At 58.4% G+C, this 230686-nt stretch carries 205 protein-coding genes, 4 tRNA genes, 4 pseudogenes and 1 riboswitch (1 of these 214 running past the window's edge); of the genes and pseudogenes, 112 read left to right on the forward strand and 101 right to left on the reverse strand.

Going from position 1 to position 230686, the window contains the following annotated elements; all coding sequences use genetic code 11:
• Both GLP43_RS05245 and GLP43_RS05250 read right to left on the reverse strand, forming a co-directional pair.
• Positions 1-284: the start of an inorganic phosphate transporter gene (locus GLP43_RS05245; protein ID WP_237278467.1), read on the reverse strand. It extends 1198 nt beyond the left edge of the window; the window shows 284 of its 1482 coding nt (coding positions 1-284); its start codon is at positions 282-284; its stop codon lies off the left edge, out of view.
• An 86-nt stretch (positions 285-370) separates the two neighbouring features.
• Positions 371-829 carry an NUDIX hydrolase gene (locus GLP43_RS05250; protein WP_237278468.1) on the reverse strand — a complete coding sequence of 153 codons (459 nt, stop codon included), beginning with the start codon at positions 827-829 and terminating at the stop codon, positions 371-373.
• A gap of 153 nt (positions 830-982) precedes the next feature.
• On the opposite strand from GLP43_RS05250, the gene gndA reads away from it, so the two are divergent.
• Positions 983-2410 carry an NADP-dependent phosphogluconate dehydrogenase gene (gene gndA, locus GLP43_RS05255; protein WP_237278469.1) on the forward strand — a complete coding sequence of 476 codons (1428 nt, stop codon included), beginning with the start codon at positions 983-985 and terminating at the stop codon, positions 2408-2410.
• A 9-nt stretch (positions 2411-2419) separates the two neighbouring features.
• Here the strand turns inward: gndA and truA are convergent, their stop codons facing one another.
• Positions 2420-3208 (reverse strand): tRNA pseudouridine(38-40) synthase TruA, encoded by a 789-nt coding sequence (gene truA, locus GLP43_RS05260; RefSeq protein WP_237278470.1) that lies wholly within the window; start codon positions 3206-3208, stop codon positions 2420-2422.
• Positions 3209-3300: 92 nt separating this feature from the next.
• Between truA and GLP43_RS05265 the strand changes: the two genes are divergently transcribed.
• The 5 genes from GLP43_RS05265 (at position 3301) to GLP43_RS05285 (ending at position 9770) form a co-directional block, all read left to right on the forward strand.
• Positions 3301-4713: a YcjX family protein gene (locus GLP43_RS05265; RefSeq protein WP_237278471.1), complete on the forward strand. Its 1413-nt coding sequence runs from the start codon at positions 3301-3303 to the stop codon at positions 4711-4713.
• The gene (locus GLP43_RS05270; RefSeq protein ID WP_237278472.1) at positions 4710-5165 is read left to right on the forward strand and encodes a GNAT family N-acetyltransferase; all 456 of its coding nucleotides are present in this window, start codon (positions 4710-4712) and stop codon (positions 5163-5165) included. Before GLP43_RS05265 ends, GLP43_RS05270 begins: the two co-directional genes overlap by 4 nt.
• A complete protein-coding gene (locus GLP43_RS05275) occupies positions 5165-6166 on the forward strand; it encodes a YcjF family protein (protein ID WP_237278473.1) in 1002 nt (333 codons plus the stop codon). The genes GLP43_RS05270 and GLP43_RS05275 overlap by 1 nt, the downstream gene beginning before the upstream one ends.
• Before the next feature lie 196 nt (positions 6167-6362).
• Positions 6363-9278 carry an isoleucine--tRNA ligase gene (ileS, locus tag GLP43_RS05280; RefSeq protein WP_237278474.1) on the forward strand — a complete coding sequence of 972 codons (2916 nt, stop codon included), beginning with the start codon at positions 6363-6365 and terminating at the stop codon, positions 9276-9278.
• A 33-nt stretch (positions 9279-9311) separates the two neighbouring features.
• Positions 9312-9770 carry a methylated-DNA--[protein]-cysteine S-methyltransferase gene (locus tag GLP43_RS05285; RefSeq protein WP_237278475.1) on the forward strand — a complete coding sequence of 153 codons (459 nt, stop codon included), beginning with the start codon at positions 9312-9314 and terminating at the stop codon, positions 9768-9770.
• 42 nt (positions 9771-9812) lie between these two features.
• Here the strand turns inward: GLP43_RS05285 and GLP43_RS05290 are convergent, their stop codons facing one another.
• Entirely contained in the window at positions 9813-10508 is a 696-nt protein-coding gene (locus tag GLP43_RS05290; RefSeq protein ID WP_237278476.1) for a CDP-alcohol phosphatidyltransferase family protein, read from the reverse strand.
• A 188-nt stretch (positions 10509-10696) separates the two neighbouring features.
• Here GLP43_RS05290 and rpmB point away from each other — a divergent pair, with 188 nt between their 5' ends.
• From rpmB to GLP43_RS05305, 3 genes are all read left to right on the forward strand, one after another.
• Positions 10697-10996, forward strand: a complete 300-nt coding sequence (rpmB, locus tag GLP43_RS05295) for a 50S ribosomal protein L28 (protein WP_005851725.1) — start codon at positions 10697-10699, stop codon at positions 10994-10996.
• A 99-nt stretch (positions 10997-11095) separates the two neighbouring features.
• Entirely contained in the window at positions 11096-11440 is a 345-nt protein-coding gene (locus tag GLP43_RS05300) for a hypothetical protein (RefSeq protein WP_237278477.1), read from the forward strand.
• A 46-nt stretch (positions 11441-11486) separates the two neighbouring features.
• Positions 11487-12026 (forward strand): copper chaperone PCu(A)C, encoded by a 540-nt coding sequence (locus GLP43_RS05305; RefSeq protein ID WP_237278478.1) that lies wholly within the window; start codon positions 11487-11489, stop codon positions 12024-12026.
• Between the two features lie 39 nt (positions 12027-12065).
• Here GLP43_RS05305 and GLP43_RS05310 read toward each other — a convergent pair whose 3' ends face one another.
• Positions 12066-12779, reverse strand: coding sequence for an NAD-dependent deacylase (locus tag GLP43_RS05310; RefSeq protein ID WP_237278479.1), 714 nt, complete (start codon positions 12777-12779; stop codon positions 12066-12068).
• 58 nt (positions 12780-12837) lie between these two features.
• A complete protein-coding gene (locus tag GLP43_RS05315) occupies positions 12838-13803 on the reverse strand; it encodes a LysR family transcriptional regulator (protein ID WP_237278480.1) in 966 nt (321 codons plus the stop codon).
• A gap of 180 nt (positions 13804-13983) precedes the next feature.
• Here GLP43_RS05315 and GLP43_RS05320 point away from each other — a divergent pair, with 180 nt between their 5' ends.
• The 6 genes from GLP43_RS05320 to GLP43_RS05345 all read left to right on the forward strand — a co-directional run bounded on the left by GLP43_RS05320 (position 13984) and on the right by GLP43_RS05345 (position 17182).
• Complete coding sequence (locus GLP43_RS05320; RefSeq protein ID WP_237278481.1) at positions 13984-14865, forward strand: carbon-nitrogen hydrolase family protein; 882 nt, start codon at positions 13984-13986, stop codon at positions 14863-14865.
• Positions 14866-14946: 81 nt separating this feature from the next.
• Positions 14947-15165: a translation initiation factor IF-1 gene (gene infA, locus GLP43_RS05325; RefSeq protein WP_005851736.1), complete on the forward strand. Its 219-nt coding sequence runs from the start codon at positions 14947-14949 to the stop codon at positions 15163-15165.
• Positions 15166-15219: 54 nt separating this feature from the next.
• Positions 15220-15798 (forward strand): Maf family protein, encoded by a 579-nt coding sequence (locus GLP43_RS05330; protein WP_074635797.1) that lies wholly within the window; start codon positions 15220-15222, stop codon positions 15796-15798.
• Entirely contained in the window at positions 15795-16817 is a 1023-nt protein-coding gene (locus GLP43_RS05335) for a ribonuclease E/G (protein WP_237278482.1), read from the forward strand. Before GLP43_RS05330 ends, GLP43_RS05335 begins: the two co-directional genes overlap by 4 nt.
• Entirely contained in the window at positions 16814-17005 is a 192-nt protein-coding gene (locus GLP43_RS05340) for a DNA gyrase inhibitor YacG (protein WP_237278483.1), read from the forward strand. Before GLP43_RS05335 ends, GLP43_RS05340 begins: the two co-directional genes overlap by 4 nt.
• A gap of 102 nt (positions 17006-17107) precedes the next feature.
• Positions 17108-17182: transfer RNA gene (locus GLP43_RS05345), tRNA-Phe, on the forward strand.
• Positions 17183-17220: 38 nt separating this feature from the next.
• Here the strand turns inward: GLP43_RS05345 and GLP43_RS05350 are convergent.
• The 10 genes from GLP43_RS05350 to GLP43_RS05395 all read right to left on the reverse strand — a co-directional run bounded on the left by GLP43_RS05350 (position 17221) and on the right by GLP43_RS05395 (position 25338).
• Entirely contained in the window at positions 17221-18240 is a 1020-nt protein-coding gene (locus tag GLP43_RS05350; protein WP_237278484.1) for a tyrosine-type recombinase/integrase, read from the reverse strand.
• Between the two features lie 83 nt (positions 18241-18323).
• A complete protein-coding gene (locus GLP43_RS05355) occupies positions 18324-18563 on the reverse strand; it encodes a hypothetical protein (protein ID WP_237278485.1) in 240 nt (79 codons plus the stop codon).
• 2 nt (positions 18564-18565) lie between these two features.
• Positions 18566-19060, reverse strand: coding sequence for a hypothetical protein (locus tag GLP43_RS05360; protein ID WP_237278486.1), 495 nt, complete (start codon positions 19058-19060; stop codon positions 18566-18568).
• Positions 19061-19656: 596 nt separating this feature from the next.
• Positions 19657-20709 (reverse strand): phage portal protein, encoded by a 1053-nt coding sequence (locus tag GLP43_RS05365; RefSeq protein ID WP_237278487.1) that lies wholly within the window; start codon positions 20707-20709, stop codon positions 19657-19659.
• Between the two features lie 2 nt (positions 20710-20711).
• Positions 20712-21254 (reverse strand): hypothetical protein, encoded by a 543-nt coding sequence (locus tag GLP43_RS05370; RefSeq protein WP_237278488.1) that lies wholly within the window; start codon positions 21252-21254, stop codon positions 20712-20714.
• Between the two features lie 2 nt (positions 21255-21256).
• Entirely contained in the window at positions 21257-21886 is a 630-nt protein-coding gene (locus GLP43_RS05375; protein ID WP_237278489.1) for an HK97 family phage prohead protease, read from the reverse strand.
• Positions 21886-23142 (reverse strand): phage major capsid protein, encoded by a 1257-nt coding sequence (locus GLP43_RS05380; protein WP_237278490.1) that lies wholly within the window; start codon positions 23140-23142, stop codon positions 21886-21888. Before GLP43_RS05380 ends, GLP43_RS05375 begins: the two co-directional genes overlap by 1 nt.
• Complete coding sequence (locus GLP43_RS05385) at positions 23127-23402, reverse strand: HNH endonuclease (protein ID WP_237278491.1); 276 nt, start codon at positions 23400-23402, stop codon at positions 23127-23129. Before GLP43_RS05385 ends, GLP43_RS05380 begins: the two co-directional genes overlap by 16 nt.
• Before the next feature lie 71 nt (positions 23403-23473).
• On the reverse strand, positions 23474-23827 hold the full coding sequence (locus GLP43_RS05390) for a hypothetical protein (protein WP_237278492.1): 354 nt from the start codon (positions 23825-23827) through the stop codon (positions 23474-23476).
• Positions 23824-25338 (reverse strand): terminase large subunit domain-containing protein, encoded by a 1515-nt coding sequence (locus GLP43_RS05395; RefSeq protein WP_237278493.1) that lies wholly within the window; start codon positions 25336-25338, stop codon positions 23824-23826. The genes GLP43_RS05390 and GLP43_RS05395 overlap by 4 nt, the downstream gene beginning before the upstream one ends.
• A 29-nt stretch (positions 25339-25367) precedes the next feature.
• On the opposite strand from GLP43_RS05395, the gene GLP43_RS05400 reads away from it, so the two are divergent.
• Positions 25368-25859 carry a hypothetical protein gene (locus tag GLP43_RS05400; RefSeq protein ID WP_237278494.1) on the forward strand — a complete coding sequence of 164 codons (492 nt, stop codon included), beginning with the start codon at positions 25368-25370 and terminating at the stop codon, positions 25857-25859.
• Positions 25860-26015: 156 nt separating this feature from the next.
• Positions 26016-26102, forward strand: a tRNA-Leu gene (locus tag GLP43_RS05405).
• A gap of 58 nt (positions 26103-26160) precedes the next feature.
• Here GLP43_RS05405 and GLP43_RS05410 read toward each other — a convergent pair.
• Positions 26161-27021, reverse strand: coding sequence for a helix-turn-helix domain-containing protein (locus GLP43_RS05410; RefSeq protein ID WP_237278495.1), 861 nt, complete (start codon positions 27019-27021; stop codon positions 26161-26163).
• A gap of 348 nt (positions 27022-27369) precedes the next feature.
• Between GLP43_RS05410 and GLP43_RS05415 the strand changes: the two genes are divergently transcribed.
• The 8 genes from GLP43_RS05415 (at position 27370) to urtE (ending at position 38080) form a co-directional block, all read left to right on the forward strand.
• Complete coding sequence (locus GLP43_RS05415) at positions 27370-28440, forward strand: malate/lactate/ureidoglycolate dehydrogenase (protein ID WP_237278496.1); 1071 nt, start codon at positions 27370-27372, stop codon at positions 28438-28440.
• A 165-nt stretch (positions 28441-28605) separates the two neighbouring features.
• Positions 28606-29742 (forward strand): TAXI family TRAP transporter solute-binding subunit, encoded by a 1137-nt coding sequence (locus GLP43_RS05420; protein ID WP_237278497.1) that lies wholly within the window; start codon positions 28606-28608, stop codon positions 29740-29742.
• Between the two features lie 94 nt (positions 29743-29836).
• On the forward strand, positions 29837-31831 hold the full coding sequence (locus GLP43_RS05425; protein ID WP_237278498.1) for a TRAP transporter permease: 1995 nt from the start codon (positions 29837-29839) through the stop codon (positions 31829-31831).
• A gap of 339 nt (positions 31832-32170) precedes the next feature.
• Positions 32171-33463: an urea ABC transporter substrate-binding protein gene (gene urtA / locus GLP43_RS05430; protein ID WP_237278499.1), complete on the forward strand. Its 1293-nt coding sequence runs from the start codon at positions 32171-32173 to the stop codon at positions 33461-33463.
• 75 nt (positions 33464-33538) lie between these two features.
• The gene (gene urtB, locus GLP43_RS05435; RefSeq protein ID WP_237278500.1) at positions 33539-35473 is read left to right on the forward strand and encodes an urea ABC transporter permease subunit UrtB; all 1935 of its coding nucleotides are present in this window, start codon (positions 33539-33541) and stop codon (positions 35471-35473) included.
• A 3-nt stretch (positions 35474-35476) separates the two neighbouring features.
• Complete coding sequence (gene urtC, locus GLP43_RS05440; RefSeq protein WP_237278501.1) at positions 35477-36643, forward strand: urea ABC transporter permease subunit UrtC; 1167 nt, start codon at positions 35477-35479, stop codon at positions 36641-36643.
• Positions 36640-37392, forward strand: coding sequence for an urea ABC transporter ATP-binding protein UrtD (urtD, locus tag GLP43_RS05445; protein WP_005851852.1), 753 nt, complete (start codon positions 36640-36642; stop codon positions 37390-37392). Before urtC ends, urtD begins: the two co-directional genes overlap by 4 nt.
• On the forward strand, positions 37385-38080 hold the full coding sequence (gene urtE / locus GLP43_RS05450) for an urea ABC transporter ATP-binding subunit UrtE (protein ID WP_237278502.1): 696 nt from the start codon (positions 37385-37387) through the stop codon (positions 38078-38080). The genes urtD and urtE overlap by 8 nt, the downstream gene beginning before the upstream one ends.
• Here the strand turns inward: urtE and GLP43_RS05455 are convergent.
• Entirely contained in the window at positions 38077-40473 is a 2397-nt protein-coding gene (locus GLP43_RS05455) for an ATP-binding protein (RefSeq protein WP_237278503.1), read from the reverse strand. The two genes, urtE and GLP43_RS05455, sit on opposite strands and share 4 nt — an antisense overlap.
• Positions 40474-40752: 279 nt before the next feature.
• Here GLP43_RS05455 and GLP43_RS05460 point away from each other — a divergent pair, with 279 nt between their 5' ends.
• From GLP43_RS05460 to GLP43_RS05470, 3 genes are all read left to right on the forward strand, one after another.
• Positions 40753-41724 (forward strand): mechanosensitive ion channel family protein, encoded by a 972-nt coding sequence (locus tag GLP43_RS05460; RefSeq protein WP_237278504.1) that lies wholly within the window; start codon positions 40753-40755, stop codon positions 41722-41724.
• Between the two features lie 24 nt (positions 41725-41748).
• The gene (locus tag GLP43_RS05465; RefSeq protein WP_237278505.1) at positions 41749-42264 is read left to right on the forward strand and encodes a DUF421 domain-containing protein; all 516 of its coding nucleotides are present in this window, start codon (positions 41749-41751) and stop codon (positions 42262-42264) included.
• 61 nt (positions 42265-42325) lie between these two features.
• On the forward strand, positions 42326-43420 hold the full coding sequence (locus tag GLP43_RS05470; RefSeq protein ID WP_237279920.1) for an alpha-hydroxy acid oxidase: 1095 nt from the start codon (positions 42326-42328) through the stop codon (positions 43418-43420).
• Here the strand turns inward: GLP43_RS05470 and GLP43_RS05475 are convergent.
• The 8 genes from GLP43_RS05475 to GLP43_RS05510 all read right to left on the reverse strand — a co-directional run bounded on the left by GLP43_RS05475 (position 43401) and on the right by GLP43_RS05510 (position 51574).
• Positions 43401-44216, reverse strand: a complete 816-nt coding sequence (locus GLP43_RS05475; protein WP_237278506.1) for an energy transducer TonB — start codon at positions 44214-44216, stop codon at positions 43401-43403. The two genes, GLP43_RS05470 and GLP43_RS05475, sit on opposite strands and share 20 nt — an antisense overlap.
• A complete protein-coding gene (exbD, locus tag GLP43_RS05480) occupies positions 44213-44704 on the reverse strand; it encodes a TonB system transport protein ExbD (protein ID WP_237278507.1) in 492 nt (163 codons plus the stop codon). Before exbD ends, GLP43_RS05475 begins: the two co-directional genes overlap by 4 nt.
• Positions 44705-44709: 5 nt before the next feature.
• Positions 44710-45573, reverse strand: a complete 864-nt coding sequence (gene exbB, locus GLP43_RS05485; RefSeq protein WP_237278508.1) for a tonB-system energizer ExbB — start codon at positions 45571-45573, stop codon at positions 44710-44712.
• Between the two features lies 1 nt (position 45574).
• The gene (locus GLP43_RS05490; protein WP_037943522.1) at positions 45575-46258 is read right to left on the reverse strand and encodes a Fe2+-dependent dioxygenase; all 684 of its coding nucleotides are present in this window, start codon (positions 46256-46258) and stop codon (positions 45575-45577) included.
• A gap of 64 nt (positions 46259-46322) precedes the next feature.
• The gene (locus GLP43_RS05495) at positions 46323-48749 is read right to left on the reverse strand and encodes a TonB-dependent receptor (protein WP_237278509.1); all 2427 of its coding nucleotides are present in this window, start codon (positions 48747-48749) and stop codon (positions 46323-46325) included.
• Between the two features lie 186 nt (positions 48750-48935).
• On the reverse strand, positions 48936-49412 hold the full coding sequence (locus tag GLP43_RS05500; protein ID WP_237278510.1) for a hypothetical protein: 477 nt from the start codon (positions 49410-49412) through the stop codon (positions 48936-48938).
• Positions 49409-49573: a hemin uptake protein HemP gene (gene hemP, locus GLP43_RS05505; RefSeq protein WP_009826214.1), complete on the reverse strand. Its 165-nt coding sequence runs from the start codon at positions 49571-49573 to the stop codon at positions 49409-49411. Before hemP ends, GLP43_RS05500 begins: the two co-directional genes overlap by 4 nt.
• A gap of 357 nt (positions 49574-49930) precedes the next feature.
• Entirely contained in the window at positions 49931-51574 is a 1644-nt protein-coding gene (locus GLP43_RS05510) for a BCCT family transporter (RefSeq protein ID WP_237278511.1), read from the reverse strand.
• A gap of 366 nt (positions 51575-51940) precedes the next feature.
• Here GLP43_RS05510 and GLP43_RS05515 point away from each other — a divergent pair, with 366 nt between their 5' ends.
• The 3 genes from GLP43_RS05515 (at position 51941) to GLP43_RS05525 (ending at position 54883) form a co-directional block, all read left to right on the forward strand.
• Positions 51941-52702: a hypothetical protein gene (locus GLP43_RS05515; protein ID WP_005851877.1), complete on the forward strand. Its 762-nt coding sequence runs from the start codon at positions 51941-51943 to the stop codon at positions 52700-52702.
• Positions 52703-52738: 36 nt separating this feature from the next.
• Positions 52739-52916, forward strand: a riboswitch (cobalamin riboswitch).
• Between the two features lie 50 nt (positions 52917-52966).
• Positions 52967-53647, forward strand: a complete 681-nt coding sequence (gene bluB / locus GLP43_RS05520; protein WP_237278512.1) for a 5,6-dimethylbenzimidazole synthase — start codon at positions 52967-52969, stop codon at positions 53645-53647.
• A gap of 237 nt (positions 53648-53884) precedes the next feature.
• On the forward strand, positions 53885-54883 hold the full coding sequence (locus GLP43_RS05525) for a hypothetical protein (protein ID WP_237278513.1): 999 nt from the start codon (positions 53885-53887) through the stop codon (positions 54881-54883).
• 188 nt (positions 54884-55071) lie between these two features.
• On the opposite strand, the gene GLP43_RS05530 is transcribed toward GLP43_RS05525, so the two are convergent.
• Positions 55072-55146, reverse strand: a tRNA-Thr gene (locus GLP43_RS05530).
• A gap of 84 nt (positions 55147-55230) precedes the next feature.
• Between GLP43_RS05530 and GLP43_RS05535 the strand changes: the two genes are divergently transcribed.
• From GLP43_RS05535 to GLP43_RS05560, 6 genes are all read left to right on the forward strand, one after another.
• Positions 55231-55431: a hypothetical protein gene (locus GLP43_RS05535; RefSeq protein ID WP_037943532.1), complete on the forward strand. Its 201-nt coding sequence runs from the start codon at positions 55231-55233 to the stop codon at positions 55429-55431.
• 3 nt (positions 55432-55434) lie between these two features.
• On the forward strand, positions 55435-56706 hold the full coding sequence (murA, locus tag GLP43_RS05540; protein WP_237278514.1) for a UDP-N-acetylglucosamine 1-carboxyvinyltransferase: 1272 nt from the start codon (positions 55435-55437) through the stop codon (positions 56704-56706).
• Positions 56703-57173 (forward strand): DUF2948 family protein, encoded by a 471-nt coding sequence (locus tag GLP43_RS05545; RefSeq protein ID WP_237278515.1) that lies wholly within the window; start codon positions 56703-56705, stop codon positions 57171-57173. The genes murA and GLP43_RS05545 overlap by 4 nt, the downstream gene beginning before the upstream one ends.
• An 81-nt stretch (positions 57174-57254) precedes the next feature.
• Positions 57255-58556 carry a histidinol dehydrogenase gene (gene hisD, locus GLP43_RS05550; protein ID WP_237278516.1) on the forward strand — a complete coding sequence of 434 codons (1302 nt, stop codon included), beginning with the start codon at positions 57255-57257 and terminating at the stop codon, positions 58554-58556.
• A 94-nt stretch (positions 58557-58650) separates the two neighbouring features.
• On the forward strand, positions 58651-59130 hold the full coding sequence (locus GLP43_RS05555; protein WP_009826222.1) for a UPF0262 family protein: 480 nt from the start codon (positions 58651-58653) through the stop codon (positions 59128-59130).
• Positions 59131-59595 carry an arsenate-mycothiol transferase ArsC gene (locus GLP43_RS05560; protein ID WP_237278517.1) on the forward strand — a complete coding sequence of 155 codons (465 nt, stop codon included), beginning with the start codon at positions 59131-59133 and terminating at the stop codon, positions 59593-59595.
• A 35-nt stretch (positions 59596-59630) separates the two neighbouring features.
• On the opposite strand, the gene GLP43_RS05565 is transcribed toward GLP43_RS05560, so the two are convergent.
• On the reverse strand, positions 59631-59990 hold the full coding sequence (locus GLP43_RS05565) for a hypothetical protein (protein WP_237278518.1): 360 nt from the start codon (positions 59988-59990) through the stop codon (positions 59631-59633).
• 156 nt (positions 59991-60146) lie between these two features.
• Positions 60147-61241 carry a porin gene (locus GLP43_RS05570; RefSeq protein ID WP_237278519.1) on the reverse strand — a complete coding sequence of 365 codons (1095 nt, stop codon included), beginning with the start codon at positions 61239-61241 and terminating at the stop codon, positions 60147-60149.
• A 355-nt stretch (positions 61242-61596) separates the two neighbouring features.
• Here GLP43_RS05570 and lepA point away from each other — a divergent pair, with 355 nt between their 5' ends.
• Positions 61597-63396, forward strand: coding sequence for a translation elongation factor 4 (lepA, locus tag GLP43_RS05575; RefSeq protein ID WP_237278520.1), 1800 nt, complete (start codon positions 61597-61599; stop codon positions 63394-63396).
• A gap of 59 nt (positions 63397-63455) precedes the next feature.
• On the opposite strand, the gene GLP43_RS05580 is transcribed toward lepA, so the two are convergent.
• The 6 genes from GLP43_RS05580 to GLP43_RS05605 form a co-directional block, all read right to left on the reverse strand.
• Entirely contained in the window at positions 63456-64205 is a 750-nt protein-coding gene (locus GLP43_RS05580) for a polysaccharide deacetylase family protein (RefSeq protein WP_237278521.1), read from the reverse strand.
• On the reverse strand, positions 64202-65341 hold the full coding sequence (locus GLP43_RS05585) for a glycosyltransferase family protein (protein WP_237278522.1): 1140 nt from the start codon (positions 65339-65341) through the stop codon (positions 64202-64204). The genes GLP43_RS05580 and GLP43_RS05585 overlap by 4 nt, the downstream gene beginning before the upstream one ends.
• On the reverse strand, positions 65338-65919 hold the full coding sequence (locus GLP43_RS05590; RefSeq protein WP_237278523.1) for a histidine phosphatase family protein: 582 nt from the start codon (positions 65917-65919) through the stop codon (positions 65338-65340). Before GLP43_RS05590 ends, GLP43_RS05585 begins: the two co-directional genes overlap by 4 nt.
• Entirely contained in the window at positions 65916-66926 is a 1011-nt protein-coding gene (locus GLP43_RS05595; protein WP_237278524.1) for a glycosyltransferase family 4 protein, read from the reverse strand. Before GLP43_RS05595 ends, GLP43_RS05590 begins: the two co-directional genes overlap by 4 nt.
• A 65-nt stretch (positions 66927-66991) precedes the next feature.
• Positions 66992-68239: a glycosyltransferase family 4 protein gene (locus tag GLP43_RS05600; protein WP_237278525.1), complete on the reverse strand. Its 1248-nt coding sequence runs from the start codon at positions 68237-68239 to the stop codon at positions 66992-66994.
• Positions 68236-69441: a glycosyltransferase family protein gene (locus tag GLP43_RS05605; protein WP_237278526.1), complete on the reverse strand. Its 1206-nt coding sequence runs from the start codon at positions 69439-69441 to the stop codon at positions 68236-68238. The genes GLP43_RS05600 and GLP43_RS05605 overlap by 4 nt, the downstream gene beginning before the upstream one ends.
• Before the next feature lie 411 nt (positions 69442-69852).
• Here GLP43_RS05605 and GLP43_RS05610 point away from each other — a divergent pair, with 411 nt between their 5' ends.
• Together GLP43_RS05610 and GLP43_RS05615 are read left to right on the forward strand one after the other, a co-directional pair.
• Positions 69853-72285, forward strand: coding sequence for a mechanosensitive ion channel family protein (locus GLP43_RS05610; RefSeq protein WP_237278527.1), 2433 nt, complete (start codon positions 69853-69855; stop codon positions 72283-72285).
• A gap of 79 nt (positions 72286-72364) precedes the next feature.
• The gene (locus GLP43_RS05615) at positions 72365-73135 is read left to right on the forward strand and encodes an MBL fold metallo-hydrolase (RefSeq protein ID WP_237278528.1); all 771 of its coding nucleotides are present in this window, start codon (positions 72365-72367) and stop codon (positions 73133-73135) included.
• A 73-nt stretch (positions 73136-73208) separates the two neighbouring features.
• Here GLP43_RS05615 and GLP43_RS05620 read toward each other — a convergent pair whose 3' ends face one another.
• The 4 genes from GLP43_RS05620 to GLP43_RS05635 are packed head-to-tail and all read right to left on the reverse strand — an operon-like array spanning position 73209 to position 79078.
• Positions 73209-74363, reverse strand: coding sequence for an ABC transporter permease (locus GLP43_RS05620; RefSeq protein WP_237278529.1), 1155 nt, complete (start codon positions 74361-74363; stop codon positions 73209-73211).
• Positions 74360-75388, reverse strand: coding sequence for an ABC transporter permease (locus tag GLP43_RS05625; RefSeq protein ID WP_005851921.1), 1029 nt, complete (start codon positions 75386-75388; stop codon positions 74360-74362). The genes GLP43_RS05620 and GLP43_RS05625 overlap by 4 nt, the downstream gene beginning before the upstream one ends.
• The gene (locus GLP43_RS05630) at positions 75385-77310 is read right to left on the reverse strand and encodes an ABC transporter substrate-binding protein (RefSeq protein ID WP_237278530.1); all 1926 of its coding nucleotides are present in this window, start codon (positions 77308-77310) and stop codon (positions 75385-75387) included. The genes GLP43_RS05625 and GLP43_RS05630 overlap by 4 nt, the downstream gene beginning before the upstream one ends.
• Positions 77303-79078: an ABC transporter ATP-binding protein gene (locus GLP43_RS05635; RefSeq protein WP_237278531.1), complete on the reverse strand. Its 1776-nt coding sequence runs from the start codon at positions 79076-79078 to the stop codon at positions 77303-77305. Before GLP43_RS05635 ends, GLP43_RS05630 begins: the two co-directional genes overlap by 8 nt.
• 160 nt (positions 79079-79238) lie before the next feature.
• Here GLP43_RS05635 and GLP43_RS05640 point away from each other — a divergent pair, with 160 nt between their 5' ends.
• The 11 genes from GLP43_RS05640 to GLP43_RS05690 all read left to right on the forward strand — a co-directional run bounded on the left by GLP43_RS05640 (position 79239) and on the right by GLP43_RS05690 (position 90891).
• On the forward strand, positions 79239-79733 hold the full coding sequence (locus GLP43_RS05640) for a class I SAM-dependent methyltransferase (RefSeq protein ID WP_237279921.1): 495 nt from the start codon (positions 79239-79241) through the stop codon (positions 79731-79733).
• Positions 79734-79898: 165 nt separating this feature from the next.
• On the forward strand, positions 79899-80954 hold the full coding sequence (locus GLP43_RS05645) for a C4-dicarboxylate TRAP transporter substrate-binding protein (RefSeq protein ID WP_037943567.1): 1056 nt from the start codon (positions 79899-79901) through the stop codon (positions 80952-80954).
• A 27-nt stretch (positions 80955-80981) separates the two neighbouring features.
• Complete coding sequence (locus tag GLP43_RS05650) at positions 80982-81515, forward strand: TRAP transporter small permease (RefSeq protein WP_005851926.1); 534 nt, start codon at positions 80982-80984, stop codon at positions 81513-81515.
• Complete coding sequence (locus tag GLP43_RS05655; RefSeq protein ID WP_237278532.1) at positions 81515-82855, forward strand: TRAP transporter large permease; 1341 nt, start codon at positions 81515-81517, stop codon at positions 82853-82855. Before GLP43_RS05650 ends, GLP43_RS05655 begins: the two co-directional genes overlap by 1 nt.
• Positions 82852-83628: an IclR family transcriptional regulator gene (locus tag GLP43_RS05660; protein WP_237278533.1), complete on the forward strand. Its 777-nt coding sequence runs from the start codon at positions 82852-82854 to the stop codon at positions 83626-83628. The genes GLP43_RS05655 and GLP43_RS05660 overlap by 4 nt, the downstream gene beginning before the upstream one ends.
• A 28-nt stretch (positions 83629-83656) precedes the next feature.
• Complete coding sequence (locus GLP43_RS05665; protein ID WP_237278534.1) at positions 83657-85753, forward strand: FAD-dependent oxidoreductase; 2097 nt, start codon at positions 83657-83659, stop codon at positions 85751-85753.
• A gap of 46 nt (positions 85754-85799) precedes the next feature.
• Positions 85800-87005 (forward strand): acyl-CoA dehydrogenase family protein, encoded by a 1206-nt coding sequence (locus tag GLP43_RS05670; protein WP_237278535.1) that lies wholly within the window; start codon positions 85800-85802, stop codon positions 87003-87005.
• Positions 87002-88135, forward strand: a complete 1134-nt coding sequence (locus tag GLP43_RS05675; RefSeq protein ID WP_237278536.1) for an acyl-CoA dehydrogenase family protein — start codon at positions 87002-87004, stop codon at positions 88133-88135. The genes GLP43_RS05670 and GLP43_RS05675 overlap by 4 nt, the downstream gene beginning before the upstream one ends.
• The gene (locus GLP43_RS05680) at positions 88116-88544 is read left to right on the forward strand and encodes a PaaI family thioesterase (RefSeq protein ID WP_237278537.1); all 429 of its coding nucleotides are present in this window, start codon (positions 88116-88118) and stop codon (positions 88542-88544) included. Before GLP43_RS05675 ends, GLP43_RS05680 begins: the two co-directional genes overlap by 20 nt.
• On the forward strand, positions 88541-89314 hold the full coding sequence (locus tag GLP43_RS05685; protein WP_237278538.1) for an oxepin-CoA hydrolase, alternative type: 774 nt from the start codon (positions 88541-88543) through the stop codon (positions 89312-89314). Before GLP43_RS05680 ends, GLP43_RS05685 begins: the two co-directional genes overlap by 4 nt.
• An 83-nt stretch (positions 89315-89397) precedes the next feature.
• On the forward strand, positions 89398-90891 hold the full coding sequence (locus GLP43_RS05690; protein ID WP_237278539.1) for a class I adenylate-forming enzyme family protein: 1494 nt from the start codon (positions 89398-89400) through the stop codon (positions 90889-90891).
• Between the two features lie 87 nt (positions 90892-90978).
• Here GLP43_RS05690 and rpe read toward each other — a convergent pair whose 3' ends face one another.
• Positions 90979-91668, reverse strand: coding sequence for a ribulose-phosphate 3-epimerase (gene rpe, locus GLP43_RS05695; protein WP_237278540.1), 690 nt, complete (start codon positions 91666-91668; stop codon positions 90979-90981).
• A gap of 241 nt (positions 91669-91909) precedes the next feature.
• Here rpe and GLP43_RS05700 point away from each other — a divergent pair, with 241 nt between their 5' ends.
• From GLP43_RS05700 to GLP43_RS05720, 5 genes are all read left to right on the forward strand, one after another.
• Positions 91910-92929: an ABC transporter substrate-binding protein gene (locus tag GLP43_RS05700; protein WP_237278541.1), complete on the forward strand. Its 1020-nt coding sequence runs from the start codon at positions 91910-91912 to the stop codon at positions 92927-92929.
• A 69-nt stretch (positions 92930-92998) separates the two neighbouring features.
• On the forward strand, positions 92999-93766 hold the full coding sequence (locus tag GLP43_RS05705; protein ID WP_237278542.1) for an ABC transporter ATP-binding protein: 768 nt from the start codon (positions 92999-93001) through the stop codon (positions 93764-93766).
• Complete coding sequence (locus GLP43_RS05710) at positions 93759-94565, forward strand: ABC transporter permease (protein WP_174226599.1); 807 nt, start codon at positions 93759-93761, stop codon at positions 94563-94565. Before GLP43_RS05705 ends, GLP43_RS05710 begins: the two co-directional genes overlap by 8 nt.
• Positions 94566-94633: 68 nt before the next feature.
• The gene (locus tag GLP43_RS05715) at positions 94634-94849 is read left to right on the forward strand and encodes a DUF2945 domain-containing protein (RefSeq protein ID WP_237278543.1); all 216 of its coding nucleotides are present in this window, start codon (positions 94634-94636) and stop codon (positions 94847-94849) included.
• 3 nt (positions 94850-94852) lie between these two features.
• Entirely contained in the window at positions 94853-95818 is a 966-nt protein-coding gene (locus tag GLP43_RS05720) for a DNA topoisomerase IB (RefSeq protein ID WP_237278544.1), read from the forward strand.
• A 7-nt stretch (positions 95819-95825) separates the two neighbouring features.
• Here GLP43_RS05720 and GLP43_RS05725 read toward each other — a convergent pair whose 3' ends face one another.
• Both GLP43_RS05725 and GLP43_RS05730 read right to left on the reverse strand, forming a co-directional pair.
• Positions 95826-96143, reverse strand: coding sequence for an ArsR/SmtB family transcription factor (locus tag GLP43_RS05725; protein ID WP_180829268.1), 318 nt, complete (start codon positions 96141-96143; stop codon positions 95826-95828).
• Between the two features lie 83 nt (positions 96144-96226).
• Positions 96227-96613 (reverse strand): hypothetical protein, encoded by a 387-nt coding sequence (locus GLP43_RS05730; protein WP_237278545.1) that lies wholly within the window; start codon positions 96611-96613, stop codon positions 96227-96229.
• A gap of 71 nt (positions 96614-96684) precedes the next feature.
• On the opposite strand from GLP43_RS05730, the gene GLP43_RS05735 reads away from it, so the two are divergent.
• The 14 genes from GLP43_RS05735 to GLP43_RS05800 all read left to right on the forward strand — a co-directional run bounded on the left by GLP43_RS05735 (position 96685) and on the right by GLP43_RS05800 (position 110959).
• Positions 96685-97425, forward strand: coding sequence for a cytochrome c biogenesis CcdA family protein (locus GLP43_RS05735; RefSeq protein ID WP_237278546.1), 741 nt, complete (start codon positions 96685-96687; stop codon positions 97423-97425).
• A gap of 17 nt (positions 97426-97442) precedes the next feature.
• Positions 97443-98015: a thioredoxin family protein gene (locus GLP43_RS05740; RefSeq protein ID WP_237278547.1), complete on the forward strand. Its 573-nt coding sequence runs from the start codon at positions 97443-97445 to the stop codon at positions 98013-98015.
• A 119-nt stretch (positions 98016-98134) separates the two neighbouring features.
• The gene (soxX, locus tag GLP43_RS05745; RefSeq protein WP_074635260.1) at positions 98135-98611 is read left to right on the forward strand and encodes a sulfur oxidation c-type cytochrome SoxX; all 477 of its coding nucleotides are present in this window, start codon (positions 98135-98137) and stop codon (positions 98609-98611) included.
• Between the two features lie 38 nt (positions 98612-98649).
• A complete protein-coding gene (gene soxY, locus GLP43_RS05750) occupies positions 98650-99069 on the forward strand; it encodes a thiosulfate oxidation carrier protein SoxY (RefSeq protein WP_237278548.1) in 420 nt (139 codons plus the stop codon).
• 18 nt (positions 99070-99087) lie between these two features.
• Positions 99088-99417, forward strand: a complete 330-nt coding sequence (gene soxZ, locus GLP43_RS05755; RefSeq protein ID WP_237278549.1) for a thiosulfate oxidation carrier complex protein SoxZ — start codon at positions 99088-99090, stop codon at positions 99415-99417.
• Between the two features lie 27 nt (positions 99418-99444).
• On the forward strand, positions 99445-100299 hold the full coding sequence (gene soxA, locus GLP43_RS05760) for a sulfur oxidation c-type cytochrome SoxA (RefSeq protein ID WP_237278550.1): 855 nt from the start codon (positions 99445-99447) through the stop codon (positions 100297-100299).
• Between the two features lie 95 nt (positions 100300-100394).
• A complete protein-coding gene (gene soxB / locus GLP43_RS05765) occupies positions 100395-102098 on the forward strand; it encodes a thiosulfohydrolase SoxB (RefSeq protein ID WP_237278551.1) in 1704 nt (567 codons plus the stop codon).
• 24 nt (positions 102099-102122) lie between these two features.
• Positions 102123-103385 (forward strand): sulfite dehydrogenase, encoded by a 1263-nt coding sequence (soxC, locus tag GLP43_RS05770; RefSeq protein ID WP_237278552.1) that lies wholly within the window; start codon positions 102123-102125, stop codon positions 103383-103385.
• Complete coding sequence (locus tag GLP43_RS05775) at positions 103369-104394, forward strand: c-type cytochrome (RefSeq protein ID WP_237278553.1); 1026 nt, start codon at positions 103369-103371, stop codon at positions 104392-104394. Before soxC ends, GLP43_RS05775 begins: the two co-directional genes overlap by 17 nt.
• 72 nt (positions 104395-104466) lie before the next feature.
• Positions 104467-104904 carry a DUF302 domain-containing protein gene (locus tag GLP43_RS05780; RefSeq protein ID WP_237278554.1) on the forward strand — a complete coding sequence of 146 codons (438 nt, stop codon included), beginning with the start codon at positions 104467-104469 and terminating at the stop codon, positions 104902-104904.
• Between the two features lie 182 nt (positions 104905-105086).
• Entirely contained in the window at positions 105087-105971 is an 885-nt protein-coding gene (locus GLP43_RS05785; protein ID WP_237279922.1) for an MBL fold metallo-hydrolase, read from the forward strand.
• 4 nt (positions 105972-105975) lie between these two features.
• Complete coding sequence (locus GLP43_RS05790; RefSeq protein ID WP_237278555.1) at positions 105976-107703, forward strand: SulP family inorganic anion transporter; 1728 nt, start codon at positions 105976-105978, stop codon at positions 107701-107703.
• Positions 107704-107804: 101 nt separating this feature from the next.
• Positions 107805-109373: a class I adenylate-forming enzyme family protein gene (locus GLP43_RS05795; protein ID WP_237278556.1), complete on the forward strand. Its 1569-nt coding sequence runs from the start codon at positions 107805-107807 to the stop codon at positions 109371-109373.
• A 14-nt stretch (positions 109374-109387) separates the two neighbouring features.
• Positions 109388-110959, forward strand: a complete 1572-nt coding sequence (locus tag GLP43_RS05800) for an acetolactate synthase large subunit (RefSeq protein ID WP_237278557.1) — start codon at positions 109388-109390, stop codon at positions 110957-110959.
• An 83-nt stretch (positions 110960-111042) separates the two neighbouring features.
• On the opposite strand, the gene GLP43_RS05805 is transcribed toward GLP43_RS05800, so the two are convergent.
• The 5 genes from GLP43_RS05805 to GLP43_RS05825 form a co-directional block, all read right to left on the reverse strand.
• Positions 111043-113502, reverse strand: a complete 2460-nt coding sequence (locus tag GLP43_RS05805; protein WP_237278558.1) for a mechanosensitive ion channel domain-containing protein — start codon at positions 113500-113502, stop codon at positions 111043-111045.
• A gap of 165 nt (positions 113503-113667) precedes the next feature.
• Positions 113668-114924 carry an OpgC family protein gene (locus tag GLP43_RS05810; RefSeq protein ID WP_237278559.1) on the reverse strand — a complete coding sequence of 419 codons (1257 nt, stop codon included), beginning with the start codon at positions 114922-114924 and terminating at the stop codon, positions 113668-113670.
• Positions 114899-116677 (reverse strand): glucans biosynthesis glucosyltransferase MdoH, encoded by a 1779-nt coding sequence (gene mdoH, locus GLP43_RS05815; protein ID WP_443069462.1) that lies wholly within the window; start codon positions 116675-116677, stop codon positions 114899-114901. Before mdoH ends, GLP43_RS05810 begins: the two co-directional genes overlap by 26 nt.
• Complete coding sequence (locus GLP43_RS05820; protein WP_237278561.1) at positions 116670-116834, reverse strand: hypothetical protein; 165 nt, start codon at positions 116832-116834, stop codon at positions 116670-116672. The genes mdoH and GLP43_RS05820 overlap by 8 nt, the downstream gene beginning before the upstream one ends.
• A complete protein-coding gene (locus tag GLP43_RS05825) occupies positions 116831-118393 on the reverse strand; it encodes a glucan biosynthesis protein (protein WP_237279923.1) in 1563 nt (520 codons plus the stop codon). Before GLP43_RS05825 ends, GLP43_RS05820 begins: the two co-directional genes overlap by 4 nt.
• A 361-nt stretch (positions 118394-118754) precedes the next feature.
• Between GLP43_RS05825 and nhaC the strand changes: the two genes are divergently transcribed.
• Complete coding sequence (gene nhaC / locus GLP43_RS05830; protein ID WP_237278562.1) at positions 118755-120248, forward strand: Na+/H+ antiporter NhaC; 1494 nt, start codon at positions 118755-118757, stop codon at positions 120246-120248.
• A 65-nt stretch (positions 120249-120313) separates the two neighbouring features.
• On the opposite strand, the gene GLP43_RS05835 is transcribed toward nhaC, so the two are convergent.
• From GLP43_RS05835 to doeA, 4 genes are all read right to left on the reverse strand, one after another.
• A complete protein-coding gene (locus GLP43_RS05835; RefSeq protein ID WP_237278563.1) occupies positions 120314-121921 on the reverse strand; it encodes a class I adenylate-forming enzyme family protein in 1608 nt (535 codons plus the stop codon).
• A gap of 138 nt (positions 121922-122059) precedes the next feature.
• Positions 122060-123433 carry an aspartate aminotransferase family protein gene (locus GLP43_RS05840; protein ID WP_237278564.1) on the reverse strand — a complete coding sequence of 458 codons (1374 nt, stop codon included), beginning with the start codon at positions 123431-123433 and terminating at the stop codon, positions 122060-122062.
• Between the two features lie 27 nt (positions 123434-123460).
• Complete coding sequence (gene doeB / locus GLP43_RS05845; RefSeq protein WP_237278565.1) at positions 123461-124453, reverse strand: N(2)-acetyl-L-2,4-diaminobutanoate deacetylase DoeB; 993 nt, start codon at positions 124451-124453, stop codon at positions 123461-123463.
• Positions 124454-124457: 4 nt separating this feature from the next.
• On the reverse strand, positions 124458-125633 hold the full coding sequence (gene doeA / locus GLP43_RS05850) for an ectoine hydrolase DoeA (protein WP_237278566.1): 1176 nt from the start codon (positions 125631-125633) through the stop codon (positions 124458-124460).
• A gap of 118 nt (positions 125634-125751) precedes the next feature.
• Between doeA and GLP43_RS05855 the strand changes: the two genes are divergently transcribed.
• Positions 125752-126207, forward strand: coding sequence for an Lrp/AsnC family transcriptional regulator (locus GLP43_RS05855; RefSeq protein WP_237278567.1), 456 nt, complete (start codon positions 125752-125754; stop codon positions 126205-126207).
• A 21-nt stretch (positions 126208-126228) separates the two neighbouring features.
• On the opposite strand, the gene GLP43_RS05860 is transcribed toward GLP43_RS05855, so the two are convergent.
• Entirely contained in the window at positions 126229-126669 is a 441-nt protein-coding gene (locus tag GLP43_RS05860) for a PACE efflux transporter (RefSeq protein ID WP_237278568.1), read from the reverse strand.
• Between the two features lie 232 nt (positions 126670-126901).
• On the opposite strand from GLP43_RS05860, the gene speB reads away from it, so the two are divergent.
• Complete coding sequence (gene speB / locus GLP43_RS05865) at positions 126902-127858, forward strand: agmatinase (protein ID WP_237278569.1); 957 nt, start codon at positions 126902-126904, stop codon at positions 127856-127858.
• Between the two features lie 75 nt (positions 127859-127933).
• Here the strand turns inward: speB and GLP43_RS05870 are convergent, their stop codons facing one another.
• The 4 genes from GLP43_RS05870 to GLP43_RS05885 are packed head-to-tail and all read right to left on the reverse strand — an operon-like array spanning position 127934 to position 132615.
• A complete protein-coding gene (locus GLP43_RS05870) occupies positions 127934-130144 on the reverse strand; it encodes a xanthine dehydrogenase family protein molybdopterin-binding subunit (RefSeq protein ID WP_237278570.1) in 2211 nt (736 codons plus the stop codon).
• Positions 130141-131115: an FAD binding domain-containing protein gene (locus GLP43_RS05875; protein ID WP_237278571.1), complete on the reverse strand. Its 975-nt coding sequence runs from the start codon at positions 131113-131115 to the stop codon at positions 130141-130143. Before GLP43_RS05875 ends, GLP43_RS05870 begins: the two co-directional genes overlap by 4 nt.
• The gene (locus GLP43_RS05880; RefSeq protein WP_237278572.1) at positions 131112-131618 is read right to left on the reverse strand and encodes a 2Fe-2S iron-sulfur cluster-binding protein; all 507 of its coding nucleotides are present in this window, start codon (positions 131616-131618) and stop codon (positions 131112-131114) included. Before GLP43_RS05880 ends, GLP43_RS05875 begins: the two co-directional genes overlap by 4 nt.
• A 55-nt stretch (positions 131619-131673) precedes the next feature.
• Entirely contained in the window at positions 131674-132615 is a 942-nt protein-coding gene (locus GLP43_RS05885; protein ID WP_237278573.1) for a LysR substrate-binding domain-containing protein, read from the reverse strand.
• A 117-nt stretch (positions 132616-132732) separates the two neighbouring features.
• On the opposite strand from GLP43_RS05885, the gene GLP43_RS05890 reads away from it, so the two are divergent.
• Both GLP43_RS05890 and GLP43_RS05895 read left to right on the forward strand, forming a co-directional pair.
• Positions 132733-133437 (forward strand): SDR family oxidoreductase, encoded by a 705-nt coding sequence (locus GLP43_RS05890; RefSeq protein WP_237278574.1) that lies wholly within the window; start codon positions 132733-132735, stop codon positions 133435-133437.
• Positions 133427-133675 (forward strand): DUF6552 family protein, encoded by a 249-nt coding sequence (locus tag GLP43_RS05895; protein WP_005852034.1) that lies wholly within the window; start codon positions 133427-133429, stop codon positions 133673-133675. The genes GLP43_RS05890 and GLP43_RS05895 overlap by 11 nt, the downstream gene beginning before the upstream one ends.
• 191 nt (positions 133676-133866) lie before the next feature.
• Here the strand turns inward: GLP43_RS05895 and GLP43_RS05900 are convergent, their stop codons facing one another.
• The 10 genes and pseudogenes from GLP43_RS05900 to GLP43_RS05945 all read right to left on the reverse strand — a co-directional run bounded on the left by GLP43_RS05900 (position 133867) and on the right by GLP43_RS05945 (position 148159).
• A complete protein-coding gene (locus GLP43_RS05900) occupies positions 133867-134751 on the reverse strand; it encodes a polysaccharide deacetylase family protein (protein WP_237278575.1) in 885 nt (294 codons plus the stop codon).
• Positions 134752-134754: 3 nt separating this feature from the next.
• A complete protein-coding gene (locus tag GLP43_RS05905) occupies positions 134755-135180 on the reverse strand; it encodes a nuclear transport factor 2 family protein (RefSeq protein ID WP_237278576.1) in 426 nt (141 codons plus the stop codon).
• Positions 135181-135196: 16 nt separating this feature from the next.
• Positions 135197-135802 (reverse strand): annotated as a pseudogene (locus GLP43_RS05910) (amidohydrolase family protein); the annotation flags it as partial.
• 82 nt (positions 135803-135884) lie between these two features.
• The gene (istB, locus tag GLP43_RS05915; RefSeq protein ID WP_237278124.1) at positions 135885-136676 is read right to left on the reverse strand and encodes an IS21-like element helper ATPase IstB; all 792 of its coding nucleotides are present in this window, start codon (positions 136674-136676) and stop codon (positions 135885-135887) included.
• Positions 136666-138195, reverse strand: a complete 1530-nt coding sequence (gene istA / locus GLP43_RS05920; protein ID WP_237278577.1) for an IS21 family transposase — start codon at positions 138193-138195, stop codon at positions 136666-136668. Before istA ends, istB begins: the two co-directional genes overlap by 11 nt.
• Positions 138196-139250: 1055 nt before the next feature.
• A complete protein-coding gene (locus GLP43_RS05925; RefSeq protein ID WP_237278578.1) occupies positions 139251-141110 on the reverse strand; it encodes a type IV secretory system conjugative DNA transfer family protein in 1860 nt (619 codons plus the stop codon).
• 31 nt (positions 141111-141141) lie between these two features.
• On the reverse strand, positions 141142-143064 hold the full coding sequence (locus tag GLP43_RS05930) for a hypothetical protein (RefSeq protein ID WP_237278579.1): 1923 nt from the start codon (positions 143062-143064) through the stop codon (positions 141142-141144).
• Between the two features lie 1578 nt (positions 143065-144642).
• A complete protein-coding gene (locus tag GLP43_RS05935; RefSeq protein WP_237278580.1) occupies positions 144643-145323 on the reverse strand; it encodes a DUF5655 domain-containing protein in 681 nt (226 codons plus the stop codon).
• A 786-nt stretch (positions 145324-146109) separates the two neighbouring features.
• Positions 146110-146997, reverse strand: a complete 888-nt coding sequence (locus GLP43_RS05940) for an alpha/beta fold hydrolase (protein ID WP_237278581.1) — start codon at positions 146995-146997, stop codon at positions 146110-146112.
• A gap of 178 nt (positions 146998-147175) precedes the next feature.
• On the reverse strand, positions 147176-148159 hold the full coding sequence (locus GLP43_RS05945) for an AraC family transcriptional regulator (RefSeq protein WP_237278582.1): 984 nt from the start codon (positions 148157-148159) through the stop codon (positions 147176-147178).
• Positions 148160-148565: 406 nt separating this feature from the next.
• On the opposite strand from GLP43_RS05945, the gene GLP43_RS05950 reads away from it, so the two are divergent.
• From GLP43_RS05950 to GLP43_RS05980, 7 genes are read left to right on the forward strand one after another with little or no spacing between them, the layout of a single operon-like run.
• Complete coding sequence (locus GLP43_RS05950) at positions 148566-149645, forward strand: transporter substrate-binding protein (protein WP_237278583.1); 1080 nt, start codon at positions 148566-148568, stop codon at positions 149643-149645.
• Complete coding sequence (locus tag GLP43_RS05955; RefSeq protein ID WP_093734507.1) at positions 149642-150241, forward strand: ANTAR domain-containing response regulator; 600 nt, start codon at positions 149642-149644, stop codon at positions 150239-150241. Before GLP43_RS05950 ends, GLP43_RS05955 begins: the two co-directional genes overlap by 4 nt.
• Positions 150228-151112, forward strand: coding sequence for an ABC transporter permease (locus GLP43_RS05960; RefSeq protein WP_093734506.1), 885 nt, complete (start codon positions 150228-150230; stop codon positions 151110-151112). Before GLP43_RS05955 ends, GLP43_RS05960 begins: the two co-directional genes overlap by 14 nt.
• Positions 151112-152032 carry an ABC transporter permease gene (locus GLP43_RS05965; protein ID WP_093734505.1) on the forward strand — a complete coding sequence of 307 codons (921 nt, stop codon included), beginning with the start codon at positions 151112-151114 and terminating at the stop codon, positions 152030-152032. The genes GLP43_RS05960 and GLP43_RS05965 overlap by 1 nt, the downstream gene beginning before the upstream one ends.
• Before the next feature lie 29 nt (positions 152033-152061).
• Positions 152062-153702 carry an ABC transporter substrate-binding protein gene (locus tag GLP43_RS05970; RefSeq protein ID WP_237278584.1) on the forward strand — a complete coding sequence of 547 codons (1641 nt, stop codon included), beginning with the start codon at positions 152062-152064 and terminating at the stop codon, positions 153700-153702.
• Positions 153692-154639: an acetamidase/formamidase family protein gene (locus GLP43_RS05975; RefSeq protein ID WP_237278585.1), complete on the forward strand. Its 948-nt coding sequence runs from the start codon at positions 153692-153694 to the stop codon at positions 154637-154639. The genes GLP43_RS05970 and GLP43_RS05975 overlap by 11 nt, the downstream gene beginning before the upstream one ends.
• Positions 154636-156414 (forward strand): ABC transporter ATP-binding protein, encoded by a 1779-nt coding sequence (locus GLP43_RS05980; protein WP_093734502.1) that lies wholly within the window; start codon positions 154636-154638, stop codon positions 156412-156414. Before GLP43_RS05975 ends, GLP43_RS05980 begins: the two co-directional genes overlap by 4 nt.
• Positions 156415-156705: 291 nt before the next feature.
• Here GLP43_RS05980 and GLP43_RS05985 read toward each other — a convergent pair whose 3' ends face one another.
• Together GLP43_RS05985 and GLP43_RS05990 are read right to left on the reverse strand one after the other, a co-directional pair.
• Entirely contained in the window at positions 156706-157128 is a 423-nt protein-coding gene (locus tag GLP43_RS05985; protein ID WP_237278586.1) for a hypothetical protein, read from the reverse strand.
• Positions 157129-157937: 809 nt separating this feature from the next.
• Positions 157938-159242: a hypothetical protein gene (locus tag GLP43_RS05990; protein WP_237278587.1), complete on the reverse strand. Its 1305-nt coding sequence runs from the start codon at positions 159240-159242 to the stop codon at positions 157938-157940.
• Positions 159243-159530: 288 nt separating this feature from the next.
• Between GLP43_RS05990 and GLP43_RS05995 the strand changes: the two genes are divergently transcribed.
• Positions 159531-160160 carry a hypothetical protein gene (locus tag GLP43_RS05995; protein ID WP_237278588.1) on the forward strand — a complete coding sequence of 210 codons (630 nt, stop codon included), beginning with the start codon at positions 159531-159533 and terminating at the stop codon, positions 160158-160160.
• Positions 160161-160433: 273 nt separating this feature from the next.
• Positions 160434-161348 carry a DUF3883 domain-containing protein gene (locus GLP43_RS06000; protein WP_237278589.1) on the forward strand — a complete coding sequence of 305 codons (915 nt, stop codon included), beginning with the start codon at positions 160434-160436 and terminating at the stop codon, positions 161346-161348.
• Between the two features lie 165 nt (positions 161349-161513).
• Here the strand turns inward: GLP43_RS06000 and GLP43_RS06005 are convergent, their stop codons facing one another.
• Entirely contained in the window at positions 161514-162377 is an 864-nt protein-coding gene (locus GLP43_RS06005; protein ID WP_237278590.1) for a LysR family transcriptional regulator, read from the reverse strand.
• Between the two features lie 124 nt (positions 162378-162501).
• On the opposite strand from GLP43_RS06005, the gene GLP43_RS06010 reads away from it, so the two are divergent.
• Both GLP43_RS06010 and GLP43_RS06015 read left to right on the forward strand, forming a co-directional pair.
• Positions 162502-163497: a hypothetical protein gene (locus tag GLP43_RS06010; protein WP_237278591.1), complete on the forward strand. Its 996-nt coding sequence runs from the start codon at positions 162502-162504 to the stop codon at positions 163495-163497.
• A gap of 378 nt (positions 163498-163875) precedes the next feature.
• Positions 163876-164280: a hypothetical protein gene (locus tag GLP43_RS06015; RefSeq protein WP_237278592.1), complete on the forward strand. Its 405-nt coding sequence runs from the start codon at positions 163876-163878 to the stop codon at positions 164278-164280.
• Between the two features lie 150 nt (positions 164281-164430).
• Here GLP43_RS06015 and GLP43_RS06020 read toward each other — a convergent pair whose 3' ends face one another.
• Entirely contained in the window at positions 164431-165276 is an 846-nt protein-coding gene (locus tag GLP43_RS06020) for an AraC family transcriptional regulator (RefSeq protein WP_237278593.1), read from the reverse strand.
• 226 nt (positions 165277-165502) lie between these two features.
• On the opposite strand from GLP43_RS06020, the gene GLP43_RS06025 reads away from it, so the two are divergent.
• Positions 165503-166138, forward strand: coding sequence for a tyrosine-type recombinase/integrase (locus GLP43_RS06025; RefSeq protein ID WP_443069475.1), 636 nt, complete (start codon positions 165503-165505; stop codon positions 166136-166138).
• Between the two features lie 486 nt (positions 166139-166624).
• On the opposite strand, the pseudogene GLP43_RS06030 reads toward GLP43_RS06025, so the two are convergent.
• Positions 166625-167482, reverse strand: a pseudogene (locus GLP43_RS06030) (LysR family transcriptional regulator).
• A gap of 157 nt (positions 167483-167639) precedes the next feature.
• Between GLP43_RS06030 and GLP43_RS06035 the strand changes: the two are divergent.
• The 3 genes from GLP43_RS06035 to GLP43_RS06045 all read left to right on the forward strand — a co-directional run bounded on the left by GLP43_RS06035 (position 167640) and on the right by GLP43_RS06045 (position 171176).
• The gene (locus GLP43_RS06035) at positions 167640-168416 is read left to right on the forward strand and encodes a CmcJ/NvfI family oxidoreductase (RefSeq protein ID WP_237278594.1); all 777 of its coding nucleotides are present in this window, start codon (positions 167640-167642) and stop codon (positions 168414-168416) included.
• 42 nt (positions 168417-168458) lie between these two features.
• Complete coding sequence (locus tag GLP43_RS06040) at positions 168459-169241, forward strand: SDR family NAD(P)-dependent oxidoreductase (protein ID WP_237278595.1); 783 nt, start codon at positions 168459-168461, stop codon at positions 169239-169241.
• Between the two features lie 66 nt (positions 169242-169307).
• Positions 169308-171176, forward strand: coding sequence for a sigma-54-dependent Fis family transcriptional regulator (locus GLP43_RS06045; RefSeq protein WP_237278596.1), 1869 nt, complete (start codon positions 169308-169310; stop codon positions 171174-171176).
• A gap of 210 nt (positions 171177-171386) precedes the next feature.
• Here the strand turns inward: GLP43_RS06045 and GLP43_RS06050 are convergent, their stop codons facing one another.
• From GLP43_RS06050 to GLP43_RS06075, 6 genes are all read right to left on the reverse strand, one after another.
• Entirely contained in the window at positions 171387-171689 is a 303-nt protein-coding gene (locus tag GLP43_RS06050) for a DUF1330 domain-containing protein (RefSeq protein WP_237278597.1), read from the reverse strand.
• A gap of 56 nt (positions 171690-171745) precedes the next feature.
• A complete protein-coding gene (locus GLP43_RS06055; protein ID WP_237278598.1) occupies positions 171746-172444 on the reverse strand; it encodes a lipoyl protein ligase domain-containing protein in 699 nt (232 codons plus the stop codon).
• Complete coding sequence (locus GLP43_RS06060) at positions 172441-173112, reverse strand: 2-oxo acid dehydrogenase subunit E2 (RefSeq protein WP_237278599.1); 672 nt, start codon at positions 173110-173112, stop codon at positions 172441-172443. The genes GLP43_RS06055 and GLP43_RS06060 overlap by 4 nt, the downstream gene beginning before the upstream one ends.
• Positions 173109-173342, reverse strand: a complete 234-nt coding sequence (locus GLP43_RS06065) for a biotin/lipoyl-containing protein (RefSeq protein ID WP_005851830.1) — start codon at positions 173340-173342, stop codon at positions 173109-173111. The genes GLP43_RS06060 and GLP43_RS06065 overlap by 4 nt, the downstream gene beginning before the upstream one ends.
• A 76-nt stretch (positions 173343-173418) precedes the next feature.
• Positions 173419-174438, reverse strand: a complete 1020-nt coding sequence (locus tag GLP43_RS06070) for an alpha-ketoacid dehydrogenase subunit beta (RefSeq protein ID WP_237278600.1) — start codon at positions 174436-174438, stop codon at positions 173419-173421.
• Between the two features lie 15 nt (positions 174439-174453).
• On the reverse strand, positions 174454-175443 hold the full coding sequence (locus GLP43_RS06075) for a thiamine pyrophosphate-dependent dehydrogenase E1 component subunit alpha (protein ID WP_237278601.1): 990 nt from the start codon (positions 175441-175443) through the stop codon (positions 174454-174456).
• Positions 175444-175831: 388 nt separating this feature from the next.
• Here GLP43_RS06075 and GLP43_RS06080 point away from each other — a divergent pair, with 388 nt between their 5' ends.
• The 7 genes from GLP43_RS06080 to GLP43_RS06110 all read left to right on the forward strand — a co-directional run bounded on the left by GLP43_RS06080 (position 175832) and on the right by GLP43_RS06110 (position 184845).
• Entirely contained in the window at positions 175832-176677 is an 846-nt protein-coding gene (locus tag GLP43_RS06080) for an enoyl-CoA hydratase/isomerase family protein (RefSeq protein ID WP_237278602.1), read from the forward strand.
• A gap of 192 nt (positions 176678-176869) precedes the next feature.
• Entirely contained in the window at positions 176870-177856 is a 987-nt protein-coding gene (locus tag GLP43_RS06085; protein ID WP_237278603.1) for a zinc-dependent alcohol dehydrogenase family protein, read from the forward strand.
• Positions 177857-178075: 219 nt separating this feature from the next.
• On the forward strand, positions 178076-178987 hold the full coding sequence (locus GLP43_RS06090; RefSeq protein WP_237278604.1) for a 2OG-Fe(II) oxygenase: 912 nt from the start codon (positions 178076-178078) through the stop codon (positions 178985-178987).
• 189 nt (positions 178988-179176) lie between these two features.
• A complete protein-coding gene (locus tag GLP43_RS06095) occupies positions 179177-180787 on the forward strand; it encodes an FAD-dependent oxidoreductase (protein WP_237278605.1) in 1611 nt (536 codons plus the stop codon).
• Between the two features lie 30 nt (positions 180788-180817).
• Positions 180818-181096: a GNAT family N-acetyltransferase gene (locus GLP43_RS06100; protein ID WP_237278606.1), complete on the forward strand. Its 279-nt coding sequence runs from the start codon at positions 180818-180820 to the stop codon at positions 181094-181096.
• Positions 181097-181638: 542 nt separating this feature from the next.
• Positions 181639-182253 (forward strand): hypothetical protein, encoded by a 615-nt coding sequence (locus GLP43_RS06105; RefSeq protein WP_237278607.1) that lies wholly within the window; start codon positions 181639-181641, stop codon positions 182251-182253.
• Between the two features lie 546 nt (positions 182254-182799).
• Positions 182800-184845 (forward strand): sensor histidine kinase, encoded by a 2046-nt coding sequence (locus GLP43_RS06110; RefSeq protein ID WP_237278608.1) that lies wholly within the window; start codon positions 182800-182802, stop codon positions 184843-184845.
• Between the two features lie 185 nt (positions 184846-185030).
• Here the strand turns inward: GLP43_RS06110 and GLP43_RS06115 are convergent, their stop codons facing one another.
• Complete coding sequence (locus GLP43_RS06115; protein WP_237278609.1) at positions 185031-187916, reverse strand: hybrid sensor histidine kinase/response regulator; 2886 nt, start codon at positions 187914-187916, stop codon at positions 185031-185033.
• Between the two features lie 595 nt (positions 187917-188511).
• On the opposite strand from GLP43_RS06115, the gene GLP43_RS06120 reads away from it, so the two are divergent.
• Positions 188512-189633, forward strand: a complete 1122-nt coding sequence (locus GLP43_RS06120; RefSeq protein WP_037965853.1) for a hypothetical protein — start codon at positions 188512-188514, stop codon at positions 189631-189633.
• A 414-nt stretch (positions 189634-190047) separates the two neighbouring features.
• On the opposite strand, the gene GLP43_RS06125 is transcribed toward GLP43_RS06120, so the two are convergent.
• Both GLP43_RS06125 and GLP43_RS06130 read right to left on the reverse strand, forming a co-directional pair.
• The gene (locus tag GLP43_RS06125; protein ID WP_237278610.1) at positions 190048-190608 is read right to left on the reverse strand and encodes a hypothetical protein; all 561 of its coding nucleotides are present in this window, start codon (positions 190606-190608) and stop codon (positions 190048-190050) included.
• Positions 190609-190994: 386 nt separating this feature from the next.
• Complete coding sequence (locus tag GLP43_RS06130; protein ID WP_237278611.1) at positions 190995-191408, reverse strand: c-type cytochrome; 414 nt, start codon at positions 191406-191408, stop codon at positions 190995-190997.
• Positions 191409-191789: 381 nt separating this feature from the next.
• On the opposite strand from GLP43_RS06130, the gene GLP43_RS06135 reads away from it, so the two are divergent.
• From GLP43_RS06135 to GLP43_RS06145, 3 genes and pseudogenes are all read left to right on the forward strand, one after another.
• Positions 191790-192176: a hypothetical protein gene (locus tag GLP43_RS06135; RefSeq protein WP_237278612.1), complete on the forward strand. Its 387-nt coding sequence runs from the start codon at positions 191790-191792 to the stop codon at positions 192174-192176.
• Between the two features lie 350 nt (positions 192177-192526).
• Positions 192527-193249, forward strand: coding sequence for a hypothetical protein (locus GLP43_RS06140; protein ID WP_237278613.1), 723 nt, complete (start codon positions 192527-192529; stop codon positions 193247-193249).
• Positions 193250-193366: 117 nt separating this feature from the next.
• Positions 193367-194493, forward strand: a pseudogene (locus GLP43_RS06145) (IS3 family transposase); the annotation flags it as partial.
• Positions 194494-194509: 16 nt separating this feature from the next.
• Here the strand turns inward: GLP43_RS06145 and GLP43_RS06150 are convergent.
• Positions 194510-195484, reverse strand: a complete 975-nt coding sequence (locus GLP43_RS06150) for a hypothetical protein (RefSeq protein WP_237278614.1) — start codon at positions 195482-195484, stop codon at positions 194510-194512.
• Positions 195485-196605: 1121 nt separating this feature from the next.
• Here GLP43_RS06150 and GLP43_RS06155 point away from each other — a divergent pair.
• Positions 196606-197760 (forward strand): C4-dicarboxylate TRAP transporter substrate-binding protein, encoded by a 1155-nt coding sequence (locus GLP43_RS06155; RefSeq protein WP_237278615.1) that lies wholly within the window; start codon positions 196606-196608, stop codon positions 197758-197760.
• Between the two features lie 261 nt (positions 197761-198021).
• On the opposite strand, the gene GLP43_RS06160 is transcribed toward GLP43_RS06155, so the two are convergent.
• Positions 198022-199290, reverse strand: coding sequence for a hypothetical protein (locus tag GLP43_RS06160; RefSeq protein ID WP_237278616.1), 1269 nt, complete (start codon positions 199288-199290; stop codon positions 198022-198024).
• A 296-nt stretch (positions 199291-199586) separates the two neighbouring features.
• Between GLP43_RS06160 and GLP43_RS06165 the strand changes: the two genes are divergently transcribed.
• Both GLP43_RS06165 and GLP43_RS06170 read left to right on the forward strand, forming a co-directional pair.
• Positions 199587-200021 carry a LexA family protein gene (locus tag GLP43_RS06165; protein ID WP_272903178.1) on the forward strand — a complete coding sequence of 145 codons (435 nt, stop codon included), beginning with the start codon at positions 199587-199589 and terminating at the stop codon, positions 200019-200021.
• Entirely contained in the window at positions 200018-201289 is a 1272-nt protein-coding gene (locus tag GLP43_RS06170) for a Y-family DNA polymerase (protein WP_237278617.1), read from the forward strand. Before GLP43_RS06165 ends, GLP43_RS06170 begins: the two co-directional genes overlap by 4 nt.
• A gap of 83 nt (positions 201290-201372) precedes the next feature.
• On the opposite strand, the gene GLP43_RS06175 is transcribed toward GLP43_RS06170, so the two are convergent.
• Together GLP43_RS06175 and GLP43_RS16365 are read right to left on the reverse strand one after the other, a co-directional pair.
• Positions 201373-201552, reverse strand: a complete 180-nt coding sequence (locus GLP43_RS06175; protein WP_237278618.1) for a hypothetical protein — start codon at positions 201550-201552, stop codon at positions 201373-201375.
• Positions 201549-202049: a GNAT family N-acetyltransferase gene (locus GLP43_RS16365; protein WP_443069463.1), complete on the reverse strand. Its 501-nt coding sequence runs from the start codon at positions 202047-202049 to the stop codon at positions 201549-201551. Before GLP43_RS16365 ends, GLP43_RS06175 begins: the two co-directional genes overlap by 4 nt.
• A gap of 557 nt (positions 202050-202606) precedes the next feature.
• On the opposite strand from GLP43_RS16365, the gene GLP43_RS06180 reads away from it, so the two are divergent.
• From GLP43_RS06180 to GLP43_RS06190, 3 genes are all read left to right on the forward strand, one after another.
• Positions 202607-203863 carry a plasmid recombination protein gene (locus tag GLP43_RS06180; RefSeq protein ID WP_237278619.1) on the forward strand — a complete coding sequence of 419 codons (1257 nt, stop codon included), beginning with the start codon at positions 202607-202609 and terminating at the stop codon, positions 203861-203863.
• Between the two features lie 346 nt (positions 203864-204209).
• Complete coding sequence (locus GLP43_RS06185; RefSeq protein WP_237278620.1) at positions 204210-205196, forward strand: ParB/RepB/Spo0J family partition protein; 987 nt, start codon at positions 204210-204212, stop codon at positions 205194-205196.
• Positions 205193-205834, forward strand: coding sequence for a ParA family protein (locus GLP43_RS06190; RefSeq protein ID WP_237278621.1), 642 nt, complete (start codon positions 205193-205195; stop codon positions 205832-205834). Before GLP43_RS06185 ends, GLP43_RS06190 begins: the two co-directional genes overlap by 4 nt.
• 298 nt (positions 205835-206132) lie before the next feature.
• On the opposite strand, the gene GLP43_RS06195 is transcribed toward GLP43_RS06190, so the two are convergent.
• From GLP43_RS06195 to GLP43_RS06225, 7 genes are all read right to left on the reverse strand, one after another.
• Positions 206133-206474, reverse strand: coding sequence for a zinc ribbon domain-containing protein YjdM (locus GLP43_RS06195; RefSeq protein WP_237278622.1), 342 nt, complete (start codon positions 206472-206474; stop codon positions 206133-206135).
• Positions 206475-206686: 212 nt separating this feature from the next.
• Complete coding sequence (locus tag GLP43_RS06200) at positions 206687-207247, reverse strand: hypothetical protein (RefSeq protein WP_237278623.1); 561 nt, start codon at positions 207245-207247, stop codon at positions 206687-206689.
• A 335-nt stretch (positions 207248-207582) separates the two neighbouring features.
• Complete coding sequence (locus tag GLP43_RS06205; protein WP_237278624.1) at positions 207583-208440, reverse strand: MBL fold metallo-hydrolase; 858 nt, start codon at positions 208438-208440, stop codon at positions 207583-207585.
• Between the two features lie 332 nt (positions 208441-208772).
• Entirely contained in the window at positions 208773-210953 is a 2181-nt protein-coding gene (locus GLP43_RS06210) for a site-specific integrase (protein ID WP_336885968.1), read from the reverse strand.
• A 56-nt stretch (positions 210954-211009) separates the two neighbouring features.
• A tRNA-Gln gene (locus GLP43_RS06215) sits at positions 211010-211084 on the reverse strand.
• A gap of 294 nt (positions 211085-211378) precedes the next feature.
• A complete protein-coding gene (locus GLP43_RS06220; protein ID WP_237278626.1) occupies positions 211379-212368 on the reverse strand; it encodes an NADPH:quinone reductase in 990 nt (329 codons plus the stop codon).
• 70 nt (positions 212369-212438) lie between these two features.
• Entirely contained in the window at positions 212439-212945 is a 507-nt protein-coding gene (locus GLP43_RS06225) for an SH3 domain-containing protein (protein ID WP_237278627.1), read from the reverse strand.
• Positions 212946-213071: 126 nt separating this feature from the next.
• Between GLP43_RS06225 and GLP43_RS06230 the strand changes: the two genes are divergently transcribed.
• The 5 genes and pseudogenes from GLP43_RS06230 to GLP43_RS06250 all read left to right on the forward strand — a co-directional run bounded on the left by GLP43_RS06230 (position 213072) and on the right by GLP43_RS06250 (position 221543).
• Positions 213072-214058: a 2-hydroxyacid dehydrogenase gene (locus GLP43_RS06230; RefSeq protein WP_037954222.1), complete on the forward strand. Its 987-nt coding sequence runs from the start codon at positions 213072-213074 to the stop codon at positions 214056-214058.
• Positions 214059-214139: 81 nt separating this feature from the next.
• Positions 214140-215951, forward strand: coding sequence for a gamma-glutamyltransferase (ggt, locus tag GLP43_RS06235; RefSeq protein ID WP_237278628.1), 1812 nt, complete (start codon positions 214140-214142; stop codon positions 215949-215951).
• A 30-nt stretch (positions 215952-215981) separates the two neighbouring features.
• The gene (locus GLP43_RS06240; protein WP_237278629.1) at positions 215982-217394 is read left to right on the forward strand and encodes an FAD-binding oxidoreductase; all 1413 of its coding nucleotides are present in this window, start codon (positions 215982-215984) and stop codon (positions 217392-217394) included.
• Positions 217395-217600: 206 nt separating this feature from the next.
• Complete coding sequence (locus GLP43_RS06245) at positions 217601-220093, forward strand: GcvT family protein (protein ID WP_237278630.1); 2493 nt, start codon at positions 217601-217603, stop codon at positions 220091-220093.
• 251 nt (positions 220094-220344) lie between these two features.
• Positions 220345-221543, forward strand: a pseudogene (locus tag GLP43_RS06250) (IS3 family transposase).
• Between the two features lie 23 nt (positions 221544-221566).
• Here the strand turns inward: GLP43_RS06250 and GLP43_RS06255 are convergent.
• The 10 genes from GLP43_RS06255 to GLP43_RS06300 form a co-directional block, all read right to left on the reverse strand.
• On the reverse strand, positions 221567-222166 hold the full coding sequence (locus tag GLP43_RS06255; RefSeq protein ID WP_237278631.1) for an HNH endonuclease: 600 nt from the start codon (positions 222164-222166) through the stop codon (positions 221567-221569).
• A gap of 90 nt (positions 222167-222256) precedes the next feature.
• The gene (locus GLP43_RS06260; protein WP_237278632.1) at positions 222257-223039 is read right to left on the reverse strand and encodes a glycoside hydrolase family 25 protein; all 783 of its coding nucleotides are present in this window, start codon (positions 223037-223039) and stop codon (positions 222257-222259) included.
• A gap of 4 nt (positions 223040-223043) precedes the next feature.
• On the reverse strand, positions 223044-223694 hold the full coding sequence (locus GLP43_RS06265; protein ID WP_237278633.1) for a DUF938 domain-containing protein: 651 nt from the start codon (positions 223692-223694) through the stop codon (positions 223044-223046).
• Positions 223691-224776 carry an NAD(P)/FAD-dependent oxidoreductase gene (locus tag GLP43_RS06270; protein ID WP_237278634.1) on the reverse strand — a complete coding sequence of 362 codons (1086 nt, stop codon included), beginning with the start codon at positions 224774-224776 and terminating at the stop codon, positions 223691-223693. The genes GLP43_RS06265 and GLP43_RS06270 overlap by 4 nt, the downstream gene beginning before the upstream one ends.
• Positions 224777-224880: 104 nt before the next feature.
• Positions 224881-225495 (reverse strand): glutathione S-transferase family protein, encoded by a 615-nt coding sequence (locus GLP43_RS06275; protein WP_237278635.1) that lies wholly within the window; start codon positions 225493-225495, stop codon positions 224881-224883.
• A gap of 90 nt (positions 225496-225585) precedes the next feature.
• On the reverse strand, positions 225586-226971 hold the full coding sequence (locus GLP43_RS06280) for a PepSY-associated TM helix domain-containing protein (RefSeq protein WP_237278636.1): 1386 nt from the start codon (positions 226969-226971) through the stop codon (positions 225586-225588).
• Between the two features lie 68 nt (positions 226972-227039).
• Positions 227040-227405 carry a hypothetical protein gene (locus tag GLP43_RS06285; RefSeq protein ID WP_237278637.1) on the reverse strand — a complete coding sequence of 122 codons (366 nt, stop codon included), beginning with the start codon at positions 227403-227405 and terminating at the stop codon, positions 227040-227042.
• 132 nt (positions 227406-227537) lie between these two features.
• Entirely contained in the window at positions 227538-228611 is a 1074-nt protein-coding gene (locus GLP43_RS06290) for a BMP family ABC transporter substrate-binding protein (protein WP_237278638.1), read from the reverse strand.
• 53 nt (positions 228612-228664) lie between these two features.
• Positions 228665-229585 (reverse strand): ABC transporter permease, encoded by a 921-nt coding sequence (locus tag GLP43_RS06295; protein WP_237278639.1) that lies wholly within the window; start codon positions 229583-229585, stop codon positions 228665-228667.
• Complete coding sequence (locus GLP43_RS06300) at positions 229585-230667, reverse strand: ABC transporter permease (protein ID WP_009826323.1); 1083 nt, start codon at positions 230665-230667, stop codon at positions 229585-229587. The genes GLP43_RS06295 and GLP43_RS06300 overlap by 1 nt, the downstream gene beginning before the upstream one ends.
• Positions 230668-230686 lie beyond the last annotated feature (19 nt).

Here is a 230686-nt window from a genome sequence, read left to right on the forward strand (position 1 = left end):
GCCTTGGCCCCGACAGCGGGGCCCATATTGTTGGCAACGTCATTGGCCCCGATGTTTACCGCCATATAGGCCCCGAAGGCCGCGGCGGCGATCACCACGTAGTTGGACGGCTGCGCGCCAAAGAACAGACCGGCGACCAGCGCGGCCAATACGATGAAGGCAAGGGCAATGCCAAATCCGACCATAGGCCGCGCCACATAGGTCGCGGCCTGTTCCACCCGCGAGATGCGGTTCAGGTCAGAATCCAGTGTTTTCCACTGTTGGCCTTTGGGTCCGTCGGTCATTGCTGCCTCATTTTCTAAAACCATGCGCTCGTGGCACAGTGAAAACGGTTTCGCAAGGCCGCACGGGGGGCTATCGGGCGTGGCGACTAGAGGTTCAGAAGGATTTCGCGCAAATCAGGCTCTGCCACCAGTTCGGCGGCTTCCTTTGGGGGCATCCAGCGGCGGGTGCGCATGTCGACCTCGGGGTATTCATCCTCGATGTGACGGACGCGGGTCAGGTATACCTGTGCGATGACGGGCGTGGTCATCCCTTCGGACAGGCCCTTGTCATAGTCATAGTACCCGATCGGCTCGCTTTCGATATCGGCCTTGGACACGCCTGCCTCTTCCCATGCTTCGCGCAGGGCGGCACCGGCACCGTCCAGCCCGTCAATCGGCCAGCCTTTTGGCACGATCCATCGGCCGGTGTCACGGCTGGTGATCATCAGGACTTCTTTACCTCCAGGAGTTTCACGGTAGCACAATGCGGCGACCTGAATACGTTTGGGGCGGCGCCAGATGGGGAGGATCATACCCTCCCACGCGCGTTTGAGTTCATGTATCATATTTAAAACGTTAACCTGTAACTTCGTTGTTCTTGCTTTTATCCGGTCATCGTAGCTGAAAAAGAGACGAGAAGCAATTTCACCCCCGCAAACCCTTGTGCAGCGGCGGTGTGCATCCCACTGTTTGATGGACCTAATAGGAGATTTAGCGCGATGGCCGCAGATTTAAAGACCGCAGATATTGGCGTTTATGGTCTGGGGACGATGGGCAGTGCGCTGGCGCTCAATCTGGCCGAGCAGGAGTTCCGTGTGGCGGTCAGCAACCGCGAAGCCGATTGGATCGCGCCCTTTCTGGAAGAGGCCGGACCGCTGGCGGGTCATCTGTCAGGCCACGCGACGCTTGAGGGTTTTGTCGACAGTATCGCGCAGCCGCGCAGCATCTTGTTCATGATCCCGTCGGGTGCTCCGATGGATGCGATGATCGACGCGGTGATGCCGCTGCTGGATGAGGGCGACACCATCATTGATGGCGGCAACGCCGATTTCCACGACACCCGACGCCGCGCCGCCGCCTTCGACGGTACGGGGCGGCATTTCGTCGGCATGGGCGTGTCGGGCGGCGAAGAGGGCGCGCGTCACGGCCCGTCGATGATGGTGGGCGGCACTGATCACAGCTGGACCCAGCTGCGCCCCATGCTCAGCGCGATTGCGGCCAAGTTTCAGGGCGCGCCTTGCGTAGATCATCTGGGGCCGGACGGGGCAGGGCATTTCGTCAAGACCGTGCATAACGGGATCGAATATGCCGACATGCAGATGATCGCCGAAGTCTACGGGCTGTTGCGCGACGCCGGCGGCCAAACGGCACCGCAGATCGGGGCGCTGTTTGAAAGTTGGCAGAAAGGGCAGCTGAGCTCGTACCTGATCGAGGTGTCTGCCGCCGCGCTGCAAACCGTGGATGCCGAGAGCGGGACGCCGATGGTGGATTTGATCCTTGATAAGGCGGGTCAGAAAGGCACGGGCCGCTGGACCCTGATCGAGGCGCTGAAGCTTGGCCAGTCGGCCAGCACGATCGAGGCGGCAGTCGGTGCCCGTGGCTGGTCCAGCGAGAAAGCCTTGCGGGTCGCGGCGGCGCCGCTCTTGCCGGATGCGGTGACCGGCGGCACGCTGCCAACCGAGGACGAGATGAAATCGGCCTTGCTGGCTGCGCGTATTCTGGGTCACGCGCAGGGGTTCCGCGTGTTATCTGCCGCCTCTGACGAATTTGGCTGGCAACTGGATATGGCCCGCATTGCAGAGATCTGGCGCGCGGGCTGTATCATCCGGTCAGCCTTGCTGGACGATCTGGCCGATGCGTTTCACGCAGGATTGCCCGAGGGGGCCTTGATCCTCGCCCCCGCCATCCGCGACATGCTGGGCGATCACCTTGCTGGCCTGCGCAAGACCGTCGCCGCCGGGGTGAGCCTGGGCGTGCCCATGCCCGCGCTGAGCGCGTCACTGGCGTGGTATGACAGCATCCGAACCGCACGCGGGTCCGCGAATTTGATCCAGGCGCAGCGCGACTTTTTCGGCGCGCATGGATTTGAACGCGGCGATATCGCGGGGGCGCACCACGGGACGTGGAACGCGATCCGGCGCGATTAGGGCGCTGGTTTAGCCGCGGTGTAGCGTCGACTGTGCGAAAGGGTCTGTCTCGTAGGTGACATGCGACAGATACAGACCGTGCGGCGGGGCGACGGGGCCGCAGGCTTGACGGTCCCGTGCAGCGAGCATCTGTTTCACATCATCGGCCGCAAATGATCCGGCCCCGACGCGTTCGAGCGTGCCCACGATGCTGCGCACCTGATTGTGTAGGAACGACCGCGCGCGCACGTCGAACTGTACCTCGATACCGCCGCCGACGGGATGCTCTGTCATATCCACGCGGTCCAGCGTTTTGACCGGAGTTTGCGCCTGACAGATGGTCGAGCGGAAGGTGGTGAAATCATGCTCGCCGATCAGATGGGTCGCGGCCTCGCGCATGCGGTCGATGTCCAGCGGCTTCTTGACCTGCCAGACCAGCCCCGCCTGATGTGTCGCCGGCGGGCGACGTACCAGCACACGAAACAGATACCGGCGTTCGAGCGCGGAAAAGCGAGCGTGAAAGTCATCATCCACCGCGACGCAATCGACGATCGCAATGGGCAGTGGTTTCAGATGATAGTTGATCGCCTCGGACAGGCGGAACGGGGTCCAGTCACGTTCCATATCGCAATGGGCGACCTGCGCCAGCGCGTGGACACCGGCGTCGGTGCGCCCTGCGGCGGCGATGTTGTGGGCGCGCGGTTCGATCTTGGCCAAAGCGTGCTCTATCGCGCCTTGGACCGACGCAAGGTCGATCTGGCGTTGCCAGCCGACAAAAGGGGCGCCGTGGTATTCGATTTTCAGGGCATAGCGTTGCATGGCGGGCGTTTACCCTGAGGGTGCCCATCTGGCAATCCCTGACCCGCGTGCCTATGTTAGAGCTTAACGACAGGTGAAGGCGGACACGGGCTTTGGTACTCTCAAGAATTGCCGATGGCATTTGGCGGCAGGTAGAAAATGTGCAGGACGGCGTGTCCGAGACATTTTTCGAGCCTGTGATCCGTCTGGGCGTGACCGGTTTGGCGCGCTCCGGCAAGACCGTCTTTATCACCTCGCTTGTGGCGAACCTGCTGGATCGCGGGCGGATGCCGGGGCTGCTTGCGGCTTCCGAAGGGCGGATCGAGGCGGCGTTCTTGCAGCCGCAGCCCGACGATACCGTGCCGCGGTTCGAATATGAAAATCACCTTGCCGCGCTGACCGGTCCTACGCCGCATTGGCCCGAGAGCACCCGCGCCATATCGGAGCTGCGCCTGTCCTTGCGCGTGCGGCCAAACGGCTTGCTTGCGGGGTTTCAGGGGCCGCGCACGGTGCATCTGGATATCGTGGATTACCCCGGCGAATGGCTGCTGGATCTGGCGCTGATGGATGTGGATTACGCCACGTGGTCGGCGCAGGTGCTGGCACGGATCGCCAACCGCGAAGAAGCTGCGGGCTACCGCGCGCTGGTGGACGGGACCGACCCCGAGGCGGCGTTGGACGAACCCGTGGCCCAAGCGCTGGCCGCCAGCTTTGCCGAGTATCTGCAAACGGCACGTGCGAATGGCTATTCCGACTGCACGCCGGGGCGGTTCCTGCTGCCCGGTGATCTGGCCGGATCGCCGGTGCTGACCTTTGCGCCCCTGCCGGGCGGCGAGGGGTCGCGCGGGTCGCTTTTGCGCGAGATGGCGCGGCGGTTCGAAGCGTATAAACGGCAGGTGGTCAAACCATTCTTTCGCGATCACTTTACCCGGATCGACCGGCAGGTCGTGCTGGTCGATGCGCTTGGCGCGATCAATCAGGGTCCCCGCGCGGTCGAGGACCTGCGCGCTGCCATGGGCGATATCCTTGGCAGCTTCAAACCCGGACGCAATGGATTTCTGACGCAGCTTTTGCGCGGCAAACGGGTCGAGAAAATCCTCTTTGCCGCGACCAAGGCCGACCATTTGCACCACAGCCAGCACGCCAGCCTCACCGCGATTATGGAGGCGTTGACCCGTGATGCCCGCGACCGCGCGCGCTTTGCGGGGGCTCAGACGTCCGCCATGTCGTTGGCGTCCTTGCGTGCCACCACCGAAGCCACGATGCAGCACAACGGCGAAACCCTAGAGGTCGTGCGCGGCAGCCTGCTGGATACCGGCAAAGAGGCCGCGTTCTATCCCGGTGAACTGCCCAAAGACCCGGCACATCTTCTAAGCCCGGCGCGGGCGGGGGCGGAAAAATGGCTGGATCAGGATTATCAGATCATGCGTTTCGCGCCTGCTCGGCTGAACCTGCACCCCGGTGACGGGCCGCCGCATATCCGTCTGGACCGCGCGGCGGAATTCCTGATCGGGGATCGTCTGTGACCGGTGACGATGTGACCATCGTACCCGCGCGGGTGCTTGATGCCGGTCGCCTGTCAGAGGTGATGGCCTGCGCCAATGCAGACCACGATTGGCTGCCTCAGGCCCACAGCCGCGCAGAAGAGATCGGCACCTTGGGCGACATGATCGACGTGGGCTGGGTGCAGGTGGCGCGGACCGAGGGGCATGTCGTGGGCTTTCTGGCACGGCGTGCGGCCGAGATTCACGGGCTGTATCTGCACCCCAAGGCCCAAGGCAAGGGCATCGCGCAGCGATTGCTGAACGGGGCCAAGGCACAAAGCGATCGGCTCGCGCTGTGGAGCTTCGAGGCGAACGTGCGGGCGTCGCGGTTCTACCGTGCCGCGGGCTTTATCGAGGTGGCGCGCAGCGACGGGGCAGGCAATGATTTCGGGCTGCCCGATGTGCGGTTTGAGTGGATAAAAGGGGCGGCGTGATGGCCAAGGGTCCGGTGCTATTTGATCTTGAAGAAGACACAACCGCGCGGCCTTCGGTATCGGATGCGCCACCGGTGCCCGATGTCGGTGCACCCGCGCCGCAAGGGCAGGCGATGCAGATCGCGGCACGGCTGGCCGCGCGCAAGCCGTCAAAGCTGGTGCGCCTGTTCTGGTGGCTGCTGACCACGCTGATCGGCGCGCTGGTGTCGATTGCCGCGTGGAACTTTATCATGGGGCTGCTGGCTAGCTATCCGCTTTTGGGCATGGTGATGACCGTGCTTATTGGTGCGGTGCTGCTGGTTCTGGTGCTGCTGTGTCTGCGTGAATTGGCGGCCTTTAGCCGTCTGGCGCGACTTGACGGGTTGCATCACGATGTGGGGCAGGCACTGGTGCAGAATGATCTGAAAGCCGCGCGGGCTGTGACGGACCGGCTAGTCGGACTGTATCAGGGGCGCGAGGATACCCGTTGGGGCCGCGACCGTCTGGCAGAGCTGCGCGGCGATCAGTTGGATGCGCAGACCCTGCTGGCCCTGACCGAGGCAGAGCTGTTGGGCCCGCTCGACATCGCCGCCAGCCGCGAGGTCGAGGCGGCGGCCCGTCAGGTCGCGACGGTGACGGCGCTGGTGCCCCTGGCGCTGGCCGATGTGGTCGCGGCGATGACCAGCAACCTGCGCATGATCCGACGCGTGGCCGAGGTTTACGGCGGGCGCTCGGGCTTCTTTGGCTCGTGGCGGCTGACGCGGGTGGTGCTGTCGCATCTGGTGGCGACAGGGGCCGTGGCTGTGGGCGACGATATGCTAGAGCCGATCCTTGGCGGAACGATGCTGGCAAAACTGTCGCGCCGCTTTGGAGAGGGGCTGGTGAACGGCGCGTTGACTGCCCGCGTTGGCGTCGCCGCGATGGAGGTTTGTCGCCCCATGCCGTTCTCGGAAACGCGCCGCCCCAAGGTGCGCAGCATCATCAAACGCGCGCTGTCGGGGCTGTTTTCCAAAGGCAGTTAGATGCCGGAGCGAGGGGGCTTGTCGGTCGATCTGCTGCGGCCTATAAGGCTGCACATGACCCGGAACTCCGCGATCATTATTCGAATTATTTTCCCGGCGCTCTGATTGACGAGACGCCGGGCAGAGGTGCTTGAGTTTTTCGCACCGCATCCGAACATTCACCATTCCGAAATACCGTTGCCAAAGGACGCCCGCCATGTGCGCCGACACCCCCGAGACGCTTGACTATAAATCCACGCTGAACCTGCCAAAAACCGATTTCCCGATGCGCGCGGGCCTGCCCAAACGCGAACCCGAATGGCTGGAGCGGTGGGAAAAGATCGGCGTCTATGACCGCCTGCGTGAAAAACAGGGGCGCAAGCCTTTTACGCTGCACGACGGCCCCCCCTATGCGAATGGCAACCTGCATATCGGCCACGCGCTGAACAAGACGATCAAGGATATGATCGTGCGGTCGCACCAGATGATGGGCTTCGACGCGCGCTATATCCCCGGTTGGGATTGCCACGGTCTGCCCATCGAATGGAAGATCGAGGAACAGTACCGCCAGAAAGGCCGCGACAAGGACGATGTGCCGATCAATGATTTCCGCGCCGAATGCCGCAAGTTCGCCGCCGGCTGGGTTGATGTGCAGCGCGAGGAATTCAAACGTCTGGGCATCACCGGCAACTGGGCCGATCCCTATCTGACGATGGATTTCCACGCGGAACGTGTGATCGCCGAAGAATTCATGAAGTTCCTGATGAACGGCACGCTCTATCAAGGCTCCAAACCCGTGATGTGGTCGCCGGTCGAAAAGACCGCGCTGGCCGAGGCCGAGGTGGAATACCACGACAAGGAAAGCTTTACGATCTGGGTGAAGTTCAAGGTTGTCGGCACGGATGACGCCACCCTTGACGGCGCTCACGTCGTGATCTGGACCACGACGCCCTGGACCATGCCGTCCAACAAGGCTGTCGTCTATGGCGAAGATATCTCTTACGGTCTGTACGAAGTCATCGGTCGCCCCGAGGAATCCTGGGTCAACATCGGCGACCGCTATCTGCTGTCGGACAGCATGGCGATGGATGTGTTCGGACGTGCACGTCTGGACGACACCATGGTGCGCCGTTTGCGGGATGTGACGCAGGACGAGCTGGCAAAGATCAAGTTGCAGCACCCGCTGGCGGGGGCCGACGGCAGCAATGGCGAATGGGACGATCTGCGCGACTTCCGCGCCGCCGATTTCGTGACCGACACCGAAGGCACGGGCTTTGTGCATTGCGCGCCGTCCCATGGTCTTGAAGAATATGAGCTCTACCGCGGTCTGGGGATGCTGGATCAGGTGATCACCTATAACGTGGTCGAAGACGGGTCCTTCCGCGCGGATCTGCCGTTCTTTGGCGGCAAGAAGATCCTCAAACCCAACGGCAAGGAAGGCGACGCCAACACCGCCGTGATCAACAAGCTGGTCGAGGTCGGCGGGCTGCTGGCGCGGGGCAAGATCAAGCACAGCTACCCGCATTCCTGGCGCTCCAAGGCTCCGGTCATTTACCGCAACACGCCGCAGTGGTTCGCCGCAATCGACCGGCCCGTTGGCGACGGGCAGGACACATTCGGCAAGACCATCCGTGAACGCGCCCTGACCGAGATCGACAACGTCAACTGGGTGCCCAAAAAGGGCCGCAACCGTCTGCACTCGATGATGGAGGCACGCCCCGACTGGGTGCTGTCACGTCAACGGGCCTGGGGCGTGCCGCTGACCTGCTTTACCAAGAATGGCGCGCTGCCAACGGATGAAGACTTCTTGCTGCGTAACCCCGAGGTCAACCAGCGCATTGTCGAGGCGTTCGAGGCTGACGGTGCGGATGTCTGGTACGAAGACGGCGCGAAAGAGCGGTTCCTTGGCGGCATCGTAAACCCCGACGACTATACCCAAGTGTTCGACATTCTGGACGTGTGGTTCGATTCCGGTTCGACCCACGCCTTCGTTCTGCGCGACCGCGAGGATGGCTCGGAAGACGGTATCGCGGATGTCTATATGGAAGGCACCGACCAACACCGCGGCTGGTTCCATTCGTCGCTGCTGCAATCCGTGGGCACCACAGGCCGCGCGCCTTACCGCAACGTGGTGACGCATGGGTTTACGCTGGATGAGAAGGGCATGAAGATGTCCAAATCCATCGGCAACACCATCGTGCCCGAAAAGATTGTCCAACAGTATGGCGCGGATATCCTGCGGCTTTGGGTGGCGCAGACCGATTATACCGCGGACCAGCGGATCGGGCCGGAAATCTTGAAAGGCACTGCCGACAGCTACCGCCGTTTGCGCAATACCATGCGCTATATGCTGGGGGCGTTGTCTGACTTTACCGATGCCGACCGGACCGACCCCGCGGAGATGCCAGAGCTTGAACGCTGGGTGCTGCACCGTGTGGCAGAGCTGGATCAGGTCGTGCGCGAAGGCTATGCGCGCTACGACTTCCAAGGCGTGTTCCAGGCGGTGTTCACCTTTGCCACGGTTGATCTGTCCGCGTTCTATTTCGACGTGCGTAAGGATGCGTTGTATTGCGACGGCGACACGCTGCGCCGCCGTGCTGCGCGCACGGTGCTGGATATCCTATTCCACCGTCTGACGACATGGCTGGCCCCCGTGCTGGTGTTCACCATGGAAGAAGTCTGGCTTGAGCGGTTCCCCGGCGACGAAAGCTCGGTCCACCTGACGGATATCCCTGAAACTCCCAAGGCGTGGCTGAATGCTGATCTGGCGGCGAAATGGGCCAAGGTGCGTGCCGCGCGGCGGGTTGTGACATCTGCGTTGGAAGTGCAGCGGGTGGAAAAGGTCATCGGGGCCTCGCTCGAGGCCGCACCTATGGTGTTTGTTGCCGATGACGCTCAGCGAGCGGCGCTTGAAAGCGTTGCGTTCGAGGATGTCTGTATCACGTCAGCCATCGCCATCACCGGCGATGACGCCCCGGCAGAGGCGTTCCGTATGCCAGAGACCGACGGCGTTGCCGTGGTGTTCGAGAAAGCTTCGGGCGAGAAATGCGCACGCTGCTGGAAGGTACTGCCGGATGTCGGCACCCACGATCACGCGGGTGTCTGTGCCCGGTGTGACGAGGCTGTGTCCTAAGATGACGCCGCGCCGCTTGATCCGGACACTCGGGTGAAGCGGCGCAGCATCCCCACGCGCTTTGGCACCTTGGTCGTGACCGAGGATGCGGGCGCGATTACCCACCTGCATTGGGGGCAGGATACCCTATACCAAGACAAAAGCGCGCTGCTGGATGAGGCAGAGGCACAGCTGCGTGCCTATGATGCAGGGTGGCTGACACAGTTCACGCTGCCACTGCGCATTGGCGGCAGTGCCACGTTGCAAGCGGTCTGCGCCGAGATGTCGGCGATCCCCTTTGGCGATACGGTGACCTACGGCAACATCGCGACCAAACTGGCGATCCCGGCGCAAGTGGTGGGGCAGGCCTGCGGGCAGAATCCTGTCCCCGTCATCGTGCCGTGCCACCGTGTGATGGGGGCCAAGGGGCTGACCGGATACTCGGGTGCTGGCGGGGTAGAGACCAAGGTCGCCCTGCTACGCCACGAAGGGGCGGCGGGGTTGCTGATCTAAATCAGGGGTTTCGTGCCGTTGCCTTGGCCCTGCGCGCCTCTATCAGGCTTCGCGGTCGTAAAGATACTGCTGCGCGACACCGGCAAACATCAGATAGAGGCTGGTGATGATCAGGCCCCAATGGGCCCAGCTTTGCGGGTGGAAATCGACCCACGCGGCCCAACCGGCAAAGAACGTCCAGCCTAGCGCCATCGGCAGGGTGACCATGCGCCAACGTTCAGTCCGGACAGGATGTACGAATTTTAGCGGGGCGAACATGGTAATGGCCAAGATCGTGACAAGCACCAGCGATACCCACCACGGCGGCGACAGGGCAAAGAGCACCAGCACCAGCATGTTCCAGCATCCGGGGAAGCCCCAGAAGGAGTTATCCTTGGTTTTCATGCGTGTGTCGCAGAAATACATGGCGCTTGCGAAAGTGACGATGATGATCATGACCCAACCGCTCCACCCGTCCATGAGGGCGGAATGGAACAGCGCAAAGGCCGGAATGAACACATAGGTGAGATAGTCGATGATCAGATCAAGCAGCACGCCGTCGAATTCGGGCGCATTGGTCTTTACGTCGTATTTACGCGCCAGCGGCCCGTCGATCCCGTCGACAAAGAAGGCGACAACCAGCCAGAGGAACATCATATCCCAGCGTTCGTCGGCGGCCGCAAGCATGGCCAGCATGGCGAAAATCGCACCCGTCGCAGTGAACAGATGGACAAGAAGGGCACGGGAATGAATATTCATATGCGACAGATGACAAATCTTTTCGACGGATGCAAAAGGAAAAGCGTGTGTTGCCGCGCAGGCTTGGGTTGACCCCGCTCGCGATTCCGCCTAAAGCCAGCAAACCAATTTCAGGGTTTGCCGTAGCGCGGCCCATATGGGTATTGCACCGGATCGCCGGAAATGCCCCGCAGCAAAAGGATAGACCCATGTCGCGCGTTTGCGAATTGACCGGAAAAGGCCCGATGACGGGCAACAACGTAAGCCACGCCAAGAACCGTACACGTCGTCGGTTCTTGCCAAACCTGAACGATGTCACCCTGCAGTCCGAAGCACTGGGCCGCGGTTTCAAGTTCCGCATCTCGGCAGCTGCTTTGCGCACTGTTGACCACCGCGGTGGCTTGGACAAGTTCATGGCGAAGGCAAAGGACACTGAACTGTCCGTCAACGCGTTGAAAGTTAAGAAAGCAATTGCAAAGTCCAGCGCCACAGCCGAAGCGCTGTCGTAAGACTTTCCAATCGTTACGATGTTGCAGCCCTGGCCCTTGGCCGGGGCTGCGTCGTTTTGGGCTGGTGCTTTTTCAAGCGCTTCGTCTAGGGTGCGGCCCATGACCCTGCGTTCCCTCTCAGCTTTGGTTCTGGCGTTGATGCTGGCCCTCACGGGTCAAAGCATGGCTGTCGCGCGTGGGGCCTCTGCGGCTACGGGGCAGATGGTGCTGTGCACCGGTTCGGGCCCTGTGGCGATTTATGTGGATGCGCAGGGCAAGCCGACCTCGGCCCCGCATATCTGCCCCGATTCGGCGCTTAACGTTGCAATGGCAAGCGCGGTGGCTTTGGCGGCCGCACCGATGCGGATTATGACCTTTGTCGCGCCGGCGGTGCATGTCCTGACAGCCGATGTGCCGCGACGTAAAACGCGCCACGACCCAAGGGCCCCGCCTGTCGCTGTCTGAGCCACACCCTTCACAGACATTTTGAATATGACGACAGGATATATCAATGACACCTGCTTTGCTGACCCGCGCTGTCTGCGCATTGTTTCTCTTTTCCGCCCCTCTCGCTGCCGAAGGCATCATGGTGGATGACGCCTACATCCGCAGCTCAACCGCGAAATCCACCTCCGGTGCGGCGTTTATGGTGGTGATGAACCACTCTGGCGCGGATGACCGTTTGATCGGGGCGTCCTCCGACGTGGCCGACAAGGTCGAGATGCATTCCCACACCTCTGACGACAATGGCGTCATGCGGATGGGCGAGATCGAAGGCGGCGTGGCCATTGCGGCGGATGACATGCATGCCTTCAAACGTGGCGGCGATCACCTGATGTTCATGGGGCTGAAAGGGCCGCTGGTGCAGGGCGCGATGGTACCCGTGACACTTGAGTTCGAAAAGGCCGGCATGGTCGAGATCGAGGTGATGGTCGATCAGGATCGCAAGCCGAACCATGGCGCGATGAAGCACGACAAGATGGATCATGGGGACATGAAGCATGACCACGGTGATATGGATCACACCGGTCACGAGATGCCGAAAGACTGAGCCTTTTCGCACCCATGAATGGTAGCGGCCCGATGTGTGTTAAAACGCGGGCCGCTGCTGGGGTGGGGTGCCCAAGAGTTCCTCCACCCAATCGGTGACCACACGCGTCGCCGGACCCGTGCGGTGTTCGGCAAACTGGTTTCCCACGGCAGAACGTTCGAGGTTCAGCTCTACCGTATGGGCCCCATTGCGCCGCGCCTCTGCCACGAAACCGGCGGCGGGGTAGACGTTGCCAGAGGTGCCGATGGCTGCAAAGATATCGGCCCCGGCCAGATGGTCAAAAATCTCGTCCATGTCATAAGGCATTTCGCCGAACCAAACGATGTCGGGCCGCGCGGCTGGGGCATTGCAGGCGGGGCAGGGATCACCGACAGCCATGACCATAGGTGCGGGCCAACGGTGGTCGCAGGCAGCGCAGAGCGCTGAATTCAGCGCGCCGTGCATATGGATCACCCGCGCGCCGCCCTGTTCGTGCAGATCATCGACATTCTGCGTCACAATCACCACCTGTCCGGCGTAATTTGCCTGCAGTCGGGCCAGCGCTTGATGCGCCGCGTTCGGTGATACCTCTGCCGCCTGTTTGCGGCGCCCGTTATAGAAATCGACAACCAGTTGCGGGTCGCGGGCAAAGCCTTCGGGGGTGGCGACGTCCTCGACCCGGTGCTGCGCCCAAAGCCCGTCTTCGGCGCGGAAGGTATCAATGCCGCTTTCCGCGGAAATGCCCGCGCCGGTCAGAATGACGATCTTGCTCATGTCAGCCCCTTTGTTTTGCGCCCCAAGTGAACCAGCCGCGCAGCTTTTGCGCAAGCGGTCAGCCCTCTAGCGCTTCGAAGCTGGACGCGAGCCAGGGCAGCTGCGCCACCGTCGGCGCGATCATGTGGGACCGAAGCAGTTGCCGCATCGTGTCGGCGATGTTCTGCGGCACCGGCCCCGTCCAGTCCGACCCTGCAAACAGCGAGATCTGCCGCGTTAATCCGGGCGTGGGAAGCGGGTGCACCGCAAGCTGCTGGTGAAACCGCTCTGCGCGGCAATAGCCGAAGGGCGTCGTGATGGCCCAACCGATGCCCCGTGCAACCATCGCCATCAGGGCGAGGTGGCTGCCGATTTCGAATTGCGAGGGCAGGGTGATATTGCTGCGCGTCAGGTGGTTGGTGATCTGGTCGGCGATCAACTGGTCTGCCGCATATTTAACGAAGGGCAGGGCGGATCGCCCCGTCATCAGCGCGGCACTGTCGCCGTCAAAGCTGGCGGGGGTGACGATCACAAAGGGATCGCGGGCCAGCGGAATCTCGATCAGCCCGCTTTTGGCATCCCCGCTGGTGGCGGCAATGGCGATATGAAGCGATTTGTCCTGCACCGACTGGATCAGCCCCTTGCTGCCGTCGGTCACCATGCGAAAGCGACAGCCCGCCATGCTGTCGGCCAGAAGGGTCGCCAGACGCGGGGTGACATCGTTGTCAAAGTCGTCGATCACGCCAAGGCTCAGGTCGCTGAGATTGGCAAGGTCCATGACCGTCAACTCGGATTGCGCCAGCCGGATATGGGCCAGCGCCGCGCCGCTGTGCCGCAGAAAGCTTTCGCCCGCCGCGGTCAGACGCATGGGGCGCGTGCTGTGGTCGATCAGGGCGGTGCCCATGGCGGCTTCGAGGTTGCTGATCTGCTGGCTCACGGCGGGTTGGCTTAGCCCGGTCAGCGCGGCGGCCTGCGCGACCGATCCACGGCTGGCCAAAGCCTCGAACACCTCTATGCCGCGCAGGGTGATGCCTTTTTTGATCATGGTGCTAGGTCCCTTCGTCCTTTCCAATTTTGTGAAGCATGCCTGATAAATTGGCAAGGTTGGTGGGAATCATGCCTCCATAGTTTCACAAAAGTGAAATGAGCCCTGGGGTGGGGTGGCGGTACTTGAAGCTTGGCTGCGAGAGGCGCACCATAAGGAAAATCACGCACCGGAGGCCTCATGAAAATCGCAACCGCCGCATACCCGCTGGATGTCCTGACCAGCTGGGCGCAATATGAAGACAAGCTTGCAGGCTGGGTCGCAACGGCGGCCGCCAGCGGGGCGGAGCTGTTGGTTTTTCCCGAATACGGCGCGATGGAGCTTGCTACGCTCGCTGGCCTTGACGTGGCGGGTAATCTCGAGGCGTCGCTGTTTGCGGTCTCTGACCGGTTGGCGGATGCGGATGCGGCGCATCAGAAACTGGCGGCGGAATATGGCGTGCATATAGTGGCCGCATCGGGGCCCGCGGTGACCTCTGCTGCCGCCCGACCGGTGAACCGCGCACGTCTGATCACCCCTTCAGGTCAAGTCGGGATACAGGACAAGCAGATTATGACCCGATTCGAACGCGAGGTTTGGGGCGTGGTCGGCGGGGAGCCTCTGCGCATCTTCGAGACAACATTGGGCAAGATCAGCATCCTCATCTGCTATGATAGCGAGTTTCCTCTGCTGGGCCGTGCTCTTGCTGATTGTGACATCATCGCCGTGCCGAGCGTGACCGAGGCGCTGGCAGGCTATTGGCGTGTCCGCATCGGATCGATGGCGCGGGCGCTGGAAAATCAATGCGTTACGGCCATGTCATCCTGCATCGGCCCTGCGGATTGGTCAGAGGCGCTTGGCGACTCGTACGGGGCGGGCGGCATCTTCTGCCCGCCGGATGTGGGCTTTCCATCCACCGGAGTTCTTGCCGCCGCCGAGATCAATGTGCCCGGCTGGACCTTTGCCGAGGTCGACATCGCCCAGATCAGCCGCGTGCGTGCAGACGGCGTGGTTTTGAACCGAAACCACTGGGAGGATCAGTTCGGGCGTGACGCAACGGCCATAAACGTGCCTTTGATGTGAATACCCCTTGAAAAAAGGGAAAATTGCGCCCATTTAAGCCTGCGTCCTGAAATTGCAGGACAAAGTGTTCAAGGAGAGACCATGGCCAAGGAAGACACGCTCGAATTCCCCGGTATCGTGAAAGAACTTCTGCCGAACGCGACGTTCCGGGTCGAGCTTGAAAACGGCCATGAGATCATCGCACATACGGCAGGCAAGATGCGCAAGAACCGCATCCGTGTTCTGGCTGGCGATAAGGTACAGGTGGAAATGACCCCCTATGATCTGAGCAAAGGCCGGATCAATTACCGCTTTAAATAATACGCTTTTCCGAGAATCACCCAGTGGTTTTCGGGCAGCGATCTAGGATCGCATATGAGTTTTATCCTCGGATCAGGAAGTCCGCGCCGCAAGGAATTGCTGGCGCAAATCGGCGTTGTGCCTGACGATATTCGCGCGCCCGATATCGACGAAACGCCCCATACCGCCGAGCTGCCGCGCCCCTATTGTGCGCGTATGGCCCGTGAAAAAGCCGCCGCCGTGCAGGCGGGGGCCGATGATATCGTGCTGTGTGCCGATACCACCGTCGCTGTGGGGCGGCGAATCCTAGGCAAACCCGCGGATGAAGCAGAGACGATCCGTTTCCTGCGCCTCATGTCGGGGCGTCGCCACAAGGTCATCACGGCCGTCGCGGTCAAGCGCGGCGACAAGCTGTGGCAGCGCGATGTGGTTAGCACCGTCCGCATGAAACGACTGTCGGACGCCGAAATCACGGCCTATCTGGCAACCGGTGACTGGCAGGGCAAAGCCGGCGGCTATGGTATTCAGGGGCCGGCAGGAGCCCTTATCCCGTGGATCAGCGGATCATTCACCGGCATCGTCGGCCTGCCATTGGCCGAAACAGCAAACCTGCTGCGTGCTGCAGGATATGTTTTCGCAGGAGAGACCTCATGAAGGGCCGTACGATCGTTCTGGACCATTTTGGCGACATCGAAGCCGCCGCGCTGATCGTGGACGGCAGGCTGGATGATCTTTTGATCGACAGTGACGGGCCGCGCCCTGGCACGATCTACCGCGCCATTGCGGACCGTCCGGTCAAAGGGCAGGGGGGGATGTTCCTCAAGACGCCTGATGGTTCTGCGTTCTTGCGCCAGATCAAGGGGTTGGCACCCGGACAGCCAATTCTCGTGCAGGTTTCGGGCTATGCCGAACCGGGCAAAGCCATTCCGGTGACGCAAAAGCTATTGTTCAAAAGCCGCTATGCCATCGTGACCCCCGGCGCGCCCGGCACCAATATCTCGCGCAGTATCCGCGACGAGGAAGAACGGGACCGGCTGCTCGAAATTGCGCATGAAGCGTCCGACGGGGCCGCACATGGCCTGATTCTCCGGTCCTCTTGCGCTGGCGCGGATGCCGATGACATCGCCGATGATATCGACGCGATGCTGGCGCTGGCGGACAAGGTATTGGACGACCCCTCCACCGACATGGAGGTCCTGTCCGAAGGCGATGGTCCGCATATTCTGGCCTGGCGCGACTGGGTCGAGCCCGCCGACGTCGTGACCGACCCCGGTGGTTTTGAAACCCATGGCGTGTTGGACACTGTCGACAGCCTCTCGCAGCCGCGCGTCGCGCTTGACGGTGGTGCCTTTCTGTTTGTGGAACCCACCCGTGCGTTGGTGGCCGTTGATGTGAACACCGGTGCGGATGTGTCCCTTGCTGCCGGGATCAAAGCGAATATGGCCTGTGCCCGCGCCTTGCCCCGCGCCCTGCGTCTGCGCGGGTTGGGCGGGCAGATCACGCTTGACCTTGCGCCCATGCCCAAAAAAGATCGCCGCCCGTTCGAGACCGCGTTGCGCCAGGCCTTCCGCGCCGACGACGTGGAAACGACGCTGGTCGGTTGGACCCCCCTGGGCCACTACGAACTGCAACGCAAACGCGCCCGTATGCCTTTGGTCGAGGTGCTAAAGTGACCTGCCCGATCTGCGACCGTGAAACCTCTCCCAAGTATCGCCCCTTCTGTTCCGGGCGCTGCGCTGACGTGGATCTGGCCAAGTGGATGAACGGCAGCTACGCGACCCCCAGCCGCGACCCCGAGGATATCGAAGCCGCAATCGAAGCCACCGAGGCCGCTTTGAACGCCCCCGACAAGCCGCATTAGAATTTTCCGAAAAAACCTTTGCCAAACATGGCGAAACCCTCTGGACACCCCCGCCGCAAACTCCTAGAACCCGCACACCCGACCACTACGGTGGTCTCCGGTGCCCGGGTAGCTCAGGGGTAGAGCAGTGGATTGAAAATCCTCGTGTCGGTGGTTCGATTCCGCCCCTGGGCACCATATCAACCCATTGAGGTTGTTAGACATTATCGCCTCCATTACTGTACGTCTCGGCTTGGGTTGACACTTTTTCGAAGTGGTTTGACATTTTCTGTGCGCTTTTTGTTCGCCTCGTCCAGCGCGTGCACTGTGTTCCTATTCTTGGCGGCGAGGTTCGCGGAGCGTGAATAGTGGCCTGCCATTGAAGTGGTGGCTTGGCCTAGCAGGTCCGCAATTTCTCGCTCGTCCTTACCTTCTTCTCGAAGGGTGGTAGCGACCGTATGGCGTAGACCCTTCATGGTGAGACCAGCCGCAATAGCCTCGTCCTTTTCCAGCTTCCGCTTGAGACGGTGAAATGCGCTGGATAGCCCGTCATAAGTCCAAGGCTTACCGTTAGAGCTTGCCAGCACCGTGATCGCCATATGCTTTGGTGCGTCATCCAAAGCGGCGCGAAGGCGTGTCCCAATAGGGACTGAGATTTCGCGTCCCGTCTTGCCACGAAAGCCGGTGATGATGTCGCCATCCACGGCGTCTCGGCGCAGCTTGACAGCATCCGATGGATCAAGTCCGGTATTTGCCATCAATGCCAGCGCCGCGCGTAGGGCGGGCGAAGCGGCTTCCAAGACTGCCCTTTCCTCGGCCACGGACCAAGGCCGGTTTGCATACCCTGCGTCACGTGGACGGCGCTTGGCGATAACGCCCTCGGCAGGGTTGTGGTCTATTAGACCGTGGGGCCGTGCAAACTTGAACACCTGCCGCAGAAAAGTCAGAACGTAGTTGCCCCGCCGCCATCCAAGTTTCGCTGCGGCCTTGTCGTGGATCCCCGAGATAAGGGGTGTTGTCAGCAGATGAATTGGCGTGTCTGCAATAGTGGCTAAATAGTCGCCACACAGGCGGTAATCACGCTTGGTTGCCGGGGCTAAGTTCGCGAAGTGATCCGTTTTGAAGTAGTGGGTGAGCAGCGCGCCAAGGGTGCCTGCTTTCGGTGCGAGGGTTCCTTGTGCGTTCGCAGCAGCGGTGATCTTGTCGCACGCGGCAAAAAACTCTGCGGAGCCAAACGGAGCTTTTTCAAGATCCACTTTGTTTCCAGTCGCGCGATGATAACAGCGCATCCGTCCGTGGCGGTCGCTGAATACCTTGAACCCCTTTACACGCACCCTTGTCATCCCAGCCTCGCCAGAATGTCGTCGTGAGTTTGCGCTCCGCTATCGTCCTTAACCGTGTCAATCCAGCGGTCCAGATCGCGCTTGTCGTAGAGGTCTGCACCTTCCCGCAACGCAACCGGCTGGACAGGGCAGAGCGCCTTGAAATGCTTAACTGCCAGCCCGCAATAAGCCGCCGCCTCAGAAATACGATACATGCGCTTTTCGACAACGCTGATATTGAGGCTGGTGGTAGTCATTCTTAGCCCTCTGCTCCGTCGAACAGCGGGCGAACAAGCGCCTCAATGTTGTCGAGGCTTATAACGACGCTACCGTAAAAGTCGGGATTACTCAGGAATTGACCAAGTTCGGAACCTCGGACCAACTCGTAGTCAAAATGCCCCGGCATATGCACCTTTGTGCACTCGTCATCGGTAGGTGTGGGCGAGCCGCGCGGAGTGCTCGGGATGATCCGGCCCACCATCCCGGTCGAAAGCACAAGAAATACTTCGTCATCTTTGAACCCATAAATGTGCTGCAAAGCGACCTTGGCATGTGCGGCGCTTACCCCAATCTCCAAGAGCCGATCAAAAGTAGCAATCTTGATTGCTTCGGTGATGTCCCATTGACGCCCTGATGGCCCAGCACTTGTTTCCATTTTTGGTGCAATTAGATCGCGCGCCACCCATTGATCGAGACGTGACTTGCTTATCGAGAGACCCTTGCAAAGTTCTCTGGTGCTGATTGTGTTGACCATCTGACCTATCCATCGTTTCGATGTAATCTGTTTTATTACTGACGTGTTGTCAATATATAAGTGCTGCCGTGCTTTGAGGACACCCGGCGGTGCATGGTGCGCTGCTTTGACTGAGAACAGCCCGCGCACCGGGGCCGATCCTACAGGCCTTGATCACGCGCATACGCGAAACAATCGAAGCAAAGCATCCTGCGACGTTGCGTAGGCTGGAAGGTCTTGCCGCACCGAGTGCAGGGGCGCTCAGGCCGATCAATCGCTGCGTCCCGTGCCCACTGCCCCGGCGCGTCTTCTTTGCTCACCAGCACGTGCGGGTTCGTGCCGTTCCAGAATGGCAACTTTTTGCGGAGCAAGGTCATGGAGCGCACAGGGCCTCATATGCTGCACGGGCAGCGCCTTTCACCGGGCCGCGCGAGTTACTTGGAAAGCGCACGCGCGGATGTGGTGTCCACCAGCCCCAGCCTTTGTCGGGCACATGGTAGAGGCGAAATTCCTCTAGACGGAAGCCGCGCGCTTCTACATCGAAGGTCGCCACGACTTTGGCCCCGCGCTTCATTGCCAAGGGCGTTAGTAAAATGCTGATTCCCGTGATCGCAAAGTCACTCATCGGCCCAGCCCACCAGCGCGGCGGCGGCTTGCGGGTCTACGCCCGCCGCTTTGGCTTCAGCCATTGCCTTGACGATTGCGGTCAGGGCGCGGGCACGGCCACCGGCGTCGTAGGCTTGCAGCGGTTGCATCACGTCCAGCGTCACCGGCTGGCCCAGCTTGGCGGTCGCTTCCTCACCGATCATGGCCGCGATGGGTTGCAGCACCCATTGAGCAAGGTGGCGCTGACCTTCACGGATGAGCGGCCCGGTCGCGGCGGGCGCGTTCATCGCGGGCAGGATACCAAACGCCATGTTAATCCCATCCCGTGCCCCGGCGAGGGTTTCGTGCGTCATGGCTTTGGACAGGTCCGGCGTCACGTCTTGCGGCTTCCAGTCTTGCGAGGGCGCAGGCCCGCCCGCCGCCGCAACCGCGACCGATTCCCTCACCAGCACCTTGCCGCGATTGCCCCGAAACCCACGCGCCATCGCCTCAAGGTCCGTTTGCGGGGCCTCGGGGAAGGGCACGATTGAGGTGCCCAGGGGGGCCAGTTCAAAGACCTCGGCCAGCGCCGATTCCAGCGCGTTCAAAAGACCCGCCGTCAGGCTTGCCCGCTTGAGCGGTGCGGTCCCGTAGTAGGGCGCGGCCACGTCGCAACCGATCCGCAGGTGCAGCACCTCAGCCGCCAAGGCGGTCAGACTGCGCCCGCCGCCCGCCTCTGAGACGCTGATACGGTATGCGGTGGGGAAACCGTCGCGGGTGCGCAAATCCCAATCCGAACACGCTACCAGTCCCTTGTCGCGGATGAGAAACACGGCTTCTCCCCGCAGGGCCAGCGACCGGGCGCAGAGGGCCAGAGCACGGCGGTCCAGAAGATCCGTGCCGGTCACGTCCGCAAGGCTCAGGCCACCCTCCCAAAGCGACACGGCCCCTTGTGCGGTCGCGGTCAGTTCGGCAATGCCCCGCTGCCCGCTCACATAGGCTTCCCTTGCGTCCATGATTTCAGCCGTGAAACCGGACCCGCTCGCCCGTGTCTCGATCTTGGCTTTGCGATTGAATGGCCACATGCTCAGGCCCTCCTTTTGTAAGGGCGCAACAGGTCAGCCGCCCCGCTCAGGTCCATTGCCCGGGCAATCCACTTCGGATCACGGCGGTATTCTTCGCTCATATCGCCACCCATGCTCATGCCATAGCTGGACGCGCCCGCACGGTCCGGCTCATCGGCAAGATATTCGGCAAGGCGGCGATAGGCCTCTGAGACAGGCGCAGGGACCGGACCCGCGCCAACCTGACCAGTGATCCGAAACGTCCCGTCAGAGGGTAGACACAGGCCCAGAGGCCCCGGCAACAGGTCAACGGCGGTCCATGCCGCATCCCACCAGCGTTCGGCAGAGTGGCTGACAAGCGGTGTCAGAGGCGGCAAGAATTGATCCCCGGCGCGGCCCTCAATTGTCCATGCCACAGCGCGGGCTGAGCAGCGGACGCCACTGCACGCCTCAATCCGCGACCAGAGCGCGGAGGGGTTCAACGCAGCCGCCGCCGATGATAGGCCAGACGGCACGTCCGGCCATGCCACTGGAATTGCCTCGGATTGTGCTAGTAAGTCGATCATGCTCAGACCCTCCACCGGCGAGCGGCTTGCACCATGCCGCCCAAATTTTCTGACGGCGGCGCATTCGGTGCCCATGAGCGGGATTCAATCTGTGCCTCGGAATAGGCGGGCCGCGTGACCGCACTCAATTCATAGAGCAGCGCCGCGTTCACCGTTCGGATGAGGGCATTGTGCGTCCCGTTCGCCGGATTGTGGCCTTCATCCTCCACCGTCTCAGCATCCTTAACCGCGCGTTCGGGCGGGATACGAAAACCCGGTGAAAGCCCCATGATAAGGCCAGCGGCCAATGCGGCCAGAAAGTCGCGGACCCATGACACCTCTTGCATCTCAAGCGTGATCGTCGCCACGAAACTCAGGGCTTCATCGCTATCGGTCAGGTCTAACGTGCCCGCACCGCGAGATGCCAGCGGGCGGTCATAGGAATGGCCGATGAGAAAATGAATGTCCTCTTGAGGCCGGTCCACCCGATAGGAAAACGCCCGTGGTGCGATGATTTCTTTGCGCGGTCGGCCCGTGCGCCCGCCATCCGATAGGACAGCGGGCACGCCATAGGGAAAGCGGCCATGAAGCGCCAACGCGCCGGTTGCCCGCTTGCGGACCTCAAGCCCGCCTTCATGCCCGCCCCAGAGCATTATTCCACGCCCGTCAGGATACGGGTTTGGACCGCGCGGCTCACCGTCACGTCCATCGTGGCCAGCGCGGTCAGGCGCAGCGCACCGGATTGCGCGTCACTGTAGGGGTCACGGATGAGGTCAATCGCCCCCCACGTTCCGACAAAGAACGGGGCCACCCCGCCCGCCGTGGTGGTCAGTACCGCCTTGGACGCGGCTGGCGAGCCGGTCGGCGCGTCCAGAGCATTGTGCGACATCATGACCTCGCCAAGCGCATCGCTCATCCGGTCCCATTCGGTAACGCCGGACCCTGCATCCCAGATCGCCGCGTCCATCGCGTCCCAGACTTCGGGTCGGATGAGGGCGCGCACATCGCCGGGGCCAGTCGCGGCGTTGCCGGTCAGAAAACCCACAACCTCAGAACGGATAGCGCCCCACGTCGCGGCGGCACCCACATCGACCTCCGAAATGCCCCAGGCGGACGCGCCTGCGAAAAGCCCGGTCGGCTCACCGGCGGACCCGCTGCCAAGGAACACGGCACGGTCGAGGGCTTCCTCAATCGCGCCATTCATGTCGCGGCGCACCGCCTGTTCCAAACCAGCGCCCGATTGTTTGAGCGTCTTGCGGGTCAGGCGCATCTGGACGCCAAGGTTGTGATCCGGCTTCAAGGGCCGGTCGAGGGTGGTATAGGCGGCGGGTCCGGGCACATTGCCGGTCTCGCCATTGGCCCAGCCAGCCGTGACAGCGGACGTGGTGACAGGATATTCCATCTCACCCACGCCCACGTTCACCATCTGCCCGCCCATGCGCGCGGCCACGGACCCCGCAAACAGCCGTTCGATGATAGGCGCGGTGCGCATCGGGTTCGGGGTGCCCGCCGCGACGGTTTCGCCCGCGCGGGTTTCCAAAGCGCCCCACGGGATAGGCACGCCACGATAGCCACCATGCGACCGCAGTTCGGACACGACCTCAGCCGTCCGGCCTTCAAGCGCGCGCCCCTCATCGAGGGCCAGCGCCACCTGACGCATCTCGAAACCGGCCATGACCTCAGCCCATTCCGTATCGGAGCGGGTTTCCAGTTCTGCGCCCGCGTCCCGGCGTTCTTCATCCTCAGCGATGAGCGCCGCGCGGTAGCGGGCCTCATTCGCGCGGTATTCCGTATCGAGGGTTTCCATCGACCGGGTTTCATCTTCGGAAGGGCTTTCCTTGCCCACCAGCACGGCGAGTTCCTGACGGATTTCGCTTTGGCGGCGCTGGATTTTCACGGAGTCCAACATTTTGCATCCTCGCTTTCGTTGGGGTTGTGCTGCATGTCGCGCAGCAATTCGCGCCACCGGGCGCGGTCGGGCGGAAGCGGCTTGTGGCCAACCTCCAAACGGGTTTTGCGGGCGTGACAGCGGGCGCAAAGCACCTGTAAATTGGCCAGCGCATAGGAAATGTCCGGGCGGTCGCGGACGGGTAAGATATGATCGACCTCAAGCCGCCGCCGCGCGCCACATCGGACGCATTGCCAGCCATCACGCTCAAGCGCCTGCATCCGCAGAGCCTTCCAACGCGGTCCCCGGCATACGCGGGCGCTGTGGCGCTTGTATTCATCCCGGCGGCGGCTCATTGGGCACGCCCCTGCACGGTCCAGAACCGCAAATCGCCGTCCGGGTCCACGCGTGACACGCGGATCACGTTCAGCACATCATCGCCAACCTGCACCCGGTCGCCGGGTGTGGGCGTGATCGTCAGGCCGTCCACCGCCACCAGCAGCTTCACATCATCGGCCTGCACAAAACCGCCACCCTGACCTTTCAACTCATCGTCAAAGGACGCGACAAAGCCGGTCGCGGCCTGTGGCGTCACTGGCCCCGGCGTGGACCCGCCACCGTCATCAGACACAGGCGCGCCTTGGCGCAGGAATGTGACCGCGCGGCCATGCCGTGCGATGAGGCGGCTTGCAGTTGCGGTTGTCATCCCCATGCCACACGCCCCCCGCGTCCCGTGGGCCTGCCCATGATCCGGGCACCCTCGGAAACCGCCAAAACCGTCGCAGCGGCGGCGTCGATCCGGCCCTTGGACCGGGCCTTGGCCAGCTTGAGGTTGTTTGCAGGGTCGCGCAGGGTGACCGCATCGGCGAAGGCGCTGCGCAATAGCAGCGATGGCGCAGCCTGCACCTTTCCATCGAAACAGGCACGGCGGAACCGCTCACAATCCTCGCCACCGTCTCGAAAGCCCTGACCGCGCCAGACAATCGGGGCACGGATTCCGGCCGCGTCGATTGCCTCGCCAAGTTCGGCTTGCTTGTATCGGTCAGCCGTGACCGCCGCGACCGGCTCACCGTCCACATGCGCCATGATTTCGGCCAGCCAAGGTGCGACGGGCACCGTCTGATCGCCCAGCGTGTTCAACTCCGCGCGGTCGCTCATTTGCACATAGCGGTCACCAACTCCGTCAGACTGGCCACGGTCCAGCAGCGTCGGCTTGGACGGAAAGGTGCCAAGGGCCTCAAGCCGCCCGGTGTCGGGCCAATAGAACGCTGCCGCACTCATCGAGGCACTGCCCCCAAGGTCGATCCCGATCACAACCTGGCCCCGCCGTTTGGGCAGGCTGGACACCTCGCAGGAAAGCCATTCATCGACCGTCAGCAACAGGTCGCGGGTTTCACCACTCACCCGTTCATTGCGGTTGTAGAGGCGATATGAGGTCAGTGTTGACCCGCCCCGCGCAATCGCGCGCTGCGCTTGCCCTTGCAGCCATTCGAGGCTGGACCCGATGCCATGAACCGCGCCGGGGTTCGCGGACTTGAGGCTTTCCAGATCGTCAGCAGGAAGCCCCGGCGGCGGGCGATGCTCTTGACGGTAAACGCCCTCTTGCTCTTGATCCAGCCACACAGAAAACGGGTGCGCATCATCCGGCGCGGACGTGGAAATGATGATCGCGCGCCCCCCGCGCTTGCCCATACCGGACAACAGCGCATGTTCAAGCGCATCGCCGTTTTCCCCGGCCCAATGGCCCCGCTCATCCATCAGCACCAGCGTTGGCGCAGACCCCAGAGCCGTCTTACCATCCGCTGCAATGGCCCGGATGAAATGCCCGCCACCGTCGCCCTCATATTCGATTTCAAGGCGCGGGCTGCGCCGGATCGTGAATTGCTTTTGCTCATCCTCTATCAGCGACAGGATGAAACCGGCCACGAAGTCGAAGGCAATCCGCGCTTGATCCCGCGTCCGGGCCGCGATGAGGATCTCCCGGCGGGGTTGCCGGTCCCAGACCCCCATGACCGCGCCAAGGGCGATACCCGCCGAAAGCGCAGACTTGCCATTGCCTCGCCCGATGGACAGCACCGCGACGTTAACGCTATCCGCCAGCGCGCCCTTCACAAATTGCCGCTGGTACGGAGCCAACTTCACAGGATCGCCAGCTTTCGGCCCCTCTGGTATTGCGAGGCTTTCAAGGAAGCGGATTGCCTTATTGCATGGTTTCATCAATGCTCCTCCGAAACTGAGGAAATGCAATGACTTGGATTGAGTTAGCCGAAAATTTCCAGACCGCGATAGTAGGGGTCATTGGTTTCTCGGGCGTGATAACCGCCCAGTTCGTGAATGCTCGTCTCATTCGTAAGCGAGAAGAAATAGCTTCTGCCGCTCGCCAAAAGGCAATAACAGCTTTAGTCCGGGCTGAGTTGACAATTATGAAAGAAGCGTTTCTTCGGCCTGATCCAAATGAGGAAAGAGAGGCGGGTAGCCTTTCCAGATTGACTAAAATGAAGCGCAAAGCAACGCCACAAATTATGGCTGAGCTAGGATATCTGGATCCGCTGCCCTTACAAAAAATTCTGTATGTTATGTCGGCAATCGACGCCGTATATGACAACCTCACGATTATTGCTGATAATGCAACAGAAACGCATATCGATGTGAAAAATGAGCGCTGGAATTTAGCGGCTGGCGCCATGAATAATCTCGGCGAAAGGATCGAAGACGCGCTCAAACTTTTGCCAAAATAGGATCCAAGCTCACTCAGCGCGAAGAGATAACTCCCCCCCGCGACCCCCGGCCCATTTAGAAAGGAGGGCATTGGAACCAATTTCTTGACGCCTGTTTGCATGCCTGCTAATGCTGAGGGCAGAATTAGAGAGCCACCAGACCTAACGGTCTTTTGTGGAAGGTTGGCAGAGTGGTCGATTGCACTCAGTTTAGACCTGAGCAGGCCTTTCGGGGTCTCGTGGGTTCGAATCCCACACCTTATTCGCGGCCCGCTCCCGACATCGGTGAGCGGGCCGCATTCGTTTGCCGCGATAGGACCATTCATACCGAAACCCCCACGGCTCGGCATTGGTCCGGTGTGACGGCGTTTGCGGCAATGAGTTCAAGTGCCAACGGGATAGGGCAGTGACGGGCAACTGAGGCGTGACCGTTGGCAATCGCCCGCGCATAGTTCGCTTTGATCGCATCCGCCGATGTACCGTTCCCCTGCGATGATCCAGCGGGCGCATGGTCCAACCAAGCCCGCGCCTTGAGCCAATTCGCAGAGTGCTTGAGATACATCGACCCGTTGCCCTTGTTCTCGGCAGCATAGGCTTTGGCCCCCGCGATAATCGCCGCAGGGTCAGCGCCATCCGCTACAGCTTTGGCAAAGGCCTGTTCGGTCCCGTCTCGGTCTTTCGGTCGGGGGTATGCCTTCCACAACTTATCGAAAGCCGGGTGTGTGTGCTGGGCGGCGTCAGCCGTACACACAGGTTCTTGGATGGTTAAAGGACGGTTTGGGTGCATGTCCTGCACGTCTTGAGGTGCATGTCCTGCATGTGTGGAGTGCACGTCCTGCACGGGTGCATCTCCTGCACCCGTTGTATCGGCGACCTTAGAGCGTTCGGGATTGGTTGGCTCAAGTGCCTTTATCGCGTGGAGGTTCAAGCGATATTCAATGGTGAAACCGTGCGCGCAGCGGCGGGTTCCTACCTCTGAGATAAGGCCCTGTTTGGCCAAATCATCAATGCTGACCTGCACTGTGCGCTTCCCCATTTCGAGGTCGCGGGCCATTGTCGCCTTGCTGGTCCACACGCCTGACCCATCATCGCTGGCACATGACGCCATGAACATGAGGATGCCCTTGCGGGTGGGTGATCCGACCTTTCGTTTCTGCACAAGGGCGCTAACGATATTGCTCATGCCACCACCCCGCGCACGCTGAGAAGTAGCAGCTCAGGGGGTTTGACAAACGGCGTGTAAGCCTTTGATCTTCCGAAGGGAGTTTGACAGTTTTCTGGCAGGTAAGGACCTGTTTCCAATGTCAAAGGGTCGGATTGAAAATCCTCGTGTCGGTGGTTCGATTCCGCCCCTGGGCACCATTAATACTCCCCCTTGAAAATTTTTCCGTCATACGCGGTCAACGCTAGCTCCTTCCGCTTCCGATGACCCTCCGGCTTGCACTTTAGGCTTCTTGGCGCGAGGCTGCGATCGTGGGCGTTCGCTTTGGGAGAGGCGGCGTGGACAGTATATTTGGGGGAGGACAGACCGATGGCGGTTGATGCGGGGCGGTTGACGGATTTTGCGACGGCTATTTTAGCGCATGCTGGGAAGGATGCAGGGCGGGCGGCGAAGGTTGCGGCGCGGTTGGTGGGGGCTAATCTGGCGGGGCATGACAGCCATGGGGTGGGGATGATACCCGCCTATGTGGACGGTATTCTTGCAGGGCAGTTGGACCCTGCGGCCGATATCGAGCTGGTGCAGGACAAGGGGCCGTTCCTCTTGGTCGATGGGCACCGTGGTTTTGGGCATATCGTGGCAGAGCAGGCGATGACGCTGGCGATTGACCGTGCGAAGGCCCACCATTTTGGGATGCTGTCCTTGCGCAACAGCTTCCACCTTGGGCGGTTGGGCGACTGGGGCATCATGGCGGCGGAAGCGGGGTTCATCTGCATCCTTTACGCGAATGTTCAGTCCGCGCGCCCCCTAGTGGCACCCTTCGGCGGCAGTGATGCGCGGTTTGTCACCAATCCTTACTGCACGGCGATACCGGCGACCGAAAAGCATCCGATGTTCGTGCTGGATATGGCGACCAGTACCATCGCCATGGGCAAGGCGCGTGTGGCTCAGCTTAGCGGCAAGCCCGCGCCCGAAGGGGCGTTGATTGATGCGCAGGGCAATGCCACGCGCGATCCGTCGGTGGTGTTTGACGGTGCTGGCGGGGCGTTGACGGCCTTCGGCCAGCATAAAGGGTTCGGGCTTGCCTTGCTGGGGGATATCTTGGGCGGATCGTTCAGCGGGGGCGGGGCCTATGCGCCCGAGCGCGAGGTGCCCGACCGGATCGTGAACAACATGATGGCGATCTTGATCGATCCGAATGTCTTTGGTCTTGCGCAAAGCTTTGGTGTGGATGTGGACAGCTATACAGATTGGGTGAAAGCATCCCCCGCAGCGCCCGGAACGGCGGGGGTGCAATTCCCCGGCGACCCCGAAAGGCGCAGCACGGCAGAACGATCGGCCAAGGGTATTCCGCTGGATGCAGGCACATTGACGCAACTGACGGCGGCGGCGCGAAAGGCGGGTGTTCCAGCGTCAGAACATCTCTGCTCTACCTCTGATTGACATCACTCTGCGCTGACGCGCCTCTCGCGGTCTTTTGTTGACTCAAGGAAAGGCGGGCTCTTATCCTCTTCCACAGGGCGGAACCACGTTTCACAAGAAAACGGGCCGCTAACCCTGCCGTAGACGCGAATGTTTAGCGCCGCAGGATTTTCTGGGAGGAAAGATATGAACGTATTGAAAACGACGGTCGTGGCATTTGGGTTCACGGCTTCTATGGCGGCTGCGCAGGATCTGGATCTGCCACGTCAGCTGAGCTGGACAGCCTATGACACAGGGTCGGCGGGCTATAATCAGGCCGTGGCAATCGGTGCTGCGTTGCAAGATGCCGCGGGGGTGAACTTGCGCGTGCTGCCGGGCAAGAACGACGTGTCGCGCACAGAGCCCTTGCGCCAGGGGCGGGTTGAATTCTCGGCCACAGGTGTGGGCGGTAGTTTTATGGCGCAGGAAGGTGTGTTTGATTTCGGCGCTGAAAACTGGGGGCCGCAGCCGATCCGCGTGCTGCTGGCGAACAACGGTGGCGCGATCAACCTTGCGGTCGGTGTCGCGGGCGATTTGGGAATCGAGACCTATGCCGACCTCAAGGGGAAGCGCGTGTCCTATATCGTTGGTGCCCCTGCGTTGAACGTGAACACCGAAGCCTATCTGGCCTATGGCGGCCTGACGTGGGACGATGTGGAGCGGGTTGATTTCGGCGGGTTCGGCGCGAGCTGGACCGGCCTGATTGAAGGGCAGGTCGATGCGGCTTTTGCGTCGACCAACTCGGGCAAGGCATATGAGGCCGAAGCGGGGCCGCGCGGGCTATTCTGGCCGCCGGTTGACCCCGATGACGCCGAGGGCTTTGCCCGCATGCAGGAAATTGCCCCTTTTTTCACGCTGAACAAAGCCAAGGTTGGGGCCACCATCGACGGGACCGACGGCTATCAGGGCGCGGGCTATGCCTATCCGGTGCTGACCTCGATCGCGGCCACGGACGAAGCGCTGGTCTATAATATGACCAAGGCAATGGTAGAGCTGTTCCCCAAGTATGATGGCAATTCCCCCGGCATCGGTGGCTGGGCGCTAGACAAGCAGAACATGGAATGGGTGGTGCCCTACCACGAAGGGGCGATCCGCTATTTCGAAGAGGTGGGCGCTTGGTCTGACACCTCGCAGGCGCATAACGACACACTTGTGAAACGCCAAGAAGCGCTGGCAGCGGCATGGGAAGCGACGAAAGCGTCCAACCCCTCTGACTGGGAAGCCGCCTGGTCCGATGCGCGCCGCAAGGCCTTGGCAGACGGCGGGTTCTCTGTCGTTTTCTAAACCTTTCGCAAGTTCGGTGCGGGCTGGTCATGGCACCGGCCCGTTCCTGCTGTGCCGCTAGCCGGCCCGTACCCCCTAATATGAAAGCGTTTTTATGACCGATCCCGATACATCGCGCGCCCCGCAGCCGAAGTTCGAGGAGGTGGCGATTGACGGTGCCACCCCGGCGGAGCGTATTTCGGGGTTGGCACGTTGGGTCGTGGTGATCACCACGCTGCTGTCGCTGGTGCTGGTGGTGAACCAGCTGTTCAACCTTCAGCTTTTCGGGATTGTGCTGATCGACGGGCGGTATCTGTATATCCTCGGGGGGATGTTCCTGGCGCTGACATTCCTGATCTTTCAGGCCCGCGGCGGCAAGGGGGGGGAGCCGACACTACTGGACTGGGTCCTGTTTGCCGCTTCGGTCGGGACCACGGGCTATCTGGCGCAGACCGCGCAGCAGAACCTTTCGCAGGGGTGGGAATATGCAGCACCTGAAACGGCGCAATATGTCTCGGTCATATTCTTCTTCCTGATCCTGGAGGCAACGCGGCGGGCAGGGGGGCTGGTGCTGTTCCTGATTGTCACGCTCTTTGCGTTCTATCCAACCTTCGCGGGCCACGTGCCTGACCCGTTTTCGGGCTTTCAAAGCACGTTCCTGCAAACGGTGCCTTACCATATCTATTCCGCCGAAAGCTCTTTCGGCATTCCAATGAAGGCGTTCGGCGGCGTTGTCATCGGCTTCATACTGTTCGGCGCGGTGCTGCAACGAACAGGCGGCGGGCAGTTTTTCAATGATCTAGCGCTTGGGCTCGTGGGCGGCTACCGCGGGGGCGCGGCGAAAGTCTCTATCTTTGCCAGCGGCTTTATGGGGTCGATGTCCGGCTCTGTCATTTCGAATGTCTTGACCACGGGGGCGGTGTCCATCCCCGCGATGCGCAAGACCGGGTTCTCGGCCAAGACCGCCGCCGCGACAGAGGCCTGCGCCTCGACTGGCGGGGTGTTGATGCCGCCGATCATGGGGGCGACGGCCTTTGTCATGGCGTCCTTTCTGTCACGCCCCTATGTCGAAATCGCACTGGCCGCCGCCATTCCGAGCATCTTGTTCTACTGGGGGCTTTTCGCGCAGATCGACGCCTATTCCGCGAAACGCGGGCTGCGCGGGTTGCCCAAGCCCGACCTTCCGCGCCTGCGGCAGGTGATGATCGAAGGCTGGCCCTATATCTTCGTTTTCGCGCTGTTGCTTTATATGATGATTGGGCTGCGCAAGGAATCCTCTGCCCCGTTCTATGCCACGGCGCTGCTTTTGGTGGTGAACCAGTTCCGCGCCAGCCATCGTCTGAATCTGAGCCGCCTTGGCAATATGATCGTCGGTGTCGGCATGGGGCTGTCAGAACTGACCGCGATCCTGCTGGGCGTCGGGCTGATCGTCGGGTCGTTCTCGGCCACGGGGCTTGCGGGCACATTGGTGAACGAGCTGGTGTTTCTTGCCGGCGACAGCACGTTGATCCTGTTGCTGATGGGGGCGATCACCGCCTTTATCTTCGGCATGGGGATGACGGTGACGGCCTGCTATATCTTCCTCGCGGTGGTGCTAGCCCCCGCGCTTGAGGCCGGCGGGCTGAACCAACTGGCAGTGCATCTGTTCATTCTCTACTGGGGCATGGTTAGCTATATCACACCTCCGGTAGCCCTTGGCGCTTTTGCGGCATCAACCATGGCCGGGTCCAACCCGATTGCCACGGGGTTCGACGCGATGCGCCTTGGCGGTGTCATCTATATCGCGCCCTTCTTCTTTGTGCTGAACCCTGCGTTGATTGGTCAGGCCCCCGCGTGGGAGGTCGTCGTAGCGCTGAGCTGTGCGATGATCGGGGTGACCCTTATCTCGGCGGCGTTGCAGGGGTACATCAGCCTTGTCGGCCCGATTGAAGGCCGTGGGGCGCTGCCGATGCGGGTGGCGCTGTTCTTTGGCGGCGTGCTGATCGCCATGCCGCAGAACGATCTGGCCGGTTTGGGCTACAGCCTGTCCTTTCTCATCGGGGTCGCCCTTTGTGCACTGCCGATGTTGCGGGCGTGGCAGGCGACCTCCGCCGCGCGCGTCACCCCCTAAGAAATCGGCAGTGGCGCGCGCTTGCCGCGCGTCCGGTCAGGAAGCTGTGTTCGTGACGGCTATATTTTGAGCGATCCCAATCCTCAGTGCTAAAAAATGAGGCGCAGCCAGTGGTCTGTCCCGCGATATGCCATTTTTTCTAGCGACTCCGCCACTGCCCTAGGCATCTTGGCCTTGTGCCGAAACAGGCAACACCGTCGCACGGCCAGCGATCCTGGCAGATGTAACAAGCCATGCGACGATCACAACAATATGCTGCGCCTCCTGTCTAACGTGCTTGGGGGCCCCGGAAAAGTGCGTTCTGACGCAAGGGGTAGCAGCGCCAACAGGGGATAGAAGATGACAACATTCACCAAACTCGCCGCCTGCGCGACCGCCGCATTGATGGGCTCCACCTCGCTGGTGATGGCGCAGGACTGTGCCGATCCGGTCAAGGTCGGCGTGCTGCACTCGCTGTCGGGGACCATGGCGATTTCCGAGACGACGTTGAAAGACACCATGCTGATGCTGATCGACGCGCAGAACGAAAAGGGTGGCGTATTGGGCTGCGAGATCGAGGCGGTCGTGGTTGACCCTGCCTCCGACTGGCCCTTGTTCGCAGAGAAGGCGCGCGAGCTGCTGACCGTAAACGAGGTCGACGTGATCTTTGGCAACTGGACCTCTGTGTCGCGCAAATCCGTGCTGCCCGTGATCGAAGAGCTGAACGGCCTGCTGTTCTACCCCGTGCAATACGAGGGCGAGGAATCATCCAAGAACGTGTTCTACACAGGCGCCGCGCCCAACCAGCAGGCGATCCCTGCGGTTGATTACTTCCTCGAAGAGCTGGGGGTCGAGAAATTCGCCCTGCTCGGGACCGACTATGTCTACCCGCGTACCACCAATAACATCCTGAAATCCTATCTGATGTCCAAGGGCATTGCCGAAGAAGACATCTTTGTGAACTACACCCCGTTTGGCCACTCTGACTGGGCCACGATCGTGGGCGATGTCGTGGCACTGGGCCAGGACGGCAAGCAGGTGGGCGTTGTGTCGACCATCAACGGTGACGCGAACATCGGTTTCTATAAAGAACTCGCCGCGGCGGATGTGTCGGCGGATGATATCCCCGTCGTTGCCTTCTCGGTGGGCGAGGAAGAGCTGTCGGGCCTCGATACATCGAACCTTGTCGGGCATCTGGCGGCGTGGAACTACTTTATGTCCGCAGACACCCCTGCAAACGCTGAATTCATCGAACAGTGGAAAGCGTCCATCGGCGACGACAAACGCGTGACCAATGACCCGATGGAGGCGCATTACATCGGCTTCAACATGTGGGTGAATGCGGTTGAACAGGCTGGCACCACCGATGTCGATGCCGTGCGCAGCGCGATGTACGGGCAGACCTTCCCGAACCTGACCGGCGGCACCGCCGAGATGCTGGTGAACCACCACCTGTCCAAACCCGTGCTGATCGGCGAGATCACGGCGGACGGTCAGTTCGACATCATCAGCCAGACCGATCCGGTGCCCGGCGATGCCTGGACAGACTTCCTGCCCGAAAGCGCTGTGCTGACTTCGGATTGGAGCGAGCTTGAATGCGGCATGTACAACACCGAAACGGAAACCTGCGTTCAGCTGACCTCTAACTACTGATCCTGAACGCCGGGGCGGGCAGGCTGACTGGCCGCCCCATCACCTTATTTTCCAGATTTACCACAAGGGTTCCCTATGTTCCGCCACCTGTTAATGCTCCTCTGTTGGGTGGGCATCGTGGGAACGGCACAGGCGCAAGATTTGCAGCCCGTGCTTCAAGCTCATGCCGATGAAATTGCCAAACCCTCGCGCAGCTCTGTCTCTGTCGCGCTGGATGATCTGGTTGCCTCCGGTGCGCCGCAGGTTAGTGCCTTTCTAGAGCAATGGCAGGACAAAGGGGTCTGGCAGCGCGACGCGGATGGGTTGTTCTTTTTCGGGACTGAGACAGGCGATGATCTGGCCTTGCGCGATATCGACAGCGATGCGGAAAGCACGGCACCTGCAAGCGGGTTTTCGCAGCTGAAACCTAATGGCGGGGTGCGCCGCCTAATCGGCACCGCGCTTGTGCAGTTCCAACTGACCGACCCTGATCTTGCACGCCGTCAAAGTGCCGTCGATTCCATCGCCCGCCGCCCAGAGGCGGACCAACTGGCCCCCCTGCGCGCCTCGATCGAGGCAGAGACAGACGCGGCGCTGAAGGCCCGCAAGATCCAGCTGGCCAACTTCCTCTCTGCCAGTTTTGGTGACACAGCCGCCGATCGTATCGCGGCGATCACGTCAATGGCCAGCGATACCTCGATCGAGGCGCGGGCGGTGATGAACCAGATTCTATCGACCAAGATGGCGACCCCGTCTGAAACACCCAGCGGCAACGTCGCGCGGGTGCTCACACCGGGGGAGGATATTTCACCCGATGCGGCCTATGCCCAGCTGGTCGCGGCTGATCTGGCCCCAGCGCTGGTGCCCCCCGCCGCGATCCGCGACGCTTTGGCGGCGAACGTTGTCAACGGGCGTGTGGGTGGCATCCCGACAGCGCGGCTGAATACCGATGCGGCGCGTGCGACCGCCTATGCCGCACTCGCCGCTGCGGGCACCGTGCCGCCGGTGGTGACTGCGCGGGACCAGCAAGATGCCATCGCGGGCATGACGTTCTACGAGGTGTATGACGAGCCCGACAGCGCCGTCACAGACGCCGCGCGGGCCGCGCTCGACAGTATCGAGACCCGTGTCGCCGCCGCGCAAACCGTTGACCTGACGTTGGACGCGCTGTCGCTCGCGTCGATCTATTTCCTTGCCGCTATCGGCCTTGCCATCACCTTCGGCGTCATGGGGGTCATCAACATGGCCCATGGCGAGTTTATCATGATGGGGGCCTATACCGGCTATGTCGTGCAACTGTTCGTACCCGATTACACGCTGTCGATCATCATCGCCCTGCCGCTGGCCTTTGCGGTAACATTCGCCGCCGGTGTCGTGATGGAGCGGTTGGTGATCCGGCATCTTTACCACCGTCCGCTGGAGACGCTGCTGGCGACTTTCGGCATCTCTATCGCGTTGCAGCAACTGGCCAAGAACATCTTTGGCACGCAGGCGCGCCCGCTGACGTCTCCGGCTTGGCTGGACGGGGCGTGGGTGATCTCGGATGTGATCCAGATCAGCTATATCCGCATTGCGATTTTCGTGCTGGCGCTGCTGTTTCTGGGTCTGATCCTGTTTGTGCTCAAACGCACGCGATTGGGACTAGAGGTGCGCGCCGTGACGCAGAACCCCGGTATGGCGGCCAGCATGGGGATCAACCCCGACCGGATCAACATGATGACCTTTGGCCTTGGGTCCGGCATCGCGGGTATCGCGGGGGTGGCGATCGGGCTTTATGCCAAGGTCACCTCCGAGATGGGGGCCGATTACATCGTGCAATCTTTCATGACCGTAGTCGTGGGCGGCGTTGGTAACGTCTGGGGCACGCTGGCCGGGGCCTCGCTTATCGGGTTCCTGCAAAAGGGGATCGAATGGTTCAACCCGTCCAATACCCTCGCGGCACAGACCTATATGGTGCTGTTCATCATCCTGTTCATTCAATTCCGTCCCAAGGGCATCGTTGCCCAAAAGGGCCGGGCAGCGGCGGATTGATCCATGCGTAAAACATTCCTTTCCGAAAATCCTTCCGTCCTGTGGTTCATCGCGCTGCTGGGGCTGTTTACCCTCGCGGTCGCGATCGGGTCAGAAGCGACGGGCACCGGCCTTATCTCTACCTCGATGGTCAAGACCCTGGGCAAGACGCTGTGCCTGTGTCTGATCGCCATCGCGATGGATGTGGTCTGGGGGTATTGCGGTATCCTGAGCCTGGGGCACTTCGCCTTCTTCGGCATCGGCGGCTATGCCATCGGAATGTGGCTGATGTATGCGCGGACCGAAGGCATCGTCCTGTCAAGCCTCGAAGGTCAGGTGATCCCGCCCACACCGCAAGAGGTGCAGGACGCCATTGGCAACCAGATTTTCGGCGTCGTTGGCAGCTCTGACTTTCCGTGGCTCTGGGCCTTTTCCGACAGTCTGTTCCTACAGCTGCTGATGGTGGTGATTGTGCCGGGGCTGCTGGCGCTGGTCTTTGGCTGGCTGGCGTTCCGCAGCCGTGTCACGGGCGTTTACCTGTCGATCCTGACGCAGGCGATGACGCTGGCGCTGTCGCTGTGGCTGTTCCAGAACGACAGTGGCCTGCGCGGCAACAACGGGCTTTCCGGTTTGCAGAATATTCCGGGGTACGAAGACACCTCGCAGGCGACCATCAGCCTTGTGTTCTTTATGGGGTCGGCGCTGGCGCTGGCACTTGGGTATATCCTCTTTGCATGGGTGGTATCGGGCAAGATGGGCAGCGTGGTGCAAGGCATCCGCGATAACGAGGCCCGCGTCCGCTTCCTTGGCTACCGTGTGGAACGCTACAAGCTGTTCATCTTTACCCTGACCGCCGTGATCGCGGGTATCGCCGGGGCGCTTTATTACCCGCAGGCCGGCATCATCAACCCGGCAGAGATCGCGCCGATTGCATCGATCTATCTGGCGGTCTGGGTCGCGATTGGCGGGCGCGGGCGGCTTTACGGCGCGGTGATCGGGGCGGCATTCGTATCCTTGCTGTCCAGCTGGTTCACGGGCGGCGGTGCCCCTGCCATCGATCTGGGGTTCTATACGATCCTATGGACCGACTGGTGGCTGGTACTGCTTGGCGTATCCTTTGTTTGCGTCACCTTGTTCTTTCCCAAGGGGATCGGCGGCCTGTTTGATTATCTGGTGAGGAAACCGTCATGAACGATACCCTGTTAGAAGTCTCCGGCGTGTCGAAATCCTTTGACGGGTTCAAGGCGATCAACAATCTGTCGATCCAGATCGCAGAGCCCGAGCTGCGCGCTGTGATCGGGCCGAACGGGGCGGGCAAGACCACCTTTATGGACATCATCACCGGCAAGACGCGCCCCGACAGCGGCCATGTCGTCTGGGGAGAGCGGAATATATCGCTGCTTGGTATGTCAGAGGCGGATATCGCGAACGAAGGGGTGGGGCGCAAGTTTCAGAAACCCACCGTGTTCGAGGCGCAGACCGTGCGGCAGAACCTTGCGATGGCGCTGAAGAACCCGAGGGGGCCGCTGGCCGTCCTGCTACACCGCAAGACCCCGTCCAACGCGGCGCGGATCGAAGGCATCGCGGCAGAGATCGGCCTGACCGAGAGCCTGACCCGCATTGCCGGAGAGTTGAGCCACGGCCAGAAGCAATGGCTTGAGATCGGCATGCTGCTGGCGCAGGAGCCGCGTCTGTTGCTGGTCGACGAACCCGCCGCCGGCATGACGGTTGAGGAACGCGAAAAGACCACCGATATTCTGAAACGTGCTGCCAAGACCCGCGCCGTGGTGGTGGTCGAACATGACATGGAATTCGTGCGCAGGCTCGACTGCAAGGTCACGGTGCTGCACGAAGGATCGGTGCTGGCCGAAGGCAGTCTTGACCACGTGACATCCAACCCGAAAGTGATCGAAGTTTATCTGGGGCGCGGCCATGCTTGAAGTTGAAAATCTGGACCTGCACTATGGTCAAAGCCGCATTCTTTACGAGGTGTCCTTTCAGGCGCCCAAGGGGCAGATCACGACCTTGATAGGCAACAACGGGGTGGGCAAGACCTCCACCCTCAAGGCGATTGCCGGGCGGCATCCGGCGTCGGCGGGCACGATCGCCGTTGACGGGACTCCCGTACGTTTGACCACGGCCTTTCAGGCGGCGAATGCGGGCATTGCCTATGTGCCGCAGGGGCGCGAGGTTTTCCCGATGATGACGGTGGAGGAGAACCTAGAGACGGGGTTTGCCTGCCTGCCCAAGGCCGACCACCACATTCCAGATCACATCTACGACCTGTTCCCTGTCTTGCGGGAGATGAAAGCGCGGCGCGGGGGCGATCTGTCGGGCGGGCAGCAGCAGCAGCTTGCCATTGCGCGGGCGCTGATCACGCGACCGCGGGTCTTGTTGCTGGACGAACCGACTGAAGGTATCCAGCCCAATGTGATCCAGCAGATCGGGGATGCGCTGCGGTTGCTGCGCACCCAGGGCGAGATGGCGATTGTTTTGGTCGAACAGAATGCCGATTTCGCCTATGCGCTGGGCGACAGCTTTATCGTGGTCGAAGGCGGGCGCAACGGGCCGCGCAAGCTGAAGGCCGATTATACCAAGGACATGCTGATCGCCGATCTGGCGCTTTAGGCCACCATCGCCACGTCGGGGCCTTCGGTCGAGGGGCAGGTGAACCAGAACACGGTTTCCTCCCCCGGCACACTGTCGAACCCGATTTCCCCGCCCATGGCCTCTACCAGATGGCGCGAGATATTGAGCCCAAGCCCGGTGCCGCCGCGCTGTCGTGTGTTCGATGCCTCGGCCTGCGAGAACGGCTGGAAGATGCGTTCGCGGAACTCCTCCGAAATGCCGTTGCCCAGATTGGTGACAGAGATTTTGGTCATGTCGCCCAGGGGTGTTGTGGTCACGGTCACGGCGGTTTCGGGGTAGGCGAACTTGCAGGCATTGGACAAGAGGTTGGTCAGCACCTGCATGATGCGGTTCTTGTCGGTCAGCACGTGGTGATCGGGATCAGGCGTGTCTACGTTGATCTCGACCTTCCATTCGCTGGCATAGGGTTCTACCTGCTCGGCGGCGAGGGTGACGATATCGCCCAGATTTTCCGGTTTCGCCACAACGGTCATGCTGCCTGCGTTGATTTTTTCCATGTCCAGAATGTCGTTTACCAGCGCGACAAGCCGGTCGCAGTTGGCCGTGGCGATCTGCACCAGACGCACCGCGCCGGCATCCGGGTCGTCCTGTGTCTGGGCCTCAAGCAGCCCCAACGCCCCTTTGATCGAGGTCAGCGGCGTACGCAGCTCGTGACTGACGGTGGCGACAAAGTCGTGTTTCATCTGTTCAAGCTTGTTGCTTTCGGTGATGTCGATCTGAATACCCAGCATCCGCAGGGCGCGCCCGTTCTTCGCCCGCTCTACCACGACCGCATCCGATTTGATCCAGCGCCAGTTGTCCTGACCAACGCGGATGCGAAAGCGGGCCTCGGCGCGGTCGGTCATCCCGTTCAGACAGGCGAGTTCGATCTTCTTGACCACCGCCGCATCGTCGGGATGCACATGCTGCATCTTATCGTAATAGGGGTTCTGACAGGCGGGGTCAGCGGGGTGGTGCATGATGTCACGCCATGTGTCCGACACCACAGATGTGCCATTTTCCAGATCAATGTCGAAGACGCCGATATGTGCACTGCTGAGCGCGAGGCTCCACCGTTGTTCGGTTTCCGCGATCTTGAGCGTGCGGCGTTCGCTGTCGGTGATATCGCGCAGCATCAAGGTGATACGGGTCTCTGCGTCGGCGGTAAGCCAGGTGTTCTTCTCGACCTCAAGCGTGCGGGGTTCTGTGGCACCGTTGCGGGGCGGCACGACGACCTTCGCCCCGCCGTCGGCACGGTGGATGTCGACCTCGGGCAGCAGATCTTGCACGAAGTCGCCCGTCGCGTCCTTGCGGTGCCCGGCCGCCATCAGATGCTGTCGCGCGGCATCGTTCAAATGCAGGATTTCCCCCGATTGCCGGACCGAGATAATCGGCAGCATTGCATTTTCGAGGATCGATCGTTTTTCTTGGTGTTGCGTCTCAAGCTCGCGGGTTTTGTCGGCCACCGTCTGGTTGATGGTCAGATTGCGTTTCAGGATCACCGACTGGATCATCAGGATCAGCGCGGCAATGGTCAATGACAGGGCCAAGACGACCCATTTCGCATTGTTTGGCTGGGCTGCTTCAAACGCGGGGGTGCTGCTCCATTGGATGGTCATGTCTTGACCATAGCCTTCATGAACGCGTGAAAACTTGAACTGAGGCACGTGGTCCGCATGTGTGCTTTCGGTGCCGGGCTGAAAGACTGTCCCGTCCGGCGCAGAAAAGAACACCTCGAGCTCGATAAGATCGTTTTGTGCTGGGAACAGATCGCTGAATATCTCTTGGACATCGACCATCGCAAAGGCGAGCCCCACAAACGTATCCTCGGGTTCGGGAAGGTTATCGGCGGGTACGGCGGGGCGCATAATGGGCTTGATGAGCAGCGCATGCCAGTGCGCGCCGTGCCGGGCCGGCGTCGTAGAGAGGGTTCGACCACTGTCACGCGCGGCAAGTGCGGTGGCCAGCAGATCGGGGTTGCTGGAGAAACTTTCCCCGACCATCCCGTCAAAATCATCCAACGGCGCAGCGTGACGGATCACAAAGTCGTCGTTGCTGCCACCTGGGCCAGACGTGGTTAATGTCGCGAATCCAATGGCATCAAGCACATACGACCCGTCAGCGATATGCACAGAGGTGGCATAGGTCTCCATATCCCGCGCCGTCACCAAATCAGACGCCGCAACGAAGCCGGCGACCCCATTTAGCGTCCTGCCATATTCGTCGGCACGCGCGCCCATCGAGGCAAGCCCTTGACTGACCATCGCATTAAACCGGTCCTGCGCTTGGACGTGCACGGTATTCTTGGCGACCGAAAAGAACAGAAAAGACAGGCCCAAACAGACGCAAAAGGTAATGAACTGAAAGGTGGCGAGTTTACGCGGAGTTGTCATCTTTGACCTGTCAATCAATCGGGCGCAGAGGCTCAGGCCCTGCCTATTTTAAAATTTCTATGTTCCTTAATGGTTTGGGAAACTGGCGGAATTATGGCGATGTTGCCAATTCCACACATACCCTTTGGGGTGGTGCCGTCTGCCAGCGGCGCTGCCTGAAAGGCCAATCGGGAACCCAGCGGTCTTTCGCTTCGTTGAGCCAGCGGATGCGGCGGTTCACCGCTTATGGTTTCGGTCGGCAGCATCTTGCAGGTTCAGTAACGATTAAGGATGCTCCCCATGGAAGAAGTCGACGCCAACCCCGGCCTGATTTTCGATAAACTTGACGGCTGGTTGGACGGCTTTTTCAGATTGCTCCCGAATATCGGCGTCGCGCTGGTTGTGGCCGTGGTGTTCTGGTTTCTGGGGATGGGCATCGGCGCGCTGATCCGCAAAACCGCAGGGCGGCGCGGGCGCGACAATCTTGGCAACGTCGGCGGGTCGCTGATGCGGTGGGCCGTGACGATCATCGGCTTCATGTTGGCGGTGACTATCGTCGCCCCGACGGTCACACCGGGGGATCTGATTGCCGGGTTGGGCGTCAGCTCTGTCGCGATCGGTTTCGCGTTCAAGGATATTTTGCAGAACATGCTGGCAGGTATCCTGATCCTGCTGCGTCAGCCCTTTGAAGTCGGCGACCAGATCGTGTCGGGCGGGCATGAGGGCACTGTCGAAAAGATCGAGACCCGCGCCACGATGATCAAGACCTATGACGGTCGCCGCGTGGTGATCCCGAATTCGGACATTTATACAGACAGCGTGGTGGTCAATACCGCCTTTGACACGCGCCGGTCGGAATATGACATCGGCATCGGCTGCAGCGACGACTGGGATACCGCGCGCAAGGTGATGCAGGATGCCTGCGCCAGCGTAGAGGGCGTAGAGGCCGACCCCGCCCCCGAAACGATACCGGTCGAACTGGGCGATTCCGCTAACATTGTCCGCTTGCGGTGGTGGACAAAATCGGACCGTGCTTCGCAAATCCATACCTTCGGGGCGGTGCTGCAGGCCGTATATAAAGCGCTGGATGAAAAAGGGATCGATATGCCCTATCCGACGCAGGTGCATCTGTTCCACGACCAGACCGAAGAGACCGACGGCGACCGCCGCGCGCAGCGCGAGGGATGGCCCGCGGGCGAGGGCGACGTGCCGAAATCGCGTGCTCAGCAACGCGACGAGAAAGAAGAGAAAGCGCGTCAATCCGACGCCTGATCCCCGCACAAGAGAAGGAATTATATGTTTTTCGACAACACGGTACTGGATGTTGTGGCCCGCGGCTTCGTGCTGAGCGGTGTGGCGCTGATCTGGATCATCCTAATGGTGCGGATCGTCGGGCTCAATTCCTTCTCCAAAATGACGAACTTCGACTTTGTGACCACAATCGCTTTTGGCTCTTTGCTGGCGGGGGCGGCACAAGCGTCGGATTGGAAGGCGTTCTTCCAGACTCTGGTTGCGACGGCCTGCCTGTTTCTTTTCCAATTCACGCTGTCCTATCTGCGCCGCCGGTCCGAAACCGTGTTGCATACGATCCAGAATGCACCGGTCTATCTGATGGAAAACGGTAAAATCTGCGAAGAAGCGATGCGGATGTGCCGCGTGTCGCGCAGCGATTTGATGGAGAAGCTGCGCGAATCCAACGTCATGCGGCTGAGCGATGTGCGTGCCGCCGTGTTCGAGACGACGGGCGAAGTCTCTGTTCTATGTGGCGACGAGGTGGATGACGCGATGCTGGAATACGTCCAACGCGTCTAACCTGCATACCTGAGTATTTAAGTCGCTTGTGGCGGCGGGCGTTTTGCGCGATCTGTGGGCAATGCCTGTGACCTTGTCAGATTTCGAAGCCTCCGCCCATGCGACACTTGCCGCTGATGTGTTTGCCTACCTTGAAGGCGGCGCAGAGGCGGAGCTGTCGCTGCGTCAGAACCGCGCCAGCTTTGGCCGGATAGGAGTGCTGCCGCACCTGTTGGCGGACTGTGCAGGCGGCCATACGCGCATGACGATACTGAGGCAGCCCGCGGCGCATCCGATCATGGTCGCGCCGATGGCGTTCCAACGGCTGTTCCACACGGAAGGGGAAAGTGCGACCGCACTGGCCGCTGCGGCTCAGGACGCGGTGATGGTGGTCAGCTGCCAGACCAGCACGGCGCCCGAAGACATCGCCACCATTCCGGGGCGACGCTGGTTCCAGCTTTATATGCAGGCGGATCACGATAGCACGATGACTTTGGTCAACCGCGCGGTGGACTGCGGGGCAGAGGCGCTGGTGGTGACGCTTGACGCGCCGATCAACGGGCTGCGCGACCGCGAGGTTGCCGCGGGCTTTGTGCTGCCGGATGGCGTGCGCCCCGTGATGCTGGACCCGCTGCCGCAACCGCCGCGACCGCAGTTGCAAGACGGGCAGAGCGTGGTATTCGACGGGATGATGGTCTTTGCCCCCACATGGCAAGACCTGACGCGGCTGATTGCGGACTGCCCCGTTCCGGTGATCATCAAAGGCTGTCTGCGTGCCACGGATGCGCGGCGGTTTGTGGATGCCGGTGTTGCGGGGATCATCGTGTCAAACCACGGGGGCAGGGTGCTGGATACTGTTCCGGCCCCCGTCACGCAGTTGGCCGCCGTGGTGCAGGCGGTGGGGCAGGATGTGCCGGTCTATTTGGATGGCGGCATCCGGCGCGGGAGCGATGTGTTCAAGGCGCTGGCGCTCGGGGCCGAGGCTGTGCTGGTCGGTCGCCCCGTGATGCACGGGTTGATCGTCGACGGGGTACGCGGGGCCAGTCAGGTGTTGCGTCGCTTGCGGGACGAGCTGGAAGTGACGATGGCCTTATGCGGCTGCGCAACTGTTGCGGACATCACCCCCGATATGATCACAGCCTTCGGCGGCGACCCGATCAGCGAAAGCGATAGCTGATCGGGATTGCCAGATTGAACGGACCTGCGCCCATCGTCGAGGGCGGGCGCGGCAGCGTTTGCAGCCGGTCAAAGATATCCAGCGCCGCCTGATCCAGCACCGGCCAGCCTGACGACTTGGACACCTCGCGCGCTTTGATCTGACCGTATTGATCCAGCGTAAAGGCCACGGTTGTGGTCCCCTCGGCGCGGGCATCGCGGGCGCGGCGGGGGTAGTCCTTGGCGGCGTTCAGCGCCAGAACCAGAGACTTTTGCCAATCCGTGATCTCAGCCCGTTCGGCATCTGTCAGGCCCTGTTCCTTGGCCACGCTTTGGTCCTGTTCGTCCTGCCCCGCGCTTGCCTTGGGGGCGGCAGCCGTGCTTTGCGCGGCGTTCTCGTTTTCGGTCTCTTCCTGCAACTCGGTCGGCGTTTCGGTCGCCTCCTTGTCGTTGTCGACTTCCTGATCGGGGTTGGCGATCTTGAACTGCAGTTCGGGGTCGTCCGGCGTGTGCGGTATCTGTGCCAGCAGCGGATCGTTGGAGGCTTTGGCTTCCTCGCGTTCGGCAGGGCTTTCGAGCGTGGCTTGGCTATCCTCGGCGGGTGGCCCGTCGGGGAGGTCGGTTTCAGGCGCGGCCATGATCATTTCGACCTCGGCCAGATCGATCAGCTCGCGGCCCTGAATGCCCGCTTCTTCCGGTGGCTCGTAGGCCGCGGCCTGTGTCAGCCAAAGTGCGACCAGCGCACCATGCACGCCGATGCTCAGCCCGGCCCCCAGCATCAACCCGGCACCATAACGGGGGGCGTAGGCAAAGCTCATTCTGCGGCGTCCTGCGCAGCGGTGGCAGGGGGAGCGATTGCCACGTCACCTGCCGCCGCCGGGGCGGCCCCGCCCTCGTCCTCAAGCCCGACGAGGCCGATCTTCAGATAGCCTTCGCTGCGCATGCGGTTCATCACGGCCATCACCTCGCCGTAGGGAACGGAGCGATCGGCATTGATATAGATGCGCGTGCCCAGATCCAGACGGGTCAGGATGCCAAGCCGCATGTTCAGATCCCCCAAAGATACCTCTTCTTCGCCCACGCTCAGGCTGAGGTCCTGATGGATGGTGACAAAGACCGGATCATCGGGGCGCGGCGCGGGTTTGCCGGTGGCGACCGGCAGCTCTACGTTGACGTCCACGGTAGACAGCGGGGCCGCCACCATAAAGATGATCAGCAGCACCAGCATCACGTCGATAAACGGTGTGATGTTGATATCCGCATTGGGGGCAAGATCGTCGCCGCCGTCAGAAAGTCGCACGCCCATCGGGGTTACTCCGCTGCCAGTTTGGTGGCGATATCAGGGGTGGTATGGGGCACTTCGGCGGTACGCTCTGCACGGTCCAGATCGCGCGACAGGCAGCGTTCCACCAGCGCCGCGGCATCCCCCACACGCGCCCGGTAGCCTGTGACGACGCGGGTAATGTGGTTATAAAGCAGCACGGCAGGGATCGCGGCGACCAGACCGATGGCGGTGGCCAGCAGCGCTTCGGCGATACCGGGGGCGACGACTGTCAGGCTGGTGCTGCCGCTTTCAGCGATGCCGATAAAGCTGTTCATGATGCCCCAGACCGTGCCGAAAAGCCCGATGAACGGTGCCGTCGACCCGATGGAGCCCAAGATCATCGCGCCCGACTGCATGGAGCGCGCGGCCCCCGCTTCGATCCGCGAAAGCTCGGATGCGACGCGTTCCTTGATGCCCGCTTTGTTTAACCCGTCAGAGATGTCGATCTCTGCCAAAGCGGCGCGGATCATGGCGCGCATGGGGCCGGAGAAAGATTTCGCCTGCGCGCCTTTGAGGGCACCTGCTTTGGCAAGCTTGCGGTAGGACCGGCGCAGCCGTGCGTTGGCCCAGCTCACCTGCAGGATCTTGCCCGCCCATACGGCCCAGCCCAGAACCGATGCGATGGCCAGCCCGAACATCACCGCCTTCACGACGATATCGGCCCCCATGAACATGGCCAGCGGCGAATGGCCGCCCTGTTGCGCGGCCACGCGCATCGGCTCGGACAGGGCAGGGCCGATCCATTCGTCAGCCCATGTGATCAGCGCGATATTGACCGACGCAGTGTCGGCTGCGGCCAGTTGCGGCGTTGCGACAAGGACGGCCGCCAGAAGGATGCTAGGAAATTTCATATCAGGTCTCTGCCCATTGTCGGATGAGGTTGTGGTAGATGCCGGTCAGGCGCACGGCGGTCGGGTCGTTCAGACCCGCGCTGGCCGACAGCTCTTGGATGGATTGATCCAGATCGAAGAGAATTTCGCGCTGGCCGCCGTCGCGGATCATCGACTGCACCCAGAAGAAGGACGCAACACGCGCACCACGGGTGACAGGCGTGACCTGATGCAGCGAGGTTGACGGATAAAGCACGCAGTGCCCCGCCGGCAGTTTGACCGACTGGGTGCCGTAGTTGTCTTCGATGACCAGCTCGCCACCGTCATAGTCGTCGGGGTCATTCAGGAACAGCGTGCACGACAGGTCGGTCCGCAGGCGCTGGCCGGTTTGCGGGTTCACGCGGATGGCGTTGTCGACATGCACGCCGAAGGTCTCTGCCTCTTCGTAGCGGTTGAACATCGGGGGCAGGACATGCAGCGGGAGGGCGGCGGAAACCCACGTGGGGTTGCCCATCAACCGCTGGAGCACCAGCGTCTGCAGGTCGGGCAGAACGGGGCTGTCGAGGGGAATTTGCTGATTGCGCTTGGTTTGCGCCGATTGCGCGCCGGCGGTGTTGCGGCCGTCGTCCCATTGGGCCGTGTCGATAACCGATCGGATATGGGCAACTTCCTGCGGTGACAGGATATTTTCGACGCAAAGCAACATGGTGTATCCTTTCGAGGGGATCGGCTGGCGGCGCGGGTCTGCGCCGCCAGCCTTGGTGTGTGGTTTAGAACTTCATGCTGACAGAGATGGACGCAGAGCGGCCCGGTGCCACATAAACGAAGGGCGTGCCGGAGCGGTACAGCGCGTCATAGTAGGTTTCGTCCAGCACGTTATCGATACGGAAGTTGACCGAGGCATCATCCGTGATGTGGTAATCTGCCATCAGGTCAAAGCGCCAGTAGCTGGGCAGCTTGTTGCCGTTGGTGGCCGCGAATGTGCCGCCCTGAACGCTGCCGCGCCATGTTGCTTGGCCGCCAAAGCTCCACTGGTCGTTATAGTCGTAACGGGCCAGTACGTTGAACTGCTCGTGCGCGATATTCGCGAACTCTTCGCCAACGTTGTCGGGGTTGCTGCTTTTCAGCACTTCGCTGTCCATCAGGGTCGCACCGCCGAACAGGCTCAGCTTTTCGGTGATGTTGCCGCCAAAGCCCAGTTCGATCCCGCGGACGCGGTATTCGCCGGTCGCGGTGGTCACAACAGGTGCGCCGCGGCCGCCTGTGCTTTCACGGGCATTGTCCTTGGTGGTCTGGAACAGCGCAGCGGTGGCGGTTAGGTTGCCGAACTGCCATTTGGTGCCCAGTTCAATCGCGGTGTTTTCTTCAGGCTCCAGCAGCAGGTTCGAGGAATCGATCCCGTTGTAGCTGCCGCCGCCTGCGTCCAGTTCATCCCCGACGGGGTTGGTGGAGGTGGCATAGGACAGATAGATCGACCCGTTGTCGCGGGGTTTCCAGACAACACCGGCATTCCAGTTGAACATGGTGTCATCGCGCGACAGCGTATCGGCACCGGCTTCCGTGGTGGTCCGGCTGACGCTGTAGTCATCCAGACGGGCACCAAGGTTCAACTGCCACTGCGGGTTAAAGGTGATCGTGTCGTTCAGATACAGCGACCGTGTGGTGACATCGGTCAGCGTCGCATCGGCGCTGCGGACAGGTGTCGCTGTGGAACAGCCGCTGACATCGGGGTTGTAGATCGCGACAGAGCACCCTTCGAGACGGTCCTCGGCAGTGCCGCCCCCCACTTCGGAGGATAGGCCGACATAGCCGCGCTGGCTGATCTCTTCACGCGACAGCGCGAAGCCCGCGATCATGTCATGGCGCGCCGACCCGGTGTTGAAGCCAAAGGAAAGCTCGCTGGTGTTCGACGCCACCTCGTTGACCTGATACCGGCTTTTGGGGGAGGCCGTCAGCGTCCAGTTCTGCGGATCGGCACCCGAGGTGTCAGGGCGTTCAGGCGCCGACACGATATAGTCGTTCTCGGTCCGGCTGAGACGGGAGCGGTTGGTGAAGGTCATGCCCGGTGTGATTTCAAAGGTGGCGCCGAAAGTGGCAACGCTTTGTGTCGCATCGTGGAAATCGCGGTCTGGGTTGCCGTAGAAGGTGTCACGGTCCAGCGTCGGACGGCCTGCCGCGGATTCGGTGAAGGGTACGCCGTTGGTGCCATCCCATGGCACACCCCAGTCTGGCATCTGTTTCATCTGGAGCTGGTAGGCTTCGAAATCCAGTGTCAGACGGTCGGTCGCTTCGTATTCGGCTGCAATGGACAGACCCAGACGGTCGTCTTTGCTACCGTCGCGGCCGGCAACGTCACTGACTTGGGCGACGGCACCGATGCGGGTCTTGAAGCGGTCGTTCCAGACCTTGTTCCAGTCGACTTCCTGACGCGCCAGATCGGCGGTGCCAAAGGTCGTGGTGGTTTTGACGAAGTCCGTGTCCTGCGCCTTTTTGGTCACCAGATTGACCGCGCCGCCGGTGGTCGAACGCCCTCCGATAGAACCCGATGGGCCTTTGGTGATCTCGACCTGTTCGGCCATGAATGTCTCGCGCACGGCGACACCGGAATCACGCACGCCGTCGATGAAGACGTCGTTGGAGGACCGGAAGCCGCGGATGAACAGAACGTCGCCGAATGCGTTGCCGCCTTCGCCGGTGCCCAATGTGATGCCGGGGGTGGTGCGGGCGAGTTCACGCACCGATGTCGCGTTCTTGTCGCGCAGCACTTCCTGGGTGACTGCGGTGACGGTGCGCGGTGTATCGACCAGCGGTTGCGTCAGCAGCGAGTTGCCCGATTGGACGGCCTGATATCCGGCTTCGGGGTTGGCGTAGGGGGACAAGCCGTTTTCGCCAGCGACGGGCGCGGCGGGGGCGGCAGCAACGGGGGCCTCGGCCACGACGGGTGCAGGGGCGGGTGCTGGTGTCGCGCGGGGGGCAGGGGCCGCCGCGGCGCGTTTCTTGGCGGGTTGTGGCTTGGGCTTGGCGGCCTGCGGCTCGGAGGTTTCAACCTCGATCCCGGGAAGCAGCAGCGGCTCGTCGCTGGATTGCGCATAAAGTGCTGCAGGAGACGTTGCGCCGATGGCGGCGGCCGTCATCATGCCGATGCTGCGGCTGGCCGTGTGGCCACGCAAGCTGTGTGGTGTTTTCGTCTGAGTCATAGTGCCCTCGTCATTGCCCATTCGGGCTGTTTTTAGGGGGCTGGTCTGGACGATTGGCTACCTATTCACGGGCGGGTTACTAAGGCTGATAAAAACAATCAAGTATTAAACTTCGGCAACCTTACAAAAATTTCAATGGGTTGTAGCGTTGCACATAAGGCGCCGATCGGGCGTGTGAAGCGCCCGTTAATGCAGCGTCGGTGCTGCTTCCATTTGCGCGACCTCGCTAGGAGCGCTCAGGCGCATCCGTTTAAGCGCAAGCCCGAAATCCGCCGCGAGTGATGCCACCAGCGGGGCCATATCGGGGCGCACAAGCAGCGTGGCGATCAGCATCGCGTCTTCGCGCTGCCCGTCTGTTGCCGTGGCGATGAAGTTCGCAAAGCAGGATTCGTCCGATCCCAGACATTTGCACGTGACCGAATGGCGCATCAAAGGCCGCCGCCCGAACCGTGCACAAAGCGAGCATAGCTGTTCAAACGTAGCGAGCGCCTTGCTCCCGTTGGTGTGGCCGAGGACGCTGGCAAAATCGCTGCTGACTTTTTCCTGCGCATCAGGCCCGTCACACCACATCCGCAGATAGATGACCGACGCGGCCTGAAGGCTGTCTAGCTCTGTGATGAACCCTACCGGGGCACCGCCGGGGTGCTGATGTGCGTCATTCATTTGGTCAGGATCAATTTGCCAGCGCGTGTGATTCGCAGGGTGTAGGTCTGGGTATCCAGCACGATTTGGGCCAGATCTCCGCCTTCAGTCAGGTCGCGGGCAGAGTAGGTCGGCAGCGCGTTCATCGGGGCTTGGGTCTTTGGGGGGGCATGAAATGTCATAGGGCTGCTCTATCAATGGTCATGGAAAAAGAACGTTGCACGCGGCACTGATCACCAGACAGCCCTGCGGCTTGGTCCTGACGGTGAACGGCAGTCTGCGTTCTGGGGAATGGTCTCATCGTGGGACTCCTCACATCACATGTGTCGGGCGTCCCCGTGATCATGGGCGGGGTGGCTAGACGTTCCCACAAACCTGATTGAAATTATAGGGTATGTCAATCCGACAGTTTTAGTCGGAATACTTTGCGCGATTTTTTGTGTGTCTGTATCGCGCAAATGAATACCCCCCGCTGCACGGGGCGGCGGGGGGTATCAGGTGCTTTGACTGGCAAAGCACAAACGTCGGTTATTGCGGTGTTATTGCGTCTTCATTTCGGCGCGCAGGCCGCGGAAGATTGCGTAGCACAGGAACAGCAGCACCACAGTAAAGGGCAATCCGGTAGAGATAACCATCGACTGAAGCGACTTGAGCCCGCCCGCAGACAGCAGCAACACGATCGCTACGGCACCTTCGAAGATGCACCAGAACACGCGCTGTGGCGCAGGTGCGTCGACCTTGCCGCCTGCCGTGATCGTATCGATCACCAGCGAGCCGGAGTCAGACGAGGTCACGAAGAACACGATGACCAAGACGATCCCGATCAGCGATGTGATCCCGGCAAGCGGCAGCGCATCCAGCATGGCGAACAGCTGGCGTGGCAGCTCGGCTTCTTGCGCGGCGGTGTAGCCGTCGCTGATCACCTGATCGATTGCCATGCCCCCAAAGACGCTCATCCACAGGACGCAGACCACGCTTGGGATCAGCAGGACGCAGGTCAGGAATTCGCGGACCGAACGGCCACGGCTGACGCGGGCGATGAACATGCCGACGAAAGGTGACCAGCTGATCCACCATGCCCAGTAGAACGACGTCCAGCCTTGCATAAAGTTCACGTCTTCACGGCCAACGGGGTTGGACAGGGCCGGCAGGTATTCACCATAGGCCAGCAGGGACGATCCAAAGGTCGACAAGATTGCCCATGTCGGTCCGACCAGCAGCACAAACGCCAGCAGCAGGAACGCCAGACCCATGTTGATCTCTGACAGGACTTTGACGCCGCCATCAAGGCCGCGCAGGACGGACACGGTCGCCACCGCGGTGATGCCGGTGATCAGCAGAACCTGAGTTGTTGGGCCAACCGCCAGACCAAAGAGCTCGTTCAAGCCCGCGTTGGCTTGCGTGGCCCCCAGACCAAGCGATGTCGCCAGACCAAAGAGCGTTGCAAATACGGCGAGAATGTCGATCACGTGACCGGGCCAGCCCCAGACGCGTTCCCCCAGGATCGGGTAAAAGGCAGAGCGGATGGTTAGGGGAAGACCCTTGTTATAGCTGAACAGCGCCAGCGCCAGACCAACAACGGCATAGATCGCCCAAGGGTGCAGGCCCCAGTGGTAGATCGTGGCCGCCATCCCCAGACGAACCGCTTCGGCTTGATCGCCCGCGGCCGCGCCCAAAGGTGCCCAATCGGTGCGCAGACCGTCTTCGCCAACAGCAGTGCCACCCATGGAGCTCGAGAAATGCGATAGCGGTTCAGAGACGCCATAGAACATCAGACCGATGCCCATGCCCGCCGCGAACAGCATCGAGAACCATCCAAGGTAGGTATAGTCAGGGCTTGCTTCGGCCCCGCCAAGGCGCACACGGCCCAAAGGCGTGATGATCAGCAGCAGGCAGAACAGCACAAAGATGTTGCCGGCAGAGATAAAGAACCAGTCAAAGCCCTTTGTCACCGACGAGAACAGCCATGTGAATAGCGCGCCAGAGTGTTCGGGCAGCGCGAGGGTGTAGAATACAAAGGCAACAATACACACACCCGAGATCGCGAAGACCGGGTTGTGAATGTCGAAGCCGAAGGGCCCCACGCTGCCTTCTTTGTTGTCTTGGCCGATCTCGTAATCCGTGTCGATTACGGCAGCGGCCCCGTCGGGTGTCGGGATACCCGGCGACGTTTCATCTGTCATTAGATGCTCTCCATTTTATGTATTTGCGACTAATCATAGCGCAACTCCGACAAAACGACCACCGCTGCGCGGGAATTAAGTAAATGAATATCATGGCTTAGCCCCCGGAAGCGGGCTTGACGCCCCGTTTGCGGGGCGCGGGCTATGCGTTTTTTCCGTGGTTTACCGCGAATCCCCTCTTTGGATTCGGGTGAAACACCGGGGCGGATCCGCGTGCCGCACTGCCCAAGCCCGTCTGAACGGAGGGGGCAACCGCACCGCGGGATAGCGCCCTATCCCAAAAGATATGCCGCCCTATCCGTCCATGGCTCCGACCCACCTGCTTGCGCAAATGAAAGCGCGGGCGTCTGCGGTCACCATGGTCCCATGACAAATTTTTTCATCATGGGGGATGATATGAAAGTTACTTGCACACTACCAATTATCGCAACCGCGGCACTTCTGGCCGCTACCACTGTCAGCGCCGAAGGGTTCAGCCTGTCCGGTGCGCGCTCTGCCATGCAAAGCGACATCTCGTTCAACGTTATGCAATCCGCAGGGCAGGGGCAGATCAAGCTGCGCCATAAGGTCCAGCCCAAAGCGCAGGTCCGGTCCAAGACCGTGAGCAGCCGCAGCCGGTCCTTCCAAGAGCTAAGCGGGGTCAGCACTGCCGCGGACCTCAAAAGCCTCATCGCTTGGGCCGAGGCGGGTCCGAAGGGCTATGACGCCGTGCAATACGGGGCCAAACGGCTGCCGCCACAGCGTCCGACACAAATGACCATCGGAGAGATCTACCGCTGGATCGACCGCACGCCGGGCCAACCGCATGCCATCGGTCGATACCAGTTCATTCCATCCACGCTGCGCAGTCTGGTGCGACAGGCGGGCCTGAGCAAGAATGACCGCTTTACCTCGGCGGTGCAGGACGGGCTGGCAGATATCCTTTTGGTCGATGCGGGGTTTAATGCGTTCAAGAAGGGCAAGATCAGCCGCCACCGCTTTATGGAAAACCTCGCACGTATCTGGGCCGGTTTCCCGACCTCTAACGGGCGGTCCTATTATCACGGCTATGCAGGCAACAAGGCTGTCATCTCGTGGAACGAGTTCGACGCCGTGATGAAGAAGATTTTCGCAACCAAACGCGGCTGATCCCCGCGTTAGGGCTTGTTCCGGGCGGACAGCCGTGGCCCAATGGCCGGGTCTGGTGTCCGCCTCGCGGAAGAATCGGGAAGCTGGTGAAACTCCGGCACGTGCCCAACGCTGTAATGGGGATGGTTTGCGCATAGGCCACTGGAATATTCCGGGAAGGCGCGCGGACCAAACGACCCTAAGTCAGAAGACCGGCCAGACAGTACAGCTTGCCCCGCATGGACAGCGGGATTGGCGCATAAACGTATTGTTGGGGACTGAACAATGCCGATACCCTCTGCGCTGGCACCCGCTGCGCCTTTTTCAGATGCTGAACGCGACGCCGTCTACAAGGCGATCTTTACCCGCCGCGATGTACGCGATCAGTTTTTACCCGATCCAGTGGCCGAGGATGTGTTACACCGCATACTAACCGCCGCGCATCACGCACCGTCCGTCGGGTTGTCACAGCCGTGGAACTTCATCGTCATCCGGGATCAGGCCGCACGCGATCAGGTCTGGCACGCCTTCAACCGCGCCAACGAGGAAGCCGCCCAGATGTTCGAGGGCGACCGCCAGACAACCTATAGGTCGCTAAAGCTCGAAGGCATCCGCAAGGCACCGGTCAATATCTGCGTGACCTGTGACCGCAGCCGTGGCGGCAAGGTCGTGCTGGGGCGCACCCATAATCAAAGCATGGATCTTTATAGCACGGTCTGCGCGATCCAGAACCTCTGGCTTGCCGCCCGCGCCGAGGGCATCGGGCTGGGCTGGGTCAGCGTGTTCCGCGATGCCGATCTGCGTGACCTGCTGAAGATCCCCGACCGGATAGAAATCGTCGGCTACCTGTGTTTGGGCCACGTGGACGAGCTTTACCAGACGCCCGAACTTGAGGTGAAAGGCTGGAGCAAACGGCTCCCCGTGGACGAGATGATCTTTGACGGCACGTGGCAGGGCGATCCTTAGGCGGTTCCTCGTCGTTCGCGACGTCACCTCCCGCAGTGCGGGTATTTTGTATCATCAGCGGAACCATGCCGGTTCCCTGACGTTGCCTTTGTGAAGCCGACGCATACCGCGTGCGGCACGCATAGAGGAGTTCTTCCAAATGGGCGGTATCATTTATCTCGTAGGTCTTGTGGTCGTGGTCATGGCGGTATTGTCGCTGATCGGTCTTGCGTAAACTAACGCCGGGGAGGCATTTACATGAACACGACACTCACTGAAAAAACTGCCGATGGATCCTATGTCGACTGGCCCGCAATTTTCGCGGGTACCGTTGTGGCTGTGGCAATCGGGCTCTTGCTGACCGCCTTCGGCGCGGCGCTTGGCTTGTCGTCGATCACGCTGGACGGAACCGACAATTCATCGACGCTTGAACTGGTGCTGACCGCGCTGTGGATGGTGATCACGCTGGTCGCGTCCTATCTGGCCGGTGGCTATATCGCGGGCCGCATGCGCCGCCGCGTCGAAAGCGCCACGGATGACGAAGTGACCGCACGTGACGGGATCAACGGTTTGGTTGTTTGGGGCCTCGGGTCTGTGATCACCGCCGTGATGCTATCAAGCGCGCTGAGCTTTGCAGCTAATACCGCGGGCAATGTTGCTGCGGGTGCAGGCAAAGCAGCTGGTACGGTCGTCGAGGCTGCGGGCTCTGCCGTTGGGGGTGCTGCCTCCGGTCTGGCCGATGCGGCGGGTGCTGCTATCCCGGATGAGGCCAAGAATGATCCGACAGATTACCTGTCGAACCAGCTTTTGCGCCCCAATCAGGTTGACCCGGTCACCGCCGATCCCGAGCAATTGGCAGAGCAGACCGCCAGCATCGTCGCGAATATCTACCGCACGGGTGAGGTGAGCGAGGAAGACCGGACCTATCTTGCCGGTGCTGTTGCCGCACGCACCGATCTGACCCAGGCTCAGGCGAAAGAGCGCGTGGACCAGATCGTGACCCAAGCGCAGGAAGCACGTCAGGAAGTCGAAGACGCTGTTGCCGCTGCCAAGGCCGAGGCTGAACAAGCTGCGGCAGAGGCGAAAGAAGCAGCGGTTGAGGCTGCGCAAACCGCGCGCAACGCCGGTATCCTGACCGCCTTTGTGCTGGCCGCCGCGTCACTGATTGCCGGTGTGGCATCTGTTGCAGGGTCGGTCCACGGGGGGCGCCACCGCGATCAGGGCCGTCTGTTTGCCGGTCTGACATACCGCGGCTAAATTGCTTCACGTGAAAATCAAAACCCCGGCGGCGCAAGCGGTCGGGGTTTTCTTATTTAATCGTGATTCGGGATGTTCCGGTGCGGAGGGCGCGACGACGACCTCAGGCGCATCCATGGCACATGCCAAAACCGCAACGCCAAATAAATAAGGCATCAGGGCAAAGCGATATGTTTAAAGGGGGGATCTGGTGCTGAAGGGGAGGATTGAACTCCCGACCTCGTCATTACCAATGACGCGCTCTACCACTGAGCTACTCCAGCACTGTGGGCGGGTGATTAGACCCATTCGCAATATGGTGCAAGCGTAATCTGGACCATATCGGTCCGCTGCGCTAGACAATCGACATGTCAAAGGATACCGCCCCACAAAAGCCGCCAAAACCCAATGCATTGCGGGAAGACAGGCTGAAAGCCGCGCTGAAAGCCAATATGGGCCGACGCAAGGCGCAAGCGCGTGCGCGCAGCGACAAAAGCCAAAGCGACGACACGCAAAATAATAACGCGCAGACAGATAACGGGCCGACCGGCCAAACCAAGGAAGGCTGAACGATGGATTCGATTGTGGTCAAAGGCGGCGGTGCGCTGTCGGGGCAAATTCCGATTGCGGGGGCCAAGAACGCCTGTCTGACGCTTATGCCCGCGACCCTTCTGTCCGAAGAGCCGCTGACCCTGACCAACGCGCCGCGCCTGTCCGACATCCGCACCATGACCGAATTGCTGCGGTCCTTGGGGGCAGAGGTGACATCGATGCAGGACGGTCAGGTTCTGGCGATGTCGTGTCATGGCGAGATCAATACGCGCGCCGAATATGACATCGTGCGCAAGATGCGCGCGTCGAACCTTGTGCTGGGGCCGCTGCTGGCCCGCGAAGGGCACGCGCAGGTATCATTGCCCGGCGGCTGCGCGATTGGTGCGCGGCCGATGGATATTCACACCGATGGTCTGGCGCTGATGGGCGCAGAGATCGACTTGCGTGACGGTTATCTGCACGCCAAGGCGCAAGGCGGGGCATTGAAAGGTGCGGTCATCGACTTCCCCTTTGCCTCTGTCGGCGCGACCGAGAACATTATGATGGCGGCGACCTTGGCCAAGGGCACGACGGTGATCAACAACGCCGCCCGCGAGCCCGAGATCGTGGATCTCGCGGATTGTTTGCGTGCCATGGGCGCGCAGATCGAAGGCGACGGCACCAGCCGGATCGAGATTCAGGGCGTTGACCGCCTGCATGGGGCGACCCACCGTGTTGTGACCGACCGGATCGAACTTGGCACCTATATGCTTGCCCCGGCGATGTGTGGTGGCGAGGTTGAATTGCTGGGCGGGCGCATCAACCTGTTGTCGGCTTTCTGCGAAAAGCTTGACGCGGCAGGGATCGACGTGACCGAGACGGACAAGGGTCTGAAAGTTGCGCGGCGCAACGGGATGATCAACGCGGTGAATGTCACCACCGAACCTTTCCCCGGTTTTCCCACCGACCTGCAAGCCCAGATGATGGCGCTGCTGTGTACGGCGGAGGGCACCTCGGTGCTGGAAGAGAAAATCTTTGAGAACCGCTTTATGCACGCGCCCGAGCTGATCCGCATGGGGGCCGATATCGAGGTCCAAGGCGGCACCGCGACGGTGCATGGCGTCAAAAAGCTGAAAGGTGCGCCGGTGATGGCGACCGATCTGCGCGCGTCGATTTCTCTGATCCTTGCCGGTATGGCCGCCGAAGGCGAAACGCGCGTCAGCCGTGTCTACCATCTGGATCGCGGGTACGAACATGTGGTGGCTAAACTGCGCGGCGTGGGCGCAAATATTGAACGGATCAAAGACCAATGACCGAAGATGCACGTTTCGAAGACGGGCGCGAAGCCCCGCTGAACCTCGGCGCGCTGGATGCCGATGACCTCAAGGTGATCTCCTCGCTGGCGCAGGATGCTGTGTTTCCGGGTTCGGAAATGCGCTGGCTGCAGAAGGAGGGGCGCTTTGCCCTGTTGCTGAACCGCGTGCGGTGGGAAGACGCGGGCAAGTCGCGCCACGCCCCGGAACGCGTGCAAAGTATCCTGATGTTCAGCAACGTGCAGCGCGTGTCCAGCCAAGGCGTGAACAAGGGGGATGCGGATACCATCCTGTCGCTGTTGCAGATCGAATTTACCGAAACCGATGCGCCCTCGGGCGACGTGCTGCTGACCCTCGCGGGGGATGGTGTGATCCGGCTGACGGTCGAAGCGCTGGATGTGACCTTGAAGGATGTGACGCGCCCCTATGTGGCCCCGTCGCGCAAACTGCCGGAACATCCGACCTAAGCGTTCTTCCACATTCTTTGCCGTGCGGATCGCCCGCGTGGCATCCCTTCAAAGCCTATTGCACGTTGCAAAGGACATCCGATGCCCCAATTCCTAGACTTCGATCAGCCCGATTTCGAACAGGCGTTCACCGCGCTGCTTTCTGCCAAACGTGAAGACAGCCCCGATGTGGATGACACAGTGGCCGAGATCATTGCGCAGGTGCGGGCCAAGGGCGATGCTGCGGTGATCGAGCTGACCCAGAAGTTCGACCGCATCGCGCTGACCCCCGACACCCTGCGCATCACCGCGGCAGAGGTCGACGCCGCGGTTGCCGAAGTTTCCGACGCGGATCGCACAGCGCTTGAACTCGCCGCGGCGCGCATCCGGGCCTATCACGAACGGCAACTGCCCGAGGATGCACAGTGGCAGGACGACGCCGGTGCCACGCTCGGCTGGCGGTGGAGCGCCGTATCCGCCGCAGGGCTTTATGTGCCCGGTGGTCTGGCAAGCTATCCGTCCTCTGTCTTGATGAACGCGATCCCGGCCAAGGTCGCGGGGGTTGAACGGCTTGCGATGGTCGTGCCCACGCCGGACGGGGTGCTGAACCCGCTGGTGTTGCTGGCTGCGCGGCTGGCGGGCGTCGATGAGATTTACCGCATCGGTGGGGCGCAGGCGGTGGCGGCGCTGGCCTATGGCACCGATACGATCCCCCCCGTCGACAAGATCACCGGCCCCGGCAATGCCTATGTCGCTGCCGCGAAACGGCGGGTGTTTGGCAAGGTGGGCATCGACATGATTGCGGGCCCGTCCGAAATTCTGGTGATCGCGGATGGTGACAACGATGCTGACTGGATCGCGCTTGATCTGCTTAGCCAAGCCGAACACGACGAAAGCGCCCAATCGATCCTGATCACCACGGACAAGGCCTTTGGCCGCGCGGTGTCGGATGCTGTGGATGCACGGCTGGAAACGCTGGAACGGCGCGCGATTGCGGGCACCAGCTGGCGCGAGAACGGGGCGATCATCACCGTGCCGGATCTGGCGACCGCCGCCAAGCTGAGCAACCGTATCGCTCCTGAGCACCTTGAGCTTTGTGTCGCGGATGTGGATGCGCTGAGCGCGCAGATCACCCACGCGGGGGCGATCTTCCTTGGTCAATGGACGCCCGAGGCGATTGGCGACTATGTGGGCGGGCCGAACCACGTGCTGCCCACGGCACGCTCTGCCCGGTTTTCCAGCGGGCTGTCGGTGCTGGACTTTATGAAGCGCACGACTTTGGCACGGATGACGCCGGACGCGCTGCGCGCAATCGGCCCGTCGGCGGAACGTCTGGCGCGATCCGAAAGCCTTGAGGCGCACGGTCTGTCGGTCACCGCACGGCTGCGCAAACTGAACGACTGACGCAACGGCCCTTTGTCCGTCCCGCCGATGTCAATTGTAGAACCCCGCCGCCCGGTCTAAGGTCGGCGGGATAAACACTAGATGAGACGTCCCCATGTCCCGGATCACGCATATCGCGCTTGACGACGCGAACCTGCCCCCGCCCACGCCCGAGATAGAGCAAGAGCGCAAGGTCGCCATGTTTGATCTGCTGGAGGACAACGTTTTTACCCTGCCGTCGCGCGATGATCGCCCGGTGCCGCAAGGGCCGTACCATCTGGGCTTGTCGATCCGTGACAAACGGTTGGTCTTCGATGTGAACACCGAAAGCGCTGAAAAGGCGGCGGAATTCCATCTGTCGCTCGGGCCGTTCCGGCAGGTTGTCAAAGATTACTTCCAGATTTGCGAATCCTACTTCGAGGCGGTCAAGAAATCCGCCCCCTCGCAGATCGAGACCATCGATATGGCACGGCGCGGGATTCACAACGAAGGCTCTCGGGTGTTGCAAGAGCGGCTTGAAGGCAAGGCCGAGATCGATACCGATACGGCCCGCCGCCTGTTCACCCTCATCTGCGTCCTGCACTACGGCGGCTAGATGACCCAGAAGCTGCCCCAATCGGTGCTGTTTTGCTGCGATCACAACGCGGTGCGGTCGCCTATGGCTGAAGGGTTGATGAAAAAGTTCTACGGCACGGGCACCTATGTGCAATCCGTCGGCGTGATGAACGATCTGGAAATCGACGGCTTCTCTATCGCGGTGTGCCAAGAGCTGGATGTCGAATTGTCCCGCCACCGGTCCCGCAGTTTCGACGAGATGGAGAATTGGGGTGATGATCTAAGCTCTTTCGATCTGATCATCGCGCTGAGCCCCGCCAGCCAACGCCGTGCGCTGGAACTGACGCGGTTTTATCATCTGACGGTGGAATATTGGCCGATCCTCGATCCGACAGGGCTGGGGGAAACCCGCGATGCCAAGATCGCGCAATACCGCGCCGCCCGTGATCAGATCAAAGACCGCCTGATTGACCGGTTCGGTGCGCCCACGCGGCCACAGATCTAGGGCAGGGGCGTACCCCTGCCGCTGGTGTCACGGTCTTAGGTGGCGCTGCACAGCGTCGACGCTGTCTGGCCATAGGCTTTCCATACAGCCCAGAAATCATTGTCGCTTTGGCGGTCGGACTGGCGAGCCTCTTGCAGGCTGTGAGGGTCCGAGAAGACGCGTACGCCACGGCGCTGTTCTGATGAAGAAAGCTCTTTATCGGCAACGGCTTGGATACAGCCGCAGCGCGCCGCGCTCGCCTGTTTGCGCCCCGATTTCATACAGGCGTTGTGGATCGGCCCGGTGGCGAACAAGACAGCGCCCCGGCCAAAGCCGCCGCTGGGGTTATAGCCGCGCGGTCCGCCGCAAGCGGCCAGCGTGCCAACAACACAGATCATCGTGAAAAGTCGTACCATCGTTTTGCCTCATCTCTCGGACGCCGGGTTGATCCCGAGGCTGCCCTAACTGCTGCTGGCATTTATGCCGGAAATCTGCAGATTGAGCAATTCACGATTGAGGGCGCAAAACGGAAATGCCTTTGCCCGAATAGGTCGGGCAAAGGCGTGTGTTGCTTAGAACTTCCAGCGCGCACCAACGAAGGTCACGTCCAGATCCTGATAGGATGCCGACGGATCGTCGAAGTCATAGGTGCGGTGTGTTGCGTAAAGCTCGGTGTTGTACGCGTCGAGACGCTGAACAACGGCGACACCCACGGAAGAGGTGCTGGACCCTGCGACAACGAAGTCGTTCCCGTCGTAGTAATCAACGGAGAAGGATGTCGAACCCGCTGCGATGTAATCACGGGTGATGCCCGCTTTGATGTAGGCGTAGTCTGCGTCACCCGCCACGCGGCGACCTGCGGAAACCGCGAGGTTCAGACCGGTGGGTTGGTGCAGAACAGCGGCGGAGCCCATGACCAGATCGTTGCTGGTGTCGCGGAACGAATAGCCCAAGCGCGCGTCAACCGAATAGTCGCCGTAGTCTTGAACGTAGCGTGTGCCGACATCGGTGTAGTCGTTGTCATCGCCCGAGCTCAGGACTTCCTGACCGTAGGAAACCGATGCGGAGAAGCCGTTGAACACAGGTGTGTCATAGCGCACGCGGAAGCGACGGCTGCCGTCGAAAGAGCCGTTGGTGTTCCCGATTGCGACGGTCGACAGGGTGCCATCCGCGAAACGCAGCTGCTGGCTGCCCGCGATGTCGCTGATGCCCACATAGGCGGCCACACCGGTGCCCGAGAAGTCAGCTTCGGCCGAGCCATCTGTCGATGTGCTGCCTTGACCAAACGAGAAGATACCCGCGTTTGGTGTGCGGTATGTCAGGTCCAGTTTGCGCAGTTCGGTGCGGTGGTAGTCGAAATCCAGGCTGTCGTCATCGCCATTGATGGCGGAGGACCCGGTCAGGCCAAGGCCTGCTTCGAAGGTCAGACGCAGTTCGGACCCGTTTTGCAGCGCTTGGGTCATGGTCAGACCAACGCGGCTGTTGGAGTTGTCGTTGTCGATAAACGTGGTGTTTGTGTCTTCACCATCGTCAACGCTCAGAACGCCAAAGTTCAGTTGGCCGTAAACGTCCCAGACGGGGCCTTCTTGGGCCTGTGCCAGCGCGGGAAGCGACGCCAGACCAAGGGCAGCAACGGTCACTGTGCCAAGCGAGTGTTTCATCTTCATCTCAAAATTCCTTATTCGCCCGATCTGCAAGGGTGCAGACCATTTGAGAAGGCCGATCTAACGCCGCTGCCCGCGGGATAAAACCGTAAGGCAGCCATACGAAATGCCGGTGTTGCAACATTGCTAAAGAGGTCGGTACCGCGCGGTACTGCCAAGCGCCTTGATATATTGGCGCTGGCGGCGATATGCGGATTTTGCATGGCAGGTGACCGCGAAAAAATGGCATCCCCCCTTTGACGTTTGCGATCAGAATGCAGGTAAATCCGCCGACGCGCGTCAAATGCCCTGAGGATCAAGGGGAACAGGCGATCCAGCCCATTGACCAGCGCTTGAATCCGCACCATATCCTTGCCTCATGACACCACTTTCACATATCCGCAATTTCTCCATCGTCGCGCACATCGATCATGGTAAATCCACGCTCGCCGATCGCCTGATCCAAGAGACGAACACCGTTTCCCTGCGCGATATGAAAGCGCAGATGCTCGACTCGATGGATATCGAGCGCGAGCGCGGGATCACGATCAAGGCCCAGACGGTGCGGATCAACTACACCGCCCAGAACGGCGAGGAATATATCCTCAATCTGATCGACACCCCCGGTCACGTCGACTTTGCCTACGAGGTCTCTCGCTCCATGCGCGCGGTCGAAGGATCGCTGCTGGTCGTGGACAGCACCCAAGGCGTAGAGGCGCAGACGCTCGCCAATGTGTATCACGCGATTGATGCGGATCACGAGATCGTGCCGGTTCTCAACAAGATCGACCTGCCTGCGTCCGACTGCGACCGCGTGGCGGAACAGATCGAGGATGTGATCGGGATCGATGCTTCCGAAGCCATTCAGGTGTCCGCGAAAACCGGGCAGGGCATTGTCGAAACGCTTGAAGCGATCGTGCACAAGCTGCCTGCGCCTACCGGCACGCAGGACGCGCCGCTCAAGGCGATGCTGGTCGATTCATGGTACGACAGCTATCTGGGCGTCATCGTTCTAGTGCGGATCATGGATGGTCAGCTGAAAAAAGGCGACCGTATCCGCATGATGCAGAACGGGTCGGTGCACCACGTTGACCGCATCGGCGTTTTCCGCCCCGCCATGACCGAGATCGACAGCCTCAACCCCGGCGAGATCGGGTTTCTGACCGCATCGATCAAGCAGGTCCGCGACACGCGGGTCGGGGATACGATCACCCACGAGAAAAAGGGCACCGAGACCCCGCTGCCGGGCTTTAAGCCAGCGCAGCCCGTGGTGTTCTGTGGTCTGTTCCCGGTGGACGCCGCCGAGTTCGAAGACCTGCGCGACAGTATCGAAAAGCTGGCGCTGAACGACGCGTCTTTCAGCTTCGAGATGGAAACATCCGCCGCCCTGGGTTTCGGTTTCCGCTGCGGCTTCCTTGGCCTGCTGCACCTTGAAGTCATTCGTGACCGGATCGAGCGCGAGTATGACATCGACCTGATCACCACCGCGCCGTCGGTTATCTATGACATCCACATGAAAGACGGCACGGTCGAGCAGTTGCACAACCCCGCAGACATGCCAGACCTGACCTTCGTAGATCACATCGAAGAGCCACGCATCAAGGCGACCATCCTTGTGCCGGATGACTATCTTGGTGACGTGCTCAAGCTGTGTCAGGACCGTCGTGGCATCCAGATGGACCTGACCTATGCGGGCAGCCGCGCGATGGTTGTCTATGATCTGCCGCTGAACGAAGTGGTTTTCGACTTCTATGACCGGCTGAAGTCGGTGACCAAGGGCTATGCCTCGTTCGACTATCAGATGATCGGCTACCGCGAAGATGCGTTGGTCAAGATGTCTATTCTGGTCAACGACGAACCTGTTGATGCGCTCAGCACCATGGTGCACCGCGACCGCGCCGAAATGCGTGGCCGGGCGATGGTTGAAAAGCTCAAGGATCTGATCCCGCGGCACATGTTCAAGATCCCGATTCAGGCAGCCATCGGCGGCAAGGTGATCGCGCGCGAAACCCTATCGGCGATGCGCAAGGACGTGACCGCGAAATGCTACGGCGGCGATGCCTCGCGGAAACGCAAGCTGTTGGATAAACAGAAGGCGGGTAAAAAGAAGATGCGCCAGTTTGGCAAGGTCGACATCCCGCAAGAGGCATTTATCTCTGCCTTGAAGATGGACAGCTAAGACGATTATTCAAAAGGGGCGCTTCATGCGCCCCTTTTTCGTAGTAGTGCCACCAGCGGTCAGGGCAGCTCTGTGATCTGTGCAGGTAGCGCTCCACCGTCCAGCAACCGCGCAAGGCAGGCGTGGGTGAACCCCCAGATATCTTCGTCATGCACCAAGTGGTGGGTCAGAAACCCCAAGGGTTCCTGCGGGTCAGTCCGCCCCTTGCGGCGGTCCTGCAGCCGTTTGGTGATATCCGCAATCAGCTTGTCCGGTGGGACAAGGCTGCGGGTGCCGCGCCAGAAAATCGGGTCGATATGGGTGTTGATCTGCACCAACCCGGGGGCGGCAATCCGGTTGCTCCGCGGGCCATAGGTCGACACCCCGACATAGCCTGCGTCTGCCAGCACGGGCAGCAACCCATCGTCCAACCGGTTCCATGGCGGCACAAAGATCGGCAGCAGGTCGTCGCCAAACAGCTGTTGCATCCGGTTCAGTGCTTGGGCGAGCTCGTGGGCCGCGTCCGGGCGCGGGTGTCCGAACTCTGCCTTTTTGGCCCCTGCGGGCGCGTGGCTGATATGCTGCCAGCCATGTACCAGCGGGCGGATCAGCGGACGGTCCTTGCTATAGGCGGCAAGCGCGGGGTCTGCGTGTTCAGGGATCACGGCGATATGCACGGGCAGGGACAGGTCCTCCGCCAGTGCGGCAAGGCGATCCAGCGCGGGGGTTGGGGCGATGGCATCATCATCGCGCCACCAGATCGGCAGGTGCAATCCTTCTGCGCGCCATAGGGCAAGCTCGGCGTCAAGAATGGCCCAATTCACGGTCATCGCGTGCCCTTTCGCATGGTCTCGGTCAGGGTGACCGTCCTCGCGGCCCCGTCAAACCCGTCTGTCTGCGCAGGTCGGGCCGGGGTGGCGTGCAGAGTTGCCAAGGCGGATAGCAGTGTGTCCGGTGCGAGATCAGCGCTGCGCAGCACCTCGATCCCCGACAGCGCCGACAGCGCATCGGCGCGCAGTCCCTGTTCCACCTCGTTGCCGGCGTCAAAAGGGACAAACAGCGCGCGCACCCCGCTTTGCAGCACATCCAGCGCGGTATTGTAGCCGCACAAAGAGACAGAGGCCGCGGCGTGATACAGCATCTGGCGGAATTCGGGGCGCGCCGGTTCGATCACCACATTCGCGGGGGCATCCTGCATCAGCGTGGCGCTGCGTGCGGCCGCATCCTGCCCCCCCAGCAACAAGCGCCAGACCCGTCCCGCATCACGCGCGGCCGCGCCGCGGCAGGTGTCGAACACATGCGCGCCCACATCGCCCCCCCCCGCGCTGACGATAATCTCGCCCGCGCCAAGCCGGTCGGGATGGGGGCTGGCGGGGGGCGGTGCGACGAAACCGGTATAGCGCAGTTTGCCCTGCATCGCGTCGGACACCGGCCAACTGAGCGATAGCGGCGTCACGGCCTCGTCCGCATGGACCAGCACCGCACCGTAATATTGCGCCACCAGATCATCGGCCAGCTGCGCCTTGGCAGGTTTGGACGGCGGCGCAAGGATATCGCGTACCGATGCGCAGATCAGCGGGCGCGTGGGCAGGGCATCTGCGGCATCAAGCAGGGCCAGGAACTCTGCCTTGAGGGTGCGGCGCCCAAAGGGGAACAGTTCGGTGATTAGCAGATCGGGGGCGCGGGTCTGGATGTGGGTGACCAGCATCTCGCGTCGCGCTGCCTTCAACGCTTCAGAGGCAAGCGTGCCGTGTTCATCCAGCAGCCGCGCGAAATCCACGCCGTCAGAGCGCAGCGGCGGCAGTTGCACCACGTCAACGCCGTCGCGGTTCAACTGCGGTGCAGGCATCCCGCCCGAAACAACCTGCACATCATGCCCCGCCGCCCCATAGGCGCGGCCAAGGGTCAGGGCGCGGGCCAGATGGCCGGTGCCCAGCAGATGCGTGACGACGATGCTGACCTTCATAAGCGCGGCTCCAGTCGGATGGGTTCAGGGTGGGCAGTCCAGCCCTTGGGTGAAATATCCAGCAGATATAAGCGGTTGCGCTTGATCTGAAAGGGGGCGGGGCCAGCGAAATCCCAGCCGGTCGCATAGGCCAGCAAAACACGCATCACGCCGATATGGCAGACGGCGACAGTATCGCGCGTCAAGCTGTTGGCCCAAGGGATCAGCCGTTCGCGCAGGCTGTCGGGGCTTTCGCCACCGGGTGGGGTGTAGCCCCAGCCCCAATCCTCGATATCGCGGAACCCGCTGGCGGGGTCTGCCTTAAGCTCTACGCCGTGCAGCCCTTCCCATTGGCCCCAGTCCATCTCCATCAGCGCGGGCGTGGTTTTCGGCGCGCGGTCTGCGACCAATCGGGCGGTTTCAGCGGCGCGAGACAGGGGGCTTGATACAAGATCGGCACGGTCCCAAGGCGCGGGCAATGCCAACGCCGCCAGACCGGCGCGGGCGTCATCATCCAGCGGGATATCCGTGCGCCCCTGAATGCGGCCAGCACGGTTCCAGCTTGTATGTCCGTGGCGGAGCAGGGCAAGCCGGATCACGGGCGCACCCCGCAGCTTTCCAATCCTGCCAGCAAGGTCGCGGTGGCCGTGGGAAGCAGATGATGTTGCGCAACAAAATCGCGGGCGGCTTGGGCGCGTGTGTGGCGTAGGGTTGTATCCGACAGCAGCGCTGTGATCTGTGCGGCAAGCGGCGCGGTGCCGCTTGCCGGCGAGGGATAGGGGCCGGGGGCCAGCACATCGCGCACGCCGGGGCGGTCTTGGGCCACGACGGGCAGGCCGGCGGCCTGCGCCTCCAGATAGGCAAGGCCAAAGGCTTCGTTCACACCGGGCCAGAACAGCAGCGACGCATGACGATAGGCGGCGGCCATGGCGTCTGCATCAAGCTCCCCAAGAAACCGAACCGCGTCGCCAAAGGGGGCCAGCATCGTCTCTATCTCGGTGCGGGCGGGGCCGTCACCCGCGATATCCAACCGCCAGCTGTCTGCTGGCAGCAGCGCCAGCGTCTCCGCGATGATCTGATACGAGGCGCGTTTGTCCCCGTCGCGCAGCATGCCGACAGCCAGCATCGGGCCATCCAGCGCGGACGGCGGCGGCAAAGCGCCCTGTGCGAGAAACGGCGGCAGATGCACCAGCCGCTGCCCCGCGGTCTGATCGCGGCGCAGCGTCTCGGCATCGCGGTGCGTGAGGTAAAAGATCACATCCGCCGCGTCGCTTGCGGCCTCGGCGGCTTGGGCGAAACCGGCCCACGGGCCTGTCAGCCGTTTGCGCGCGCGGCTGGATTCGACCAGCAGATAGGGGATGCCAAGGGCGCGGGCGACGGCGGGGCCGATCAGGTCGGGGGCCTTGTAATAGTTGTGATAGGTGATCCACGCCTGCCAGCCTTCGGTGCGACCGCGGGCGATGGCTTGAGTCACTTCGGCCTCGGCAGCGTTGAAAAGCATGGCCTGCGCCGCGCTGTCTCCCGCCCCATCGCGGCTGCGCAGGGTGCTGGCGACTGCGACCGTCGCGCCCCCCTGTTGCAGCGCGGCCATCAACCCACGCGCCATCGCCCGATCCCCCGAGGGTACCGGATGATCAGGGGACTTTAACGGAGCGTAGAACGCAAGCCGCATCAGCCGCCCTGTGCGAGCATTGCCGTCAGCCGTTTGTGTAGCTGGCGAATGCCGGGGGCCATGGTGAACTCTGCTTGCAGCCGGTCATGGGCGGCTTCGGCCAGCCGAGGGCCAAGCGATGGATCCTCCGCAAAGCGCTGCATCGCTTCGGCAAGGGCGGCGGGGGCATCGTCGCTTAGCACGCCGGTGGTGCCGCTGGTGATGAACTCGGGGATGGCCGATACGGGGGTGCTGAGCAGCGGAAGCTTCTGGCTTGCCGCTTCCATCAGCACATTGGGCAGCCCGTCACGGTCACCGTCCTTGGCAATGCGCGAGGGCAGCACGAACAGATCGGCGGCGCGCATGGCCGCGATCACCTCTGGCTGGTCGCAGGCCCCGCGCCAAGTGATCCGGTCGTTGATCCCGTGCGTTTCAGCGCGTGTTTTCATCGGTTCCGACAGGTCCCCGCCGCCGATATGGGTCCAGTGCCAGTCAAACTCATTCGGCAGCAGCGCCAGCGCGTCGATCAGGTTGTCAAAGCCCTTCTTCTCGACCATGCGCCCGACAGACATCATCTGGAACGGATCGCTTTTGGCCCGTTGGACCCGGGTTGGCGGTTCGGGGAAACGCGCCAGATCTAGCCCGTGGTAGACCAGATCAATCCGCTCCGGGGCGGAGGTTAGCTTACGCAGATGTTGCGCGTTAAAGTCCGTGCAGGTGGCACCAAAGGCGGCACCGTGGCTGGCGGGGTCCAGCTTTTCGCGCAACTCCCATTCGGGCGAGGTCCAGATGTCCTTGGCGTGGGCAGAAAAGCTCCACGGTAGGCCCCGCAGGATCGCGGCATAGCGCGCGACCGAGGACGGGGTGTGCAGGAAATGCGCATAGATGCCGCGGGTCTCGGCGGGGAGCTCATGTGCCATGACGCAAGCCTGACCAAAGCGGCGGCGGCGGTTAGGGGTATCGTCGCGGGCGAGGTCTTGTTGGAAAACCGCCCGTGCCGCGTCGTAACCGGGCATGGCTTTCGCGGCCTCTTGTGCCGCGGCCACACGTTCGGGATCGTCGCGCAGATATTCCGGCAAATAGCGCACACGCGCTTGCAGCCGGTCGTGCAACGGGTGGGTTTTCGTGTCGGTCGGATGGCGCAACGACCAGATGTCGAACCGCAGACCGGCTTCTTCAAGGGCGACGAGTTCCTGCGCGATGAAGGTCTCGGACAGGCGCGGCCAGCCTTTGACCACAATGGCGAGAGGGGCGGGGGTGTCGGTCATGCGCCACCGCCCATCAGGGCGCGGCCCCGTTCAACCACCACGTCAAGCCCGTCCAGCAGCCCGTCTGCACCGGCTTGCGAGGGTTTGTTCTGATGCGGCAGGTTGCGGATTGCGGCGATCATCGCCTGCGGCGTCATGCCATCACGGGTTTCTTCCAGCATGCGGACGAGCCCAAGCTCTTCGGCGCGGCTGGCGCGGATCCATTGTTCCAACCGGGGCACGGTGCGCGGCACGATGACGGCGCGTTTGTCAAAAGACAGCACCTCGCAGAAGGTGTTGTAACCGCCCATGCAAACCACGCCTTCGGCCCCGACATAAAGCTGTTCGATCCGGCTATCAAAGCCAAGCGCGGTCACCCGCCCGCCCAGCTTGGCCACCCGCGCGTCAAAGGCGTCGCGGACGTCGCCGGACAGGAAGGGGCCGTAGATCAGCTTGGCATTCGGCGTCAGGTCGGGGTCTTGCTCGTAGGCGTCCAGCACCAGTGACACCATCGCGGCACCGTCCCCGCCGCCGCCGGGGGTAATCAGCACATAGGGCTCTTCGGCGGGGGGTGTTTCGTCCGGGGCCTCGCGGCGCAGATAGCCGGTCCAATGCATCCGGTCGTGGGCGGCCTGCGACAGCGGCAGCCCCTTGGTCGGATCATAGACATCTCGCATGCCGTAGACCCAAATCTCGTCATAGTATTTCTCGGTCGCCTCAACCGCGCCTTTGCGTTCCCATTCGGCGGCTAGCACTTCGGGTTCGTCCAGCACGTCGCGCAGGCCTAGCACAACTTTGGTGTTGCCATGCTCGCGCAGCCAGTCAAGGCTAGGCAGCAGTTCCCCGCGAAAGCCCGTCGGCTCTTTATCCACGATCAGCAGATCGGGGGTGTATTCCTCGATCGCGGTGCGGATCAGGCCGGCCCGCAGGGAGGTGACCTCGTCGATATCAAGGCCAAGCGTTTGCGCCACATAGCTGCCGTCGGCCAGCTTCGTCACGCCGGGAAGGCGGATGTGGTCGACGCCTTTGGGAAAGGTGAAACGCCCTGCGACGGGCGATCCTGTCAGGATGATGGCCGAGGCATCTTCGTCCCCGTCCATCAAGGCGGCAGCCAGTGCGCGCGACCGCCGTAAGTGGCCCAATCCAAAGGTGTCGTGGCTATAGAATAGCACCCGCCGCGCTGGTTTGCCATCGCGGGCGTTGTTCGAGACCGTCTGGCGCATGGGCCGATCCTAACTTAGTCAAATATCCTTGGCCGCACCTATCAGTCTGGCGGCTAGAAAGCGTTTATTGTCGAAGGCAGGTGAACCCGTCCCGCCCGATGCACCCAGAAACCGAATACACTCACATCACCTTGGTCTGCCGGTCGAACAGGCCAGTGGAAATACCTTAGGCATCTATGGCGAACATGTCATGCATTTCAGCACCTTCCGCCGTCGCCGCCCCTGAATGGGCTGCGAAAACCGGCGTTTGAGCGGGGCAGGCCCGTGGAAAGATGCGGCGCGTGTCATATTCGGCGTCCTTCGCGGTTCATCGTCAGGGAGAGTAGGTGGGGCCGGGGGGTTAAGATTGCAATGGCACGGGGGGCGCCTTAGCGTCTCAAGACTGCTCCCCAAGGCCATGAGCGAGGACATATGCGGCATTTCATCTTCACCCTTCTTTTGTCGCTGTGGGTCTTGCCCTTTGCCAACGCCGCGACGGCGCAAGGGGTTCTGTCCCTTTTGCCAACAGCGCAGGAAACTGCCGTCAGCGATACAGAAGGCGACGCCGCACGTCTGCAAGAGGTCATCAGACAAGCCGCTGAAAGCGGGGTGAGCGTGGTGGTGGTCGATAGCGCGGGCCAATTGTTGAACCAGCCCGCACCTGCCCAACCGGCCGAGGGCGACCAGCAAGAGGCGGCGCTGGCCAAGGAAACCTCACCGCTGATGCACCTGCAGGAACGGGGCAACCGGTTCCGCACTGCCTTGATCGAACGCATCGTGCAGTTGCCCGACGCGATCAACGAGGTGATCTATATTCTGCGGGCCGCCAGCCCGGACGGCACGCTATGGGCTTTTGGCGAGACGCTGCTGGTGGCGCTCGCGCTGTTCGCCGTCGGGGCCGTGGTCGAGGTAGAGCTGTTTGGCAAGCGCATGGTGCGCGGCTTCGTCACCGCCAAAGTGCAGGCGAACCCCGTCGGCTATACCGAAAAGATGCCGTTTCTGGTGTTTCGGTTTTTCATGGGGATCATCGGCGTTTTGGTGTCGATGGTGGTGGCCTATATTCTAGGCACGCTGCTGTTTGGACCGCTTAAAGACACGGCGATCCAGTTCACTGTCACGCTGATCAACATCGGCTACTTCGTCTGTCGCGTGGCCGCGGGCCTGTGGCGGATGATCCTGTCGCCCTTCCTGTCGCAATACCGCATCCCCGTCTTCAGCGACCGCGACGCCAAACGGCTGCACCGCTGGCTGTGGATGATGGCAAGCCTTGATACCGTTGCGATCCTGTTCGGTATCTGGATTGCAGAACTGGGGCTGAACTATGATGTCTATGCTTTCATCGCCTCCCTGATGTCGGCGGCAATTGTCGTGGCGAATATCCTGATGATCTGGGTCAACCGCGGCCCCATTTCAAACGCGCTGCGGCAAGGCAAACCTGCGTCGGAATGCAGCGCCGTGGGGCGTTTTATGTCGCGGGCCTGGGCACCGCTGGTGGTGACCTATGCGATCTTTGCCTGGTTCGAACTGACCTATGATCTGGTGCTCGAGAACCCAAGCTCCGTGCCTCTGATCGCGGGTGCCTATGGTATTCTGGTGTCGATCATCGTGGTCTACGGTGTGATCAACTATGCCATTGAACGCGGCTTTGCCCGCGCACGCATGATGCGCCGCTTGAACGAGCTGCGCCGCGAGAAGCGCGCTGATGTCGCACTTGGTGACGATGCGCCCGAGGCCGCCGGCACTGCGGAAGCGGGTGATACCATGTCGATGAACGAGGCTGACACAGAGGCCGCGATGGTGCCACGCCAAAGTCTCACCAGCTTTGAAGGTCTGGCGCGGCGCGTGGCTGGTATCCTCGCCTTTGTTACGGGGGCCTATGCGTTCTTCTATATCTGGGACACAGAGGCAACGTTGATGGTCGAAAGCCATGCGGACCGGCTGCTGGATGTGATGGTGATCCTGTTTATCGGCTACGTCGTCTATCACGCCTTCCGCATCTGGATCGACAGCAAGATCGAGGCAGAAACCGCCGACCAGCCCGAGGCGGAACTGGGCGACGAAGGCAGCGGCGCGTCCTCCGCCAGCCGGTTGGCAACACTGCTGCCGCTGTTTCGCAACTTTGTCCTGATCGTCCTGATCGTAAGCATCGCGCTCATCGTGTTGATGGAATTCGGGATCAATGTCGGCCCACTGTTTGCCGGTGCGGGGATCGTCGGTGTTGCCGTCGGCTTTGGCAGTCAGGCGCTGGTGCGCGATATCTTCGCCGGCGCGTTTTTTCTGTTCGACGATGCCTTCCGCAAGGGGGAATACCTTGATGTGGGCGGCGTGAAGGGCACGGTCGAGAAAATCTCGGTCCGGTCGTTCCAGCTGCGCCACCATCTGGGCGCGCTGCACACCATTCCCTTTGGCGAGCTGCAGGTGATGACCAACTACAGCCGCGATTGGGTGATCATGAAACTGCCCTTGCGGGTGACCTATGACACCGATGTCGAACGGGTCCGCAAGCTGATCAAAAAGCTCGGCATCGCGCTGCTGGATGATCCGGTGATCGGCGACAACTTTATCCAGCCGCTGAAATCGCAGGGCGTGATTGAAATGCAGGATTCCGCCATGATCATTCGGGTCAAGTTCATGACCAAACCGGGGGATCAATGGCTGGTGCGCAAGAAGGTCTATGAAGAAATCCGAGCCTTGTTTGAGCGCGAAGGAATCCGCTTTGCCCATCGGGAGGTCACTGTGCGTCTGGCCGACGGCAAGATCAAAGACCTGAGCGACGAGGAACGCGATGCGGTGACCGCTGCGGCGCAGGCGTCGCTGGAAGAAGAGGCACAGACCGGGCCGGAGCCAGGTGGAGACGACCGATAGCCGCGTCTCGCGCAGTTGTGACATTGAAACGGCGGCGGCGGGCGCTAGCATCATCTTCACCTGCAACAGGAGAAGTCCCATGAAACAGTCCAGACGCCAATTCCTGACGACCACCGCCGCCACCGCCGGGGTCGTGACGCTACTGCCCTATGCCGCGCAGGCCGCGGCGCACGGCGGTAATATGTTCCCCATGACCGGCGGCGAGATCAAAGTGCACCCCATCGACCACGCGTCCTTTGTGATGGAGACGCCAGCCGGCGTGATCTACTGCGATCCCGTGGGCGAGGTCGCCAACTACAGCGATTTTGCCACCCCCGATCTGATCCTGATCACCCACGAGCACGGCGATCACTATAACGCCGAAACTCTGGCCGGTGTGGTGGGCGAAAACACGCAGATCCTTACCAATCCTGCCGTCTACGACATGCTGCCCGAGGCACTGAAAGCCAAGGCGAATGCACTGGCCAATGGCGAGCAAGCGATGTTCAACGAGGTCAAGATCGAGGCGATCCCCGCCTATAACACCACCGAAGAACGCAAGCAGTTCCATCCGCAGGGGCGCGACAACGGCTATATCGTGAACCTCAGCGATTTCCGCGTGTATATCTCGGGCGATACCGAGGCGACGCCGGACATGCTGGCGCTAGAGAATATCGATCTGGCGTTCGTTTGTATGAACCTGCCGTTTACCATGGATGCGACCTCGGCCGCGGCTGCGGTATCGACGTTCAAACCCTCCTTCGTCTACCCCTACCACTATCGTGGGCGCGACGACGGCACGCAAGACCCCGCCGCCTTTGCCGCGATGGTCGGCGAGGGGATCGAAGTCAAAATGGGCGACTGGTACTGATCCGGCGCAGCGGGGGGCCAGCCCCCCGCACCCTCCGGGATTTAGACCATTTGGAACTGAAGGCCCCGGTGGGTCAGGATTTATACGGATCAAGACTTGCGCGCAGACCATCGCCCAAGAAGTTGAACGCCAGCACCACGACAATGATCGGCAGCATGGGAATAGCGGTCCACCAGTAGATTTCGATGCTCGCTAGATTTTGCGCGTCATTCAGCATGACCCCCCAGCTGACGGCGGGCGCGCGAAGACCCAGCCCCAGAAAGCTAAGCGCGGTTTCCCCGAGGATCATCGCCGGGATCGACAGGGTCGCGCTGGCGATCAGATGCGACATGAAATTCGGCAACAGATGTTTGCGGATCACCCGCGCGGGGGACGCGCCCATCATCTCGGCCGCTTTGACGTATTCCTCTTCACGCAGGCTCAGGAATTTTGACCGCACCGCCCGCGCCAGCCCGGGCCAATCCAGAATGCCGAGGATGATCGAGATGATAAAGAACACCGACACCGGCCCCCAGTTCGACGGCACCGCCGCCGAAAGCGCCAGCCAGAGCGGGAGTTCTGGTAGTGACCGTAAGATCTCGATCGCGCGGTTGACCAGCCAATCGGTCTTGCCGCCGAAGTAACCGGCCAAAGATCCAAAGAAGATACCCAGCACAAAACTGACCGTGATGCCGATCAACCCCACCGTCAAAGAAAGCTGCGCACCATAGAGGATGCGGCTGAACACATCGCGCCCCAACCGATCCGAGCCCCAGAGAAACACCGTCGCGCCGTCAGGGGCGCAAAACAGGTGGGTGTCGCTGGGGATGAGCGCAAAGAGGTGGTAGGTTTCACCCTTACAAAAATACTCAATCTTGCGCGGGTTGCTGGTATCGGTGTCGTAGACCCAGCGGAAATTCACCAGATCCGCAGTGCCCGTCGTCTCGTATACAAAGGGGCCGATGAAACTGCCCTCGTGCCAAAGGTTGATGCTTTGCGGTGGCGCGTAGATGTGTTCGGCATTGCGCTCGTTTGGTGTGTAGGGCGCGATGAACCCCGCCACTGGCAGGATCAGATAGCAGAAGGCCAGAAACAGCCCGGATACCAGCGCCAGCTTATGCCGCCGGAACTTGCGCCACATGAGCCGTGCGACAGAGGCGTCCATCTCGGCCCGCTCAAGCGCGGAAAGATCGCCGTCGTCGGTCCAGGGGGTTGTGTCGACAAAGCGGTTGTCCGGCTGGATACTCATGAGCTGCGTGCCCCGTAACGGATGCGCGGATCAAGCAGGACCAGCAGCATGTCAGAGATCATCGTGCCGATCAGCGTCAGCAGCGCTACGAACATCAGGATGAACGCCGCGAGGAACTGGTCTTGAGACTTTAGCGCGACCAGCAGATAGGGCCCGATGGTTTGCAGGCCCAGCACCACCGACACCAGCACAGAGCCCGACACCATCGCAGGCAGCAGGTTCCCGATATCTGCGACAAAGGGGTTGAAGGCCACGCGCAGCGGATATTTCGACAGCAGCCGCGCGGGGCCCATGCCCTTGGCCTTGGCGGTCTCCACATAGGGTTTATCAAGTTCGTCGAGCATATTCGCCCGCAACCGCTGCATCATCGCGGCGGCTCCGGCGGTGCCGATCACAAAGGTCGGGACGATCAGGTGCAGCAGGACGGAGCGTACTTTTTCCCATGACATCGGCTGGCCCTCAAGCTCGGGGGCCATAAGCCCGCCAATCGGCAGGTCAAAGTATTTATGGCCATAATAAAACAGGATCAGCGCCAGCAGGAAGTTCGGTGTCGCGAGCCCAAGGTAGCCCAGAAAACCGGCGGTATAATCGACCCAGGTCTCGGATTTGGCGGCGGCGAGCACCCCAAGCGGCAAGGCGATGAGATAGACAAACAACACGGCGGCGAGATTGACCAGCACGGTCATCCACAGCGCATCGCCGACGATTTCGCCTACGGGGCGATCGAATTCAAACGACCAGCCGAAATTGCCCTGGATCAAGCCGGCGAACCCCTGTGGCCCCGGCACCATTCCGACCCAGATCAGGTATTGTTTCCAGATCGGTTCATCCAGCGCGTATTCGTGGCGCAGAAACTCGGCCTTGGCGACGCCTTCGGCCTGACCCGTGGCGCGCAGCTCGGCGATCTGGTTCGACAGATAATCGCCGGGCGGCAGGTTGATGATGACGAAGACCAGAAGGGAGACCACCCAGAGGGTCAGCAGCATGGTGATGAAACGCCACACGGCGTATCTGAGGAAGATCATCGGCTTACCTGCACATGGGGGTCTTGGAAGTAGAATTCATCGATGCGGTGAATGCCGAAATGCGCGCCGGGATCAAAGGCCCAGATCCCATGCTCCGGTACATTCATCAGATCGTTCGAGACGACGACGGGTTGCGGGGCCTCGGCCAGCACGCCGATGCCAAATTGCTGTTCGGCGTGGATGGCGAGCATCCGCTTCCAGATGTCTTCGCGCACCTGTGGGTCGTCGGTGTGGTTCCAGTCATTCGCCAGCAGCATCAGCCGTTTCGCGGGCTGCATATCGGGGGGCGACCCGGCCTGTCCGACTGTTTGGTAGTATTGTCCCCACATCGGCCAGGCAAAGAATTCCTGATTGGTGGGCGCCAGATAGGAAGGAGAGGTCGACGGCCCCGGAAGCCCGTTGTCCCAGCCGTACCAGACCGACGCCATGGTCCGCCCCGCATAGATCCGGTTGCGCAGGATGTCGCGGTCCAGCGGGCGCATGATCAGGCGGATGCCCAGATCACGCCATGTGTCCGCGATGATCGCCAGCGCGTTTTCTTCCTCGCTGCGTTCGCCGGCGGTTTCGATCACGAATTCCATCGGGCGGCCATCGGGCAACTGGCGTAGGCCAGCGGGGCTGCGGTCGGTCAGGCCCATATCATCCAGCAGCGCGTTGGCGTGGGCGAGGTTCATCATCGACCACGAATGCGTGTTGTCGTCGTTATAAAGCGCGCTTTGCGACAGGGCGGACATGCCGCCTTCGCTGGCGAGACCGAAATAAAGTGCGCGGTTGATCATGCGTCGATCGATGCCGAGGCTCAGCGCACGGCGAAAACGCACGTCGCGCATGACATCGCGCCACACGGGGTCGGCGAAGTTCAGGTTGGGATAGATCGCGATCTGGCTGGCGGCGCCGTTGGCCCAAAGCAGGGTGCGGTATTTGCCGCCGTCCGCCTCGCCTTTCTTGAGGATCGCGACATCGGGGAAATCGAGCCCGCGCGCCTGCAGGTCGACCTCGCCCGCGTTGGCCTTGGCCGCGATCAGCCCGCCGCCGACGACGGTCATCTGCACGACGTCGATATAGGGCAATTGCACGCCCCGGCTGTCGACACGGTGGAAATAGGGGTTTCGTACAAACAGCTTGCGCGAGCTGTCCTTGTCCGAGGTGTTGATCCACGGCTGGAGGGTCGGCAGCGCGGGGTTGTCGAACTTGTACATATTATCGCGCTTGTTGTGCAGCGCGGCCCAGCTTTTGACCCGCGCGGCTTTGACCTTTTCGACCAGCGTATCGGGATCGGCGAACTTCTGATGAAATTGCTTCAGGTAGTGGGCAGGGCGATAGATGAACGGTGGGCTTGCTTGCGCCAACAGCGGCAGAAAATTCGGATTGGGGATCTGCCATTCGAACACGACCGTATGTTCATCGGGGAAGGTGACCTTTCCCAGGCGGTTGTCCACGATCATGAAATCCGGCGGCCCGCTGGGTGTGATGTCAGGGTCGTTGGCTACATTTTCCCACCAGTAGCGGAAATCATCCGAGGTAAAGGGCATGCCGTCCGACCAGCGGTGACCGGGGCGCAGGTGTAGCGTGAATTTGCGCCCTTCTTCCACGTCCACCGCGGCGAGGATATCGGGGGCAAGCGTGTAGTCAGGTTGATACCCTACCAGCCGCGCGTAGCCGTAAACGACCATTTGCCGCACGTCCTTGGTGCGCGAGATCAACGTGCGTAGCGTACCGCCCTGACGCCCAAAGCTGCGGCCCTTGGCTTCGAGGTCGACGACCAGAGGCTCTGACGGGATGCGGTCCTGCACGTGAGGCAGGCTGCCAGCATTGACCTCTTGCGCCCAAAAGCTGCTTTCTTGCAGCACGGGGCCGTCGCTATGCGCGGCAAGGGGCGCAAAGGCGAGGGTCGCGGCGAGGGCAAGGAGGAACTTACGCATGACAACGTACCTTATGGCCGGGCTCAAGCTCGCGCAGGGCGGGGGCGTGATGGCCTTCAAAGCGGAACTGTTCGGGCCAGAGCATGGGAGAGCCCGCGCCCTTGGCCACCAGATCAAGATCGATGGGCCGGCTGATGTCGGGTTCGGGCTGTGCCGCGATCAAGGCGCGGGTGTAGGGGTGTTGCGGATTGTAGAACAACGTGTCGGGCGGGGCCTGTTCGACGATCACGCCAGCGCGCATAACCGCGACCTCGTCCGCGATGCGGGCAACGACCGCCAGATCGTGGCTGATGAACAGATAGCTCAGGTTGGCGCGGTCGCGGATGTCTTCGAGCAGGGTCAGAATTTGCTCTTGCACCGACACATCCAGCGCCGAGGTGGGTTCGTCGCAAATCAGCAGCTTCGGGTCGAGCGTCAGCGCGCGGGCAATGGACAGCCGCTGGCGCTGGCCGCCTGAAAACGCGTGCGGAAAACGGCTAAGCATATCAGGGTTCAATCCGACCCACCGCAGCATTTCGGCCGCCTTTTCGCGGCGCTCGCGGGCGGTGCCGATGTTGTGCACCTCCATCGGTTCGGTCAGGGCTTGCTGCACGCGCATCCGCGGGCTGAGCGAGGAATACGGGTCTTGAAACACCATCTGCGCTTGCCGTTGAAATGCGGTGCGTTCAGTGGGCGATAAATCATGCACGGCCAGCGGCGCGGCGGCGGGGTCGGGGCGAAACAGCACTTCGCCGCCGGCATCGGGACGTTCGGCCCCCATGGCGATGCGGGCGCAGGTGGTCTTGCCCGAACCGCTTTCGCCGACAATCGCCAGCGTCTTGCCGCGGGGCAGTTGCAGGTCAACGTGCTGGCAAGCGGATACGGCCACCGGCTTGCGCCAGCCGCCCGCCCGCATGGTGTAGGTCTTGGACACGTCGCGCAGATCAAGGATCACATCATCTGCGGGCGTCGTGGATGCGGGGGCAGGGGCGGCCACGGCGGGGATCATCGGGGCGGCGGCGAAAAGCTTGGCGGTGTAGGGGTGGGCAGGGCTGCCCAACACCTCTTGCGCATCGCCCCGTTCCATCACGCGGCCCTTGTTCATCACCACGACACGCTGCGCCATATTCGCCACGACGCCCAGATCATGGGTCACAAGGATCACACCCATACCGGTTTCTGCCTGCAGCGACCGGATCAGCCCGAGCACCTGCGCCTGTGTCGTCACATCCAACGCGGTCGTCGGTTCGTCCGCGATCAGCAGCTCGGGCTTGGCGACCATAGCCATAGCGATCATCGCGCGTTGGCGCATTCCGCCCGACATCTCGAACGGATAGCTTTTCCAGGCACGCAGCGGATCGGTGAAACCGACCTTTTCGAACTGTTCAAGCACTGCGCGTTTGGCCGCCCTTCTTCCCATATTGCGGTGCAGCCGTAGCACTTCGGCGACCTGATCCCCAAGCCGGTGCAGTGGCGACAGCGACCGCATAGGTTCCTGAAAGATCATCGAGATGCGATCCCCCCGAATGGCGCGCATCTTCTTTTCGGGGAGGGACAGCAGGTTGACGGCACCCTCGGCCCCGTTGAACCGGATCGACCCGCCGCGCATCTGTGCCGCATCAGGCAGCAGGCGCAAAACCGACCGGCAGGACAGCGTTTTGCCAGACCCGCTTTCGCCCACCAGCGCGAGGGTCTCGCCCGCGTTCAACGCAAAGCTGACGCCGTCCACGACCGAGGGGCCGTTGCCGAAACCGATCGATAGATCATTTACTTCAAGAAGGGGGGCCATTGTCATCCCAAGCGGGTCAGAGCGATCATTACCTATCGAGTGAAGCCGATAAACACCCAAGCGTCTAGGGGGCAGCGCAAAAACCAAGCGTCAGCGGTACACAAAGGGGGGCGGCGTCCCCATGTTGCATCAGTACGACCCAACCCGAAGGAGAACCGCGATGAGCCGCCTGGACATTTTTATCAACCGTATGGTGTCACAGCGTGCGTGTATCGACCATGCCGCCGCCCTGACGCAGACAATGACGGGTCCGGTGTTCGAGCTGGGATTGGGCAATGGCCGTACCTTTCACCACATCCGTGAAACGATGCCCGAACGGGATATCTTTGTGTTTGAGCGCGCGGTTGCATCGAATCCCGATAGCACGCCCGAGGACCATCAGCTGATCCTGGGCGATGTGCACGAAACCCTGCCTGCGGCACTGACGCGCTTTGGCGTGAATGCGGCTCTGATTCACGCGGATCTTGGCGGACATAACCTTGCAAAAAACGATGCTTTCGCGCGTGAAATCTCGCCTTTGATCGAGCCGTTATTGGCTGTCGGGGGCATCATGGTGTCCAGTGACCGGATGTATTTCGACAATTTGATCGAAATCCCCTTACCACCTGAAGCTGTGGAGGGGCGCTGCTTCATGTACCGCCGCGAGAAGTCGTGATCTGAATTAAGTATTTGATAAGTATTGGTTAAATGGAGAGCGGCGCCGGTATTTCGGCGCCGCTTTAAGTTTCGCTTGCACGTTCCAAATCCCCTCCCTAGTGTGCGCCCGAGACATAGTGAAACGATGTTTCGCATGGTAAAACAATTCTTGGGAGGGAATTACATGTCCTTTTTGAAAAACCTATCTTTCGCTGCTGCAATGACTGTGGCTGCTTCCGTTGCCGGTGCTGAAACCGTGCTGATCCACGGCGAAGCAGGCCCGAATCGCGGTGCCCGTGCAGACGCGTTGCAGTGGTTCGCCGATCAGGTTGCCGAGCGGTCGGAAAACGATCTGCGCCTCGACATCCAGTGGGGCGGCGCGCTGTTCAAGGCGAATGCGGCCGTACAGTCCATTGGTGACGGTGTGGCTGATATGGGGTCGGTGATCGCGGTGTATTACCCGCAGGAAATGGCCGCCTATGGCATCGCTGACCTGCCCGTAAACAACCCAGACGCCTGGGTCGGTATGCGCGCCACGGACGAACTGATGCGGTCGAACCCCGCGATTGCGGAAAACCTGGCTGAAAAGAACCTCGTGTACATCGGCACATGGACCACCAGCCAGGTGAATATCGGCTGTAAGGGCGACGCGATCCGTTCGGTCGCTGATATCGCGGGCAAGAAAGTACGCGGCACAGGGGCCTATGGTAAGGTCTTTGGTGACGAAGGCGCGAACATGGTCAACATGTCGATCTATGACGCGTACCAAGGGCTCGACACCGGTCTGATCGATTGTAGCCAAGGCTATTCCTACGCTGTTGCCGCGCTGAAGCAGGCCGAAGTCATGGACAACTACACCCTGCTGAACTGGGGCCAGGTTGGCGGCGTCGGCATCTTCATGAACAAAGACATGTTCGATGCACTGTCCGAAGATCAGCAAGCTGTGCTGCTGGAAACCGGTGCGGATCTGTCCGATGAATTCGGCCGCATGATCACAACCGCGAACGACAACGCCATTGCCGCGATGAAAGAGCAAGGCGTCGAAGTGTTCGAGCTGCCCGCGGAAGAGCGCGCCAAGCTGGTCGAAGGCGGCGAGAAGTATCTGGCCGAGTGGGTCGAGACAGCCAACCGCACCGGTCTGCCGGGCGAGCAACTGCTGGAAGACTACAAGGCGCTGATCGCCAAATACACGCAAGAGCGCGACGAGAACGGTTACCCTTGGGCAGCTGACAACAACTAAACACAAGCTTTGGGAGGAGCAGGGACCATGTTGGTACCACTTGAGAAAATCCTGTTGGGGTTGGGCGCGGCTGCGGTCATCCTTTTGGGGATCTTGATCACGTCCAACGTGGTCGCACGCGCCGTCTTCGCATCTAGCGTACCCGATAGCGTTACTTTGGTACGGGAGCTGATGGTTGCGGCCATCCTCCTGCCCCTTGCGGCAGCGACCGCAAACCGCGCTCACGTTAGTGTGGCTTTTGTGTCCGACCGGTTCGGGCCCAAACTCCGGTCCTGGCTTATTGTGCTGGGGTCGGTCATGGGGATGATCGCCTTGGGCGGTCTGATCTATTCCGGCGGCCGTGAATTCCTGAGCGTTTGGGAAAAGGGCAGCTTTTTCTACGGTGACCTGAACCTGCCCAAATGGCCCGGACGTCTGTTGTTTGTGGTCGGTATCGCCGCCTGCTGGCTGCGTCTGGCAGAACTGGCGATCCGCGATGTGCGGACCATCCTGTCCGGGGGCATCGTCTCGGACGAAGAAAACCACACAATCGAGCTCGTTGCTGAAAAAGAGGTGCTGTAATGGATGCGTCGACCATCGGGCTGATTGCCTTTGCCGCCGTTCTGATCCTGTTGGCGCTGCGTGTGCCGATTGCCTTTGCGCTGGCCAGTGTCGCGACGATCGCGACCTTCTTTATCTTTGCCTTCCGCACCGGCACTTTCATGCCCGAACGTGCCATCCGCGCGACAACGTCGATGGTGTTCTCGAACTCCTTTGACCTGATACATTCTTACGATCTATCAATGATACCGCTGTTTGTCGCCCTTGGGCACATCGCCTATCGCGCGGATATCACGACCAAGATCTACCACGCGGCCAAGGTCTGGCTGACACGTCTGCCCGGCGGTGTTGCCATGGCAAGTGTCATGGGCTGTGGCGGGTTTTCGGCCATTACCGGCAGTTCTATCGCCTGTGCCTCGACCATGGGGAAAATCTGCACGCCCGAGATGCTGCGCATGGGTTATGACCCGCGTCTGGCAACAGCGTCGGTCGCGGCAGGGGGCACGCTGGGGTCGCTGATCCCGCCGTCTGTGCTGTTCATCATCTACGGTATCTTCACCGAGACCTCCATTTCGTCGCTGTTCCTCGCGGGTGTTTTGCCGGGGCTGCTGACGCTGGCGGGCTTTATCCTTGTGATCGCCGTCTGGGTCTGGCGTTCGCCCGAAATCGCCCCTTCGACAGCGACACGCTACTCCGCCAAGGAACGCTTGGCGGCGGCGGCTGAAAGCTGGCCTGCGGTCATGCTTTTCGTGTTGATCATCGGCGGTATCTACGGCGGTATCTTTACGGCGACCGAAGCGGCGGCTGTCTGCGTGGTCGCGGCGACGCTGATCGGTTTTGCGCAGCGCAAGCTGACCTTGCAGGGCCTGTGGGATGCGGTGAAAGAGACGTGCATCCAGACCGCGGCGATCTTCTTTATCGCGGCAGGGGCCAAGATCTTTGTGGCCTTTATCGCCCTGACCAACGTTGCCCCGATGATTGTGAACGTCGTGGCCGAGGCTGAGCTGTCCGTCGTGGTCCTGCTGCTGGCGATTGCCGCGATCTATCTGTTGCTTGGCATGTTCCTTGATCCCATCGGCATCATGGTTCTGACCCTGCCGCTGATGATCCCGCTGGTGGAAAGCTATGACATGAACCTGATCTGGTTCGGTGTTGTGGTGATCAAACTGCTGGAAATCGGGCTGATCACGCCGCCTGTCGGGTTGAACGTCTTTGTTATTGCCAATGTGGTGGGCAAAGAGGCTCCGATCGACAAGATCTTTGCCGGTATCACGCGCTTCCTCAGCGTTGATGTGATCGTGCTGGTGCTAATCATGTCCTTCCCGATGATCTCGCTGCTTATTCCTATGGCGGCGCGATGAGTGGGGACACCACAGACAGGAAGTTTGCCAACACTCTGGCGCGGGGGCTTGCTGTATTGCGGGCCTTTCGCGCCAGTGACAGCGGGCTGACCCACGCGCAGATTGCCGACCGGACGGGGCTGCCCAAGCCTACGGTGTCGCGGCTGACCTATACGCTGTGCGAATTGGGCTACCTCAGCCACGGCGGGCGCAATGACCGCTTTCGGCTGGGGCCATCAGCCATCGCGCTTGGCTCTGTCGCATCGGTGGCGGTGAACTTTCTGGATTTGGTGTCTGACGCAATGCAAGAGCTGGCCGATAAAACGGGCACGCTGTTGCTGGTCGCCGTGCGCGACGACGAGAAAATGATGCTGGTGCGCACATGGCGGCCGCAGAATGCATCGACCATCTGGCTGGAGCCGGGGCACCGGATTCCCGTGTTCGGATCGTCGTCGGGCATGGCCGTCGTGGCGTCACTTGGCGAAGAGCGCTTTGAGCAGTTGACGCCCGAAGCGGATATGCGAAGGTTCCGGGCGGAGGGATATTCGCAACTGATAGAACAAGGGTTCGTCTACGCGTTGGAAGGCACTCGATATGCCAGCACGATCAACGCCGTAAGTGTTCCCTATTTTGCCGAAGAGTTCGGCGAACCGGTATCGTTCACCGCCGGGGCCATGCCACATGATTTGCCCGATTCCCGTATCGTGCAAGAGGTCGGCCCCGCGTTGCGTGAACTGGTGCGCGCGCTTGAGCAGCGCACCGGGCGCACCCCCGCGCTAAGCCGCCGGGACTGAAACAAGACTAGACCAAGGAATATGCTAAATGACTGACAAGATTGGATATACCCGCAAAGGCGACGTGGCCGTACTGCGGATCAAGAACCCCCCGGTCAATGCGTTGTCCCATGCTGTTCGTGAAGGTCTGGTGGCCGGTATGGCGCAGGCCGAGGCCGATGACGGGGTCAAAGCCGTGGTTATCGTCGGCGAGGGCCGCGCCTTTATCGCCGGTGCGGATATCACCGAATTCGGCAAAACGCCGCTGGAACCTTTCCTGCCGGATGTGTGCAAACGGATCGAGGATTCCCCGCTGATCGTTGTTGCCTCCATGCATGGCGTGTCCTTGGGCGGCGGGCTCGAGATTGCGCTTTCGGCGCATTACCGTGTGGCGCAGCCGTCGGCGAAAGTGGGCCTGCCAGAAGTGCATCTGGGCCTGATCCCCGGTGCCGGTGCGACCCAGCGTTTGCCGCGTCTGATCGGCGTGGACCCCTCGCTTGATCTGATCACCTCTGGCCGTCAGGTCAAAGCGGCCGAAGCCGAAAGCCTTGGCATCGTCGATCAGGTCACCGAGGGCGACCCCGAGGATGTAGGCGTCGCCTATGCCGAGAACCTGATCGCTACCAACGCACCGCGCCGCCCCGTCAGCGAGATGGCCGCACCCGCGCCGATCGACTGGGATGCCGCCTATGACGGGACGCTGAAAAAGGGGCGGGGGCAAATCTCTCCGGCGCAGGCGGTCCGCGCGGTTCAGGCCGCGGCAGAGCTGCCCTTTGACGAAGGCATGCTGGCCGAGCGCAAGATTTTCATGGAGTTGATGGAGACAGACCAGCGTCAGGGCATGATCCACGCGTTCTTCTCTGAGCGTGCGGTTGGCAACCTGCCGGAACTGAAAGGCGTCGAACCCCGGGCGTTGCAATCCATCGGCATCATCGGCGGCGGCACCATGGGCGCAGGCATCGCCACGGCGGCGCTGTTGGCAGGCTTCAACGTCGTGCTGATCGAGATGAAGGAAGACGCCGCAGAGGCCGCGCGCGGTCGCATCGCGGGCAATCTTTCCGGCGCGCTTAAGCGTGGCAAGATCACGCAGATGAAATATGACGCGATGACCAACACAGCACTTGAGGTGTCGATCAACTATGACAGCCTCGCCTCGGTCGATCTGGTGATCGAAGCCGTATTCGAGGACATGGGTGTCAAGAAAGAGGTGTTCGGCAAGCTTGATGCCGTGTGCAAACCCGGTGCTATTCTGGCGTCCAACACATCCTATCTGGATGTGGACGAGATCGCGGCCAGCACCTCGCGCCCTGCGGATGTGATCGGGCTGCACTTCTTCTCGCCTGCGCATATCATGAAACTGCTTGAGGTGGTGGTCGCCGAAAAGACCGCCCCCGATGTGGTCGCCACGGGCTTTGCCCTTGGCAAGGTGCTGAACAAGATTTCCGTGCGCGCCGGTGTCTGCGACGGGTTTATCGGCAACCGTATTTTGGCAACCTACCGCACCGCTGCCGATCACATGGTGCTTGATGGTGCATCGCCGTTCCAGATCGACAAGGCGCTGGTGGATTTCGGCTTTGCCATGGGCCCCTTTGCCGTGGGCGATCTGGCCGGTCTCGATATCGGCTGGGCCACACGCAAACGCAAGGCGGCAACGCGCCACCCTGCCGAACGCGTGCCGACATACCCCGACAAGATCTGCGAAGCGGGCAACTTCGGCCAGAAGACCGGCAAGGGTTTTTACATCTATGAGGCCGGATCGCGTGGCGGCGTGCCGAACCCCGAAGTGTCCGAACTGATTGCCGCCGAACGTGCCGAGCGCGACATCACCCCGCGTGACTTTACCGACGCAGAGATCGTCCGCCGCTACATGGCCGCGATGGTCAACGAGGCGGCAAAGGTCGTGGGCGAGGGCATCGCAAAGCGGCCCTTGGACGTGGATATGGTCCTGCTCTTTGGCTACGGCTTCCCGCGCTACTGGGGTGGCCCGATGAAATGGGCCGACCTGCAAGGGCTGCCTGCTCTGCTGGCCGACATCGAAAGCTACGCCAAGGAAGACGCTTGGTTCTGGGAACCCGCGCCGCTGCTGAAACAGCTGGTGGCCGAAGGGCGTAACTTTGACGACCTGAACAAACAAGCCGCTAAGTAAATGAACAAGGGCGCAATGCCCGACAATATAAACCGGAGGAAGACAAATGGATCTGAGCTATAGCGACGAAGAAAAGGCTTTCCGCGCCGAAGTGCGGGCCTTTCTTGAGGAAAAGCTCCCCAAGGAAATGAGCGACAAAATCCGCAAGGGTGAGGAGCTTGGTAAAGACGGTCAGGAACAGTGGCATGCTATCCTGAACGCCCAAGGCTGGCTTGCCCCGAACTGGCCCAAGAAATTTGGTGGTGCGGAATGGAACGCGGTTCAGCGTCACATCTTCGAAGAAGAAGCCGCCGCCGCCTATGCGCCGCGCATTGTGCCTTTTGGCCTGTCGATGCTGGCCCCCGTGCTGCAAAAATTCGGCTCGCAAGAGCAGAACGATTACTGGCTGCCGCGCCTTCTGGCGGGTGAAGACTGGTGGTGTCAGGGCTATTCCGAGCCGGGTGCCGGTTCCGACCTTGCCTCGCTGAAAACCGAAGCCGTTCTGAACGACGAAGGCACGCACTACATCGTCAACGGCCAGAAGACGTGGACCACGCTGGGTCAGCACGCGAACATGATCTTCTGCCTCGTGCGCACCGACAAGACGGTGAAGCAGCAAGAGGGTATCTCCTTCCTGCTGATCGACATGGAAACCCCCGGCGTCGAAGTGCGCCCGATCATCCTGCTCGACGGCACCCACGAGGTGAACGAAGTCTGGTTCTCGGATGTGAAAGTCCCAGTCGAAAACCTTGTCGGCAAAGAAAACGAAGGCTGGACCTATGCCAAGTACCTGCTGACCCACGAACGCACCAACATCGCGGGCGTCGGTTTCTCGCAAGCGGGTCTGACCGCGGTAAAACGTATCGCCAGAGCAGAGATGTCCGGCGGCAAGCCGTTGATGCAGAACCCGCATTTCGCGGCACGTGTGGCGCAGGTTGAAATCGACCTGATGGCGATGAGCACGACAAACCTGCGCATCGTCTCAAAGGCGGCAGCGGGCGCGGCACCGGGCGTTGAATCGTCCATGCTGAAGGTCAAAGGCACGATCATCCGTCAGGAAATCAACGACCTCGCGCGCCGTGCGGCGGGTGCCTATGCGATGCCATTCGCATCCGAAGCGATCGAAGGGTCAAACCTGGCCCTGCCTGATCCGTTGAATGCCGGCCCCGTCGCCGCGCAATATTTCAACAACCGTAAACTGTCGATCTTTGGCGGCTCGAACGAAATCCAGCGCCAGATCATTGCCAAAACAACGATGGGAGGTGGAGCATGAACTTCGACCTGACAGAAGAACGCCAAATGCTGCAAGACAGTCTGCGCCGTTTCCTGCGCGACAAATACGATACAGCTACGCGCAACAAGATCCTTGAAAGCGACACCGGCTTTTCCGGGGACATCTGGAACGGTCTGGCCGAACTGGGCGTCATCGGCGCGCTGTTCACCGAAGATCAGGGCGGCTTTGGCGGCGCTGGTTTCGACATCGCCGTCGTGTTCGAGGAACTGGGCCGCGCAGGCGTGGTCGAACCCTTCCTCGATACCGCCATTCTGGGTGGCGGTCTGATTGCCGACTTGGGCAATGAAGACCAGCAGGCCCACGTCGAAGAGCTGATCGGTGGCGCGTTGCAGGTGGCTTTTGCCCACGGCGAACCCACCAGCCGCTATGACCTGAACCAGGTGACCTCCACGGCCAAGGTCGATGGCGACAACGTGGTGCTGAACGGTCGCAAGGCGGTTGTGGTCAACGCTGAAAACGCCGACATGCTGATCGTTTCTGCGCGCGAAAGCGGCGAGGCAGGCGACGAAAACGGGATCTCGCTGTTCCTCGTGCCGGCGGATACCAAGGGCATCACGCTGCAAGGTTATGCGCTGCTGGCCGGTGGTCGTGCCGCCGAAGTCACGCTGGATGATGTGACCGTACCTGCCTCTGCCCGTCTGGGTGAAGCGGGCAAGGCGTTCAAGGCGATCGAGGCGCGCGTCGCTGCGGCCAATGTCGCGATCTGTGCGGAAACACTGGGCGCGATGGAAACGGCAACCCGCCTGACCCGCGAATACCTGATGACCCGCAAGCAGTTCGGCAAGCCCATCGGCACGTTCCAGGCGCTCGCGCACCGGATGTCCGACCTGCTGATCGAGATGGAACAGGCGCGCTCTGCGGTGATCGTTGCTGCTGGCAACCTCGAAGCGGAATACAAGGCGCGCGAGACGCATATCTCTGCCGCCAAGAACCTGCTGGGCCGCGCGGGCCGTCTGGTTGCCGAAGACAGCATCCAGATGCACGGCGGTATTGCCATGACGCAAGAATACGAACTGGCCCATATCGCCAAGCGTATCATCATGGCAGACCACCGCTTTGGCGACACAGACCACCATCTGGAGCGTTTCATTGCCCTTGCAGCAGCCTGATGAAAGCCAGCTGATCCGGGACGAGACCGGCACCCAAACCCTGGTCGGATATGTCGTCGACATATCCGATCCGGCCCACGGGCGCTGCTTTCTTGATCTGGGTCCGCAACACTTCAACCGCCATGGGGTTCTTCATGGCGGTATTGCCGCCACATTGCTGGATAACGCCTGTGGCATGACCGGATCGCTGAGCGTGGATTCCACCGGCCAGCACCCGTTCCTCACGATCTCGTTGACGACGCAGTTTCTGGCCGCGGGCCAGCCCGGCCGTGTGACCGCGACCGGCACGATCAAGGGCGGTGGTCGCAGCCTGCTGTATATCGACGCTGAACTCGTCCACGAAGACGGCACGGTCATTGCGACATCCACAGGCGTGTTCAAGCGCGTCCCACAGGAGAAACTGAAATGAGCGCTCGGATCGAAGACAAGGGTGACCGGATCGTCATCTGGAACGGAAACGCGCATAAGCGGGGTGCCCTGTCGCCCGAGCTTTACGCCTGCATCGGCCAAGCGATTGAAATGGCCGCCGAGCCGCGTATCCGTGCCGTGATCCTCACCTCCGAAGGGGATTTCTTTTGCGCGGGCGGCGATCTGAATGTCCTGATCGCCCGCCGCGACATGCCCAAAGATGAACGTCGTGGCAAGATCAACGAATTGCACAGCCTGGTCCGCGCAATCCGGTCCTGTCCGGTGCCGGTCATCGCCGCCGTCGAAGGCGGTGCCGCGGGGGCAGGGCTGTCTTTCGCGCTGGCCTGCGATCTGATCGTTGCCGCCGCCGGTGCCAAGTTCACCGCTGCTTACGTCAAGGCGGGGCTGGTGCCTGATGGCGGGCTGACCGCCTCGCTTGCGCGTGCGCTGCCGCGGCAGCTCGCGATGGAGATGTGCTTGTTGGCGCAGCCCGTCACCGTTGAGCGCATGCATGATCTTGGCGTGGTAAATGCCGTCACCGACAAGGGCGGCGCGTTTGAGGCCGCAATGGCGCTTGCCGACCGCTTGGCCGCAGGCCCCCGCGAAGCCCAAGGGGTAATCCGCGGGCTGGTGGCGCAGGGCTATGACGTGTCCGAGGCCGACCAGCTTGAAGCGGAATGTGACGCCATGGCCCATGCCACCGGCGCAGATGAAGCCGCAGAAGGCATCGCCGCTTTCCTCGAGAAGCGCACACCGAATTACGGCGGCTGACCCTCGGCCACCGATCTATTGACCCAACCCGCAGCCAGACGCGCTGACCGGGTTCTGAAAGACTGCGGGGAGGCAGAGAATATATGGTACGTGTAGAGCAATTTCTGGCGGATCAAGTGGCCGCACGCGGGGACGCGCCAGCGCTGAGCGACAGCACAGGGGTACGCTGGACGTACAAGATGTTCGACAAGGCAAGCGACGACATCGCGCAGGCGCTCAAGGATGCCGGTGTGCAGCCCAACGACCGCGTGCTGATGCTGTCGGAAAACTGTGCCGCCGCCGTGGCCACTGTGTTTGGCACGTGGAAAGCCGGCGCAGTCATCATCCCCGTCAACGCACGCCAAAGCGCGGGCGAAATCCAGCGGATCATTGACCACGCCGCACCTGCTGCTGTGCTGATGACCTGTCACGCCTCACCGGATGCGACGGCCCATGCGGAACGGCTGGATGCCGCAGAGATCACCGGCGCCTTTGGCACGATGCATCTGGCCACGCCGATCGCCAGCAACCCCGATGGGGATCTGAGCGATGTGGCGGTGCTGCTGTATACCACCGGCACAACGGGCGACCCCAAGGGCGTCATGCTGACCCATGCCAACGTGCGCTTTGGCGGCAATGCCTCGGCGACGCTGCGGGGGATCAATGCGGGCGATGTCGTCTATGGCGTGTTGCCCCTGACCCATGTTTTCGGGCTGTGTTCGGTCATGACCGCCTCCTGCTGCGCCGGTGCCGAAATCCGGCTGGAGGCGCGTTTCTCGGCTGAAAAGCTCTATACCGCCCTGACCACCGGGGTGAACTTCCTGTCGGCCGTGCCGCAGATGCACGCGCTGCTAATGCAGTACACGAAAGAGCAGGGGCTGACGCAGCTCAACTCCGAAACGCTGCGCTATGTATCGTCGGGGGCGGCGCCGCTGGACCCCACGTGGAAGCGCAAGGCCGAAGCCTTTTACGGCGTCGCGATCCAGAACGGCTATGGCATGACGGAATCCACCGCCGGTATCTCGGCCACCAGCAACCCACTGGGATCGCCTGATATCTCTGTCGGTCCGTCCTTGCCCGGTGTCGAGACCAAGATCGACGATACAGTCGAGGGCGGCAGCAACGGCAAGGGCGAGGTCCTGACCCGCGGGGGCCATGTGATGAAGGGCTACTACAAGAACCCGACAGAGACGGCCAAAGTCCTGAGTGCTGACGGCTGGCTCCGCACAGGCGATCTGGGGTCCTTTGACGAACACGGCCACCTGCATATTTTGGGGCGCTCGAAAGAGCTGATCATTCACGGCGGGTTCAACGTCTATCCGCCCGAAGTCGAGGCCGCGATTAACGATCATCCGCAGGTTATTCAGGCCGCTGTGGTCGGCCGGTCCACCGGCAATGACGAAGAGGTCCTGGCTTTTGTTCAGATTGCCGAGGGCGACACACTGGACCCGCAAGACCTCAAGGCCTTCGTCAAAGAGCGGCTGACCGGTTATAAACGCCCCAGCCAATTCATCATCGGGACCTCACTGCCCGCAGCACCTACGGGCAAGATTCTCAAGCATAAGCTGATCGAGACGTTCAAGGACCAGCTTGCCTAAGTACCTTTGTGATACCCAATAGAAAAAGGCCGGTCCCCGTGGTGGGGGCCGGCCTTTCTCGTTCGTGGCTGTGTTCTGCGCTGATGCCTAGACGTAGACGCCTTCGGCAGCAGCGCGGATGGCGCGGATGTTTTCACCGTAAGGGGCAGGGTTGCTAACTGACCCGCCACGGAATACGGCGGAGCCTGCGACCAGCACATCAGCCCCCGCCTGCGCCACGCTAGAGGCGGTGTTCACGTCCACGCCGCCGTCAATTTCGATATGCACCGGACGGTCGCCGATCATCGCGCGCAGGGTGCGGATCTTGTCGCTCATGTCGATGAACTTCTGCCCGCCGAAACCGGGGTTCACGGTCATCACACAGACCAGATCGGCAACGTCCAGCAGATGCTCTACCGCTGCGGCAGGCGTGCCGGGGTTCAGCGCGACACCGGCCTTGGCACCGGCACCGCGGATCGCTTGCAGCGTGCGGTGGATGTGGGGGCCAGCTTCGACATGGGCGGTGATCACATCGGCACCGGCTTTGGCAAAGGCATCAATGTAGGGATCAACGGGTTCGATCATCAGGTGCACGTCCATCACGCCCTTGATATGCGGGCGGATCGCGGCACAGGTGGTCGGGCCAAAGCTGATGTTCGGGACGAAATGCCCGTCCATTACGTCGACATGTACCCAGTCCGCGCCCTGCGCTTCGATGGCTTCGCACTCTGCCCCGAAATTGGCAAAGTCGGCAGCAAGGATGGAGGGGGCAATTTTGATCGAACGGTCGAAGGTCATGGGATCGGGCCTTTTGTGAAGGGGAGGTGGCTGATGCAGCGGTGACGCCCATATAGGCAATGTCACGCGCGCTGGCAATCTGGGGAGCCTTCGGCGAGGATTTAAGGCCATTTGGAAGCGGGCGAGGCTGGGTGCCGCAGGCCGTGACGCTTCGTTCTTGAGGGTGGTTTTCGGGCGGCGTGCGCTTGACACTACGTCATGCCACGACCCATTGTGCGCGCAAATTCAAGGGGAGGATATCATGACCACATTCAACCGCCGCCAGACATTGGCGACCATGGGGGCCGCTGCCGCGGTCGGGCTTGCTGCACCGGCTGTTGCGCAGGGCAAAAAGATCACTCTGGGCGCGCTGCGTTTCACCAGCCACTCCGGCACATTCGTGGCCTATCAGCGCGAGTATTTCAAGCAGGCCGGTCTGGATGTCGAGCTCAAGTTCTTTCAGGCCGCGCAGCCGATGGCCGTGGCGATTGCCAGCGGGGATGTCGATTATGCGGTGACCGCGATCTCGGGCGGGTTGGTGTCGCTGGCGGATAAGGGTGCGATCAAGGTGATCGGCGGTGCCTTGTCTGAAGAGAAGGGCATTGACGGGCAGAAGTTTCTGGCCTCGGACGCGGCCTATCAGGCGGGTGTGACCGCGCCTGCGATGCTGGACGGGAAGAGCTTTGGCATGACCACGGCTGGATCGTCGTTCCATTATATGGGGTCAAAGATGGCGCAGGCCGAAGGGATCGACCTGTCGTTCAAGCCGTTGCAGAAGGTGGGTGCCATCATCGGCGCGCTGAAGACTGGCCAGATTGATGGCTGGTCCATCGTCCCCCATATCGCCAAGCCACTGGCGGGCTCGGGTGCCGTGCATATCATCGGGAACGTATCCGATTATCTGCCCGACTATCAGATCACCACGGTCTTTACCTCGACCAAGAATGCGACCGACGAAAAGCAGCAAACGCAGGATTATCTTGCGGCCTATGCCAAGGGGGTGGCGGATTACAACGCGGCGATGATCGAACAGACCGCCGGTGCGGAAGGCGTGGCCGAGATGGTCAAGCTGATCCACAATTACGTCTACACGGACAAAACGCTCGAGGCCGCGACGCCGGGGATTGTTAATGGCACCATGCGTCTAAACGAGGGGGCCGCGTTGAACGTCGCCTCTGTGCGTGACCAGCTGAGCTGGTTCCAGTCCGAGGGGCTTGTGGATGCGGATATCACGCTTGAGACGTTGATCGACACGTCTTTCGTCGACACCATCGGCGCCTGATCGCGCCATCTATACCAACGACAGGTCGGGCAGGCTTTGCCCGGCCTTTGATATTTCAGGACGTTTCTCATGGATCTTAGGTTAGCGGGGGTCAGCCATACCTATGGCGAGACCGAAGTGCTGCGCGATATCAACCTTGATATCCCGTCAGGGCAGATTGTCTGCATCGTTGGGCCTTCGGGCTGTGGCAAGTCGACCCTGTTGCGGATGCTGGGCGGGCTGGAGCAGCCGACTTCGGGTCAGGTGCTGCAACTGGGCACGCCCCCAGCCGGCTGTCTGAACCCGCTCACCTACGTATTTCAGGATTTCGCCTTGCTGCCCTGGCGCAGCGTGCGCGGCAATGTGGCGCTGGTGCTTGAAGATCACGGGCTGGATGCCGCCGCGCGGGCGTGGATCATCGACGATGTGCTGGCCCGCACCAAACTGACCGAATTTGCCGATGCCCTGCCCAAGCAACTGTCGGGCGGGATGAAACAACGGGTCGCCATCGCGCGCGCCCTGGCGGTGAACCCCGCGGTGATGTTGATGGACGAACCGCTGAGCGCGCTGGACAGCCAGACGCGCGAGCTGTTGATGGACGATCTGATCAGCCTGTGGACCCGCCAGCCCTTTACCGCCGTCTATGTCACCCACAATCTGGCAGAGGCCGTGCGGCTGGGGCACAGAATCGTGGTCCTGTCGCGCCGCCCCGGGCAGATCCGCGAAGTGGTTGAGCTGACCACCCCGCTGGCAGAGCGTGCCTATGGCGATGCCGCCCTCGAGGCGCAACAACAACATTTGTGGGGGCTGATGCGCGAAGAAGCCGCCGCCGCCGATGCGGAGTTGATCCATGTCTGATGCAGCACATACAAATAGCCGCCCCGTCGCCTTTCGCGGTGGCGGTTTTGCCCCCAAGCAACGGCGGGGCATGGGGGTCTTGGTCTTTGTCCTGCTGATCCTGCTGGCCGAATGGGGCACGCGCAGCGGCTTTATCTCTAACCTGACGTTGCCGCGCCCCTCGGATGTGGCGATGACCTTTGTCGAACTGTGGCAATCGGGGATGCTGTTCAAACATCTGGCCCCCTCGCTCAGCCGCTTGGCTGTGGGGGCGACGCTCGGGGCCTTGGTTGGAGTCGGCGTCGGGGTGATGATCGGGCTGTTCAGCTATGTGCGTGCCGGGCTGGTGCCCTTGGTTGCGGCGCTGTTCCCGATCCCCAAGATCGCGCTTCTGCCGTTGTTCGTGATCTGGTTTGGCATTGACGAGGGCAGTAAATACGCACTGATCGCCTTTGGGACATTCACGCCGACGGTCGTGGCGACCTATGCTGCGGTGGACAACGTGGACCGCGGATTGATCCGCATGGGGCAGAGCTTTGGTCTGTCGTGGTGGTCGATCGTGCGCAAGATCGTACTGCCGGGGGCGATGCCGGGCATCCTGTCGGGGCTTCGCATCTCTTTGGCGATTGCGATTATCCTGCTGGTGGCTGCTGAAATGCTGGGTGCGGAATATGGCATCGGGGCTTACATCCTTGAGGCCGGCAGCCTTTATGATCTTGAACGTCTGTTTGCGGGTGTGGTGATCCTGTCGGTCCTGGGGGTTTGCGTGAGCGCCGTGATTGCCGCCATCGAAACCCGCGTGTTGCGCTGGCGGGTCTGACCGGAGGGAACCCGTTTCGGGCATAGGTCGTTATCCTTTCACACCAAACAGTGCGGAAGGAGACGACGATGTCATGCATATCCAAGGGCACCAAGGTCAAATGGGACTGGGGGCAGGGCACTGCCAGTGGCAAGGTGACAGACCGCTTTATCAAAAGTGTGACCCGTACGTTGAAAGGGTCCGAGGTCACGCGCAACGGGTCCGATGATGATCCAGCGCTGTTGATCGAGCAAGACGACGGGGATGAGGTGCTCAAGCTGTCGTCGGAAGTCGAGGCCGTCTGACATATGGGCGGCGCGGGGCTGACCTATTATGGCGATGACCGCCCCGGCATTTCGCGTCAGCGGCGCGGGCGCGGGTTTACCTATACCGCACCGGACGGCACTACCATCGCCCGCGGAAAAGAGCGCGCGCGGCTGGAAGCGATGGCAGTGCCGCCCGCCTATGAAGACGTGTGGATGACGCCTTTGGTGAACGGGCATTTGCTGGCCACGGGGCGCGACACCCGCAATCGCAAACAATATCGCTATCACGAAAAATGGTCAGAGGCGCAGGCCGAGACGAAATTCGCGAGCCTAGTGGATTTTGCGCATGCTTTGCCGCGCCTGCGCCGCTTTGTCGCCCGCGATCTGGATCAGCAGGCAGGCGAGCGCAGCTTTGCTTTGGCCAGCGCCGTCACATTGATCGACCGCGCGTCGCTGCGGGTGGGAAATCCGGACTACACGCGCGAGAATGGCAGCTATGGCACGCTGACCCTGCGGTCGAAGCACGTAAAGCTCGACGGGAATGTGATCCGGCTGCGCTACACGGCCAAGGGCGGCAAGAAGGTGCGGCGGCAGATCAACGACCGGACGCTGGCTAAAACGCTGGAGAAAATTAACGACCTGCCAGGGGCGGAGCTGCTGACATGGGCCGATGCGCAGGGCGAGGTGCATCAGTTGAACTCAGCCGGATTGAACGCCTATATCGCCGATGCATCGGGGTGCGACGACTTTACCGCCAAGACTTTCCGCACATGGGCGGGCACCGTTGCCGCCTTCGAGGCCGCCGAGAAGGGGCAGGCCACCATCAAGCAATTGGCCGAAGCCGCTGCCGCACAGCTGAGCAATACGCCGACCGTGGCGCGCAACAGCTATATCCATCCGGCGGTGATCGATCTGGCGGGCGAAGCGCCCCTCGAGATCAGGGTCGGACGCAAGACCGGGCTATTCGCCTCGGAAGCGCGGCTGCTGACGTATCTTGAGCAGGTCTGAGCCGCGTTTACCCGTCGCTGTCCGGTTTGCAGAACATATCATAGACGACTTCCATGATCTTTTGCGGACGGTCATCGGCCAGCCTGTAATAGATCGTCTTGCCGTCGCGGCGTGGCGTTACCAGGCCTTCAAGCCGCAAGCGTGACAGCTGTTGGGATACCGCCGCCTGACGGGCGGACAGCAGCTCTTCCAACTCGGTAACGGATTTTTCCCCTGCAGAGAGGTGACACAGGATCATCAACCGCCCCTCGTGGCTGATCGCCTTGAGAAAGTTAGAGGCACGTGCGGCGTTTTCGGCCATACGGTCCCGATCGGCTTGGCTCATTTCTGTGTCGGAACCGGGGTTACCCACTGGTTAACATCCTTGGCTGAATAAAGGGGATTGGCGTGCGCATATCGCAAGGGGCGCTAGCTTTTGGCGGGGTCTGGCATCAATTTGGCGTCGGATAGCATTTTTTCCAGCACGCCCCAAAAGAAATCTTCGCCCGGGTAGCCTTCGATGCGCGACACCTCATGGCCGTCGACCATCAACACGAACGTTGGCGTGTAATGCAGGCCGCGGGCAAAGTGCAGATCGGCGGGTTTGTCATCGTTGATATCAACGCGGCGCAGCGGGGCTGCCTTGCCCGCTTGGGTCTTGGGGTAGATCGGGGCGATCTGGTCATCCCAACGGGCACACCACACGCAGCCCTGTTCCTCGACCATGATCAGCGCGGTCTGGGCCGCTGCGATCACGGGGGAAACCGCAAGGCCTGCGGCCACCGAAAGGGACAAGAAAGCAGTGCGCAACCGCATAGGGAATTCACCTGTTGATTTCAAAACACTTAATGTGAATATGTGAATGGCACAAGATAAAGGCAACCTGCATGCTTGAAATCACCTTTCTGGGCGCGGCGTTTGCCGGGCTTTTGTCCTTTTTGTCGCCCTGCATCCTGCCGATCGTACCCTTTTATCTGAGCTATCTGGCGGGCGTGGGCATGAACCAGATCACGGCAGACGGGCCTGTGGATGCCGCCGTACGCCGGCGCGCGGTGATCGCGGCGCTGTTTTTTGCGGCGGGGGTGATCACGATCTTTGTCGGGCTGGGGGCGGTGGCCACAACCTTTGGTCAGATCGTGCGGGATTATTTTGATATTTTGCGATGGGTCGCTGCGGCTGTTATCATTGCGATGGGTCTGCACTTTCTGGGCGTGATCCGTATCGGGTTTCTATATCGCCAGTTTCGTGCCGATGCGGGGAACACGACGGCGACCAGTTTTCTGGGGGCCTATGTGATCGGGCTGGCCTTTGCCTTTGGCTGGACCCCTTGCGTCGGGCCGGTGCTTGCGGCGATCCTGTTCACCGCCGCGGGGGCCGAGACGGCGGGCTCGGGCGCGCTGTTGCTGCTGACCTACGGCGTGGGCATGACCGTGCCTTTCGTGCTGGCGGCGCTGTTCATCGGGCCGTTCATGCGCTGGATGGCGGGGTTCCGGCAACATCTGGGCACGGTAGAAAAGGCGATGGGGGTTCTGCTGATTGTCTTTGGCCTGCTGATCGCCACTAACTCGATCAACTATATTGCGCAGTGGATGCTTGAAACCTTCCCCGTTTTCAGCGTCATTGGCTAACAACCGGAGGGACTTTTATGAAGATGATCCGAAACGCTTTGGCCGCGCTGGCGGCTGTCGCTTGTATGGTGACTGCGGGCAGTGCCGCGACATTGGGTGATGACGGTTTGCACAAGACCGCTTGGATGCGCGAGACCTTCAAAGATCTGCGCGACGACCTGGCCGAGGCGACGGACGAGGGCAAGCGCCTGATGGTCATCATCGAACAGCGCGGCTGCATCTACTGCAACAAGATGCACGAAGAGGTTTTCCCGCTGCCCAAGATCGATGCCTACCTGCGCGAGAACTTCTTTGTCGTGCAGATCAACATGTTCGGCGATGTCGAGGTCACCGACTTTGACGGAGAGACATTGCCCGAGAAGGAGATGGTACGCAAATGGCGTCAGATGTTCACGCCGACGCTGATGTATTTCCCCCAGACCGTAGAGGAAGGGCAGACGGCCGTTGAGGCAGCGGTCGCGACGGTGCCCGGTGCCTTTGGTCCGGCGACGACCTTTCACATGATGAACTGGGTCGTCGACAAGGGATATGAGGGGGACGAGACGTTCCAGAAATATCACGCGCGTATGCTCATTGAAGAGCAGGAATAACGGCGGTAGGATCCGCTAAATGCCGTGCTGCTATAAGAAATTCAATAAATTGAATTTATAGTTGCGTCATTTTGGCGCGGGCAGTAGGGTTTTCAAAAGGAATGTCTGTGGGAGGACGCATGAAAGTTTCCGTATTTGCCTTGGTGGCCTCTGTCGGCTTTGCCGCGGCGGCGCATGCGGCCGACGTGGCCCCCGGTGACGTGGTCTATGATGAGTATGGCGCGGTTGAACAATCGCTGACCGGCACTCCCGGTAACCCCGAAGAGGGGGCCAAGATCGTCGGCAGCAAAAAGCTTGGCAACTGCATCGCCTGCCATCAGGTCAGCGCCTTGCCCGATATCCCGTTCCAGGGCGAAATCGGCCCGATGCTGGACGGGGCGGGGGACCGCTGGACCGAGGCTGAATTGCGCGGCATAGTGGCCAACGCGAAGATGCTGTTCGAGGGGACGATGATGCCCGCGTTCTACAAGGACAGCGGCTATATCCGTCCGGGCAAAGGCTATACCGGCAAGGCGGCTGACGACACGCTGGGGCCTATTCTGGCCGCCCAGCAGATCGAGGATGTCGTGGCCTATCTTGCCACGTTGAAAGACTAAGAACCCCACCGCGCGGGATCTGATCAGGAGTGATGATAATGGAATTTACACGACGTAGTGCGATTGCGATGGGGGCAGGTGCCTTTGCCGCACTGTCCCTGCCCAAGCTGGCCGTGGCCGCCGCCGGGGATGACGCGATTGCTGCCTTCACCGGCGGTGCAGAGATGGCTGATACCGGCGTGACCCTGACCGCCCCCGAGATTGCGGAAAACGGCAATACAGTCCCGATCGAGGTCGACGCCCCCGGTGCCACTGAAATCATGGTGCTGGCGCTTGGGAACCCCACCCCGCCTGTGGCGAACTTCAAGTTCGGCCCGCTGGCCGCGTCGCAGCACGCCTCCACCCGCATCCGCTTGGCGGGCACGCAGGATGTGGTGGCCATCGCCAAGCTGGCCGACGGCTCCTTCGCCAAGGCGACCAGCACAATCAAAGTAACAATCGGCGGCTGCGGCGGCTAAGGCGAGAGGAAGAATAACATGGCATCTGGTGTAAAACCCCGCGTCAAAGTCCCCAAGTCAGCAGCGGCTGGCGAAACCATCACGATCAAGACCCTGATCAGCCACAAGATGGAATCCGGCCAGCGCAAGGACAGCGACGGCAACACGATCCCGCGGTCGATCATCAACCGTTTCACCTGCGATTTTAACGGCGAGAATGTGATCGATGTCGCGATGGAGCCGGCGATCTCGACCAACCCGTATTTCGAATTCGACGCGACCGTGCCCGAAGCGGGGACATTCACCTTCACGTGGTATGACGATGACGGCGATGTCTACGAGGAAACCAAAGACATCGCGACCAGCTAAGCGTCCGCATCCTTGGGAGGAACAGGAATGAGCAATTTCACAAAAGGTCTGGGCGTGTGCCTTGCTGCGGCGCTGATGTCGACGGGGGCCTTCGCCGATCCCGTGGATGATACGCTGGTGATCAACGAAGAGATCGACATCGTGACCCGCACTGCCGCCCCCGCGCATATGGCGGACGCGGTAGACGAGGTTATGTCGGGCTGGCTGTTTCGCGGCACCGAGACCCGCGCGATGCAGGCCGATGATTTCGACAACGCCGGCATGATCTTTGTGGAACAGGCCGAGGACGTTTGGAACACCGCCGACGGGTCAGAGGGCAAATCCTGCGCGGATTGTCACGGGGCCTCGGCCGAGATGGCAGGCGTGCGTCCGGTCTATCCCAAGTATGTCGAATCCGCGGGCGAGGTGCGCACGCTGGAAATGCAGATCAACGATTGCCGCGAGAACCGCATGGGGGCGGAAAAGTGGAAATACACCGGCGGCGACATGGTGAACATGACGGCGCTGATCTCCTCTGTCTCGCGGGGGATGCCGGTGAACATCGCCATCGACGGTCCGGCCCAATCCACATGGGAGCAGGGCAAAGAGATCTATTATACCCGTTTCGGCCAGCTTGAACTGTCCTGTGCCAATTGCCACGAAGACAATTATGGCAACATGATCCGTGCCGACCACCTGAGCCAGGGCCAGATCAATGGCTTCCCGACCTACCGTTTGAAAAACACCAAGCTGAACGCGGTGCAGGCCCGTTTCAAAGGCTGTGTACGCGACACCCGTGCCGAGACCTTTGACCCCGGCAGCCCCGAGTTTGTCGCGCTTGAGCTTTACGTCGGCTCGCGCGGGAACGGGCTGTCGGTCGAAGGGCCCTCTGTCCGGAACTAACCTGAAAAGACCCGTTTCGCCGATGCGAGGCGGGTCTTTTTATCATATTATTATTCAAATATGCGCATATGAATGCGTAGCGTAAAGGCCAACCTATGATCTCTCGTCGTGATTTTCTTCAGGCCAGCATGGCTGCAACGGCTTTGTATGGTGCGTCGTCCTTTGGCAACTGGGGCAAGCTCGCCGCGCAGCAGTCGTTGACGCAGGACAAACTGCTTGAATTCGACACCTTCGGGAATGTCAGCCTGATCCACGTGACCGACATCCACGCGCAGTTGAAGCCGATCTATTTCCGCGAACCTTCGGTCAACATCGGTGTGGGCGAGAATCGAGGGAAGGTGCCGCATCTGACCGGCGCGGATTTCCGCAAGCTTTACGGTATCGCCGATGGCAGTCCCTCGGCCTATGCGCTGACCTATAACGATTTTTCGGCGCTGGCGCAGGGCTATGGCAAGATGGGCGGTCTGGACCGTGTGGCGAGCGTGATCAACCAGATCCGCGCGGACCGGCCCGATGCGCTGCTGCTGGATGGCGGCGACACCTGGCACGGCAGCTACACCTGCTACCACACGCAAGGTCAGGATATGGTCAACGTGATGAACGCGCTCAAGCCCGACGCGATGACCTTTCACTGGGAATTCACACTCGGCTCTGACCGCGTGGCAGAGATCGTCGAGGGGCTGCCCTTTGCCGCCTTGGGGCAGAACATCTTTGACGCCGAATGGGACGAACCGACAGAGCTTTTCCCGCCCTACAAGTTCTACGAGACTGGCGGCGTTAAAGTCGCGGTGATCGGGCAGGCTTTCCCCTATATGCCGATCGCCAACCCCGGCTGGATGTTCCCCGAATACTCTTTTGGTATCCGCGATGAACGTATGCAGGAAATGGTGGACGAGGTCCGCGCCAAAGGGGCCGAACTGGTCGTCTGCCTAAGCCACAACGGCTTTGACGTGGACAAGCAGATGGCGGGCGTGGTGACGGGGATCGACGTGATCCTGTCGGGTCACACCCATGACGCGCTGCCAGAGCCTGTGCTGGTGGGCGAGACGATCATTGTCGCCTCGGGGTCGAACGGGAAATTTGTCAGCCGCGTCGATCTGGATGTACAGAACGGTCGCATGATGGGGTTCCGCCACAAGCTGATCCCGATCTTCTCTGATGTGATTGCGCCTGATCCGGCGATGACCGCGCTGATCGACGCACAACGCGCCCCCTATCTTGACCAGCTGACAGAGGTGATCGGCACCACCGCCGAAGACACGCTGCTGTACCGGCGCGGCAATTTCAACGGCACTTGGGATGACCTGATCTGCGACGCGCTGCTTTCCGAGCGCGAGGCGGATATCGCGCTGAGCCCCGGTGTGCGTTGGGGGCCGTCGATCCTGCCGGGGCAGGACATCACGCGCGAGGATATCTGGAACGTCACCTCTATGACCTACCCCGAAGCTTACCGGACCGAGATGACCGGTGAATTCCTGCATGTCGTGCTGGAAGACGTGGCCGACAACCTGTTCAACCCCAACCCCTATTACCAGCAGGGCGGTGACATGGTGCGCACAGGCGGGCTGGGATACCGCATTGACGTGACCCAGCCCCAAGGCAGCCGCATCACTGAACTGACCTTGCTGAAAACCGGTGAACGTATCGATCCGGCCAAAACCTATCAAGTCGCGGGCTGGGCCAGCGTGAACGAAGGCACCGAGGGCCCCCCGATCTGGGATGTGGTCGAGGCCCACATCCGCAAGCAGGGCAGCGTGTCGCTGGACCCGAACACCAGCGTCATCGTCAAAGGCGCGTAACAGGGCATCACGAAAGGCAAGGCCATGGCACCTCGAAAGACAGCGAACAGACGGGCCTTCTTGCGTGGCGCGGCGACTGCTGGACTGGGGGCGATGGCGGCCCGTAGCGCTGCCGCGCAATCGCCCGATCCCTTGATCGTTGAACCGCAACCCTGGGCGCGGGGCTTGGGCGATGGGGTCGATGTCACGCCCTACGGCCTGCCGATCCGGTTCGAGCATGACGTGGTGCGGCGCAACGTGCCTTGGCTGACGGCGGATACCATCAGTTCGATCAACTTCACCCCGATCCACGCGCTGGACGGCACAATCACCCCGCAGGGCTGCGCCTTTGAACGACATCACTCGGGCGCGATCGAACTGTCGAAACAGGATTACCGCCTGATGGTGAACGGGCTGGTGGACCGTCCGCTGGTGTTCACCTACGCCGATCTGGAACGCTTCCCGCGCGAAAACCACGTGTATTTCTGCGAATGTGCAGCCAATTCGGGCATGGAGTGGGCCGGCGCGCAGTTGAACGGGGCGCAGTTCACCCATGGCATGATCCATAATATGGAGTACACCGGCGTGCCCCTGCGGTTGCTGCTGGAGGAAGCGGGCTATGACCCTGCGGGCAAATGGGTCTATGTCGAGGGCGCGGATGCTTCGTCGAACGGGCGGTCGATCCCGATGGATAAGGCGCTCGACGATGTGCTTGTCGCCTTCAAAGCGAATGGCGAGGCGCTGCGTAAGGAACACGGCTACCCCGTGCGGCTGGTCGTGCCGGGGTGGGAGGGCAACCTCTGGGTCAAATGGCTCCGCCGGATAGAGGTCACGGACGCGCCCGTCGAAAGCCGCGAGGAAACGTCGAAATACACCGATACGCTGGCCGATGGCACCAGCCGGAAATGGACGTGGGCGATGGACGCGAAATCCGTCATCACCGCACCGAGCCCGCAAGCGCCGGTGCCCCATGGGGCGGGGCCTTTGGTGATCACCGGGCTGGCATGGTCGGGGCGCGGTGCGATCACTCGCGTGGATGTGTCGACCGATGGTGGCGCAAGCTGGCAAACCGCGCGACTGGCCCAAAAGGGCACGCCGATGGCGCTCACCCGCTTTTATCTCGACCTTCAATGGGACGGCACAGAGATGCTGCTGCAATCCCGCGCGATGGATGACACGGGCTATGTCCAGCCGACGAAAGCAGAACTGCGCGCGGTGCGGGGGCTGAACTCTGTCTACCACAACAACGGCATCCAGACATGGTGGCTGCACGAGGACGGGAGCGTTGAAAATGTCGAAGTCTCTTAACACCATCGCTTTGTGCGTCATCGCCACGGCCACGGCTTTGCCCTTGGCGGCGGCCCCTTACGGTCTGGGCCGCGCCGCATTGCCGGAGGAGATCGCAGCCTGGGACGTGGACGTGCTGCCCGATGGGCGCGGTCTGCCCGTGGGGCAGGGCGATGTGCTGACGGGCGAAGCGATTTTTACCGACAAATGCGCCGCCTGCCACGGGGACTTTGCCGAAGGCCGCGGGAACTGGCCTGTGCTGGCGGGCGGGCAGGACACGCTGGCGGATGCCGACCCGGTCAAGACGGTCGGGTCCTATTGGCCGCATCTGTCGACAAGCTTTGATTATATCCGCCGATCCATGCCCTATGGCGATGCGGGAACGCTGACGGCGGATGAGGTCTATGCCCTCGTGGCGTATATTCTTTATTCCAACGATCTGGTGGCAGAGGAATTTACACTGTCCAAAGATAACTTCGCTGCGGTCCAGATGCCCAATGCTGACGGTTTCCTCCGCGATGATCGCGACACTACGGAATTGCCGCGCTGGCAGGTTGATCCGTGTATGACAGACTGCAAGGAAAGCGTGAAAGTCACCATGCGCGCGCTGTCGCTGGATGTGACACCCAAGGACGCCGCCCCCGTGGCTGTGCCGCAAGAAACGCCCGTTGCCGGTGTCGAGCCGGTGTCCGAGCCCGCTGCCGACCCCGCCTTGCTCGCCGATGGAGAGTTGGTGTTCCGCAAATGCAAAGCCTGCCATCAGCTGGGCAAACGCGCCAAAAACCGCGCGGGCCCGGTCCTGAACGGGATCGTTGGTGCGCCTGCCGGTGGGGTCGAGGGGTTCAAATACTCGCGCGCCCTGATGGCGCAGGCAGAGGATGGGCTGATCTGGACACCCAAGACGCTGGACGCTTTTCTGGCTTCACCGCGCAGTTTCATGAAGGGCACCAAGATGGGGTTCTCCGGCTTGAAAAGCGATGCCGAGATCAAGGCGGTGATCGCCTATCTCAACAGCTTTCCGGCCCCGTGACGGCGCGCATGATTGGCGGCGCGCGGCAAGGATGTTAGGATAGGCCCGCGCCCCTTTGTGAAAGGACCAAGGATGAAACCGTTACCGATTGCCGCAGCACTTTGCCTGTGTGCCGCGCCGCTCGCCGCGCAGGATCAGGCCGTGACCTACGCCTACGACGGCAGCTTTGACGATGCGACCTTCGCAGTCGAGAACGCGATCATCGGCAAGGGGCTGGTCATCGACCACGTCAGCCACCCGGGCGAGATGCTGGCCCGTACCGCCAGCGACGTCGGCAGCGATGTCGAGATCTTTCGCGCGGCAGATGTGTTTCTGTTCTGCTCTGCCGTGGTGTCGCGCAAGGTGATGGAGGTGGACCCGATGAACATCGCCCATTGCCCCTACAGCATCTTTGTCACCGACATCGACGGCGCGGTCTCTGTCGGGTATCCGACCTACCCGGACGGCCCCATGAAAGAGGTGCAGGCCCTGCTGGACGAGATCACGCAAAGCGCGCTGGACGGGTTTTGAATGCTGCCGCTGTTGCGTAGAGCAGGCGGCAGGCACAGGACGCTTTGTCGCGGCGGCTGTGGCGGTACGGCAGCACAATCCGCTTCCTTGACAAAGAATTCCATAGTATGAATATGTTCGACTCGACGACGGGGCGCAGCCTTCAGATGTCGGGCGAAAAAGCGCAAACGGAGCAGGTGACCATGACTGAATACCCCGTGAATATGGATGTCATCCCGGACGTCTCGGGCCACTTTGATCCGGTGACCAATACGATCAGCTATATTGTGCGAGATCCGGACTCCAACGCCTGTGCCATCATCGATTCCGTGATGGATATCGACTATGCCGCCGGACGGATCACCTATGACCACGCGGACAAGCTCATCGCCGAGGTCGAAGCGCAGGGGCTCGCGCTGGAGTGGATTATCGAGACCCACGTCCACGCCGACCACCTGTCCGCCGCGCCCTATATCCAGCAAAAGCTGGGCGGCAAGATCGGCGTCGGAGAGCAGATCATGACCGTGCAGGACACTTTCGGGAAAGTGTTCAACGAGGGGACGGAGTTCCAGCGCGACGGGTCGCAGTTCGACGCCTTGTTCAAGGATGGAGACCGCTACCGCGTCGGTGGCATGGACTGTTTTGCCATCTATACCCCCGGTCACACGCCCGCCTGTATGGTGCATGTCATGGGCAATGCCGCCTTCACGGGCGATACGCTGTTCATGCCCGACGGTGGCTCTGCCCGCGCGGATTTCCCCGGGGGCGACGCCGGAGAGCTGTATGACAGCATCCAGAAGGTCTTGTCCCTGCCGGACGACATGCGTTTGTTTATGTGTCACGACTACGGGCCCAATGGCCGCGATATCCAGTGGGAAACCACCGTGGGCGAAGAGAAGGCGCATAACATCCATGTGGGCGGCGGCAAAACGCGCGAGGAATTCATCGCCTTTCGCACCGAACGCGACGCGCAGCTGTCGATGCCGAAACTGATCATCCCGTCGCTTCAGGTCAACATGCGCGCCGGACATATGCCGCGTGACAAAGACGGGAACCTGATGCTCAAGGTGCCGGTGAACGGGTTGTAATCAGGTGCGTATCGCTGCCGCTGCCCGCCGCTATCTGCCCGTCCTCGACTGGGGGCGCGACTATGACAAGGCGGCCTTGTCCAATGATCTGATCGCGGCGGTGATCGTTACGATTATGTTGATCCCGCAATCGCTGGCCTATGCGCTGCTGGCGGGGTTGCCGCCCGAAGCGGGGCTCTATGCATCGATCGCGCCGATCCTGCTTTATGCCGTCTTTGGCACCAGCCGCGCGTTGGCGGTGGGGCCGGTGGCGGTGGTGTCGCTGATGACCGCGGCCGCCTTGGGGAATATCGCCGATCAGGGCACGATGGGCTATGCCATCGCCGCGCTGACGCTGGCCTTGCTGTCTGGAGTGATGCTGCTGGTGATGGGCGTGTTCAAACTGGGGTTTCTGGCGAATTTTCTGTCCCACCCCGTGATCTCGGGCTTTATCACCGCCTCTGGCGTGATCATCGCCGCCAGCCAGATCAAGCATATTCTGGGAATCGATGCCTCTGGCGGCAATCTGGCAGAGCTGCTGATGTCGATCTGGGCCAATCTGGGCATGGTGAACTGGACGACGGTGGTGATTGGTGTGTCCGCGACGCTGTTTCTGTTCTGGGTGCGCAAGGGGCTGAAACCATTCCTGCGCGCGCGCGGCGTGGGTCCGCGGGCGGCGGATGTGGCGACCAAGGCGGGGCCCGTGGCGGCGGTGGTTGTCACCACATTGGCGGTCTGGGCCTTTGATCTCGCGGGGGAGGGCGTCAAGATTGTGGGTGCTGTGCCGCAAAGCCTGCCGCCGCTGACCCTGCCGGACCTGTCGTTCGACCTGATGGGCAACCTGCTGCTGCCCGCGTTCCTGATCTCTGTCATCGGGTTCGTGGAATCGATATCGGTTGCTCAGACCCTTGCCGCGAAACGGCGTCAGCGGATCAATCCGGATCAAGAGCTGATTGGTCTGGGGGCGGCCAATATCGGCGCGGCATTTACAGGCGGCTATCCGGTCACGGGCGGGTTTGCGCGGTCTGTAGTGAACTTTGACGCAGGCGCGCAGACACCGGCGGCGGGGGCCTATACCGCTGTGGGGCTGGCCGTGGCCGCATTGGCGCTGACGCCGCTGGTCTTCTTTCTGCCGCAAGCGACCTTGGCCGCGACGATCATCGTGGCCGTGCTGACGCTGGTGGATTTCTCGATCCTGAAAAAGGCATGGGGCTATTCCAAATCCGATTTTGCCGCCGTGCTGTCGACGATGCTGATCACCTTGGGCAGCGGGGTCGAATTGGGGGTGACCTGCGGGGTGGTGCTGTCGATCTTTCTGCATCTCTATAAAACCACCAAGCCGCATATTGCCGAAGTCGGGCTGGTCCCGGGCACCGAACACTTCCGCAATATCAACCGCCATGAGGTCGAGACCTGCCCCACGGTGCTGACCCTGCGCATTGACGAGAGCCTGTATTTCGCCAACGCGCGGTTCCTGGAGGATTGCATCTACGACCGGCTGGCGGGCAACACCTGTCTGCGCCATGTCGTGCTGATGTGCTCTGCCATCAACGAGATCGACTTTAGCGCGCTGGAATCGCTTGAAGCGATCAACGCACGGCTGCGCGATATGGGGATCAAACTGCACCTATCCGAGGTCAAAGGCCCTGTTATGGACCGTCTGAAAAAGCAGCATTTCATCTCGGATTTGACAGGCAGCGTGTTTCTGTCCCAGCATGCAGCCTATGTCGCCTTGGGAAAAGCTGCCGCATAGTCACCCATCGTTTGCAAGTTTCTGTTTGATCGTTACAACTGCTGTCAGGGGCTGCGGAACGGCGTTCCGCAGCGGGGAGAGAACTATTTCAGGACAGTGATATGATACCGATCAATCCGCCGGCGCCGGCGACGACACCCACGAAAACCATCGTCGAGGTCGTGCGCGACAACGCCAAAGCACATCCGGAAAAGCCTGCGCTGGTTTGTGACGGGCAAACCGTCAGCTGGGGGGCATTCGACCAGCGCATCAACAAGATCGCCAATCTGCTGCTGTCGATGGGGGTGAGCAAGGGCGACAACATCGCGATCATCTCGCCCAATTCCATCCCCTATGCAGAGCTGTTCATGGGCATCCTGCGGGCAGGGGCCTGCGTGACGCCGCTGTCGACGATGGCGTCCCCCGATGCGCTGCAAAAGATGCTGACCGACTGCGGCGCACGCGCGATCTTTGTTGCAGCGCAATACCTTGAACTGGTCGATGGCTTTATCGCTGATCTGGATCTGGCGCGCTTTGCCATTGATTTCGACCATCCCGCGTTTCAGCCTTATGGCGCTGCGGTTGACGGGGCTTCGGACACCGACCCCGAGATCCAGATCGAGATGTCGGATGCGTTCAACCTGATCTATTCCTCGGGCACGACCGGCACGCCCAAGGGCATCTTGCACAATCACGGGATGCGGTCGGCGCAGATGGACCGCGTGTCGCCCAACGGCTACGACGATAACGCCCGCACGCTGTTGTCGACGCCGCTGTATTCCAACACAACGATCGTATCCTTCCTGCCGACGCTTTACGGCGGCTCGACCGTCTATCTGATGCCGAAGTTCGACGCCCGCGGGTACCTCGAGATCGTGCAGCGTGAAAAGATCACCCACACGATGCTCGTGCCTGTGCAATACAAACGTATCATGGACGTGCCTGACTTTGACCGGTTTGATCTATCGTCGATGCAGGTGAAATTCTCCACCTCCGCGCCGCTGCGGGCCGAGGTCAAGGCGGATGTGCTGGCGCGCTTCCCCGGAAAGCTGCTGGAATACTACGGTCTGACCGAAGGCGGCGGGGTCACGGTACTGAATTCTGCCGAACATCCCGACAAGCTGCATACGGTGGGCCAGACCGCGCCGGGCAATGAAATCCGCCTGATTGACGAGACCGGTGCAGAGGTTCCCAAGGGCGAGGTGGGCGAGATTTGCGGCCGCGGGCCGACGATGATGGCGGGGTATTTCGGGCGCGATGACCTGACGGCTGACTACATCTGGCGCGACGCAGCGGGCAACGTCTTCTTCCGCTCGGGTGATATGGGCCGTTTCGACGAGGACGGCTTTCTGATCCTGTCGGACCGCAAGAAAGATATGATTATCTCGGGCGGGTTGAACATCTATGCCGACGATCTTGAGCTGGTGCTGCTGGCCGACCCTGACGTGACGGATGCCGCCGTGATCGGCGTGCCCTCTGACGCATGGGGCGAAACGCCTTACGGGTTGGTGGTGTTGCGCAAGGGGGCGACGCGTTCGGGCGATGACATCTGCGCCGGCGCCAATGCCAAGCTGGGTAAAAGCCAGCGTCTGTCGGCGGTGGAACTGCGCGACGAGCTGCCGCGCAGCTCTATCGGGAAGATCCTCAAGAAAGAATTGCGCGCGCCCTTCTGGGCGGCGGTTTCTGCGTGAACAAGGAAGATGACATGAGCGAACAAGACGATACAGACCAGATGAATGGCGCCGATAGCCTTGTGCAAACGCTGCTCGATAGCGGGCTTGATACCTGTTTCACCAACCCCGGCACGTCGGAAATGCACTTTGTTGCCGCGCTGGATCACGTGCCCGGCATGCGGTCGATCCTTGTCCTGCAAGAGGGCGTGGCGACGGGGGCGGCGGATGGGTACTACCGTATGGCCGGTAAGCCCGCCTGCACCCTGCTGCACCTGGGGCCAGGGCTCGCCAACGGGTTGTCGAACCTGCACAACGCGAAAAAGGCAGGCTCGGGCGTGGTGAATATTGTCGGCGAACATGCGGTCACGCATATCGAGCTGGACGCGCCGCTGACCTCTGACATCGAAGGGATCGCGCGGCCCGTGTCCCATTGGGTGCATACATCCATGTCGGCGGCGGACGTGGGCGCGGATGCGGCCCGTGCCGTGCAGGCGGCAAATGTGGCACCGGGGCAGGTGGCGACGCTGATGCTGCCCAGTGACACCGCTTGGAACGAAGGCGGCGCGGTCGCGCCCGCGCTGGAGCCTGCGCAGCGTCCTGCTTTTGACGAAGCCGCGCTGGAGGAAGCTGTCGCCGCGCTGTCCGGCCCCGACAGCCTGCTGCTGTTGGGCGGTGCCGCGCTGAGCGCCGAGATGCTTGAGATTGCGGGGCGGATCGCGGCCAAGACGGGCTGCAAACTGCTAAGCGAATGGGCCAATGCGCGGCAGGAACGCGGGGCAGGGCGTGTGGTGGTCAACCGCGTGCCCTATCCCATTGATCAGGCGCTAGAGACGCTGGCCCCGTTCAAGCGCATCGTTCTGCTGGGCGCACGCGCACCCATCGGCTTTTTCGCCTATCCGAACAAGCCCGCGATCCTGACCGCCGAGGGCACGCAGATCACCAACCTCTGTACCACCGCGCAGGATATCGCAGGGGCGCTGGACGCGCTGTGCCGCGGTGTGGGTGCGGCGGACACTCCACCCGCCCATGTGGCCGAAGCCGCCACCCCCGACAAACCCAGCGGCCCGTTGGAGCCGGGCGGCATCGCGCAAGCCCTAGCGCGCACCATCCCCGAGGATGCGATTATCATCGACGAGGCGATTACCACAGGCCGCGCGTTCTTCCCCGCAACGGCAGGGGCCCCGAAACACACTTGGGTGAACAACTGCGGCGGGTCCATCGGCTATGGCATGCCCGTGGCTATCGGGGCGGCAGTGGCCTGCCCTGACCGCAAAGTGATGGCGCTGATCGGGGATGGCAGCGCGATGTACACGGTGCAGGCGCTTTGGACGATGGCCCGCGAAGGGCTGGACATCACCATCGTGATCTTCGCCAATCGCGTCTACAAGATCCTGCGCGGCGAGCTGACCAATGTCGGCGTCAGCAATGCAGGCCCCAAGGCGATGGATATGCTGTCGCTTGATCAGCCGACGCTGGAATTCGCGCAGATGGCAAAGTCGATGGGGGTAGAGGCGACGCAGGTTAGTGATTGCGAAGCGCTGGAGCTCGCGATCGAAACAGGGCTGGCACATAAAGGCCCGTATCTGATCGAAGCGGTGATGTAGCACCCGCGAAGACTATCCGATACAAAACAGGCCCCCGATCAGCGCTGATCGGGGGCCTTTTTTATCTCAGTCATCCGCGCCGATTAGCGGTCTGCACCACCGTCGCCGTCGGCATCATCGCTGTCCGGCACATCGTCGGCCTTGATCGGCTTGGACACGGTCTTGGCCTTTTGGGGGCCGGTATCGGTATCCTGCGCGGCGGGGCCTTCGATCTTGAACGGCTGGGTGGTGCCGTCCTTGTTCTCGCCCAGCCAGATGGTCTGCTGCGGGAAGGGGATTTCGATCCCGCGCTCGTCAAAGACCGTCTTGAGGTAGCCGTTGTACATGCGCCCGATGCCCCATTGCTTACCGGGGTCGGTCTTGATCCGCACGCGCAGCACCACCGCGCTGTCGCCAAGGGATTGAACGCCGAACCATTCCAGCTCTCCCATGATGCTATTGGCGATCTCGGGCTCGTTCTCCATCATGCGGTCAAAGGCGTCGTACATGGCCTGCTTGGCCTCTTCGACATTCTCGCGGTAGGCGATGCCCATGTCACAGACCGTGTAGGCAAAGCCGCGCATATAGTTGCTGACCACATCCACGGTAGAGAAGGGGATCATGTGGAACACCCCTTGCACATCGCGCAGGGACACAGAGCGCACCGACAGCTTTTCGACGGTGCCAGTGGTGCCGCCCACGGTGATCACATCGCCCACGTTGATGACGTTCTCGAACTGGATGAACACGCCGGTGATGATGTCCTGCACCATCTTCTGCGCGCCGAAACCAATCGCCAGACCCAAAACCCCGGCAGAGGCGAGCAGTGGCCCGATATCCAGCCCGATCTCGCTCAGCACGAACATCAGCGTGAGGATGATCAGCGTGATGGTCGCCGCATTGCGCAGCAAAGTCAGCAGGGTGGTTTCCCGCGAGGTTGGCACAGCCCCGTATTCGGGGTTCAGCTTGTAGTCGACAAAGGATGTCAGCGCGAGCCAGATGCCGAAGGCCACCGTCAGGATCAACCCGACAGAGATCAGCGCCTTGGTCACCGCCAGCCCGACCTGCCCCTCAAGCCAGCTGCGCACGTCGATCGTGCCTATCACGTCCAACGTAAAGAACAGCACGCAGACCAGCAGGAACAGCCGCAAGGCGCTGAAGGCGCGGGGGACAAAGGTGTTGATGCGACGTTCCAGCAGCGGCAACTTGGCGTTCACGTCCTCGGGCAGTGAAATGCCGCGGTGCACGGCCTGCGCCAGCCATCCCGAAAGCAGGGCAGCGATGATGATCGCCGCAAGGATCTTGCCCGACCCGACAATCGCGTTCAGCGTGACCTCGGCGGGCTGGGTCATGACCACAAAGAACATCACGGCGATATAGGCCAGCGCGAACCAGTGCCAGATGCCTGCCAAGCCGTGTAGCGTGCGCGCGATAAAGCCGCGCCGCGCCTTTGCGATGGTGGCCGGATCGACACCCTCGGCGGCTTGCGCCTCGCTGGGGTCCGCCTCGCTGGGGTCCGCCTCGCTTTGCAGCCAGCGGGTGACGGCCTTGCGACGCCGCAGCACGATGTAGACAAAATACAGCAGCACCAGAACCGACAGAAGAGCCGACACGCCAGCGCCCGCGGCCGTGTTGACGCTTTGGTTGACGATTGGCACGACCAGCAGTTGCCCGTAGCCCAGAACACTGACCACGATGCTCAGATAGCGGGTAAGCGCCGCTGCGGCCTTGTCGCCGACGGGCACCAGACGCAGACCCGACGCAACGGGCGACAGGAACGACCGGATGACGACTTTGGTCATTTCTACCAGCAGGAAGGCGTTCAGATACATCGACTGGCGGATGCCGATCTGCCCGACTTCGCCAACGGCGAGGATGGTGATCAGATAACCAGCGGCCCAAGCCACGATGACGATAAAGGCGTCCAGCAGGTTCGACCCCAGAAACAGCCCGATAGAGCGGAAGATACCCACATGTTCAGCCGTGCGCCCCATGCGCGCATATAGCCCCCGCGCAAGGTAGCGCAGCACCACAAAGAGCGCGACGGTGATCGCAATGACCGCAAGCAGGCCAGGGATCGCTTCCAGCAATACGGTCAGCTCCGCACCGCTGAGGCCAGAGAAGACCTTGCCGCCGCGTTCGAACCCGTTCCAGAAAGAGGTGAGCGTGCTGACCGTGTCTTGTCCGATCTGCTGGGTGATCAGGGCGATTTGCCGCCCGACCGATACCCCTTCGGCATCCGCGGCTTCGGTGATCGTTTCAATCGCGGGGTTTTCATCACCCGAGGGGTCGCCCGAGGCGTCGAGCGACTTTTCGAGGTCCGCGATCAGCGCGGCGCGGGCGTCATCGTCTTTGAGCACTTCTAGCAGGGTATCCAGCGGTGCCTTCGCCTCTGCCTCGGGTGTCGTTTCGGTTGTTTCCGTGTCGGAAGACCCGCCGCCGGTGAACAGCGATTGCGCATGCGCCGAAAAGGGGGCGAGCGTCAGGAAGAGTGCCACCACAACCCCCGTCAGTACGTAGAGCCACCCTTGGGTTGGCATCGCGATCTTTCGGGTTTCTGACATGGGGGCCTCTTTCGACATCACTAAATTACACTACGAGATAGGGGAACATTCCCTATTTCCACTGCTTTTCGCTTATGGGGGGTCTTTGATGTAAAGAAAACCCGATGCGCGGATATGTTCGCACATCGGGAGATTACATCATCGGGGTGGGCTAGGAGCGCACCATTACGCCGTTGAACTGCCGGTAATCACCTCTGCCCGAGGGATCTCTGCCTTTGGGGGGGCGGGTTGTTTTGGCTGCGGCTGTTTGCGTGCGGCTTCGGCCAGCAGGGCGGCGGCATAGCACACAGCAATTGCAACAAGGGGCAGTGTCCACGGCAAGGCCGTCATCGTGGGTTCGATATCCATCATGATTTGCCCCGCCAGGGCAAGTATGGTGCCAAGCCCAAACACCAGCAGCCCGTGGCTGCCCATCAGCCGGAAGGGGGCGGCCAGATTATGCGCACAGATCCGTGTCACCACAGGCAGGCACGACAGCACGTAGACCAGCGCGAGGATATGCACCAATCGCGGCAGCGCCAGCATCGACTTGTTGTGCGTCGTGATGTTGCTGGGAAGGCCAAGCCCGCCAAGCTGCGCCATCTTGTGATTCATGAACGATCCCAGACCGGGCACGTAGCGCCAAGCAAAGATGAACAGCAACACGCCGAGCGCCAGCTTGAACAGGATCGGAGAGTTGCGGACCAGCCGTTCGTCCTTGCGATGACGCACGCCAATGGCAAGGCCGACGACAAAGATGAACTGCCAGGTGAGCGGGTTGAAGAACCAGCCGCCGCCACCGGGGTGGTTCGGGATGGTCAGTCGGGTGGCTCCTGCATAAAGCCAGAACGCCCCCGCAACGGCCAAGGTCGTGCGCGGCGCGTAAAGTACAGCGGCGATCAGCGCAGGGCCTGCCAGCAGCAAGACGGTATAGGACGGCAGAATGTTCACATAGCCGATCTGGTATCCCAGCGTGACCAGCCCCGCCATCGCGGCACCGGTCTGGTCATACAAGAGGGCAAGGTTGTGCATCACGCGGAATTCCGAGCGCACAAACGTATCTGCCGCCCAGGCATAAAGACCGATGGCCGCGACCGTCAGCACGATATGCACGATATAAAGCTGCCACGCCCGCCGCCACAGCGGTGCCATCGCATCCCATAGACGCAGCTCGCCCGACATCCAGCGGCCGATGGCGGGGGAATAGGCGATGCCCGCCGCGATGCCCGACATAATAAAGAACGCCTCTGCCGCGTCGGAGAACCCGATGTTGCGGATGGTCAGATGCTCCCACGGGTTGCCGGGCATGTGGTCGATGATGATCATGATCAGCGCCAGCCCGCGAAACGCATCGATGCGCGGATCGCGGGCGCGGCGCGGCAGGTCGACGCCGCGCCGGATGGGAATAAGCTGGGCGTCAGGCCGGTTGGACGATTGTGTCATGCGACGATCCTTCTGGGGCGGCACCCGATCTCAGGTTGTCGCGATATGCTGCAATGACGGCGGGCGTGGCCCGCTCTTGCGGCGTGGTAAAGACTTGGCCGGTGCTCTCGTGCGAGGTAACGGCGATCAACAGCGGCGCGATGGACATGGGCAGCGTCACCGGCAAGAGCCAGAAGATCAGGTTCGGCACCCAGAGATAGACGGCAACGGTGACCGCGATCCCGAACAGCGACACCCAACGGCTGGCACGCCAGCTTTCAGCGAGGGTAAGCCGCCCTTCGCCGCGTGCGGTTGCGGGCCAGCCGCCATCCTTGCCCGCAAAGACCTCGGCGACGGCGCGGCTTTGATACATCAGCATGACGGGCGCAATCAGCGCGGTCAGCAGAATTTCAGACAGGACAGAGCCAAGCGCGCGCAGCGCCCCGCCAAACCCCTTGGCGCGGCCCGTTGCAGCCGCTTCGCCAAAGATCGCGAGCTTGGGCAGCAACAGCAGTCCGCCGATCCCAAAGGCGAGCGCTACGATCTGGAAGGTCTTGTCGTCGGGGAAGACCGGGAAAAGCTGATAGGCGTTGGGGAAATAATCAGGGCTGGCATTGGTCGCGGCGGCCAGCAGCGACACGATCAGGAAGGCCCCCCAAGCGACCGACACCAGATAGGCCATGATCCCCTGGACGAAGACGAACCGGCTCCACCCGTGCAGGCCGGGGGCACCGACCAGACGCATGTGTTGCAGGTTGCCCTGACACCAGCGGCGATCACGGCGCGCAAAGGCGAGCAGATTGTCGGGGCCTTCCTCGAAGGAGCCGGCGATGCGGGGGTCCATCTCTACACGCCAGCCGCCGCGTACCAGCAGGGCGGCTTCAACATAGTCATGGCTTAGGATGGTGCCGCCGAAAGGGGCAGGGCCGCTGAGTTCAGGCAGGCCGCAGCATTGCGACAGGGCGCGCACACGTGCGATGGCATTATGCCCCCAAAAGGGGCCCGCCCGCCCCTGCATACGGGCCAAACCGCGTGCGAAAACGGGCGAGTGAAAGCTGGCCGAGAATTGCATCGCGCGGCCGAACAGCGACCCCGCGCCAAAGATCTTGGGCAGGGTTTGCAGCAGGCCAAGAGTCGGGTCTGCCTCCATCCGTGCGACAAGATGGCGGATCGTATCGCCCTCCATCAAGCTGTCGGCGTCAAGGATCACGACGTATTCATAAGCCCCGCCGGATTTGCGAATGAAATCCTCGACGTTGCCCGCCTTGCGGCCATATCGGTCGGTACGGTTGCGGTAGTAAACCGGGTTCGCAGCGCTGTCATCGCCCAATAGCGGGGCTAGCGCCGCGCGCTCTGCGATCAGGGCGTCGGGGTCGAAGGTGTCGGACAGAATGGCGAAATCGACGGGTACGTTCGAGGCCTGCATGGATTGGCGCATTGCCATAATGCGCGCGCAAACCTCGGTCGGGTTTTCGTTGCAGATCGGCACAAGGATCGCCGTCGGGGGGAAATCCGCGTTGCTCAGGTCCATATCAGGGAGGGGGTCAAAAGAGGGCACGCCCAAAAACGCCTGCCCCGCCCCCCATGCCAACCACGCAGTCGTCAGCGCGATAAGCGCCACGGCGAAGCCGTCCCAGATATCAAATCCGGTATTAAGCCCCGCTTGCGCCAGTGTCGCGGCTGCCGCTGTTGCGCATAGCAAGGCAAAGCAAATGGTGCCAATGCGGCTGACCCGCGTGGCACCATCGCGCAAATAAGAGGGCATGTCAGGCATTACGCATGAAGATGCGGCTCACCACCTCGAACAGGGAGGGGCGGGCATCATGCTCTAGCACCTGCCGCGGCATATCCAGCGGGGCAGGGCGAGGCGCATAACGGTCAAAGTCGGTCATTTGTTCGGTGGTCGCAGTTGATGTCACAGAAGTATTCATTCTTTCAGCCATTGGTATACCCAAGTCTCGGTCAAGCTACGGTCGCCCGCGACCAGATTGGCGCGCAGTTCAACCATTGCATCAGTTTCGGCGACGACTTCTAGAACCAGTCGCCACATGTGATCGTGGCCGTCGATCTGCTGCAGCACTTGTCCTGCAATTGTCCCGCCGGCGATGTTTACATTGGCTTCAACAACGTTCTCGGCGTTTGGTTCCCCTAAAGTTGCACCTTCGAAGTCGATCACAAACTTTCGGCGATCATTGCGCGGTTTTACGCCCGCGATGCCCCCATTTCCGGCAAGAGTGCGCGATACTTGGGCAAGTGTCGAAGACGCGCCGGGCGGGTTCATCCCCCAGTTCAGACGGTAGGAAATGCTTTTGCTATCACCCGCGGCGAACCCGTTCTTGTAGGTCCAGAAGGCGACGATGTTGTCGTTCCCCTCCAGATCCGACGGGATCTCGATCAAGCGGACCATGCCTTCGCCCCAGTCACCTTTGGGTTCGACCATCAGCGTCGGGCGCAGTTCATAGTGGGCTTCGGCGTCCAGATAGTCGTCAAAGGCACGGTGGCGCTGCACAAGGCCAAAGGATTTCGGCGATTGCGCACCAAAGTATGAATTGGCGAGCTTGGGCGGGTTGTTCAGCACGCGGAACAGCGTGTCTTGGCCGGTGTTGACCACCAGCGCCTCGCTGTCGTGGACGCGGGCACGGTAATCGTCAAAGCCGCCCTGATCGTTCAGCCCGAACAGATACATCGATGTCAGCGGCGCGATGCCCAGTTGCTGCACGTCTTGGCGGAAGAACAGTTCGGTGGTCACATCCATCGTGGTGGTGGCACCGGGGGTCACGGTGAACTTGTACGCCCCCACGACCGACTGGCTTTCCAGCAGGGCGTAAAAGGTCATCTTCGTCTCGCCCGGCGCGGGACGTTGCAGCCAGAAGGCGCTGAAGCGGGGGAATTCCTCGGGTTCGGAGGTGGCAGTGTTCACCGCAAGCCCGCGCGCGCTCAGGCCATAGCGGTTACCCGCGCCCAAGGCACGGAAGTAGCTTGCCCCAAGGAACGACACGATCTCGTCGAACTGTTGCGGATCGTTCAGCGGGGCATTCATGCGGAAGCCCGCGACGCCGGGCAGCTCTGTGCCGGCTGGAATTTTTTCAAGCGCTTTGGACTGGTAAATGAAATCGTCCGAGGTAAAGCCAAGCGGCTGTGCCTTGCCGTCGACGACCTCGTAGAGCGACACGGTGCCGTCGAACAACCAGCCGGGGTGATAGGCATGTACCACCGCTTGCGCTGCGGGGCCTTTCCAGATCGCGCTGTCCTCGCGGAAGCGGATGTTGCGGTAGTCGTCGTAATCCAGCGTGGTGAAGGGCTCGCCCAATTGCGTCGGCGCAGTGTATTCCTCACCGGCAAGACCGCGTGCCCGTTCGATCAGGATATCAAAGGAAAAAGGCTCCGCCGTATCACCGGCCTGCGCCCATGCGGCAGTGTCTTGCAAACCGGTCGCCGCGGCGAATGCCAAGGCGGCCCCCCCTGCGCGCAATACGGACCGGCGAGACATTGGGCGGGAGCGAGACAAATGATGCATCAAAAATGATTCCTGTTCGTTGCTGCATTGCAGAATTCATATAATTACGCGGGAAGTTCAATAACATGAAGCCAGATGCGCAAACTTTTGCTGCACAGTGCGGGGTTCACGCGAAAATCGCGAATTCGGCGCGTCATCATCCGGTAATATTCGCAATGACATAGCAAGGCTACGTGACGGTTTTGTCTAGCCTCTTCAAAAAACAGCGGAAAATCGCCTGAAATACCACCGGACCGCCCTAGAATAAGATTGGTTGGCATCACAGGCCCGCAATGCCACCCTAAAGGGAATCTGTGTGTGTATCGGTAAACAAGAATACAAAAACGAGGACAAAATGGACAATAAAGACCTTCCATCGCTCCCGCTGGCGCTGCTGCCCGTCGTTCTGACGCTTGGCCTTCTGGCGCTGCAACTTTTCTACTATGGCGACTTCACGCCCCATATTCCCCTGATCCTCGGATTGGCCATCACGTCCCTGCTGGGTGTGTTTCGCGGTCAGACGTGGATGGACATTCGCGAAGGCGTGTTCCACGTGATCCACGTGTCGATGCCGTCACTGGCGGTGTTGATCGTGGTGGGCATGATCGTCGGCGTCTGGATCGCGTCGGGCACGGTGCCCACGTTGATCTATTACGGGCTGACCTTGCTGACCCCGTCGATCTTTCTGGCAGCCGCCATGATCCTCTGTGCGGTGGTTTCCCTGTCGTTGGGGACCAGCTGGGGCACAGTCGGCACCATTGGTCTGGCGCTGATGGGGATTGGTGCGGGTTTCGGTATTCCGGCCTATTGGACTGCTGGTGCGGTCGTGTCGGGCGCGTTCTTTGGCGACAAGGTATCGCCGCTGTCGGATACGACGAACCTTGCGCCTGCGGTGACGGGCACGAATGTGTTCGACCACATCAAGAACATGTTGCCCACGACGGTCCCTGCGATGCTTATCGCGCTGGTGATCTATGTGGTCGTCGGCTTTATGCTGATCGAAGAGGGCGCGGGCGACGTTAGCAGCATCAATCAGATCACAACCGGTCTGGAGGAACGCTTTAGCCTCGGGATTATCCCGCTGACACCCGCCTTGATCGTGATTGTACTGGCGCTGATGAAGAAGCCGCCGCTGCCGTCGCTGTTTGCCGGTGTGCTGGCCGGTGGTCTGGTGGCGATTTTCTGGCAGGGCGCGGGGCTGCATGACGTGTTCGCCTTTGCGCAGTCGGGCTATTCCATCGACACGGGCATCGCCGACATCGACAGTCTGCTGAACGCGGGCGGTATCCAGTCAATGATGTGGACCATTTCGCTAATGTTGATTGCCTTGGGCTTTGGCGGCGCGCTGGAGCGCACCGGCTGTCTGGAGGCAATTATTATGGCAATCGTCAGCCGCGTGAAAAGCTTTGGCGCGGTACAAAGCTCGGCCATCGGGACGGCCTTTGCGACCAATATGGTTGCAGGTGATCCCTATATCTCTATTGCGCTGCCGGGTCGTATGTACGCGCCCTTGTACCGTGGGATGGGCTATTCGACCCTGAACCTCAGCCGCGCGGTGGAAGAGGGCGGCACGCTGATGAGCCCGCTGATCCCGTGGAACGCCGGTGGTGCCTTTGTGATCTCGGCCTTGGGGCTGGGGGTCATGGACGGTAACCTGACCAACCTGCTGTATATCCCGCTGGCCTTTGCCTGCTGGACTGCACCGCTGATCGGTGTGTTCTATGCGGTGACCGGTCTGTTCTCGCCACAAGCGACGGACGAAGATCGGGCCGAGTGGGACAAATCCGGCGAAGACATCATGGACCTTGGCGACCATGAACTGGCCTACGAGCAACCGGCCGCGACCTGATCGCGCCTGAACCGACACAGATGAAAGCCGCAGCGCCAATGTGCGCTGCGGCTTTCTTTATGCCCTCAGGCCTGCGCCTTCAGCCTGTCGCGAAGCGTGTTCTTGACGATCTTGCCATTGGCGTTGCGCGGCAGGGGATCGGGTTCGAATGTCGCAAAATCCGGCGCTTTGTAGTCCGCCATCTTTGTGCGTGCGAAAGCCTTGATCGTATCAAGATCCAGCGCCGTGTCCGTGGTGTGGATGAACACATGCATCTTTTCGCCAAGCACCGGATCAGGGCATCCGATGGCGGCACATTCGATCACGGAGGGGTGGGCGGTCAGGGCGTTTTCGACCTCGGCGCTGTAGATGTTATAGCCGCCGCGAATGATCATATCCTTACGACGGTCGTGCAGGCAGATGAACCCCTCGGCGTCGCGTGACCCCATGTCGCCGCTTTTCCAGTAGCCGTCGTGAAACTCGGAGGCAGTGCGGTCGGGGTTGTCCCAATAGCCGGGCACGGTCATCGCGCCCTTGATCCAAAGCTCCCCATGGGTGCCGTCGGGCACGTCGTTGCCCTGAGGATCGACAATGCGGATATCGGCGCAGGGTACGGCGATGCCGATGCTATCCGCGCGTTTGGTGCCGAACCCCATCGGCAGGATCGTCACGGCAGAGGTAAGCTCCGTCGCGCCATAGGCGTTCATCAGGCAGAGGTTCGGCAGCTTTTCCGACAGCTCGGTGATGGTGGATTGCGGCATCGGTGCGCCGCCGTAGCCCCCGATCCGCCAGTGTTGCAGGTCGTAGTCGTCGACATTGCAGCGCAGCAGGAACAGGTTGTACATCGCTGGCACCATCAGCGTCTGCGTTACCTTTTCGTCGGCGGTCAGCGATAGGAACTCATGTGCACCGAAGACCTCCATCATCACGGTGCAGCCTGCGGTTTGCAGCATGGTAAAGACGGTGGCGACCAACCCGGTCACATGGCTTGCGGGCACGCAGAGGAGGGAGCGTTCACCGGCCCCCAGCTCCATGCAAAGTTCAAAATGCATCGCGGAATGGACGATGTTCAGATGGGTCAGCGTGGCCCCTTTGGGCTGGCCTGTGGTGCCGGAGGTATAGAGGATCACCGCGATGTCATCCTCGTGCAGCGGCACGGCGTCGGTCAGCGGAGTCTGTGCGGGCAGCGTATCGAAAGCGTCGGACCCAACCACTGTGCCGCCAACGCAAAAGCGGTGGGTCAGCGCGGGCAGATCGGCCGGTGCGGGCAGGCGGTCGGCGACATCCATGCCATGCACGGCGATCTTGGCACCGCATTGTCGCAGGATAAACGCCAGCTCTGGCGTGCCTTCGCGGATGTTGATCGGCACGGCAATCGCGCCAAGCCGCAGACAGCCCATCATGGTCGCGATGAATTCCCAGCGGTTCGACAGCAGCAGCGCAACGCGGTCGCCCTTTTCGACCCCACGCGCGCGCAGCCCTGCGGCGATGCGGCCCACGTGTAGGTCAAGCTCGGTATAGGTCAGTCTGGTCTCGCCGCTGACCACGGCCTCTTGATCGGGGGCGCGGGCAAAGGCCGCGGCGAGCATGGCGTTCAGGTCGGCGGGGCGATCCTTGAAGCATTTGATCTCGCGACCGTCAAAATGGGTTTCTGTTTGTATGCGATCCGTGATCGCCTGTGACCAATGTGGCATCTGCGCTCCTCCCGTAGCTTGGGGTAGTCATTGCGCAAACAATCAGGGGCTGCAACGGCCAAGCGCCGTGTTAGCGCCCGCAGTATGCCCCACCTGTGGGGGTCGGTTCGCCCTGCGAAACAAGGCGAACCGGGGCGTTTATCCCAGCACGGTTTTTACCGCATCCGCGGTCGCGGCGACGACTGTATCGACCTCTGCGCGGGTGATGCAGAAGGGCGGGGCAAAGCCGGTGATGTCGCCTTGGGGCATGGCACGGGCGATCACGCCGCGTTCCAGCATCGCGGCAGAGATCGCGGCCCCCACCTTGGCAGCAGGGTCAAGCGGCGTGGCGTCTGCCTTGTCGGCCACATATTCCACCGCGCAAAGCAGCCCTTCGCCACGGATGTCCCCCACATTCGGATGATCGCCAAGCGCCTCTTTCATCGAGGCGTTCAGATATCCGCCCACCTCGGCCGCGTTGCTGACAAGGTTCAGGTCGTCGATGAGCTTGAGGTTCGCGACACCCGCCGCGGCACAGATCGGATGCGCCGAATAGGTCCAGCCGTGACCGATGGGGCCGTTCTCGTCCGTGCCCTGTTCCAGCACCTTCCACATCCGGTCCGATACGATCGACCCCGACAGCGGCGCATAGGCCGAGGTCAGCCCCTTGGCGATGGTGATCAGATCGGGTTTCAGCCCGTAGTGATCCGACCCGAACATCGTCCCTAGACGGCCAAAGCCGGTCACGACCTCATCCGCGATCAGCAGGATGTCGTGGCGGTTCAGCACCTCTTGGATTGCGTCCCAGTATCCGGCGGGCGGGGGCACGATGCCGCCAGTGCCCAATACGGGTTCCCCGATAAAGGCCGCGATGGTGTCGGGCCCTTCGGCTTGGATCAGCGCCTCGAGCGCGTTGGCGCATTGCGCGGTAAACTCGGCTTCGGACTGGGTGCGGTCCTTGCGACGATAGTAATAGGGGGCGTCCGTGTGGATCACGGGGTTCATCGGCAGGTCGAATTTGTCGTGGAACAGTGACAGGCCGGTCAGCGAGCCGGTCATCAGCCCCGACCCGTGATAGCCGCGCCAGCGCGAGATGACTTTCTTTTTCTGCGGGCGGCCAAGGATGTTGTTGTAGTACCAGACGAGCTTGATGTTCGTCTCGTTCGCGTCCGAGCCTGACAGACCGAAATAGACCTTGGACATATGCGCCGGTGCGCGGTCCATGATCATCTTGGCCAGCGTGATCGAGGTCTCGGTGCCGTGGCCCACATAGGAGTGGTAATAGGCCAGTTGATGCGCCTGTTCGGCGATGGCGTCGGCTACTTCGGTCCGGCCATAGCCTGCGTTCACGCAGTAGAGCCCGGCAAAGGCGTCCAGCATCCGGTTGCCATCGCGGTCCTCGATATGGACACCCGACGCCCCTGTGATCACCCGCGTCGCGGATTCACCCCGCGCATGCTGTGCCAGATGCGTAGAGGGATGGAAAAAGTTTTCGCGGTCCCATGTGGCGAGTTGATCATCATTGCGAAGCATAGGTCAGGCTTTCTGTTTAGGAGAGTTTCAGGTGAGTTCGGTGGCCAGCACGGCAAGGCAATCGCCCGGCTGTGCCAGTCCGGGGTGATGGCGGGCGATCACGATGCCCCCCATCTGGGCACGGATTTCACGCGGGGGCAGGCCCGTATGCCGGCTGTTCCACAAGCGCGCGATCAGGTCGCCTTCGGCCACTGTGTCGCCAAGGGTGACGTTGAAATCGACCAGCCCACCGTGGTTGGTGACGTGAAAACAACGGTCGTCGTCTTGCGACAGCATGCGCGATGGCGCAGTGACGGGCTGGCCTTGCAGGATACCGGCGTGGATCAGCAGGTTGCGCACCCCTTTACGAGCGACCTGCGCCGTTTCCGGCGTGGCAGTGCCGCCGCCGCCCAATTCGGTGGTGACGAAAGTCTTGCCCATAGCTTCTGCCGCATCGTCGTACATGCCTAGCGCGTCGATCTCGCGCATCTCGACACTGAACGGTGCGTTGAACGCATCGCGCGCGGCGCGGCAGCGGGCCTGCTGGTCAGGGTCGTCCAGCGTGTGACAGGCGGCGAAGGGCAGAAAGTCCAGCGTTTTGCCGCCCGAATGGAAATCAAGCACGACATCCGCTATCGGCAGCAGCACCCGTTGAAAGTAGTCCGCGATCTTCTGCGTGGGCGTGCCATCGGGACGACCGGGAAAGCTGCGGTTCATGTTCACCCCGTCGAGCGGGGACACGCGTGTGCCGGCCGCAAAGGCAGGCTGGTTCATGAACGGGATGATGATCACGCGCCCCGTGACGTCCTTGGCCTGCAGGGTCTGGGCAAGCTCGACCAAGGCCAGCGGCCCTTCGTATTCGTCGCCGTGGTTGCCGCCGGTCAGCAGGGCAGAGGGGCCGTCGCCGTTTTTCACTTGGGTCACCGGGATCTGTATCGCACCCCAGGCACTGTCATTGCGGCTATAGGGCAGGCGCAGATAGCCGTGCTGCACGCCGTCGCACTCAAAATCGATGGTGGCCGAAATCGGATTGTCCCGCATAGCACTATTCCTTGATCACAAGCGCACGCGGGGTGGTGCACAGACATTCGACACCGGTTTGCGTGATGACAATCGGCTCTGTGATCTCGATCCCGCCGTCGTCAAGCCAAAGTGCGGGCATAAAGTGGAAGGTCATTCCGGGTTCCAGCACGGTGGTATCTCCTGCGCGGAACGACATGGTGCGTTCGCCCCAGTCCGGAGGGTAGGACAGGCCGATCGCGTAACCGCAGCGGCTGTCTTTCTCGAACCCGCGGTTGCGCAGGGTGGTGTTGAAGGCGCGGGCGATGTCTTCGCAGCGGTTGCCCGGTTTGGCCTGCTCTAGCCCGGCATCAATCGCTTCGAGCACGGCATTCTCTGCATGCAGATACTTCTGCGGAGGCTTGCCCAAGAACAAGGTACGCGACTGCGGACATTGATAGCGTCGGTGCGCGCCCGCGATTTCAAAGAACGTGCCTTCGTTGTTGCGCAGGGGGGCATCGTCCCATGTGATGTGCGGCGCGGTGGCATCCAGACCCGAGGGCGTCATGGGTACGCAGGCGGGGTAGTCGCCCCAATGCCCTTCGGCCCCGCTGACTGAGGCGTGATAGATATCCGCGATCAGATCGTTCTTGCGCATCCCGACCTCGGCCTTTTCGCGGATCACCACGTGCATCCGTTCAACGATCCGCGCGGCGCGACGCATATATTCAAGCTCGGTCGGGGATTTCACCGCACGTTGCCAGTTCACCAGCGCCGTGGCGTTCTGGATATTGACGCCCGGCAGCCGCGTTTGCAGTGTCAGGAATGCGGAAGCGGTAAAGTAGTAATTGTCCAGCTCGAACCCGATGCGCGCATTCTCTAGCCCGCGGTCCGCGATGAGACGGGCGAGATCCTCCATCGGGTGTTTGTCGGGGTTCTGGACGTAGGTGTCGTCATAGCCGACGATATTGTCATCATCCAGATAGGTGGTGCGCTGGGCACCGGCGCTGTCCATGGCGCGCCCCCACCACACGGGCTGGCCTTCGTGGGTCAGCAGCACGCCTTGATGCACGTAGAACGACCACCCGTCATAGCCCGCCAGCCACGCCATATTGGAGGGATCGGTGACAAACAGCGCGTCCAGCCCGCGGTTGGCCATTTCGGCGCGTGTTTTCGCCAGACGTGCTGCATATTCGTGCTGTGTGAAAGAATGGTCGATCATGTAGGGATTCCTGCCAGGGTATTGTGCGAGTTTAGCTTTTTCGCGCTGTGCAATTATGCGAATAATGCGGCTACGCGGGTAAAAGCTGCAAACTTTTGTAAGATATGGGGAATTCAGGATGATTGATGCGATAGACCGGAAAATCCTGCATCACGTGCAGCGCGACAATCTGCTCACCAGCGCGCGCCTTTCCGAACTGGTCGGGCTATCGCAAACCTCGGTCCAGCGGCGCCTTGCGCGGCTGCGTGCGACCAAGGCGATCGAGGCCGATATCGCCGTCGTCTCGCCCGAGGCCGTGGGCCGTCCTCTGACCATGCTGATCGCGGTGGAACTGGCGCGGGAACGGTCCGATATCATCGACCGTTTCAAGCGAGCGGTGCGGGAGCGGGCAGAAGTGATGAGCGCCTACTACGTGACCGGAGAGACCGACTTTATGCTGATCGTCAGCGCCAAGGACATGCAGGATTACGAGACGTTCACCCGCGATTTTTTCTACAACAATCCCGATATCAAAGGGTTCAAAACCACCGTGGTGATGGACCGGATCAAGGCGTCATTCACCTTGCCGGTCTGATCACCACAATGGGTTGGTGAGCTAGGCGCTTTCCGCCTGCTTTTGCGACCATTCGGGTAGCGGAAAAAGCGTGTCGTAGATCAGGTTAAACACGTAGGCATAAACGAGGTAGAATGCCGCCAGTGCGATATCCAGCACGAAGGCATCCCACAGGCTGATCCCCAGATACCAAGCGATGAACGGCAGCAGCACCACCAGCAGCCCTGCCTCGAAGGCCAGCGCGTGCAGCACCCGGACGATGCGCGATTTCAGGGTGGTTCCCGTCAGCCGTTGTAAGGCCAAGTCAAAAAGCACGTTATAGCCAAGGTTCCAAAGCGTCGCGAGCGTGGCGCTGACAATGCCCACGACACCAAAGTCATGTAAGGGCACGTCAAACAGGATCGCGCCTGCGGGGATCACAAGGATCAGCGCGATGACTTCAAAACTGATGGCGTGGCGAAGACGGTCAAATGCAGAGCGCATGTTATACCTCATTGAAGGGCCGGGTCGTCCCGGCAATTTTCCATTCAGGGGAGGTCGTCCTCACATGGATATACGTGCCAAAGCTGTGCGAGGATTTCAAGAGGCACAGGGGCGGGAAGCGCGGAAAGCTGCTTGGCTTTGCGGGCAAAGCTGCGAAGCTGCGCGAAGACATCGAAGCTTGGGCGTTTGTCTGCGCGGCCCAAGCTTCGAGACAGCGAAAGGGAACGTGACGATGACTAAATCATCCTACAATCAGCCGCTTAGCGGAAATGCCATGCCGCGGACCGGTGGGCCTGCCACTATGATGCGCCTGCCCGCGGCAGAGACAGCGGCGGGGCTGGATGCGTGTTTTCTGGGCATTCCGATGGATATAGGCACCTCCAACCGTCCCGGTACGCGGTTGGGCCCACGGCAGATACGCGACGAAAGCCGCATGATCCGACCCTATAACATGGCCACCGGTGCGGCCCCGTTTGAACATCTTCAGGTGGCAGATATCGGTGACGTGCCGATCAACCTATTCGATCTCAAGAAATCGGTATCCATCATCGCAGACCACTACCGCGAGGTGCTGTCACACGGGGCGATCCCGCTGACCTTGGGGGGTGACCACACGCTGACTTGGCCAATCCTGCGGGCGATTGCGGAAAAGCACGGGCCTGTCGCGTTAATTCATGTGGATGCCCATTCGGATACCAATGACGAGATGTTCGGCGAGAAAGAGGCGCATGGCTGCCCATTTCGCCGCGCGTGGGAGGAAGGCTGCCTGCAAAACGACAAAGTGTTCCAGATCGGCCTGCGCGGGACGGGCTATAGCAAGGACGACTTTGACTGGGGGCGGCAGCAGGGCTGGACCTGCATTCAGGCTGAAGAATGCTGGCACAAATCACTGACCCCGTTGATGGCAGATATCCGTGCCAAGATCGGCGATGCGCCGGTTTATCTGACCTATGACATCGACAGTCTTGACCCTGCCTTCGCGCCTGGAACGGGCACGGTCGAGGTAGGCGGCTTGACTACCATGCAGGGGCTGGAAATCATTCGAGGGACGGCGGGGCTGAACCTTGTGGGGGGCGATCTGGTTGAGGTTTCCCCGCCCTATGACCCTGCGGGCAATACCGCGATGATCGCAGCCAGCTATCTGTATGAAATGCTATGTGCACTGCCCGGCGTGCCGCAAGGAAGATAGCCCGCCTTTCGCATGTCACACGCAACCGGCCCAGCCTATGGCCACGCCGGTTGCGTGTTGAACGCGGTTTTCAGGTTATACGTCTGGCAGGCCCGACATAATCTTGTCCATCGTCGCGGGCAGGTCACGCACCCGCACACCACAAGCGTCGTAAATCGCGTTGATGATGGATGCGCCTGCGCCACAGATGCCCAGCTCTCCGATGCCTTTGGCCTGCATGGGGTTCGCCCAAGGGTCGCGTTCCTGCACGAAGTTCACAGTTAGCTGTGGCACATCAAGGTTCACTGGCACGTGGTATTCAGCCAGATCGTTGTTCACCAAATGGCCGTCGCGTTTGTCGAACATTAGCTCTTCGGTCAGCGCCATGCCGATGCCAAAGGTCATGCCGCCCAGACATTGCGAGCGCGCTGTCTTGGCGTTCAGGATGCGACCGGCGGCGAAGCTGCCGTGCATCCGGCGCACGCGCGTCTCGCCGGTGACGCTGTTCACGCCAACCTCGGCAAAGAAAGCACCGAAGGTGGCCTGACGACGGTCGGTCTGGGTGTCACCCTTCTTGATTGTGCCCTTGACCGTGAGGGGGCCATCCTTGGTGAATTCCGGCAGATCGGCACGGCGATTGTTGGCGGTGGCGACACCATCTTGCAGGGTCAGGTCGCGTTCCTCTACGCCCATAGCCTCGGCGATCTTTTTGCGCAGGGCTTCGCAGGCGACAAAAACCGACCCGCCCGAGGACGCAGCACCCCAGCTGCCACCGGACCCAGCGGCCTTAGGCAGGCTGCTGTCGCCCAAACGCACCGTCACACGGTCCGAGGGCACGCCCAGCATTTCGCCCGCAATCTGGGTGAGGATCGCATAGGTGCCCGTGCCGATGTCGGTCATATCGGTTTCAACCAGCAGACTACCGTCCTGGTTCAGGGTCACGCGGGCGTGGCTTTCGCCCAGCATATTGACGCGAGTGGCAGAGGCCATGCCGTAGCCGATCAGCCATTCACCGTCCGTCTTGCCGACCTCGCGGCTGTCCCAGCCAAAGGTCTTGGCACCATCATCCAACGCCTCGGCCAGTTTGTGGGACGAGAACTCGCGCCCGTCCGACGGGTCGACATCCGGAATGTTGCGTTTGCGCAGCTCGACGGGGTCGATGCCACTTGCGACCGCCAGTTCGTCCATCGCGATCTCGAGCGCGGTGATCCCGACCGCTTCCCCCGGCGCGCGGACAGAGCCTGCACACATGCGGTTGATCCGCTTGATATGCATCCCGATCTCGCGGTTCTCCCCACGGTAAAGGAATGGCGTGGCCTGGGCTACCGGCTCTGCAAAACTTTCGTCCATCAGTTGCGACACGGTGGAATCGTGCCCGATACCGGTCATGCGTCCATCGGCATCCGCAGCGAGCTTGATGTGCTGCACAGTCTCGGATCGACGCATTGTCGCTTCCAGCACCTGCTGGCGCGTCAATACGACAGCCACGGGCGCACCCAGCTCGCGCGCGGCGAGCGCAGCGGCCACGGCCTCGTGGCTGATCCCCAGTTTGGAGCCGAAGCCACCGCCCACGAAGGGGGCCAGAAGATGCACGTTCTCTGGGTCGATCCCAAGGGCGTCGGCCAGTTCGTTCACATTGTATTTGAGCATCTGGTACGACCCGCGCAGGGTCAGCTTGTCGCCGTCCCATTGCGCGATTGCAGCGTGGGGTTCCATTGCCGACGAGCTATGCCCGCCTGTGCGATAGGTTTCGTCCACGGTGTAGGCGGCTTGCGATAGGGCGGCGTCCAGATCACCTTGGGACGATTGTTTTTCCTTCGGTGTCTCGATCTCTGCCGTTTCCAGGTCGGTGACCGCATCGTCGGGCGTGATCTGAAGCTCGACCATATGCGCCGCGTGGCGGGCCTGCTCGAACGTATCGGCGACCACCAAGCCCACGGGCTGACCGACATAGGAAATCTTGCCGTCCGGCTGCACCGGCGCTTCGTTCGCGGTGCCTTGGGCCGGGTTACGCAAGAACGTCTTGCCGTGGAACACGCCACGCACGCCATCCAGTTTGCGGATCGCCTCGGCGTTTAGGCCGGTGACCTGACCGCCCGCGACAGGGGCACGCACCAATACGCCGGTCATCATGCCCGCGGGCTGATCCTCATGCGCATAGGTGGCGCGGCCTGATACTTTCAGTGGGCCGTCGGGACGGTCCATGCCAGTGTGGATTAACCCCTGAACCGTGGCGTCCAGCCGGTTGCGGTCATCGGGTTCATCCATTGTCAGTTCGGCGGTCGAGATATTGATACCGTCGGTCATTGCTGTACCCCCGTGAGTTCCTTGAGTGTGGCGATGAGCGTGCGTCGGGCCAGCGGCACCTTGAACGCATTGCCTTCTTTCGGTGTGGCCTCTGCCACCAGAATATCAGCGGCTTTGCCGAACACCTCGCGCGAGGGTTCTTGCCCGATCAACGCGTCTTCGACTGCCGGATCGCGCCAAGGCATTGATCCGATACCGCCGCAGGCAATCGCGGCTTGGCTGATCTTGCCATCCGTCACTTCGATCCGCGCCGCGACCGATACCATCGCAAAGGCATAGGATGCGCGGTCACGTACCTTGCGGTAGGTCTGGCGACCCTCGGCGGGGGCGGGGAGGATCACGGCGGTGATCAACTCTCCCGGTTGCAAGACGGTTTCGACGGCGGGGTCAGTGGGGATCAGATAGAAGTCGGACAGCGGCACAGTGCGGGTCACGCCGTCGGCCGCCTCTATCTCGACCTCGGCCCCTAACATCTGCATGGCGACCGCCATATCGCTGGGGTGGCTGGCGATACATTTGTCAGTCACGCCAAGGATCGCGTGCAGACGGTTCGCCCCCTCCATTGCGCTACAGCCGGAACCGGGCTCGCGTTTGTTGCATGGCTGATCGGTATCGTAGAAATAGTAGCAGCGGGTGCGTTGCAGCAGGTTGCCACCCGTGGTCGCCTTGTTGCGCAACTGACCGGACGCGCCCGCCAGCAGGGCAGAGGACAGCGCGGCAAAATCCGACCGTACGGTCATATCCGCCGCCAGATCAGAGTTGGTGACCAAAGCACCGATGCGCAGCCCGCCGTCGCGGGTTGGGGTGATCTGTTTGAGGTCCAGTCGCGAGATATCGACCAGCCGGTCGGGGGTCATCACCTCTAGCTTCATAAGGTCCAGTAGATTGGTGCCCCCGGCGATGATCGTGGCATCTGGGGTGCCGGTGACATCGCTATTGGTACCGGCGCGGATGTAATCGAACTGTCTCATGATTTCCCCTTCGCCGATTCACGGATCGCATCGACAATGTTGGGGTAGGCGGCGCAGCGACAGATATTCCCGGACATCCGCTCTGATATCTCGTCATCGGTCAGCTCGGGCGAGGCTGTCAGGCTGCCGGATACGTTAGAGGGCCAGCCGGCTTTGAACTCTTCGAGCATGGCGGTGGCTGAGCAGATCTGACCCGGTGTGCAATAGCCGCACTGGAAACCGTCGTGTTTGACAAAGTTCTGCTGCATGTCGGACAGGTTGCGTTCGTCGCCCAGACCCTCGATCGTGGTGATCTCGTCGCCGTCGTGCATACAGGCGAGCGTCAGGCAAGAATTGATGCGGCGGCCGTTGACCATGACGGTGCAGGCACCGCATTGGCCGTGGTCGCAGCCCTTTTTGCTGCCGGTCAGGTTCAGGTGATTGCGCAGCGCATCCAGCAGCGACGTGCGGGTGTCGGCGTCAAGACTATGGTCTTCGCCGTTAACGGTCAGTGTCGTCTTCATGAGGAGGGGGCCCTTTGTCTTGTGACATCTATGAAGAAGAACCCCCGCCAGCGGGTCAGGGTTCCGCTATGGGAAGGTTGCTTTCGTCGTTTGGGGTTACGGCACCCTCTGCCACGTCGTCGCGGGCGCGGCCCAGTAGCCAATCACGGACATGGGCGGCACCACTTGGGGAGCCTTGCCGTGGGGACAAAAGGTAAAACCCGCTACCACCGCTCAATGCGCCTTCAATCGGTTGCACCAGCCGTTTCGCACGCAGATCACGCTGGACAAGAAATCGGCTGGCAAGGGCAATCCCCTGACCGGCAAGCGCCGCATCAAGGCTGAGCGTCGTCTGGTTGAACCGCACACCTCGCGCCGTCGGCACATCGCGCCCAAAGATCGTTTTGATGAACTGCGGCCAAAGATCATGCGTGTCATGCAGCAGTGTCGCCTCTGCGATAGCTGCCGCGTCCATCGGCGTATTCAGCACTTCTGCCAAATGGGGGGCGCAGACGGCGACGATCTGCTGCTCGAACAACAGATCAGCGCGCAGGCTCGCCCCGAATGGCGGATTGCCCTGCCGCACGGCAAGGTCGATTCCATCCGCGTGGAAGCTGGACACTCTTTCGGTCGCGGTGATGCGCAGATCAATGCCGGGGTGCGCTTGGGTAAACGCTGCCAGTCGGGGGATCAGCCATTTCGACGCAAAGGTGGGGGTGACACTGATCGTGACGTGGGACGGCGCGGTGCGCAGCGCATCTGTTGCATCGGCCATTTGGTCGAAGGCGCGGGCAATCGCGATGTGATAGGCGCGCCCTTCTTCGGTAAAGGCCAACCCGCGGGGCTCTCTGAGGAAGAGACGCAGGTTCAGATGGTCTTCTAGCCCGCGCACCTGTTGGGCCACGGCACCTTGGGTCACGCCCAATTCATCGGCTGCGGCGCGAAAGGTCAGATGGCGGCCCGCCGCTGCAAAGGCGCGTAGCCCGTTCAGAGGGGGGAGGTCGTTCGAGGTAGGCACAGTAGAAATCCTATCGTCATGCAGCAGTACGTCTGGCTGGTCGAAGCGTTGCGATGCGCTTACCTGCGGTGAAGCAGACGCGCTAGCGCTGTTTAACACATATAGGAGGCAAACGTCGTGAGTGTAGAAAAAGTAGCGTTAATCACAGCGGGCGGCAGCGGCATGGGGGCAGGGGCCGCCAAAAAGCTTGCCGCCGATGGGTTCAAGGTCGCGATCCTGTCGTCCTCTGGCAAAGGCGAAGTACTGGCCACAGAGCTTGGCGGCTTCGGTGTGACCGGCACAAACCAGTCGGTTGATGATCTGGCGCAATTGGTGGATGGCGCTATGGAGCGGTGGGGGCGCGTGGATGTGCTGGTAAATTCAGCCGGTCACGGCCCCAAGGGCGACATCCTGGAGATGACGGATGACGATTGGCATCAGGGCATGGACGTGTACCTGATGAACGTGATCCGCCCCACGCGGCTTGTGACTCCGATCATGGCAGCACAGGGCGGCGGCGCGATCATCAACATTTCTACCTTCGCCGCGTTCGAGCCCGACCCGCTGTTCCCCACATCAGGCATTTTCCGCGCGGGGCTTGCTGGGTTCGCCAAGCTTTACGCCGATCAATACGCAGAGAAGAATATCCGCATGAACAACGTCTTGCCGGGGTTCATCGACAGCCTGCCTGAAACAGACGACCGCCGCGCGCGTATCCCCATGGGCCGGTATGGCACCGAGGCAGAGGTCTCCTCCCTCATCGCGTGGCTGGCGTCCGACCAAGGCGGCTATGTCACCGGTCAGAACTGGCGCATCGACGGAGGGCTGACCCGTGCCGTCTGATCTGATCGCCTTGCGCAGCAGCACCCGACTTGCGTTCTGGATCAAATGGGCCGCGTCGATCGTGCAGATCCTCGGCTACGCCGCAACGGGATTCGGCTGGACGCCGTGGAATCTTTACCTGTTTATCGTCGGCGTCATCGGTTGGTTCATTGTCGGCACCCTGTGGAATGACAGGGCGATCATGCTGATCCACCTTGTCGCACTGGGGTCGATGATCGTTGGCATGGCCAGCCAGTAAGGCGGCTAACCTTGCAAGTACGATGCCCGCCGGAATGGCGGGCGTCGGTGTCCATAAGCGCGGCACCCTACGCGCTGTTGCGGGGACGGCACAGGGGGCGTATGACCTCTTGCGAGCCATCTCTGCGACAGGCGTCGTAAAGGATTAATTGATGCGGGACGTTGTCTGAAGAACCAAAAGTCGCTTGCCACCTAAGGCACCAAGTCGGGTATTACCTCATAGCAATAGTCCGAAATAGCGCCGCTTGTCGTCAGCCATACCTGGTCTTGGTTGGATACAATATGAGACAGTGCCCGGCGTAAATGTCTAAGCCTATAGGGCTGTCCGACCAAATAGGGATGCAAAGCGATGCCCATGACAAGTGGTTGCCGCGAAGACTGTTCAAGCATTTCGTCGAAGTTATCGATGATCATATTCGCAAATTCGGCCGCACCATCCTTGCGTGCGACGATAGAGGGAATGTCGTTGACCTCTTGCGGATAGGGGATCGACAAGAGACGCCCGTGGCGTGTTTTCATCCAAACAGGTTGATCGTCCATGCACCAGTTTAGCGTGTATTTGTACCCAGTCTCTGAAAGTAAATCTGGCGTATTCAAGCTTTCCGAGATCCATGGAGATAGCCAGCCCTTCGGCTGTTTACCTTCAGCATCGTTGAGGACTTTCGTAGCTTCGGAGATCAGCTCGGCTTCCCTCTCCGTCGTCAGGTCGCTTTGGCGTTCGGAATTCGTTCGCCCGTGCCCGACGATCTCGTCACCGCGCGCGCTGAAGGAGGCCATGAGGTCTGGCGCGTATTCATACATTTCACTGTTGGCGAGCACACTGGCAGGCAGCCCTAATGCATCAAACAACTCTAACAGCCGCCATGCACCAACGCGGTTGCCATAGTCGCGCCAAGCGTAGTTTAGGACATCTGGTTGCGGGCCCCCAGGTGCCAGTTCGGCACCAAGTCCAGAGCCAAAGGTAAAATGTTCGAGATTGAGCCCGATGTAGACTGCAAGCCGTTTGCCTTCAGGCCAGTTATAGTCGGCGCGCTTAGAGATTGGAGAGTAGTCGTATCTACCATGATGAGGGAGCATAATTCAGAGTTCCGCTTCCGCTAAGCCAGCCTTGTGCAATATTATTTCGGCACTGTCGTTCCAGACGTCGGTGCTGACAATCTTGCCGTGGCGAACAACGAACTTATCCAAATATCGGTTCGTTTCGAATGTGGTCCCGTCCTTCCACGCCCCGTAAAGATAGCCGGTGTTGTAGACATGGACGTCCCCTGTCGCCTCGTCGAGGGCGGCGTCGGTGCGTAGGAACTTCTTCTTGACCCAGTCATATCGTTTTGCATTGAACGCGGCGCTCTCTGCGGGGCCAGCGAAGATGCGTCCCCCGGTAAACACCAATTTGAAATTGTCACTGACATAGGCTGCGGCCCCTTCAGGATCGGGCACCATCGACCGTTCAAGATAGCTTTCCACAATTGCTTTTGCTGTGGCTACAGGGTTTGTTTGCTGGGTCATGGCGGTAACTTTCATCTTAATTGGGGTAGGGGGGCGCGCAGGTCGCGCGGCAGAAGCTTTGCACGACAGCGGATGCAGCTGCGTTCATCAAACGTGTTTGAGCGTTTGTCTCATCCAGCCGTGTAGCGGCATCCGCGGCGCGTTCGGCAAGGCTTGGTTCGTCGAGGGTCAGCACGCGGTCATTTGCGAATACATATTCACCCGCTATCATCACTTCACGCAAGCCAGCACCGTTTTCGGCAAACACAATCTGGTCAAGCGGGGTACGCAGCGGCGTATAGTGGCAATAGCCCGAATCCAGAAACAGCATGTCTGCGGCCCAGCCTTCGGCGATCATACCAACATTCGTAAGTCCCATAATGCGTGCGCTGCCTGTCGTTGCCATGGCAAAAGCATCACGGGTGGATATCCATTCTGTGCTGTCGCTTGCCTGTGCCCGACTTAGCGTCGCCGCAAGGCGCATGGCTTCGAACATGGATTGACCGTCACTGGTATTCGAAGCATCCGTTCCGACCCCCAGAGACACACCGCTGTCCATAAGCATTCTTACGGGTGCAATACCTGAACCAAGCCGCAGGTTACTAAGGGGGTTGTGGCAGATACAGGCGTCGTGGGCCGCAAGGAGGTCGGCTGTTGATTGTCACTGATAACTGACCCGGCATTGTCACTGAGACTTGACCCACCCAGTTATTATGTTCTTTGCTTTATGATGGCGTCAATGCCGCTTTCTCCTTTCGTTTTTGTTTGGCTGTCGCCGAGCTGGCCTTGAACCGATAGCTGTCATTGCCGGTCTCGAGAATGTGGCAACGATGTGTGAGGCGGTCGAGGAGCGCGGTGGTCATCTTGGCATCACCGAACACGCTGGCCCATTCGCTAAAGCTCAGGTTGGTTGTGATAACGACGCTGGTGCGCTCGTAGAGTTTACTCAGAAGGTGGAACAGCAGCGCGCCACCCGAAGCGCTGAACGGCAAATATCCCAGCTCATCCAAGATCACCAAATCGGCTTTCACCAGCGCCTCGGCGATCTTTCCTGCCTTGCCTTGGGCCTTTTCCTGCTCCAACGCATTGACCAACTCGACCGTGGAGAAGAAGCGCACACGCTTGCGATGATGCTCGATTGCTTGAATGCCGAGGGCGGTAGCGACATGCGATTTTCCCGTTCCAGGGCCTCCGATCAGCACTACATTCTCAGCCGCCTCCATGAACTCGCATCGATGAAGTTGACGGACCAAAGCTTCACGGACTTCGCTGGCGCTAAAGTCGAAGCCAGAGATGTCTTTGTATGCCGGAAAGCGTGCTGCCTTCATGTGGTAGGCGATGGAACGCACCTCACGTTCAGCTATTTCGGCCTTAAGCAGCTGCGACAACATGGGGATCGCTGCATCGAAAGCGGGCGATCCCTGCTCATGCAGGTCCTGCACGGCCTGTGCCATGCCCGGCATCTTCAGGCTGCGCATCATAATGACGATGGCAGCGCCTGCGGGATCATGACGCATGACGTGTTCCTCCTGTAGTGCGTAGCCCGTCATATCGTGCGACATTGGCCTCGGGCTCCTTATTCAAAGAAAGGGCCGCAGGCGGGGTCACATCGGGCTGGTCTATCGGTGCGCCATCCACCAGCCTGTGAAGTAGGTTCAAGACATGGGTTTTTGTTGGTACGCCCGCATCCAGCGCCATTTCCACCGCGCAAAGCACGGCCTGTTCGTCATGGTGGAGCACCAAGGACAGAACGTCGACCATCTCGCGGTCACCACCTGGCCTACGCAACATATGATCCTGCAGCTTCCGGAACCCTTCTGGCATCTCAACGAAGGGCGCCCCGTTGCGCAGCGCGCCGGGTTTGCGTTGAACCACCGCCAGATAATGGTGCCAGTCATAAATAACGCGCCCTGGCTGACGGTGTGAGCGTTCAATAATGCGCTCATGCGTGCAGACCACATGGCCTTCGGCGACGATGACCAGCCGTTCAGGATAGATGCGGAGACTGACAGGGCGGTTCGCAAAGCTGGCAGGCACTGAGTAGCGATTACGGTCGAATGCTATCAGACAAGTGGGGGATACCCGCTTGCTCTGCTCGACAAAGCCGTCAAACATTGTGGGCAGTGGCATCAGCGCGGCCTTCTCGGCGTCCCAGACATCCGCAATATTGCCAGGCAATCTGCCATGCGGTGTCTCGGCCCACAGAAGCTTGCAGCGCTCCTCCAGCCATTCATTCAGCGCATTGAGGTTCGGAAAGGCGGGCATGAGTTGCCAAAGCCGATGGCGGGCGTCGCGCACATTCTTCTCAACCTGACCTTTCTCCCACCCTGCCGCGGGATTGCAGAACTCAGGGTCAAAGACATAATGGCTGGTCATCGCAAGGAACCGTGCGTTTACATCGCGCTTCTTTCCGACGCCAATCCGGTCGACGGCTGTCTTCATGTTGTCATAGACGCCACGCCCCGGAACACCCTCAAACACTCGAAAGCCATGCCAGTGGGCATCGAACAGCATCTCATGCGTTTGCAGCCGATAGGCCCGGACCAGAAATGCGCGGCTGTGAGACAGCTTGATATGGGCGACCTGAAGCTTGAGGCGTTCGCCCCCGACATAGGCCCAGTCCTCGCTCCAGTCGAATTGGAACGCCTCGCCTGGCTGAAAGACCAACGGCACGAAAACACCACGGTCAGTCGTATGTTGAGCACGCTGTCGTTCGCCCTTCCAGTTCCGCACGAAGGCCGCGACACGCTCATATGAACCATCAAAACCGAGCTGAACCAGATCCGCATGCATCTGCTTGGCCGTTCGCCGTTCCTTCCGTGATTTACGCTGCTCAGACAGCAACCAGCCTGTCAGCTTATCAGCATAAGGGTCCAACTTGCTCGGTCGGTTCAAAATCTGGAACTCGGGCTCAACTATCCCTGTCCGCAGATACTTCTTGATCGTGTTGCGAGACACCCCTGTCCGGCGCGCAATCTCGCGGATGGGCATCTTGTCTCGCAGAGCCCATTTCCGAATAATCCTCAGAAATCCCATGTCTAACACTCCAATAGCTCCCAGCTGATTCAAGCAGGGGCAAGGTTGCACATGGGTCAATTCTCAATGACAATTTCTACAGTTGCCGGGTCAGTTCTCGGTGACAATCAACAGTTAGGATCTACTCGCTAGATCAGGGGCGCGTAACTCCGGACCGATTGAAGGAGTTGATCATCGAAGCCCATAGAGGGTCCAAGGCAATCAGCGATGGGGCTAGAGCCGCTGCTGCTGAACGTCGTGCCAAGGGTCAGTTGCTGGGCAATCGTTCCACCTTACACATCGCTCAGCGCAATGGGTGTGTGCGCAACAAGGCAAGGGCAGATAAGAAGGTGCATGACCTTGCTGAAATCTTCCGGTCTCATTCTCGGTTGCTTTCTCTCACCCACCGGGAGCTCAGTTTAACGCTCAATAGCATGGGTTTCTTGAACCAGATCAACGGTTCGGAGAGGGTCCACTGGACGAAGGGCTCGATCCGGACTCCTCGTGCTAAAGCCTTCCAAATATTAGCAAGAATTTAGTCCCGCAGGGTAGGATCTATGTCTTACCACTCCGGCGCTGTAGCACGCCGGGGTGGCCCCATGGCCCCAGATGAAATTTAACACTGAAAACGCCGTATCGCAAGTCAGGCAACCGTGCGGCACTCTCTGAGTGAAGGGCAAGCAAACGTGTCAAAACGGTTCGTATAGATCGCGATCACCGGCAATGCTACGCCAGTGCACCTGCCGCAAGCTCTTGGCGATCTGGGGTGACTGTGCCTCACGACAAACATGATACGCGCAGTAGGGCGTGTCCACAAGTCCCGATCCCCTGAAAGCCAACAGACGATAGCTGTTCCCATTGAACCAGGGGGGGGGGGGGAGGCAAGCTGAGTTACTCCCAATTTACTGGACAGGATCTAGCGTAAATTAAGCTACTATTTAAACCTGCTGATCGGGGTGGGTTGTTTCCATTCGCTGCCAGGGGCGAAATGCGGGCGTCCTTGATACACTGATCGAGAGCTTCAACGGCAGCCTGAGAGAGGAGCTGATGAAAGAAGAGTGCCTAAATAGGTTAGTTTAAGCTTTAGCATCTTTAAGAAGTTTCTTCTTGCGACGAATTTCAACACTGAATTGCCTAACCTGTTTCTCTTCGATTGTTCGATCAGGCTGCGGCTCAGGTTTGGATACAAAGGGTGTCGTTTGAATCATTGGGTTCGTTGAAAAAATTCCAGAGAATGCTGGGTCAGAATAATATATCGGTTTTCTCGCGATTACGGGTTCGTCTCCATATACTGAGAGTAGCATTTCATCTTTTTCCAGATCCAGCACCGTAGATGCTGGAACCATGAATATGTCTTCCATCGCGTTCGCCATCATTGGTGTGGCACATCCAAATGCCTGAAACACTTTACAGTTGTTGATAATAGTCGGCCAAACATTTGGATAAGCTGTCTGAAGTTGAGATAGATCTTGCCAGAATGACCACACTTGCACCCCGTATCCTCGGAGAAGCGTTTTAGCTGCAACAAATTCATCAACATAACCAAGTTGTGCTACTTCATCCATCAGAAATAAAGTCGATTTTTCCGGGCGCGACTTCCGCGTTACCAAAACGTTAATCAGTCCTTTGAAAAGCGTAGATAAAAGTTGAGAGTGCGTCGCTAAGCGGTGCGGAGGAAAGACTAAGTATACTGAAGTCCCCACCCCCTCGCGGAATTTATCCAGATCCAAGCTGGAGTTAGAGATAGTTTTGCGAATACCAGCAGAGTTGAGGTAGCCCAGCCCATTGTGGAGAACTGTGATCATGCTTCCCCAAGTTTTGTCTGGTGTTCCTGAGATCATCGCCGAAACTCGTTCGGTTAAATCCCGACGCGAGCTCATCATGCGTAATATCGCAACGGGATAAGAGATATCATATGTATCTCCGGCCGAAAGGAAACGTTTCACTCTCTTCTGAATGCTTGCCTGTTGAAAAGCTGCGGGAAATGAAGCCCTAGCTTCCGCTAGCAATATTTCCATGGTTCGGTCATCTGGATCCGACGCGCAAAACGAGCGGATAGCAGTGGCAAAGTCTTGATTTGCAATCTCTACTTCTTTGTCAGTGAAACCGAATAGTGCGTCCGTCTCATTATCGCACATCAACTCTTGTTGCACTGCTGTTATTACATGAGATGTAGTTAATTCGCCGGATTGCAGCGCTTGATGCTGACGGTAAGCTTCTTCAACCTGCCATGGGTGGAGAGAAAACCTAGATATAACTTGTTGAAATTCAGCATTTTCCTCAACCCTCTTCTCCAAAGGACTTTGTTTCGACACAAGACTATTACGCTCCTGCGGAAAGCAAAACAAATCATCCAACAGGTCGTGAATGGTCCCGCCATCAGGATCATTGGCATAGAAGTCTATTAGGCCTGCAAGAATGCTTGTTGCTGACATATCCCAAAATGGATCGGCGCTACCTCCCCTAGAGCTTTGCATTAACATCCCTGCCAAAGCTTGGGCTGAAGTGGGATCGCTGTCGGCGAGATACGGGAGGAGATCGAAGACATTAATCCCTCCAGCTTCACAGCCTTCCACAGGCATAGAACTAACAACCCCGAAGGGATCAATAAGACATATATCTTGACCTAGTTCATTACGCCTCGCCGCAGTAACAGCGAAATTTTCCCCCTTGGGGTCAATAATAACAAGATCTCCCTGATGCCTTAGAGCGGCTGGGATTACACACGCAACACCTTTTCCTGCTCCGGTAGGTGCGATCGTGATTAGGTGCCCCTCACCATGAAAGATGTATGGATCTAGAAACCCATTTTGGGGAGTGAAATCGTCATTGCCAAAACTAAAGCCGAACGGAGTTTTTTTGTGTTGCTCTTCAAGGGAATACCCGACAAGGAGACCAGGTTCTTCGATCTTGGGTGGAAGGAGGTTCTTAGGCATGTGGTGGATGACTCACACTGAAATAATGAAATTAGGTTGAAAATGGATCTTGCTCCCAGTTTGGACTCAGATGCCATCCATTTGGCTTTCGACTAGAGTATACATTCTCACCAGCCTCGATCGGCACGGGGAATACGTCCGAAGACACGACTGCTTGCTGTCCGTTAAAGTCTGAAAACAGATCTGGGGCGCGGTTGGGTTCATTTGCGTCAGATGAACCTGATTGAGTTTCTTCTTCCGGACTCACTATTTCATGGGCATTCCATGGAGCAGACTTTCCGCCACTGGACTCTGAAGCAGAGTATATCGAATTTACTAGCGTTGCCTCCCGAGCCGGTGCGATCAGCTCCTGAGTGTAAAAGCCTAATCTAGAGGGAACAACACTAATAAAATCAGATCGTTCTTGGCTAGCTTGGAAGTCTTTCGGTAAATCTTTAGGTGTAATAGAATTCTCCAAGATATCTGTTAGCTCCTTCGGATATAATCGCGCTAAGTCGTAAAGAAACGCCAGGCCGATATTTATTCGCCATTTCTCTCGAGCATGATGTTTAGGGAAAGAGCTGACCAAAAGAGCTGTGTCGGGGGCAATAATCATTCCAGCCACCAAATTTCTTAACTTCGCATGCCAGGCCCCATTGGCAGCTGCATGTCTGAATAACACCATCTCGGCTCTGACATGCTTTGAAAATGCACCTGGGCCGAAATTCTTTGCTATGGCTTCAGATAGCTTTTCAATTGATTCCAATACTTCTTTTTCGGTGTCCCGATTAACAGAAATTTTACCTACTTCTTCCGCATAGTCAATTGCTGATTCGTCAAAATCCTCTAAAAGGCAATTTAGATTGTTTTCTGCTCTCTTGAGGCTCTTACTTGCGGTTTGCCAAGTGAGTGGGTTCTCAGTATCCCTATCAAGCTCCGCAAGATCGCCACTCAATTCGCTAATTTGGTCTATCGCTTCACGAATTGCTTTAAACTCTTCGCCTGCACTGGTTTTAATCGCCAATAGTTGCTCAGTGATCTCACGTAGTTCGTGTTCAAAAGCCTCTGTTGCCGCATTCAAACCATTGACCTGCGAGCGAAACCCTTGTTTCAGTTGCGAAAATTGGGCGGTTAATACAGAAAGCACCTCGCGCTCACAAATACTTTGAATGTCTTTCATTGTGTGATCGTCTTGAAGTGATGCTCTGACTTTTGCTGAAATATCCGTAAAGTTGTCGTGATTTAAGTTGTTGTTCCGTGTATACCTATACAGTCCGAATACGCGAGCCAAGTGGAGAGTAAGTGATCTATTTGAGGGTCCGGACTCTTTGTCATCTGACGCAGCATATTTAGTGTCCCATAACGCTTGGAGATTAATGCCGCCCGTCGGTGCTGCTCCAGACCTATCGACTGCTTCCCAAAGGTTTTGCTGCGCCCTTTGAAAAGCCTGCGAATATTTTTGGTCCGTTTCAGTTTGGAAGCCTAGCGGAGCTCCAACTCCTTCGTCTATCCTTTTAAGGAGTTGCCAGGCCGTATGATCGACGAAATCTTCTGCAATTTGAAATATATCTTCAATACGGCCTTGAAGATCGCGGTGGCTCTCAAGGTCCTGTTTGGCGACCTGAAAAAAACGTCTTTTTGCTGAATTTTCCTCATATGAAATTGCATTATTGTTTGCTGATGTCTGTGCCCGATAAGCTGCCTGGGCAACCAGTGTAGCAGCGAACGCACCAGCGAGGGCCACCGCTACTCCCATCGCTTTTTCTGATGCATCCAGCTCAAGACGGCCAAGATATGATATTAATCCGGTCTCTGGAGCCTTATCAAACAAAGTTGCTACTAAGAAAAAGGCTGCGATACCTAAAGATGTTATGCAAAGCAGTAGAAATAGGGTGTCACGATATTCTTTAGGCTTATAGCGGCCGACCTCATTTGTTGTAACTGAGGCCGATTTTTTATTTCTTTTGGACGTCACGAGGTATCTCTTTATTATCTGGATGCCAAGCTAATAGGGAGGGCTATTCCAATAGTGAATTACTCACACGTTTTGGTTGATCTCTTTATGGCAGTCAAGTTTTAATCGTTATACTGTTTTCGAAAATCTTAATTTATTTTTAACGGTGAGGGGGGGGGCTAACGGACGGTCCTCCGCTGCATTGCTGCTTCCTAAATTGTCGAAACCTATGTCATTGTGTGGGTCGTTTAAGTTTATGAGTTTATTTCTCTATTGTGCAGACGGCGTAGTTTTATGTGCGCCGCACTCCTGACCTTTTAGGTGCGCGGCTGATATTTAAAGCATAATGATAAGAATCGCCGGTTCCCATTGGAAATTCGCAGCACATTGGATCTAAAGGCAAAAGCGCCGAAGCTTCTGTTTCGCAGCGTTGATCAATTCGGCAGCCTTTAATCTGATATGTTAAAGGTGCGAGGCGTTAATTGTAGACCCTATAATATATGCGCGGAAGGAGAGCCCTGAAATTGCGCAAATAAGCGTTGTAGTAGTGCGAATTGCGTCGATCGGAAGTGCCCCTTCCGCTTGTGCACAAGCCACTGTAGCTCGCTGATGGGCACCGCTGTGGGTTCGTCCTCAGGCCTCGTAGCATTTGACATCACCGATTGAGTAGTCTTGGCAGCAGTCTAATAGGCTCCGCAAGGTTAACGCTATCATTGTGTAACCTGTAAGTGTTGGGGCCATGGGGCCGGAGTGTCTCGCTCACTTTTTCCTGAATCAGGCGCGTGATCACGCGCGCCTCTCTAGTCTAGGCGATCAATCGCATCTGGTTGCAAATATCGAGGAAGATGTCGATGTTTCTGGTGTGGTAACCCACTCTTCAAATACCGCACCGACGAGTGCTTCGCAGGAATAGAGCGAGTTGATGCCAAACAGAGCCGCGCTGCTGTCTCTGGCAGAAGCCTGCCATTCGACGACCGGCTGACATGATCACGCACTTTGCACCGTCCAGACTATAACAATTACTCATGCTGTTCTCTATTCCGATAGCTTTCATGCCCCCGATAGGAAGCATATTATTTTAATTGTGTTGTAGGATGTCGTTTGTTGGTGCTTCTTCGCCATGGAGGGCATGTCAGTCAAGGGGAGCTGATCCATGCCTGATATGCATTACAATGTAAGTAAGAGTTTAAGTGTTTGTATTGTATGTGAATAATAGATTTATGCCTTGCTTTGATGTGATGTATGAACAAGCCTTATGCGATGTTATTGCAAACCTAGGAGCCAGGAGCATGAAACACTATGATGAAGAGCCAGATGATATTCCGGATGCGGATAGAGCTCCTGTAGAGAGTGAGGATCCTGGACCCAATGACCTTCAACATGCCACGGCCATGGCATAGACAATTTAAGCTCAGAGCCGTAGAGCGTGGCATAAGCATGAAGGCGCTTATGCTGGAAATCGTTGCTGAATGGTAGGAAAAACAGGCAAAGAAATGACGCTCCGAGGAAAGCGATGGGAAAGCTAAGCTGGTCCAGTGCAACGCTTCACCGGTGCTATAGAAAAAAGGAGGCAAACTAACTAGATTTCAGCCGAGTCCGCTATGCGCTTTCATAGCTTTGCTCGATAAGCGGCATAGCCTTCTCCATATCGCTGAGCGATCGGACCGTTACTTCGAGATCACCAGTTCCAAAATGGCCAATTTTCCGAACATTACGGGTAAACCCGTCGATCAACTCTACAGTGTCAGGGTTCATTTTTAAATAAAGCACGACCTTCTTGTCTTGGTTCTTCACTTCAACACAGGCAAAATTCTTGATCCGCTCGAAGGCAAAATAATTCTTTAAAGTCTTGTGCTGCACGCCGTCGCCCAATCCCATCAGATAGTCCTTCGACGCCAGATAGAGGTCTGTCAGGCCAGTGTCGGCCTTGGAGGGATAATCCGTGACAGTGATATACTTCGCCTTCGCAGCGGCTGAATTGTTGCCAGTGACGGTGGTTGCCGCAGTTGACAGCGATACCGCCGCATTGATCTGTTCTAGCAGCAGAAGGTCATCACCAAACCTCACATAGCGGAGCAGGTCTATATTGCGGTTCATCTGCTTGATGGCATGCTCATCAAACTTACTGAAATCCCCGGCTATGCAGATCAGGCGAGGGGAGGACCATTCAACAGATTGTGCGGCCTCAACCCCAAATGTCTTAAGCACCAACATCTCGAAATCACCGCGATGGGTCACCAGCCAATCCAGATAGAGCAGACCCTGATTGATGACCTTCATATTGGTTGAGCGTTTGTATTCGATGATGACTGGGAAACGGTTTTAGTCCAGCGCAAGGGTGTCCGTGCGCCCGCCATGCTAAGTGCCAGTCGAGAACTCTGACGCCAAGAACCGGACACCGAGCAAGGTCTCCAGATTTTTCTCTATCAATGTGTGAAGTGATTTCTCTAGCGTGAGACCTGTGCTGAGCACTTCGCTCGCATTGTTGTTAACCAAGCGAAACAATTTCCAGGTCACTCATGCTCAAATCCTTGATCGAAGAAATAGGGCCGTCAAATTATGGGGACATCAAAGAATCAACGATGTCGGCTCATAGCCTGATTCTCAGGCCACCCAAATCGAGTCTTAGTATAAAGGAGGGAAAACCATTGAAGTAAGGAAGGTTACCATGAGCAAAAAAACTGTAACACACAACTGCCACGCATGTCACACATGCTATGCGGTAAGTTCTTGAAAGTATTCAATTTGGTGTGTTGGCTGGGATGGTAGGATTTTCTGCCATAATATCAGTACCTTGATAACATTTGAAAGTTTGTCCGGTTTGTCTTCTTGAGAATAGGTTTGAGTCGAATATGTGTCGCAGTCAAGCGTGTTGGAGATGGCCGGAGACTTCGATCCAGAGCGGATTTGGCAGTAATAAAGCCAAAACCTTTAAGCTCACACAAAGTTTGGTGCGCAAATCCATCTGAATGAATGGCTCTGCGCACCTTCGTATGGTTTCAATCGGGCTCAATCACGTGTGTCGGTGGCATGACCGATAACAACATTCGGTGTCGTGGTGAAACTTTACGACCATTTACTAATGAATGATCGCGCGAGCTCGTTCACCTCTTCAGGGTGCGACGCGCTCAGAAAATGCTGGCCACCTTCGATGACTGTTAGTTTAGCGTCCTCGGACTTGGTAAACTTAGATACCCCAAGTTCAGCGTTCTTAACCGAATAGACCTGGTCCGCTGTTCCGTGCGCCCACGCAACCGGACATCTAATATAATCAAGGCGACCATACAGACCATCTCGGTCGCGAAGATTTATAGCACACATTCTCAATCGCTTGCGTCCATCATCACCAGCGTAGTTTTCTTTCAGGGTCTTGTGCCAAAAGGCTCGCTCATCGTCTGAGACGTCAGGTCCGAAACCTGCAGCCAATAACGCGTCGCAAAACTCGTCTGCAGGCTCCCAGCTCTCATCGACCGGGTCGGCAAGTGCATCAACAAGGGGGCTGTTGAATTCAGACCCATTCCAGCAGCCCAAAGATTGGCTCTGCTGGCTTTCATAGTCCATTGAAGTACCTAAAGGTATTATCCCTTTTATCTTCGCTGGTGCCAGCATGGCCATGCGTGCGGCAACCCATCCACCTTGTGACGTGCCTAAAACGAATGCCGACGAAACGTTTAACTTGTCCATTGCCTGTAAGTTAGCAATCGCGGAATCCCAGTAGGTAAACTGTTCGGAACGCGTTCGAGTTTTACCGTGCCCGTACAATTCAAATGACACCAGGTTTGCCGTGTCAGATAGCGCACTGTCTGAAAACTGGGGTCGATAGAGCTGACTTGATGTCGCAAACGAATTCACCATTACCAATGTCGGACGGGAGGGATCGAAGTCCTCCCCAAAGCAATAGCCTATCTCTGACCCCCCGAGATGTGCGACGCTTACCGTTTCAACGTTCTTCATACTTTCCTCCACAGATTATACGCAAATGCATGAAGGCAGGTTTAGAGCCCGCATGCTTTGCTGAGGATACGCATAGAAGGCAGAGCTGGCCTGTCTCGACTTGCCTAATAGTGTGCAAGGGTTGCGCAATATGACGCAATTTGCGGATTTTAAGGTTTAAGCATGTTCGAGAGTTGCATTAGTTGCGTGTTCGCTGACGATAAATCGAAGGAGATATTCCACACAGCTTTCTGAACGCGCGCGCAAAGTTGGCACCAGACGAATAGCCGACATTTTCTGCAATGTCGTCGATCGACATGATAGTATGCTCTAAGAGGTGCTTAGCTTTGCTCAAGCGCATTTGACTGAGGTGTAACATAGGCGATGACCCCGTCGAAAGCTTAAATGCCCGCGCAAAGTGGAACATGCTCAGGCAAGATACTTCGGCCAAGTCGCTAAGGGAAATGTCTTCAGATAGGTTTTCCGTCATGAACTCGACCACACGCTTCAATCGCATCGGATCAAGGCCCTTGGCGTTTTGGGAGCTAATGTAGGCATCAGAGCGCGCCCAATCGTCGGCTCGGGTGTGCCGCTGCAATATCCGAGCCGAAAGCGCTAAACTCAATGTATCGAATACGATCCGGTTGCTTTTTGTACTTGCCTGCAACTCCTCAGCAATTGCCAACCCGATCTGATGAATTAGCGGATCGAATATGCCTCCAGTGTAAACAAGCCCTGCGTCTTCGGCATTCGTATCTTGATCGTTTAGACCGCCAGAGACGTCCTTAGCTAAATAGAGATGAAGCATATCCAGGCTATCTCCATTAATATTGAGGTAGCGAACTGATACACCTTTTGGGCAAATGCAGGATACACCGGCTCGAGACTCAAATCGCTGTTCAGCGCCATCCGCACGGCGCCTGATTTCGGCACTGCCAGCTAAGGCAATGGCTACTTCGTTGATAGGCTGGATGAAGGACGCTCCGCTCAACGAATTATGGCGCCGTAGCTCTGCATTGACGGTACCTCCCCAGCCCAAGCCTTTTGATGAAGCGAGCAAGAGGCTCCCCGCGTCTTCGTACTTTTTGCCCAATACTGTATTGATCGCTGCGCCAGTATGCTGCCTACCATCTTCCCGTATCGGAATCGGCAATATCTGCGTAGGTGGTTCACCTTCAAGCAATGCTTCTCTCCCCTCATGAGTGCGGTTTCTCCCAAAGCCGCTTTAATACAGTCCTTCCGGTCACGTCGCATTGTCAATGGGACAGGGTTTGAGCCGCTTATGTTGCCAGGTAAATCGGGGTCGCCGTTTGTGCGCACTGCAGGGTTTTTTGCGCTACTTACGTTATCTGGCCTACCGAGATACGCGTGGCAGTAAACTTGAGCACAAATTTTAGGCAGTCAATCAGGTTCGCCAGACTTTTTGTCACATATTTTCGAAAATAAATTGCGCCAGACCCGACTCTGGGGCATTTAAATTAGGTGATCTTAAGTCAGATCATGCTTGGGCAATAACCAGGCAAGGGCATTCGGGCCTCGACAGAAGCAACTAAGGGTTGCTGTGTCGGGGCTTTTTTTATGGGGAAACCATGTCTAAGACATTCGATCTCGGTGTATTGTACTCACGTTCAGGCACGTATCAGCTGTTGTCTGAGGCGTTGTTCACCGGCGCAATGTCGGCGATTGAAAGTGTTAACGCCAACCATGATTTGCCGGTTTCTTTTAACCCTATCGTCCGGGACCCAGCAGGGGAACTGACCAACTACGCCCCAATGTGCGCGGAAATCCTATCCAGTTCTAATGCGAAGCATGTGGTTGGCTGCGTCACTTCCTCAAGCCGCAAAGAAGTTATTCCTGAGCTCGATCGCGCACAGGCAACCCTATGGTACAACGTGCCCTATGAGGGGTTCGAGACGTCAGCACGCGTTGTCTACTCCCATGCTGCTACTAACCAGAACATTCTGCCGCTGCTTGGCTGGGCAACGCGTCACTTCGGTATGTCGGTCTACCTTGTTGGATCCAATTACATTTGGGGGTGGGAAACGTGCAGAGTAATGCGCACGCGGCTTGAAGCTGCGGACGGTTCTGTATTGGGCGAACGTTACCTGCCGCTTGGCGATACATCCGTAGAAAGCTTGATCGAGGATATCGAAAAAAGTCGCCCGAAATTCATCTTGAACTCACTTGTAGGAGCCTCCTCATACGCTTTCATCAAAGCCTATGCTGAACTGGGGCAACGTGACCCATATTTCGCATCTGACAACTGCCCGTTGCTATCGTGTAATCTAACAGAAGCTGAACTTCCTGTACTCGGCAACGCAGCAGAGGGATTGATTTCGGTCGGTCCATCATTCCGTAAGAACCCCACATCTAACGGGGAGGGCTCTTCCTTAGAGCGTACTGCTTTTCAGTCTGTGCTGACTTTGGCTGAAGCTCTTGCGCACGGTGCAAGTGGACCGTTCGACAGCTATTTGGCGCAACATGGAGCCCGCTACGGAATTGATCCCGCGACACAACATAAGTCGCTCGATGTGCATATCGCGCAGGTTCGAAACAGCGCTTTTAAAATTCTGCACAGTTGGTCGGATATTGCACCCGACCCGTATCTCACCCGACCATCGAGACACCCTAAGTTTAGCGATCCGATGCTGAAGGTCGTGCAAGCATGAGCACACAAATTGATATTGCGGGGTTAGAAGGGGCTCGTGCAATTGTTTTGCACCCAGCGCATGACCGTCTACAAATATTGCTGCGTCAATTGCGGGCCATCGGTCTTGAGGCGGAAACCGCTTGGCCAAAGCTGCCTGCTTCCGCGATCACAGCCGATTTCATTCTTTACGACACGGATGCAGGCCATGATGCTCAATTTCCCTGGGCGTCGGGGCAGTCGCCTATGCCCATGATTGCACTCGTCGGATCTGAAGCGCCGGGGCGGATCGAATGGGCATCCAAGACAGGGGCCGATGCATTGCTGGTCAAGCCGCTGGCTGCGAGTGGCGTTTTTGCGTCTCTTTTAATGGCGCGGCAATCGTTCGAAAGACGAAAAGCATTGTTGGCTGAAATTGGTGCCCTGCGGGATCGCGTGTCAGCGCGGCAGACGATTGTTCAAGCCGTAAGCCTATTAGCGAAAAAAACGGGCTCTGAAGAGACCGCATACGACGACCTACGCCAACTCGCGATGGCATGGAAAATGACAATGGAGGACGCAGCGGTGCAGATCGTTAAGCATTCGGAGACGACAGGAGCTAACCGTGGCATTTGCTGAGGCGACACCTGCACTTTTGCCACCTACGGTTTGGCAGCGATTGAAGAAGCGTAAGCTTGCTCTGTTTGGCATGGCATTAATTGCTTTGACCATCTTTGGTGCTCTGTTCGCACCGTACCTCACTCCATATGAGCCAAACGATCAGATGTTTGATGGTCTCACGATGCAAGGCGCACCGATGGCACCTGGGGCGCAGTTTGCACTGGGAACCGATCTGCTTGGTCGGGATTTGTTGACGCGCATCTTATACGGCGCACGCACCTCGCTAATTATTGGTGTTTTGGCGAATGGAGTCGCCCTGATTATCGGAACTTTTATCGGTGTCACTGCGGGCTATTTCGGGGGAATTTGGGGCAACATCCTCATGAGGTTCACCGACCTCATGATGGCGTTCCCTGCGCTTTTGCTGGCAATTTGCCTCGCGGCGATATTCCAACCGTCATTGTGGATCGTTGCTATGGTTATTGCCACAGTGAACTGGGTACAAACCGCACGGGTGCTTTATGCCGAGACTGCAAGCCTGTCGCAGCGTGAGTTTATAGCTGCAGAGCGTACTTTAGGCGCAGGAAATGTTCGCATCTTATTCAAGCACATTCTGCCACACCTTACACCTACAATAATTGTCTGGGGTACACTGGGCATCTCGACCACGGTGCTGCTTGAGGCGACGCTTAGCTTTCTTGGGGTAGGGGTCCAGCCTCCCACACCGAGCTGGGGCAATATCATCTTCGAGAACCAAACATACTTTCAAGCGGCTCCCTGGCTTGTGTTTTTCCCCGGCGTGGCAATCGTTACTTTAGCCTTGGCCTTCAATCTTGTGGGTGACGCGCTGCGTGATGTGCTGGACCCTACACAACGGGGGCGCGCATAATGTTGGCCTTTATCACCAAGCGTCTTATCCAGTCCTGCCTTATACTGCTGGGCGTCTCTTTCATCACCTTCGCACTTTTGTACCTCTTTCCTGCAGATCCAGTGCGTCAGATTGCCGGTCGTTCAGCGACACCGGAAACTGTCGCCAACATTCGGGCTCAACTTGGTTTAGATCAGCCGTTTATCATCCAATACGCGCGGTATCTGGGCAATCTACTTCAGGGTGATCTGGGACGGTCTTATTTGCAAAAGACCGAAGTCAGTACGCTTATAGCAGCTCGGTTGCCTGCGTCGCTCCTTCTGATGTTGGGAGCCATCGTTTGTGAACTGATCTTGGGTATCACCATGGGAGTCGTCGCGGCTCTGCGACGAGGGACGGCTACCGATAACACCCTAATGATGGCGAGCTTTATCGGCGTATCTGCACCGCAGTTCGTTGTTGGCCTACTGATGCTTTATGTATTTGCGGTCCAGTTGCATTGGTTCCCCATCGGTGGCTACGGCACATTTGCACATCTGGTTTTGCCATCGATCACCTTAGGGATCCTTGGCTCGGGCTGGTACAGCCGCATGATGCGATCTTCGATGATTGATGTACTACGACAGGATTTTATTCGTACAGCACGCGCTAAAGGGTTGAGCCGTATACGGGTTTTGATGCGTCACGCTTTGCCAAATGCCGTTCTGCCGATCATCGCGATGATCGGGATCGACGTCGGCATCTTTATGGGCGGTATCGTTGTCGTTGAATCTGTTTTCGGATGGCCGGGCATCGGACAGCTTGCATGGCAGGCGATCCAGCGCGTGGACATACCAATCATCATGGGCGTCACGCTGGTATCAGCTTGCGCCATCGTTATTGGCAATCTGGTCGCAGATATTGCGTCCCTGTTCGCCGACCCGCGGATCAAGGTCCGCTAATAAAACCTACCCAACAGGAGTAACTTACAATGAAAAAACTACTCACAACCTCGGCACTGGTTGCAGCCATTGCTCTGCCCCAGATAGCAGCTGCCGATGCTCATTCCGATCTTGATCCGAACGCTAAATCTGGTGGCAACATCACGGTGACCTATAAGGACGACGTGGCCACCTTGGACCCTGCTATCGGGTATGACTGGCAGAACTGGTCTATGATCAAGTCTCTGTATGATGGGCTTATGGATTATGAACCGGGCACAACCGAACTGCGCCCCGGACTTGCCGAAAGCTATGACATCTCGGAAGATGGCAAGGTTTTCACTTTCAAACTTCGCGAAGGAGTGAAGTTCCACAACGGTCGCGTGATGACGGCTGATGACGTGAAATACTCGCTCGATCGCGTAACTAATCCGGCGACCCAAAGCCCTGGCGCGGGCTTCTTTGGATCGATCGAAGGATATGACGCTGTGTCCTCGGGCGAAGCAACTGAACTGTCTGGCGTTAAGGTGTTGGACGAGCAAACAGTAGAGATCACTCTGTCACGGCCGGATGCGACGTTTCTGCACGTTATGGGGCTGAATTTCGCTTCTGTAGTGGCCAAGGAAGCGGTCGAAGCCGCGGGTGCCGATTTTGGCAAAACAGCGATGGGTACAGGTGCATTTAAATTGGCAGACTGGACGATCGGTCAGAAGTTGGTTTTCGAAAAAAATCAGGATTACTGGCGCGAAGGACTGCCCTATCTGGATAGCGTCACTTTCGAGGTGGGCCAGGAGCCGATTGTCGCATTGCTACGTCTTCAAAATGGCGAAGTCGACGTACCTGGGGACGGTATTCCACCAGCGAAATTCCAAGAGGTCATGGGTGATCCCGAACAAGCAGCGCGCGTAATCGAGGGCGGGCAGCTTCACACCGGCTATATTACCCTCAACGTTAAGATGGCGCCTTTTGACAATGTCGACGTGCGCAAAGCCGTCAATATGGCGATCAACAAAGAGCGCATTACCCAAGTCATCAACGGGCGTGCGGTTCCAGCAACACAACCGCTTCCACCTTCGATGCCCGGATACACAGAAGGGTATGAAGGTTATCCCTACGATCCCGAAGCTGCAAAAGCACTCTTGGCCGAAGCTGGGTTCTCTGATGGTTTCGAGACAGAACTGTTTGTCATGAATACCGACCCGAACCCGCGCATCGCTCAAGCGATCCAGCAGGACCTCTCGAAAATCGGTGTGAAAGCAACTATCCAGTCCCTCGCGCAAGCCAGCGTTATTGCCGCTGGCGGTGAAGCCGATCAAGCACCTATGATATGGTCAGGTGGTATGGCGTGGATCGCGGATTTTCCAGATGCGTCAAACTTCTATGGTCCAATCCTGGGCTGCGACGGGGCTGTGCAGGGCGGTTGGAATTGGTCATGGTACTGTAATGCGGATGCAGATGCGATGGCAGTTAAAGCCGACAGCATGACAGATCCGGCTATGGTCGATGAGCGTCTGAAAATGTGGTCCGATGTCTATATGGCAGTCATGGAAGACGCGCCTTGGGTGCCCGTGTTTAACGAGCAGCGATACACCATGAAATCCGAGCGTATGGGCGGCGATGACAAACTCTACGTCGATCCAGTCTCTATCCCTGTTAACTATGACTATGTGTATGTAAACGATGTGCAATAAATGTCCTGACTATACTATTCACGGCGCGAGCCACCACTTTGGCTGGGACAACTCGTTTGTCCCAGCCATCACAGTGGCACCTGGTGAAACAATCGAATTCGAATGCCACGACAGCTCAGCGGGTCAACTGAATGCGGACAGTACCGTTGCCGATGTCGCGGCTATGGATTTTGGCAAGATCAACCCGGTGACGGGTCCCGTCTACGTGGACGGGGCAGAGCCCGGTGACGCGCTGAAAATCACCATCGAAGGGTTTAAACCTTCTGGCTTCGGTTGGACCGCAAATATACCCGGTTTCGGCTTGCTGGCAGATCAGTTTGAGGATCCGGCGCTAACAATCTGGAAGTATGATCCAGATACGCTGGACCCAGCTCTGTTTGGTAAAAACGGGCGCGTACCACTTAAGCCTTTCGCTGGTACCATTGGTTGCGCTCTCGCGGAACCAGGGTTGCATACAGTCGTCCCGCCTCGCCGTGTCGGTGGCAACCTTGATATCAGGGACTTGGCTGCGGGAACGACGTTGTACCTGCCTGTCGAAGTCGCTGGAGCACTGTTCTCCATCGGTGATACCCATGCGGCACAAGGCGATGGCGAAGTCTGCGGTACTGCGATTGAGAGCCCTATGAATGCCACAGTAACGCTCGACCTGATAAAAGACGCAAATCTCAAAATGCCGCGTTTTACAACACCGGGTCCTGTTACCAACCACCTGGATTCCAAGGGGTATGAGGTCACCACGGGTATTGGCCCAGACCTGATGACCGGCGCAAAAGAAGCGGTAAGCCAGATGGTCGATTTGTTATGCAAAACGCGAGGTCTATCAGCTGAAGATGCCTATATGCTGGTATCTACATGTGGCGATCTGCGTATTTCGGAGATTGTCGATATGCCAAACTGGATTGTGTCCTTCTACTTTCCGCGCTGCGTGTTCGAATGACGGTACCAGCACAAATTTCATCGGCGGCCTCTGTGGCTGCCGATGCCTGCACCCCGGTTTTGTCAGTACGGAACCTTGATATCTCGGTACGCAGCGATGCAGGTATACAACCGCTTGTACGGGGCCTCAGCTTCGATCTCAAACCAGGCGAGACGCTTGCCATCGCAGGTGAAAGCGGTTCGGGAAAGTCGCTCACCTCCTTAGCTATAATGGGTTTGCTGCCTCCACCTGCTGTCCACGTTTCGGGTGGCAAAATAGTGTTCGACGGCGCCGACCTCACTACTTTGCCCGAGCATAAGTTGCAGCGCCTGCGTGGCGATCGTATCGCTATGATTTTTCAAGAACCCATGACTGCGCTGAACCCAGTGATGCGTATCGGTGATCAACTAACCGAGGCTATTCGCGCGCACGAGCCCATGTCGGGACGGGCTGCACGTCTTCGTGCCTTAGAAGCGATCAAGGCCGTGCGGCTGACCGAACCAGAGCGCAGAATGAAACAATATCCGCATGAACTATCTGGCGGTATGCGCCAACGTGTCGTTATTGCTATGGCCATTGCACTTCGCCCAGATGTGATGATTGCAGACGAGCCGACAACTGCGCTGGATGTTACCGTGCAGCGTGAGGTTTTGGACCTGCTGCGCGTACTCACCTCAGAAATGGGTATGGCGTTAATTCTTATCACCCACGATATGGGCGTTGTCGCCGAGATGGCGGACCGAGTTTTGGTGATGCAAAAGGGTCAGTTGGTTGAGGAGGCCGCGGTGCGCACGCTATTTCGCGATCCCAAAATGCCTTATACTCAGCAACTGCTTTCCAGTGTTCCACGCATGGGGAAGGGACGCGTCAACACCGTTGATACCACGGTACAGCCCTTGCTTTCCGTGAGAGACCTCAAGGTCACCTATGATATTCGCGGTGGAATTTTGGATCGTGTTCAAGCGCGCGTCCACGCCGTGGAAAAAGTAAACTTTGATATCTTTCCCGGGGAGACTTTTGCCGTCGTGGGTGAAAGCGGATGTGGCAAGTCGACTATTGCACGTGCTTTGACTGGACTTGTCCCACACGAGGGGGTCGTCAAGTTTTCCGGCAAGCCCATCTTGCGCGACCGCTCCTCGCAGCGCACCAATACGCGCGCGATGCAGATGGTATTCCAAGATCCTATGGCAGCACTTAACGGTCGCATGACCGTGGGAGATCTGGTCAGAGAGCCGATGGTCATTCATGAGATCGGGACACCTCAAAGCCGAACAGATCGTGCAGCCGAGCTGTTTAAGCGCGTCGGTCTCGGCCCCGAAGCTCTCGATCGCTACCCCCATGAATTCTCAGGCGGACAACGTCAGCGTATTTGTATTGCGCGGGCATTAGCGTTGAATCCTAAGCTTATCGTTGCCGACGAAAGCGTCTCGGCTCTTGACGTTTCAGTTCAGGCAACGGTGTTGGACCTTTTACAGGAGCTCAAGTCTGAGTTGGGCATGTCCTATCTGTTTATCTCGCATGATATGGCAGTAGTTGAGAACATTGCTGATCGCGTGGCAGTTATGTATTTGGGGCAAATTGTCGAGATCGGTACCAGCGCTCAGGTATTCGGAAATCCTCAGCATCAATACACGCGACGTCTGATTGCGGCCGCACCATTTCCGGACCCGGAACGCCAGCTTCCGGTCAGCGAAGTGTTGGGAACCGAGCTCAAAAGCCCGGTAATGCCGATTGGCCAATCTCCACAGATTCTTAAGTATAGAGCCATGGGAGACGGGCATTTGGTCGCGGTTTAGCCTAATTTCGCGCGGGTTGAGCAATAAACGGTATCTGTCGCAACGCGCGGTCCTTTGTCGACTGGTGTCACTGCTCGACCGGAAGCTGCTTTAATGGCCAGCACCAATAGTACAACATACAAATATAAAAGGTTAAGATTGTCACTGAGGGAGTTCAGGCCGGCGTGTGACACTGTGATGTTTAATAAATCGTGTCACCCATTGTTCACGCCAGCAACATCTTTAATGACGCCGGAATTGTGGCCCCGTAGCATCCTGGGCAGCAGGATATCCTGCTGCCCCGCAACGTTATTAAAGACGCAGCTCGCTGATCATTTCGATGGCTGATTTTAGGTCGAGCGATGCTTTGAGTAACGAGCAAAACTTGCCCAGCGCACGACATTCATTGTCCAACAGTTCGATCTCGTAGGGGAGAACGGTTTCGTACCACCCTTCGTGAGGACACCCTTCCTGCCAGATCAGGCATCTCTCGCTACCATCAACGACCCAACGTTTTGCAACTTCCAGTATGGTCTCAGCTTCGGTCAGGCACTCGCGGGAATACCAGTCCCCGAAGTCCAGCCTACGATCCAGAATGAAGGCGCTTCTTCGTAGCATCGATGTCGAACGGCCATATGCCGCAATTGCAGAGAGCGAGGCCCGTGTCGATGCGATCTGGGTGTGCAAATTAAAAAGGGACTGTTCCAGATCCTGCTTAGCGTTAGAACTGATCATACTGCGTCCCTCACCAGTGGGAGATCTTCAGGCAACCCATATGGTATTGGCATATATAAACCTTGGCAATGACCCATGGCTAAGTACGGTTGATCGGGGCTGGGCAAGGCGAGACAGTGCAGGGTGTGGAGCCGCAAAGCCATCATCGAGCCACATGACCGCGATTTATCGTTCTGAAACCGAGGTGAAGGAGGTAGGGAGCCGAACAGTCCTGTCGGGCAGTCCATACTTGGGACAGATGTCCTCCTTTCGAGATTGAATTTAGGTGGTACCATAGCTGGATTAGGGGTGGGCCCCGCTTGGAGACAAGACGGAGTTAGGTGACGTGTGATTTGGTACATATGCGTACTCCCGCTATGCTCATCACGGGCTGTGACGAGATACAAGTTTGCAGCCTTTCCGTATTTTCTGCGTTGAATATTTCAGATGCCGTTTTGGTTTGTATGTTTTAGTTCCGGGGCAGAAACTCAAACAAGAAAACCAAATGGTATCGTATAGTGGCAGGTCCAAGCGTCTACTCTCCTCAGGGATAACCCGGCGGGCAGAGCCAGGTTCGGTCGTATCCGTTGCACACTGGAAAAGTGGTCTTCTGAAGTCAGTCGAGGGAATGGGCGAAGCCGAATGATATCTTTGTCCGGCCATATGGGCGTTGGTCGATACGGAGTGCGGCTAATCATCAGCAGGTGCGCTTTTCGTTCGTCTGACGGCCTGCCTATTGGTTCAGTAGTGCAAACCTCTCGCTCTGGTTCTTCACCCAGCCGTGAAGCTAATGGTTAAAACCCCTGAAGCGGGCACGGACCTGTCCGGTCTTAGTCATCTATCAAATCTTGCAAGGTTCCGGCCTTCCTGCGCACGTAGTACTGAGATCTTTTGAGACCGTATTTCAGCCAGGGCTGTGACCGAGAAGTATCGTTGTCATCGAGGTATTCCGCACGAGGCACGGCACCGTTTTGCTGACGGCGCTGCCTTTCGGCAGTCGCACGGCGACGCCTTTTTTCCTCTTGAGGGACAACTTGTTTCAGTCCAAGGCTACGGGCAGTTTTGGAGCTGATGCCCAAAGCTTCGGCTATCGTCTCGCCCTTGTAATAATATCGTCCGCCTGGAATCACTTTGTCGGAATACGGCAGTTTAGCCTTTTCCTCAGCTTGCTTGATGATCGCGTTCACTTCCCCAATGCTTAGACCAGGCGTGGCGATCTCGGCCATCTTCGCAATGTCCTGCCCAATAGTGCTGGTATCCTTGAAGTGGGTAAGACAGGTGGCATAGAAGTGCAGCCACACGTTTCTGTATCCCTCATCAATCACCCCCCCATTTGCGTTCCTATATTTTTCGAGGTCTTGCAGTATCACGCTAAATCGACGGGCCTGTGTAAGGCCTGCAGGCATGTTTGTCTCTGTCTTCGGTTTTGAGCTTTTCGGCTTGGTTTTTGCATTTAGGTCAGCTCGTTTGGGACGACCACATGCGACAAAGATCTGATCTGCCAATGTATCGAAAGAATGCCTCGCCCCAGAACCGCCAGTTACCTTGACCGTTCGGTTCACTTTCTCGTTCACTGATCCTGGTATGCGGAAAAGGCGGGACGTGTCTTTGGCTCTTTTATCAACTCCGAACGGTGTGCAGAGTCCAACCAAGGCTTCCATTGCGGCTTGCCACCGTGATAGGGCTTTCTTAGGGATTTCAGTGATAAGCCAAATTGCTGCGAGGCCACGTCCCGTTTGAGTAAAAATGGACGGGTAGGGCAGGCCAGCTTGCGACAGATGTGCAGTGAAAGCTACCTGTACCTCGTCAGCACTTTTGCCTCGCCACCTGCTTGTATCAAAATAGTCTAAGTCGAGATAAAGCGCGTTCAATGCGACCAAGTTTGAACCAGCTTTACTACCATCTTTGAACCGATTCAGCGTTAGAAAACAGCTTTCATCCAAATAAGCGTGCATCTGCAATCTGCATTGATCACGATTCAGCGAAAAACTTTTATACGTGTTGTCACGAAACTTAACCAAAACCTTTGGCTGACCATGCGTCCCCTCTGGGTGGAGTAGATCGAAGTATTCCTCACCAGAAAGATTGAAAATACGGTCGAGCGGGGCAAATTCTTGCGGGGATACATGTTGCATCCCAGGGAACTGGTTTCAGGTGCCAAATCTGAAAAATAGTTTGAGTAAAGTTTTGTGGACCTGGCAAACCGACGAGAGGATGTGTTTGGCGAGTTCCGGCTCTGCAAGCGCGGATCTGTTGACCTACTTACAAACTTACTTACCTAAAAAAGTTACAAATGACTTACTTACTAACTTACCCACTGAGAAACCTCTGGCCGAGGGGTGAAAATAGTTTGTCTTTTTGTTTCCGTAAATCCGCGATCGGTACCAACTCCTTTTTGTAAGCAGCAAACAAGGGAAACCATCATGCGAACACCACATTATTCTGAAGCCGAGATCATTGCAGCGGGCAAGAAGTTGACATTAAGTCACGGTCGAAACGCCACCCCTATCGAAATCCAAAAAGAACTCGGGGGAAAGGGGAAGTTCTCTCGTATTAGAGATATATGGAATGGCTACCAGGCAGACAAAACCGCGGGCTTATCAGCAGAAATTATACTGCCCGAAGAAAGCCATACCCGCATTATAACTGAAGTTTTAGCGATGCAAAGCGCGATGGAGGGTATCGTCGCAGATGAGATCGCTCGGATGACAGAGCAAAGCATCAGGCACTCTGCAGTGCTGATTGCTGACTTCGAAAACCGCGAAGCCGAACTAAAACAGAAGATTCAGGAGATGGAGGAGGAAATCTCCTACCTCTATGAGTGCCTCGACGAGTTGGAAACCCAATCTGAACCAAGTGGGACCGTATCGAAGACCACCATCGAAGGCCCGTTGCACGAGCAAACGTCAAGCCTGGGCGAGCGAAAGACCGACCACAAGACGGTTTCTAATTGTATTTCATGGAACCAATGCCAGAACCGACCTCGACCAATTTCGAACAGAAGGGTTCGTCAGGTTCGCGCAAAACCCAAACGCTCGCCCGGGAATAGGTAGGCAGAGAATACAATCAGTCTAACAATATTAATAGGGAGCGCTGCGACTTACTACCACTGGTTCTTTGTGGAACAACCACACGTTTCCGGATTGTCATAGAGTAAGAAGTATCTGTTTAAGAACGGCCCAAACCGGACATCCATCAGCCAGTCGGGATGCTGCGGTGCGGCCCGTCAAAGCAGACATTCCAGCGGAAGCAACGCTTAGATCTAAAACCGCTTGGCGAACCGTCTAATTTCGATATGTTTAGTTTGAAATTGAAGGTTAGTAAGAATGCCCCTGATACTCACACAAAACGAGGTAACAGTTAATGATGCCCACGATTGGAAAGATATTGAGGGCGAACAATACCACTACCCTACGAAATATCGGAATAAAGTCATCGAGGGAGAACAGTTTGTCTACTATCAAGGCGTAAATCGGGCAAATGGTAAGAAAGGCGAGGCCCATTACTTTGGCACTGGTCGCATTGGTTCTATATGGCAAGATCCAGATCCCGATAGACAAAAAGGCGGAAAGATTGCGTGGTTTTGTCGAATCGAAGAGTATGAGCGTTTCTTGGAACCGGTATCTGCGAAAGTTGACGGTATAAGCCGTGAACAAGGTGCGAGTAACTTATTTCGCGATGGCGTTCGCGTGACTGATGCTGCGACATTTGACAGCATCTTGCGTGCATCTGGAGTCGATGAGAAAGACGACCTCCAAGAAAACAACTTGCCTCCTTTCGACCAAATAAACGCCCAGCAAGCCCGTAATTTGCTCTTAACTAAAAAGGGCATAAATAATGGTGGAAAGTCGTCCCGTCGGTATTCGCGTAACGCGAAAGCTATTGGAGACTGGGCTGAAAAGCTGGCATTTCAGCTACTCGAAAAAATTGACGGATCCAGCGATCACACCCATCGGGCCGCAATTGGAGAAACTCCAGGCTGGGATATCGACTACATTGACAACAGCGGAAAACTTCACCGCGTAGAAGTCAAAGGAACCCAAGCAGCCGCCTTCCGTAACATTGAGATTACTGCCAACGAACTAAATTCCGCAAAAAAATATGGAGATGGTTACTCACTGTTCCTAATTGCGCGGTGCAGGTCGAAAACACCGATTTATCAAATCATCAAAAACCCAGCAGAGCAAATTGATGAAGGTGAGTGGGGCATCGAACCGACAGCCTACAGGCTCAGTTTTTGACCTCAGTTTGCACCAACGGCCCACACCGGACATTGACCCAACCTTGCGTCGCCGGGCCGCAGCCTCCCCGAAGCGGACTTTGGAGCAGTTGCGAAGCATTTTGATCCGTCGATGGCGGCAATGCGGACTTTGCTGCCGTTCGCTTTCCCGAACCGAAGGTCGGCTTCACTCGAATTCAGATGCAATCCAATCAACGATCCGCTTGATGCGCGTCTGGCCCAGATGGTCCTTTGACCATGAGATATATAGCGCATCATCAGAGGGATCGGGATCGACCCAAATCTCCACCAGTTTCTTTGACCGAAGATCATTCTCCACCATATAGGTCGGCGCGATGGCAATGCCGTGACCACCGATTGCAGCATCGAGAGCCAAGGCAGATCTGTCGAAGTTGAGTAGCTTGTGCGTGTCTCCATACCCGGTTTTATGGATCAGCTTTTCCCAACGCTGGTGTGCGTCCTGAAGGAGCGGCAGCGTCAGCAGCGTCTCCAGCCCCATTGGCCATTCTGGTCGCAAGAAATCAGGACTGCATACGGCAATTAAACGGATGTCGGCCAAGCGGCGCGATACGTGGGCTGCATTCTTGTCATGTGCTTTACCGGGCCACATAGCGATCTCGTTCCGGCCCAGACTGCGCGCCAGAACATGCTCGTGGACCTGTGTGGTGAGAGACACGTCCGGAAACTTGGCCGCGAAAGAGTCCATCCGGGGCATTAGCCACTTCGTTGCGGTGGAAGAACCAAGGTGTAGCGTGATGCGATCACCGCCCTCGCCGATGCTCACAAAGACAGTCTCGAGGATCGCCAAAGCGTCTTCCATCGCCGTATGACAGCGCTCGCCTTCCGGGGTCAGCGAGACACCACGTGCGCCACGCACAAGAAGAACCACCCCCAGCTCGATTTCGAGCTGCTTGATCCGCTGAGAGACTGCACCACGCGATAGTTTCAGTTCTTCAGCCGCGCGTTGCAGGTTCCCGTGCGATGCGACGACAGAGAACACCCGGAGCGCGTTCAGGTTCATGTTCTTCATTCGATGCCTCAAAGGCGTTAGTTTTTCTAAACTCTTATGGAGTTATACTGCTTTGTCAATTTGGTGCAGGCGGCCGATACAGGCGGGAAAGCAGCACTCAGCAATGGCTACAAGAGACCAAGCTATGACCCAGACGATCCGACCAGCAACACCCGACGACATGCAGCGCCTGATCGAGCTACTTATGTTGGATGCGCAGGAACGCCATGTAGAGGGTGCGATCCTCTGGAAGATGGCAGACGACGCGCCCACGCAGATCGAAAAGGCGCTGAGATTTGCGCTATCAGCCGATCAACAACCCTTTCGACAGTTTTGGCATGTCGCGGACGATGGGGGGAAGATCACGGGTGTCATCCATGCGATGATGCTACCGGTCCCCCCAATCTATGCAGGTTCGTTCGGCGAGCCAGGGCTGATCCTGCCAGACTCCTTCGTTGCAGCCGATGCACCAAACGGCACTTTGGAGAGCTTGTTGGCCGCAGCCGAGGACGCTCTTCAAGAAGCCGGTGCCAAGATCAAACTGGCATCCTACGTGGCGGACAAAGTCTGGCGGACCGCGTTCGAGGCAAGCGGCTATGAACCTCTGACGCTTTATCTGTCGCGCAGCGACCTTGGCGATCAGGGAGTGCCCGCCGATGTTCGACAAGCGAGGGAAGACGATGTTCCAGGTATCGTTGCCCGCAGCGCCGAGAACCGTCAGGTTCTTTTTGACATCGATCCGTTCTGGGAAATCCATCCCGAAGCTGATCCACGGTTTTCAGCCTGGATGACGCGGAGTTTAACTCTCCGAGATCGGGACATGATGGTTCTGAGACCGTCCGAGGACTTGCAAGGCTATATCATCGCACAGCCCGCCTCACGGCTGCACTTTCCCCCTGCCCACGACATCACGGGGACGGGTGTGATTGACGATTACTACCACTCTGAGCTGGCCAACCCGGCGGCTCTCGACCACGGTGGTGAAGGTGCGAGGGCGCTATTGCGAGCGGCTGAGGCGGCATTTGCCAACCGTGGGATAGGAGCCGCCTTTGTCGTCTGTCCGGCAGGTTGGGCTTCTAAGATTGAGTTGCTGGAATCTGCGGGTTACGAAACCGCGATGGTCTGGTCTATCAAGCGATAGCATCTGCAAAGCAGCCTTTGGAGTGTTGTGCAGCATCGGTGACTGTGGGCTCAAAGAAGACGGTAGCTGCAACAAGCCCTTAGGTCCGCAATGCGGACAAAGCTGCCGTTCGGCGCTGTCATGCAGACGACCGCTTCATCCGAAAACCGCGTGCATGTTGTGAAAACGGAAAGTGTTAGGCGGTTTTGAACCAACTCAAGTAAGGCTGTCTTGATATGGACATTCAGGACGTGCCGCTGGAAATTTGTAGTGCAGCAAGGTGCGTTGCGTCGGAGAAGATGTCAATTTGGCCAATAGGGCGATGAGCTTGCCGAACTTGCCTCGGTAGGAATGATTTGGCATGCATAGATCAACCGATCGGATAAGAGGTCGATATCTATGAAAAAGTTCATATGGTTAGTTTCTGGCATCGTCGTATTGGGAGGCGCAGTTGCTTCCTGCTCAAATAACGAACGCCTCTTATGCTTAAATCCAACAGGCTATTGTGGGGGAAGCAGCACGCCGGACCCTGATCGCATCGGGGGGCCGCCGTGGTTCCTTTGGCAATCCAGCGCCGAGGAAAGATTGGCGTATTACCGTGAGGAATGCTCAACCAGCACCATGCCGATGCCCTCCAACGATGTGACGACATGTGCGCTTGAGCGCATTAAGTATCAGACCCATTCAAATTGCGTTCAGTATTATCTGCCGCCGACCAGGCCCAAGGACGCGGCAGAGGAAGCGCAGCGCAACACGGCTTTTGAACGCTGCAAGCGCGATATTCTTGACCAGCATGGATTGTAACAATTGATCGGTGCCGTAAACGGCCCAGACCGTCCATTCCCAAGTTGTGCCGACGCCGCAGCGCAGGTGCAAAGGTGTGGAACGCGGACTTATGAGACCTTCGCAATCAGGCATCGCAGGTCCGCTTCCATCAGAGCAATTTTGATCCGCTCACTTGCCGATGGGTATCCATATCTCGATATCGCCAATCCCTGTTTTCGTATTGAAACCTTCGCCATAGCGTTCCAGCTGCGGTGCATCGACCGGTTTGTATTTCGCTTCTGGCAGCCAGTCAGTGAAGATGGCTTTCCAAGTCCGCCCGATCTCGGCCACATGGCCCTCGTGTCGGAAAACGGCATAGGTTTGCGCGGCGACACGGAGGCCATCCAACTCTTTGGTGACATCCATGTATCGGCTGACTTCAACACCGGTGATGTAGTCGATATTGCCGTCGTCGTCGCTGTTGCAGAGCACACCAAAGGCCACATCTCCCTTTTGGTTGTCGATATTTCCGATATGCGCTTGAAATGCTTGCCATTGGGACGGCATCTGTACACTCGTTTTGTCGTCGTAACGCTTCTTCAGCCCGACAATCACCATCGCATCACCCTCGATAAGCCGGGGGCCGGATAGATTAGCTGAAGTGTCTTTCTCGTTGTTGTCCATCTTAATTGGCTCCACTATTTTAATAGTCTCAAGGGAGGGGGTTCTTCGGAACTGGTCCGGCGTAATCCCGAACTGTTCTTTGAACGCCCGCGTGAATGCCTCGTGAGAGTTGTAACCTGCACCAAGTGCTACATCGAGAATGCCACTGGGCTCCATGACAAGCCGTTTTGCGGCTTCGCTGAGACGTCTGGCACGAACATACCGCATTACCGAGCGTCCCGCATAAATGCCGAATGCACGAACAAGATGGAATTTGGATAGCCCGGATGCCTGAGCTACATCGGCGAGCGATATCTCGCTGCCAAAGTGCATTGCTATATACCAGACTGCTCTACCGATTGGGTTCATCATTCTCTCTCACAAGCCACATTTAAGATGCAGGGTGTGGAAAGGGAATTCTTGACCGGAATTGCGGTGGTCCCGATCAGAAGAAATTGCTGAAGCGTTCTCGTACAAAACGCAGCATCCGCGACATCGGGCTCAAAGCCGACCTCGGATGCGGCGCAGCATCATATGGTATGATGTCTTGTCAACGTCGGGTTGTCGATGTGGGAGGGCGTGGTGGATCGGAGGATCCATCAGGGAAACATCAAACTTACCGGCCATCCGCGCCTTACGCCCAGCCTGGAACAAAGGCCGGATCGTCGGCCAGAAAAGGCCGCTCAAGCCCAAACACGTCTGGGCGATCAGGGTGCGGCTGGAATTGGCCGAGAACCACCGTGATCTGGCCCTCTTCAATCTTGCCATCGACAGCAAGCTGCGCGGCTGCGATCTGGTGAAAATGAGGGTGGTCGATGTTATGGCATCCGGCCAAATCAAGGAACGCGCGTCGGTTCTTCAGAGCAAGACCCAGAAACCTGTGCGCTTCGAAATCTCCGAAGGCACCCGTGCATCGCTGGCAAGATGGATGCGGGAGCCGCTGATGGTCGGATCCGAATACCTCTGGCCTGGGCGTTTTCACGAACGGCTTCACATCTCTACCCGCCAGTACGCGCGCATTGTGCGTGACTGGGTGACATCCATTGGTCTGGAGGCAAGTGCCTATGGCACGCACTCGATGCGGCGAACGAAAGTCACGCAGATTTACAAGAAAACAGGCAACCTAAGGGCGGTCCAACTGCTGTTGGGTCACACCAAGATGGACAGCACTGTCAGGTACCTCGGCGTCGAGCTTGAAGATGCGCTGGTGATCGCCGAAGCTATCGAAATCTAAACCGCTGGGCCGTCGCCACAGACGGCCCAGCGGACTCTCAACAAGCAATACGTCCGCTGCGCTGCGGCCTGTCAAAGGAGACATTCGCTGCGGCGGTAATTACCAACGGCTTTCAATGTATCGCGATGACAAAACTTGCATCAGAAACAGCCAATTCGTCATAGAAACCTTTGAGCACCCTCAATGGGATCGACCAGCGCATTGGCGCTACCCCCAGAACGCAACCGTTATCTGAGAACCAAGTCGAAGGTTTAAGGTCGCACTACATCGTCACATGAAATTCCCCTATCCCGAGTAAATGCGCGGTATTTTGTTGCAGTGACGAATAGGACGTTTTGCCCCCGAAATGTGCTCTGAATACCCAACACACCGGAACCGCAAGCTCACCGAAACACCTGCGGCTTTGTAAATTGTGACCATGTCTCCAAGAGACCTGGTATCATGTCGACCAGCCAGATCGGTTTCCCAGCCGTTCGATCAGGAAATCTATAATATTCTTGTTTTTGGGGTCAACACATTAGAGCGAGGGTGGATGAGCCATAGGACCGTCGCTTCGTTCAAGGACCGATCCGGCAGCACACGGACCAAACTTCCAGCCGCAATTTCGTGTTCGACATTCCACAGCGAACTGATTGAAATTCCGACACCTGATACTGCCGCCTCGCGACGCGCGTCGCCGTCATCGACGATTGTGCGGCATGTCATGGTTTGCGGATTAAGTTTTACAATTTCCCCCTCGGTGCTGATCAATTCGCGGGGCTCAAGGGTGGACCACGCGATGAAGCGGTGGTTCGACAGATCAGATGGTCACGTGGACGTACCGTGGGCATCCAGATAGCTTGGCGATGCACACAGAACGCGGGTGTCATCCGACAACTTCCGCCCTTTCAAACTGCTGTCCGCCAGCGGGGCACTTCTGAGGGCCAGATCAAAGCTGCCTTCGATAGTATCAAAACTCGTGTCCGACAGGCGCAGGTCCAGCGTCGGATCGGGGAAGAGGGTTTGGAATTCGGGCAGGAGAGGCATGATGTGCTGCTGCGCGAAACTGCTGGGCGCCGCAAAGCGCAACGTGCTTTTTGAGCCGACATCCCTGCCGCCAAGAGCCGCCTGTGCGGCCTCTGACCGCGCGAGAATTTCGCGAGCATTGGGTGGGAAATCCGCGCCCTCCAAAGACAATGAAACCTTGCGCGTAGTGCGCTGTAACAGCTCCACCCCAAGCTCGGTTTCCAACTTGGCAAGCCGGGTGCTTGCCACGGCAGGGGCAAGGCCGAGTTCACGACCCGCAGCACTGATATTTAACCGCTCTCCCCCATCACAACCAGACGAAGGTGGATCGGTATCCATCAATTATACTCAAAATCAAAAAAGTGAACTCTAATATCGGCAGTTTACCCCAGAAAACGCAAGGCATAAATTGCTCTTCAACAGACAAGACATCAGGTCGGCCCGTTGCCAATTTCCCCAAGCGTCGAGGCAAGATCATGTTGAGAAGGAGTTTCTGATGACACAGACCGGAACCGTAAACTACCACGTCCACAAGCCGTTTCGACAGGCGTTTGAAATTGATGTGGACGGCATTGCCGGCAACTTGATCGAGCCGGAGTTTTCATCCGCCCAGATCGCGCTGCTGGATCAACGGAACGGCGAAGCCACCACGGAGTTTGCAGAAGACGGATTTGCCTTTGCCAACTCCCCGACGGGTATATCGGATTTCAAAGGTGGCCATTGGCAAAGCCAATATGATGCCGAACTGGCCGATCTATTGATGCAGGAAGTCGGCGCAAAAGAGGTGATCACCTTTGACCACACGGTTCGCGTCGACGACCCGGAGGCCAAGCGCCGCCCGGCGCGCCATGTCCACAGCGACTATAGCCGCGAAGGTGCGCAGAAACGCCTTGTGGATATTCTTGGCCCCGAGACGGCCAATGAATGGGCGCAAGGTCACTATGCCTTTATCAACACTTGGCGCCCGATCGCGAACCCGATCAACTCTGCACCTCTTGGCTTTGTTCGTCCGTCGACTGTTAAGGAAGCGGATTGGATCATAATCGACCTGATCTACCCCGATCGCAAGGGACAGGTTATGGGGCTCGCAAAAGACGCTGCGCACGAATGGATTTACCGCTCACGGATGACGCCTGACGAGGTCGCTTTTTTCAACATCTACGACAATTCCGGCCGCCCCTGTGTGGGCCACAGTGCGATTGATTTGGTCGAAGACCCGACAGTCACGACACCCCGCCAAAGCCTCGAGAGCCGTACGTTGGTTCGCTATTAAAGTGCGCCCACCCGCGCCTTGCTTAACTAAGGAGACATTCACATGACCAAGACAATTCTTATCACAGGCGCGACGGACGGGATCGGCCTTTTGACTGCCAAGACGCTGGCCGCTGAGGGCCATAACGTCCTGTTGCACGGGCGCAGCGCGGGCAAGCTGGAAGCCGCCGCGCGCGAGGTCGGGGGCAATCCGGAAACGTACCGCGCGGACCTTTCGCGGCTGGACGATGTTAACGCCTTGGTGGCAAATGTTGGTGCCAAACACGACACCCTGGATGTGTTGATCAACAACGCCGGGGTTCTGAAAGTGCCGAACACCCAGACTGACAGCGGACTGGACGTCCGTTTCATGGTCAACACAATCGCGCCCTGGGCTTTGACCATCGGCCTGTTGCCGATCATCCCGAAAGACGGTCGCGTGGTGAGCCTTTCCTCAGCCGCACAAGCCCCTGTCAACATAAATGCCCTGCGCGGCAAGCAGCAGCTTGGCCACAACGAAGCCTACGCGCAAAGCAAGCTTGCGTTGACAATCTGGTCGCAGGAATTGGCGCGCGAACACCCCGATGGCCCGGTTTTCGTCTCGGTCAATCCGGGATCTCTTTTGGCCACGAAGATGGTCAAGGAATCCTATGGGATGGCGGGCAACGACCTGCGGATCGGGGCAGATATCCTGCGCCGCGCGGCGGTGTCAGATGAATTCGCCAATGCCTCGGGACAGTATTACGACAACGATGCAGGACGCATCGCACGGCCCCATCCCGCAGCCGCAGACCGCGCACATGTCGCGCAACTGATGGCGGCTATTCGTGAGCTGGGTGGCGCATAAAAGCATCCCAAAACATTTGCCGATCAAGGGGATTACGCACTAAGATAAGAGTCGGGAGGAGATTTGATGGGAGGTTTCATTACCTCAAATCAAACGGATGCGATTGCCGCATCTTGGGATCGGTGTGCGCGGCAGTATAAACTGCGGCACGATGCTGGGCGACCTATCCTGCGCTTGCAGTCCTCCGAAGTCGCCCCCCGACTTGAACAGATCGTCGAGAGCACCGGCGGCAGGCAGGGCTTCTTTCAACATCTCGCTTCGGTCGCGGGCGAAATCGGTCATTGTCTGGTGGTCACCGACGCCGATGGCGTCTCTGTTCGGATTGAACATAGCGGGGCGACGAGCGGCTCTGACGGATGGAATGGCATCGCGCTTGGATCGTGTTGGGACGAGCGCGTGGCCGGTACAAACGGCGTATCCATGGCCTTGCGGACGGGCCACGCAATCACTGTGCGCGGTGCGGATCATTACTTTTCGACGCTCAGGCAGTTTGCCTGTACAGGCGTTCCGGTGCTGGATGCAAACGGGGGGCTGATTGGTGCCATAAACCTGGTCTCGGTCGATCGGGGCAATCGCGCGGATTATCTGTTTGGGCAGCAGCTGTTGGCGAAGACCGCGCATCGCATTCAGCGCAACCTGTTTGAAAAGGAGTTTATCGACGCGATGCTTGTGACGGTCTCGCGTGGAGGGCGTGATCACGTCCTGTCCGAAGATGCACTGGTCGCCGTGAACGAGGCAGGGATGATTATTGGTGCCACTTCGACCGTTTCTGCGAGTCTTGACGGCGCAAACGCGACATCGCTGAAGGGTCAGGCGTTCGAGGCGATCTTTAACGTCGACAGCAACCGGCTGGTGAATGTGCCCGAGAGGGTACTTTCGATGCCCGTCAATCATGGGGCCGCCGTGAACCTGACGGTTGCTTTGCCAAGGGCCGCCACACCTCAACGCGCGTCCAAGCCGCAGCCGCCCAGCTTTTCGCGCAAACGGCGCTTGGCACCATCGCTACAGCAGTTGGCGACCGGAAGTCATAGCATGGCTGCCGCCTGTCGCCGTGCGCGAACCATGTTGGAAGACACAGCTATGCTGCATCTGGAAGGCGAAACCGGAACCGGGAAATCCGCGCTTGTGGCCGCATTGCTGCAAACCGATGCCCCTGACGCACCGGTTTTAGATCTGGATTGTGCGACGCTTGGCGACTGTGACACCGACACAGACCATTTGCGCAGGGTCATTGAGCAAGCCCGCGTCGTTTCAAGAATGTCCTATGGCAAGGGCGTCCGCGCTACCTTGGTGTTTGACAATGTGGACGAGTTGCCGCGCACTTCGCAGGCAGAGCTGCGACGTTTCCTGAATGAACAGGAAGAACACCGCCACCAAACGGATGACCATGGGCATGACAACCGCCTGCGTGTGGTTTCCACCAGCCGCAAACCTTTGATAGACGCCGTCAACGCGGGGCATTTCAGAGACGACCTATTTTATCTTCTAACAGGCTCGAAGGTCTTCCTGCCCCCTGTCCGTAAGCGTGAACATCCCGAGGTTCTGGCCCAGGCCCTGTGCGCGCAGCTGACTGGTTGGAACGTCACCTTCAGTGCCGAGGCCAAAGATGCGCTTTGTCGCCTACCGTTCCATGGCAATGTCCGCGAAATGCGCGGCGCGCTTCAGAACGCATTGGCAACGGCACAGGACAACCGGATCAACCTGCTTGATTTGCAACAAGCCTGTGTTGGCGCTCCTCTGACCTCTGCGATACCGGAACCGGTTTGCGCCATTGTACCCGCCAATCCGGTAACCGCCTATGACGAACGCAGCATGATCCTTGATGCGCTCGCAAACAGCCGATGGAATGTCAGCGAAGCTGCTCGCGTACTTGGCATGGGGCGCGCAACGATTAACCGGAAACTGAAAATGTACGAGATCCGGCGGCCGACCTGAAGCAGGCCGGCCCACCGTCTCGTAAATAAGGACCGCCTGTCAAGGGCGACCGGAGCGCGTTGCTGCGTCATTTCGCCGAGCCTCACGTGCGAGGTGTGATAGAGTACAGATCACACTCACATTGTGGGTTTATTAGGCTTTTCTTGGCGTTCTCACAGGCCGTCGGCAGGAGCGGAATTCGCAAGGACACCGCTGGGTATCTTAAGGTGCTCAGGCAAGCTCGTCCTTGCCGTCGATGATGAAATGAACGCTGGTCGATCCTTTGTGGCGGGCCTCAAGATAGGGTGCGTAGTCCGGATCGTTCACGAAATCGCGGGCGGCTTGCGCATCCGGCCATTCAAGGATCACGCGCAGGGCTGCGGGCTGGTCTGCCCCCTCGACCTGTTCGTGGCTGGTTGTGCGCGCAATATACTTGCCGCCATGTTTGGCGATGATCTTGCCGACCGGCTCGATATAGCCGGGTATCCAGCTGTCGTCGGTGGGTGTCACGGCCAGAACTGAATAGGCTGTCATGGGTTGGTTCCTCCTCTTTGGTATCGATTACCCTTGTTGTTAACGCGGGTTTGGGTTCAGGCCGCTCGGCGACCTAAATGCTGTGTTGCGCGTCCGATGTCGCGCTGTGCTATTTCATTGAGTGAAACGGCCAATGTGTTCATCGGATCACGCAGCGACGGGATGACCCTGTCCAACGTCGTGTGAACATTCTCATCGATTGGGCCAAGGGAAAGGTCGCGGTGAAACGCATCGACGGCTGCTGCCCCTGCGGCCAGATCGCCCTCCACCAAAATCAGCGCATGGGCCAGAATGCGGCGCTGCCCGTTGCCAACAGGGCGTATGCGCTGTGCCGTGCCAACGACCTTACGGCCCTTCAGGGACAGATTCCATGTGCCGTCGCAAAAGCTGTTCGGGGTCGCTCCCGTGGTCCAACCGGCAGGTATTGCGTCCTGAATGATCTGTGTAATCAGGCGGTATCCATCCTCGATGGTGAATGTCCGATCAGTGGTAAACGCCAGCGCGAGGTTCATGACCCCCGGCCCTTGGGGGACCGCGCCGCCGCCTGTGGGGCGCAGATACAACGGCCAGCCGCGCGTAGCTGAATTGCGTTTCGCCACGTCAAACCCGGGCCTGCGCCGGAGGTTCGCCGGACAGACCAACGCGCGGCGGCGCGGGCTCCAGAGACAGGTTACAGGACCCTGCGCCGTGAAGGCCGCTGCCTCAAGGGCAAGCCCCTCGGCCACGCCCTCCACATATTCGAGGGGTGCGTTCACACCGCCATCCTTTCGATCTCTTCGCAGATGGAAGTCAGCAGATCACCCGCTGGTGCGCCATCAAGCGCGCGATGATCAAAGGTCAGCGACAGGCCCACATGGGGGCGCAGTTCGATCCCACCATCCTCGCCCCGCATCGCGCGATCCGTCATACGCCCAATGCCAAGAATGCAGATTTGCCCCGCATTGATGATCGGAGTGAAATGTTCCACCCGCGTCAGGCCGAGGTTGGAGACGGTGAATGTGCCGCCGGTCATTTCTGTCACGGTCAGCTTGTTGGTCTTCGCCCGCGCGGCCAGATCCTGCCTCGCCGCGCGAAGCTCGGCCACGTCCATCGCATCAGCGCCGAACATGGCAGGTGCGACCAAGAGATTACCGGGCAAGGCGATGGCCACCGACAGGTCAACCGCATCAGACAAATGCACCTCGCGCCCCTCGACCCGGCCGTTTGCCTCGGGGTTCTTTTTCAGGGCGCGCACCACGGCCAACATCAACAGATCCTCAACAGAAACCTTGGTGCCTGCCGCGCCCAGACGAGTTTTTTCGGCCATCAGCGCCGTCGCATCGGCGCTACCGTGGTGGGTCAGTTGCGCGCCTGTCGCGAGGCTTTTCACCATGGCATCCGCGATCATGCCGCGCACGCCTTTGAGGGGAACAACCTTGGTCATTCGACCGAACCAATGACTGCACCCTTGGGCACAACGGCGTCTGCTTCTTCCTTGATCCGCAGGGTGCCAGAGGCAGGTGCGTTGATCTCGTATTGCACCTTGGCGGTCATAATCTCGACCACCAGCGCGCCCTCCTCGACGGTTGCGCCATCATCGGCAAGCCAGCCGGTGATCACTGTTTCTTCGTCCTCTTCCCAGAGGTCGGATGGGATGACGATATCTGTTGCCATTTGAAGTGTCCTTTCCTGTTCGGGGTCGCGTTGCATGCGACCCCGTTGATCAGTGATTTGTAGGTTTTGGTTTGGCTCAGGCCGCTTGCATCTCGTCCCAGGCAGCGACGATCTTGTCAGGGTTGGGCAGGCAGAACTGCTCCATCACCCGCGCGAATGGGATCGGCACATCAGGGAAGGCAACGCGTTTTGGCGCGGCCTTGAGGACCGAGATATCATGCTCGGTCACGGTTGCGATGATTTCGCCGGACAGGCCGTAGCTCATATAGTCCTCGTCAACGACAATCAGCCTGCCGGTCTTGGCGACGCTGGCGCGGATGGTGTCGCGGTCCAGCGGAACAAGGCTAACAAGATCGACGACCTCCGCGCCGACACCTTGTTCTTCAAGCTTTTTTGCCGCCTTCAACGCGTTGTGAACGCCCATGCCGCAGCTGACGATGCTTACGTCCTTGCCTTCGCGCACGACTTTGGCCTTGCCGATTTCCAGCGTGTAGGGCTCTTCCGGCACATGCACGGTTGCCCCCGCCTCGGTGCCAAGCCAACCCATCCCCTGCAAACCTTTGTGGTACATGTAAACCACCGGACTGTCGTCGCGCATGGCAGCTGTCATCAATCCCTTGGCGTCATAGGCATTGGACGGGGCAACAACCTTCATCCCCGGCAGGTGCGCGAATGTGCCGTAGAGACATTGCGAATGCTGCCCACCATCAGAATAGCCACCACCGGTTGAGGTCATGAGCACCATCGGCACCTTCACGTTGCCGCCGGAGAAATAGATGTTCTTGGCCATCAGATTGTAGATCGCATCAAAGCAGACGCCAAAGAAGTCGACGAACATCAGCTCGACCACAGGGCGCATGCCATCCTGCGCTGCTCCTACGGCTGCACCGATAAAGGCGGTCTCCGAAATCGGAGTGTCGCGGATGCGTTCCGCCCCAAACTCCTCGATTAACCCACGGGTGTTGCCATAGACGCCACCCAGAGGGCCGATGTCCTCGCCCATCACGAAGACGGACGGGTCGATGCGCATTTCCTGTGCGGTGGCTTCTGCCATAGCACGGGCGATGGTAAGTTTTCTCTCATTGGATTTAGTCATGTCTCTCCCTCCCGTTTATGCCGCGAACACACGCGTCAGCGCGTCTTCTGGGGCTGCATCATCGCTTTCGCGGGCAAATTTGATCGCGGCGTCAACGCGCGCGGCAGATTCTTCCTCGATCGTGCTCAGTTCCGCCTCGCTGGCAGCACCTTCGGCGAGCAATCTTTCACGCATTTTCGGGATCGGGTCCTTTTCAAATAGCGCGTCTTTCTCGCCTTCAGGGCGGTAGGCTTCGGCGTCCCCCATAAAGTGGCCCGCTAAACGGTAGGTTTCACATTCCAGCAGCGATGGGCCTTCACCTGCTCGTGCCCGCGCGATCGCCTCGCCTGCTGCTTCATAGATGGCGTAGGGGTCGTTGCCCTCAATCCGTTTGCCGGGGATGCCGTAGGCCGCGGCGCGGTCTGCGTGGCTGCCGATGCTGCTGGCGGTTTTCTTGGCGACAGAAATGCCCCAGCCGTTATCCTCGACCACGCAAATAAAGGGCAGATTCCAAACGGCAGCGAGGTTCATCGCCTCGTGCCAGCCGCCCTGGTTCACCGCGCCTTCACCGACGAAGGCAACGGCAACGCCCGGCTTGCCCTGCATCTTGCGGCTGAGCGCCGCGCCGACGGCGGGGCCCATGCCCTGCGCAATAATGCCGGAACAGGCAAAGTTCACATCATCATCAAACAGATGCATATGCCCGCCGCGACCGCCGGACAGGCCGGTTTTCTTACCGAAAATCTCGGCGGCCATTTTGTCCAGGTCAACGCCCTTGGCGATGGCTTGATGGTGTGGACGGTGGGTGGCTGTGACCACATCCTCGGGAGTCAGGTGCGCACAAACCCCCACCGCCACTGGCTCCTGCCCGTCGGACAGGTGCATTTCACCGGGAATCGGCCCGTTGGCCATGTTGAACGCCGGTGATTTTCCTTCGAAATAGATCTTCGCAATGGCCTCTTCGAACCTCCGGCTCGTGACCATATTGCGATACATCCAATGTTGTTCTTCGCGTGTCGGTGACATGAATTCCTCCTCCCATGTGCACGGCTTATCTGCCGCATGAACGTTTGGGTGAGGATTGAACGTGGTGAGTTACGGAACAACGAAGATGATGTCGAAACAGGGGATGAGCATCAAAACTGTCTCACCGTGAGACAGTTTGAGACAACTTGATCCAAAAGATGACGCAACTCGAGCAGGGGTCAGCCAGCGCGCGGCAGGCAACGACCGCAATCGACTGAGCAACAAAGCCGTCACACACATTTATATTCAAAAACCGAATTCTGTAGCCAGCTTCATCCCCGTTTATTCGAAGTTGGGATTAAATCAACATAGAGCTCACCGAAAAGGAACCATCTCGGTTCACAACTCAAGCCTTGTGCAAAACAGGGCACCACAACGGAGCGAAACTATGAAGTACGAGAATTTCACAACCTTTAGCGTCGATGTCAAAGATGCCATTGCTACCGTGACGTTCGATTACGGAACGGTCAACATTCAGGGGCAAGAGATGCTCGCCGACCTCAACAGCCTTGCCATGCGGCTTGAGAGGGACCGCGATACGAAGGTTGTTATCTTCCAGTCGGCGCATCCCGAAATCTGGGTGGCGCATTATGATACGGAGCTCCTCAAAGATATGGCGATCGAAGCCGTTTCGCGCGAGAATGCGGTATTGCTTGATCTACAAATGGTCTGCGAACGGATCAGCAGGGTGCCGCAAGCGACCATTGCCAAGCTGGAAGGTTTTGCACGTGGCGGCGGCCATGAACTGGCACTGGCGCTCGATATGAGGTTCGCCGCACGCGGCAAGTACAAGTTTATGCAAATGGAAGTCGGCATGGGCATCCTGCCCTGTGGAGGCGGCGCGTCTCGTATGGCCCGTCAAACCGGTTTGGGCAAAGCGTTGGAAATTATCCTTAGTGCAAATGATTACGACGCGGACGATGCGGAACGCATGGGCACAATCAACAAGGCGCTTGAGCCCGATGAGATCGGCCCCTACGTTGACGCTCTGGCGCAGCGCATTTCCAAATTTCCCGCGGCTTCGATTAACGCCTGCAAGCAGATGGTCTACGAATCTATCGACAAATCAATTGAAGAAGCTCTGAAGGCAGAGGCCTATTGGCTTTATCAAGCGACCAGCAAGACCCCAGCCATCAAACGTTTCACAGTCGCTGACGAACAGGGGCTCGAACATGACATCGAAAACCAGCGCAATTGGGGAGATTTGGTCATGAAGGTACAGGACATCAACTAAGACCTATCTCTTGGACCAACACTCAGGAACCGCGCCGGTATTCACGGCGCGGTTCTTTCCGTTTGGTCGCCCTCCGCGATAAAATGACATAATTATCCTCTAAATCAGAAAACTGAACTCTGATTTGCACCGATTACCTTACACATCAGATATGTTATCTCTCTGACAGCAAATAAACGAAAGGAAAACCCGATGAAAACCATGGCACTCTCCGAATACGGACCCGCCTCCACCTTTGCGTTGACCGAGCTGGCAAAGCCAACCGCAGACACCGGTCATGTGATTGTTCGCGTTCAAGCAACCAGCATCAACACGATCGACATGATGATCCGCAATATGGGTACGGACCTCGGTTTTGCCCCCGCTACACCTGCTGTTTTGGGCATGGATTTTGCCGGAACGATCGAAGAAGTCGGTGAAGGCGTGACCGGTTTCGCCGTGGGCGACGAAGTATATGGCTGCGCCGGTGGTCTGGCCGACCTTCAGGGCGCTCTGGCGGAATACATGCCGGCTGATGCACGGCTGATCGCAAAAAAGCCCAAATCCTTGTCCATGCGTGAAGCGGCCGCGATCCCTTTGGTCGGGATCACCGCTTATGAGGGGCTCAAGCGGGCTGGCGTAAGCAAGGGCCAGAACGTGCTTGTGCATGGTGGTTCTGGCGGTGTCGGGCACATCGGCGTGCAATTGGCGCGTGAGTTCGGCGCAGATGTCTATGCCACCGACAACGGCGACGAACGTCTGTCCGTTGTGCGCGCTCTTGGTGCCGAAGCGATCGATTTCAAAGCGGAGTCCGTCGAGGACTACGTCGCCAAGCATACTGACGGCAAAGGTTTTGACGCGGTGCTGGATACAGTGGGGGCTGGCAACCTGACGAATTCGTTTAACGCGGTCGCCCTGAACGGCCATGTGGCCACGACGCTCGCGCTGGCAGAGCTTGACCTGTCACCGGCCCACCTCAAGGGTGCCTCGCTTCACATCGTTTTCATGCTGATCCCAATGTTGCATGACAAAGACCGCGCAGACCACGGTGCAATCCTGGCCGAACTGGCAAAGCTGGTTGATAGCGGCGCACTGAAACCGGTGGTGGATGAGCCCCAGTTTACCCTTGAAGAGGTCGGTGCAGCCTATGACCGGCTTGCCAGCGGCAAGGCAATCGGCAAGGTGGTCGTAGACGTATAACGCACCACAAGGCACGTGCGACATGGCGCGGCGAGCTTCAGCTCGCCGCGCCTTTCGTTTGTGAAGATATGATTTTGAAGAGGAATCCCACCTTAACGCAAATCGCTGATTATATCCATTATACGAATTTTGATTACAAAATATGTCCATTTACCACGCAAATATCGATCAATAAGTGTTGTGTATCAAACCCGCACCAATATAATTAGGATGCCCCAAATGACCCTTTCATCTCTTCAACAAGCCCGCGCCGTTGCCCGTCCAAGCCGGGAACAAATGCTTAACCGCGATATCTCTGTCCAACAATTCTGGGACCAGAACCGCGATCTGTTTGAAAGCGCTTGGTGGGAATGGCAGACGGAGAACGAGGCTAAGCTGCCTCAGCTCGACAGCTCTATTTTCGATCCGAAACTGCGCGCGGCTGTGGAACAAGCTTGGGCAGATCCGACAGCCGAAGGAGCGGTTAAGGATCTTTGGGAAGAGGTATTTCCCGGCGTCTATCGCGCGCAATTTTTTAATGTCGAACGCCTTGCGGCCCTGCGTGAATACCTTGACGGCGTTGCCGATGCGGACATCCCATTGCGCCCCCCTTATGGGATCGTTTTGAACCGCGGTGGCGCTATGCTTGACCCGCGCTCCGAAGGGTATCTTGCGGCACCCGGGTTTCAGGGCTTCTATCGCGAGATGATGGACGCCTACATGCGGCCGGTATCGCGACTGCTATTTCCTGACGTCGTGGGCTACGACACACAGACATTCGGGTTCTCTATCCGCTGGCAGGCCAGCAAGGACACATCCTTGCGCCCCCATTCGGATGCCTCTGCGGTGACATTGAACATCAACCTGAACCTGCCCGATGAAGGGTACTCCGGTTCTGCGGTAAGCTTCATTGATCCGGTTTCACGCCGCGTTGAAAAACTGACGTTCGAACCCGGTACCGCCTTGATCCACCACGGGAGCGTCCCGCACGCGTCCGAGCCGATCACTGAGGGCGAACGCTATAACTTTGTTCTGTGGCTGTATGGCCAGCAGGGGCAGATCCCGCATGGCGGAATCCAAACGCCGCAAATTTCGGCCAAAGACAGGTGGTCGGTACCAACGGAAAAGTTTGACAACTTCGCGCCGTTCTGAGGCCGGGCTGTCCCTTAAGATAGCGACACATTCGGGCGGTTCAGGTCGCCGGAATGTGCGACGGGAATAACGTGCGGCACGCCTGTAATATAAGGTTCATTGAGCGTCTGTGCATCTTGCGTCTATCCTCATCAACGGAGACGCGACGCGGCAAGAGCAAGCAATGAACAGCAAAAAGGGACGCCAAGCATGGAAAGCTTTGCTAACGATCTTAACCAAATGCAGCGGACGCCCTTGCATGCGGACCATGTCGAGGCGCTGCGAGAGGTTGGAACGATACGGACTTATGGCGCAGGCGACACGATTATTCGACCCGGTGATCCGCTGGAGGAGCTGCTTTATATTGAAAGCGGGGAGATAGAGGTTGTGCATCCGATTACGCAGGACCGGACAATCGCGGCCACAATGGGACCATCGCAATTTACCGGTGAAATCGGGACGCTGTCCGGTGCGGTGTCAATGATCCAAATGAGGGCGTGTGAAGGCTCGACAGTGATCGTGGTCAAAAACACAGACCTGATTAAACTGATGTCCCGCATCCCCGAGATGAGCGACATTATTCTGACTGTCTTTGCCGCCAGACGGCGCGGGAATGTCGAGCATGGACAAACCGAGCTTAAATTGATCGGCGCGGATGTTGATAAGGGTATTCAGAAGATCGCCTTCTTTGCACAGCGCAACCGGATCGCGGCGCAACTGATTGATCTTGAAAGTGCCGAGGCCGAAGCGGAACGCACAAGCTGTGATTTGCGGGACTGTGGCCCTGCGGTGATTTTCGGCGGTAAGGTGATCGACGATCCGACCCCGGAAAAACTCGCACGGACCCTGGGGCTCGAGCTGGTGATCCCGAACGACGAAGTGGTTGATGTTCTTATAGTCGGGGGCGGGCCTGCGGGAGTGGCCGCAGGGGTCTATGCCGGTGCCGAGGGGCTATCCGCGGTCGTCGCCGAAGATATTGCCATAGGTGGGCAGGCAGGCACCTCCAGCCGGATCGAAAACTACATGGGGTTTCCCACTGGCATCTCTGGTGGTGACCTTGTCTGGCGCGGCGAGGTTCAAGCGATGAAATTCGGCACCCGTTTTGCCATGCCATTGAGGATCGAGGCGCTGGCCTGTCGCGACGACCGCTTTTACGCCACCTGTTCAAACGGTCGCGAACTCTGCGCACGGTCGATTGTGGTGGCAACGGGTGTTCAGTATCGCAAGCTGCCGATTCCGCGACTGGAAGAATTCGAGGGCCTTGGCGTTTATTATGCCGCCACTGAAATGGAAGCTCGGTTTTGCCGCAACTCGGAAGCCATCGTTGTAGGCGGCGGCAATTCCGCGGGGCAAGCGGCCATGTTCCTCAGCCGCGCGGCGGCGCACGTGCATCTTCTGGTGCGGTCCGGCAGCCTTGCCGCCTCTATGTCGGATTACCTGTCGTCCCGCCTTAAGGCCGATCCACGGATATCAATCCATTACCAAGCCGAAATTTCCGATCTGCATGGCGATGACAAGCTATCCGCAGTGACAGTGAAAAACAAAGCCGACAGCACGCATCATCGCTATGACAGCCGCACAGTTTTCATCATGGCGGGGGCTGCGCCCAATACAGATTGGCTGGCCGGGCATGCCGCATTGGACGATAAGGGCTTCGTTCTGACAGGCACCGAAAACGGTGGCCGGTCGCCGTTTGAAACATCGACCCACGGCATTTTTGCAGTTGGCGACGTGCGGTCCGGCTCGGTCAAGCGAGTGGCGTCATCGGTGGGCGAAGGCTCGGTCGTGATGAGTGAGGTCTGGAACCATTTGAATAGCTGAACCCCAGTTGAGAATTTGACGGAGATCCTCATGCAAATAGATTTTGAAGACGGAGAAACAGGCGGACGCTATGTCCTGCGAACCGAGGATGGCGAGGCCGTGTCGACCTTCTCCAAAGCTGGAGATAAGATCGTCATCATCGACCACACCGAAGTCGACGACGCCTTGCGGGGCCTCGGGTACGGGCAGATGCTTATCGAACGAATTGTCGCTGACATGCGAAAGCAAAGCAAAAAGATCGTGCCGCTGTGCCCCTTCGCCGCCTCACAGTTTCGAAAACACCCCGAATGGGCTGAAGTGCTGAATTAGGCTTATATAGCGTAGAGAAACCTGAAATTTTTGGCGAACACCTGACTTGTCATGAAGAAACTGACGTAGAGAAAATAGCCAAGCCGCCTTGACTAAGACTGTTTCTTCGGGGTTTTAACGCGCTTCTGGCAGTTGATCACTCTGTTTTCGAAACCTTATTCGCACCGTCTACTTTCAGGCCAATTGAAATTGAAGCGGACAAAATTCAACAGACGGCTTTGGCACATCGGAAAACAGGACCGCCGCACTGAACGTCTCCTTTTTCAAGTTGCGCAATTTAGTTTGCCTACGCAGCGAACGGCAGCTTCCCGCCCTTCCTGTGTTGCTGATCATGGCCGTAGAACTAACATCGCAACGAGGATTTAGGTTTTAGACTTCTGCATTTAGGAGTCTGCTCAGGCGAACTTTTTTCTGGCGTTGCTGTTAAGATCGCCTCGTTTTAGTTGGTCACTTACGGAAAACAAGTAGAGGCATATGCAACGATTTCTTCCATAAGAACGTTGATCCACGATACCTGCCGCTTGAAGAAAGAGCCGTACAGCATGCTTGATTGGATCGCCGAAAACGCTGGTACACTGCAAGTCGCAATTAGCTTGTTTACAGCATTTGTTTGGCTTGCCTACCTCCATATTCTTTGGATGAATTTTCGTCGCCAGAGGCAAGCTGTAATACTTATCAATCGATCTGTTGCCCAAGATGAGAACGCCCATTGCTTCGTAACTAATATGGGAGCTGAGCCAATATATTTAATGGAAGTTATGGCTCGGATAGTCACTGAAGACAAAGAGTACGTCGTCAAAGTCACGGAGCGCGAGGAGATTGCACTTGAGGAAATTGATGACCCTCTAACTCGTACCAATCAGGGCCCAATCGACAGTGGCAACTTCATCGATATCGGCTCATTTCTGGATCTCCTTAACCGTGCGAACGCTCGCATGGGCACCGAAGGTTTGTTCGAGAAAGTTAAAGAGATGGAGCTGACGGTAGCCGCCGCCGATGGGCATGCAACCCATCTTGTGGCCGCTCGACGCAGGTTTAAGGCAGAGTGGAAAGACAGAAAACCTTATTTTGTGCCAGAGAGCATCATGACCCATCAGATACGCAATGTTTTTCAGCGCCGTAAAATTGGCGAGATGCTTCAGGAGCAGATTGAATGATGAGATTGTCATGCTAAGAAATACACAGCAACAATAGCAGCTTTTATAACAGCGTATTATTAGACCACTGGGCTTGTTTGGGCGTCCATCCATATTCTGTGTAGAGCGGCTTTACCTAAGCTGGCGGACGTCAGGTTCGCTGGAGTAGAGAGATTGATCAATGCATTGCGCACCGTTGCAAAATGAGTGCTTCCCATACCGGTCTGTTGCGCACTATCCCATCCGGCAAGGCTTCCGATGCTGACAGCCACGCGTTTTTCACGCATCGGTTTGCGATCAGGGCAGGTCATAGCCTTAGCGCTTACGCTGATGACCTTAGCAATATCCTGGAAGCATCCTTTAGAATAAATCGGCACTTCACGCGAAATGACACATGGTGTCAGATTTGGGTACCCAAGTTTACGTTAGTTTAAATGTCGCTCCTGGCGTATGCTTGTAACAGCGTATTCGCAGAAAAACAGACTGGAGTTGGTATTGCAGTTTAGAATACTTGGGCGAATGCGCATTGGTGGGCCATGGGCTGTAATAAGTGTCTGCGTCGTGCTAATGATCATCACGATTGCAGCGTATCGAATCGACAGGTTGCTATATGCTTCACATCTTCAAGGCGTGAAATCTGCTACCTATCGTGAGCTCTTAGAGGTGCGTGAGAACTTCGAAAGCGTGCTCCACTCGCAGTCGCTTGTTCTACGTGAACTTTCTACCTTTATTGGTGAAAATCCAGATATATCGCAGAAACAGTTTGCAGAACGCGTGTCGAATATTCGTGGAATTGATGACAGTGTAAGAGGTATTGCTGCGGCACCCAATATGGTCATCACTTTAGCTCATCCTTTAGACCAGAATAGAGGTGCTCTGGGGTTAGACTACCGACAGAACTCACCAGAATATCCTTCAATTGTTAGAATGTTTACGAGCGGAGATGAAATGATCACCGGGCCCGTAAATTTGGCACAAGGGGGTGCTGGGTTGATATTAAGGGCTCCTGTCTACCGACCAAAACTTGATGGAAATTCAAACGCTGTATCCGGTTTGGACCAAAGACGTGCCTGGGGGGTGGTCTCATTGGTGCTGGATTATGATCTGTTCCTTAAGAAGTCTGGCATTGCGGACGCTGAAAAGAGATACGATCTCTACATCGATATTTCCGGACACTCGCCTGATGATGAAGGTACATTTGTCTATGGCAAACAGGCCTTGCTGAAAGAAAGCACCGTGCAGCTAAAGTTCGACTTCGAGTTCGAAGACTGGGTGCTTCACGCAGCTACAAAGGGTGGTTGGCCGCAAACCTACCCCGGCCGTTGGATGCATCGTACCATGATTTCGGTTGCGGCCGTGACTTTGATACTCACACTGTTTTACGTGCTCTGGGTTTCGGAAAAACGAAAGCAAGCGGAGTCCTTGCTAAACAGAGGGGTGGAAGCACTGAGTGACGGCTTCGTCATGTTTGATGAATACGATCGCTTGATAATGAGTAATGAAAGGTACAGGGAGATTTATGGCTTTCCGAGGTCACTTATGACGCCGGGAACGCACTTGAGGCAGTTTTTAAACGCTGGAGCGAAAATACTGAATAAATCGCACGATTCTGCTAATGAAACTGATTGGATGCGGGATCGTTTGGCGTCTTACCAATCGACGAATCCGACTGATAGTGAACAGCATTTTTCCGATGACAGGGTCGTTAAGGTTTCTGACCATCGTTTAGAAAATGGCAGCTACGTTGGCCTTCGTGTAGATATTACAGAATTGAGTAAGGCTAAAAAAGAAGCTGAGTGTGCAAGTAATGCCAAAACTGACTTCATGGGAGTTTTGAGCCATGAACTCCGCACGCCCCTTACTGTTATCCTTGGAGTTGCCAAAATTTCCCAGAATGCGCGTATGTTACCTGCCTCCAAGCAGTTGTTTAAGGCATACGAAGATGGGGAACTTGCATCGTCAAAAGCGTTGGTATTGATCGATGAAGTTTTCGATCAGCTTTCGAGTATGATGGACCGGTTGGTAAAATCCGGAGAGCATCTGCTATTTTTGGTAAATGAGATGCTTGATGTAGCAAAAGTTGAATCTGGGACCTTGGTCGTGGAACCGACGCTGTGTGCCGTTTCCGACATCGCAGAGCCCGTTATAGATCAGCTTAGAACGCTTTCCTATCAGAAGGGGCTGGACTTTGAAGTGGAGCAAAACGCGGAAGTGGTGTTTGCCGACGCTGTCCGGTCCCGTCAAATCCTGTTCAATTTGATAGGTAATGCGATAAAATTCACCGATGCCGGTTTTGTTCGAATGAATATTAGCGCCGAGCAAGGGATGGTTCACTTCACAGTCGAGGACAGCGGACCTGGCATACCGGACGAGGATTTAGACAGCATTTTTGAAATCTTCTACCAAGTCGACTCCTCCGCGACACGGCGGGCCGGTGGTACCGGAATGGGCTTAGCCATTGCTCGAAGTCTGGCAACGTTACAAAATGGTAGTCTAACCGTCAGCAGCACGCTTGGAGAAGGTACTTGTTTCGTGCTGAGCTTGCCCGAGCCACCTGAAGATGGGCCCATTATCGAAACGAAAGAAAACGAAGCCGCTCATTTAGCCGCTTGAAAAATCAACTTAGATTACAGCGTACACCACTGGAAACGGCGTACTCGCGACCACTTGCTAACAACCACGCAAGTGCGCGCTTGAACTTTTTCCGGTCTTCTTACGACCTTCGCTACGCTATCAGATAGCCGTAAAACGAATTGTCGGTTTAGTTATGAGCAGAAGATGGTCGATATAGAACCGGCTTAGGGTTTGGCCATCGAAGCTTTGATCGCAGCCAGAAGATCGGTATCGGAAAAGGGTTTGATCAGTACTTTGCAGTTACCGATGCCCGTACCAGTTTGGGCGTGGGCACCTCCCGTGGCGAACACGACTGGCAATTCACTATTTAATTCCCTCGCTTCTTCAGCGAGTTCCAAGCCCGTACGGTCGGGTAAGCCAACATCGGTAATAAGCATATCTATGTTTTCTGTTTTTAGCAGAGTAAGCGCACTGTCAGCACTTGAAGATTCAAACACATGGTGCCCCGCGTCACGCAACATGTCCGTCATGTCCATCCGTATCAAAGCATCGTCTTCACAGACCAGAAGGCGAAGACCGTCGGCACCTTCGGCACTTTGCACCTTACTCGAACTGGGTTTGCGTTGTGCTCTATCTGATCGCTCCGCAAGAGGTTTCCCTTCGCGACCGATAACTTCTCTTAGTTTGCTGGCTAATTCCACTTGTGTGTACGGCTTGCTGATTAGCTGAACGCCATTGAGCAATCGACCGTCTTGAAAGACCGTATCTTGTACAAAGCCGGAAGTGAAAAGTACCAGTATTTCGGGGCGTAAGTTCGCGACTTGTAGCGCCAGGTCATGCCCATTCATCGCACCTGGCATGACAACGTCCGTAAATACGAGATCTATATGGTGCCCTTCTTTCACTTTAGCTAAAGCTTCTTCTGCATCGGTGGCTTGGATAACTGTATAACCAAGTTCGGATAGCAAATTGAACGCAGTATCTCGTACGCTATCGTCGTCTTCGACAAGCAGGATCGTTTCTGTCCCACCGATCAGCCTGTGCTCTCCAGCGGGTTCGTTAATCATCTCAGTTTCGAGTGAGCGGGGCAGGTAGATAGATATTGTAGTCCCTTCACCAACCTGGGATTCAACAGTCATATGCCCACCGGATTGCTTTGCGAAACCGTAAACCATCGACAAACCAAGACCGGTTCCGCGGCCACTTTCTTTGGTGGTAAAGAAAGGCTCGAAAATGCGATCAGCGGTTTCTTGAGACATTCCGCATCCCGTGTCAGAGACCGCCAGCCTGATGTACTCACCAGCGCTGACATCAGGGTGTAACCTCACGAAGCTTTCCCCCAGCACCACATTGGCAGCATTTATGGTGAGCTTCCCTTGACCAGACATAGCGTCGCGAGAATTGATCGCGAGGTTGAGCAACGCATTTTCCATACTGTTAGGGTCTACGCTCGTATTCCAAAGGCCTTCGTCAAATAAGGCCTCAAGTTCGATCCCCTGACCAACTGCGCTATGCAAAATCTCTTTAGTGTTCTCAATCAACCAGCCCATGTTAATCACTACCGGTGAAAGAGGCTGTTTACGGGCGAAGGATAAAAGCTGAGATGCCAGTGTTGCGCCACGCTTTACGCTTATCACCGCCTGTTCCAATCGCTTTTGAACGGTCGAGTCTTCGGGCACATTGCGCATCGCACTCTGTAGGTTACCCATTACGACCTGAAGAAGGTTGTTAAAATCATGGGCGATCCCACCTGCCAAGCTGCCAATAGATTCGAGCTTTTGGCTTTGCCTCAACTCCGCGTTGACGGCATCAAGTTCACGGGTTCGCTTTTCGACCCGTTCTTCAAGCGTGGAATTAAGCTTGGCAATTATGGCTTCGGAATTCTTTCGATCTTCAATGTCGGTATTCGTGCCGACCCAACCCGTCAAAGTTCCATCATCGCCCCGCAATGGCGTGGCTCTCACAAGGTGCCAGCGATACGTACCATTTGCTTTCCGGATTCGAAATTCAGTTTCATACCCTTCAACGTTTTGAATGGCGTTGTTCCAGCTTTCAACAGCGGGCCTTAAATCGTCAGGATGGACAACGCGGCCCCATTCGGCTCCGTATAAATCACCCTCAGAGTAACCTGTGAACTCATAGATACGCACGTTCAGCCAGTTCAGCCCACCATCCTTATCTGCCGTCCAGACATGGACCGGCATTGTCTGAGCCATGGTCCTGAATTTTTCACGAGTAGCAGTCAGCGCGGCTTCGGCGTTCTTCTGGTCAGTGACATCGTGGCCTTGAACAAAAATTCCTGTGGGTGCACCAGCGCTGTCCTTCAGAGGGTAGAATATGAAATCTACGAAATGCTCTTCGGGCTGAACATCGGGCGAGGGACGTAGCTTCGCTAACATTGACTTGACCGAGACCGGTTCACCCGACTGAAACACTTGATCCAGCATTTCATAAAAACCTTGCCCCTCAATGTCTGGTAGTGCTTTGCGCACAGGCAAACCGACGACGTCACGAGTACCGATCAATTCAATATAGGCTTGGTTCACAAACTGAAAAACATGCTGCGGCCCGTTTAAGACCGCCATGAAACCGGGAGCCTGCTCAAAGGCGGATTGGAAAAACTCTGTGGCCTTCCCGAGTTCCAGATTTTTTGAAGTAACAGCTTCCGCGCGCTGCATAAGCTCAGCGTTTCGCAAGATATCGCCAGGACCCTTTACCTGTGCATCAAGATAAAGATCGGTCACATCGACGGTATTCTGGAGGATGAACTCCACACGACCTTGGTCATTAAGGATCGGAGTATGCGTCGCACTCCAATACCGTTCAACGAGATGACCGTTTGCGTCCTCAATAGGGTAGGGGATCAGTGGAAGGTGATCCGGTTTCCCGGTTGTTAGCACACGCCTGAACGAACCGCGCAGCATCTCATCAGAAACGGATTCAGGCTGTACCGGAAACTCCTCTGTCATGAGCTTCCCAATTATCGAGTCACGGGTTCTCCCTGTTACTTCGAGGTAGGCGGTGTTCGCCCAAACCATCCTAAGGTCAGGATCAAGCAGGATATAGGGAGATGGTGCATTCGCAAAAATTGTGTCCAGATCAATATTCATGGGGAGGATCTACTGAGCATTCCAGATTAAAACTACGACAGAAAACCGTGATAAATTTATTCGACTTAGTCAATGCAGCGGCAGAAGTACCTCGTACAAAAGTGGAGGTTGCAGTCCTGTTGTTTGAATAGGTTGCGATGCTTGTCCGTCCACAAATAATCAAGGCAGCAAGAAATTGCGTCAAATCCTTTGATACAAAGACACCGAACGGCCCATTGCCGACATTCGACAAATAGCAAATCCAGCCAGCCGCCTTCCCCAAAGCTGACGTTCATGCATCCTGCAGCACTTAGAGTGCTGCAGGATGACCGCATCGCGGACAAAGCGCTTATTCGCTGCAGACGGATAAAGATCTGCTTCAATGATCAGAGCGGGTCAAAATCCTCCGGCAAAGCGGTTGGAAAGTCGTCAGGAGGGCAGAAACTGGTGCAGGTTTTTTAGGTCAGCAGTTTGTTGCAGCCAAGTAGAAATTTCCTGCTGCGCGCTTCTTGTTGCCGCCATAGGACGGAGTGGTGTTGGTCGATTGACGAGGCTATCTCAGGCCTTTGTGGCGCGCTATGATTGCGGAGTGCAGTTAGGCCGTGGAGGATGTTAAATGACGCTGATCAACCGGATGTGGTGGGACCATCTGGTTCCCAAGGAGATGGCCCCGCTTCGGGGCCATTTGCAGGCTATGCTGGTTTCCTTTGCCAAGACCGAGTACGGTGCCCAGTGGATGAAGACAGCCTTGAATCCCAACGGCGTTATACGCCTTGTGCCGGGGCAAATCATACCCGTGTTTCACGTCATCTTTCTGGAGGGGGCCGCACCCTTCGTTGCACCCCAAAAGAAAATAGAACCCCAGCACAGAGCCGTTTCGCGGGATATAGCCTTTCAATCAGGTCGTCCGCCACAGGATGGGGAAATCGTTATAGCCCCCATCATTCAGGTCGAGGTTGTCTCGGATCCCGCGCTTCTTACGGCAGCACGCGCGCGAAAGACAGAGATTGACGAAGGCACAGTGGCGAAGCCTGCGGCGATATTCAGTTGTCCCGCGCATATGCTATTCAAGCCCCAAGGGTATCCCAAGAAGTCATATGTACTCTACCAGCACATTTTTGGCAGCGGCGGCTCCTATCCAGATCAAGGATGGTTTTATGTGGGCGTAACGACACGCAGTTGGCAGAAGCGATGGGCTGAGCACCACCGCAACATCGACCATGGCAGCCTGCTTCTGTTTCACCGCAGGTTTCGCGAAGAACGCGATGCGGGTCGGCTCACATACATTCACCACAAAGTCATGGCCGCGACCGATGATGTAGAAGCGCTTTATGAGGCGGAGGAGTTTATGGTGGACGGCCATTGGGACGATCAAAGACGTCTCAATATGATTCCGGGCGGGAAGTCGGGCTTACGCTACATGCGAGAACACGGACTGCTTTCCAAAAATGTGGTCCCGGTGCCGGACGAGCGGGACCGGGTTGTCCTGAAATGGTTGCAGGAGCATCCGCGCAAAGGCTTGCCTGCACCTTGGGTTGCGGAAAAATGGCGCGACGACGCGTGGGCTATTGCGCAAATCTGCGGACGCGATGGACGGCTGTCGATTAAGCAGGTTCAGGCTATTCGGACGTTGGCGAAAAAACACGGCGCTGAAGAGATCGCCGGACGCATCGGTGCGAAAAACATCGCACAGGTGGAACGGGTTTTGGCCGGGAAGACCTACACGCGGGTACAATGATAAGCGCTTGAGGCCAAAAACGGTCGTTTTTTGTCACGGGCGACGATGCGCTGACAAGCATTGAAAATCTTGTGCTACAAACCCTGGCTTAACCCGGTTTGATTTTGTCACGATTTTGTCCACGTCCCGGAGAGTGGACATCGGCGCATGGTGCAGCATCCAGTAACTTGGGCTCACAACGGCCATCGGATGCAGCGCGGCATCAGCACGACTTTTGCCATTTTGAGAGGTTCGGACGGCCCGAATCAGACCTTGACTATACAATCAAGTTGCTGCGGAGCAGACCGTCAAAGCGGCCATTCGTGCATGTCGCAGCATTTTTGTCGGCGTTATATTCAGTCTGTCCAACAGGCTGACATTCGATTCAGTTGCGGTTAGAGGCGAAATTCTGAAGTGACCTTCTATCCAAAGAAACTAACCCGAGAATGTGCAATATGCAGCTTGGTAATTATTCAAAAGTGAAAGTAAGCGGCGGGGCTGTTTCTCATCTACGATAGGCTCCATCAAAAACCGAATAAACACAGCTGGCTGCTCAAACTCTGCTTCAGATGTTTTTGACCAGACTATCGGTTCATAGGGGGACAAAAAGTGCATCTCGAACATCGCCGAGCCGTTTGGCTCATCTCCGCTACCAGTCATGAAGGCATACTCATCACCAATCGGCACAGACGGATCAGGGATCCTCGTGCGATTGAGGTCGAATGTAATTTCGATAAACGGCCCTTCCGAAGAATTCTCGTCGCTGATTTTGAAAGTTAACGCTGTGACATCGCAATCATTAATTTGCATTTCACGACGGTATATTAGAGGAGGATATAACTGCCATCCGAAACTTACACCTGTATCTAAGTATGGCTGGTTTGATGTGACTGACGCTTCCTCAATCTGGCGAGCAAGTTCGCTTCGGGCATCTTCAGCTTGAGCACTGACCGCCAGAAATCCAATAACCAATGAAGAAACAGCGGATCGGATCATCAAATCCTCCCAACAATGTTACGGTCTGTGTCAATCAAAGATGACGTCGGACAGGCAAATGGGGTACGGAGTATTTTTCTCGCAAAATCATTTATTAAATAGTTTAAAGTTGCCTTATCAAAGCATAACGACCCTATTCGCAACTGCCCCGCGTTATTGGCGAATAGGGCTCATCGCCACCATTTGTTCGGATGCGATATTCGTGGATTGGACCTCACATTGTGCAGCTACTTTAGCCAGATCGTACCAAACCCAGTACAATTACTTAAAAGATCCGTATCTCGCTCACTGTGTAGATGTCACTCTATGACCTTTAAAATATATTCCAGCGGCTTCACCGCTCGGGCGAGAGCATCTGCCACTGGTTAGCGCGAATTCCTTCCTACCTACTCCTGTATCGCTTCGAGGTAGTCGAGCAAATTTGCAAAATCGGTTTCCAGTACCTCTCCATCTGCGCCCCCATTCGGGTAAACATGGCGAAGCCCGACCGTCGAAAAATCGGGCATTGCAGAAAAGGGATCTTCTTTTTCGAGACGGCCCATGATGAAGCGACTAACAAATTCCCGAGGGAAGTACCCGCCATTGCGTTGCTTGATCCCTGTTAAGTCAGGCGCTACGATCCCCATGGCCAGTGATGGAGACCCTGCGCCTTTGCCACGCACACCATGGCAAGCAGAGCATTCTTTTGCAAAAATTAGTTGCCCTTCACGAATTTCTTCAGACCCCTTGATAGAGCCTTCGGAACAACCTGATAGAAGAACGCAGAAAAAACCGGCGATTGTTGAGAGACGGATTCGCATTAAAAGAGCCCCCTAATTTGTGACTGACCATCGTTATGCCCTGTTGTTAAGTCAATCACTTCTCTGTCAGGTCTGAGGTCAGCGCTCCTGGGACAGATTTGAGATAATTGAGTATAGGAGGATTTCTGGTTCATCTCGACGATGTGGAGATCGAGATGACGAAGAAGCCGCGCGGACCGGCGAGCCCCTTCAAGAGCACGCGGCCCATAGCGATGGCAACACCTGCCACAGCCATAATCTGCTTGCGCGAAGCTTGCACGCTTTTGGGGCTTCAGGCAGGCCGCGGCTAAGTTTCGCACTATCTAATCAAAGGTTGACGCGGGGTGCTTCCACAACACTTGGTAGCATGTGTTCTTATGCTCCCATCAAAAGGGCAATAAATTGCAAATCGGCAAGTTTAAATTCCCCGTCGAAGCGTCATTGGTTTTAGTCGTGTTCGCTATCTTCAGCGGACTGGGCGTTTGGGTGGTGAAAAGCTTTCCAGAGCGATCTCCAGTTTCAGCTTCGCCTAAGCTTCAGGAGCAGACTAAAGAAGTCTGCGAGGAGAAGATTTTGGACAGCCTTTCTGGCTCAAGAAGATCCACAGAAGAAACAAGTATTGGTGATTCAGATTTTGTCTGGAAGATCACGAGCTACGGAAATGAGATCACAGCTGACGCAAAAGTAAACAGCCATAACATCTTCGGAGCTCTTCTTGGCTCGAGCTGGAGCTGCAAGGTGCAGTTGGTTTCACAAAGGATACAATTCGTTAGCTTGGTCGAAAACTAACCGTTTGATTTGTTAGCGGATGATTGGATCCGAGAATTGACCTGAGGTAGCGGGCGACAAGTCGGGCTAACTTGGAGGTAGTTGATGTAGATACACAGCCGCGTGAATTCTTCGGTTGAGCCCAGATAAAAGGGGTGATTACCCTGCCGAATGGCTGCTATTGTCCAATAGTGGACCAACACTTCGCAATCGCAGCGAATGTCTGGTTTCCGCCCTTTCAGCACGCGCGCTAAATACAGTGTTTACATCCAGCTGCATCGGGTTTCTGCCCAAAGTCGTCTCGTAGTGCTACGGATTATGCTACTGCGAATATCGTGGCGCTGCGGTGCGGTCTGTGAGACGTTCCAAGTATGATCGAATACCAAACTCTCGCTGACGGCCATCACGACCTCCTACGGTCACCGCTGCTACGGGCTGCTCTACTAACTCTGCGATATACGCAGGAACATGGACCGATAGGGATCACCAAAAACAAGGCGTTCAAGCGTACGTTCGTTCAATGGGCTGTACGGAATTTTGACTGGCCAGGAGAAGGTGCGGATGACGTGTTCCGTTATCAAAGGGTAATCAACGAAGCTGACTTCGCCCCGCTCGAAGTGCTGCACTTCCTGCTGATTGAATTACGCCTTGGTGGCCACTTTAAAGACGAGTTCCGGCTCACCAAGCGCGGCAAAGAGTTGGCCCAATCGCCCGGGCGCTTATTTGTCGAATTGATCCCGTATTTTGTACACGAGGTCGATCACACCTCTTATGCGCGCTTTGATGACCAACCCTTCGGGAATTGGGATGTATGGATGAATGTGATCAGCGTAGAGGCCGATCACGGCATAAGCGACGTTGCCTTATACCAAAAGTTCTATGGTGAACCGGAGAGTGATCGCAATGCTGCCAGGCGGGACATATACGCCTTTAAGGCCTGCGTGTTGCGACCGCTTGAATGGGCTGGACTGCTGATGTCGACCCACGAGCAGGGCAGGGAGATGCGCGCTATCCATGTGTTTAAAAGCCCTCTTTGGCGCAGTGTTTTGAAGTTAGGCACTGACGATATGCTTCAGTCGGTACCCTTGCAGTGAGGTGCTCTTCACATTCTGTAAGCACGGCAGGGGCTTAGGGCGCTACCCACCATCGTTGTGAAGCCGGCCTCCAACACGGCATATGGCCCTGGCAGTCGCTCTGTCGCCGTGAAGTAGGCTGCTGTGGTCAGGCTATATAGCCGTCAAGAAAGTGCCCAAGCCTTGGCGGAAAAGTTCGGAGTTAGCTGGCCGACGCCCTATGCTTGGAAAACTCAGATTCTTGGCCTGGAGGCTCCTGCCATGATGAAACGCAAGAAGAGTGCCCTTCCCCCAGAACTCGAAGGGTTGGAGCGTCAGCGCGAAGCCCTGCAGCGCGACATCCGCGAGCTCCAGAATGAGCATGATCTTCTCAAGACTGCGAGCGAAATGAATAAAGGATCTTGGCGGCGATCTGCGGAACCTGAGCAATCGGGAAAAGACCATGCTCATTGTAGCTCTAAAAAACCGGTATAGGACGCTGGCGCTATTGGCTCGGCTCGGTCTCGCGCGCAGCACTTACTTTTACCACCGCGCTCGCATGAATCTGGAAGATAAGTATCTTTCTATTCGACAGGCCATGAAGGTTGCTTTCGAAAGCAACCATCGCTGCTACGGGTACCGCCGCCTCAAAGCATATATGACGCGGGAATTCATCTTGATCTCCGAGAAAGTGGTGCGGCGCTTGATGAAACAGGAATCTCTGTTCGTCCCAAAGCCGAAGCGGCGGCGTTACAGCTCATATCTGGGAGAGTTCAGCCCAGCGCCGGAGAATATCATCGACCGGGAATTCCAGGCAGCAGCGCCAAATGAGAAATGGCTAACCGATATCACAGAGTTCCACATCCGAGCAGGTAAAGTCTATCTTTCCCCGATCATTGATTACTTCGACGGCCTCGTCATAAGTTGGACCATAGGGACCAGCTCGGATGCCGACCTTGTAAATACCATGCTTGATGCAACGGTAGAGCCCATCGCTGACAGCGAAGCGCGGCCAATCGCCAACAGCGATCGCGGAGGCCACTATCGCTGGCCTGACTGGCTGGAACGTATCGACGCAGCGACGCTCGATGTCACGAAAGGCGAGCTCGCAGGACAATCCCGCATGTGAAGGCTTCTGTGGACGCCTGAAGATTAAGTTCTTCTATCCTCGCGATTGGCGAGCCTTCACCTTGGCCCAGTTTATTGACGAGGTTGATGCCTAAATCCGCCGGTACAACGAAACACGCATCAAGATGTCTCTTGGTGGCAGAGGCCCGATCGAATAACGTAAAAGCCTCGGTCTTATGCCGTGAAAACAGTCCAAGTTTTTGTCCGCACCCCCACCGGGCAGTGCTCAGTGACAATCAACATGCTGGCATTCACCGATCTTCTCAGCTGCCTGCGCGGCAGCTCATCGAACGCAGTCTTGGATGAAGATGGGGTCAACTGACAAAACAGCAAAACTCCATCTTCGCGACTGCCTATTCGGCAGCTCATTTCAGGCCCCGTTACCGGGTCGTCAGGTTTTCTGACATTCACCGTTCTTCTCAGCTGCCTGCGCGGCAGCTCATCGACCGAAATCTTGGATGAAGATGGGATCAACTGACAAAACAGCAAAACTCCATCTTCGCGACTGCCTATTCGGCAGCTCATTTCAGGCCCCGTTACCGGGTCGTCAGGCTTGCTGACATTCACCGTTCTTCTCAACTGCCTGCGCGGCAGCTCATCGACCGCAGTCTTGGATGAAGATGGGGTCAACTGACAAAACAGCAAAACTCCATCTTCGCGACTGCCTATTCGGCAGCTCATTTCAGGCCCCGTTACCGGGTCGTCAGGCTTGCTGACATTCACCGTTCTTCTCAGCTGCCTGCGCGGCAGCTCATCGACCGAAGTCTTGGATGAAGATGGGGTCAACTGACAAAACAGCAAAACTCCATCTTCGCGACTGCCTATTCGGCAGCTCATTTCAGGCCCCGTTACCGGGTCGTCAGGCTTGCTGACATTCACCGTTCTTCTCAGCTGCCTGCGCGGCAGCTCATCGACCGAAGTCTTGGATGAAGATGGGGTCAACTGACAAAACAGCAAAACTCCATCTTCGCGACTGCCTATTCGGCAGCTCATTTCAGGCCCCGTTACCGGGTCGTCAGGCTTGCTGACATTCACCGTTCTTCTCAGCTGCCTGCGCGGCAGCTCATCGACCGAAGTCTTGGATGAAGATGGGGTCAACTGACAAAACAGCAAAACTCCATCTTCGCGACTGCCTATTCGGCAGCTCATTTCAGGCCCCGTTGCCGGGTCGTCAGGTTTTCTGACATTCACCGATCTTCTCAGCTGCCTGCGCGGCAGCTCATCGACCGAAGCCTTGGATAAAGATGGGGTCAACTAACAAAACAGCAAAACTCCATCTTCGCGACTGCCTATTCGGCAGCTCATTTCAGGCCCCGTTGCCGGGTCGTCAGGTTTTCTGACATTCACCGATCTTCTCAGCTGCCTGCGCGGCAGCTCATCGACCGAAGCCTTGGATAAAGATGGGGTCAACTAACAAAACAGCAAAACTCCATCTTCGCGACTGCCTATTCGGCAGCTCATTTCAGGCCCCGTTGCCGGGTCGTCAGGTTTTCTGACATTCACCGATCTTCTCAGCTGTCTACGTGGCAGCTCATAGACCGGAGCCTGGGATGAAGGTGGGATCGACTGGTAATACAGCAAAATCCCAGAGGGACCCGCTATATTAGGGGTGAGGGCTGGAGCAACGCCACATAGATATCAGTATTGACTAATCGGCGATCCTGCTCCCAAGTCACGGTAAATTGCGGTGCTAATGCACTGTGGAAACAACGAATTTCGTGGTCAGATATCATGTCTGTGTCCTCTTGCTTGAGTAGATCGTATTGCACAACCAAAAGTTTAAAAGGCTATAATTGAAAAGCGTGGAAGCATGACGGTACTACCAAAAACCTTGGCCTATTTCAGAATTTGAATGTCAGGTTTATACCAATCATGCACTCCGAACTCATACGCAGCGAATGTTGTCAAACCGCCCAAACTGTTTGGATGGATGCGAACGGTCAATACCGTACATTGAACGAGCACTTTCTCGTTTGGGGGCATCACCCACGAAGTAGATCAGGATCAACTCCGCTCACACTAAAAAAGACTTAGCTTATGAACCCTACACAGCTTAGAGCGCGGCTCGCGTAATTCGATTTTTCTGAAGGTGTTGACTCAACCCCTGGGTGCGACCAGCATACGACTGGGTATGTTGTCACTTGGTTGCGCCGGCCTTGAAAAGATCGCAAAGGGAAAAAAAGAGTTGCGATTAAAATTCGGTGGGTTGGAGATGCGGCAGGATTAATTTGTGGTCAGCGACCCAGCAAACAATTGCTTGGAGGAGCATCATGATATTATCGCGACACATCTTAAGGTCTGCCACAACCGTTTTGGCAGTATCACTGGCTTTGCAGGCAGAAGCTAAAGAGCAGTTGAACTATGCATATGGCTATCCTGCTAATTCCAACATCGGGCTCGCTGTTGACGCATACATTAGTGGTATTGAGGAGCGTTCAAACGGGGAGGTGGCAGTTACCGGGTACCCGATGACTTTGCTCACCTTGTCTGAGAGCAGCGCTGGCGTACGAGATGGTTTGGCGGATATTGGTTATGTGCTTACCGCATATTTCGCCGCTGAATACCCAACAAACCTATACCTCCACGAGTTAAACCTTCTGGTTAACTTGGTAGAGAAACCCACAGGCAAAGAGCCATTAGCATTCACAGGCGCTATGGTTGAGTACACGACCTTGAAATGCCCCGAATGTCTGGACGAATTCAGATCCCAAAATCAAGTGTATACTGCCGGTGGTGTCACGCCTACCTACAGTCTCTTGTGCAAGGATACCAAGATTACCAAAGTCAATGAGCTAAAGGGTAAGCGCTTGCGCGCCGCCAGTGCTGGTTTTGTGCGCTTTGCGGAACACTTTGGGGCTCAGGGGGTATCCCTGCCAGTGAACGAAGTTTACGAAGCGCTTGATCAGGGCATTATTGATTGCGCGATGCTCAATGCTCCGGAGATTACAAACTATAGCTTGGATGAGGTTCTTACGGACATCACTATCGGTGTCCCTGGCGGACTCTATGCAGCGACAGCGGGGGCGAATATCAATCTTGATCGTTGGAAAAGCATGGATGACGGATCGCGTGAGGCTCTTTTGTGGGGAGGGAGTGTGATAACTGCTGCCACGACTTGGAACTATTACAAAGATGACGCGGTTGCGATTGAAAAGGCCAAAGATGGAGGGGCTTCCGTCCATCAGCCGGAACCGGAGTTGATTGCTGCTACGCGAGAGTTCGGTCGCAAAGATCTTGAAGGTGTCGCGACCTTATTCGCGGAAACCTATAATGTGCCCCGCGCTCAAGAAATAGTGGAAGAGTTCACTGTAATTCTTGCTAAGTGGATGGATCTCGTAGCAGGCGTTGAAGATGTAGACGCACTTCAAGAGCTCTACTGGGACGAAGTTTTTTCGAAGTTGGATCCCGCGACGTACGGTCAATAGTACATGAGACGATTGAACGGTGACCGAAAGCGGTTCCCGTTCAATTAGTTGGCGTTCGCTTTTTTGGGGTTCGGAGTAATCGTTCTTGGCAAATCGTTGTACATTGCACTTTTAACTGCAGCAGAATAGTCCCAAAAAAACCACCGTATGGTTTTCCCCTGATAAACTCCCTCCGGATGACTGAGCCCATAGGGGGTAACAGAGACACCGAGGCCAACAATCTCACCTCGCCGCGTTCTGCTTTTTTCCCTATTATCGCATTCAATAACGCGTTGCGCTGACCACGCCGGACCTTTTGGTCGAGCTGGTGACTCCAGATTTAGGCCAGCACCACCCGCTTTTGACGACGTAAGACACTGCATGGCAGTATTCATACGCCAGGCACTCAATCTGACATTGGCGAAAGGAAATACCTTTTATTCCAGTGCGCAAAAGATCGTTCCCGTCTATATCACGATCTTCGAATACTTGCATTGATCCGACTGGTTCAAGCGTTTCAGTCTTTGGAATTACCTGGTGGGTCTTACAGTTTGCAATCGTATCACGCAGTTTCTCATCACGAATATTCTGCTCGAAACCGTAGAAAAGCTCTTTGGAGGGTGTCCTTATTCGCGCACCAAAACTATTCGCGTCTGCGACTACATCGCGCAGCTGGTCGGGCAGTTGAAAAGCGACGTGCGTTCTGAACTCAGCCCGTTTCACAATATCCCAGTCTGTGAGCTGATAGGGCTCCGCGTCGATCACGAGGAAGAAGTCACCAATTGCCGCTGACTCTGGCTCCTGCAACGTCGCAACACCAACCAGACCCGCATCACCGCAAAGCAGTGTCATAGTGCTGGCCCCGTGGAGCGCTACATGTTCCAGCCGCAGACCAAGGGAGCCGTTGATATTGTGATATTCAGCCGTTTCGCTATAAACCGGACCGGTCACAACGTTCCATCGTACAAGATCACTTTCGGAAACGAAATCAATGCCCTCGGCCGACATGTCCGTCATGCGTTCGAAGAAGTTCACATCGACCCTCATCTCCTGAATGTAAGACACCAGGAGGGAAGAAATCGTTTGAGCTGTCGAAAGTGCGCTTTGCCCATCGAGATCAGGATCGGTGCTGCTAAATTGGTGTACGCCTATTCGGCCTCCGTTTGAAAGATACCGAAAATCAGCCCCAAGGTACAAAAAAACGCAAGCACTGGCGCAAATAGCCTTGGTGCCTTCCTGGTTTGCAACATCGGACGAGACGATCTCGTCCCGGTCGTTTAGGATCCTACCCATCGTTAGGCCTGCAGCGAGGCTGCCACCGGGGCTATCGACGGTTACGGATATATCTCGAATGTAAGTATCGTCGTAGCGGGCAAGGATAGTCCGAAGCTTATCGGGATCCGTATCTTCGATTGGACCCGTCATTTGAATGCGCAATACCGGTGCCGTAATCGGACGCATGTCGAAAAACTCTTCCTCTATGTCCATTGCGAGGGTCGTCGACCCGACCGCGCAGAACATGAGACCGAGAAAGGCTCGCAAGACTTTCATTCCATGACCCCAATCTCTAATAGAGCGTGATATTTACCGCTGAACTTATCAACAGAAAAACTGCGGAAATGTGTTCCTTTGGGGGAATTTCATCAGCAACACAATCAAGATTCCAGCCAAATCCTTCGAAGGGTATGAAATCCGGCTAATCCGATAAATACCTTGTCGACTGAGACGTCCAGTTTAGTACCATCGTAGTCTGACGTCAGGCTCTTGTCCGCATCGGCCCAAACCAAACTTGACATCGGGCAGGTGAATCGCAGATTGAGAACAAATAGTGAACAATTAGGATTCCCATGCCAGTTTACCCAGTTGATGGACCCGTCCACATACCATCCCAATCTGTTCGAATTGTCAGCACACCAGTCAGCGCCGGTTTTCCTTCGCCAGCTGGAGACGATCTCGAAGACGAGATTGACCCTATGGCCTGGGTAGTTCGGCATCCTTCATCCACATTTTGGTGGCGCGTAGAAGGGGACTGCCTGTGGGACGCTGGGATACGTGATGGTGACATCATCGCTGTAGACCGTGCTGGCAAGCGACGCATCGGGAGAGCCGTGCTGGCCGTGGTAGATGGTGCTGTCACAGCAAAGATCCTGCGTAAGCGTGGTGACAGGTACTACCTCGCACCTGCGAATAGTCAGGAGCAGTTCCCCGACGTCGAACTAACTGAGGATAGTGAAATTTGGGGCGTCATCGCTGGTGTTGTCCGGCGTTACGACTTGGCATGAAGCGGCCTGTAGCCATTAGCGACAGCGCGAACTTCTATGTGAGCGCTGAGAGGATATTTGATCCAACGCTAAAGAACGTCCCGGTGATTGTTCTATCCAATAACGACGGCTGCGCTATAGCGCGCAGCGATGAGGCCAAGGCCTTGGGGATCAAGATGGGCACTCCGCTGCATCACATTCGCGAAAAGGTTGATGCTCATGGTATCCGCGTCTTCAGCTCGAACTACACCCTCTATGGTGATATCTCTCGTCGGGTGGTTGAGGTCTACGAAGACTTCACGCCAAACGTCGAGATCTATTCCATCGATGAATGCTTCCTCGACTTCGTCGGGTTCAAGGACCGCACTGCACATGCCATGGCGCTGCGTGCAGCGGTCCTAAGAAGAGTAGGGGTGCCAGTACGTATTGGCATCGCGCCCACCAAGACCCTTGCGAAATGTGCGAACGATATCGCCAAGAAGAACCCCATTTTTGCAGGGGTCTTGGATATGATGGATGAGAGCCTTGCGCGCTGGCTGCTACCGCGTGTGCCAGTCGGGGACATCTGGGGCGTTGGTCGCAAGACCACCGACAAGTTGAAGGCCCTGGGTGTACACACGGCAGCCGATCTTCGTGATCTGCCAATCCGGCAGGCACGGGCTGTTGGTACTGTGGTGCTGGAGAGGATCGTATTGGAGCTACAGGGTGAGGCCTGCCTCGCTTTTGAGGACGTAGAGCCACAGCGCAAAGGTATGGCTGTAACACGATCAGCAGGCACTCCGATGACAGACTTCGACACGCTGTTCCAGGCGATTACCGCGCACGCATCACGGGGCGCTGAAAAGCTGCGCCAGCACGGTTTGGTCGCTGGCACGCTGACTGTGTTCTTTCACACCAATAAGCACCGGCCAGATCGCCCTCAGTATACCGCATCCAGAACAACCCGCATGACCCCGATGTCGTCAGATACCTTCGATCTCGTTGAAGCGGCTCGGCACTGCGCGGAAGCCGGTTGGCCGAAGTCGGACGCTAAAAGCTATGGCTTCACCAAGGCTGGTATCATGCTGAATGACCTGGTGCGGTTCGAAGATCGTCCTCAAACGCTCTTCGACCAAGCGCGTCCGAAATCACCGGCGCTGATGAAGGCTCTGGATGACGTGAATGATCGGTTTGGGAAGAAGACGATGGTTCTGGCCAGCGAAGGTAAGAACCAAACGTGGCGTCTTCGCGCAGATCATCGGAGCCCGCGCTATACCACGCGAATGGAAGACCTGCCGGTGGTGAGATAGGGGAGCGAAACGGCTTGTCTTAAGGTTGAGCCGTACTCTCACATAGCTATCTGTATGTAATAAAGCTGACGACCTCTAACCGGTCATTCCCCTCGCTCTGCAGCCTTCCTGCGCAGTTCCGCAAAAAAGGCCTCTTCTTCAGGGGTTGATTTAGTCATCTTTTCCGCGAAACGATCCGACCAGATTTTGACTTCTTCTTCGGTTAGCTGTGTCGTGCATAGCTTGGCGCAAAGAGCCGCTTCGATCTTAGCTTCGTCTATCATCTTTGAACCCCTTCAGTTTTTGCCGAGTTTGCAAATTGTTCACAGTTGGTACGGAGCTGCGCAGTGCATTCAGAACCGATGCACTCAACATCACCGCCCTCATCAATGCAGAGCTTGTGCATTGCGATATTACTTCGCACGAAGTTCACATCTACAGTCAACATCTTATGTGCCCGGGCTTCGCTAAGGCCACGCTTGAATAGTGTCCGCCCAAGGCCGCGCCCCTGGTACGCGTCTTCGACAGATAGACCTACTTCAGCATGCGCGTATTCACCGAAATACAGTTCAAGCATCGCACGCGGGGCACTGTCTCTCTCGATCGCAAGCGTTAAGTCAGGCCGCGACTGCTGAGCGAAGCACGTTAGGGCTTCATCACTTATGCTACCCATAAATCGCTGTGAACGAGATGCCGCACTAAGTCGGCCGTAATGTTCGATGCGGCTTTGCTGTAAAGTTGACAGGCTCAGTGGCAATATCGCTGGGGACGAACGTTCCATGTTTTCTCCGATCTCAGTCCCGAGATGGGTGCTGATCGCACGGATAGAAGGCGTATAATCGAAGGTTGGGGATGCGCGTTGTGCATGGGTTCGGTTGGCCGTGTGTACCAAACGCGGCTATAGCTCGGTATGGCTCAGACCCTCTGAGGTGTCGCAGGCCATACGTGCTGTCAGCAGACGCCAGTGGTTCAGGGGAGTGGCGAACGATGACCTGATGCACTCTGCACAAGAGGCTCTCAGCAGAGGCTGACGGCAGGACGAACGAAGCACGAAGTGCGGAAGAAAAAATGGGTGGCTCTGCCGGGTCCTATTTTTTTCTATTGTGAGCCATGGAAAATCCTTACGGGTTTTCTGTACCGCGGCAGCGTTCTTCAATTCGGTTTTGTCGCCCGAATGCATCGTTTGGTAGCTTCACTGCAAGATTTGATTTTCTCTAAGGAATAAAACGCTGTTCGTTTGTACAGCTGTTTTTGCGGCGCGATTTTACCTTACGGAAAGTCGGAGCGGCATCGCGCCCGGGGCCGCATCTCCTCTTCAGACAAGAATAGGAGAACGCAATGTCAGAACCTTTCAAGCCGAAGACCGTCGTCGATTTAAAGCGTATGACGCGCTCAGATATCATCGCTTTATACAAACACTGTATGAGAGCGACCGGACAAGACGATCACATCATCAAATCTCAAACCAAGGACAACAAATGGCTCATTGGAGACGACACCAACTTTCTGAGTGTTGTTGACACCTACATTCGGATCCAAGGAGCGACGATTGACAAACGGAATGTAAAATCGGCGACAGCTTTGGTGCTTCAGGCGAGCCCAGAATACTTCCGACCAGAATTTCACAGGGATGACCCTGAGGGCTTCGGGAAGTATGATACCCAAAAACTCGATGATTGGGTGTTGGCGAATGTTAAATGGCTCAAAAACACCTTTGGAAGCGACTGCATCGCAGCTCATCTTCACGTTGATGAACGTACTCCGCATATTCATGCGGTAATTGTCCCAATGTTCGAAAAGGCACCAACCATGCCAAAGAATAAACGCAAGGGCGAGACGCAAGCGCACTTTGACCTTCGGGTCGAACGAGCCAAGAAGAAAAAGGGGCGGAAAGTGGTGTCGCATCACAAGCACTACCTCTTTGGCGCGGGCCGAAAAAGCTATGAAAAAGTTGTCGACTCATATGCGGCCGCGGTTAAGCATCTTGGTATCGTGAGGTCTGAGCGAGGGTCGAAGGCGACACCGACAACGAAGCAAGAGTGGGCGCGACTACTCTACAAGAAGTCGAAAGAAATAGAGCAAAACGTGATCGGCATGCACAAGCGCCAAAGGTTGGAAGACGCAAGCTTTGAAATCGGGGTGGCAGCGCTGATGGACGACAAAATTCGATACGCTGAAGCAAAGGATGGAAGGGAGGAGGGGCTTTTGCCGTCTACAAATTGGCCGCAGGAAAAACATGAGCAGGACGAGATCAAATCAGGAGTTAAGCCGGCTAAAGCTCGGATCGTCGCGTTTGCGAAAAAGATCAGAGATTTTACCAACTCTTCGTTTGAAAAGGCGAAGAAGCGCGTCTTCGAGATGCTCAAAGCCGTTGAAAGACGCGAGGCCGCTGTGAAGGCCAAAGAGCTCGAGCTTGCGGAGCGCGAAAAAGCTCTTGGTCTTATAGAAGGCATCGACGACACATGGTTCGAGGACGGGGAGATGAGCGAAGCAAACGAACGGACCCTCCGCGAAAGCGGCATCATTCAGGACCAGATACAGCATCAGCCGACTCTTGAAGTCCGAAAGGAATTCGTAAGGGTGCAGGTACGTTGAGGTCACGGCATTCCGTGACATATCGCGTATGTAAGGCCCGAGACCCTAATACTTCAGACCAGTCGGCAGATTATATGTCCAACCAAATTAAGTTGACCTACTGCGGATGTGCTCGCAGGGCGGCTAAAACGTGCGGTGCCGCCGGTTTCAAGTAACCGCGCTGGTCTTAACCGATATTTTGCGGATCACGCGATGCCAAGGTGCTTCCCCAAGAAGAGAAATGCCTATTTCGTCTTAACAGATTTCCGCGCCGTATAAACGAACCAATCTCCTTTTTGAGATGCTGACGGGCCATTGTTCATCATTGGTCCCTGCGGCTCACAAATTAAACCATGGAGATTGAAACGTGACGTATCAAAAGACCAAATCCCTTCGCGAGCTTGCCGCAGCCGAGCGCGCCCCAAGCGAAAAGTTGGCAGCTGCCAACTTTTCCGAAACGATATTGGAAATCTCTCCATACGAGATCGATGACAGCACCGGTATCAGAGACCGATATTCGCATTCTAATCGCGATTTTGATGGCTTGAAGGAAAGCATCGAGCGGAATGGCCAGCAACAACCCATACTGGTTGGTTCGTGCGACCCGAAAACAGGCAAGTACCCGATAATAGCCGGACGTAATCGACTTCGTGTTGCTTCACTCTTGGGGATCAGCCTCAAAGCTATTGTGCGACCGATTGACGGTGAAGAGAGGTTGGTGGCGCAGCTGCAAGAAAACATTTCCAGAAGCGATTATACGGTTGGTGACAAGATTGGCATCATGATCGAGTTGAAGAAGATGTCCTTCAAGCAGGTTCGCATCGCCGAAATGATGAGTGTCTCGAAAACCGACATCTCAAAGTTACTTGGGTTGTACGAAAAGTTAGTGGACCTGGCGGGGTCACATGACTTTGCGAGGGCGCTCCTCGCGTCCAAGGCTGGTCGACCCAAATGGCAAAACTTGGCCAAGGCACTGGAAGAATTACCGCACGGTTCTCGGAGTAAAATTTGTGAGAAGGTTGTTGAAGATCTTCAGGGTGAATGTGACGCGGATCCAATATCTTTGGCGATATCGGCTATCAAAGATGAAATGAAAACCTCGCAATCTGTGACCGATTTCCTGCCACTTGAACGATCATACAAGGAAGCGTCAGAGGCCTTGTCAAACGCCACTTTAAACACGCGCGACCTGTGTGAGTTGAAGTACGAGGGTGATCCTCATGTAAACGCGCTCCTCCAGAAGGCTATTCAGATCGAACACTCGACTTTGAAAGCAATGATCATCGAACGCTTTGAGGCGCTGGTAGCAAAGTCACTTGGTGCCGCAAAAAACCTTGATCGGGGGATGCAATGACCAAGGTTATTAGTTTGGTCGGTCAGAAGGGCGGTAGCGGAAAATCTACAATTGCAGTTCATCTTGCGATGGAAGCCCTCCTGAAGAAAGAAGGTAGTCAGGTAGCAATTATCGACATGGACCCGCAGGGGTCAGTCCTGGAATGGTCTCAAATGCGGGGAGATTCGAACCCTGTGGTGGTTCACGGTACGCCGGATACGCTGAATGATATCTTGGGTCAGGCCGCTGACGATGGTTTCGACTATGTCGTACTGGATACACCCGGTCGGCGAGATTCAACCCTGGTCGAGCTCGTAGCTGCCAGGTCTGATCTAATTCTATTGCCGCTGCGCCCGTCGCTTTTTGACGTGCGCGCTGTCGCGGATACAGTCCGCCTTCTTAGATCCAAAGCCTATAAAATGCGATTTCTGCTGTCTCAAACCCCGGCGCGTGGGAACCAAGTGGCAGACACAGAAGCATATTGCGCCAGCGCACACCCGGAAGTAGTGGTCGCTCAATCCAAAATCGGGTACCGAACAGCATTTCAAAGCGCTTTGATTGATGGTCGTGGGGTCCAGGAAGCTGGTCGAAGCGGAAGCAAAGGCGCGCTGGAGATAGCAGGCCTATTTGATGAAATACTGGGCCTGCTGAACAGTTAGCGAGACAGTTCCAAGCCCATTTTATGACTGGCGTTCGTCTCCTCCGATCCAAAATAATCGGGTTGGGTTGCGAAGATCAAATTTAGCTTCGCTTACGGTTTCGGCGAATGTCAGTTTCGGCCTTTCAAATGGTCTTACCCATCGGCCTAAAGTGAACAGGATTAAAATGCCGTCACACACCTTGTTCGTTGCGGTCAAATGGACTGACCTCAACAATCATCAGGGTGCTCCGAGTACCTCAAGCTACGGATGCCGACATTCTGTCGCTGCTCAAATTAGACCTATCCAAGGGCTGTAATTATTCAGCAACTTTCTTCACGAATTCAGACTTTAGGCCCATCTTACCAATTCCTGGAACTTTGCAATCTATGTCGTGATCGCCGTCCACCAATCGAATACCGCGGACCTTGGTCCCGACCTTGACCACCGAGGAAGAGCCTCTGATCTTCAAATCTTTGATAACGGTGACCGTATCACCATCCACAAGGGTGTTTCCAACGCTGTCACGCACTTCTAATGCCGTATCGGCCGGTTCCTCAGATACCCATTCGTGACCGCATTCCGGGCAGGTCAATAAATTATCGACTTGATAAACATAGGCCGAAGAGCATTCAGGACATGGGGGTAAGTGATCAGTCATAGATGTGGTCATAACTCGATGTGGGCCTGCGGCACAGCTAAAATTCATCTACATCAGCAAATCGATAAACCATACTGCCTCTTGCATGATCTCGGCAGCGCTTCAATCGGGACGGTGGATACAAATATTTGCTATTCAAGAGCGCCCCTCAAGCTGTAAACCCTTTTGCTACGTACCTTTGGAGTCGCCCGGAGCATTTTTGTAGATCGTCGTTATCCGTGAAGGGGTTCTGAGATTTCAGCGTCAAAGCTGGCCACGATATCATCTGCATCATGCGGCAGTCTATCGCACGGCCGTGCGTCATTAAAGCTGCGGTTGGGAAGAGTAAGCCAGTGCAGAAGATGGAAGTTGCTACCCCAAGCATCTGAGCGCATCTCCATCAGTTTGATAATTACCGGATAGACTTGTCTACCGGCCACATCGAACTGGAATAACGGATATGCTGTGCGTCCTTCATATTCTACCCGTAGGATTTTGCCCTGGTTCTCGAGACGCGCCAAGCTGGCAAAATCGTCTTCGGATGACAGGCCCAGCAAACGGCAGGCCTTATCCTGATCCACCATGCTTACAGACTTGAGGATTTCACCCCGCAGGACGTGATTTATATTGTCAAGTTTGTCGTTTTCGTGGGGATTAGTGCCATAAGCACTACCGTGCTGCTTTTCCCGAAGTGCTCTTTCATCAGGGCAGGCTTCACGAACCGTCATGTGGCGCGGTGCCAACGGATTTGGGCCCGTTTTATCTGTTTTCAGGTCTGTCATCAGATCGTTCACTTCTTTGTTCCCTCTCCTCTATACCACAATGGCACCAGCAAGTTTAATGGGCGTAAGATCTGCCCCGGTTTTATCGCGCACCGGTTGCATAAATCGCTCGTTAGTAGATCATGAAGATTATGGATTGAGCATGGGTGATGGGCACAGTCGCTTAATAGCAGACCGTGGTGCTCTTTGCGACGAACGACGGCTTAGAGCCAAACCGACCATCCCTGCGCGGCGAGTGAATGCGTGCCGAAATCGCAGTGGCCCTAAACCTCCCATAGCGGCAGAGTCTTTGAGCCGTTCTTTCGATGTAGTAAGCAGGCTCTCCGGTTGTTGCATGATCCGGCTTCTCAGAGTGCTATGCGGATCGCATCATGGCCTACAATAAGCTCGCCATTGTAGTGCCCAGCACAGGCGTCCTGCCAATCCTTTGCGTCATAGGCAGGGTCATCGGAAGGAATGAGGTGCGTGAGAGCAAGTCGTTTTACTCCTGCATTCGCTGCCGTCATTGCCGCCTCATGGGCAAAGGTGTGAGATCTTAGAAAGTGCGCCATCAACTTGTCACTGCCGTTTCCAACTCGTTCTAATAGCGCGGGTAGAGCGGACTCCAGCATTGCCTCGTGGATCAACAGATCCGCACCTCGCGCGAAATTTTCGAGCGCTCTGATTGGGGCGGTGTCGCCTGAAAATACGACGTGGACCTCATCAGTCTTGAACGAAAATGCGAAGGTATCGACGAGTGGTGGATGTTGGTTCCGAATGGCTGAGATCGTGACGCCATCACGGGATACCACAAGCCCGGCGTCGATAGCATGAATGGTTATGAGATGACGCAAGTCCGGTCGACCTTCGTCTTCGATGCGCAGGTCGATGTCTGCCTCCATCGAGGAGCAAAAACCTTCCCAATACATATCCAACCCGGGTGGGCCATAGATGTCTACGCGTGTTCTAAGACCTGCCGTCCACGCGGTGTGCAAAAGCGGCCCCAATTCAAGGTAGTGATCCGAATGCAAGTGGCTGATTATGATTAGTGACAGGTCTTTCAGTTGTATGCCTTGATCGACCAAACCTTTGGTCACACCCAACCCACAGTCGACAATAATTTTCTGGCCGTTCAGTGCATATAACGATGACGTCGGCATCGCGGATCCCGGACGGATGGCTGGCCCTCCTTTCGTGCCCAAAAGAGCGACGTAATTGTCGGACATGGTGAAACTCCTTGGGGTGGAACTGCGAAACGGCGTTTAGCCTTCCAAGGATGATACATCCCAGATTGGCCCACGCAACCCGCACGTTGTTCGATGCAGTCGAGAAAGTTGCTGCAGGCAATTCAAAGGCTTGGTTGGATCACTCAGCTTCTTCAACGCTTCCTTCCTGTCTTTTAAACGACAGGAAGGAAGCCAGCGCGGTGTAATGCAGCATATGAGGCGAGCGCGTCGTTGCGGCATTACGCAGCCTTCAAGCCTTGCTTTGGATCCGCTGGTGAATGGTCAAAAAGTTCGTTGCTTAACGCAGTACTTCAATCCAGCCTTGAACAAGGTCAGGCCAGTGCCAGCAAAGCCTCAAACGCTGCACGCTTTCCCGCGCTCTTTGGTAAATTGAGAGGGCGCAGCGCAGTTATTTCGCGTAGTCTTGCTGCTAACTGCCGCACCTTTTCATGCGATAGCTCTACAATACCCGAATGCATGAGAAGCGGTTGCGCCAGATTTGGGTCACGCACAACAACGGTATCCGCCTCGGAAAGTTCACCGAGTGTAATCTCCACATCGAGCGATGCGCCCTGTGCCAAGTCGCATGATATGATGACCGGAAAACCGTACTGACGTTTTTTACCGATTTGGAGTTTGAAATCTGCTTTATCGACGGCATCCTTCAAGTCACTGAGGTGATGCGCTGTATAGTGCACGTTGATGATTGAACCATGCTTGTGCCCTGCAATTGCTTGGCGTTGACCCTCCTCCACGTCCTCTCGCTTCAGGGCGCTCGAAAATGTCTTCCGAAGCGCATAGAAATCCTCATCAAAATCGCCAATCCCAATGTGATTGAATATTCGGCGAAGGTGCTTGCCATAGGCTGTACTTACTTCTCCGGACTGGGAGCGTCTGGCAGCCTCGGGGAACAAAAGAACACCGTGATCTTGCTGTAAAGACTGAAACCATTCGATGAATCCCAGATCGATCAGCATCTTTGGGATAGGAACGAGGCGCTTCGCATCTTCGGTTTTACCACAATTTTCCGCACCTGATGCGATTGCCAATAAATAGATCCCATCACGGTAACGAACATCGCTTCGTTTGAGCAATAGGATCTCTTCAATTCGAGATCCTATTGTCAAAACAATCAGAGGCACCCAATAGTCTGCGTCGCGAATGATGAGCTTTCCGCGCTGCCAGCGACGGTGTTCTGACGCGCAGCCACTGTAGATTGGGCACGATAGAAGCTTTGAAATTCTTTCCTCCGTCCAAGGCATGCGGATCTTCGGTTTCGTGACACGGATATAAAGCTTGTCCTCTGGCGCGAGAGATCTGATGTGATGTTCCATTTTGGAGTATGGGATGGCCTCTGGCACATCGGCACCCAGTTCCTGTGCCGATTTGAACATGCGATTCATGGCGTCACGATATTTTCTAAGCGTATTGATGGTCACGCGCGGAACAAGACGATGCGCCAATAGCGCTCGCTTTTCGGCATCCGAAATGCCTTCAATCGATCGAATTTCTTCTAAGCAAAGAAGGTCCTCTGCATCGGCTTTCGAGATTTCTTCTGCCTTGGTTACAGTTTTTCCGGCCTGCCCATAGCGGTTCTTACCATGGCTCCTGCCTTGAGTTCTTGGCAACCTTGAAGCCCACCCCAGAAATTCCTTCTGTTTTTCCTTCGTCAATATTGAGATGGGACTGTTGCCAAAGAATTCCTCCAGAAGTCGGTGAACCCCTGCCGTAATCCGCTTCATGTCTTTTGACGGGTAAAGCTCATCGGTTTTGTCTTTTGCTTCGGACAAGAGAATAGGAGCCTTAATAAAAGTATCAAAATCCGCAACGCCATGGTCTGCCAAAAGGTCTCGACTGGCTGTTCGTACGTCATCGCCTTCATCCATAGCGATTTTTACATCGTTGAGACGTCGCTTTAGCGTATTGGCACGTTGACCCAGATCGTTAGGGATGGGCTCTTGGAGGCCTACGGAAACCAGAGCACTGGCCTCTTTCAGAAGAACCAGCACGTCTCCCCATTCCTTGTTGCGGGCTGCTCGCCGCAAGCGTCGGTTTTCCGCCTCAAGCGCTGCAAGTCGCTGATCAATATCTGCATCAGATACCGGATCCGCTTGTCTTTCTTCAGCGGCCATCTTGCCCAGTTCGCCGCGCATTGCCTCCAACAGTATCGCTTTAGCGGTATCGGGGCTCAATTTTTGTTCGGTCAGTGCGTCCACGAAATCTGTCTCCTTTTTCTCGTAGACCGAAAGCAGCCTGGCGGCACGCTTCACGGCGTCGAGTGGGAGGTGGGTTCGCAAAGAAAGACAGATAAATTGGTTTGGGCCGAATTTTGATATGCCTACTGGCAAACGTTTACGGAAATAGAACATCCGGCCTCTACGCATCAGGTAGGGGCCGGCTCGATATTTAGGTTTTCGTCGGTGGTTTCCGCGGACTGAAACGCGCTGCTGCTGGGCATAGCGCGCAAGGCCATGTGTCACACTCTGTGTCACAGCAGTTTGAGACTGTGACACACACGACGTGCCAGACTTGGTTAAGTCTTTGTTATTTCGAGTGTGAGTAAGAAAGTTGGCTGGGATGGTAGGATTCGAACCTACGGTACACTGTACCAAAAACAGTTGCCTTACCACTTGGCTACATCCCAACGTGTGGGCGTAATTAGTCCGGAGTGCGGGGGGGTGCAATACCTTTCTGGAGAAAAAGTGGGGAGAATCTCGGAATTTATTCTTGTGCCGTGTTTGGGGCAGAGCAGGCTGTGTTCTTTTGGGGAGGATAAGGGGGGGCTCTGCCGCAGGGGGCCTATTGCCGCTGTATGTCTTGCTGCTGATATGCTGCAACCGAGCTAACACGTGATCGCGCGAAAAGGGGGGGCGGGGGCGCGCCGCCGCCGTCCTCCCTCTCGCTTTAAGAGTTCAGTATATGTCGCGGGCGAGCGCTGTCAGCCTTCGCAGTTGATCAAGATCGCACCTGCGCGGGCACCGGCTTCGACGGCTTCATGGGCTTTGACCGTGTCTGACAGCGCGAATGTTTGTTCGACCGGGCAGTGCAGCGCACCTTCGGCCAAGGCTTGATGGGTTTTCTTGATCGCGAGGGCACGTTCGGCCTCGGTCAGCAGGTAGACGAGGATGATGTCGATGGTCACCGCCTTGAAGAGCAGCGGCAGGAAGGGGAGCGTCGGCTCCATCACTTTGGCAGAGCCATAGGCCGCGATGCGCCCGTTGGGTTTGATCACCTCTGCATCCAGCGCGATATTGGCACCGAATTCGACCTCGATGACCTGGTCGACGGGGGCACCACCGTTGGCATCAAGCACCTGTTGCGCCAGATCGGGGGCGCTATAGTCCAGCACGACGTCTGCACCGGCGGATTTTGCGCGCTCGGCCCCGCTGGCTCCGGTGGTGGCGATCACACGGGCGCCGGCCCAGGCGGCGAATTGTACGGCGAGATAGCCGACCGTGCCCGCGCCCCCTTGGATAAGCAGCGTTTGCCCCGCGACATCACCGCCGTTGAACACAGCGTGGGCCGCGGTTAGCCCGGGGATGCCAAGGCTGGCGGCAGTGTCAAAGCTCACGTCATCGGGCAGCGGGACGGCCTGCGCTTGCGGCAGGGCGATATGGGTCGCAGCAGTGCCGAAGGGGCGCTGCCATTGCCCGTTCCAGATCCAGACGCGCTGGCCCACGCGGGCTTGGTCCACACCGTCGCCCACGGCCTCGATCACGCCGGCGCCATCGCTATGCGGGATCACTGTCTCGAAGGGGGGATGGGTCATGCCGGGGCGCCCGCGTCGGGATTTCACATCGGAGGGGTTCACCCCCGACACGGCCAGCCGCACCAGCACCTCGCCCGCAGCGGGGGCAGGGGTTGGCATCTCGGTCAGGGTCAGCACGTCGCGTGCTTCGCCAAGGGTGGAATAGGTGACTGCGCGCATGAGAGCTCCTGATCATGGGGACGGTGTTGTGTCACCTAAACCCAAGACCGCGGCATGTGCAATTGCGCGGTCAGTCGCGTAGCTCTTTCGGGCCCACGCCCCAAAGCCGCGCTTTGGGGGCCCAGCCTTTATAGCCGCCGACCCGCAGGAAACACCATTCAAGGTCGCAGGCTCCGAGCCGCGCGATCACGCCCAGTTCAAGCTCTGCCTCGACGGGGGCCTTGGGGTCGGGGCGGACAAGCAGCTGCAGACGGTCTTGTTCCACCAGCACGGTGCGTGTGCCCGACAAAAGCGAATAATGCACCCAGCCGCCCATGCCGTCGCGGTCTTCGACGCGGCGCCAGTGGCCATGCTCTGCCGTGATGCGCAGCGGCACGTCGCGATGTTTGAACACCCAGTCGATCCGGTGCGTCAGCGAAGGCCCGCGCCGCACGTTCCCCTCGCTGGCTTTCATGGACACGAAACGGGGCACCGGCAGGTTGGTCACCTGACCGACCTCTTGTGCGAAAACCGGGGTGGTGCACAGGTGAACGGCTGCAAGGGTGCCCAAAAGGACGGAACGTAACATCGGTTTCATGACTGCCTGTCTGGTCTGTTGCCGTTGATTTAATGCAGTTTTGCCCTGCGAGGTTCTTGTGCCTCGTCTCTGCTTGGGACACCATGCCACCAAGCACAGTGCAAAGCCATATTTGGGAGGCCCACAATGTCAAAGCAACCGCTAAGTGTTGTAGTCACGCGACGGTTGCCGGAAGTCGTCGAAAAGCGATTGACGGAACTGTTTCATGTGACGTTGCGCGCGGATGACACGCCGATGACCCGCTCTGAACTGGGCGAGGCGATGAAAACTGCGGATATCCTGGTGCCCACCGTGACCGATGAAATCGACGCGGCACTGATCGGGCAGGCGGGGGACCGGCTGAAACTGATCGCGAACTACGGGGCGGGGGTCGATCATATTGACGTGATGACAGCGCGGCAGCGCGGGATTCTGGTGTCCAATACCCCCGGTGTGCTGACGGAAGACACCGCCGATATGACCATGGCGCTGATTCTCGCGGTCACACGGCGCATGTCCGAAGGCATGGCGCAGATGCAAAAAGGCGATTGGCAGGGCTGGGCCCCGACTGCGCTGCTTGGCGGGCGCGTCAGCGGCCGCCGTTTGGGTATTCTGGGGATGGGCCGCATTGGTCAGGCCGTCGCACGGCGCGCGGCTGCCTTTGGCATGCAGGTCCACTATCACAACCGCCGCCGTCTGCGCCCCGAGATCGAAGAGAGCCTTGGCGCGACCTATTGGGAAAGCCTTGACCAGATGGTGGCCCGCATGGACGTGATGAGCATCAACTGCCCGCACACCCCCAGCACCTTCCATCTGATGAACGCCCGCCGCCTGAAGCTGATGAAGCCCGACGCGGTGATCGTAAACACCTCCCGGGGGGAGGTGATCGACGAAAACGCCCTGACGCGGATGCTGCGCGCGGGCGAGCTGCAAGGCGCGGGGCTGGACGTTTATGAACACGGCACCGACATCAACCCGCGCTTGCGCGAGCTGACCAATGTCGTGCTCTTGCCGCATATGGGGTCTGCGACGCTCGAAGGGCGGGTAGAGATGGGCGAGAAGGTCATCATCAACATCAAGACCTTCGAAGACGGACACCGTCCGCCGGATCAGGTCGTGCCCTCGATGCTTTAGGCGCAGCGCCGGTGCGGTTCAATTTGCGCTGGCGCTAAAAACAAGTAGGTTGACCCCGAGCACCGGAACGGGGAGGGGACCATGCTTGCACATCACATTGTAAAATACATCGGGCGGACCTGCACAGCCATCGCCGTAGGTGGTTTTGTAAGCGGGGCCGCTTTCGCGCAACAGGCCGCCGATAGTGTCGCGCCCGAAGGTGCCAGCCAAGGCAGCTTTACCGGCATGTCGCCGCGGATCACCGCCGCCTTCGAGGCTAAGGATGCGGGCAAACCCGTCATCGCCCAGAACTGGATGGTCGCCGCCGCCAACCCGCATGCGGTTCAGGCGGGGGCGGGTGTGCTGGCACGGGGCGGCACCGCTGCCGATGCGCTGGTCGCCGTCCAAGCGATGCTGGGGCTGGTGGAGCCGCAAAGCTCTGGCCTGGGCGGCGGGGCGTTTCTGGTCTGGTATGACGCCGCATCGGGCAGGCTGACCACGCTGGACGGGCGCGAAACCGCGCCGCTGGCGGTCACGCCGCAATTGTTTCAGGACGATCAGGGTGTCCCGCTGGGATTCTTTGACGCCGTCGTTGGCGGGCGGTCGGTCGGTACGCCGGGCACCCCTGCGTTGATGGCTGCAGCGCATGAGAAATGGGGCAACCAGCCCTGGGCCGAGCTGCTGGCCCCCTCTGTCGCACTGGCCGAGAAGGGTTTTGCCGTGTCCCCACGTCTTGCGGGGCTGGTGGCTGATGACGCCGAACGGCTGGCAACCTCCGCAACAACCGCAGATTACTTCATGCCCGATGGCGTGCCGGTGCAGGCGGGGGATACGCTCAAGAACCCCGATTATGCCCGCACGGTTGCAGCGCTGGCAGAACGCGGGGTGGAGGCTTTCTATACCGGCGACATTGCGCGTGACATTGTGGCGACAGTGCAAGGGGCGAAAGGCAACCCCGGTGTGCTGTCAGAGGTCGATCTCTCGATCTATCGGGTCAAGGAACGCGACGCCCTTTGCGCGCCCTATCACGGGCACGAGGTCTGTGGCATGGGGCCGCCGTCCTCTGGTGCGCTGGCCGTTGGGCAAATACTGGGGCTGCTGGAAAACGCGGACCTGAGCGCGGGACCGGCGGACGCAGATGTACTGCGGCTGATCGGCGATGCCTCGCGGCTCGCCTTTGCGGATCGGGGGCGCTATGTGGCCGATACCGATTATGTGCCGGTGCCGGTGACCGGTATGCTCGACCGATCCTATCTGGAGGAACGCGCCAAGCTGTTGCAGGGCGACGATGCGCTGCCCGAAGTCACCGCGGGCGCGCCCGCTTTTGACCATGCCCTGAACTTTGCCGATGATATCTCTATCGAGCTGCCGTCAACCTCGCATGTGTCGATCGTGGACAGCATGGGCAATGTCGCAAGCATGACCACCACCATCGAAAACGGCTTTGGGAGCCGCCTGATGGTGCGCGGGTTTTTGTTGAACAACGAGCTGACGGATTTCTCTTTCCGGTCGCATACCGATGGCGTGCCGATTGCCAATCGGGTCGAGCCGGGAAAACGTCCGCGCTCGTCGATGGCACCGACGATTGTGATGAAGGATGGCGCGCCGGTTCTGGCCGTGGGCAGCCCCGGTGGCAGCCGCATCATCGGCTATGTCGCGGGCGCGATCATCGCGCATCTGGATTGGGGCATGGACGTGCAACAGGCCGCAGCGCTGCCCCATGCGATCAACCGCTTCGGCCCCTACGACCTTGAGGAAGGCACCGACGCCGCCGCGATGGCCGATGCGTTGACCGCGCTTGGATACGAGGTGAACACCCGCGCGCTGACCTCGGGCTTGCATATGATTTCGATTGGCGATGATCTGCGCGGCGGGGCTGACCCGCGCCGCGAAGGCATCGCCCTTGGCGAGTGATCGCCCACTCTGAACCAAAGGAAAGACCACATGGCACAGGCCACCGACATGCCCCGCAACGAGACCGGGATCGACACCGCTTTGGGTATCCTCAAGCAGCAATTCGGCGAACGTTTCCAGACGGGCGAAGCGATCCGCGAACAGCACGGGCATACGACGACCTGGATCAGAAATCAGGCCCCCGACGCCGTGGTCTTTGCCCGTTCGACCGACGATGTCGCCGCTGTGGTCAAGGTCTGCGCCGCGCATAAGGTGCCGGTCATCGCCTTTGGCACCGGCACCTCGCTTGAAGGGCATGTGAATGCGCCCGCGGGGGGCGTGTCAATTGACGTCACGCAGATGGACGCTGTGGTCGAAGTCAACGCCGGCGATTTGGATTGCCGCGTGCAACCCGGCGTCACGCGCGAGGCGCTGAACACCCATTTGCGGGATCAGGGGCTGTTCTTTCCCATTGATCCGGGGGCCAATGCTTCGCTTGGCGGGATGACGGCGACGCGGGCCTCGGGCACCAATGCGGTGCGCTATGGCACGATGAAGGACAACGTGCTGGCGGTCGAGGCGGTGATGGCCGATGGCACGGTAATCCGCACTGGCGCACGGGCGCGCAAATCATCTGCCGGATACGATCTGACGCGTCTGATGGTGGGCTCTGAAGGGACATTGGGCGTGATCACCGAAATCACGCTGAAGCTGCAAGGCATACCCGAGGCGATCAGCTCTGCCCGCTGTTCCTTCCCCTCGGTCGAGGCGGCCTGTGAAACGGTGCAAAGCGTGATCCAATACGGGCTGCCCGTCGCGCGGATAGAGCTGCTGGACGCGATGGTCGTGCGCGCGGTGAACGGCTATGCCAAGCTGTCGCTACCCGAAACGCCGATGTTGTTGCTGGAGTTCCACGGCTCTGACGCGGGCGTGGTCGAACAGACCGAGACATTCGCAGCGCTCGCCGATGAAAACGGCGGCACCGATTATCAGGCGACCACCACGATGGAGGAACGCAACAAGCTGTGGCAAGCGCGGCACGATGCCTATTGGGCAATCTTGGCCCTGCGCCCCGGCTGCAAGGCGGTTGCGACCGATGTCTGCGTGCCGATTTCTAGACTGGCCGAAGCGGTCGGGCGCGCGAACGCCAAAGCGGCGGAGCTGGACCTGATCGCGCCCATCGTCGGCCACGCAGGTGACGGCAATTTCCACGCCTCGCTGCTGCTGGATATGGACGACGCGGATGAAGTCGCCCGCGCCGAAGACTTCATCAGCTGGCTCAACGAGCTCGCGATCTCGATGGAGGGGACCTGTACGGGTGAGCATGGCATCGGGCAGGGCAAACGCCCCTATCTGGTCAAGGAACTGGGAGCGGCAGTGGGCGTCATGGGCGCGATCAAACAGGCGCTCGACCCCGATAACATTATGAACCCGGGCAAGATTCTTCCCGAATCCTTGGTGTAGTTGGGGCGGCGCAGGCGGTATATCGATCCCTGCCACCGGCAGGGATGCGATGCCTCCGGCGGGGATTTTTAACCATTTGGAAGCGGCCTGCACGCGAGTTTTTCGACGTTGGTCGCATTTGTGCTGTCTTTGGTCGGCTGGGTTCTGCGTTTTGCGCGGGGACTGCTAAATGTCGCTAAGACCTATTCTGGCGGAGCATTGGATTCATGAAAACTCAAGTCAAAGCACTGGTTGTGGGCGGCGGCGCCGTTGGCACGTCGATTGCCTATCATCTGGCCCGCGCCGGATGGGACGATGTGATGTTGCTTGAGCGGGACGAGCTGACTTCGGGGTCCACATGGCACGCGGCGGGGTTGCTGCCCTATTTCAACATGTCCTTTGCAACGACCCACATCCACGACTATTCGATCAAGTTCTACAAGACGCTTGAGGAAGAGACCGGCCTGAACGCGGGCTTTGCCGTTGTGGGGAACCTGCGCATGGCGCAGACGGACGAACGCATGGATGAATACATGCTTTATGCCTCGACAGCAGAGACCTGCGGCGTGCCCTACACCTTCATGACGCCGGACGAGATCAAGGCAAAATGGCCGCTGATCAAGACCGGCGATCTGAAAGGCGCGCTGTATCACGAGACCGACGGCTACATTAACCCCGCCGATGTCACCATGGCGATGGCCAAGGGCGCGCGGCAGAGGGGGGTGGCAATTGAGCGTAAGTGGCAGGCGGATGCGTTTCACTGGAATGGCGCGGCATGGGAAGTGACCGTCACCAAGATGGTCGAGAAGGGCGGGAACCTTGTCCCCTCGGACGAGCAGGTCGTGATCACCGCCGAGCACGTCGTCACCGCTAGCGGCAACCACGCGCAGCGCACCGCCAAGATGCTGGGTATCAAGATGCCCGCCATTCCGGTTGAACATACGTTTATCGTGATGGATCAGGACCCCGAGCTGGTCAAATGGCGCGCCAAGGGCAATCCGGAGCATCCGGTTGTGCGGGATGCGGACAATGAATCCTACGCGCGCGAGGAACGCGGCGGCTGGATCCTAGGCATCTACGAGCACGGCGCTCCAGCGCGGTTTGAATACGGCGTGCCGGACAGCTTCCGGGCTGATCTGTTCCCGCTGGATCTGGACCGGATCGCGGATCAGTACATGGCGATGGCCGAACGTGTGCCGTCCTGCGCCGACTCCGGTCTGAAGGACGATTTCAACGGACCGATCTGCTATACGCCCGACGGCAACCCGCTGGTTGGACCGGCACCCGGCCTGCGCAATATGTGGCTGGCCGAAGGGTTCTCCTTCGGGATCACGGCGGCAGGTGGCACGGGCTACTACCTTGCGCAGATGATGGTCGAGGGCGAGGCCGAGATCGACATGGCCTCGCTGGACCCCAAACGCTATGGCGACTGGATGACCACCGAATATGCCGCGCGCAAGAACGAAGAGGCGTATGAGCACGTCTATATCCTGCACCACCCGGATGAGGAGCGCCCCGCGTGTCGGCCCTTGCGTACCTCGCCTGCCTACGACCGTCAGGCCGCCCGTGGCGCACAGTTCGGCCATGTGAACGGGTGGGAACGCCCGAACTACTTTGCGCCGCTGGGGTTCAATGACCACGACAGCCGGTCCTTCCGGCGCGGCGGCTGGTGGCAGCATGCGGTCGATGAGGCCAAGGCGATCCGCGAGGGCGTGGGCCTGATCGATGCGACCGCCTTTACCAAACATCTGGTCAAGGGGCCGGGGGCCACGGCCTTTCTGGATTGGTTTACCTGCAACAAGCTGCCCTCGGTCGGGCGCATCAACCTGACCTATGCGCTGACGATCAACGGCACCACGCGCACCGAATATACCATCGTGCGGCTCGCTCAGGATGAATACTACCTTGTGTCCGCCGGGGCCTGGACGGCATATGACAGTGATTTCCTGCGCAAGGCCATTGCCGATAAAGCGCCCGAATTCGGTTATATCGCATGTCATGACGTGACCACGCAATGGGGTGTCTTTGCCATTGCGGGCCCCAAATCGCGCGATGTCCTGAAAGAGGTCATCAAGGACGCGGACCCCGAGACGGTGCTGAGCAACAAGCGGTTCCCCTGGCTGACCATGCGCAATATCGAGCTGGGGATGGTCCCCGTCCGTGCGATCCGCGTCGCCTATACCGGAGAGCTCGGCTGGGAGCTGCACCACCCGATCGAGATGCAGAACCACCTGTTCGATCTGCTGGAGAGGGCGGGCGAGAAACATGGGATGAAACTGGTTGGCGCGCGCGCACAGAACTGGCTGCGGCAAGAGAAATCCTACCGCGCTTTCGGCAATGAACTGGGCCGCGATGCCACCCCCCTAGAGGCCGACCTGCCGCGTTTTGTCGATCTGTCCAAGGACTTCCACGGCAAGGACGCAATGCAGGCCCATGGCATTCGCAGCAAATGCGTGACCTTGCTGATCGACGGGCCCGACGACGCCGACCCTTGGGGCCGCGAAGTGCTGTATCACGGCGACACCCGCGTTGGTCGTCTGACTTCGGGCGGGTATTCTGTGGCCTTCGGAAAATCCATCGGCATGGGCTACGTCAAACCCGAAATCGCGGTGGTCGGCACGAAGCTGAAGGTCAAGATGTTCGACCAGCTATGGGACGCCGAAGTGGTCGAAGACAGCCCCTACGACCCGAAAAACGCAACGATCCGCGTGGATGGTTGACGCTTGAACCTAATCGAGCGGCGGCATGCTCTGCCGCTCGGCCATGCGCTTCCGGTGATGTCTAAGATACGCAGGGTCGGGCAGGAACCGTTCTGGTAATTGCAACCTTTTGGAGGCCCCGACAGCTAGTTTGCGTTTAGAGTCAGCGGGCAAATCATCGGCCATGATCATGCGGTAATCATCGTGACCTGCCCCCCGAAACTTCCCTCAGTTTAATGTAGAGTTTGCTCAAGCTTTGAAGGAGCAAACAAATGCGACAGAGCCGATTTACCGAAGCCCAAATAATCGGGATGATCAAAGAACAGGAAGCTGGGATGCCGACGGCAGAGGTGTGTCGTAGGCATGGCCTGAGCCCGGCGTCGTTTTACAAGCTCAAAGCCAAGTATGGCGGCATGAACGTGTCAGACACCCACCGGCTTAAATCGCTGGAAGATGAGAACGCGAAGCTGAAGCGTCTGCTGGCCGATACGATGCTCGATAACGTTGTTCTGAAGGATTTGCTGGGAAAGAGCTGACGACACCGAATGTGCGACGGGCTGTAGCACGCAAGGCGATGCGGGATCATGATATCTCGCAACGTCGTGCGTGCAGGCTGGTCGGTGTCGATCCCAAGACCGTTCGGCGCGACAAGCCGCCGGATAATCCTGAAGTTCGCGAAGAGATGAAAGCGATTGCCAGCAAACGGCGTCGGTTCGGCTATCGCCGGATTGGCGTGCTGTTGGAACGCAAAGGCATGATTATGAACCACAAGAAGCTGTATCGTCTCTACACCGAGGAAAAGCCGGGTGTCAGGCGGCGCAGAGGCCGTAAACGTGCGCGTGGATCGCGGACACCTATGCCTGTGGCTTTGCGACCAGGCGAGCGTTGGTCGTTGGATTTTGTGTCTGATACGTTCGGCGCATCCGCTGCCCGGCAGTGGTTTGTTTACAAACCATGAGAGGGGCGCAAGTTCCGCATGCTGGCAGTGAATGACGACTGCTGCCGTGAGAACCTGTGCCTGATGGCCGATACCAGCATCTCAGGTGCGAGGGTGGCACGCGAGTTAGATGCGCTTGTGCGCGTTTATGGGAAGCCTGCCTGTATCGTCAGTGATAACGGCACAGAGTTCACCAGTCGTGCGATCCTGAAGTGGGCTGGCGATAACGATGTTGATTGGCATTATATCGATCCGGGCAAACCGCAGCAGAATGCCTTCATCGAAAGCTTCAACGGCAGTCTGCGCGACGAGCTGCTCAACGAGGAGATCTTCGACACCTTGGATGATGCTCGCCGCAAGCTGGCTCTCTGGCGATACGATTACAACAACGTCAGACCGCACTCATCACTCGGAAACCAAGCACCTGCTGAAGCGCGCCGTGCGCTTGAGCAATTTGAGGGCACCGCACACGACGCGCTTGCCCAAAATGACGATGAAGAATATGAAATCCAAACCCGCAAACTCTCACTATGAATGAGGGAGCCTCGGGGGGCAGGTCAATCGTCAAAACTGATCAGATGTCGGTCAAAGGCGCGATCATGAAGGGCGTTCAGGCAAATGCCATTTTCGGGGTAGAACCGTTGAGCATCGTCCTCTTGCCACTCGACGATATGGCTTGCGGTCAGCAGGCGCGTATCGTCGATACCAGTTAGTGCACAGCGAGAGCGATAGTTGTTCAGGATCATCTCGCGAAAGAAGCTTTGTCCGCGCCGCTGTATAACAGTACGTTCGGCGACTTCGGATTGCTTAGCGATCCAGTTTGCCTGCCGCTGCTCGGAAAAACCGGGTGTGTGCTGGGGTGACTGCAAGATCTGCGCTTCATAGGCGTTAAATACGATAGAGGGGTCTTGACGGAACCGCGCCCAGACTTGCCGGTCCATCGCAGAAAGGTTGGCGAGCCCCCTTTGCGGCAGCGTGTCATCCAGCGCGGCAAGATTGGACAGTTTCATTGCCACAGCCGATGGCGTGCGTCCGATCCGTTCTGCCATGCGGATGATCTGCGGTGTGCTGGAATGGAACTTGCCAAAAGGAAGCCGCAGATACAGTGACAAAGCATCAGCTACCTCGTCTTCGGTCCAATTTCGACGTGTCGCCATATACCTGCCGTTTTCGCTCGGAAAACCCTGCCAGGTTCAATTTATAATAGCAATGTCAAAGGTCTTGCTCTGCTGGATTGTAGCGGCGATCTACCGCACCTGACGCCGCGCGAGCCAGTTGTCCCAGCTGCTGGGGCTGCCGGCGTAGGCGTTGATGTCGATGTCGCCGGCGGCACCGGGGACACGGCCGGTGCTGGTGTATTGCCAGAAGGTCCAGCGCTCATTGGGGTATTTCTCGGAGGGGTGGGCCGCGGTGGAGCGGAGCCAGAATTCAACGCCGCGCAGACGCCCCATATCGTTCTGGGCATAGAACTCTGGCGTGGTGTAGACGACGGGCTGTTGCCCGTAATGCGCGCGCAGGATGCTTAGGAAGGTCTGCGCGTTGCGGCGGACGGTATCAGCGGGCGGGCGCAGGGTGCAGGTGGGGGAAAAGGGGTTCCACTCCAAATCCAGCACGGGGGGCAGCATACCTGCGGTCTTGGGCACGTTTTCGATGAACCAGCGGGCCTGTTTCTCGGGCGTCGTGCAGAAATAATAGAAGTGGTAGGCCCCGCGGGCGACACCGGCGCGGCCGGCACCCTCCCAGTGGTTCTGGAACATCGGGTCCAGCAGATCGCCGCCTTCGGTGGCTTTGATGAAGGCGAAGTTCACGCCGGAGACGCGGGCCTCGCCCCAGTTCAGCGGTTGCTGGAAGCGCGCCACATCGATGCCGTGCACCGCATAGCGGTCGGGGCTTTGGCCGGGCCAGTCGAACGGCTTGCGGTCGCCGAAATTGGCCGCCGTCACATCCCCCACAGGGACAGAGAGTTGCGGCGCACCACAGGCCGAAAGGGCAAGGGCAGAGAGGAGGGCAAGGACGCGAAGTCGGGGCATAGGGTCACGGCTTTCGTGCGATAAAGGCCAGATTATTGGCGGGCATGTCGATCCTGTCGATCGGGCTTAGTGCAGCATCGCTGAGCCAACGTGTGATGTCGACCGTATCCTTGTACCCGATCGCAGGATCGGCGGTGCGCAGCTCGGCGTCGAATTTCGCGTCACCGTCGGAGGTGAGCACGCCCTCGCGGCGGAACGGACCATAGAGGATCAACGTGCCACCGGGGGCGAGCGCAAGGGCGGCTTCGGCGATGACCTGCTGTACGGCCTCTGTCGGGATCAGATGCAGCAGGTTGGCGAGGAAGATCAGGTCTTGCGGTGGCCGTGTCTCGTGCCAGCCCGCCGCTGTTGCATCCAGTGGGGCGGCGGGGGCGACGTTGGTCAGCCCGGCCTCGGCGATATAGGCGTCGATGCTGGCGCGGCGGTCGGGGGCGGGCTCGGTCGGCTGCCAGTGCAGATCGGGCAGGGCGCGAGCGAAGGCGGCGATATGCTGCCCCGTCCCGCTGGCAATCTCGAGCGCGCGACCAGTCTGAGGTGCATGGTCACGCAGCAGGTCACACAGGGCGTCTTTGTTACGGTCGGCGGCGGGGGCGTGCAGCATGGCACCGCGGGTGGGCAGAGCGACGCTGGCGCTTGGGGGAAGCTTGGCTGTCATGCGCGCAGCCTGTCGGGGCGCAGCGCCTCGACCACCGGATCGGGCAGCGAGGGGGCGTTGCCGAGGGTCAGATCGGCCACCAGTTGCGAGGCGGCGGCGCTGGTCTGGAAACCGTACCCGCCTTGTCCCGCGCTCCAGATGAAGTCGGGCTGGGCGGGATCGGGGCCCAGCACCAGCGTGCGGTCCACGGCAAAGCTGCGCAGCCCCGCCCATGTCGCGATGGGTTTCGTCAGCGGCACGGCGACCATGTTCTGATACCGCTCCAACCCTTCGGCCAGTACCATGTCATCGGCCCATGCGTCCTGCGGTTCGGTCGCGTCCTCATCGGCGGGCGAGATCAGCAGCGCGCCCGCGTCGGGCTTGGCGTACCATGTTTCGCCGACGCCAAAGAACATCGGCCAGCGCGACAGGTCATGCCCGCCCGGTGCCGCAATGCGGGCCATGGACCGGCGGTAGGGGGTGATGCCGATGGGGGGCACACCGGCCAGAATGGCGATCTGGTCGGCCCAGGCTCCGGCGGCGTTGACCAGTTTTGCGGCGTGATAGGTGTGCGGGCCTGCGGTGACCTTCCACGTATTGCCTTTGCGGGTGATGGATGTGACGGGATCCCCGGTTTCAATCTGCCCGCCATTGCCGCGCAGCTCTTTGGCGAAATCCTGCAGCAAGCGGTCGGTATCAATGTCATGGGCGTCAGCGTGGTAGCCGGCAAAGGCGACGCGCTCAGCGGCCAGGATCGGCACAAGGCGGCGCGCATCGTCGGGGGTGATCTGTTCGACCCCCATATGGGCGAGATCGCTGTGAAACGCCTCTTCCTCGTGGCGGTCGGCGATGATCATCAAGCCGCGCGGGGTCAGGTAGCCGCCGTCGCGGAGATAACCGACCGTGGCCTTGTTCAGCGCCTGCACAGAGGGCGCACCGTAATTCTCTTCGATCAGCGCGGCCGACCGGCCAGAGGCGTGATAGCCAAGCGCTTTTTCCCCTTCGATCACCGTGACTTTTGCATCACCAGACAGGCGCGCCGCGGCAGAGATGCCCGCGATGCCGCCGCCGATCACAAGGATATCGGATGTGTTTTCTGTCATAGGTACCCCCTGTCCCTTGCACCGGTTTCGCGCAGGTCTATCCCGCCGGCCCCACGTTCCGTGCTTATGGGTGACATGGGCCGGTGGGACGTGCAACCGCGCGGTTAGGCATCGGTCTTGCCGCGCGCGGTGGCGCGGCCATAGGCGGGGCGCGCGTGGATCATCTCGACAAAGCCGGCGAGCGCCGGATAATCCTTGGCGCGGCCCTGCTGCATCGCGATCTCTGCCGGAAAGCTGAGCATGATATCCGCCGCTGACAATGTATCCTGCACAAAATGCCCCGAGGCCCGCACGCGGCTGTTCATGTAGCTATAATGGTTGTCCAGCTCAGACGTGATGCGCGGATGCAGCGGCGCACCGGCGTCGCCTAAGCGGCTGACATAGAGGTTCAGCAGGATCGGCGTCATCGCGGACCCTTCGGCGAAATGCATCAGTTCAAGGTGCTGCAGATAGGCGGCGCTGTCACGATCCGGTATCATCTCGGGGGCGAAACGGGTGCAGAGCACTTCGGTGATTGCGGCGCTCTCGGCAATCAGCGTGCCGTCAATCTCGACCATGGGGGATTTGCCCAAGGGGTGCACGAGCTTTAGCTCGGGCGGGGCGAGGTTGGTCTTGGCATCGCGGGTATAGGGAATGACATCATAAGGCGCGCCGATTTCTTCGAGCAGCCACAAAATGCGATGAGAGCGGGACCGGTTCAGGTGGTGGATTTTGATCATGACGCTGATGATAGCGTGTTGCAGGCGGATGGGTAGTGGGCATGCATCCCCCGCGCCGTATTTGACAAGCGGCGCGGGGGGGGCTTTAGGTCAGGTCAGACGGTGGCGCAGCGCGGGTAGGCGCGACAGGATCAACACATCGACCGCCAGCACGCTCAGCAGCACGGCCCCGGCCATGGGAAAGGCCATCGACACGAACAGTCCGACCAGCACGGCACCCTGCCACAACGGCAGCTCTGACGGCATGGGCGGAGCGGACAGGCGGCCAGCGGCGGTAGGGCGACGCTTCCACCAAAGCACCAGCGCACTGACGCAGAGGAACAGCACCGACAGGCAGACCAGCGTATTGGCCAGCACGCTCAGCAGCCCCAAGGTGCCCATGTGCAGCGCAATCCCCACTGCCATGGCTTTGCCCGCAAGCGAATAATCGGCATAGCGCACATCGACGAGGATATTGCCGCTGTGCCGGTCGATATGCACGGTGCGGTCCGACATCGGGTCGGTGCTGTCGGTGTTCATGGAATCGCGGCTCAGCGTCCAGACGCCAGTATCGTCCTGCGGCAGGTTCATCTGATAGCGCGCGTCAAAGCCGATCTCGCGCGCCAATGCATCGATGCTGTCAATGGTGACGGCCCCTGCAATGCCCGCGTCCCCAGCCGCGCTTCCAGAGGCAGGCATCGGCGTTTGCTCAAGCGCCCAAGGCACCTCGCGGCGGTGGTGGTTCATGCTGGCGTGGATGTCGTCCGATAGGGGCACGGCGTCCCATTTCTCGGCGGGGAACTGGCTCCAGGCTTGCACCATCTTGCCGCCCCAGATGCCCGCCCACGACAGGCCCGAGATCAGGAACAGCACCAGAAAGGCAGACACCCAGATGCCCACAACGCCATGCAGCGATTTCCACATCGCACGGCCCTTGGTGAAACGTGGCACCAGCGTTCCGCGCCAGCCTGCACCGCGGGGCCACCACATATAAAGCCCCGTGGTAATCAGCACCAAGGCGATCGAGGCCGCGGCTTCTATCATGCGATCACCGGTCACCCCCAGCATCAGATCACTGTGCATGCCATCCGCGAAATCGTACCAGCCGGACCGACGCGGAAAGCTCTCGATCACCTTGGCCGTATAGGGATCAACCGCAACCATCACCGCATCCCCATCGTGGTCCACGCGGAACAGGGCCGCCAGATCAGGCGCGCGCGGCGCCACATATTGCACCAGCGTGCCGCCGGGCACGGCCTCGACCGCGGCTTGCGACTGAGCCGAGACCGACAGAACGGTTTCCTGCACGGTCACCGGGGTATATTCACCGTCGCGCCCGTCAATCCAAGCGATCCACAGCATCGCCATGCCGGTTATGGCGAGAACCGACAGAAAGGGCAGCACGAACAGCCCCGCATAGAAATGCCAGCGCCATGCAGCAAAGTAGAGTTTGTTCACGCCGCCGTCGGGCTGCGTGGTTTGGGTAGGGGTCGTCATATGAGGGCTCCAAGCCTAAGGGCCTGCATCATCGGCAGGCGGAAAGAATGAACAGATGGGATAGATGTTCAGACTTGGGGCGGGGCGCGGGTCAGCCGGCTGGGGTCAGGCTTGCGTGTGTGCAGCAGCCGTTTCGCCACAAAGCGCAGGGTTTGCGTTTTCTCAAGCACGGGAACGGGCAGGCCGGTGACCGCTTGGGGCAGCGCCATGGCACCGATCAGACGGCAGGTCTTACAATCGGCCATAGTGCCTGAGTGCGGGCTATCACCGGTGCCGCAGAGGTCCGCCAGCGCGCCGCCATTGGCAACATAGGCTTGCAGCTCGGGCGACAGGTCTACGGGCGCGAAACGATGCGCAAACCCCGATGTCGCAAGCGACAGCAGCACCAGAACGGTGGCAAGCAGCTGGCAGGGGAAGGCGGGCAGAAAGCGCATGTGCCTTCTGTAGGCAGCTTGGTTGCCCCACACCAGATGCGTTTTGTCGCAAGACGGGTCACTGCGGTGATTTCGCAACAAAAAAGGCCCCGCGGATGCGAGGCCTTTGATCGTGTCAGGTCAGTGTCCGGCTTAGTTCGGAATGTCGCCCTTGATGCCTTCGACATAGAAGTTCATGCCCGCCAGCGTGCCGTCATCGGCTGTTTCGCCTTCCGCCAGGAAATCGGAACCGTCCTGCTTTTTCAGCGGGCCGGTGAACGGGTGGTAGGACCCATCCGCGATCGATGCTTTCAGCGCCAGCGCTTCCTCTTTCACATCAGCAGGCACGGCGTCCGTAATCTCGCCGATACCAACCATGCCGGCACCGATGCCGTCCCATGTGTCTGTGCTTTCCCATGTGCCATCCATGACCGCTTTGGTGCGGGCAATGTAATAGGGGGCCCAATCGTCAATGATCGACGAGACGCGCGGCTTGGGCGCGTATTGCGCCATGTCGGACGCCTGACCAAAGGTGATCACGTCGCCCGCTTCTTGCGCCGCCGCCTGAGGTGCTGTGGAATCGGTGTGCTGCAGGACGACATCCGCACCCTGTTCGATCAGAACCTTGGCCGCATCTGCTTCTTTGGCGGGGTCAAACCATGTGTAGGCCCAAACAATCTTGAACTCGACATCGGGGTTCACCTTCTTGGCGTGGATATAGGCCGAGTTGATGCCACGGATCACTTCGGGGATCGGGAAGGACCCGATATAGCCGATGATGTTCGATTTGGTCATCTTGCCTGCGATGTGGCCCTGAATGGCGCGGCCTTCGTAGAAACGTGCGGAATAGGTCGACACGTTGTCGGCGCGCTTGTAGCCGGTGGCGTGCTCGAATTTCACATCCGGAAATTTGGCCGCGATGTTGATGGTCGGGTCCATATAGCCAAACGAGGTGGTAAAGATCAGATCCGCACCGTCCAATGCCATCTGCGTCATCACACGCTCGGAATCGGGGCCCTCGGCCACGCTCTCGACAAACACGGTTTCGACCGCGTCGCCGAATTCCTTTTCGACAGCCAAACGACCTTGGTTGTGTTCATAGGTCCAGCCGCCATCGCCGACGGGGCCAACAAAGACAAAGCCGACCTTGGTCTTGTCCTGGGCATAGGCCCCGCCTGCAAGCCCAAGCGCCAAAGCCGCGCTGGCCATAAGTGTGGTGAATTTCATAACGTAGTCCCCTGAGTAACGCGCCTTTTTTGCGGGCGCTTGAAGATATGCCCCTAGTTTGAGGCGTGGAAAATGCGGCCCAGCGATGCCGGAGCAGCGCTTTTATCCGCAGAAAGGATCACCAGTACAAGGATGGTGATGATGTAGGGTGACATTGCCAGATACTCGACTGGAATAGCAACGCCGGCACCCTGCAGATTTAGTTGAAGCTGCGTGATACCGCCAAAAAGATAGGCACCCAGCAACAGCCGCCAGGGCTTCCAGCTGGCAAAAACAACCAACGCAAGGGCGATCCAGCCCACACCGGCGGTCATGCCTTCGGTCCATTGGGGCACGCGGATCAGGCTGATGTAGGCCCCGCCCAGACCGGCACAGGCCCCGCCAAACATGATCGCCAGCGTGCGGATGCGCACCACCTTATAGCCAAGGGCGTGGGCCGCTTCGTGGCTTTCGCCAACAGCGCGCAGGATCAGCCCCATGCGGGTGAATTTCAGCACAGCCCAAACGGCGACGACCAGCGCAAAGCCCAAGTACAGAATAATGTCATGGGAAAAGAAGATCGGCCCGATGACGGGGATGTCATGCAGCGGGCCAAAGTTCACATCCGGCAGGCGCGGCGGTTTGATCCCGACATAGCTCTGCCCCAGCAAAGCCGAAAACCCCAGCCCGAACAGCGTCAGCGCCAACCCCGATGCCACTTGATTGGCCAGCGTGATCTGGGTCAGAAAGGCGAACAGCAGGCTCAGCAACGCGCCCCCCACGGCGGCGGCCGCAAAGCCCAACAGGGGCGATCCGGTTTCAACGGCCGTGGCAAAGCCGCAGATCGCGCCAATGATCATCATCCCTTCGACGCCAAGGTTCAGCACGCCGGATTTCTCGACCACCAACTCGCCCAAAGCGGCAAAGATCAGCGGCGTCGCCGCCACCAGAAAGCCCGCGACAAAGAGCACCGGATTGATTGCAGACAGATCCATTACGCGACCTCCGTCCGGCCAAGGCGCAGCCGGTAATGGGTGAAAAGATCAAAGGCGAGCAGGAAGAACAGCAACATCCCCTGAAACACCTGAATGGCGGCGGCAGGCAGACCCAACTGGCTTTGCGCGATGTCGCCTCCGATATAGGTCAGCGCCATCAGGCCACCGGCCAGCAGGATACCCACCGGATGCAACCGCCCCAGAAAGGCGACGATGATCGCGGTGAACCCGTAGCCCACGTTAAAATCGATGGTGATCTGCCCCGCAGGGCCCGCGACCTCGAACATGCCTGCCAGACCGGCCAGCAGACCCGACATGCCCATGCAGAACAACACCAGCCGCGTCGGGTTCACGCCGGAAAACCGCGCCGCCCGCGGTGCCTCGCCGGTCACGCGGATGGCAAAGCCCAACCGGTGCCGCGCCAGCAACACATAGGCAAAGATCACCGCGATCAGGGCCGCAACCACCCCCCAATGCATCCCCGATCCCGCGATCAACTCGCCATTATGGGCCGAGGCGTATTGCTGCAGGTTGCGACTGCCCGGAAAGCCGAAGCCTTCGGGGTTTTTCAGCAATCCAAGACTGACAGAGGCGAGGAATTGTTCCGCCACATAGACCAGCATCAATGACACCAGGATCTCGTTCGTCCCGAATTTGACCTTGAGCACGGCAGGGATCATGGCCCAGACCCATCCGCCAAGCGCGCCTGCAAGCACCATCACCGGAAAGATAAAAACACTCTCTGCGGGGTAGAAGGCCAGACCTGCACCGGCACCGCAAATGGCCCCCATGATGTACTGGCCCTCGGCCCCGATGTTCCAGATCCCCGCCTTGAACCCCAGCGACAGGCCAATGGCGATCAAGACCAGGGGCGCCCCTTTCACCAGCAGTTGCGGGCGATAGTAAAAGGCGAAATCGCCGAACAGCGGCTCCCAGAAAATCGTCATGATCGACGCCACAGGGTCTTTGCCAAGCACTGCGAACAGCGCGCCGCCAAAAACCATCGTTGCAATCACCGCCAGAACCGGCGTTGCATAGGAAAACGCCCGGCTGGCCTGCGGCCGTTTCTCAAGCCGCATCATGCCGCGCCCCAGTTCTTGT

Source organism: Sulfitobacter sp. M39, assembly GCF_021735935.1.
Taxonomy (GTDB): domain Bacteria; phylum Pseudomonadota; class Alphaproteobacteria; order Rhodobacterales; family Rhodobacteraceae; genus Sulfitobacter.

What these genes read in the sequence shown, in the direction of transcription:
- GLP43_RS05250 (WP_237278468.1), bottom strand. Translation starts at nt 829, where the DNA reads ATGATACATGAACTCAAACGCGCGTGGGAGGGTATGATCCTCCCCATC.
- gndA (WP_237278469.1), top strand. Translation starts at nt 983, where the DNA reads ATGGCCGCAGATTTAAAGACCGCAGATATTGGCGTTTATGGTCTGGGG.
- truA (WP_237278470.1), bottom strand. Translation starts at nt 3,208, where the DNA reads ATGCAACGCTATGCCCTGAAAATCGAATACCACGGCGCCCCTTTTGTC.
- GLP43_RS05275 (WP_237278473.1), top strand. Translation starts at nt 5,165, where the DNA reads ATGGCCAAGGGTCCGGTGCTATTTGATCTTGAAGAAGACACAACCGCG.
- ileS (WP_237278474.1), top strand. Translation starts at nt 6,363, where the DNA reads ATGTGCGCCGACACCCCCGAGACGCTTGACTATAAATCCACGCTGAAC.
- GLP43_RS05290 (WP_237278476.1), bottom strand. Translation starts at nt 10,508, where the DNA reads ATGAATATTCATTCCCGTGCCCTTCTTGTCCATCTGTTCACTGCGACG.
- rpmB (WP_005851725.1), top strand. Translation starts at nt 10,697, where the DNA reads ATGTCGCGCGTTTGCGAATTGACCGGAAAAGGCCCGATGACGGGCAAC.
- GLP43_RS05300 (WP_237278477.1), top strand. Translation starts at nt 11,096, where the DNA reads ATGACCCTGCGTTCCCTCTCAGCTTTGGTTCTGGCGTTGATGCTGGCC.
- GLP43_RS05305 (WP_237278478.1), top strand. Translation starts at nt 11,487, where the DNA reads ATGACACCTGCTTTGCTGACCCGCGCTGTCTGCGCATTGTTTCTCTTT.
- GLP43_RS05310 (WP_237278479.1), bottom strand. Translation starts at nt 12,779, where the DNA reads ATGAGCAAGATCGTCATTCTGACCGGCGCGGGCATTTCCGCGGAAAGC.
- GLP43_RS05315 (WP_237278480.1), bottom strand. Translation starts at nt 13,803, where the DNA reads ATGATCAAAAAAGGCATCACCCTGCGCGGCATAGAGGTGTTCGAGGCT.
- GLP43_RS05320 (WP_237278481.1), top strand. Translation starts at nt 13,984, where the DNA reads ATGAAAATCGCAACCGCCGCATACCCGCTGGATGTCCTGACCAGCTGG.
- infA (WP_005851736.1), top strand. Translation starts at nt 14,947, where the DNA reads ATGGCCAAGGAAGACACGCTCGAATTCCCCGGTATCGTGAAAGAACTT.
- GLP43_RS05330 (WP_074635797.1), top strand. Translation starts at nt 15,220, where the DNA reads ATGAGTTTTATCCTCGGATCAGGAAGTCCGCGCCGCAAGGAATTGCTG.
- GLP43_RS05335 (WP_237278482.1), top strand. Translation starts at nt 15,795, where the DNA reads ATGAAGGGCCGTACGATCGTTCTGGACCATTTTGGCGACATCGAAGCC.
- GLP43_RS05355 (WP_237278485.1), bottom strand. Translation starts at nt 18,563, where the DNA reads ATGACTACCACCAGCCTCAATATCAGCGTTGTCGAAAAGCGCATGTAT.
- GLP43_RS05360 (WP_237278486.1), bottom strand. Translation starts at nt 19,060, where the DNA reads ATGGTCAACACAATCAGCACCAGAGAACTTTGCAAGGGTCTCTCGATA.
- GLP43_RS05365 (WP_237278487.1), bottom strand. Translation starts at nt 20,709, where the DNA reads ATGTGGCCATTCAATCGCAAAGCCAAGATCGAGACACGGGCGAGCGGG.
- GLP43_RS05370 (WP_237278488.1), bottom strand. Translation starts at nt 21,254, where the DNA reads ATGATCGACTTACTAGCACAATCCGAGGCAATTCCAGTGGCATGGCCG.
- GLP43_RS05375 (WP_237278489.1), bottom strand. Translation starts at nt 21,886, where the DNA reads ATGCTCTGGGGCGGGCATGAAGGCGGGCTTGAGGTCCGCAAGCGGGCA.
- GLP43_RS05380 (WP_237278490.1), bottom strand. Translation starts at nt 23,142, where the DNA reads ATGTTGGACTCCGTGAAAATCCAGCGCCGCCAAAGCGAAATCCGTCAG.
- GLP43_RS05385 (WP_237278491.1), bottom strand. Translation starts at nt 23,402, where the DNA reads ATGCAGGCGCTTGAGCGTGATGGCTGGCAATGCGTCCGATGTGGCGCG.
- GLP43_RS05390 (WP_237278492.1), bottom strand. Translation starts at nt 23,827, where the DNA reads ATGACAACCGCAACTGCAAGCCGCCTCATCGCACGGCATGGCCGCGCG.
- GLP43_RS05395 (WP_237278493.1), bottom strand. Translation starts at nt 25,338, where the DNA reads ATGAAACCATGCAATAAGGCAATCCGCTTCCTTGAAAGCCTCGCAATA.
- GLP43_RS05400 (WP_237278494.1), top strand. Translation starts at nt 25,368, where the DNA reads ATGACTTGGATTGAGTTAGCCGAAAATTTCCAGACCGCGATAGTAGGG.
- GLP43_RS05410 (WP_237278495.1), bottom strand. Translation starts at nt 27,021, where the DNA reads ATGAGCAATATCGTTAGCGCCCTTGTGCAGAAACGAAAGGTCGGATCA.
- GLP43_RS05415 (WP_237278496.1), top strand. Translation starts at nt 27,370, where the DNA reads ATGGCGGTTGATGCGGGGCGGTTGACGGATTTTGCGACGGCTATTTTA.
- GLP43_RS05420 (WP_237278497.1), top strand. Translation starts at nt 28,606, where the DNA reads ATGAACGTATTGAAAACGACGGTCGTGGCATTTGGGTTCACGGCTTCT.
- GLP43_RS05425 (WP_237278498.1), top strand. Translation starts at nt 29,837, where the DNA reads ATGACCGATCCCGATACATCGCGCGCCCCGCAGCCGAAGTTCGAGGAG.
- urtA (WP_237278499.1), top strand. Translation starts at nt 32,171, where the DNA reads ATGACAACATTCACCAAACTCGCCGCCTGCGCGACCGCCGCATTGATG.
- urtB (WP_237278500.1), top strand. Translation starts at nt 33,539, where the DNA reads ATGTTCCGCCACCTGTTAATGCTCCTCTGTTGGGTGGGCATCGTGGGA.
- urtC (WP_237278501.1), top strand. Translation starts at nt 35,477, where the DNA reads ATGCGTAAAACATTCCTTTCCGAAAATCCTTCCGTCCTGTGGTTCATC.
- urtD (WP_005851852.1), top strand. Translation starts at nt 36,640, where the DNA reads ATGAACGATACCCTGTTAGAAGTCTCCGGCGTGTCGAAATCCTTTGAC.
- urtE (WP_237278502.1), top strand. Translation starts at nt 37,385, where the DNA reads ATGCTTGAAGTTGAAAATCTGGACCTGCACTATGGTCAAAGCCGCATT.
- GLP43_RS05455 (WP_237278503.1), bottom strand. Translation starts at nt 40,473, where the DNA reads ATGACAACTCCGCGTAAACTCGCCACCTTTCAGTTCATTACCTTTTGC.
- GLP43_RS05460 (WP_237278504.1), top strand. Translation starts at nt 40,753, where the DNA reads ATGGAAGAAGTCGACGCCAACCCCGGCCTGATTTTCGATAAACTTGAC.
- GLP43_RS05465 (WP_237278505.1), top strand. Translation starts at nt 41,749, where the DNA reads ATGTTTTTCGACAACACGGTACTGGATGTTGTGGCCCGCGGCTTCGTG.
- GLP43_RS05470 (WP_237279920.1), top strand. Translation starts at nt 42,326, where the DNA reads ATGCCTGTGACCTTGTCAGATTTCGAAGCCTCCGCCCATGCGACACTT.
- GLP43_RS05475 (WP_237278506.1), bottom strand. Translation starts at nt 44,216, where the DNA reads ATGAGCTTTGCCTACGCCCCCCGTTATGGTGCCGGGTTGATGCTGGGG.
- exbD (WP_237278507.1), bottom strand. Translation starts at nt 44,704, where the DNA reads ATGGGCGTGCGACTTTCTGACGGCGGCGACGATCTTGCCCCCAATGCG.
- exbB (WP_237278508.1), bottom strand. Translation starts at nt 45,573, where the DNA reads ATGAAATTTCCTAGCATCCTTCTGGCGGCCGTCCTTGTCGCAACGCCG.
- GLP43_RS05490 (WP_037943522.1), bottom strand. Translation starts at nt 46,258, where the DNA reads ATGTTGCTTTGCGTCGAAAATATCCTGTCACCGCAGGAAGTTGCCCAT.
- GLP43_RS05495 (WP_237278509.1), bottom strand. Translation starts at nt 48,749, where the DNA reads ATGACTCAGACGAAAACACCACACAGCTTGCGTGGCCACACGGCCAGC.
- GLP43_RS05500 (WP_237278510.1), bottom strand. Translation starts at nt 49,412, where the DNA reads ATGAATGACGCACATCAGCACCCCGGCGGTGCCCCGGTAGGGTTCATC.
- hemP (WP_009826214.1), bottom strand. Translation starts at nt 49,573, where the DNA reads ATGACATTTCATGCCCCCCCAAAGACCCAAGCCCCGATGAACGCGCTG.
- GLP43_RS05510 (WP_237278511.1), bottom strand. Translation starts at nt 51,574, where the DNA reads ATGACAGATGAAACGTCGCCGGGTATCCCGACACCCGACGGGGCCGCT.
- GLP43_RS05515 (WP_005851877.1), top strand. Translation starts at nt 51,941, where the DNA reads ATGACAAATTTTTTCATCATGGGGGATGATATGAAAGTTACTTGCACA.
- bluB (WP_237278512.1), top strand. Translation starts at nt 52,967, where the DNA reads ATGCCGATACCCTCTGCGCTGGCACCCGCTGCGCCTTTTTCAGATGCT.
- GLP43_RS05525 (WP_237278513.1), top strand. Translation starts at nt 53,885, where the DNA reads ATGAACACGACACTCACTGAAAAAACTGCCGATGGATCCTATGTCGAC.
- GLP43_RS05535 (WP_037943532.1), top strand. Translation starts at nt 55,231, where the DNA reads ATGTCAAAGGATACCGCCCCACAAAAGCCGCCAAAACCCAATGCATTG.
- murA (WP_237278514.1), top strand. Translation starts at nt 55,435, where the DNA reads ATGGATTCGATTGTGGTCAAAGGCGGCGGTGCGCTGTCGGGGCAAATT.
- GLP43_RS05545 (WP_237278515.1), top strand. Translation starts at nt 56,703, where the DNA reads ATGACCGAAGATGCACGTTTCGAAGACGGGCGCGAAGCCCCGCTGAAC.
- hisD (WP_237278516.1), top strand. Translation starts at nt 57,255, where the DNA reads ATGCCCCAATTCCTAGACTTCGATCAGCCCGATTTCGAACAGGCGTTC.
- GLP43_RS05555 (WP_009826222.1), top strand. Translation starts at nt 58,651, where the DNA reads ATGTCCCGGATCACGCATATCGCGCTTGACGACGCGAACCTGCCCCCG.
- GLP43_RS05560 (WP_237278517.1), top strand. Translation starts at nt 59,131, where the DNA reads ATGACCCAGAAGCTGCCCCAATCGGTGCTGTTTTGCTGCGATCACAAC.
- GLP43_RS05565 (WP_237278518.1), bottom strand. Translation starts at nt 59,990, where the DNA reads ATGGTACGACTTTTCACGATGATCTGTGTTGTTGGCACGCTGGCCGCT.
- GLP43_RS05570 (WP_237278519.1), bottom strand. Translation starts at nt 61,241, where the DNA reads ATGAAGATGAAACACTCGCTTGGCACAGTGACCGTTGCTGCCCTTGGT.
- lepA (WP_237278520.1), top strand. Translation starts at nt 61,597, where the DNA reads ATGACACCACTTTCACATATCCGCAATTTCTCCATCGTCGCGCACATC.
- GLP43_RS05580 (WP_237278521.1), bottom strand. Translation starts at nt 64,205, where the DNA reads ATGACCGTGAATTGGGCCATTCTTGACGCCGAGCTTGCCCTATGGCGC.
- GLP43_RS05585 (WP_237278522.1), bottom strand. Translation starts at nt 65,341, where the DNA reads ATGAAGGTCAGCATCGTCGTCACGCATCTGCTGGGCACCGGCCATCTG.
- GLP43_RS05595 (WP_237278524.1), bottom strand. Translation starts at nt 66,926, where the DNA reads ATGGCGCGTGGGTTGATGGCCGCGCTGCAACAGGGGGGCGCGACGGTC.
- GLP43_RS05600 (WP_237278525.1), bottom strand. Translation starts at nt 68,239, where the DNA reads ATGACCGACACCCCCGCCCCTCTCGCCATTGTGGTCAAAGGCTGGCCG.
- GLP43_RS05605 (WP_237278526.1), bottom strand. Translation starts at nt 69,441, where the DNA reads ATGCGCCAGACGGTCTCGAACAACGCCCGCGATGGCAAACCAGCGCGG.
- GLP43_RS05610 (WP_237278527.1), top strand. Translation starts at nt 69,853, where the DNA reads ATGCGGCATTTCATCTTCACCCTTCTTTTGTCGCTGTGGGTCTTGCCC.
- GLP43_RS05615 (WP_237278528.1), top strand. Translation starts at nt 72,365, where the DNA reads ATGAAACAGTCCAGACGCCAATTCCTGACGACCACCGCCGCCACCGCC.
- GLP43_RS05620 (WP_237278529.1), bottom strand. Translation starts at nt 74,363, where the DNA reads ATGAGTATCCAGCCGGACAACCGCTTTGTCGACACAACCCCCTGGACC.
- GLP43_RS05625 (WP_005851921.1), bottom strand. Translation starts at nt 75,388, where the DNA reads ATGATCTTCCTCAGATACGCCGTGTGGCGTTTCATCACCATGCTGCTG.
- GLP43_RS05630 (WP_237278530.1), bottom strand. Translation starts at nt 77,310, where the DNA reads ATGCGTAAGTTCCTCCTTGCCCTCGCCGCGACCCTCGCCTTTGCGCCC.
- GLP43_RS05635 (WP_237278531.1), bottom strand. Translation starts at nt 79,078, where the DNA reads ATGGCCCCCCTTCTTGAAGTAAATGATCTATCGATCGGTTTCGGCAAC.
- GLP43_RS05640 (WP_237279921.1), top strand. Translation starts at nt 79,239, where the DNA reads ATGAGCCGCCTGGACATTTTTATCAACCGTATGGTGTCACAGCGTGCG.
- GLP43_RS05645 (WP_037943567.1), top strand. Translation starts at nt 79,899, where the DNA reads ATGTCCTTTTTGAAAAACCTATCTTTCGCTGCTGCAATGACTGTGGCT.
- GLP43_RS05650 (WP_005851926.1), top strand. Translation starts at nt 80,982, where the DNA reads ATGTTGGTACCACTTGAGAAAATCCTGTTGGGGTTGGGCGCGGCTGCG.
- GLP43_RS05655 (WP_237278532.1), top strand. Translation starts at nt 81,515, where the DNA reads ATGGATGCGTCGACCATCGGGCTGATTGCCTTTGCCGCCGTTCTGATC.
- GLP43_RS05660 (WP_237278533.1), top strand. Translation starts at nt 82,852, where the DNA reads ATGAGTGGGGACACCACAGACAGGAAGTTTGCCAACACTCTGGCGCGG.
- GLP43_RS05665 (WP_237278534.1), top strand. Translation starts at nt 83,657, where the DNA reads ATGACTGACAAGATTGGATATACCCGCAAAGGCGACGTGGCCGTACTG.
- GLP43_RS05670 (WP_237278535.1), top strand. Translation starts at nt 85,800, where the DNA reads ATGGATCTGAGCTATAGCGACGAAGAAAAGGCTTTCCGCGCCGAAGTG.
- GLP43_RS05675 (WP_237278536.1), top strand. Translation starts at nt 87,002, where the DNA reads ATGAACTTCGACCTGACAGAAGAACGCCAAATGCTGCAAGACAGTCTG.
- GLP43_RS05685 (WP_237278538.1), top strand. Translation starts at nt 88,541, where the DNA reads ATGAGCGCTCGGATCGAAGACAAGGGTGACCGGATCGTCATCTGGAAC.
- GLP43_RS05690 (WP_237278539.1), top strand. Translation starts at nt 89,398, where the DNA reads ATGGTACGTGTAGAGCAATTTCTGGCGGATCAAGTGGCCGCACGCGGG.
- rpe (WP_237278540.1), bottom strand. Translation starts at nt 91,668, where the DNA reads ATGACCTTCGACCGTTCGATCAAAATTGCCCCCTCCATCCTTGCTGCC.
- GLP43_RS05700 (WP_237278541.1), top strand. Translation starts at nt 91,910, where the DNA reads ATGACCACATTCAACCGCCGCCAGACATTGGCGACCATGGGGGCCGCT.
- GLP43_RS05705 (WP_237278542.1), top strand. Translation starts at nt 92,999, where the DNA reads ATGGATCTTAGGTTAGCGGGGGTCAGCCATACCTATGGCGAGACCGAA.
- GLP43_RS05710 (WP_174226599.1), top strand. Translation starts at nt 93,759, where the DNA reads ATGTCTGATGCAGCACATACAAATAGCCGCCCCGTCGCCTTTCGCGGT.
- GLP43_RS05715 (WP_237278543.1), top strand. Translation starts at nt 94,634, where the DNA reads ATGTCATGCATATCCAAGGGCACCAAGGTCAAATGGGACTGGGGGCAG.
- GLP43_RS05720 (WP_237278544.1), top strand. Translation starts at nt 94,853, where the DNA reads ATGGGCGGCGCGGGGCTGACCTATTATGGCGATGACCGCCCCGGCATT.
- GLP43_RS05725 (WP_180829268.1), bottom strand. Translation starts at nt 96,143, where the DNA reads ATGAGCCAAGCCGATCGGGACCGTATGGCCGAAAACGCCGCACGTGCC.
- GLP43_RS05730 (WP_237278545.1), bottom strand. Translation starts at nt 96,613, where the DNA reads ATGCGGTTGCGCACTGCTTTCTTGTCCCTTTCGGTGGCCGCAGGCCTT.
- GLP43_RS05735 (WP_237278546.1), top strand. Translation starts at nt 96,685, where the DNA reads ATGCTTGAAATCACCTTTCTGGGCGCGGCGTTTGCCGGGCTTTTGTCC.
- GLP43_RS05740 (WP_237278547.1), top strand. Translation starts at nt 97,443, where the DNA reads ATGAAGATGATCCGAAACGCTTTGGCCGCGCTGGCGGCTGTCGCTTGT.
- soxX (WP_074635260.1), top strand. Translation starts at nt 98,135, where the DNA reads ATGAAAGTTTCCGTATTTGCCTTGGTGGCCTCTGTCGGCTTTGCCGCG.
- soxY (WP_237278548.1), top strand. Translation starts at nt 98,650, where the DNA reads ATGGAATTTACACGACGTAGTGCGATTGCGATGGGGGCAGGTGCCTTT.
- soxZ (WP_237278549.1), top strand. Translation starts at nt 99,088, where the DNA reads ATGGCATCTGGTGTAAAACCCCGCGTCAAAGTCCCCAAGTCAGCAGCG.
- soxA (WP_237278550.1), top strand. Translation starts at nt 99,445, where the DNA reads ATGAGCAATTTCACAAAAGGTCTGGGCGTGTGCCTTGCTGCGGCGCTG.
- soxB (WP_237278551.1), top strand. Translation starts at nt 100,395, where the DNA reads ATGATCTCTCGTCGTGATTTTCTTCAGGCCAGCATGGCTGCAACGGCT.
- soxC (WP_237278552.1), top strand. Translation starts at nt 102,123, where the DNA reads ATGGCACCTCGAAAGACAGCGAACAGACGGGCCTTCTTGCGTGGCGCG.
- GLP43_RS05775 (WP_237278553.1), top strand. Translation starts at nt 103,369, where the DNA reads ATGTCGAAGTCTCTTAACACCATCGCTTTGTGCGTCATCGCCACGGCC.
- GLP43_RS05780 (WP_237278554.1), top strand. Translation starts at nt 104,467, where the DNA reads ATGAAACCGTTACCGATTGCCGCAGCACTTTGCCTGTGTGCCGCGCCG.
- GLP43_RS05785 (WP_237279922.1), top strand. Translation starts at nt 105,087, where the DNA reads ATGACTGAATACCCCGTGAATATGGATGTCATCCCGGACGTCTCGGGC.
- GLP43_RS05795 (WP_237278556.1), top strand. Translation starts at nt 107,805, where the DNA reads ATGATACCGATCAATCCGCCGGCGCCGGCGACGACACCCACGAAAACC.
- GLP43_RS05800 (WP_237278557.1), top strand. Translation starts at nt 109,388, where the DNA reads ATGAGCGAACAAGACGATACAGACCAGATGAATGGCGCCGATAGCCTT.
- GLP43_RS05805 (WP_237278558.1), bottom strand. Translation starts at nt 113,502, where the DNA reads ATGTCAGAAACCCGAAAGATCGCGATGCCAACCCAAGGGTGGCTCTAC.
- GLP43_RS05810 (WP_237278559.1), bottom strand. Translation starts at nt 114,924, where the DNA reads ATGACACAATCGTCCAACCGGCCTGACGCCCAGCTTATTCCCATCCGG.
- mdoH (WP_443069462.1), bottom strand. Translation starts at nt 116,677, where the DNA reads ATGCCTGACATGCCCTCTTATTTGCGCGATGGTGCCACGCGGGTCAGC.
- GLP43_RS05820 (WP_237278561.1), bottom strand. Translation starts at nt 116,834, where the DNA reads ATGAATACTTCTGTGACATCAACTGCGACCACCGAACAAATGACCGAC.
- GLP43_RS05825 (WP_237279923.1), bottom strand. Translation starts at nt 118,393, where the DNA reads ATGTCTCGCCGGTCCGTATTGCGCGCAGGGGGGGCCGCCTTGGCATTC.
- nhaC (WP_237278562.1), top strand. Translation starts at nt 118,755, where the DNA reads ATGGACAATAAAGACCTTCCATCGCTCCCGCTGGCGCTGCTGCCCGTC.
- GLP43_RS05835 (WP_237278563.1), bottom strand. Translation starts at nt 121,921, where the DNA reads ATGCCACATTGGTCACAGGCGATCACGGATCGCATACAAACAGAAACC.
- GLP43_RS05840 (WP_237278564.1), bottom strand. Translation starts at nt 123,433, where the DNA reads ATGCTTCGCAATGATGATCAACTCGCCACATGGGACCGCGAAAACTTT.
- doeB (WP_237278565.1), bottom strand. Translation starts at nt 124,453, where the DNA reads ATGCGGGACAATCCGATTTCGGCCACCATCGATTTTGAGTGCGACGGC.
- doeA (WP_237278566.1), bottom strand. Translation starts at nt 125,633, where the DNA reads ATGATCGACCATTCTTTCACACAGCACGAATATGCAGCACGTCTGGCG.
- GLP43_RS05855 (WP_237278567.1), top strand. Translation starts at nt 125,752, where the DNA reads ATGATTGATGCGATAGACCGGAAAATCCTGCATCACGTGCAGCGCGAC.
- GLP43_RS05860 (WP_237278568.1), bottom strand. Translation starts at nt 126,669, where the DNA reads ATGCGCTCTGCATTTGACCGTCTTCGCCACGCCATCAGTTTTGAAGTC.
- speB (WP_237278569.1), top strand. Translation starts at nt 126,902, where the DNA reads ATGACTAAATCATCCTACAATCAGCCGCTTAGCGGAAATGCCATGCCG.
- GLP43_RS05870 (WP_237278570.1), bottom strand. Translation starts at nt 130,144, where the DNA reads ATGACCGACGGTATCAATATCTCGACCGCCGAACTGACAATGGATGAA.
- GLP43_RS05875 (WP_237278571.1), bottom strand. Translation starts at nt 131,115, where the DNA reads ATGAGACAGTTCGATTACATCCGCGCCGGTACCAATAGCGATGTCACC.
- GLP43_RS05880 (WP_237278572.1), bottom strand. Translation starts at nt 131,618, where the DNA reads ATGAAGACGACACTGACCGTTAACGGCGAAGACCATAGTCTTGACGCC.
- GLP43_RS05900 (WP_237278575.1), bottom strand. Translation starts at nt 134,751, where the DNA reads ATGCTCCCTCATCATGGTAGATACGACTACTCTCCAATCTCTAAGCGC.
- GLP43_RS05905 (WP_237278576.1), bottom strand. Translation starts at nt 135,180, where the DNA reads ATGACCCAGCAAACAAACCCTGTAGCCACAGCAAAAGCAATTGTGGAA.
- istB (WP_237278124.1), bottom strand. Translation starts at nt 136,676, where the DNA reads ATGCGTCATGATCCCGCAGGCGCTGCCATCGTCATTATGATGCGCAGC.
- istA (WP_237278577.1), bottom strand. Translation starts at nt 138,195, where the DNA reads ATGGGATTTCTGAGGATTATTCGGAAATGGGCTCTGCGAGACAAGATG.
- GLP43_RS05925 (WP_237278578.1), bottom strand. Translation starts at nt 141,110, where the DNA reads ATGCCTAAGAACCTCCTTCCACCCAAGATCGAAGAACCTGGTCTCCTT.
- GLP43_RS05935 (WP_237278580.1), bottom strand. Translation starts at nt 145,323, where the DNA reads ATGAAGGTCATCAATCAGGGTCTGCTCTATCTGGATTGGCTGGTGACC.
- GLP43_RS05940 (WP_237278581.1), bottom strand. Translation starts at nt 146,997, where the DNA reads ATGAAGAACGTTGAAACGGTAAGCGTCGCACATCTCGGGGGGTCAGAG.
- GLP43_RS05950 (WP_237278583.1), top strand. Translation starts at nt 148,566, where the DNA reads ATGTCTAAGACATTCGATCTCGGTGTATTGTACTCACGTTCAGGCACG.
- GLP43_RS05955 (WP_093734507.1), top strand. Translation starts at nt 149,642, where the DNA reads ATGAGCACACAAATTGATATTGCGGGGTTAGAAGGGGCTCGTGCAATT.
- GLP43_RS05965 (WP_093734505.1), top strand. Translation starts at nt 151,112, where the DNA reads ATGTTGGCCTTTATCACCAAGCGTCTTATCCAGTCCTGCCTTATACTG.
- GLP43_RS05970 (WP_237278584.1), top strand. Translation starts at nt 152,062, where the DNA reads ATGAAAAAACTACTCACAACCTCGGCACTGGTTGCAGCCATTGCTCTG.
- GLP43_RS05975 (WP_237278585.1), top strand. Translation starts at nt 153,692, where the DNA reads ATGTGCAATAAATGTCCTGACTATACTATTCACGGCGCGAGCCACCAC.
- GLP43_RS05980 (WP_093734502.1), top strand. Translation starts at nt 154,636, where the DNA reads ATGACGGTACCAGCACAAATTTCATCGGCGGCCTCTGTGGCTGCCGAT.
- GLP43_RS05985 (WP_237278586.1), bottom strand. Translation starts at nt 157,128, where the DNA reads ATGATCAGTTCTAACGCTAAGCAGGATCTGGAACAGTCCCTTTTTAAT.
- GLP43_RS05990 (WP_237278587.1), bottom strand. Translation starts at nt 159,242, where the DNA reads ATGCAACATGTATCCCCGCAAGAATTTGCCCCGCTCGACCGTATTTTC.
- GLP43_RS05995 (WP_237278588.1), top strand. Translation starts at nt 159,531, where the DNA reads ATGCGAACACCACATTATTCTGAAGCCGAGATCATTGCAGCGGGCAAG.
- GLP43_RS06000 (WP_237278589.1), top strand. Translation starts at nt 160,434, where the DNA reads ATGCCCCTGATACTCACACAAAACGAGGTAACAGTTAATGATGCCCAC.
- GLP43_RS06005 (WP_237278590.1), bottom strand. Translation starts at nt 162,377, where the DNA reads ATGAAGAACATGAACCTGAACGCGCTCCGGGTGTTCTCTGTCGTCGCA.
- GLP43_RS06010 (WP_237278591.1), top strand. Translation starts at nt 162,502, where the DNA reads ATGACCCAGACGATCCGACCAGCAACACCCGACGACATGCAGCGCCTG.
- GLP43_RS06015 (WP_237278592.1), top strand. Translation starts at nt 163,876, where the DNA reads ATGAAAAAGTTCATATGGTTAGTTTCTGGCATCGTCGTATTGGGAGGC.
- GLP43_RS06020 (WP_237278593.1), bottom strand. Translation starts at nt 165,276, where the DNA reads ATGATGAACCCAATCGGTAGAGCAGTCTGGTATATAGCAATGCACTTT.
- GLP43_RS06035 (WP_237278594.1), top strand. Translation starts at nt 167,640, where the DNA reads ATGACACAGACCGGAACCGTAAACTACCACGTCCACAAGCCGTTTCGA.
- GLP43_RS06040 (WP_237278595.1), top strand. Translation starts at nt 168,459, where the DNA reads ATGACCAAGACAATTCTTATCACAGGCGCGACGGACGGGATCGGCCTT.
- GLP43_RS06045 (WP_237278596.1), top strand. Translation starts at nt 169,308, where the DNA reads ATGGGAGGTTTCATTACCTCAAATCAAACGGATGCGATTGCCGCATCT.
- GLP43_RS06050 (WP_237278597.1), bottom strand. Translation starts at nt 171,689, where the DNA reads ATGACAGCCTATTCAGTTCTGGCCGTGACACCCACCGACGACAGCTGG.
- GLP43_RS06060 (WP_237278599.1), bottom strand. Translation starts at nt 173,112, where the DNA reads ATGACCAAGGTTGTTCCCCTCAAAGGCGTGCGCGGCATGATCGCGGAT.
- GLP43_RS06065 (WP_005851830.1), bottom strand. Translation starts at nt 173,342, where the DNA reads ATGGCAACAGATATCGTCATCCCATCCGACCTCTGGGAAGAGGACGAA.
- GLP43_RS06070 (WP_237278600.1), bottom strand. Translation starts at nt 174,438, where the DNA reads ATGACTAAATCCAATGAGAGAAAACTTACCATCGCCCGTGCTATGGCA.
- GLP43_RS06075 (WP_237278601.1), bottom strand. Translation starts at nt 175,443, where the DNA reads ATGTCACCGACACGCGAAGAACAACATTGGATGTATCGCAATATGGTC.
- GLP43_RS06080 (WP_237278602.1), top strand. Translation starts at nt 175,832, where the DNA reads ATGAAGTACGAGAATTTCACAACCTTTAGCGTCGATGTCAAAGATGCC.
- GLP43_RS06085 (WP_237278603.1), top strand. Translation starts at nt 176,870, where the DNA reads ATGAAAACCATGGCACTCTCCGAATACGGACCCGCCTCCACCTTTGCG.
- GLP43_RS06090 (WP_237278604.1), top strand. Translation starts at nt 178,076, where the DNA reads ATGACCCTTTCATCTCTTCAACAAGCCCGCGCCGTTGCCCGTCCAAGC.
- GLP43_RS06095 (WP_237278605.1), top strand. Translation starts at nt 179,177, where the DNA reads ATGGAAAGCTTTGCTAACGATCTTAACCAAATGCAGCGGACGCCCTTG.
- GLP43_RS06100 (WP_237278606.1), top strand. Translation starts at nt 180,818, where the DNA reads ATGCAAATAGATTTTGAAGACGGAGAAACAGGCGGACGCTATGTCCTG.
- GLP43_RS06105 (WP_237278607.1), top strand. Translation starts at nt 181,639, where the DNA reads ATGCTTGATTGGATCGCCGAAAACGCTGGTACACTGCAAGTCGCAATT.
- GLP43_RS06110 (WP_237278608.1), top strand. Translation starts at nt 182,800, where the DNA reads ATGATCATCACGATTGCAGCGTATCGAATCGACAGGTTGCTATATGCT.
- GLP43_RS06115 (WP_237278609.1), bottom strand. Translation starts at nt 187,916, where the DNA reads ATGAATATTGATCTGGACACAATTTTTGCGAATGCACCATCTCCCTAT.
- GLP43_RS06120 (WP_037965853.1), top strand. Translation starts at nt 188,512, where the DNA reads ATGACGCTGATCAACCGGATGTGGTGGGACCATCTGGTTCCCAAGGAG.
- GLP43_RS06125 (WP_237278610.1), bottom strand. Translation starts at nt 190,608, where the DNA reads ATGATCCGATCCGCTGTTTCTTCATTGGTTATTGGATTTCTGGCGGTC.
- GLP43_RS06130 (WP_237278611.1), bottom strand. Translation starts at nt 191,408, where the DNA reads ATGCGAATCCGTCTCTCAACAATCGCCGGTTTTTTCTGCGTTCTTCTA.
- GLP43_RS06140 (WP_237278613.1), top strand. Translation starts at nt 192,527, where the DNA reads ATGATCGAATACCAAACTCTCGCTGACGGCCATCACGACCTCCTACGG.
- GLP43_RS06150 (WP_237278614.1), bottom strand. Translation starts at nt 195,484, where the DNA reads ATGAGCTGCCGAATAGGCAGTCGCGAAGATGGAGTTTTGCTGTTTTGT.
- GLP43_RS06155 (WP_237278615.1), top strand. Translation starts at nt 196,606, where the DNA reads ATGATATTATCGCGACACATCTTAAGGTCTGCCACAACCGTTTTGGCA.
- GLP43_RS06160 (WP_237278616.1), bottom strand. Translation starts at nt 199,290, where the DNA reads ATGAAAGTCTTGCGAGCCTTTCTCGGTCTCATGTTCTGCGCGGTCGGG.
- GLP43_RS06165 (WP_272903178.1), top strand. Translation starts at nt 199,587, where the DNA reads ATGCCAGTTTACCCAGTTGATGGACCCGTCCACATACCATCCCAATCT.
- GLP43_RS06170 (WP_237278617.1), top strand. Translation starts at nt 200,018, where the DNA reads ATGAAGCGGCCTGTAGCCATTAGCGACAGCGCGAACTTCTATGTGAGC.
- GLP43_RS06175 (WP_237278618.1), bottom strand. Translation starts at nt 201,552, where the DNA reads ATGATAGACGAAGCTAAGATCGAAGCGGCTCTTTGCGCCAAGCTATGC.
- GLP43_RS16365 (WP_443069463.1), bottom strand. Translation starts at nt 202,049, where the DNA reads ATGGAACGTTCGTCCCCAGCGATATTGCCACTGAGCCTGTCAACTTTA.
- GLP43_RS06180 (WP_237278619.1), top strand. Translation starts at nt 202,607, where the DNA reads ATGTCAGAACCTTTCAAGCCGAAGACCGTCGTCGATTTAAAGCGTATG.
- GLP43_RS06190 (WP_237278621.1), top strand. Translation starts at nt 205,193, where the DNA reads ATGACCAAGGTTATTAGTTTGGTCGGTCAGAAGGGCGGTAGCGGAAAA.
- GLP43_RS06195 (WP_237278622.1), bottom strand. Translation starts at nt 206,474, where the DNA reads ATGACTGATCACTTACCCCCATGTCCTGAATGCTCTTCGGCCTATGTT.
- GLP43_RS06205 (WP_237278624.1), bottom strand. Translation starts at nt 208,440, where the DNA reads ATGTCCGACAATTACGTCGCTCTTTTGGGCACGAAAGGAGGGCCAGCC.
- GLP43_RS06220 (WP_237278626.1), bottom strand. Translation starts at nt 212,368, where the DNA reads ATGCGCGCAGTCACCTATTCCACCCTTGGCGAAGCACGCGACGTGCTG.
- GLP43_RS06225 (WP_237278627.1), bottom strand. Translation starts at nt 212,945, where the DNA reads ATGAAACCGATGTTACGTTCCGTCCTTTTGGGCACCCTTGCAGCCGTT.
- GLP43_RS06230 (WP_037954222.1), top strand. Translation starts at nt 213,072, where the DNA reads ATGTCAAAGCAACCGCTAAGTGTTGTAGTCACGCGACGGTTGCCGGAA.
- ggt (WP_237278628.1), top strand. Translation starts at nt 214,140, where the DNA reads ATGCTTGCACATCACATTGTAAAATACATCGGGCGGACCTGCACAGCC.
- GLP43_RS06240 (WP_237278629.1), top strand. Translation starts at nt 215,982, where the DNA reads ATGGCACAGGCCACCGACATGCCCCGCAACGAGACCGGGATCGACACC.
- GLP43_RS06245 (WP_237278630.1), top strand. Translation starts at nt 217,601, where the DNA reads ATGAAAACTCAAGTCAAAGCACTGGTTGTGGGCGGCGGCGCCGTTGGC.
- GLP43_RS06255 (WP_237278631.1), bottom strand. Translation starts at nt 222,166, where the DNA reads ATGGCGACACGTCGAAATTGGACCGAAGACGAGGTAGCTGATGCTTTG.
- GLP43_RS06260 (WP_237278632.1), bottom strand. Translation starts at nt 223,039, where the DNA reads ATGCCCCGACTTCGCGTCCTTGCCCTCCTCTCTGCCCTTGCCCTTTCG.
- GLP43_RS06265 (WP_237278633.1), bottom strand. Translation starts at nt 223,694, where the DNA reads ATGACAGCCAAGCTTCCCCCAAGCGCCAGCGTCGCTCTGCCCACCCGC.
- GLP43_RS06270 (WP_237278634.1), bottom strand. Translation starts at nt 224,776, where the DNA reads ATGACAGAAAACACATCCGATATCCTTGTGATCGGCGGCGGCATCGCG.
- GLP43_RS06275 (WP_237278635.1), bottom strand. Translation starts at nt 225,495, where the DNA reads ATGATCAAAATCCACCACCTGAACCGGTCCCGCTCTCATCGCATTTTG.
- GLP43_RS06280 (WP_237278636.1), bottom strand. Translation starts at nt 226,971, where the DNA reads ATGACGACCCCTACCCAAACCACGCAGCCCGACGGCGGCGTGAACAAA.
- GLP43_RS06285 (WP_237278637.1), bottom strand. Translation starts at nt 227,405, where the DNA reads ATGCGCTTTCTGCCCGCCTTCCCCTGCCAGCTGCTTGCCACCGTTCTG.
- GLP43_RS06290 (WP_237278638.1), bottom strand. Translation starts at nt 228,611, where the DNA reads ATGAAATTCACCACACTTATGGCCAGCGCGGCTTTGGCGCTTGGGCTT.
- GLP43_RS06295 (WP_237278639.1), bottom strand. Translation starts at nt 229,585, where the DNA reads ATGGATCTGTCTGCAATCAATCCGGTGCTCTTTGTCGCGGGCTTTCTG.
- GLP43_RS06300 (WP_009826323.1), bottom strand. Translation starts at nt 230,667, where the DNA reads ATGATGCGGCTTGAGAAACGGCCGCAGGCCAGCCGGGCGTTTTCCTAT.